A 221118-nucleotide genomic window follows, 5' to 3' on the forward strand; every position below is an offset into this window, starting at 1 on the left:
ACGAGGTGCCGCGCATGAGCGATGACGTCTACCGCACGTCGGTGTCGTTCTGCTCGAACGTCGCGGCCGACGAGAAGATCGAGTGCCAGGGCGACATGATTGCCGCCGGCAGCCGGATCGTCGCGGTGATCGGCGGCCTGCCGCCGTCGGCCGCCGTCACGATCGACGAGGCCGCGCGCGGCAAGCTGCCGGCCGCGGAACGCAAGGGGCTCGCACCCGTCGAGGCCGGTGCGATCGACAAGGACGACGATCTCGCGGGGCTGGCCGGCATGGTGCGGCTGTGCGACGTGTACGAATCTGAACCGGCGTCGCGTGCGCGGCATCACACCGCGCTCAAGCAGCAGGCGCCGGATGCGGCACCGCGCGTCGAGGCGTTGCTGGCCGATTCGTCGACGGCGGCGCGCCAGCGCGTGAGCATCGGCGTGTGGCAGATCCTCGCGCTCGAAGGCCCCCAGGCGGCCGCGCGCGCGTGCACGCAGCTCGGCAGCGGGTCGTGATGTGACGGCACGCGTGAGCGGCGTGCCGCGTTCGGTGATGCGGGGAACGGGACGCGGTGTCGGCGTTCCGCACCGGTGAGCGTCGAGCTGACGAAAACATTTCGTTTCCCTTCATATTCATGCCACGTTGCGCCGGCAACAATCGCGGGCAGACATTCGACAATCTTGCGGCGCATCCTGCGACCGCAAGCCTTTTCCGAGGAAACGCCATGCTCAAGACGCTCGCCCGCGCCGCGGCCGCACTCGCCGTCGCATCCGCCTCGCTCCATGCCGCCGCCCAGACCAGCTACGACTACCTGCTGCTCGCGGCGTCGTGGGAGCCCGGCTTCTGCGCGTCGCACGACACGCCGGAGTGCACGAACCTCGCCGGCTCGTATGCGGCGACGAGCCTGTCGCTGCATGGCCTGTGGCCGAACAAGTACGACGGCAACCAGCCGTTCTACTGCGGCGTGCCGCAGAGCGACGTCGATCTCGACAACGGGCACCAGTGGTGCAGCATGGATGCGTATCCGGTCAGCACCGCGACCCGCAACACGCTGTCGACGTACATGCCGGGTGTCGCATCGTGTCTCGACAAGCACGAATGGTTCAAGCACGGCACCTGCTCGAATTCGGCGTCGCCCGATACGTACTGGAACCAGGCGACCGGCATGATCAGCCGGCTCGGCAACACGTCGTTCAATGCTTATCTGCAGGCGAACGCGGGCAAGACCGTGACGCGTAACCAGCTGCTGTCCGCGTTCGAGGGTGCGTTCGGCAGCAATACGCGCAGCGCGGTGTCGCTGAAGTGCACGAAGACCAACGGCGTCAGCTATTTCACCGAAGCGTGGATCGCGGTGAAGACGAACGCGACCGCGCAGTTTCCGGGCGCGGCATCGCTCGTGACGGACGGCAATACGCAGGGGACGTGCCCGACGTCCGGCGTGTATATCGCGAAGTGATGCGGGCTGCGCCGGCCGGAGGGTTCCGGTCGGCGCAGCCTGGATGGTGTGCGGCTACGCGAGCAGCCGCAGTGCGTCGGCGAGTGACAGCACCGTCGTGCGTGTCTCGAATGCGGTAGCGAACAGATGCTCGTGCACGACCTCGTCCGGGTCGTAGCAGCAGTCTTTCACCGTATACAGCCGGAAATCCGCATCGCTTGCGTGCGCAACCGACGACAGCACGACGCCCGTCGATGCGATCCCGACCAGGATCAGCGTGTCGATCCCTTGCGCAATGAGCCGCGGTTGCAGGTCGGTGCGGAAGAACACGCTCGCGCGATGCGCGGCGATCAGCGGCTCGCTGTCCAGCCGCCCGAGCGCCGGACACGGGCCGTCGTCGACGAACCGGCCGAGCTGCTTGATTCCCTGGCCGTTCTTGTTGCGCGGACTGACTTCCGGATAGCCGGGGCTGAAGCGGAGATTCGCGAAACAGACATGGACGCCGGCGGCGCGCGCCGCGTCGCACAGCTTGCGCGTGTTGGCGAGCAGGGTGGGGGCGACCGACGGGAAGAGGCCGAGGATGTCGGTCTGATAGTGCATCACGATCAGCGCGGTTTGGGCCGGTACGATCGGTGGGGGCGGTGCGTGCGGGCGGCTGTCCGCGTCTGCGTGATCGTGCGTTGTGAAATCTGAAGCGTGTTCCGGTTGCATGACTGATGCTCTCCCATGAGTCACTTCGGTGTTTTCAAAAAATCGACCGCTCCGTATACGTCGTCAACCATTCCAGCGCCAACGTCCCCGCCAGCGAGTTCCCGTTCGCATCGAGCCCCGGTGCCCACACGCACACGGCCATCTCCCCCGGCAGCACCGCAACGATCCCGCCGCCGACGCCGCTTTTCGCGGGCAGGCCAACGCGATACACAAAGTCGCCCGCCGCGTCATACGTGCCGCAAGTCAGCATCAGCGCCGACAGCCGCTTCGCCGAACTCGCGTCCACGATCCGCTCGCCGGTAACCGGCGCGACACCGCCGTTCGCGAGAAACAGTGCGGCCTGCGCGAGCTCGACGCAATTCATCGTGATCGCGCACTGGCGGCAATATGCATCGACCACCGTATCGGGCGGCATCTGCATGTTCCCGAAACTCGCCATGAAATGCGCCATCGCGCGGTTGCGTTCCGCGTGCTGGAGCTCCGACTGCGCGACACGCGAATCGTAGTCGACGTCGACCGCGCCGATCAGGCGCCGCACGAACTCGACGAGCGCCGTCTCGGCTTTCACGAACCGGCGGCACAGCACGTCGGTGACGACCAGCGCGCCGGCATTGATGAACGGATTGCGCGGCTTGCCGCGCTCGCTTTCGAGCTGCACCAGCGAGTTGAACGCGTTGCCGGACGGCTCGCGGCCGACCCGTTCCCACAGCGTGTCGCCGAGCATCTGGAACGCCAGCGTGCACGCGAACAGCTTCGAGATGCTCTGGATCGAGAAACGCTCGTGCGCGTCGCCGACCGTGTAAACGTTTCCGTCGAGCGTCACGACGGCCATCCCGAACTTGTCGGCGGGCACCTTCGCGAGTTCGGGAATGTAGTCGGCGACGCGCCCCTGGCCGATCCAGGGGGCGAGTTCGGTATGGATGCGTTCGAGGATCGGCTGGTAGTTCATCACGTGAGGCAGGGTGGGCGCGCGGCCCGGATTCCAGGGAGCCCGTATGGAACCGTTTTGGCGCCGGTTCGTCAAGTACGGTCGAGCGCAGTCAAGCACGGCGGCAATCGCGCCCTTATTCTTCAGATCTCCAAACAGGCGAACGGCGGGCGCAGTATCATGCGGTACGTTTCGGCCGATGGCCGGCAGCCGGCGCAAGCCGCCGCCGCCGCGGTCTCCCCGTATGATCCGATCGCTGCCCATGTCTTTTCGCATCCTGCTCGTCGAAGACGACACCCGCCTGTCCACGCTGATCGCCGGCTACCTGCGCAAGAACGACTATGAAGTCGACACTGTGCTGCATGGTGACGCCGCCGTGCCGGCGATCCTGTCCACGCGCCCGGATCTCGTCATTCTCGACGTGAACCTGCCGGGCAAGGACGGTTTCGAGATCTGCCGCGAGGCGCGCAAGCAGTACGACGGCGTGATCATCATGGTGACGGCCCGCGACGAGCCGTTCGACGAGCTGCTCGGCCTCGAATTCGGCGCGGACGACTACGTGCACAAGCCGGTCGAGCCGCGCATCCTGCTCGCGCGGATCAAGGCGCAACTGCGCCGCGCACCGGCCCGCGCGGCAGAAAGCGTCGCGCCGCAGCCCGAGCGCTACACGTTCGGGCAGTTCTCGATCGACCGCACCGACCGCTCGGTCGTGCTGCCCGGCGGCGGCTCGCCGGATCTCACGTCGGCCGAGTTCGACCTGCTGTGGGTGCTGGTCTGCCATGCGGGCGAAGTCGTCAGCCGCGACGACCTGATGCTGCAACTGCGCGGGGTCGAATTCGACGGCCTCGACCGCACGATCGACGGCCGCATCTCGAAGCTGCGCCGCAAGCTGCGCGACGATGCGAGCAACCCGCAGCGGATCAAGACGATCCGCAGCAAGGGTTACCAGTTCAGCAAGCACGCGTGGGAATGACGCCGCCCGCGTGCTGCACCGTCAGCCGCCGCGCGCCCGCGTCGCCCGATACCCCTGACCGGAAGCCGCGATGATCCGACGCACCCGTTCGCACCCCGATGCACCGCCGCTTTCGACGCTGCGCTATGTGAAATGGCGCTGGCTGCATTTCCGCCGCGCGTGGACGGACACGCGCGCCGACCGCATTCCGAGCTGGTCGCGCCTGTACGTGCGAACCTACCTGCATCTGCTCGGCCTCGTGCTGCTGACCGCGCTCGTACCGGCGCTCGCGCTGTGCGTCGTGCTGTCGCCGGAGGTCGTATGGCACGCATTCGACGCGCTGCCGGGCGATATCTGGATCGTGCTCGCGTTCGTGTTCACCGCGCCCGCGCTGGCCGCGTATCGGTGGATGCGGCCGGTATGGTCGGATCTCGTGATGGTGCGCGAGCGCGCGATCGACTTCACGGGCGGACGCTTCAACACGCGCGCGCGGGAATCGCACAGCGTGATCATCGGGCCGCTCGCCCGCACGCTCAATGCGCTCGCGATGCGCATGGAACGCCTGATCGCCGCGCAGCGCGATTTGACCAACGGGATCTCGCACGAGCTGCGCACGCCGCTTGCGCGCGTGCGCTTCGCGCTCGAAATGCTGCGCGAGCCGGGCTCCGCGGCGGAATACCACGGTGCGCTGGAAAGCATCGCGCAGGACGTGACCGAGCTCGAGGAACTGATCGACATGAGCCTCACGTATGCGCGCCTCGAGTACAGCTCGCTGCAGTCGAAGCTCGAACTGACCGCCCCCGTCGCGTGGTTCGTGCACCAGGTCAACGACGCGCAACTGCTGTATCCGGAGCGCGCGATCGAGTCGCGCATCGCGCTCGAATCCGATCTGCGCGTGAAGATGGACCGGCGGCTGATGTCGTACGCGATGCGCAACCTGCTGCGCAATGCGAGCAAGTACGCGGCGTCGCAGATCGTCGTCGGGATCTCGGTCGACCACGGCAACATCGCGATCTTCGTCGAGGACGACGGCCCCGGCGTGCCGGAGAGCGAACGCGAGCGGATCTTCGACGCATTCGTGCGGCTGGACCGCCGCACCGGCGGCTACGGGCTCGGCCTCGCGATCACGCGGCAGGTGCTCCATGCGCATAACGGCCGGATCGCGGTCGTCGATCCGGTCGAACTCTGCGGCGCGCGGTTCGAGATCAGCTGGCCGATCTAGCGAGACGCCGAATGCGCGGCAGCCACGATCGCCACGATCGTTGTTGCGGGTGCCGCGCCGACTTTCCCCGACAGACCTTCCCCCTCCTGCGAGCGCATGAGTTGCATTTGCAACTCATGCGTGCTCTGCTGTACGATTGCATTTGCAACTGTCGACGCGGGCAGCCCCCTGAAACGGGAAGCAGGCGGCCTGCGCTGCGGTAGTGAGGCCGGGGCGGTCGCGCTGGCCGTCCTTCGTTCATGCATTCCTGTCGGGATCACGCATCATGCGGCTACTGAATATCGTTTCCTCTCCCCGCGGCGCAAGGTCGGCTTCGATCGCGGTCGCCAACGCATTCGTCGACGCATGCCGCAACACGCACGCGTCGGTCGACGTCGATACGCTGAACGTGTGGGAGGAAGACTTGCCGGACTTCGGCAGCGACGCGATCGGCGCCAAGTACAAAGGCGTCGCGAACGAGCCGATGGATGCGGCCGAGCAGGCGACGTGGCGGCGCATTGACGCGCTCGTGAAGCGGTTTCAGGCGGCCGACCGGATCGTCGTCGGCGTGCCGATGTGGAATTTCGGCTATCCGTACAAGCTCAAGCAGCTGATCGACCTCGTCAGCCAGCGGAACCAGCTCTTCACGTTCGACGGCAACGCGTACGGCCCGCTGCTGAAGATTGCGCGCGCGCTGGTCATCCATGTGCGCGGACAGAGCCAGGAAACCGGCTCGGATGCCGGCAATCCCGGATTCCGGCATCAGGCGGACTACATTGAATTCTGGCTGAAGTTCATCGGCGTGCGCGAGGTCAGCAGCCTGAGCGTCGAACACACGTGGAATGCCCGGGCGCAGGACAGCATCGAACGCGCGCAAGCCCGCGCGGTGGCGATGGCCGCGGATTTCTGACCGGGGAATGCGCCGGCGCGCCGCACCCGCGGATGCCGCCGCGGCGACATCCGCGATTGCTCAATACGTGCGGCCGAGCTGCAGGTAGATGTTGCGCCGGCCGCCCGGCGCGAGCGCGACCCCCATGTACAACGGGCCGAACGCGGTCGACAGGCTCGTGAAGAACGTATAGCTCTGCTTGAGCGTGCCGCCGCCGACCTTCACGCCGCTCGACCACACGTTGCCGATCTCCGCGCTGGCACCGACCGACAGCGCCTTGATCGGCGACGCGTTGAACGTCATCAGCTGGTTCATGTAGGTCACGTTGCCGTACGCGAGCTCGTTGCCGTTCAGCTGGTCGGCCGCATAGGCCGCCATGTGCTGGAACCCGCCGAGCGTGAAGTTGAACGCGTTGATCAGGTTGGTGCCGCCGATGCTCTTGCCGCCCTCGATCGTCGCGCTGACGCTGTGCCGGCCGAACTGCTGCGCGATCATCGCCTTGCCGTAGATCTCGGTGTAAGGCGTGTTGGACGTATCGTCGAAGGCGTCCGCCGACTGGCTGTTGTGCGACCACAGCGAGCGTTCGACACGGAATTCGCTGAAGTAACCCTTGCGCGGGAACATCGGATCGTCGAGCTGATCGATGACGAGCCGCGCGCGCGCCGTCAGCGCCTGCGACGAGAAGCTCGGCCAGAACAGCGTCGAGTTGCCGTCGTCGAGCGGGAGGTTGTAGTTCGGCGAGCCGTGCCCGGTCGCGTAGCCGATGCCCATCCGGAAGTCGCCGAGCCGCGCGATCGGCAGGCCGAAGTCGATCCCGGTGCGCGCCGTCTGCATCAGGTACTGGTTCAGCTTCACTTCGCCGCTGTCGTCGTACAGGTTGACGTAGCGGCGCTGATATTCCGCATACGGGGAAATGTAGAGGCCGTAGGCGGCCGGCAACGGCTGGCGCAACTCGACGCGCGCCGACTGCAGGTCGCTGCCGATCGTCGTATCCGCGCGGAACTCGAGGCCCGATTCGGTGAGCCACGGGCGCCGGTAGCCGACGTGCAGGCGGAAGCCGCCTTCGTCGGTCGAACTGCTCGACATCCCGACGCCGAACAGCAGGAAATTCGGCCCCCAGTATTTCTCGCGCGCATTGATTTCGAGCACGTTGTCGTCGCCGTGGCTCACGATCTGCTGCGTCACGCTCTCGAAATTGCCGCCGGTCGTCAGCCCGAGCAGATCCTGGCTGACAGTCGCCGGATCGTAGGTGTCGCCCGGTTTCACGTGCAGCGCGTCGGCGACGACGCGCTTCGGCACGTCGCCGGTCGTCTTGATGTCGATGCGCGTGATGCGGATCGGCGGCGGCAGCGGCTGCGCATGCGCGGAGCGGTACACCGCGTACTGTTCCGGCGTGAGCGCGAAGCGCTTGAGCCGCGGCAGCGCCGCGGTCGCGGCGGCCGCGCCGGCGGCGATCGCCTGCTTCGCGTTCTGGAAATCAGTGAAGGCGAGCGAGCCGAGGTCGGGCGTGAGCAGGATGTCCTGCGCATCGAGCTGCTTGCGCTGCGACGTCACGTTCTGGCGGATCAGGATGCCGACCATCTGCTGCATCACGTCGGCCGGCGACGCGAGCGCGTCGAGCGGGCGCAGCTGCGAGCCGATGTCGACGGCGATCACGACGTTCGCGCCCATCTGCCGCGCGGTGTCGACCGGCAGGTTGCTGACGAGGCCGCCGTCGACGAGTGCGCGGCCGTTGATTTCGGCCGGCGCGAACAGGCCGGGCATCGCCATGCTCGCGCGGATCGCGAGCGGCAGCGAGCCATGGTCCAGCACGACCATCTGGCCGGTCTGCAGGTCGGTCGCGACCGCGCGGTACGGAATCGGCAACTGGTTGAACGGCTGGTTGGTCGGCACGGCGGCCGTCCAGTTCGCGAGCAGCGCCTGCAGCCGGTTGCCCTGCACGAGGCCGACCGGCGCCTTCACGCCTTTCTTGCCGAAACCGAGCGTGAGCCCGTTGATGTACAGGCGCTCGTCCTCGCGGCTGCTTTGCGGCAGGTCCGCGCGATCGGTCACGTCGAATGCGATATCCGCGAGGTTCACCTCCGACAGCCGCTTCTGCATCTCGTCGGCGGCCATCCCGCTCGCATACAGCCCGCCGACCACGGCGCCCATGCTGGTGCCCGCGATGCAGTCGATAGGAATGCGGTTCTCTTCCAGCACTTTCAGCACGCCGAGGTGCGCATAGCCGCGTGCGCCGCCGCCGGACAGCACGAGACCGATCGACCGACGTCCGGCCGGGCCGCCGTCGGCCGTGCAGTTCGGCGCGGATGCGGTTGCAGGCGCCGTGGCGGCGGTGGCGGTGCGGGTGGCAGTGTCGGCGGCCGGCGAGGGCTGCGCGGCGACGGTGCAGCACCAGAGCGCGACGAGTGTCGCGCCGAGCTGGCGCGCCCCCGGCCAGCGGAGAGAGGCGGTCGCTGTCATGGTGGAGTATCTGGCGTGATCGGCATGGGACGCCTGCCGCGGAGCAGGCAAGACCGAGAGATTACCGTGTTTTACAGGCGCAACGCGAGGGGCGCGATGCGTAGTCGGGCCTGTCGCAAAACGCGATTTCGGCAATTTCGTCGCGAAAAACTCATCGGAATTGCCTAAAGTATCGGAACGATTTGCCGCTAAGCGGGATGAGCGGCAAAGGCGCGCCGCGGGGATGCGGCCTGGCCGTTGCGGCCCGTTCGTCCAAAAAAAGGCTTGATATGTCGACACCGCTGTTCGGAAAGTTGTTTGCGCAACTCGTTGCGATCGACCCTGGAACGGCCAGTACGCAGATCTATACGCACGAGCGCGGCGTGGTGCTGAACCAGCCGTCGGTGGTGTGCTTTCGCAAGGCCGGCGCGTCCGCTGCGCGGCCGACGCTCGAAGCGGTCGGCGAGCTCGCGAAGGCGCTGCTCGGCCGCGAGCCGGGGCATCTGGAGGCCGTGCGGCCCATGCAGCACGGCGTGATCGCCGACGCGCACGCCGCCGAGCAGATGATCCGCCGCTTCATCGACATGTCGCGCACGCGCTCGCGTTTCGGCCGCCGCGTCGAGGTCACGGTGTGCGTGCCGTCGGACGCGACGGCCGTCGAGCGCCGCGCGATCCGCGAAGCCGCGTTCGCGGCCGGTGTATCGGAAGTCGAACTGATCGAGGAATCGCTGGCCGCGGGGCTCGGCGCGGGCCTGCCGGTGACCGAGCCGGTCGGCTCGATGGTCGTCGATATCGGCGGCGGGACGACCGAAGTCGCGGTGATCGCGCTCGGCGGCATCGTGTACCGCGAGGCGATTCGGGTCGGCGGCAACCAGTTCGATGCGGCGATCGTCAACCATGTGCGCAACCTGTATGGCGTGCTGCTCGGCGAACAAACCGCCGAGCACGTGAAGAAAACGATCGGCTCGGCCACCGGCGCGGTGCCGCGCATGTCGACGCGGGCGGTCGGGCGCGGCGTCGAGGACGGTCTGCCGCGCTCCGTCGAGTTGTCCAACCACGATGTGGCGGAGGCGCTCGCCGCGCCGCTCAAGCAGGTGATCCGCGCGGTGAAATCGGTGCTGGAAAACGCGCCGGCCGAACTCGTGACCGACATCGCCGATCGCGGCGTCGTGCTGACGGGCGGCGGCGCGTTGCTCGCGGATCTCGAACGCCTGCTGTACGACGAGACCGGCCTGACCGCGCGGGTCGCGGACGAGCCTGCCACCTGCGCGGTGCGCGGCGCCGGCGAGGCGATGGGGCGGCTCGCGATGTGTCCGGTGGATTGAGGCGGGCGCCGCACGTGGCGCGCCCGGCACACACGGCCGCATGCGTTCAAAGTCTTTCGAACCCCGAACATCGGGGCGCCCGAATGCGGCGGGTACGGTAACGGGCGCGGGTACACCGGCATCGAACGATTCGCCACGGTCCGGACTTTCGGGATCATGCGGCGTGCGAGTGTGGTCGGCCTGCGCGTTCGCACCACGGCTGCACGTCGTTCCAGTGCAGGGCGCGCCGATTGCTCGCGACAACGCGGTGCCCGGCAACATCCCGTGGAAGTGCTGACCGGCGCGTAACCCGCGCCGCTTCGTTTCATCGCTGCGCGCGCCCCCCGTTCTGGCCTATCCTGTGCGAAACACGCGACGCGCGACGCGCGTTGCGCCTCGACACAGGAGCATCGATGCCGAATCACGCCGAAGCCATCACGACGCAGGCGCCGCAAGCCGCGCCGGTCCCCCCGACCCAGGCGTCGGGTCCCGCCTTCATCGCGCCCGAAGCCGACCCGCAGGCGCTCGCGCGCAACAACCAGTACGTCTTGAAATCCGGCGACGCATTCGTGGTCAGCGATGCGCTCGGCGACATCGGCGGTCACGACGACGGCCTGTTCGTCGACGACATGCGCGTGCTGTCGAAATGGCGTCTGACCTTCGGCGGCCGCGCGCCGTCGCTGCTGTCGGGCGCGACGAGCGCCGACAACGCGTCGTTCACCGCGCACCTGACGAACCGTCCGCTGCCGCCGCTCGGCGGTCACGAAACACCCGAGGGCGTGATCCATATCGAACGGATGCGCGTGCTCGCGGGCGACGTGCTTTACGAAGCGCTGACGCTGACGAACTACGGCGCGAGCGAGGCCGAGGTGCCGCTGTCGCTGTCGTTCGCGGCGGATTTCAAGGACATGTTCGAAGTGCGCGGCACGCAGCGCCCGAAGCGCGGCACCGCGGCCGCGCCGCGCGTCGACGAGGGCGCGGTGCGGCTGCGCTACGACGGTCTCGACGGCGTCGAGCGCAACGTGACGGTGCATTTCTCGCCGGCGCCCGACGCGCTGTCGGTCGATCGTGCCGACTACACGCTGACGATCGCCGCGCAGGCGTGCATCTCGATCTACCTGACCGTCGACGCGACGCTCGGCTCGGCGCACGACGGCGCAGGCCCGGGATGCGGCCGCGTCGCGCTGCGCACCGCGCTCGTCGGCGTGCATCGCGAGATGCGCTCGCGCCGCGAGACGATGGCGCGCGTGAACACCGGCAATCCGCTGTTCGACGCGTGGCTCGACCGCTCGCTCGCGGATCTCGGGCTGCTGACGACCCAGCTCGACACCGGCCCGTATCCGTATGCGGGCATTCCGTGGTTCTCGACGCCGTTCGGCCGCGACGCGGTGATCACGTCGCTGCAGATGCTGTGGCTTCAGCCGTCGCTCGCGCGCGGCGTGCTGCGCTTTCTCGCGGAGCACCAGGCGCGCGAGACGTCCGCGTTCCGCGATGCGGAGCCCGGCAAGATCATGCACGAGTTCCGCCGCAGCGAGATGGCCGCGACGGGCGAGGTGCCGTTCGCGCTGTATTACGGCGGCGTCGACACGACCCCGTTGTTCATCGTGCTCGCGGGCGCCTATGTCGAACACACCGGCGACGATGCGCTGATCGACGAGCTGTGGCCTGCGCTCGAGCGCGCCGCGCAGTGGGTGACCGACAAGTGCGATCGCAACCCGTACGGGCTGCTCGATTACCAGCGCACGTCGGAGCGCGGTCTCGCGAACCAGGGCTGGAAGGACAGCCACGATTCGGTGTTCCACGCGGACGGCCGCTTCCCCGACGGGCCGATCGCGCTCGTCGAAGTGCAGGCCTATGCGTGCGCGGCGCTCGATGCGATGGCGATGTGCTCGCACCGGCGCGGCCACGCGGCCGACGCGACGCGTTATGCGCTGCGCGCGAAGACGCTGCGCGATCAGGTCGAAGCGCTGTTCTGGATGCCGGAAGGCAAGTTCTACGGGATCGCGCTCGACGGTCACGGCGACCTGTGCCGCGTGTTCGCGTCGAACGCGGGCCATCTGCTCGCGTTCGGGTTGCCCGATGCCGAGCGCGGCGCGGAAGTCGCCGGCGTGCTCGGCTCGACGCTGTTCCAGACGGGCTGGGGGATCCGCACGCTCGCGGCCGGCCAGCCGCGCTTCAACCCGATGGCGTATCACAACGGTTCGGTGTGGCCGCACGACAATGCGCTGATCGCGCGCGGCCTCGCGCGCTACGGCGACAAGACGGCCGCGGTGAACCTGCTGCGCGCGCTGTTCGAAGCCGCGGTGAGCTTCGAGATGCGGCTGCCGGAGCTGTTCTGTGGATTCCCGCGCCGGCGCGGTGAGCCGCCGACCGCCTATCCGGTCGCGTGCCTGCCGCAGGCGTGGGCGGCCGGTGCGCCGTTCATGATGCTGCAGGCGTGTCTCGGCGTGAGCGTCGATGCGGCGCGCCACGAGGTGCGCGTCGAGCGACCGGCGCTGCCGGAGGGCGTCGACTGGCTGCGGATCGACGAGTTGCGCGTGGGCGACGAAACCGTGTCGCTGACGTTCCGCCGTGTCGACGGCCAGGTGGTCGCGGCGGCGGCGCAGCCGGGGCGCGTGAAAGTGGTCGCGGTGCTGTAGCGCGGACGTTGCGCAATGTCGCGCCACGTCCGTGCGCAGCGGCATAGAATCGTGACATGACCCTTGAACGATGGCGGAGGCACATACGATGACGACCGACAATCGGCCCGACGATCGCGAGGAGAACCTCGAGAATCTCGAAGCGGCAGTCGACCACCTGCACAAGTCGATCGAGTCGCAGAGCATCGCGGCGGGCGCGGCGAAGGGCATCCTGTTCAGCCTGATCGAAACGCTCGGCGCGCTGATCGGCGATCCCGATCTCCCCGAACATGCGCGCTCGGGCTACGAGGCGCTGCGCGACAAGGCGAGCGAATTGCGCAGCGCGCTCGACCGGCATTGACGAACCGGCAGCGCCGACGTCGGCCGCAAGGCCCGCGCCGACGCTGCCCGATCCTGCATGACGCGCACAAAACCCCGTGCGCTCAATGACTTAGGCGGGTGGTGCGCAGGATATCCACAAGCTTGCCAACAAAATCTGTGGAGAACCTGCCGATCCGAATCGGCCGTGCAACGCGTGCCGTGAGGGCGTCAATGGGTGCCGCATCGTTGACCTGCCGACCTCGATCGACTGAATCCCCTTTTGTTTCAGGATGTTACGCATCGTTCTGACGGAATATCCACAGGCTTGCCAACAAAATCTGTGGATAAGTTTGACGTGATTGCTTCTCGACGGTTGATGATTGCGCGGGTGGAGGCAGTCGTCCGGACGCCCGCGCGGCGGGGCTGCCCGATGCGTGCGTCGGCACGTTAATTCGTGCGCGATCAACGGGTTAGGTCCCGGGTACCCAGGATATCCACATCCTTGCCAACATTTTCTGTGGACAACCTTCATGCCGAAGCCTTATCTGGCAAGGGATTGCGGGGTGCGTCAAAAACCGGTTCGAAATTTGTCAAAAATTTTCCGGGCGTTCATTGTGACCCTATCTTGATCTCGGTCCATTCCTTCCCTCGGCTGTCGCGGTACAAGGCAGTCATTGCGGCCGATTTATGTCCCAAGAGGGCTTGAGCAAATTCGGGGCCGTATTCATCTGAGTAGAGCCGCGCAGCGAGTGAGCGGATCTCGTGAAAAGAGGGGGCTGTTCGCCCTGGCGCAGGCTGAACCTTGGCTTGGTCCCGAAAGCGGGAGAATGCGGCTGACATCGTATCGAGATGAACCTGCGCGCCTGGCCCAGAGACGCCTTGATGCGAAATGTGATGCACCATCCACGGCGACAGGATTGAATCTCGACACTCGCGAATCACCTGCTCAAGCGTGCAGCCGACCGCTCGCAAGCCGATGGAGGTCGGGATCTTGAGCCTCGTCCGATGCTGGCTCTTTTGCTGGTCAACGAATAGGAATCCGCCCTTCACATCTGAGAATCGCATCGACCGCACGTCGGCTCGTCGTTGAGCACTGAGAAGCGCCAGCATAAAGGCGCGAGCCGCCCATACATCTTTTGGCGACTCCTTCGCCGCCGCGATAATGGCGAGAAAACTGTCCAGAGTCAGCCGATCCCGCAAAACAGTAGCCGTTTGTTTTCTGAGGGATGTGACGGGATTGGCGCCAGCCGATAGCAGACCTTCCGCGATAGCCTCGTTGAAGAAGCCCGTCAATCTATAGCGCAGGTCGATCGCGTATGTCGGGCTCACCTCGGTTTCGAGATCCTTTAGCCAATCGTTGATTTCTTTGGGCGTCACATTCGAGATTGCCGTCTTGGCGAAGGGAGCCTTGCGAACTCGATTCAAGATCGACCCCATGCTGCGTTTCGATTTGGTGGAATTCGATCGTTCAGCATAGAGTTCGGCGTAACGGTCGCACCACGACGAGATTGTTTCGTCACCACTCATCCGGGCAACCAGACCGAGCGTGCTCTTCTTGCGCGCCAGTTCGGCATTCGCGGCACGCGCGTCGTCAATCGCTGCGCGCTCGTCGTAGCCGAGGCCGTATGTCTTTCCGGTATCCGGATTGCGATACCAGAGATACCCACGCGTATTTCGATAGAGGTTTGGCGGCAATGGGTTCTTTTTTGACGAACGCGGTCTAGCGGCCATTGACGAGTCTCCGTACACGCTCCCGCCCAGGCTCGACATACTCCGCCTCTGGCTGGCAAAAATAGCCGCGACCGATTTTGCGTGGTGACGGGTGAATGCGGCCAGCATGAATCCAGTTGAGCAGCGTGTTTCGGTGAGGCGCATGTTCGCCGAATACGCGCTCGGCCCATGTGGCGATTGGGATCAATTGTGCGGCCATATCACCTATCCTGAGTTTCCGATTTAATCTTCCTGAATTCCACGACCCATACCCACGGGTTCGCGTCCCAGTCGTGGCCGGCTGCGGCGTTCAAACCATCCCACAGCTCGCGGAATGCGCGGATGCACGGTGGCCGATCGGCTCCGGAACAGGGGCCGAGGCTATAACCGATCTTGTGGCGTTCCTCGATCATCACGCCTTCGGCCCGCGCGTCCGACTCGCCGATGTGCTTCAGTCGCTCGACGCGCACGCCCGTCACTTCGAGCAGCGTGCGCGCGGCGGCGCGCGGCATGAAGATGGACGGCCGGCGCCACCACGCCGGCAACGCGCCGGCGCGCGCGGCGTTCGGCAGATCGCCGCCGAACCGGTACTCGCGGCCCGTCTCCAGCGTCATGTCGACGAAGTGCCACTCGTCGCGTTCTTTCTTCGGGCTGTAGCGCGTTTCCCAGCGGCCGAACGCGACGTGCGTCTCGCGCACCCACAGACGATCGCCCGGGACGCCATACGGACACCGCGTCGGCGCGCACCGCCATTCGTGTGAGGCGCGAGTGGGCGATTCAAGCACCCACGCGTTGCCGACGGCGCTGGCCGTCAGGCCGGAGAACTGGAGATTCAGGCCGGGGCGCACGGTGCGCCAGTTCACGACGCGCCGCGTCTGCGACTTCCGGTCGGCTCGCACGGCGGCCGACATCGGCTCGTTGAAGAGGATAGGGCGCTCGGTCACAGGTCGAGCTCCTTCGTTTCGCCGAACGTGGTCGTCGCGAGGCGGACCATTTCGCCGATGTTGGTCGACAGCTTCCACGACGGGTACGAGGTGGAAAGTTGCTCCTCCAGCCGCTTCCACTCCCCGAGCGTCATCGTCATGGTGAGCGTCATCGGCACGTCGTCGGGCCGCTGGATCTTGAACTCGGTTTTCATGTTGCCTCCGGCGCGTCGCCTGCGAACCACGCCGGCTTCGGAAAACGGTCGGTGAAGACATAGTCGCCTGCCGCCTCGACGAAGCTGAAGTCGTGAGCGTCAGGCCAGTTGCGCATGATCTCCGTTTCGTCGTCGGCGTAAGCGACGATCGTTGCATGGTTCTCCCCATAGCCGGTTACCCAATACGGATGACTGATCGGCCAGTTCACGGGGCGCGGGTCGTCTAGGTTGACCGAAAATCGAGCGCGGATCATCGCTGTGCCTCCGGGAATTCGTCGTGTGTGCGGCCGTCGAGGTGGCGGCCGGCGGCGCGCTTACCGCAGCGCCACAAGTCGGGTGAATCGTCGCAGTGCAGCGTCTCGGCCGCGCGCGGCGTGATCGAGCCGAATGACCATTCTCCGTCCCACCAGTGAGCCGTCGCCTCGGTGCGTTTCTGGTAGCCGGCGTTCTCGCCCGGCGCCCATTCGCCCCATTGCTTGAACAGGAACGGCACGCCGGCGGCAGCGCACTGGTCGCGCAGATCGCGAGCCCAGTCGGGATGCATCGGGCGCGCCTCGGTGCCGCTCTCGCCGCCGACGATCACCCAGTCGACGCCAACGTCGCTTCGCAACGTGCTTCCGTCGTTTGGACATGGGCCGTGTGACGGGTCGTTCGTGCGGTAGCCGCAGGTTCGGCAGCAGATCACGCCGGCATCAGCGAACGCGAAGCGAACGTCCACCGGCCCCAGCAGCGGCTCCATCGACAGGAAGCGCACGCGCGCCGGCACCGCGAGCAGCTTCGGGATATCGCGGTCTGCCTCTTCCTGGTTGACGATCGTTGCGCCGAGCCAGACGTTGTCTGGTACGCGCTCGACGCCGATGTGGCGCAGCATCGTAGGCACGTTACCGATCCGCTTCGTCAGCAGCAACCAGTCGAGGTTCGGCGTGTCGGTGATCAGCCGGAACAGGTCGCGGCGCCACAGCAGGTCGACCTCGTTGTCGAACACGTCCGCGAGCGACGCGCAGAACACGCGGCGGCGCGCGATCACCAGATCAAACGACGCGCAGCGGCTCTCAGGGCACACCGCGAGGCCGTTCGCGGCGCCGGGCTGGTCGCCGCGCCAGCCGCATGCGCGGCACTGGAGGAACGGACGCGCTTCCCACGAGATAGGCTTGCGCCAGTTCGCGGCGGACGTGCGGCGCCGCGGCGCGCTGGGACCCCAGTTCACGGCCGTGCCGCCGGCGAAGCGCGCGTTCCGCGCCTCGGCGTAGCAGTGGTCGCAGCCCGGGCTGACCTTTGCACAGCCCTCCCACGGATTGAACGTCGAATCCGTCCACTCGATTTTGGTGTTCTCGCTCACGATGCGTCTCCTGCGCGAACCCATCCCTTTCCGGTCGCCTTGATATGCCCGGCCTTGCGCAACGCCTGCAGGCGGCGGTCGACGATGCGCCAGCCCGTGACTTCGCCGCAGATGTGCGGCCGCGATTCCTCGCGCCCGATGAGGTCGCTCTCTGTGCGCACCTGACCGACGTTGATGGACGCGAACTTTTTCGGTTCTTCGCTGATCGCCGCCAGAATCAGGGCGTCGAGTTTTTCGTATTTGGTCATTGGCCTTCTCCTGCGCGGGCGACGTCGATGGCGCGCTGAAGCGCCGGCAGCATTCCGTAAATGCCGCGGCTCTCGAAAAAATCGGCGGCACCGCATGCGTCGGTGCGTGTCACGGGACGCCGTCCGACTTCCATCGCGGACAGGGTTGCCGGCGAAATTCGCATATGGTTCGCCATGTCGTACAGCAGCGTGCCAGTGACGATCCGCAGCGCACGGACGAGCATTCCGTACGGCGTCAGCGGATTCGTCAGGCTCGGCTGTTCGTCCGTCACCTCGGCGCGCGGCTCCGGCTGCTGGGTGGCGAGAAGGGCAGTCAGGCGCTCGAGCAAGTTCAGCTCAGCGTCGTAGACCGCCTTCGCGTCCAATTCATCACCCCAATCGCCATCGACCGCGTGGCATTCTTTCAGGGCGTCGGCGTTGCGCGAAATGCTCTGGCAGGCGTCCATGATCGTGGCGCGGGCATCTTTAGTCAGCATGGTTTTCTCCCTTCAGAATGCCGCGCAGCGCATAGGCCAACTGGTCAGCGTTGTAGTCCCATTGCGATGCAGGTTGCGGAGGCAAATCGAAGCTGTCTTGCTCGTAGGTGACGGCTTCCGAAATGCATTCCGCCGCAGCTTCGATCAATTTTCGCTGCTCGTCCGTCAGCCCCTGCCGAGTGGCGACCTGCGCGGGCGGGGCGGTGTAGAGCTTCATGCCGATTTCGAGCGGGCGCGTTGCCTCGATGATCGTGCCGATGTCATCCGGGTTGTCGCGCACGATCGCCGCCTCTTGACCCGCTGCCGCTGCGGGCTGCGATGCTGCCTGCGCGGATTGATACTCGAGCAATGCGGATTGCATCCATTTCGCCGCACGATTGAACCCGAACACACATCCCTTGACCCATTCCATGGGATAGCCCCATGAGGCAATTTGGATATTCACGAGAAAAGCTGTCGTGCTTTCTCCATTGCCGCCGACTCTGGCTCTCATGCCGCCGAGCATCGCCTTCGCAATCGAGACCGGCTCTGTCAGTGGCTCGATTACATCCCGCTCGTCTGACGGCGCTGCCGCTGCTGGCGTGGCACTCCGACACACTGGATCGGCCATCCAGTCTTTATCGCCGCATTTGATGCAACGTTCGCCGACGTCGTCCCATTCGTGACTGTCTGAAGTAGACTGCGATGCTGCCATGCGGGCTTGCAATGCATGAAGTGCGATGTTCTTCGATATAACCGGCCACGTCGTGTTGTCGTCCGCCACTTGCGGTTCATGCTGCGCGCGTTTGCATTCCGATGCGGCATACTGCTTCGCGCACGGTTCTACGCGATCGTCAGGATGGCAGGTGCACGGCTTATCGTACGCTGGTACCGCTCCCGCCACCTCAGTGCGAGGGGCGCGGGACAGGGCATCAATTCGCGCGCACGCAATGAGCTTGCCGCCGACTTGGCGGTGTTTGTTGATCGCGTCAAGTTCGTTTACGAACGACTGGACCCATGTCTTATCGCTGACGTTAGGCTGCCACTCGACAAGCCATACGCAGGCTTCTAGCTCATCCGCCCCAATGCCCGTGCCTTCGAGCGGGGCGGAGGGTGCGGGCTGCTCGTCCGGATGCATCAGCTTCCATGCCTCATCTGTTGTGAGCCACCGCACGGCACCCATTTCGACGATGCAGCGTCGACCGTCCGCCATCCCACCGCCGAGCACATATCCGGTCGCATAGAAACCGTCGCGGGCAATGATGTGCGCAGCCTTCTTGCGCGTCAGGCGATCGCCGACAGACAGAGGCGGTTCGGGCTCGGCCGGCGCTGCTTCGTGCTGCTCGACAGCTTCGATAAGAATGCGAAGGTCGGCCATATATACGAGGCTCGTCCCTGCGCCAACGTTCCCACGCTCCAAATCTCGCTTCAGTCTCCAAACGGCATCTTTCAGCGCATCAGCGCAGCTCTTGTCGGTGGTGGTCATGGTGGTCCTCACGCGTGCGTTGCATACACGGCATACGGGCCGTCTTCGCTGTCGCCGATCTCGATCAACCACCAGCCGGGCTCCGGTGAAGGATCCCAGTCAGTGATGTCCAGATTCCCGTTATCGAAATACGAGACGTATGCCGGGTGGTCGATGCTTTCGTTATCGAGGTGGTAGATCGACGTCTTGATGCCGGCCTGTGCTTCGAGCGCGGCCCACTGTTCGTCGGTGCACCGCTCGGCACCATCCATCGTGACCGTCCAGAAGTGGAGCAGATCGGGGTGGATGAAATAGCCGTCCTGATCGCGCACGACGGGGATGTTCTGGAGCATCGGTGTGGTGGTCATGTGTGGTCCTCAGGTGGTCAGGATGTCTTGCGCGGCGAGGATGAATTGCGTCGCCGCTTCGGCGTTGATGGCGTTGCCGTATCCTCGGAGTCGTCCTTTACGGCTGCCCTGGTCTTTGCGCGGGAGAAGCGCGGCGAGGCGTTCTTGATCGGCGCGCACTCGTCCCACGCCACCGGAAGACCCATCAACCAGCGGGAATGTGCCGGGTTCAACTGGCCGCCACTTTCCATCCCGGCAGAGGAGCCAGTCAGCAGCTCGCCAGAAGCCGTTAGTCGGGCCGGCATCGGGTTGTCCTTCAGCAGTGCGACTGCATGATTCAGGGTGATGTTCGTCGTCGTGAAGTTGGCGGCCGGCATGCGGATAGCATCCGTCGCCGTTGGCATCGGCCAGCCGGCCAGGCATGCTGCAGCCGCCAAATCCGGGCCGTGGCTGCGCATCGCCTCTATCAAGCCGCCCTCGAATGTGCGGACGCCTTTCTCGGCGAGTGCCGCTGTCGGCGTCGGCCAGCCAGCGAGCTGAGCCACCAAGCCGAGATCCGTCAAGCTGGCGCCCATCTTCGAACCCTTGGCGATCGACTTGAGCTTGCGCGCGACGAACTGCTCCGGAGTTCCGCCGGCTTCGCATGCCGTTGGCGTAGGCCAACCAGAAAGCTCGATCGCGGATGCCCGGCGTGCCGACGCCCGCAGCCGGAAACGGCTCACACCCGAAGGCGTGGTCCAGCGCTTCCATGTCAGCGTGTACAAGGTCGATCCAAGGCTCGACAGCCGAGCTCGCAACCTGCTCTCCAAAGATGACTGGAGGGCGGCACTCGCTGATGAGCCAGTACCATGCAGGCCACAGGTGCCGCTCGTCATCAAACCCAACTCCTTTGCCTGCCGCGGAGAAAGGTTGGCACGGACAGGAACCGGTCCAAACAGGTCGATCGTCAGGCCATCCAGCGCGTCGAAGCGCGTGCGACCAGACGCCGATCCCGGCGAAGAAATGGCACTGGTCATAGGCTCGCAGGTCATCAGGTCGGACATCCTCAATGCTCCGTTCGTCGACGTCGCCAGGAGCGATGTACCCGGCGGCGATCAGGTTGCGCAGCCACTGCGCTGCGTATGGGTCGTGCTCGTTGTAGTACGCAGGCACGTCATCCTCAATCAGTATTTGAGCCTCAATGTCGTCCGCGCGGTTAGCATGTGGCTACCGTCCAGAAAGCGAGGTGCCGTCCTGGCCACCCCTTCAAATACCGCGCGGACCGAGGAACACCGCGCGGTTCGGCAACTCGCGTTACTGCGATGTCGTGCTCGTTTCGTCGCGATGCGGTTTGACCGCGTCGGGGCTCGCGAGATACACGCGCCAGCCGACTTTCCCGTGCTGCGTGAGGAAACCCCACGAGTTCGTGCGACGCCCCATGACGAAGATCGACTTCGCTACCGTCGCGCGCGGCAGGATCAAGCGATGGAAGTCGCCAGCGCGGCGCACTACGACCGCGCCCGGGCCGCGCCAGTAGATGCCGAACGCGTTCAGGTACTCGTGGTCGCCGGCACTCTCGGGCGCGATCCACGACTGCTTGATCGTGTCGAGCGCGGCGCGGTACATCAGCGGGCACGTGAGTGCGAACTGCGTCGGCTTGAACACTTCCCAATAGCCACCGTCGAGCACGATCGACACCGACCACGACGGGTGGTCGTGCAGGTGGCGATCGCGGTCGCTGCGCAGGATCGTGTGCGCGCGGATCGCGACGTGGTGGCAAATCCAGCGGTACAGCACGCCGGCGCACGGCGGCTCGGCCTGGTCCCACGCCGGGTTATCGCGGTTGCGCTCGACGCTGCGCGCGCCGAGCACCCAGTTGCGCAGCATGTAGCCGGGCAGGTCGAAGTAGGGCGTCCGGGCGGCTCGCGCGTGCACACGCAGCAGCGCGGATGTCATCCAGTTGGGGATCGAGCGATTCATGGTGGTCACCTAGTTGCGTGGGCGGCGCGAGTTATGCCTGTTCGGACTTCGGCAGCGTCGCGTCGAGGTGCCGGATGCGCGCCACGACGCGCTCCGGAATCTTCATCGCGTGGCTCCCGTTCATGGCTGCGAACGCGGGCCGCAACAGGTTGCGATCGTCGTCGCTCAGTTCTGCGTGTTCGAGGCGCTTCAGCGCGCGCCAGAGCGGATCTTGCGTATCGGTCATTGGTGCTCCTGGTGAATTACGGCGACCACGCGGTCGCACATGTCGACGTCAAACCATCCGATGTGCGTCTCGCCTACGGCGATGCCGAGCTGCGCCGCGAGCCAGCTGTACGCCTCGCTGCGCGACATGCCGTCGCGCTGCCAGAGCGGGTTGAAGGCGGCCTTTGCGCGCATGCGCGCCGAGCGCGTCTCGTTGTCGGCCAGCGTGCCGAGCGGGATCGCGGTTTGAGGGTGCATGCCGACGTATGCGCGGCAGCCGCCGCACAGATACGCCCACGGCCATTCACCGAAGTCGCGGCCGTATATCTCGCTGTTGCGCACGATGCGTACGGTGCCGCCGCAGAAACGGCACTCGGTCGGCGTCGGCAGCGGATTACGCACGCGCGCGATCGCTCGACGCGACGGGTTCCACGGAGTGCATGGGCCGCGCTTGGCGCTGGCACGATCAAATGCTTCGGCGATTTGGTTCATGGTCGTGTGTCGGTAGGGGCTCTGCCGCCGGCGCGGTCGGAGAACCGCGCGTCGCGCCTATTCCGGTTGCGCCGGGGCAGAGCCGTTAGTCATCAACGCAAGCAAATTCGCCGTGGTGCGCTCGCACGGCAGCCTTGTACGCGTTGACCGCATCTTCGCGATCCGTGAATCGGCCGACGGTTCGGTTTTTCCCTTCGGAATAGACAGTTGCTTTCCATTTGCTTCGCTCCTTGTCCCACGTGACGCCCTTGCATCCGCTCGTGTTTGTCGATGGCGTACCGTGGTTTTGGTTGTTCTGGCCAACCGTGGCGATGCGGAGATTGGCCCGCTGGTTATTGAGGCGGTTGCGATCCTTGTGATCCCCCTGACGCGGATCGCCGGGAACAAGACCGAGTAGCATCCGGTGCATCGATGTCCGAACGTGTCTATCTGCATCAACGGGATGGCGAACAGTTGTGCACGCATACCCGTCGTCGCTCAGATGCCACTTGAACTTCGAAAGGAGATCGAAGTCCTCGTCGTCGACGAAGGTGACGCGACCATGCGTAAGGGGGATCGTTTTCATGACGTCCGGGCGCTCGTTACGCGGCCTGCTTGCCGTCGGCGATCTGCTGGGCGGCTTCCGCGAAGGCGTCGGCTTGTCCGTTTTTGGCGCCTTTTTTGAGGCGCCCGGCGCGTGCCGGCTTCTCTACCTTTTCGTGCTGCTCGGCCGGCTCGTCGTCGTCCGGATCGGTGTCGATCGTCCCGGTGATCTCGCTCTGCAGCACCGTGCAGATACGCGCGACGTCGGCTTCGTCCGGGTGGCACTGCACCCGCGCGTTGAAGGTCGTGGTGCCGCCTTCCTTCGGCCAGAACTTGATCTCGTTGATCTTCGCCTCGGGAATCACGATGTCTTTCGACTCGTCTTCGCCGTGGTGCACGCGGAACAGGCCGTCCTCGAACTTCTCGGCCCACTTGTACGGCGCGACCAGGTGCTCGAATCGGAGGTTCGGGAAGTCGGTGACGCGCTCGACGCCGTCGAGGTCGTCCTGCGCCGGGCCGGTCGGCGACTTCCAGTAGAACGTCTGGAGCAGCCGGTTATCGAGCTTGTCGAGCGCGCGGTTCGACTGGTTGAACTCGAGGCCGATGTCCATGGCGAGGCGGTGCTCCTCGCCGTTCAGCTCCTGCCGGACATTGACGCTCGTGACCTTCATCTTGATCTTGAAAAAGCGGAATTCGGACATGACGATCCTTTCGGGGTGAAGATGCGGTTACGCGGCGGCTTCGAGGCGCGACAGTTCGGCCTGAAAGTCGAGGGTGACGAGCAGGGCGGCCGTCTGCGCGTGCGTGGCGCCGTAGTGCTCGGCGAGGACGTGGATCACATCGGCAGCGGTAGGGCGCGGGATGCGGCGCGGTGCGGCAGCACGCGCAGCACCTGCCTGCGGTTCAGTGGCGCGCGACACGGCGGCGGCCGGCGCCGCGTCGTTGGCCGGTGCGGGCGTGGTCGGTGCCTGATTCGCGGCAGCAGCCTGCGCGGCGGCGCGCGCTGCGGCCGCTGCTTCGTCTGCCTTGCGCTGTTCTTCCTTCGCGGCTTCCTGCCGCTTGTGCTCGTCGATGCGCGCGTTCACCGCGAGCTGGAAGTCGTCGGCCGGCTTCTGGATGAGCTGCTGCAGGTCGCGGAAAAGGAACGCGTGCTCGCCGGCGTGCGTGCGGTACCAGTCGAGCTTCGCGCGCAGCTCGCGCGCGGCGGCGTCGGCGGCGATCTTGCCGTTCGCGACTGCGGTGTCGATCGCTTCGTGCAGGCTGGCGAGCGTGCGCTTGTTCTTCGCGGCCGTGACGAAGTCCGGTGCCGGCAGTGCGAGCGATACGTCGATGAGCTCGGCGTTCAGCGCTGCGACGTGGTCGGCGTATGCCTTGCGGCCGTCGGCCACGATCGCGTCCTTGATCTCGCCCTTGCGCTTCGTGACGAGCTTGTCGAGCGCCAGGCGCTTCTCGCGGAGCTGCGTGCGGATGTGGTCGAGCGTGCGCATCAGCTCGTCGATGCTGGCCGTCTGGCTGATCGCGGCGTTCTTCGCGACTTCGAGCTCCTTCTCAGCCTTCTCGCAGAACTTCACCGTCGCATCGGCGTTCGCGAAGTCCTCGTCGGTCTGCAGGTCGGTCTTGATCGACGCGATGAATTTGTCGGCCGCCGCCTTGAAGCCGGGCAGGTTGCTCGCGACGACTTCGCCGCGGATCTGCACGGCCAGCGTCGGCAGGCTCATGATCGCGTCGGCCTTCGGCGCTTCGCGGATATCGCGCGGCTCGTACGCGGCGAGGTCTTTCTGGAACTGGGCCCAGCCGGCGCGGATGCGGTCGAACCAGGCTTCGTCGGGCGCGATCTCGATCGACACGAACCGATCCGGCGTGCCGTCCGAGCAGACGAAGATCAGGCGGTCGGCGCCGGTCACCATCAGCACCTGCTGCGCCTGCGGCCAGTGCTCCTCGGGGAGTTCGCCGGCCTCGATCGACGCGGCCAGCGCCTCGTTCCACTGCTTATGCTCGAACGCGACGTGGTCGCCCATCGTCAGGCCGTCGCACGACGCCGACATCCGGCCGAGCGAGTAGGTGACCGGGTACAACTCCTCGCCGATCATTTCCTCGACGAGCGGCCGCGCGAGCGCTTCGACTTCGTGGCCGTGATCGAGGATGTGCTCCTGCACCCAGTCGCTGAATTCCTTCGGCGTGCCGGTCTTCTTCATGTGCAGCAGCTCGTTGCGCTTCATCTTCGTGGAAAGGCCGAGCATGGCCGCAGCTTCGCTCGCGCCGAAGTGGAGGAGGCGGAACTCTTCCCACTCTGGCGTGCCCTGCACGAGTTCTTGGACGGTACGTTCAGTCATTTTCATGGCTCCAGCTGTCGATGGTCAGCTTCTGGTCTTCGGTGAGGGGGGCGCCGCGGGACTCGATGAAGGCGATCAGCGCGGCCGGGCTTTTGCGCCCCGACTTCACCGTCTCTCGCCACTGGTCCTTGTTGGCGACGAACTTCTTCTGGTCATAGAACGCGGGCTGCTCGCCGCTGGCCTGCTGTTGGCGCGCGGGAGCAGCGCGGCCGCCGCGCTGCTCTTTGTCCTTTCTGGGAGTGCCGACTTCTTCACCCTGCGTGCCGGCGCCCGGCTGCCCGTCCGCGCCGCCGGCGCCGTCGTCGTCTTCATCCTTCGTCGACATGCCGGTCGCTGCGAGCAGCGTGTAGCGCTGGAGGTAGGTGATCGTGCTGGCGGCCTGCTGGATTGCGTTCTTCTTGCCGCTGTTGTCCGGCGCGCCGCTCATCGTCACCATCTTCGAATGGCCCATGACGTGCGTCACGACGCAGTCGACGGTGATCGTGCCGTTGCCCTGGTGGATGTCCCAGTCGAACGACAGACCGTGCTTCGCCATCGCCGGCGCGATAGCGGCGGTCACGTCCGACAGTTCGGCGTGCTTGTAGCCGACGAAGTCGCCATCGCGTGTCGTGTAGCCGACCTGCTTGCGTTTGTAGATCTCGACCGGCTCGCGCTTGAACGCGGCCATCGCGGTGACGAACGCTTTGCGTGCCTCGTTGGCTTCCCAGCGCTCCTGCAGCTGCATCAGCTTTTCAAGGCGGTCGAGGTCGGCGTTGTTCTCGACCGCGATTCGCAGCAGATCGCCAGGCGTCGCGGTTGCGAGCGCGGTGCGCTGCGGCGCGGGCGCTGATGGATGCGCGACGGCCGGTGGCTGCGCGTTGCGCGGCTCGGTGGCTTCGGTTCCGGCGAGTTCGACGTCGACGACGTCGGCCATGGTTGCGGTTTGCATACGTAGCTCCGTGTGCGTCAGGCCGTGCGCGCGGCGGCGAGCTGCCACCGGAGCAGGTCCGAGTTCGTGTGGTCGATCTCGCTGGCGACGTAGAGCGCGGCGAACACGATCAGGATCGCGGCGGCCATCGTCAAGCGAGGGTGTTTGGCGTGAAGTCGGTCGAGCCAGCGCATCACGAAGCCCTCCGGGGCTGCTGCAGCGCGAGCGCTTCGATGGTCAGCATCGTGCGGAACAGGATCTGCTGCGTGACGAGCGGGTCGCTCACAGTCACCGCGCCGAGCGCCGCCTTGCTGATCAGCATCTCCAGCACCTTCGGGATCGCGGCGGCGTCGCCGAACGCGCCGCATGCCTTCACGTAATCGCCGATCGCTTGTTCGGCGAGTTCGCCGCAGGCGGCCGGCGGTAGAAGCGACGCGGGTCGCGGTTCGCGATAGAAGCGGTTGTTCTTCATGCTCATCACGCACCTCCCATCGGCCGTTCGATCTGCATGCGCCCGGCCTTGATGAGCGCCGCGTCGAGCGCCATCCGCACGCCGCTCGTGAGCAGCGGCTGGCGCCGCTCGCGGCGCGCCGCATCGTCGTCGGCGGCGATGATTTCGAGGACCATTGCCAGGTCGGGGCATGCTTCCATCAGCTGCCTGTCAGCGTCGCTGATCGTGAGTTCGACGGTGCCGCCGTAGCAGAACTTGCAGCAGCTGACCTTCGCCTCAAGCACCGATTCGTAGTGGCCCGGCGCTCTGCTTTCCAGGCAGTTGCCGACCCATTCCCACGGGCCTGGCGAGTGATTCGTCGTGTTCATCAGGCCACCTTCACGTAGGCGTAAGTGCGGGCTACCGCTCGCGGCATCCAGCCGGCGCTGATCGGCACGCGCGGCGTGCGCGTCAGGCGCGCGATCATCCACGCGCGGCGCTGCCGGCGGTTCAGGTGCGCGGCGTACCGGCGCAGGGAGGGGCGGAGGGCCATCGGGCTCACGACGTCGCCCCGTTCTCGATCGCAAGCAGAGACTGGATCTGCGCGTTGATGTCGGTAACGCGGGCGTTGAACTCGGCCTGCAGCTCCTTCTTTTTGCGCTCGAGGTTCGCGACGATCCCCACGCGCAGGTCGAGGTCGTCGGGGACTTCGACTTCGAATTCGTGCGGCGCGACCATGACCACCTTCTCGTCGTACTTCGTCACGTCGTATTGCGCGAACGAGAACATCAACGATGTGTTGTGAAGCCGCTCGGCAAAAATGAAACCCTTGATCTGCACTTTCATGTCACACCTCGGTTGCCTGTGGTGGTTGGAGTCGTTGTGTCGCTCGACCCTCAGGGGATGGCCCTCACTGCGCCGCCCGCCGGCGGCTCCACGCTTTGGCTGCGCGTAGATCCGGTTGCCGGCTAGGAAAACGCCGCTGGCTCGGTGCACGTTCGTAGCTGCGGAGGCCATCCGCTGAAGGTGCCGGTTACCCTCGTCCGGCGCCGCGCTTCGTTGGCGGCGGCTGGCGGACACGCCCGGCGTCCGCGACGGCCCGGGCCTGCAACTTCCGCCCGGGTGCTCGGCGTGCGTCAGGTGGCGGCCGGCGCGTCTTCGACCTTCGTGTACGGGTGCTTCTTGTCGTACGGCTTGATGTGCTTGCCGAAGTGCGAGCCGATCGACTCGGCCGCCTTGAGCGCTTCGAAGTCCTCGACGCTGAAGTTCGCGTAGTGGTACAGCGACGTCGGTGCGCCGGAGGTGCGGTTCTTGAAGCGGATCGCGAGCGTGTTCGTCGCGGGGTCGTGGCCGATCGCGTGGATCTGCGACGATTCGACTTCCTGCACGGGAATGTGCGGGGCGGTGGTAGCGGTATTCATGTCTGCCTCTCGGTCTAGTGGAACAGCGGGTACTGCTGCGCGGCGCGGCCGCGCGTTACAACGACTGCACGTGGTTGATCACCTGCTGGACGGTCTGCAGCCTTTCCTCCTGGTCCTCCGTGATCTCGATGCCGAACTCGTCTTCGACGCTCATCACGATCAAGAGCGCGTCGAGTCTGTCGGCGCCGAGGTCATTCACGATGTGCGCTTCGTTTCGCACTTCGGAGACGTCGATGGCGAACTGATCGGCGACGATCTTCTTGACGCGTTCCTCGACGTTTGCGTGTTGCACAGCGCTCAAGGTGTTTCTCCAGTTGGACGGCGGTTGGTGGATCAGCGCGGCCGCACCATTCGGCCGCCGCTGTACGCGGCTTCGATGCGCATGGCCCGGCACTGCGGCAGGTCGTGCAGCGTCAGCACCTGGTACGTGCGACCGTCGAAGCCGAGGAATCGGATGTGTCCGTCCAGGCTCTTTCGGGCCGCTCGATGGGATGCTTTCGTGACTCGCATGTCACACCTCGACATTCAGGCGCCGCGCGCGTCGGCGTACCCGGCGCGGTAGGCGGTATCGAACACACTGCAGGGCGCGAACGGGCGGCCGAGCATCCGGTCGTTCCACCCGCGCTGGTACGAAGCGATCGCGTTCACGTCAGGCCTCGGCCGCGATCAGGCCGTGCTGCTCGGCCAGCTGCTGCGCGAGCTCGCGCTCGCCCGATGCCGCGTAGCTGATCGCTCGCGCGGCGGCGTTCATCTGCACGTGGTCGTCGCGCTGGTACGCGTCGGCGTGAGCGTGCTTCAGTGCGGAAAGCAGATCGGGGTGCATCGTCTTTCTCCTGTAGCGGGAGGGGTTAGGCGCGGGCCGTCTTCGCGATGGTCTCGACGCGACGCGCGATCCGATCGGCCGCATCTTCTGCGTCGCGCTGCGATACGCCCGGAATTTCCAGAAGATGCTCAAGAGCGATCGACTCGACGCGCTCACGGGTAACGTCGGCGAAACGCTCGTTGAACACGCGGCAGGCGTTTTCGAAGTCGGCGTCGAACTGTTGCGCGGCGTGATGGCCGTCGATGTACTGGCGCAGTTCCGTCTTGTTCATCTGCCAGAAGAGACGTTCGGCTTGCGGCTTATCGGTGCGAATCAGTGCGTTCATCGTCGTTCCCCTTCGTGGTTGCGTTGATCAGCGCGGCTGCGTCGCGACGATCGCGGCGTGAATCTGGTCGGCCACGGCATGCAGCTCGCGGTTCACGACGCTGCCGATGACCGCTGCAACGGCGAGAACGAGAAGGACGATTGCGATGTGCTTCATGGCCGGCTCCTGCTGATCTGTGGAGGTGGTTTGCCTCCCTCGTTGGACTGAACTATACGTCAACGAATAGAAATGTCAATGCGTGAATGAATAGATTTTCGCGGGCAACGTCCGGGCGTGAAAAAAGCCCACTGACGCGGAATCAGATGAAAAAAGCCCCGCTCGGGGCGGGGCTAGGTCTTGAGGGTGATGCGCGGGTTATCGATGCGGCTTGTGGTGGTCGGCCGTCTGCGAGTCTGAGACTTTCGGAATGATGGTGCAGCGACACCCGAGTTTGTGGGTGCAACCTTTCAATGGAACCTCGGGGCCGTCGTCAAGGTGGTATGGGCCGCGAGGGAATGTCTTGCAGAACCCGCACGAATCTCTCGCATGGACGATCTCGAAGCCCTGGACAACATCAGATTCGCGCCATTCCTGAAGCTTCCGGACTGTGTACATGTGGAACTCCAGCATTCGTATTGCGACTTCCGTAACCATCCCTGAGCTGAGACTGATGTGACGGTATTCAGCGACGCGCGGGACGTGGCCGCCAAAAGCTTGGATTGCAATTGGCAACAATTGCTCGAACTCTTCCTGCGTGAGGTCGTTGAGATAAGCCGGACGCTCGGAATAGTGCAATCCAGCGTGAAGGTCAATTCGCTCCCAATAGGGAAGCGGTGGTCGAACTGGATCAGCCGAGTGTGCCACAGGCACGTTGCTCGACATCAATTCGTCGTGAAATCGTTTCTCGGACGCTCCGAAAGCGCGCTTTAACCAAACGCGGACGGTTTCCCAGATAAACGCCATCACGGTCTCCGGAGTTACATATCGAGTTCGGCCTGGATGCTTGTGACGATCGCGGTTTCCCAGTCTTGTCCTGTGATCTGGACCATGGACCGCTTCAGGCTTTCGACTTCGACCGTGTACACGGGCGCACCTGGCCGGTTCGGCGAAATGAAAACGCCCACGACCTCACCCCATGTGGCAATGCCGGCTCGTGCCTCGGACCGGATCAAGCCGCGGGCCTTGTCGCTCTCCACGATCGTGAGATTCCGGCTCATGCTGCGGACCGCCGCCTTCCAGATCTCGTCGTATGTCTTTCCCTGCACGAGAAACTTGCGGCCGCTACCGGGTTGAAGGCTGTCGACGGTCGCGCACGAGGGAAGGGCGGCGACAGTGGCGAGAAGTAACAGGAACCGGCGCCGCGCGCCGGATGGGCTTTTGATCTTTCCCACGTTGGTCCCCTGGTCAAACTGCTTTTTATTCGGAGCAAAACCGCAGCAGCTTCGATCCCAAAATGATCCACGGTTCCAGGAGAGAGAAGGCGTTGTGCTCGTTGACCTCCACCAGCCCGAAATCGATTTTGTTTCCTTTCAAGTCGATGTACAGATGCGTCGCGCCATCGTCAAAGCGCGACGGTGGCGCGGCGGCTCGCTCGCGCGGCGGCTCTCGCCCGCGCCGATAATCAGCCAGCACCACGACATTGTCATGTGCCGGTTCCCCGTTTCCGTGATCCACGTCGTGCTCTCGGCGTCATGCTGAGATGTTCGGTGCCGCGCGATTCAACGGTAACCCCAAGCCTGAAAACGCTGATCAGAGCATTCAGCGTCTCTTCCGTTACGCGCCCCTCGGCGACGGCCGCCAGCAACTCGTCAGCGAACCGTTGCGCGATCTGTTGGAGATCATTATTTACTCTGAGGGATGAATCCGGAGAACTGGGGTTTACGACCTCTTCAGTATTTCCTGAATTTGCCGTGGGGTCACGCCATTTCGCCTCGACCAGCGTTGTTCTGCCGTCTCGGTCGATGATGACGTTGTCTGCAACGTACTTCGGGCCGCGCTCAGTGAGCAGCCATTCACAGGTAACGCCGAACGGGCGCGCCAACTTCACGACGGTTTCCATCTCCGGCGCGCTGGATTTCTTGAGCAATCGGCTGATCGTCGGCTGCGGGACGCCAGACGCACGGGAAAGTGCGCTCTGACCTCTGGTGCCGCTAAACAGCGAGTGCGCCTGCATCAGCTCGTCCAAGCGGTCACCGAATCCTCTATCGGTAGTCTCGTTCATGGCCCGGACTATGCGAGCGTGCATAGGATCGGTCAAAGACACATTCATTTGCGCATTGACATCTATTCAACCGTGTATAGAATGCAGTGCATGGACACGTCGACACCTACTCAACTGCTGGCCGATATCAAGGCCAAGACCAAGCTCAGCGAGATCGCAATCGCTGAGCGGCTTGGCACGTCGCAGCCGACAGTCAATCGGATCCTCCGCGGTAAGTCGGAATGCAAGTCGGGAACGTTGCTCGCGATCCAGAGGTGGCATGGCGAACTCGCGCTCGAACCGACTGCGGAGGGTGACGCCAATCGAAAAGCGGGCGAAACCGTGACCTGACAACGCATCGAATTCTCTGCGGCGCGCATGCGCTGCGAGCACCAGTGGTCTCCTCGCGCAAACCCCGTGCGCGTTGGTTCGCCCCGCTCTAGGGCGGGGCTTTTTTACGCCTGAACCGTCCGCGTTGTGCGGGCGGTTCTTCGAAAGTCCGGGGGCGGGGTGGTCGTGGTGCATGCGGCTTCCTTCGCGTAGTTCACGGACCTCATGGTCCTTTTTTTGGGCCGCAACGAGAAACCCTAGGAACCCCTAACTATATGGGGAGCAAGGGGAAAGACGGGGTGCGGCATCCGACAAAACCAAGCGGGGGGCGCTTCGGCGCTATCTGGATGCAGACCAAATTGTTCTACGAAGACGAGCATGAGGCGCTTCAGCTCATGGTCTCGAACAGCGGGAAGACGATCAAGGAAGTCGCATCGTTCCTCTGGCCGGACATGAAACCCGAGAGCGCATACGCGAAGTTGAAGACGTGCCTGAACCCGAAGGGCGACGAGAGCCTGCGCTTCGGCCAGGTGATCGCGCTGATGCGCTTCTGCAACAGCTACGAGCCGCTGGAGTACGCGTGCGACGAAACGATGCACGCGCGGCCGGACCGGAAGGCACCGGAAGACGACGTCGTGAAGCTGACCGAGACGATCCAGTCGGCCGCCGACGTACTCACGAAGGCATCCGCAGCGCTCGAGCGAATTCAGGCTCAGGCGCTCGCGATGGGCACCGTGAAGAGGGCAGCATGAAATCCCAGACCGCGACCGGGCGTGCGCTCGAGCAACGCATTGCCGAGCTGAAGCTGACGCGCGACGTGTATCCAATCGCCGACCCGCGGCTCGCCGAGGTGTCGGAAATCCTTCATCGAATCTGCGCAGCAACAACGCTCGAGGCGGCCCGCTGGATGGCCGGCGACGCACTCGTGCAGCTTCGGGCCTACGCCACATCTTGCAGTCAGGACGGGTGCCATGGGGCGAATTAGGACCGTGAAGCCTGAGCTCTTCACGCACGAGGATCTGTTCGAAGCCGAACAGGAGACAGGCCTCCCGCTTCGCGTCGCATTCATCGGCCTGTTCACATGCGCTGACCGCGAGGGCCGCTTCAAATGGCGCCCGCGCACCCTGAAACTTGCCGTACTACCTCACGATGAAGTCGACTTTTCACGCGTGCTTGACGCGTTAATCACGCGTGGATTTGTCGTGAAGTACGCGTCGGAAACGGGTGAGGAAATCGGCCTCATCCCGACCTTCACGAAGCACCAGGTCATCAACAACCGGGAAACGCCGTCCGACCTGCCTCCGCCTCCCGCTGACCTTGATCTGACGGGCGTTTCGACGCGTGCCCCCACGCGTGATTCACGCGTCGATGACGCGTCAAACACGCGTGCTCAGGGGAAGGGAAAGGAAGGGAAGGGAAAGGAAGGGAAAGGAAAGGAACTGGAAGGGAACAATTCCCCCCATACCCCCCTTTCGGGGGGCAACGAGTCTGATGCGGGTGATTTGCTCGGTGACGGCGGCACGAAGCAGAAACGCGAGCGCAAGCCGACCATCGCATTGCAGACGTTTCTCGCCGACTGCAAGGCCAAGGGCGAAAAGCCTATCCCGCCTGCTGATCCGGTCTTTGCGTACATCGCCCGCGTCGGTATTCCCCGCGAGTTTTTGCAACTGCACTGGCTCGTGTTCAAAGCCCGATACACATCGCCGGGAGCGAAGCGATACAAGGACTGGCGCGCGGCGTTCCGGAAGTCGATCGAGGGGTGCTGGTTCAAGCTCTGGTTCATGCGACCGGATGGCACGTGTGAACTGACCACGCAAGGCCTGCAAGCCCAACGCGAGCACGGAAGGGAGGCAGCGTGAACGACAACCGCTATACCGCGTTCCTGCGCCAGAAGATCCGTATGGCGAAGTTCGAAGGGTTCGACGTGTTGCCCGACGAGATCAACCCGAGGCTCAAGCCGCACACGCGCGACATCGTGCGCTGGGCGTTGAAGGGCGGCCGGCGTGCCGTGTTTGCCTCGTTCGGCCTGCACAAGACAGCGACGCAGCTCGAGCTTATGCGCCTGATCGGCAAGCATCGGTCATGCCTGCGCGGCATCGTGATGCCGCTCGGTGTGCGGCACGAATTCATCGGGCAGGCTGCCGAGCATTTCACCGGCGAATGCAGTGTGCCGGTGCGGTTCATCCGCTCAGACAGCGAGATAGGCGACGAGCGCGAGGTCTACCTGACGAACTACGAATCCGTTCGCGACGGCAAGGTGACGCCGAGCCTCTTCGGTGCGGCTAGCCTCGACGAGGCGAGCATCCTGCGTAGCTACGGGAGCAAGACGTTTCAGGAATTCCTCCCGCTGTTCGATGGCGTCGAGTTCAAATTCGTCAACACGGCCACTCCGAGTCCCAACCGCTTCAAGGAGCTGATCCACTACGCGGCGTTTCTCGGCGTGATGGACAGCGGTCAGGCACTCACGCGCTTTTTCCAGCGCGACAGCGAGAAGGCCGGGAACCTGACGCTGTACCCGCACAAGGAAGAGGAATTCTGGCTGTGGGTCGCAAGCTGGGCGGTGTTCATCCAGCGTCCGAGTGACCTTGGCTACAGCGACGAAGGCTATGCGCTGCCAGAACTTGACGTGCGGTACCACGAGGTGCCGACCGACTACGCGAAGGCTGGCACAGACCGCGACGGCCAGGTGCTGATGTTCCAGGATCCGGCGCTCGGTCTGAGCGCGGCTGCAGCCGAGAAGCGCGATAGCCTGCCGGCACGCATCGCGAAGGTGACGGAGATCGTCGACGCTGATCCTGCTGATCACTTCGTTATCTGGCACGACCTTGAGACGGAGCGCCATGCGATACAGGATGCGTTGCCGGATGCCGTCAGCGTATGGGGCACGCAGGACCTCGACGAGCGCGAGCAGCGGATCGTCGACTTCGGCCACGGCGCGTACCGCCTTCTATCGACGAAGCCGGTCATTGCTGGCTCGGGCTGCAACTTCCAGCGGCACTGCCATCGCGAGATCTTCGCGGGCATCAGCTTCAAGTTCAACGACTTCATCCAGGCAATCCACCGCGTTCAACGCTTCCAGCAGCCGCACCGCGTGCGCATTGACATCGTGTACAGCGAGGCCGAGCGAGAGGTGCTGCGAACGCTGCAGCAGAAGTGGGCGCAACACGACCAGATGGTGCAGAAGATGACCGAGATCATTCGCAAGTACGGACTCAACCAGCTCGCGATGCAGGAGACGCTCGCGCGCTCAATCGGCGTCGAGCGTATCGAAGTGGTCGGAGATCGATTTTCAGTCGCGAACAACGACTGCGTGGAAGAGGCAAGTCAGCTGCCGGACAACCACGTCGACCTGATCGTGACATCGATCCCATTCGCGAACCACTACGAGTATTCGCCGAGTTACAACGACTTCGGACACACCGAAGACAACGACCACTTCTGGCAGCAGATGGACTTCCTGACGCCGCAGCTGCTGCGCATCCTGAAGCCGGGCCGCATCTACGCCTGCCACGTGAAAGACCGCATCTTGTTCGGCAACGTAACCGGCGCCGGCATCCCAACGGTCAGCCCGTTCCACGCCGAGGCGTTATTCCACGGCCGCAAGCACGGCTTCGACTACTGCGGGATGATCACCGTCAACACCGACGTCGTGCGCGAGAACAACCAGACGTACCGCCTCGGCTACACCGAGATGTGCAAGGACGGCTCGAAGATGTCCGTCGGCTCGCCTGAATACGTGTTGCTGTTCCACAAACCACAAACCGACCGCACGAAGGGATACGCCGACGTGCCGATCCGCAAGTCGAAGGACGAGTACAGCTTGGCGCGCTGGCAGATCGATGCGCACGCTTTCTGGCGCTCGAGCGGCGACCGGCTGCTGACCGCCGAAGAACTCGCGGCGCTCGGACCTGATCAGCTCGCGAGCCTGTTCACGAAGTACACGCTCGCGAACGTGTACGACTATGAGTTCCACGTCAAGATCGGTGAGGAACTTCAGGCTCGCGGCGCGCTGCCGTCAACGTTCATGAGCCTCGCACCCGGCTCGCATCACCCGGACATCTGGCATGACGTCACGCGCATGCTGACGCTCAACGGCGAGCAGGCCAAGAGAGCAGTCGAGAAGCATGTCTGCCCGCTGCAGTTCGACATCGTTGATCGCCTGATCGAGCGCTACAGCAACCCCGACGAGCTCGTGTATGACCCGTTCTGCGGACTCGGCACCGTGCCGTACCGCGCGATCCTGAAGGGACGGCGCGGCGGCGGATCGGAGCTCAATCCGACTTACTTCATGGATCAGGTGCATTACCTGAAAGCGGCCGAGCGGCAATTTGCGATGCCGTCGCTGTTTGACGCCGTCGAGGATGCAGCATGAACGCCACCGACCAGTACTTCGAGGACGGCGTGCGCGCCGTGCCGCAGAGCATCGAAATGGAGCAGTCGGTGTTGGGCGCGCTGATGCTCGACAACGATGCGATTGACCGGATCGGCGAGCTGCGCGCCGAACACTTCTTCCGATACGAGCACAGGATCATCTTCGAAGGGATCACGAAGCTGATCGTCAGCGGCCGATCAGCTGACGTCATGATGGTGTTCGAATGGCTTGGATCGAGCGGCCACCTCGAAAAGACGGACGGCCTGCCGTATCTGAACTCGCTGGTGCAGCACACGCCAGGCTCCGCCAACATCGCGCGGTACGCGCAGATCGTCATCGACCGCGCGAAGATGCGCCAGCTCATCGCGGCGGCTGACGAGGTGCAGGCCGAGGTTTTCAACCGGAACGGGAAAAGCGTCGACGAGCTTATCGCCTTCGCTCAGCAGAAGTTCGAGCCGCTGTCCGATGGCCGCACTGACGGCCCGAAGGGCGTCGGTGAATACCTGACGGAGGTGGTTCAGCGCCTCGACCAGGAATACCACGGCGCCGCGCCCGTCGCGATCTCGACGGGCCTTAGCGACCTCGACTTCAAGCTCGGCGGCGGAATCAACGGTGGCGACCTGATCATCATCGCCGGGCGCCCCTCGATGGGTAAGACGGCTCTGGCGATGGCGATCGGCGAGCATGTCGCCGGGCACGAGGGAGCCGTCGCGATGTTCTCGCTCGAGATGCCCGGCAAGCAACTGATGCAGCGCGCGATTGCGCGGCATGGCGACCTGCCGCTGCATCTGGTCCGCAACGGATCGCGGATGACCGATGCGGACTGGCCGAAACTCACGCACGCGGTGCAGGTGATCTCCGAGATGCCGCTCATGATCGACGACAGCGCAGGCTTGTCGCTGCCCGAGGTTGCGAGCCGCAGCCGCGCGGTGAAGCGGAAGGTCGGCCTGAAGCTGATCATCGTCGACTACCTGCAGCTGATGACGGGCGGTCCGGACGAGCGCCACGACTTGCGCATCGGCAGCTACTCGGCTGGCCTGAAAGCGCTCGCGAAGCAGCTCGATGTGCCGGTGATCGCGCTGTCGCAACTGAACCGCGGCCTTGAGCAGCGCCCGAACAAGCGCCCGCTGATGTCCGACCTGCGCGACTCCGGCGCGCTCGAGCAGGACGCGGACACGATCATCTTCGTCTACCGCGACGAGGTCTACCACGAGAACTCGTCGGAGGCCGGCATCGCCGAGGCAATCATCGCGAAGCAGCGCAACGGCGCGCTAGGCACCGCGTACCTGTCGTTTGTTCACGAGAAGGCGATGTTCGGTGATCTCCCGATGGGATATGTGCCGACGCCGCGTCAAAAGCCGCGGCAACCGCGGGAGGAAGGCTGCGAATGATCACGACCGAATTTGACGTCGCGCCGACGCCTGTGCGCGCGCCGACCTTGAACATCCTCGCGCTGGACCTCGGCACGAGCTGCGGCTGGGCGCTGGCGCGCGGCGCCGACGTGACGTACGGCACGAAGAACCTCGCGGCGCGTGCGAAGGACGGCCCCGGCCAGCGTTGGCTGAAGTTCCGCGCGATGCTCGGCAACCACTACGCGGCCGCCGGCGAGATCCACGCCATCTACTACGAGCACGTCAGCGCGCACGGCCCGCGCGAGCGGCCGAACGTTATCGCCGCGCACGTGTACGGCGGCTTTCTCGCGCACCTCGAAGCGTGGTGCGACGTGCAGCGCGTGCGCTTGGTGCCGGTGTCGGTCGGCACGGTGAAGAAGGTGTGGACGGGGCGCGGCAACGCGAACAAGGACGCAATGATTGCCGAGGCGCGCAAGCGCGGGTTCAAGGTCGGCGCCGACGAAGACGATACGGCTGACGCGCTGGCGATCCTGCACCTCGGCCTGAAGCAGGAGGGCGTTTGATGGGCGTGCCATGGACACCTGAGGAGGACGCGATCGTGCGCGAGATATGGGCAAGCGACCAGACGACGAAGGCTTTGGCGCATCGTCTTCCGAATCGGTCGGTAAATGCGATACGTCAGCGCATGACCGACCTGAAACTCTCACGCCGCGGTGGCGCCGCGCGGTCGCACTTTCGGTGGTTGGAGGGTTTGATCGTCGCCGAGTTGGGGAAAGGGCGGCCGCTTACGCCACACCAACTGGCCGAGCTCACCGGCGGATCGCTCGCGCGTGTTCGTGAGCTCCTGCGCATGGGACACGGTGTGAAGTTCTTCATCGCCGGCTGGTCGCGTGTTTCGGATCGCGGTTGCTTGCTGCCGAAGTGGGCGCTGGGCGCTGAAGACGATGAAGCCAAGCCGCCCCGCATGACGAAGCGAGCTGCAAACGCGAAGTACCAGGCGGCGCTGCGCGCGCGGCGCGATGGCGATAACCCGTTCCACGTAGCAATGGCTCAGGTGAGCCAGAAGGCTGCCTGATGGAGCGCCTGATCATGGACGGCCGCATTGCCGACGTTCCGGCCGGACGCCCGGTCGCACTGCAGTGGCGCGAAGGATACGCGGTGCTCGCCGCGTTCGGCCGGCGCGCGCACTGGTTCCGGCGCGAGGCGCCGCGCGCGGTTTCGATCGACGGCGTGCCGCAGTTGGTGACGCCGGTGTCGACGGCCTGCGGCCACACCCGGTTTGAAGTCGGGCCGGCCGGGCTGCTCGAGCGCGGCGAATTCGAAGTGTGTCAGCGCTGCGCGGCGGCGCGCGGGGAGGGAACGTGAACTGCAAACCTGGTGATCTGGCGTACCTCGTTGCATCCGACTTTCAGGAAAACATCGGTCGAATTGTCGAGGTTACGAAACAGGGGTGGATGGAGGACGGGCGCTGGGTATGGACAGTGATTTCGTCGGCGCCGCTGACTGGATGGATTCTTGAGCCATTGAGCGTCGGACGTTCGACGATGGTGAACGTCTTCGATGACGAGCTGCGCCCGATCAGCGGCGTGCCCGTGACCGACGACGTCAAAGACGAGGTGCCGGCATGAGCGGATTCGTGATCCAGCTTGGCGTCGACGGCGTCTACACGAAGCAGGGTGGCCCAGCACTTCAGCCGCGGCAGCCTGTGCTGCTCAACCAAGGCGTGTTCGAACTGCCGCAGTACTGCGAGGAATCGCGCGGCGAAGTGCTGGTCGCGCGCGAGTGGCGGATCCCGTTCGGCTTTGGGCACTTCCTCGTGCGCGAGTTCCTGCCGGTCGCCGAGGCGCCGAAAGCGGGGTGGCCGTGGTGACAGTTCCCTTCGATGGCCGGACGTTCGACTTGGTCTGGTGGGACGAGTGCGCTATCGCGCCGACGTGCCTCGTGATTCCGCCCGCGAACCGGTGGGCCGCGACGCGCGCGCTGCGCTATCGCCGGCGCCCGGTCCAGCGCACCGCGAGCATGCGCCGCGCGCGGAAGCTGAAGTACAGGTGGTACCGATGACTGCGCGCCTGATCGGCATCCCGAAACTGCTCACCTTTCGCAGCGAACGCCTGCGCCGCGCCGTCACGATGCTGCCGTGCATGCAGTGCGGCATCGAAGGCCACACGCAGGCGGCGCATGCGAACTACGGCAAGGGCGGCGGCCTGAAGGCGAGCGACGCTGCGCTCGCCGCGCTCTGCTGCGACCGGCCCGGCGTCCGCGGCTGTCACGCGCTGCTCGACCAGGGCGGCGTGCTGCCGAAAGCCGAGCGCCGCGCGTTCGAGATGGAGATGGTGGCGAAGACCTACATCGCGCTGATGGAGCGCGGCTTACTGGAGGTGTCGAAGTGAAACGATGGTTCAACATGCTGGCGCTCGACGCGCTGATGGGCGGTTGCTTCTATCTCTGGCGCGTGACGGGTCTAGACGGCGCGCGCAACGTGCTGCTGCTGATCGGTTGGCCGCTGGCGATCTGCTTCCTGCTCGTCGGGATGCTCTCCGATGTCAAAGACACCCCGAGGGAAAGCGCTCTGCGGGAGGTGTACGGCACTCTTTCGAATTTCGTGATCGTCTGCGCTTTCGCATGGTTCGGCGATCGTTGGCTGGCTGCGTGCTGGCTCATCGGCTTCGTCCTGCTGCGCGCGCGGCTGCACGCGGCCCGCATGAAGGAGGCTGCGTGATGCACAAGCGCCTCTACATCATGTCGCCGGCCGAGTACGAGCTGTTCACCCTGCAATGCAACCCGCCGGCGCTGCTCGTCGTGCAGCGCGGTGGCGAGGTTTGCTGGAACCGCACCGAGGGGGCCGAGGCGTTCTGGACTGCGCTCGGCGAGGTGAACGGCTTCGACTGGACGACCGCCGAGGCGTGCGATGGCCTGCACGTCGCCTACTACCGCGCGGTGCCGAAGGAGGCGTCATGACCTGCATCGTGGCGTTGCGGCACGCTGACCGCGTGTACATGGGCGCCGACTCGGCGGGCGTGGCTGGCTTGACTCTTTGGGAGCGTGCTGACCCGAAGATATATCGGGTGGGACCGTACCTGATCGGCTTCACCACATCCTTCCGGATGGGGCAGTTGCTCGGCCACAGCCTGAAGGTTCCCGAGCAGCCCGACGACGTCGATACGTTCGCGTTCATGTGCACGACGTTCGTCGACGCCGTGCGCAAATGCCTGAAGGAAGGCGGCTATGCGATTCGCGAGAACGAGCGCGAGGCGGCCGGCACATTCCTGTGCGCATACCGTGGCCGCATCTTTCGCGTCGAGGGCGACTACCAGATCGGCGAGGGCGCGCTGAACTTCGACGCGTGCGGATGCGGCGAAGAAATCGCGCTCGGTTCGCTGTACAGCACGGCAGGAATGGACCCCGAGCAGCGTGTCAGGACTGCGTTGTGCGCGGCTCAGCGCTTCTCGGCCGGTGTGCGCGAGCCGTTTCTCATTCAGGTGTCGGCATGAGCACGATCGCCGCCTACGAGCCGCTGACGGACGCCGAATGGAAGTCGGTCGAGCCGCTGTTCAACACCTACGTCTATCAGCGCGGCGCGCCGGCGCGCTTCAGCGATCGCGTCTGCCTCGACGCCATCCTGCACGCGATGACGCTCGGCTGCGCATTCTCGGAACTGCCCGAGAACCTGGGCTACCCGAAGCGCCAGGCGCTGTACCGGCGCGCGGTGTCGATGCGGTCGTCGAAGGCGCTGCCGAAGGCGATCGCGATCCTGCGGCGCGACGGCCGCGCGCTGCCCGAGGAACCGGAGGTCGAGCTGGAACCGGAGAAGACGCCGGCCGCGCCGTGCAGCTTCGGCGCGCAGGCGTCGATCGAAGCGATGCAGGCGGCGGCGCGCGAGCGGCTGGAGCTCGGGCTGCCGCCGGACTGGAGGGACGATCATGGTCAAGCCGATTGAAGAGGCGTTCCAGCGGTCGATCGAGCGCGCCGTGTTGTCAGCCGCATCGAAAGATGACGATGCTCTGCTGACGGAACAGGAGCGGTTCGCGCTCGCCTTCGTCGCTCGCGTTCCGGTCGCGACCGAGACCATCGGCACCACTGTCCACTATCGCATCTGCGGCCTGGTTGGTTTCGCGAAGGTTTGCGGCCAGTGGCAGGTCTACCACCGGAGAGACGCCGATGTCTGACCGCCTCTTTCACGCGTTCATGCTGCGCTCGCCGATGGTCTGGGCGTCCGTCGTCCAGGTGGTGAAGGCGCACGCGCAGTCGTTCATCGACCGCGGCAAGCCGCTGATGGTGATCGTCACGAGCCCGGACCACGACGCGCTCGACTCGCAGCGCGCGTTCTGGCACGGCGTCGTGCTGCCGCGTATCGCCGAGGAAGTGCCGGACGACGACGGCGAGCTGCAGCCGACGACGTACTGGCACGAGAAGCTGGTGCTCGAATTCCTTGGCATGGCCGAGACGGTGAGCGACGGCGGGAAGATCCGGCGCACGCGCCGCTCGACCGCGCGCGGAAAGATCACGATCGGCGAGTACGCGGACCTGATCACGCGCACGCAGGCATGGGCCGCACAGCGAGGTGTCGAATGGGACTGAACAACTGGCTGACCTTCCACTTCGACGCGTTCTTCGGCTGCGCGCCGGCTGACACCTATTACGACCCGGTCGACGCGTGCGCGTGGCCGCAGGCGGACGGCGGTCGCGAAATTTGCAGTAAGGCTCCGGTGACTATGTTCTACCGCGTGAGCGGGACTGGAGTCGTCGAATTCATGTTCAGGCAGGCCACGCGCGACGTCATCTTTGACCTCGGCAGCGGACGCATCGACGCGAAGTATCTGCAGGACGTCCTGCGTGATCCGTACTTTTACATGGTCCAAGCGCTTACCGCGAAGGTCACGTTCCCGTCGCTCCGCACGTGCGAGCTCGAAATGCTTCCGAAGGAGGAGGACCCGCAATGTTCGAATGGCTGAAACGACTGGTCGCGCGACGCGAGCTCGAAGAGCTGGACCGCTGGCGCCGGCTGCACGAGAGCGTCCCGGAACTCCATCCCGAGCAGGTCGCGGGACCGTATGGCGGCCAACCTTGGACGCCGCCGAAGCGGTATCGCGGTCGCTTGGCCGGCGTTGAGCTGACGCCGCTCAGCGGCGCGCCGACCGTGCTGTTCTCGGAAACGCGTCGAGCGGAATACCACGCAGCCGCGCGGCAGCCGGAGCGCGACGCCGCGATGCGCGCTCAGTGCGAGCTGCGCGAGCGCGGCATCGACTACCGGTTCCTCGGCGTGACCGGAGAGGAGGATTCGTGAAGACGATGCTAGTACTGGCTGCGGCGGCCGGCGCCGTGGCGCTACTGGGGTGGTGGATCGTCCCGCTGGCCTACGGCGCGCTCGCCGTCCTGATCATGGATGCCCCGTTGGGCCCTCGCGGCCGCTGACGGCGATCGAAGATTCCGCCCACATCCCAACACCTACAACCGGACACGCAATGGACGCCATCTTCCGCTCCACCCAGCAAGCTCTCCACGTCGCCTACCTCGTCATGTCGGAGCCCGTCCGCGAGAAGAACGGGCTCCGGCTGACGCTCATTCGCATCATCGAGTCGATCGGCACGCTGAACAAGCGACAGGCCGCGTTCCTCGACTACCTCTACGGCAGCGCCGACGGCACCGTGAACTTCTCCGGCCTGTCGCCGCTGGAGGTCCGCGGCCAGTGCGCGATGATCACCGCCGCCGTCCTGCACCAGCTGCCGCCGGCCGAGCGCCACGCGGTATGGGTGCGCTACGGGCGCGGCACGCAGCGCAAGGAGGGCGTCATCTGGACGTCGAAGAAGCTGCGCGCGACGCTGAACCTCACGAACCTGAACGCCGTCCGCTACTTGGTCGCCGAGCAGTCGCTACCGAAGGACGAGCGCGACCCGGAGAAGACGTTCAAGTACATCGCGAACGAAACGGGCGTGCCGGTGCGCACGCTGGAGCGTGCGGCGCAGCAGATCCGGCTGCAGATGCGCGCGCTGGAGAACCGCGCGTATGACGCGCTGACGCCGATGTTCGTGCGCGACGAGCTTGTGTGTACGCCGGACGAGGTGGTGGCCGCATGAGCGACGAAATCCGCGTGGGTGATCTCGTCGAGGTCATGAGGATGCGCTGCTATGGCGGCATGTGGGTAGAGATCGTATGGCTACGCGCCATCGTGGTCGAACTCGGCGATACGGCGATCGGTATCGAGTTCACCCCTCCGGAACAGCATGCGATTCCTCGTGCGTGGATCGAGCGCCATCGGGAGAACGATGTGTGGCGACGCCTGACGTAGAGGTGATCGCCTGAAAAAATCGTGAAAGCCTTACCTATCAAGGATTTGCGCCGAAATAATTAGGAGAATGTGGCGGACGGGTTTATCGTATCCGGCATCGTAGGATCACTGACAGCCCAGAAAGCCCGCGCGACGAGAGTCCGCGGGCTTTTTTCATTCCACGACAGGAGACGAGGCGATGTCCGACCTCAATGCAACGCAAGGCGCCGATGGCGCAACGAATGGCGCCGCAGGCGCGCCGGCCGACGCCGCGCCGTCGTCGAGCGAGCCGGCATTTCCGACGGATGCCGGAGGTGCGCCGGTGGGGGAGTTGGTAGCAACCGGTGCCACGGCTGCGGCCGGCGCATCGGCGGACTCCTCCTCTCCCGGCGCCGGGGCTATGCCGTCCAGTGCCCCGGCTGCGGCCACGTCCACGCCGCCGGCGGACGGCGATGCGGGCGCTGCGGCGCGCGCGCCGTCGACGGACGGTGCTGCTGCTGACGCGGGCGCGGCGCTGGAAGCCGACGCAGCAAACCTGCTCGGGGAAGCGATCAACGACGCGCCGGTTGCGGCCGTCGCCGCTGTCGTGGCCACGATCCCGCTGATGGTCCGCGTCGAACAGCTCGCGCTCCGCGCGTTCGAGTCCGGCGCGACGGGCGAGCACAACCTCATGGCGTGGCTGCACCAGCACATGGACGCGCTGCTGCGCGCGATCGCCGGCGCGCCGGGCCTGCCGCTGACGGACGACGCGAAGGCGCTGATCGCCGAGCTGAAGGCGCTGCTGTAGGCGCCCGTAGAAGCGGCACGACAGTCCGCATGGGATCTGACTGGCCCGATGGTTGAGGAGCACCCACCCTCGCTAACCAGATGACGGCGCACACGAAGCGAACGCCTCAACACACTGCCGGGAAGGGCATCCCGGGTGCAGCGCCCATAGCGTGCCGCTCTGATCATCTGCGGACGATGATCTCCGATTCGAGGATCGAGTATGGACATTGAAAGCAACATCGAAAGAATCACCGAAACCGGTTGCTGGATCTGGATGGGGTGGACGACAAAAGCGCGCCCGAATGCCCCTGAATATGCTGTAGCGCGTCGGGATGGGAAGCTCGTGCGTGTTCATCGCATCTTGCTTCAACAGGAGTGTGGTGTCGTCGAGGCCAGCAAGCTAGCTTGCCACCGGTGTGGTGTCTCTCTGTGCGTGAATCCGCGCCATTTATATAGCGGAACCGTTGCTGATAACAATCGGGATACGGTCGCAATGGGGCGCCATAAGTTTGGCGGAAGTGGCGTGCCACCGATCGGAGAAAGGCATTGGGCGGCCAAGTTGGACTGGCCCAGCGTGCGGGAAATTCGCAATGCTGTCGGTCCCAATACTGAGATCGCTAAGCGTTTCAACGTTTCGCGTGTGACCGTATCTCGAATAAAGAACGGGCACCTCTGGAAAGAGTAATTGCGCTTGCCCTGCGATACGGGCGCTTTCACGCATGGCGATCGCGCCGGAGCGCGAACCGGTTAGCTGCGGGCCCGTCGCGGGGCACCGAACATCGTAGCGAGGCCCAGTCGGGCCGCCATCGGTCGCCAGTCGTGAGAGCGAATAGCTCTACCGTGTCTCCTCCGGGTCTCGTGGTGAGATCCATTCGCCCGCACCAGGCAACTGGTCGCGGGCTTTTTGTTTTCCACGCCCGGCGGCGCGCGCCGTGTTCCGCCGGATAGAAGCGAACCCTCCCCATGGCTGCAAAGAACGTCGACTGGATCGCGATCGAAGGTGCGTACCGCGCCGGCGTCGATTCGCTGCGAACCATCGCCGGTGCGCACGGGCTGTCCGAAGCGGCGATCCGTAAGGCAGCGAAGAAGAACGGCTGGAGCCGCGACCCGACAGGGACGAAGCGCGCGATCGTCAATGCGCACATGGCCGGCAGTTCGCAGGGTGCGCAAGGCGGTACGCAGGAAGGTGCGCAGTGCGCACAGGAGCAGATCGCCGCCGCGGCGAACGAAGACATCCGCGACATGGAGCGCGGACTGCGGGTGCACCGCGCATGTCTTGAACGGCTGGAAACAGCAGTCAAGCGCGCCGCCGATCCGAAGGTGATCAAGACGATCACCGAGGCGGCCGCGCTGGCAATCACTGGCATCCGGAAGATCCGTGGCCTCGACACTCCCACCACCGCTGATACCGGCGACATCGACGCAGCCATCGAAGCCGAACTGGCGAAGCTGGGCGCCAGCCGAGAAGCTGGCGCTGCTGCAGAAGCTGAAGGCACTTAACAGCTTCAACTGGAAGCCGCTGCCCGGGCCGCAGACGCTGGCTTACATCTCGACGGCCGACATCATTCTGTATGGTGGCGCGGCCGGTGGTGGCAAGACAGACCTTGCGCTCGGCAAAGCGCTGACGCGGCACCAGCGCGCGTTGATCCTCCGGCGCGAATACCCGCAGCTCGAAAGCATGATCGAGCGCTCGAAGGATATGTACGCCGAGCGTGGAGACTTCAACGAGCAGAAAGGTGCGTGGCGACTGGAGTTCGCTGGAAAGAAGCAGTACATCCGCTTCGGCTCGGTGCAGCACGAGAAGGATCTGAAGAAGTACCAGGGGCGGCCGCACGACCTGTTGGTGTTCGACGAGGCTGCGAACTTTCCCGCCGCATTCATTCAGTTCCTGTCCGCGTGGGTGCGGTCGGAAGACCCGAATCAGAAGTGCCAACTGCTGTTGTGCTCAAACCCGCCGACCGATCCGGAAGGCGACTGGATGTACGAATGGTTCGGGCCGTGGCTCGACCCGAACCATCCGCGGCCGGCCGCGCCCGGCGAGTTGCGCTGGTACATCGTGGTCGGCGACGAGCACATCGAAGTCGACGGACCCGCGCCGGTACAGCGCGGCGAGGAGACCTACACACCGCAGTCGCGCACGTTCATCCCGGCGCGCGTGTCGGACAACCCGTATTACGCGGGCACCAGTTACGTCGCGCGGCTGCAGGCGCTGCCCGAGCCGCTGCGCTCGAAGATGCTGAAAGGCGACTTCGCGGCGGGCCGCGAGGACAGCGCGTTCCAGGTGATCCCGAGCGCGTGGGTGAAGGCTGCGCAGGAGCGCTGGAAGCAGCGCGAGAAGCCGAAGACGCCGATGACGGCGATCGGCTTCGACATTGCGCGCGGCGGCAGCGACAAGACGGTCGCGACGCCGCGCTACGACAACTACTTCGACACGCCGACGTGTGAGCCGGGCAGCGCGACGCCGAACGGCAACGCGGCCGCCACCGTCGTGATGAACATCCGGCGCGATGACGCGACGGTGAACGTCGACATCTGCGGTGTCGGCACATCGCCCTATGACGTGCTCGCCGAGAAGATCGGGATGAAGGCGGTCGCGATGAATGGTGCCGAGGGCTCGGACGCGCGGGACAAGTCGGGTCAGCTCGCCTTCGTGAACGCGCGCGCCGAGTGGTACTGGAAGCTGCGTGAGGCGCTGGACCCGGACACGGGCGACGACCTCGCGATCTACCCGGACCCGGAAGTGCTGTCCGACCTGACCTCGCCGAAGTGGAAGCTGACCGCGCGCGGCATCCAGATCGAGGCGAAGGAAGAAATCATCAAGCGGATCAAGCGGTCGCCGGACAAAGGCGACTCGCTGGTCTACGCCCACGCGATCAAGATCGCGCCGGGCACCGGCCTGTTCGCATTCATGCAGCAGCAGGCCGCGGCGGCCGAGGAAGCGAAGAAGGCCGCGACCAAGCAATCCACTTAGGAGCAGGGCATGCCTGACGGCGGCACGAAGACGACCATCGACAGCGCGATGGTAGGGCGCGCCACGGGCCAGACGCCCAACTACGGCGTGACGGACTCGCGCTACGTGATCCAGGGAACGTCGACCGCATGGATGTCGCCGGGCCCGGGGTTGCCGCCGCTGACCGAGTTTCCCGGCGCCCAGACGCGCGGCCGCCAGTTCGACTTCCCGGTCAACGTAAACCTGATCCCGCGCGCGCGGACGTACGAGCAGGTGTCGTTCGCGCAGCTTCGCGCGCTGGCCGACAACTGCGACATCCTCCGGCTCGTCATCGAGAACGAGAAGGACAACCTCGCCGCGCTGAAGTGGAAATTCAAGCCGCGCGACACGAAGAAGAAGCCCGACGAGCGCTGCCAGCAGCTGACCGACTTCTTCCAGATGCCGGACAAGGAGCACACCTGGGACGAGTGGCTGCGCATGCTGCTCGAGGACCTGTTCGTCATCGACGCGCCGACGCTGTATCCGCTGAAGACGAAGGGCGGCGACGTAGCGCCGAGCGGCACGCTCACCGACTGGTACGGCTTCGAGCCGATGGACGGCGCGACGATCAAGCGCTTCATCCTGCCGAACGGCCGCACACCGCTGCCGCCGAACCCGGCGTATCAGCAGATCCTGAAGGGCATCCAGGCGACGGACTACACGCGCGACGAGCTGATCTACCGCCCGCGCAACCCGCGCACGAACAAGATCTACGGGTACAGCCCGGTCGAACAGGTGCTCACGACCGTCAACATCTCGATCCGCCGCGCGCTGAACCAGCTCTCGTACTACACCGAGGGCAACGTGCCTGACCTGCTGTTCGGCGTGCCGGATACGTGGCAGCCCGACCAGATCAAGCAGTTCCAGATCTGGTGGGATTCGCTGACGGTCGGCCAGACGAAGAAGCAAGGCCGCTTCATTCCGGGCGGCATCGCGCCGCACGACACGAAGCCGCTCGCGCTGAAGGACGAGTACGACGAATGGCTGGCCCGTGTCATCTGCTTCGCGTTCTCGACCGCGCCGACGCCGTTCATCCGCCAGATGAACCGCGCGACCGCCGACAACGCGAAGGAAGAGGCGAAGCAGGAAGGGCTGCTGCCGCGGATGAACTGGATCCGCAACCTGATCAACTACATCGTCTGGAAGTACTTCGGCTGGACGGACCTGGAGTTCGATTGGGACCAGGCCGAAGAGCTCGACCCGCTCGTGGCCGCGCAGATTCAGGACCTGAAGGTTCGCAACGCGACGCTGTCCGTCGACGAGGCGCGCCAGGCAGACGGCTCCGACCCGATCGGCATGGGCAACGCGGTGTTCACGCCGACCGGCCCGGTGGGCGTCATGGACTTCGACAAGCAGCAGGAAGAGAAGAACCGCGCCGCCGCCGAAGCGGCCGCGGCTGCTGCGCGTGCCGGCGGCGCGCCGCGCCCGGCCGGCGAGGAACCGCCAGATGACACGCCCCCCAGCGACAAACCTCCGTCTGATGCACCGAAAGGCGAACAGGAGCCTGCTGATAAGCACGCTCACGCGCATCTCGAAAAAAAAAAGTCCCTGACTGGTACTGATCCGGACTCGCCGCAGATCGAGAGCGGCACCGCGGCGCTGACGGCGATCCTCGAGCCGTTCCTCGACGCGCAGGCAGTCGCGATCGCGGCACAGCTCGCTGCGGCGCTCGGCCTCGACAAGATGGCCGAGGACGACCCGAAGTTCCGCGCTGACGAAGCGCTCGACAAGGTGGACTTCACCGACTGGCGCGACCTCGTGCCGCCCGTCGAGGACGAGCTCGTGCGCGTCGCGGTCGCGGCCGGCACGGACGCGCTGAAGCAGATGGACCTCTTCAGCGACGAGACGAAAGACCGGATGACCGAGCACGCGACGTCGTGGGCGCGAGAGCGCGCGGCCGAGTTGGTTGGCATGAAGCGCTCGGCCGACGGTGACTTGGTCCCGAACCCGGATGCGAGGTGGCAGATCACGCAGGGCACGCGCGAGCTGATTCGCGGCACGGTCACGGACGCGATCCGCGGCGGCTGGAGCAACGACCGGCTGGCGGCCGCGCTGAAGGACGGCTCGGGCTTCTCGAAAGAGCGCGCCATGAACATCGCGCGCACCGAGTCCGGGTTCGCCGATACGGCCGGGAACATCGCCGGCTGGAAGGCGAGCGAGGTGGTCGAGGGCAAGCAGTGGCGCGTGGCGCCCGGCTGCTGCGACCTCTGCGCGCAGCTCGACGGCGAGATCGTCGGCCTCGACGAGACGTTTTCGAACGGCAGCAGCGGCTCGCCGGCGCACCCGAAGTGCCGGTGCGTGACGCTGGCGGTACTGAAGAAAGCCTGAGTTTTTCCCGGCGCGACGACGCCAAACCCCTGGAGAGATCCATGTCCCTGAAACTGTTTGCCCGTCTGACCAAGGTCGACGAAGAGAAGCGCCTTGTGTACGGCCGCGCGACGGAGGAAGTCGTCGATCGCGCCGGCGAGATCATGGACTACGCCACCTCGAAGCCGTACTTCGAGAAGTGGTCCGGCGACGTCGCGAAGGCGACCGACGGCAAGTCGGTAGGCAACCTGCGCGCGATGCACGCGAACATTGCCGCCGGCAAGCTGACCGGCATCGACTTCATCGACGATGAAAAGGCGATCGACATCTGCGCGAAGGTGGTCGACGACGCCGAGTGGAACAAGGTGCTCGAGGGCGTCTACACCGGCTTCTCGATCGGCGGCGACTACGTGAAGCGCTGGGCCGATCCCGATCTCAGCGCGCGCCGCTTCACGGCTAACCCGTGCGAGATCTCGCTGGTCGACCTGCCGTGCGTGCCGAGCGCGTCGTTCTACGACATCGTGAAAGCTGACGGTTCGGTGATGCAGAAGGCGTTCAAGGCGCCCGAGCCGGTCACGGCCGACGTGTTCTCCGACGAGGTCGCGGCGCTCGCGAAAGCTGGCGACCTGTCGCTCGACGAGATGCTGGAGGCGATCCGGCTCGCCAAGGCGAAGAAGGACGAGGGCAAGTACGGCGACGTCGAGTATGCCGACACCGCGAACAAGAAGTACCCGATCGACACGGAAGAGCACATCCGTGCGGCCTGGTCCTACATCAACAAGGAAAAGGACGCGGCCGAGTATTCCGCCGACGAGCTGAAGACGGTCAAGGACCGGATCGTCGCCGCGTGGAAGGACAAGATCGACAAGGACGGTCCGCCGTCGGCCGCCGACAAGACGGTCGAGCCGGTGATGTCGAAGAGCGGCAAGCCGGTGATCGTCACGGCCGACAACCTGTCGCTGGCCGCGCGGCTCGCGCTGCATAAGGGCATGTATCAGGTGTCGCGCCTCGCCGACATCATGTCGTCGATCACGTACCTGCAGCAGGCCAGCGCGCGCGAGGAAGCGCAGGAGAACGACACCGAGTCGACGCTGCCGGCCGACCTGATGGACTGGCTGAAGCGCGGCGGCGAGCTGCTGACGTCGATGGTGGTCGAGGAAGTGGCCGAGCTGACGGAAGACGACGGCAGCGTCGACGCGCCGTGCGTCTACTACTTCGAATGCGCGGCCGCCGCCGAGAACCTGCACAAGGCGGTCGCGGCGCTGGGCGGCGAGCATCTGCACGAGTCGTTCGAGAAGGTGCTCGCGAAGGCCGGCGCGCGCAACAGCGGCGCGGACCTCGGTCGCATCCAGAAGGCGCACGACCTGATGGGCGAACTGGGTGCGGCATGCGCGAAGGACGCCGGTGCCGACGTGGACGCCGAGAAGGCCGCGCACGCCGAGACGATGACGAAGCTCACCGCCGCCGGCGAGTCGGTCACGAAGCTGACGGCAGACCTCGCCGTCGCGACGGAGAAGGTCGCGAAGGTCGAAGGCGACCTCGAAGTGCTGGCGAAGGGCGTCACGCTGGTGACCTCCGAGCGCGACGAACTCCAGAAGAAGTTCGACGAGCAGTCCGCGATCGTCGAGAAGCTGAAAGCCGAGCCGGCGAACCCGAAAGGCGTCATCAACGGCGTAGGTGCCGCGATCGCGAAGAGCCACGACTTCAACGCAGACGAACAGCATCAAGAAGAGGTCAAGCCGGTCATGAAGGCCGACGGCACCGTCGACGAACTGGCGACCTCGATCAAGAAGGCCCGACTGAATGGTGGCGTTGCCATCTTCCGCGGTTGATCCACTCCAGAGGTTTCCCATCCACCCATAACCCGCCGGCATAGCCCGGCAAACCGTCACATCCCCGAAAGGCCCGCCACCGCGCGGGCCTTTTTCATTGGAGCCACGAAAAATGGACGCGAAGACGATTCAAGAAACGCTGGAGCTGGTCAAGGGTCAATACGGCCTCGGCAAGACGATCACCACGGCGAACAACCTTGTTGCGTACGACCTGCAGGCACCGGCAAAGAACCTGTACCCGGTCGTGACGCCCCTCCGCAACAAGATCGCCCGCGTGCCCGGTAAGGGTGGCGTGGCGACGAACTGGCGCACCGTGAAGGCAATCATCGGCTCGGGTTACGACTCGTCGCCGTGGGTGCCGGAAGGTCAGCGCTCGGGCCGCATGTCGTACAACACGGCGCCCGTCGCGGCGAACTACGTCACGATCGGCGAAGAAGACGGCGTGACGTTCGAAGCCGAACACGCTGGCGAAGGCTTCGAAGACGTGAAGGCGACGATGGCGATGCGCCTGCTCCAGAAGACGATGCTGAAGGAAGAAAACGCGATCCTCGGCGGCAACAACTCGCTGGCGCTCGGCACGCCGACCGCGCCGACGCTGTCGGCAGCCGGTACCGGTGCAACGCTGCCGGCCGCGACGTACAGCGTGATCGTCGTCGCGCTGACGCTCGAGGGCTTCATCAACAGCTCGGTGGCGAACGGCGTCGCGACGCAGAAGACCGTCACGGGCGCAGACGGCCAGACGTACGTCGTCACCGGCGGCTCGTCGAACCAGTCGGCGAACGCCACGCAGGCGATTACGCTCGGCCAGACGCTGTCGGCAACGGTGCCAGTCGTGAACGGCGCGGTGGCCTACGCGTGGTACGTCGGCACCGCTGGTGCGGAAAAGCTGCAGGCGATCACGACGATCAACAGTGCCACCTTTGGCGCGCCGCTCGCGACCGGAACGCAGGCTGCGACGGCGATCACGGCCGACAACTCGACGAACCCGCTGGCGTTCGACGGGCTGCTGACGACCGCGTTCAAGCCTTCGAACGGCGCGTACGTCAAGGTGATGGCGACCGGCACGGCAGGTTCCGGCACGCCACTGACTTCGTCTGGCCGCGGCTCGGTTGTCGAGATCGACGCGATGTTCAAGACGATGTGGGACACGTACCAGCTTGGTCCGACGGTGCTGTACGTCAACTCGCAAGAGCAGATGAGCATCACCAACAAGGTTCTGACGGACAACAGCGCGCCGCTGCTGCGTTATAACCAGCCGGGCAACACGAAGGAGCCGTACGCGATCACGGCCGGCGGCGTGGTGACGTTCTACTTCAACCCGTTCACGGCGAACGGTGGTCAGCTAATCCCGGTGATGCTGCACCCGAAAGTGCCGCCGGGCACGATCGTCGCTTGGTGCGAAGAGCTGCCGCTCTGGTACCAGAACAACGAAGTCAGCAACGTGGCTGAAATCCACTGCCGCAAGGATTATTACCAGCTCGACTTCCCGATCGTGACGCGTATGTGGCAGTCCGGCGTGTATGCGGAAGAAGTGCTGGCTGTGTATGCGCCCTTCGCGATGGGGATCATCACCAACATCGCAGCCGGTTGATCGATAGGGTAGCGACGCGTGTGGCCCCGGCTTCGGTCGGGGCCTTTTTCATTCAGCGGAGACAGCATGGGCAAGTTCACTGCGCCGAAGAACTTCGGCGGCATCACGCGCGACGGCAAGACGTTCAAGGCCGACAAGAAGGGCAACATCGCGCTGCCCGACGATTTCCCGCTCGATGTCGCGGCCGCGCACGGGCTCGTGCCGAGCGATGACGCTGCGGCCGAGGATCCGGCCGGCGATACCGATCCGGCCGCAGGCGCCGCGGGCACCGGCGCAGGGGCGTAACGTGGCGGCCGGCGATCTGACGACGCTCGCGAACGCGAAGGCCTGGATCAACGTGCCCGCGAACCTCACGGGCGATGACGCGATGCTGACGCGCCTGATCTCGGCGGCCAGCCAGTTCGTGCAGACGTACCTGAACCGGACGATCGCCAGCACCACCTACACCGAGAGCCACACCGGCAGCGCGTCGAACACGCTCGCGCTGCCGAACTATCCCATCACCGGCGTTTCGTCGCTGTCGATCCGCGGCGTCCCGATCGCTGCGTCTCCGGACGGCGTGCAGGTCGGTTACGTGTTCGACGACCGGTTCCTGTACCTGATCGGCAACGTCGGTTTCGGCGGCTTCCCGAACGGTGCCGACGGCAAGTTCCCGAAATGGCCGCCGCTCGGCGTGCAGGTCACGTACACGGCCGGCTTCGCGTCGACGCCGCTGGATATCGAGCAGGCGACGCTCGAGCTGATCGGCCTGAAGTACGCCGGCGACCGCACGCACTTCGGCCAGTCCAGCAAGTCGATCAACGGCGAGGTGGTGTCGTTCTCGGTGGCGGACATGCCGGCGAGCGTGCGCACGCTGCTGAACAACTACCGCAAGGTGGTCCCGGTATGAAGCTCGACGCGGAAGTGAAGGGGCAGTCGGAGGTCATCGCGCGTGTCGGCCGCATTGCGCCGAACATGCGCAACGCGCTGGTGCAGCGCGTGCAGCGGCTGGTTATCGCGCTGCAGACGCTGGTGGTCACAGACAAGCTCAGCGGCCAAGTGCTGAACGTGCGCACCGGTCGGTTGCGTCGGTCGGTGAATCAGGCCGTCACGACGACGGACACGAGCATCACGGGCGTGGTGAGCACGCCGGTCGAATATGCACCGCCGCTGGAATACGGCTTTCAGGGCGTCGTGACCGTCAAGGAGCATCTGCGACAGGTGACGATGGCGTGGGGTAAGCCGCTGAAGGAACCCGTCACGGCGACGGTGCGCGAGCACACCATGGCGATGAACATCCTTCCGCATTCATTCTTGCGCTCGGCACTTAAAGAGCAGCGCGACGAGATTCTGAACGGGATCCGCGAAGCGGCCGCCGAGGGCGCACAGAAATGAACCGCGAACCGATCTATCTCGCGCTGTTCGCGAAGCTCAGCGCGATTTCCGGCCTCGTCACGACATCGCGGCGCCTGCGCCACTGGAACGACGTGCAGCCCGTCGAGCAACCCGCGCTGTTCCAGGTGCAGGTGCGCGAGAACCAGAAGCCGCGCAAAGGCATCCCGGCGCTCGTCACGTTTCGCTGCGAGCTGTACCTGTACGTGAACACCGGGAACGCGCTGGCCGATGTGACGCCGGCCACCGAGCTGAATCAGTTCATGGATGCGATCGAGGCCGCGCTCGCGCCCGACGCGCTGACCGGGTTCCAGACGCTCGGCGGCACGGTTTCCCACTGCTGGATCGAGGGCGACATCGTCACCGACGAAGGCGCGCTCGGGCCGCAGGGTGTCGCCGTCATCCCCGTGAACATCCTCGCTAACAACTGATGGAGCACGACATGGAAGACGCACAGCAGCCTCTGGCCGGTGACGAGCCCGGCGCGACTCTCGCCGTGGAACTCGTTTCGGCGCCGCGCGCTGCCGCGCTCGACGCACGCACCGACGCGCTGATCGAGGCGTGGTTCCGCGCCAACTTTCACGATTCGCTCGTCTCGCGCGACACCGCGACGTTCAACTGCGTGCGCGCCGCTGTCGACACGCTCAAGAAGGAGCTCGCCGCAGCGCCGGCGAACGCCTGACCCGCATCCCTGCAGTACCTCCCGGCCGGCTCGTTGAGTCGGCCATTTTTTTGCCCGTTTGGGCGCACGTAAAGGAGCACCACCATGTCTCAATATGGCTTCGGCGCCGGTTCCTTCTGGGCCACCCAGACGGGCAACGCCAACCCCACGCCGAACCGATTCGGCGCTCTCCAGTCCTGCGATGTCAGCTTCGATGCGACGGTGAAGGAACTGTTCGGCTCGTATCAGCTGCCGCTCGCGATCGGTCGCGGCACGATGAAGGTCACGGGCAAGGCGCAGGCCGGCCAGTTTCAGGGCCGCATCCTGTCAGACCTGTTCTTCGGGATCTCGAAGACGGTCGGCCAGACGCTCATCGCCGACAACGAGGCAGGCACGATCCCGTCGTCGACGGCATACACGGTGACCGTGGCCAACTCCGCGACGTGGATTACCGACCTTGGCGTGAAGTACACGGCCACTGGCCTGCCGTTCGTGCGTGTTGCCTCGGCGCCGACTGTCGGCCAGTACAGCGTCGCCGCAGGCGTGTACACGTTCGCCGCAGCAGATGCAGGCCTCGCGGTCGCGATCAGCTACACGTACACGCCGGTGAGCAACACGGTCGGCGAGACGGTGACGATGACGAACCAGCTGCTCGGCACCGCGCCGTCGTTCAAGTCGGTCGTCTCGCAGTTGTTCAACGGCGAGCGCGCGACGCTGACGCTGAACCAGTGCGTCTCCACGAAGTACACGTTCAGCACGAAGCTCGAGGACTTCAACATCCCCGAGTTCGACTTCAGCGCGTTCGTCGATTCGAGCAACACGCTCGGCACGATCTGCCTGGCGGAGGCGAGCTGACATGGACCAGGCCTCGGCGAAGTTGGTTTATCAGAACCTCGCGAGCGGGGTGACGGCCGAGGCCCAGGCGCGCGCGCTCGACTGCTCCGTCGAGGAAGTCGAGCGCGTCTTCCGTGCCGTGGGACTCGCGATCGCGAATTGGCAGGTGCAGGAAACGATGCCGTACACGCCTTGCCAGTCGCCCACGGCCGCAATGCAGAACCGCAAGGTACTGCTGCCACTCCTCGACAAGCTCGACATCGACAGCGTCGTGATCGAGTACCACCGCATCCGCGCGGCGCGCTGCGCCGTGGAGAAATGACCCATGAATAGCACTGTGACGATTGGCGGCCGCACGCTGCCGGTCCCGCCCGCTTCGCTGAAGAGCATCAAGCGCTGGTTGAAGGCGCAGCAGGAATACCTCGATGGGTCCGCCGAATATCTGGGCGAGCTGTCGGAATTCATCGGCGCGACGCTGACCCGCGAGCGGGGCGGCACGCCGGATCTCGATCGCGACTGGCTGGATGACGTTCTGGATGTGACGACGATTCCCGTCGTGCTGCGCGCGATCAATACGGCCGGGAGGATCGAATCGGGGGAAGGGGACCAGGCGCAGAGCACCTCGACTGGGACGAGCTCTACGCCGACCTGATCCTCGCGACGGGGTGGACGTGGGAGTACATCGACGAACTCGATCTACCCCGCGTCGAAGCCCTGTACCGAGGCTTCAGGAAGCATCCGCCGATGCACTGGTGCGCAGCGGCGTTCGTGAAGTTCGAGCCGAGCGGCGACCCTGCTGCCGCTCCGGCGGACGGCGGCCCGAAGCCGTCCGAGATGTTTGCGTCCTTCGGCGGCCAGATTCTGGACGAATAGAGGAACCCTTTCCGTGGCAGACGACAACAACGTCAACGTAGCGATCACCGTCACCTCCGACGGTGCCGAGCAGGGAGCGTCGAAGGCCGCGGACTCGATCACGCAAGCGATCGGGCTCATTCAGCGCGATCTGCGCGAGCTGGTGACGCAGTCACGCGCGGCGACTGCGGCCATGACCACTGGCTTCGCCGGCATGGCGACGTCGATCAACGGCATGGGTGCGCGCATTGGCACTTCCGTGCGCCAGGTAAGCGGCGTCATCGACGACTACGGCAACGAAGTCGTGGCCGTTTCGCGCCGCGTGCAGCAGGCCAATGCAGACGAGGAGGCGTCACACAAGAAACTCGGCCACTCGTCCATCGCCGCGCGCCGCGAATTGCTCGTGCTCGGTCACGAGATGATGATGGGCAACTACAAGCGCTTCATCGGCTCGATGATGGTGCTTGGCGAGCAGATGGACTGGATGGGCGCCGTCATGAGCCCGGCCGGCGCGGCCATTGGGGTGCTCGTTGGTGCGATCGGCGCGGCGGCGGCCGCAGCGATTCACGGCGCCACGCAGATGAGCCATCTGCGCGACGAACTGATCCTGACGGGAAACTACGCGGGACTGACGGCCGACAGCTTCATGCGGATGGGCGACAGCATCGCGGCGTCGACCGGTTCGAAGATCACCGGGGCTCGCGACGCACTTCTCGCTGTCGCCGGAACCGGTCGGTTCACAGGCGTTGCACTTGAGCCGGTTGCCGGGGCGATCGCGAAGATCGGCCAGTTCTCGACCGCGACCGCGGAAGAGGTGGTGAAGTCGTTCGAGAAGATGGACGACGGCGTCTACAAGTGGGCGATGGAGTACAACAAGTCGTACCACTTCGCGAACATGGCGCAGCTCGAGCACATCCGCATGCTCGAGGATCAGGGCGATAAGGAGCGTGCAGAAGCTGAAACCGCGCAACTCGTCATCGCGAAGATCAACGAGACGGCGACGCAGCTGGGCTACCTTCCGGGCCTCGCACACGCCGCGCGCGACGCGTTTGCGTCGATGTGGGACGCCGCGATGAACTGGGGCCGGCCGATCACGATCGAGGACCAGATTCGCAACCTCACTGGCCAGATCAGTTCCGGTATCGCGAACACGTCCAGCGTCGATCCGCTATCGCAAGGCGAGGGGGCGCTGTCGCCGAACGAAACAGACGCCGACGTCGCGGCGAAGCGCATCCAGCGGCGCCAACTGCAACAGCAGCGCGACCTGAAGGAATCGGCCGCCGGCGCGATGGCGCAATCGGAGGCGCTGCAGCAGAAGGGCGCGGAGGCCGTGCGCACGCTGCGCGGCGAATGGAAAGGTCTCGGCGGCGACGTGAAGCTGGCGAACGACGAGATCGCGCGCTTCCGGCGAACCATCGACGATGCGAAAGCGGCTGCGAAGGATTCGGGGTCTGCTGTTCCGGACGACATCAAGTCGATGATCGCGCGGCAGCCTCAAATCGAGGCCGAAATCCGGAAGAAGTACGACAGGCACGACTTCAAGAAGACGGGCGGCGGCATCACTGCGATGCACGACTACTCGTACGAGAACGCGCAGGCGCAGGCTCGGTTGAACCTGCTGAAGGAGAACCTGAAGGCCGAACAGCTCGAGCTCGACAAGTCGTACAAGGGCGGTCAAGTGTCGCTGCAGACGTACTATGCCGACCGCTTGCGCATCACGCTCGCCGGCATGGACGCCGAGCGCGCGGTGCTGAAGACCCAGCTCGATGAGACGAAAGCGCTGCAGTCGCAGGCGCGCAACCCGGCCGAGAGCCTGTCGCTCAAGACGAAGGAAGTCGAGATCGAGGGGCGGCTCGCGGTGATGGAGCGTCAGCGTACGGCGGCCGTCCAGCAGAGCTCGCAGGAGGTGCGCCAGGCACTGAACGACGAGCTGCGCGCGTTGCAGGACCTCGACGCGAAGCGCGAGCAGTCCGCGGCCACGCAGGCGCAGCGGCGCGCGACTGCGGTCGCTGAGCAAGAGCTTCGGCAGGGGCGGATCACGCAAGCGCAACTGCTCTCGCTGGAGGAGCAGTTCGAGCAGCAGAAAACCGACCGCGCGATCGCCGCGCTGCAGAAGCGGCTCGACACGGAAGTCGGCCTGACGGTCGAAGCGCAGCGGAAGATTCAAGACCAGATCGACCAACTGCGCGACGAGTCGCAGACGCGCCAACTCGAGTACAGCATCAAGTCCAACGAAGCGATGACCGCCGACGCGCAGAAGGCGGCGGACTCGATCGAGCAGGGCTTTTCGAAGACCTTCGCATCGTTCGTCGACCACACCGAAACGGCTTGGCAGGCCGTCAGCAACTTCGGCAAGAACATCGACCAGATGCTGGTCCAGATGGTTTCGAAGAAGCTGTTCCAGCAGTTGTTCGAAATGCCGATCGGCGAAGGCGGCACGTCCGCCTCGGGCTGGCTGACGAAGGGTCTCGGCATGCTGTTCGGCGACCATCGCGACAGCGGCGGATCAAACCCGTCCGGCGCATTCGGCTTTTCGACCGGGCTCGAAGGCACCGCGCGCGCGGTTGCGTCACATATGAACGGCGGCTCCGCGCTCATGGGGCTCGGCGCGGGAGCGCCGATGAACGTAGCCGAGATGCAGACCACCATGCAGACCGCGAGCCAGCTCACGGCCGCGCAGGCGACCGTGGCGACGATGACGGTCGGGACGATGATCGGCGCTGTCGGTTCGGGCGGTTCTGGCATGGGAGGAAGCCTCGACAGCCTGTTGGGAGGTCTCGGCCAAGGTGACATGGCCGGCGCATTCGGGTTCACGGCCACGGGCGTGACCGGCTCGGCTGACGCGGTCGCGGCTGGTGCGATGAGCTCCGACACTGGCGGCATGTCAGCGCTGATGGGGCTTGCGTCGTTCGACGTGGGTTCGCCGTACGTGCCGAACGACATGATCGCGCAGATCCACCAGGGCGAGCGCATCACGCCGGCCTACCTGAACCGGCCGGAACACAACTTCGGGTCAGTCGCCGTCACCAACAACTTCCACTTGCCGCAGCAGATGGACATGCGCACGCAGAGCCAGATCGCGGCGGCGGCCGGCGCCGGCATGCAACTCGCAATGCGGAGGAACGGGTAAATGACGACGCCATTCCTCGAGACGCCGCGCTTTCCCGACGATCTCGCGTATTGGGCGCGCGGCGGCGTGTGTTTCAGCACGACGATCGCCGAGACGACGTCCGGCCGCGAGCAGCGGAACATCCTGTGGAAGTTTGGCCGCGGTTCGTGGGACCTACAGAACTGCTTCCGCACCGGCGACGGCGTGCAGGACGCGTATTCGGTCCAGACGCTGCGCAACTTCTTCCGGATCGTGAAGGGGCAGGCATACGGGTTCCGTTTCCGCGACTTCACCGACTACATGGACGAAGGGCAGGGGCTGCTCGGCATCCAGACGACCTTCGGCCAGGACGTTGTGCCGACCGGTGCCGGCAACGGCACGCCGACGCTGCAGCTGTACAAGAAGTACGCGGCCGCGCCGCTCGCCGACTATCGGCTGATCGCGAAGCCGCTCGCGGTGCAACTGCAGCGCAACGGCGCGACGCTCGTCGCCGGCTCGTCGCCCGGTAACTACAGCCTCGACACGACGACCGGCCTTGTGACGTTCGTCGCCGACAACAGCGCGGCCGTCACCGGCTGGACGCCGGGCGCGACGACGCAATTCACCGTCGCGTCCGTGCCGTCGGGCTGGACTGTCGGGAAGATGCTGTATTTCACGGGCGTCACCGGCACGGGTGCGTCGGCAGTGAATGGCGTTGCGGTCGCCATAACCGCGGTAGCCGGGACGACGATCACGCTCGGCGTCAGCACGACGGGGCTCACGCTGAGCGGGGGCACCGCCGCGCTGTACCCGCAGGTGACTGATTCGCTGACGTGGACCGGCACGTTCGATACGCCGGCCCGCTTCGCGACCGACAGCTTCCAGCCGCAGCCCGACATCGGCACCGGCGCGCTTTATGGGTTCCAGACGCTGACGCTAGTGGAGATTCGCACGTGAGGAACATCAGCACGGCGATGCTCGGCTACCTCCAGGCGCATGTGCGAACTCTGTCGACCTGCTGGGCGATCGTACGCACGGACGGGAACGCGTTCTACTTCACCGACCACGACGCGCCGATCCTGTACAACGGCAACATCTACGAGCCGGCGGCGGGCTTTTCGTCGTCGGCGATCGAGTCGAACAGCGATCTGTCCGTGACGAACCTCGAGGCGGACGCGCTGTTCGACGGGACGGTCTTGCGCAGCGACATTCAGGCCGGCGCGTGGGATCTCGCGACGATCACGATCTTCCTCGTGAACCCCAGCGACCTGACCGCAGGCCAGGCGACGCTGACGTCCGGGCAGCTCGGCCAGTTCCAGCTGTTCAACGCGAAGTTCAAGGTCGAGCTGCGCTCGCTCGCGCAGATCATGCAGCAGGGCTTCGGCGACTTCTTCTCGCCGACGTGCCGCGCGACGTTCGGCCAGACCGGGAACTTCCAGTGCAATCTCCCGGGCGGTCTCGGACCGCTCACGTTCACCGGCACGGTTGCCGGTGTGTCGTCGCAAGCATCGTGGACCGACCCGTCGCTCACGCAGACCGGGCCGACGTCGACATACACGGACACCGTCGGGCAGCGCGTGCCGTCGACACCGCCGTACCAGATCCAGATCGTGCCTCCGGACGGCGGTTCGTTTGCAGGTGCCGGCACCGTGCAGGTGCTGGACTCGGGCGGCAACGTGTTGACGCAGGTAACTGGCTCGCCTGCGTCGGGCCAGTACAGCTGTTCGTCGACCGGCCTGCTGACGTTCAACGCCGGAAACGCGAACTGGGAAGTCTTCATCAACTACAGCTACGGCATCGGCTACTTCGCATACGGGGCCGTGAAGTGGCTCACGGGCGCGAACGCGGGCTATTCGATGGAGGTGAAGCAGTTCTCACCGGGTCTCGTCGTTCTCGCGCTGCCGATGATCCATCCGATCGCGGTCGGCGACACGTACCAGATCGTCGCCGGCTGCGACAAGCAGTTCGGCACGTGCAAAAACCGGTGGAACAACGTTTTGAACTTCCGCGGCGAGCCGTACATGCCGGGCAACGACACCGTTCTCAAGATCCACGTCGACTCGTGAGGAACGCTATGAATGACCGCATCGTCACGCGGAAGCAGTTCGTGGCCGAGGCCCGGACGTGGATGGACACGCCGTTCAAGATGCAGGGGCGGTTGAAGGGCGTCGGCGTCGACTGCGCGGGCCTGATCATCGAAACCGCGCGCGTGCTCGGCCTGACCGAGTTCGACTACACCGCGTACCGCCGGCCGAAGGGCGACATGATGCGCGAGTTCGCTGACGACTTGATGGATCCGATCCGGGCCGACGAGGCCGACGCGGCGGACGTCATGCTGTTTCGGTGGGGTAACCACAGCACGCATATCGCGCTGCTTACGGGACCGCGGTCGGTGATCCATGCGCATGCGCCGAATCGCAAGGTGGTCGAGCACGACCTGTCCGACGACATGCTCCGCTTCCTCGAGCGCGCATATCACATCCGGGGGATCGTCTAATGCAGCTCGCATTGGGCGTCATCGGCGGCGCGGTCGGCGGATTCTTCGGCGGTCCGATAGGTGCGCAGGCCGGGTTCATGCTCGGCTCGATGATCGGCGGCCTGTTGTTCCAGCCGAAACCGCCGGAACTGCCCGACCTGAAGATCCAGAGCGGTGGCTACGGCAAGTTCATCCCGCGCCTCTACGGCCGGTACCGCGTCGCAGGGACCGTGATCTGGGCCGGCCCGGCGACGCAGGTCACCGAGGACAAGAAGAAGGCGCCGATGCAGGCGGCCATCATTCCGCTCGCCATCGCGCTGTGCCGGGGGCCGATCACGGGCGTGACGCGCATCTGGGCGAACAGCAAGCTCGTATACGACGTCACGAACCCGGCGAACTTCCAGAGCATTTCCGGCTCGGCACAGATGATCTCCGGCTTCACCGTGTACAACGGCGACGAGAACCAGATGCCCGACGCGACGATGCAGTCGTATCTCGGTACGGGCAACGTGCCGGCGCACCGCGGCATGGCCTACGTGGTCTTCTCGGCGCTGGACCTGCTGAACTACGGCAACGTCATTCCGCAGTTCGAGTTCGAGGTGACGACGGCCGCCGTGATGAACGGCGTCGCTGGCATCGCGTCGAGCTTTTCGTATTCGTTCACCGATGGCCAGTCCACGGCCGGCGCGTGGCAGATGCCGAATATCACGGCCAGCGGCGGCATCGCGATGGGCGTGGCACAGAATCCGTTCGGTGCTTCGCGCGCGATCGAGGCGCAGATGTCGGCCTACGGGTCTACGCAGCTGCCATCAATCAGTTCGTCATTCGGCTACAACCCGCTCGGCGACTTCAAGGGCACGTCCGACGTGCCGGGCTTCATCGACATCAACAACAATCGCTGGGTGATGGTCGACGCGACGTACTCGACGTTCGCCAGCGGGTTCTTCTCGGGGTCTTTCAACAGCTACTGGCGCAACGGCGCCGACTTCTACGCGTCCGGCACGAGCTCGCTCGGCGCGTCGCGCCCGGTGGTGCGGTCGTCTATGCCAGCGGCGTTCAAGACGGCGCAGCCGGCCGGCGTCGTGCTGGCGACCAGCGTCTCCATCGTGAACGGGTTCAACGTGATCGGCGGCACGGCGAGCTACGTCTACGCCGCGGGCGGCGACGGCAACCTCTACCGGCTCGACCGCAACACGCTCGCCACCGTGACCACGTGGCCGCTCGCGGTCAGCGTCGTCACCGGGGCGGTGCTCGACGACGACCACATCTTCCTCTATGCCGGCGGGTCCGGCCAGTTGCTGTACATGTTCCGGCCGTCCCAGAACACGACCACGCAGCTCGGGAGCATCGGCGACACGAACCCGTACTCCATGACGGCGATCAGCCAGAACTTGGTGATGTGGAGCAGCACGGGCACCGCGCAACAGTGGGGCAACCCGTACACGCTGCGATACTTCGCCGTCGGTGGCCTCGGCAACGGCGTGCCCCTGAGCGCGATCGTCTCGGACGTTTGCCAGGGCGCGGGGCTCCTGCCGACGCAGTTCGACGTGTCGCAGCTCACCGACACGGTGCTGGGGTATGCGGTCACGAACTACGCGTCCGGGCGCGCGGCGCTCGACTATCTGATGGCGCTGTACTTCTTCGACGCGGTCGATAGCGAAGGGAAGATCAAATTCGTGAAGCGGGGGGGCGCTCCGGCCGTAACGGTCCCGTGGTCGGATCTCGGCGTGGCCAGTGGCGGGAATTCGGACCCGATCCAGGAGCAGATCGACGATACGCACACGTTGCCGCGGTCGTTCACGCTGACCTACAAGGGCGCTTCCACCGACTACCTCGAAGCGACACAGCGCGCGTTCCGGTCGACGACGCAATCGAACCTCGACAGTGCCGCGCAGGTCGCGATCGTGCTGGCCGACGGCGAAGCCGCGACACGCGTTCAGTCGATGCTCTGGACCGCGTGGATGAACCGCCGGCAGTTCAGCTTCTCGACGACGATGTCGTACCTTGTGTACGAGCCGACGGACGTATGGACGTTGACCGATCAAGACGGCACGCTGTACCAGTGTCGGCTCGAAAAATGCCAGTACGACGGGAAGGGCATGCTCGCGTGGACGGCCGCGTACGAAGGGCAGACCTACCCGAACCTGTCGCAGTTCGTCGCCGGCGGCGGCGCGTCGGCCGGGTTCACGAAGCAGACGCTGCCGTATAGCGGTCCGTCTATCCTCGTGCCGCTCAACGTGCCTCCGCTGCGCAACCAGGACACGGCACCCGGCATCTATCTCGCGGCTTGCGGGCTGGCGTCGTCGTGGCCCGGCATCGCGGTCGAAGTGAGCCGCGACGGCTCGACGTACTCGTCGCTGACGACGATGCGCTCGGCCGCGACGATGGGCATCGTCTATGGAACGCTCGGCGCGTGGGCCAGCGTCGGCATTCCCGACGAGAGCAACACCATCGTGGTCAACATGAACAATGGGACGCTGGGCTCGATCTCTATGACGGCCGCGCTCGCCGGCGGCTCGAACGTCGCCTACGTCGGCGGCGAGATCCTGATCTTCCGGAACGCCGTGCTGACCGCGGCCAATCAGTACACGCTGAGCGGCCTGCTGCGCGGTCTGTACGGCACCGAAGCCTTCGTGAACGCTCACGCGGCCGACGAGCGGTTCGTGCTGCTCGACCCGACAAAGCTGTACCTCGAGGGGCTGCAGGTAACCGACCTCGGCAACACGCTCTATTACGAGTACCAGCTGGCCGACATGTTCTATGCGCAGCCGACGCCGATCGCGCAGCAGCAGGTGACCAACGGTTGCTGCAAACCGTTCTCGCCTCCGCTGCTGCGCGCACTGTACGGCTCGTCGTCCAGTCTCAACGACGTGACGGTGAACTGGATCCGCCGGGCGCGCGTGAATAACCAGTGGGTCGACGGCGCTGACGTGCCGCTCGACGAGAGTGCAGAGACGTATCAGGTGTACGTGTACGCGGGGACAACGCTCAAGCGCACGACTGTCGTCAGCGGCCCGTTCACTGCGACGAACGCTCAGCCGTCAGCCGCGCAGGGTAGCCCGACATGGGTCTATACCGACGCGAATATCCAGGCAGACGGCTTCGGCGTGAAGGGCTCGGGCCAGACGATCACCATCAAGGTGGCGCAGAACAGCGACCAAGGTCTGCTTGGCGACCTGTCCACCACCACCATCGTGAGGTAAGCAGTGGCCAACTCGACTTCCAACCTCGATCTCATTGCGACAGCGCAGGCATTTAAGGAGATGCTTGCGAACATGCTTTTCGACGCCGCGAGTCCGTCGATGATCTGGGGGCGCCGCGCGAGCACCACCAACGGCCTGACGTGGGGCTACTTCGGCGGGACGTTCGTGAACAACGCTGGCACGGCAAACTCCGTCGCCAACGGCACGGTGACGCTCACTGCGAGCACCACGAACTACCTCATGGCCAACCCGTCCACGGGCGCCGTGACGTCGAATACGACCGGCTTTACCGCAGGGCTCGTGCCTCTGTATTCCATCGTCACTGGCACGACCGGCGTCACGAGCTACCTCGATTACCGCAGCTACCAGCCGTCCATCACCGGCGGCCAGCTGCAGAGCGTGGCCAACGAGGGTACTGGCGTCGGCATCTACGATACCGGCTCGACTGGCGGCGCGGTGAAGCTGAAGAGCCTCGTGGCAGGTACGGGCATTTCGGTCGTCGACAACGGCAATGGCACGATCACCATCGGCGCCTCCGGAACCTCTGGCACCGTGACGGGCGGCGCGAACGAGGGCTCGGGCGTCGGTGTCTTCGACGCCGCCAACTCCACGGCCGCCACGCTGAAGTACAAGACGCTCGTGGCCAGCACCGGCGTCACCGTCACGGACAACGGCACCTCGGGCATCGCGCTCGGCGCGTCCGCTGCGGCCACCGCAGGGCCGGCAGTGCAGCAGGCCGGGAGCACCGTCGTGGCGTCGGCCACAACAGTCAACTTCGCGGCAGGGTTCGCAGTTACGCAACCCAGCACCGGCGTTGCGCAGGTGACGGTCAACTCCCCCTACGGTACGCCGGATACGCCGCCGCAGACATCGCTCTTTCCGAACACCGTGAACTTCGCCAGCGCCACACTGACGCAACAGGCGTGGGGCGCGCAGCTTTCGGAAACGTCGCAGAGCAGCGAGTACGTCGCGGCCGCGTACATGTCGGCCTACCCATCCACGCCGTTCCAGTGCGTCGTGCGCCTGAAGGTGATGCCGCTGCTGACGAACTTCAACGGCGCTGGCATCGCGATCCGTGACAGCGGCACGGGCAAGGTCATGTGCTTTGGCCTGCATAGCCAGGGCACGGGTGCCGGGTACGTCGGCGTTAAGAACTACAACAGCCCTACCTCGTACAGTGGGTGGCAGTACAACGCCCTGACCGTCATCATCCCGCCGAACTGGATTCGCGTCCGCGACAACGGGACCACCATGTACTGGGACATTAGCCCGGACGGCGTCCTCTGGACCAACCTGGCGTCGTTCTCCCGCACCGCGTTCCTCGCCAACCCGAACCAGATCGGGCTGTTCGTCAACGCGAACGGCATCGCGACCGCGGCCTGCTTCTTCTCCTTCTACGCGGGGGTGTGACATGGCCGGCAGCAGTTCCATCCTCGACCTCGTCACGACGACGAGTGCCACGAAGGAGGCGGTGCTCAACGCGCTGTTCGATGCGGCCAGCCCGGCGATGCTGTGGGGACGCCAGGCGTCGGCGTGCTCCGGCCTCACGTGGGGCTACTTCGGCGGCAGCTACTGGCCCATCGGCGCGAGTTCGCCGACGGCGATCGCCAACGGCACGGTGACGCTGACGGCCAACGCGACGAACTACATCTTCGCCGACCCTGGGACGGGCGCCGTCGGCATCAACACGACGGGTTTCCCGACCGGCAAGGTTCCGCTGTACTCGGTTGTGGTGCCGAGCGGCGCGACGACGTTCTCGAGCTACCTGGACTACCGGAGCTACCAGCCCTCGGCCGTCGGCGGCGCCGTGCAGAGCATCGCCAACGAGGGCGCGACCGGCGTTGGCGTGTACGACGCGACGAACTCGACGCTGTCGCAGGCGGTGCTTAAGTCGCTGCTCAGCAGCGGCGTCATCGGGATCACCCCCGGGGCCACGTCGATCACCATTAGCGGCGCGGGCGGCACGGTCCAGACCGGCTCGAACGAGGGCGCCGGGGCGCCGGTCCTCGACGCGACCAGCACGAGCCCGACGCTGACCACGAAGAACCTGTCCGGCACCGGGACCATGGCCGTGACCGACGGCGGCACGGAGGCTATCCTCTCGCTGACCGGCGCGCCGCTGGCGTCGCAGCAGGCCGGGTCGACCGTGGTGGCGGCCACGACGCTGCTGCGCCCGTCAGGTCGTCTATCTGCGGCGTCCGGCGGCTCCGGCGTCGCTAATTTTTCGTTGACAACGATGGGGCCTGCCGACACGGTGCCGGTACTCACCGGCCTCACGGTGCTGAATCCGGCCTCCGCTACGGTGACGCAGGCTCAACAGGCGTGGGGCGTGCAGTTCACCAACGCCACGGCCGCGACGCTGGCCGGCGTCGGCGTGGCGGTGCCGGGCGCGCCGTACCGCGCTGAGTTCCGGTTCAATACGCAGCCGACCGCCATCAGCACGCAGGGCGGCGGTCCCGTGCTGTACGACAGCGGCTCCGGAAAGTGGAAATTCTTCGAGTACTACAACAACAGCGGCCCGCGCCTCGTTATCCAGAACTGGTCCGCCGCCGGCACCGTGGCGGCGACGCTTGGCACCTTCGGCGCGCCGAGCGACTTCTTCTATATCCGCATCCGGGACAACGGCACGAACTGGTACTACGAGGTTTCTCCCGACGGCAATATCTGGGAAACGCTTTACTCGGAAGCCCGCAACACCTACCTCACACCGACGCACGTCGGGCACGGGTCTTTGACGTCCACTGGGTACACGGCCGCGACCACGATTTTCTCGATGTACGTTGGAACATGACGTAGACCAGCAGCGTTCGCTATGAAAAAACTCACAGGCGCCTTCGGGCGCCTTTTTCATTACGGGGTATCGAATGAGCAGCCACTGGCAAGAAACGCTGAAGGCGATCTTCGCGTGGATTTTTCTCTCGATCGGTCACGCCATTTCCAGCGTCACGATGGCGAATATCGCGCTCGCTGCGACCACGGTCTATAGCGTGTTGAGTGCATACGTGCTCGTGCGCGACAAGCTGCTGAAGCGGCGCAAGGGGACCCCGTCATGAACCATGAAATTCGATGGCTCGGCCACCCGGAGCACCACGACTATCCTGCCGCGCAGTCTTACCTGTCGCTGCTCTTCTCCCGAAGCGTCGCGCGCGCGCTCGCGTGCCGACTGCGCGGCGCGCCGATGCGCTCGTTCAAGGCGAAGGACATCTTTCGCGCGTCCGGCCTCGCGCTGCTCGGCGTCAGCAACAGCCACGTCGAGAAGAACCGCACGAAGATCCGCGACGGCAAACCGCTGTCGCCGATCCTGCTCGTGCGCGTCGGCGCGCGCGTCATCGTCGCCGACGGCTACCACCGGCTGTGCGCGGTGTACGGCTATGACGAAGACGCAGACATCCCGTGCAAGATCGTCGGGGGGCCGCAATGCAACTGACCGCCAATCTCATCGCGTGCGGCTGCGGCGCGACGCCGGCGCGCGCGGCCGCGATGCTCGGGCCGGTACAGGCCGCGTGCGATCGCTTCTCGATCAGCGCGTCGAAGCTGCGCGTCGCGGCGTTTCTCGCGCAGATCGGTCACGAGTCGACCGGCCTGTCGCAGTTCTCCGAGTCGTTCAACTACAGCGTTGCAGGGCTGCGTGCGACCTTCCGCCGAATGACGCCGGCGCTCGCCGCGACGCTCGGGCGGCAGCCGGGCGCGCCGGCACTGCAGGCCGCCACGCAGCAGAAGATCGCGAGCATCGTCTACGCCGGCCAGATGGGCAACGGCGATGCGGCGAGCGGCGACGGTTGGAAGTATCGGGGTTCCGGGATGCTCCAGCTCACGTTCCACGACAACTTCGAGGCGTTCGGCACCGCGTGTGGGATCGACGCGCTGGGAAATCCAGACCTGGTGCGCACCGACCCGGCAACCGCCGCGCTCGCAGCCGCCTGGTTCTGGTTCGCGAACGGCTGCAACACGCTCGCCGACGCGCAGTCGTTCGATTCGATCACGCGCCGGATCAACAAGGCGATGGAAGGTAAGGAGCACCGCGACGCGCTGTACAAGGCGGCGCGCGCTGCGCTCGGGCTCGTCTGAAACGTCACCTTGCGAAATTTCGCAAGTTCGCAATTTGCCGCCTCCGGGCGGCTTTTTTCGTTTACGGCCATGACGATCATCAAGCACCTCATCGACGCGGCGAAGGGCAAGCACCCGCTCGGCGCGAAGCGCTCGGGCCAGTGGCCGGCGGCGCGGCGTAAACACCTCGAACTTCATCCGGAGTGCGCGATGTGCGGCGGCACGGAAAAGCTCGAGGTGCATCACATCCGGCCGTTCCATCTCCACCCGGAGTTGGAGCTCGAGCCGACCAACCTCGTGACGTTATGCGAGGCGAATCACGGCGGCGCGAACTGCCACCTCCTGTTCGGCCACCTCGGCAACTTCCGCAGCTTCAACGTCGACGTGGTCGCGGACACCGCGTGCTGGAACGACAAGATCACCCACCGGCCGCTGGCCGAAACGGAGGCGTCATGAACCTCAATCTCGAAGGCGTCGCGAAGGCGGTGTACGTCGGCTTCCTGCTGATCCTCTGGGCGGTGCTGATCAAACTCGGCATCCGCGACGACACGCTGATCGACGTGATCAAGGCGCTGATCGGCGTGGTGGTCGGCTGGCACGGAATCAACGAGTGGGGCGGTTATCGGCGCGCGGCCGCGCCGCTCAGCGCTACGCCGGACACGTTGCCACCGGTGCGCGAAGCGCCGCCGCCGATGCCGCCCGTTGCGCCGGCAGCACCAGTTCAGCAGTAACCAACCCGCCGCGCTTGCGGCACAACTCCCGAAGGAAATCGTCATGAAGAATCTCATGCTGCTTGCAGCAGGCATCGTCGCGTCCATCGCTATCGTTGCCTGCAATTCCCTCCCGACCGTTCAACAGCAGTTCCAGACCGGCTGCACGATCGTGAACGGCGATCTGGCGATCCTCGCAACGTCGCCGCTGCTGAATGTCGATCAACGGGAGACCATTTCCGGCGTTCCAGGCGACCCGACAAAGCCGGGGATTCTGCCGGTGAATCAGGCCATCTGCAAAGCCGGCGCGCAGTTGAACGTGACCGATCTGAAGGCCTTCCACGACACGCTGCTGCCGGCGGCCATCGGCATCGTGCAAGCCATCCCCGCACTCCCGAACCAGCCTGCGATTCTGCTCGGCCTCCAGACGTTCGGCCCGATGGTCCAGGCGCTCATCGACCAGATCATCACCGCGGCTGGGGTGCCGGCGGCCGCATCGACGCCGCTCGCGGGGAGCGCGATCCAGTAGCAATGCACATTTCGGTCTCGTAAAATTGCAGAAGCCCCGGCGTGCAGCAACACGCGCGGGGCTTCCTAACCACCATCCGCTTCAAGGAGCGAACGATGGCTGCGACTCAGTATATCCCAGGGCAGCGTTTCTACTTTCTCACCTATTTGCGCGAGGCTCCTTCGGAGCCAAAGAAGCGGCGCGCGGTATACCTGTGCGATTGCGGAAATGAAACCATCGCATACGTCGCGAACGTGAAGCGCGGCAACACGAAATCGTGCGGATGTTTCCGGCGCGTGCATTCGACTGTCAAATCGACCACACATGGCCGGTCGCGAAAATCAGATCGAGCGTACAAAGCGTGGACCCATATGCGCGGCCGCTGCATGTGCGATACCGATCACAAGTATCCCAGCTACGGAGGTCGAGGCATAAAGGTCTGTGACCGCTGGAGCAGCTTCGAGAATTTCCTCACGGATATGGGCGAACCGCCGAGCGGCACGACGATTGATCGAATAGACAACGACGGCGACTATGAGCCTGGAAATTGTCGATGGGCAACGCCTACCGAGCAGGCAAACAACCGCCGCTCAAGCCGCATTGTCGAATGCGGTGGAATTCGCATGACCATTGCGCAATGGTCAAAAAAGACGGGTGTTCCTGCCGGATTGATATTTTCTCGGCTCAAAGCCGGGTGGTCGCCTGGACGCGCCCTCGTCAAGTAGCCAACGTCACCAAAAAAACCCCGCTTCGGCGGGGTTTTTTATTGCCTGGAGAGTTTGCATGTCAAAGCCATTGCGAGTTGCATTTTCAGGAGCTGGATTTCGCATTCCTGCGCATATCGGCGCGCTACAGGCAATTGTCGATGCTGGCTTTGCTCCGATTCAGATCTATGGGACTTCAGCGGGCAGCATCGTGGGTGCGCTCTACGCTTGCGGCATGTCGCTCGCTGACATGAAGGCGCTTTCGCTCACATATGATTGGTCTGGAATGATGTCGTTCAACCCGCTGTCGATCTTCCGCATGGGGCTATGCAGCGGGTCGAGGTTGCTCGATTTCATCAACGAGCATACGGGTGGCAAGAAGTTCAGAGATCTGGCGATTGATTTCGCAGCGGTTACCTCAGACCTGACGAACAACGCCCGCTTCACTTTTTCCAAGGCGAACGCTGCAGATGTTCCGGTGGCGCTGGCGGTGCGCGCATCGGCGTCGATTCCCTTCATCTACGAACCGGTGCGATACCAGGGCATGCTGCTTCAGGACGGCGGGATGGTCTCCAACATCGCTGCTGACTCGCTGACGGTTGACGATGTTCCGCGCGTCGGCATCCAGCTTGTGAGTAATGATCTCAAGCTCACGCCGAACGGAACTCTGACCTTCACTGGCCTCGCAATGCGCGATATCGACTTGATGCTGAGCGCATGTGAGTCTGCGCATGTGACTGCCGCGCAGGCAGCTGGGGCCAAAATGGTATTCATCGACACGTCGTATGCGTCGACGCTGGACCGTCACATGGCGGTCGCGACGCGTGAGCGTCTGTACGACGACGGCTATCGAGAAACGGCGACCGCGCTCCAGATTGCACTGACGGGAACGAGTTGATTGCCTAAACTTTCATCGTCACGATGGAGGTAGGCATGGACAAGCCTGAGATCGACTGGAAGAAAGCCCCGAAGAATGCGCGCTGGTGGGCGATAGATGAGAACGGTGAGGCGCGATGGTACATGACTCCGGACGTTGCGCCATTCACTAATTTCTGGTTTGCTGAAGCGAAACCCGCGCCGACGTTCCAGTTTTCCGGAGACTGGCGGGCGAGTTTGACGGAACGGCCACCCAAGCATCCCTGAGATGGAGTAGACATCTCAACTTGCGTCAAAAACTGCGCCGTAAGTAGTTGATTTTTATAGGGTGCCTTTGTGCATTTCGAGGGCCGAAAAATGCCCTTGAAAATCGTGGTAAGGCTATGATTTTTATAAGAAAATATCGCCTTTTTCGCGTCTATATTTTCTGTGGACAAGCTCGGTGGACAAGCGGCGCCGGTCATTCGGCCGGCGTCGCGTTGCCCTCGGCCGCTTCCGCCGTGATCCAGTCGCGAAACAGCGTCATCGCGGGCGTGAGCGGCTTCGACTTCAGCGAGGTGAGCCAGTAGCCGCCCGCGCGCACGTCGATGTCGAGCGGACGCGCGAGCAGGCCGAGCTGCAGTTCGCGCGTGAACATGCAGGCCGGTGCGAGCGCGATGCCCGCGCCTTGCATCGCGGCCTCGACCATCAGCCGCGACGAATCGAACACGGGCCCGTTGACCGACCATGGTTCGAGCTGGGCGGCGTCGAACCAGCCGAGCCATTCGTCGGTTCGGTACGAGCGCAGCAGCGTTTCGTTCGCGAGATCGGCCGGCTGCGCGAGACGCCGCGCGATTTCCGGCGCACACAGCGCGGTGAGCGGCGCGTCGAGCAGACGCTCGTTGCGCGTCGCGGGCCAGTTGCCCTCGCCGAAGCGGATCGCGAAATCGAGCCCTTCGGCCGCGAGGTCGACGACGTTGTTGTTGGTCCGCAGCCGCAGCTCGACGAACGGGTGCGTCTCGCCGAACCGTTTCAGTCGTGGCATTAGCCAGCCTATGGCAAAGGTGCCGACCGCGCCCAGCGTCAGCACCTCGTGGAAGCGTCCGCCCTCGAACTGCTTGAGCACGGTCTCGATCCGGCTGAACGCGTCGCTGAGCACCGGCAGCAGCGCGCGCCCTTCGTCGGTCAGCCCGAGGCCGCGCGGCAGACGCGTGAACAGCGTACAGCCCAGCCGCTCCTCGAGCGAGCGTACCTGCTGGCTGACCGCGGCCTGGGTCACGCTCAGCTCGAGGCCGGCGCGCGTGAAGTTCAGGTGGCGCGCCGACGATTCGAACGCGCGCAATGCATTCAGCGGAAGATGAGGGCGGAGCTTGGTCATAAGAAATTCTTTTGTCAGCGCTCAATTATCGTTGCTTGTCAGGCAACCGTAAAGTCACGATAGTGCTGTCTCGCCGGCCGGCCGTTTTGCATCCATTCCACCACGAGAGACCTGACATGACCTACTCATCGCAACGTCGAACCCTGTTGCTGGCCGCGGCGACGGCGCCGCTCGTCCTGACCGTCACCGCGTGCGCGTCGTCGCCGCCCGCTGCCGCCGCGCAGGGCATTGCGTCGGCGACGTCGTTCGCCGCGCTCGAACGCGCGGCGGGCGGCCGTCTCGGCGTGTGCGCGATCGACGCCGCGAGCGGCCGGCGCGCGCAGTATCGCGCCGACGAGCGCTTCCCGTTCTGCAGCACGTTCAAGACGATGCTCAGTGCGGCGGTGCTCGCGCAAAGCGTCGAGCGTCCGGGGCTGCTGCAGCAGCGCGTGACGTACGGGCAGGGCGATCTCGTCAACTATTCGCCGGTGTCGAGCAAGCATGTCGGCACCGGCATGACGGTCGCGGCGCTGTGCGAGGCGGCGATTCAATACAGCGACAACTCGGCTGCGAACCTGTTGATGAAGATGATCGGCGGGCCGTCGGCGGTGACGGCGTATGCGCGCTCGATCGGCGACGACACCTTCCGGCTCGATCGCTGGGAGACCGAACTGAATACCGCGTTGCCGGGCGACCTGCGCGACACGACGACGCCGGCCGCGATGGCCGCGAGCGTGCATGTGCTCACGCTCGGCGATGCGCTGCCTGGCGTGCAGCGTGCGCAACTCGTCGCATGGCTGCGCGGCAACAAGGTCGGCGACAAGCGGATTCGGGCGGGCGTGCCGACCGGCTGGCAGGTGGCCGACAAGACCGGCACGGGCGACTACGGGACGACCAACGATGCGGGGGTGATGTGGCCGCCGTCCGGCGCGCCGATCGTGCTGGTGGTGTACTACACGCAGACGCGCGCCGATGCGAAGGCGAAGGACGACGTGATCGCCGCGGCGGCGCGCATCGCGGTCGCGACGTTCGGCTGAGCGGGCGGCGTGGCGTGCGTGAGCGAGCGCTCGATGCACGCCGTGCCGCTATCGTGACCGGCCCATCGAAACGTTGTGCGATCAACGACTTAGGTCACGCATGCTCAGGATATCCACATCCTTGCCAACAAAAATTGTGGACAAGCCTGCGAGCACACGCGGCAGGCGCCGCACGAACCTGCGTGCCCGGTTCGAGGCGGCGCCGACAAAGTCTTTCGGATCAAGCGCTTGGGCACGGTATGCGCAGGCTATCCACAAGCTTGCCAACAAAAATTGTGGACAAGCCTGCGCCGTTGCCCGCAAGACGTTCAGCTCTGCCGATCGTCGACGTTGGGCCAGCGCGCGAACGCGAACACCCACAGCATGATGAAGTTGAGGATCGGGACGAACATCGTCAGGATCCACCAGCCCGAATGTCCGGTACGCCGAACGATGCGCACGTACGGATAGATGACGATGGCGACGAGCACGAGAGAAACGAGCAACTGCCACGCGGTGAAGTGTTCCATGGTCTGCCTCGGAATGATGTGTCGTTGTGCGGCGCCGGCGGAACGGCCGGCCCGTTGTGCAGACGCGCGCGGCCGGTGACGCTGGGCCGTGCGCGGCTCGCGTGATCTTGACGCGCGGGATGCAGAGGCGTCAAGGCACGGGCAGCGTGCGGGCAGTGCGTCGCTGCTGCGCCGGATCGTCCGTTTGCGCGCGCGGTGGCCGCGCACTGCCGAAACTGTGACGCCGCGCATGAATCGTAGGCCGATCAACGGGTTAGCGCATGCGTGCGCACGATATCCACAAGCTTGCCAACACAATCTGTGGGTAAGTATTGCGGCGGTCGAATCATGCGTCGCCGCGGTGCCGGCGTGGCATCGTGACGCGAAGTGCGGCGAAGCGGCGCGTATGACAGCCCTGCACGCGCCGCGTCTGCATCACCCGTGCCAAAGTCCATCGGATCAAGGGCTTAGCGCCGCGGTGCGCAGGATATCCACAAGCTTGCCAACATTTTCTGTGGAGAAGTCCGGATGCGCGATCGGCCGGCATGACACCGGATGCAACGCGCGGCGTGCGCTCACGCAGTACAGATACCGGCGACCGCGACCTTCTGGAACAGGTGCGGGCTCGCGACGGCCGACGACGGATAGGCCGAGAGTTTCGCGGCGAACTCGGGATGCGTGAACGCGGCGCGAAACGCGTCGGTCGATTCCCAGATCGCGTAGTTGAAGTAGGTCGGACTGTCGCCGAGCGCGCGATGCAGTTGGGTCGACATGAATCCCGGCTGCCGTTTCATGAACGCGGCGTCGTCCTGCCACACGGCGAGGAAGTCCGCTTCGTCTGCCGGATCGAGCGTGAAGACGTTGACGAGCACGACGGGTTGCGCGTCGATGCCGAGCTGCTGCTGGATCGGAAAATTCGGGTCCATCGGTTTGAAGTGGGACATGGAAGCTCCTGTGGGGAAAGGGTCGATCACGCTTGTCCGTCCGGCGCATGCGCGCTGGACATCGCCGACAGCACGCGGATCGCCGCATCCAGATCGGCCGAACTGAATTCGCCGGAGATGTCGCGCACATGCTGCTGCCATTGCTCGACCACGGCCTGATATGCGGCAGCGCCGCGCGGTGTCAGCGAATACAGCGGCGAGCGCTTGTGCGTCGGGTTCGGCAGCGGCTGCACCAGGCCTTCTTCCACCAGCACGTTGATCTGCTTCAACACCGCCTGCCGGGTGATGCCCATGGCGGCGGCGATCTGCGGGATGTTCGGCGCGTCGGGCGTCATCGAGATGGCGCCCAGCACTTGCCAGCGCGCGCTGGTCAGGCCGTGCGGCGCGGCAAACGTGTTGCCCCATTCGATCAGCAGGCCGTTCAGCCGGAAGACGGACAGCGCGACGGCGGTCAACTTGGCGGGTTTCGTCATGGCGAATACGCGGGATAAATTGACAACCAGTTTACGAAATAGACAACTGGTTGTCAAGTTGGACAGTATGGGGCCGGTGACGGATGGAAGTACGGGGGAGGCGGGCGATTGTCGCGTCGACGTGTGCCGCGATGTGAGGCGGGCTGGCGCATTCGCTGCGCACGACTGCCAAACCCTTTCCGATCAATGGCTTGTCGTCGTTAGCGGCGGGTTGTCCACAAGCTTGCCAACACAATCTGTGGACAAGCCGCGCGTCAGGCCGGCACGGGGAACCGCACCGTCACGGTCAGGCCGCGCCCGCCTTGCGTCGTGCCGAGCGCGACCGTCGCGCGATGCTGTTCGGCGATCCGCTTGACGATCGACAGCCCGAGCCCGCTGCCCGACGACGTGGCCGTCTGCGCGCGTTCGCCGCGATAGAAGCGCTCCCACACATCGGTGCGCTCGGCCTCGGGGATGCCGGGGCCGTCGTCGGCGACTTCGAGCACCGGCGTCGCGCCGTCGATGCGTGCGGACACGTCGACGCGCGCACCGTCGCCCGCGTAGCGGATCGCGTTGTCGACGAGGTTGTTCAGCAGCACGCGCAGCGTGTCCGGATTGCCCGCGGCCATTACCGGAGACGATACGATCGCGCCGAGATCGATGCGGTGCGCGTCGGCGACGCGCGCGCGATCGGAGACCACGGACCGGCACAGCGCGGCGAGATCGACGGGGGCAGACGCGGAGGCCTGCACGTCGGGCTCGAGGCGCGCGAGCGTCAGCAACTGTTCGGCGAGGTGGCCGAGGCGCGTCGTGCCGGCGTGGATCTGCGCGAGGATCTGCTCGCGCTCGTCGGGGCTCGCCGCGCGCCGCAGCAATTGCGACTGGATCGACAGCCCCATGATCGGCGTGCGCAGCTCGTGCGCGGCATCGGCGATGAAATGCCGCTGCAGCGTGAACGAGCGGTCGAGCCGCGCGAGCAGGTCGTTGATCGCTTCCGCGAGCGGGCGGACCTCGTTCGGCATCGACGCGACGTCGACCGGTTCGAGATTGTTTGCATTCCTGCGCTTCAGTCCGGCCGCGATCGTGCGCAGCGGCCGCAGCCCCGCGCCGATGCCGAACCACAGACCGATCGCGAGCACGGGCAGCATCGAGAACACCGGCCACAGCAGATGCACGGCGATGCCCGCGATCGCTTCCCAGCGTGCGTGGCGCGCCTGCGCGAGCCGGATCGTGGTGCCGCCGCGTTCGGTGACGTAGGTGCGCCACGGCTGGCCGCCGACGTCGACGCTCGCGATGCCCGTCTGCGCGGGCGGCGGCAGTGACGAGTCGCGATCGGTCGAATAGACGAGCGTGCCGTTGCGCCACACCTGCAGCAGCACCGCGTCGGGGTCGCTCGCCTCGAAATCGTGCTTGCCGTCGCCACCATTGCGGAACGACAGCTCGCCGTTCGGGCCGACGACGATCTGCTTCGACATGCTGCGCATCTGGTCGTCGAGCAGGTCGTCGAGCTCGCGCAGCGCGCCCCAGTAGGTGCCCGCGCTCGCGACCAGCCCGATCACGCAGGCCGCGGGCAGCAGCCACATCAGCAGCCGCCGCCGCAGCGACGCGCTGCGCCAGCGCGCGATCGCCTGCTGCAGCCGCGTCATGTGCCGTCACCGATCCGGTAGCCGACGCCGCGCACCGTGCGGATCATGTCGTGGCCCAGTTTCTTGCGCAGGTTGTGGATATGCACCTGCACCGCGTTGCTCTCGATTTCCTCGCCCCAGCTATAGAGCCGCTCCTCGAACTGCTCGCGCGAGATCACCGCGCCCGGGTCGCGCATCAGTTCGTGCAGCAACACGAATTCCTTCGGCGACAGCGTGACTTCGTCGTCGTTGAGCCACACCAGGTGCTTGATCGGATCGAGCCGGAGCGGGCCGATCGCGAGCGTCGTCTGCGCGCGCCCGGCATGACGGCGGTTGACCGCGCGAATGCGGGCGAGCAGTTCCTCGAGCACGAACGGCTTGACGAGGTAGTCGTCGGCGCCGCTGTCGAGGCCGGCGATGCGGTCGGGCACGCCGTCGCGCGCGGTGATGATGATGGCGGGCAGCGTTTCGTCGCGGCGGCGCAGCGACGCGAGCACCGACAGGCCGTCGCGGTTCGGCAGCCCGAGGTCGAGCAGCAGCAGGCCGTAGCCGGTCGAGCGCAGCGCCAGCGACGCGGCGTCGCCGTCCTTCACCCAGTCGACCGCGAAGCCCTCTTGTCGGAGGCCCTGTTCGAGCCCGCTGCCGATCAGCGGATCGTCCTCGACGAGCAGTACGCGCATGGATTCGTGTCTCTTCATGGGCGCGAGCGCCCGGGGTTCCCATGATAAGCGCAGGTGTCTTAGCCCCAGCTTAAAGGCCGGCTGCCGGCCGCATTTCGTACTCGTCCAATGCGGCACCGTGTCGCTTCTGCATCGCCTTCAGGTTTGCTTAATCTTACGGTCCGTAATCTCTGGCCGTCGCGTTCATCGAGGCGCGGCGCCATATCGAAGAAGGGGAATCCAATCATGAAACACCTGGCCCGCATCCTGACCGTCGCGCTCGCCGTGCTGCCCGCCGCCGTCTACGCGCAATACACCGGGCCGTCCGCGCTGACGACCACCACCGTGAAGGAGCTGCTCGCGAACGGCAAGGACGACCAGCACGTGCAGTTGCAGGGGCGTATCGTCAAGCGCGTCGGCGGCGAGGATTACGAGTTCGCCGATGCGACCGGCACGATCCGCGTCGAGATCGACGACAAGCTGTGGGCCGCCGGCCAGCCCGTCAGCGACAAGAGCGAAGTGAAGGTGACCGGCGAATTCGAGCGCAAGTGGTCGGGCCGCGTGAAGGTCGACGCCGACCACGTCGAAGTGCTGCGCTGACCGGTGCGCGCGGGGCCGGTGATACCATGAGCGACCGGTTCCCGTTCCCACCAAGATGGCCGCCACTTTTGACGAACTCGCGTCCCGGATCCGGGCGCAATTTTCCGAACTGAGCCCGCAATTCCAGGCGGGTGCTGCATTTCTGCTCGATCATCCCGACGAAGTCGCCACTTCGTCGATGCGCAAGGTCGCGCAGCGCGCGCAGGTACAGCCTGCATCGCTCGTGCGGCTTGCGCAGCAATTCGGGTTCCCCGGCTGGAACGAGCTGCGCGACCTGTGCGTCGCGCGCGTGCGTACGCGCCCGGAGCCGCTCACGCAGCGTGCGCGTTCGCTGGTACGCCCCGACGCGAAGGCGTCGCTCGCGCACGACCTGCTCGCCGCGCAGCAGCACAATCTCGCGGCCACCGCCGCGCAGAACGAGCACACGCTCGTGGACGCCGCGAAGCTGATCCGCAAGGCGTCGCACGTGCACGTCGCGGGGTTCCGGTCGTGCTATCCGGTCGCGTTCGGATTCGTGTACGGCTACCGGCTGTTCCGGCCGACCGTGTCGCTGCTCAACGGCGTCGCCGGCTCGCTCGAGATGGAGCTGCGCACGATCGCGAAGCACAGCGTGACCGTGATCGTCAGCTTCGCGCCGTATTCGGCGGAAGCGACGCGCGTCGCGCAGGCCGCGAAGGCGCAGGGCAGCAAGATCGTCGCGATCACCGACAGCGCGGTGTCGCCGATCGCGCTGCATGCGGACGCGCAACTGATCTTCACGCACGACAGCCCGTCGTTCTTTCCGTCGCTGGTCGCCGCGCACGCGATGGCCGAGGCGCTGGTCGCGCAGTTGCTGGCGCTCGAAGGCAGCGATGCGATCGCGGCGCTCGAGCGCACCGAAGCCGAGCTGCATGCGAAGGGTGCGTACGTCGTATGACCGCACCCGCGGCTTCGATCTCCGGTTTTCCCGATTCCTCCCGATGCAACCGATGACGCTCGAATACGAAGTGACCGACGCCGGCGATGCGGACGTGCGCAAGCAGATCGCGGCGCCGCTCGTCCGGTTCAACGAAAGCCAGGTCGGCCCGAACGCATTCCGGCCGCTGGCCGTGCTCGCGACCGATGCCGACGGCGCGGTGGTGGGCGGCCTGTGGGGCGGCACGGCCTTCGGCTGGCTGCACGTCGATCTGCTGGTGGTGCCCGAGGCGGCGCGCGGGCAGGGTGCCGGCACGCGCATCATGGATCTCGCCGAAGCGGAAGCCGTCGCGCGCGGCTGTCATGGCGCGTGGCTCGACACGTTCGATTTCCAGGCGCGGCCGTTCTACGAGAAACGCGGTTATGTCCGCTTCGGCGAATTGCCGGATTATCCGGCCGGGCATACGCGCATTTTCCTGACGAAGCGACTCGTGCGCTGAGGGCGTTGCGTGCGCGGGGCATCGCCGTCCACGCGCGGTGCGGCGGTTGACGAGCCGGGCGGCGCTCGCCTAGCATACCGGTCATGCGATGCAGGTCGCTTCCGGGTCCGCGGAAAGGGTTGAACCCACCTGTCGCAGCCACTCCAGTCTTTCCCCTGTCCTTTGTGCTGGCGGTATTGCGGACCTTCGGCCATTTCTGCACGAGGATCCGCATGAACAAGCTGCCTCTCAAGGCCCATCCCGATCATCTGAAAAAGCAGGCCAAGGCATTGTTGCGCCTGTACCGGCAGCGCGACCCGGATGCGCTCGCGCGCTTCGTCCGCTCGCTTCCCGCCGCCGCGCACCGCACGCTCGACGACGTCGTCGGGCTCGACCTGCGGCTGCACGATGCGCAGTCCTGCATCGCGCGCGAATACGGTTTTGCGTCGTGGGCCGATCTCGGCGTGTTCGTCGAAACGCAGGCGCTCGCGCGGCACGAGCGGTCGCAGCTGATTCGCCGCTGGCTCGGCCTTGCCTATGGCGGCGACGTGACCGGCAGCGTCGATGCGGGCCGGCCGCGCGTCGCCGCGCAACTGCTGCGCGAGCAGCCGGGCCTCGTCGGCGACGAGCCGACCGTCGCCTGTGCGGCCGGCGATCTCGACGCGGTGATGCGGGCCACGGCCGCCGACCCTGGATGGGTCGCGCGGGCGGGCGGCGTGTTGAATCTGCCGCCGCTCGTCGCGGTCACGCATTCGCGGCTTGGCCTGATCCCTGAGTTCGCCGCGAAGTTGCGTGCCTGCGCGCGCCATCTGCTCGATGCCGGCGCCGACCCGAACCAGCGGATCGGCAACCGCTTTCCGCCGGCGTCGCTGGCCGCGCCTGACGACTCGGGCCCGCTGTCGGCGCTTTACGGCGCCGCCGGCGTCATTCGCGATCCGGTTCTGACGGCGATGCTGCTGGAAGCCGGCGCCGATCCGAACGACGGCGAATCGCTGTATCACTCGCTGGAGAATCCGGCGTGCACGCGCGTGCTGCTCGAGCAGGGCGCGCGGGTGAGCGGGACGAACGCGCTGCGGCGCGCGCTGGACGTGCCCGATGCCGACGCGCTCGAACTGCTGCTCGCGCATGGCGGCGATCCGAACGAGCCGGCCGGCGCAGGGCCGACGCAGGCGTGGGGCGCGCCGTTGTTGCGCGCGATCGCCGTGCGTTGCTCGGCCCGCCACGTCGCCGCGTTGCTGGCGGCCGGCGCCGATCCGCGCGCGCGGACCGCCGCGGGCGTCAGCGCGTATCGGCTCGCGATGCAGACGGGGCTGTCCGACGTCGCGGCGGCGTTGCGCGCGACCGGCGCCGACGAGCCGCTGGACGCGGCAGACGCGTTCGTCGCGGCTTGCGCGCGCGGCGATGCCGCCGACGCACGGCGCATCCAGGCCCGGCATCCGGCGCTTCCGCGGGCACTGCCGGAAGACCGGCTGCGCTTGCTGCCGGACGCGGCCGCGTGGGGTTCGGTCGATGCGGTGAAGGTCATGGTCGAACTGGGCTGGCCGATCGCCGCGCGCGGCGGCGACTGGGACGCGAGCGCGCTCAATCACGCGGTGTTCCGCGGCGACGCGGCGTTGCTGACGTTCCTGCTCGAACACGGCGCAAGCTGGCGCGACGTGCACGGCTTCGGGAGCGACGCACTCGGTACGCTGTCGTGGGCGTCGGTCAACGAGCCGGGCGGCGTCGGCGACGCCGACTGGGAAGCCTGCGCTCGCGTGCTGCGCACACACGGCGTGCCGCGCGCGGCGCGTGATCCGTCGAATCCGGAAGCGGTGCTGATCGACGGCCGGACGATGCGGTTCTCCGACGAGGTGGCGGACGTGCTGCTGGGTCTCGACGGGCCAGAGCCCGTATCGAGCTGATGGCGTAGCGAGCGGGTGCGGGCAGTGCCTGCGGCGCATCGCATATGACGCAGCGACACTTCGGCTGATGCTGAAACGTTGCGTGCACGATACGCGTAAGCTGACCCGTCAACCTCATTCGGGAGTCCGTGATGACCCGCTCCGACCTTCAAGCCCGCCACGCCGAAGCTTTCCGCGCACTGCACGCCCGCCCCGGCGCATTCATCATCCCGAACCCGTGGGACGCCGGCACTGCCCGGCTGCTCGCGATGGCCGGCTTTGAAGCGCTCGCCACGACGAGCGCCGGCTTCGCGTATTCGAAAGGGCTGCCCGACAACGCGATCGGCCGCGACGCGATGCTTGCGCACATCGCCGAGATCGCGGCGGCGGGCGGCCTGCCGGTGAGCGCCGATCTGGAGAACGGCTTCGGCGACGCGCCCGAGACGGTGGCCGACACGATCCGGCTCGCCGCGCAAGCCGGTGCGGTCGGCGGCTCGATCGAGGACGCGACCGGCCGCACCGATGCGCCGATCTATCCGCACGACGCGGCGGTCGAGCGGATCGCCGCGGCCGTCGCGGCGGCGCACGCATTACCGTTCCCGTTCACGCTGACCGCGCGCTGCGAAAACTACCTGCATGGCCGGCGTGATCTGGCCGATACGATCGCGCGGCTGGTCGCGTATCGCGACGCGGGCGCCGACGTGCTGTACGCGCCGGGCCTGACCGATCCCGACGACATCGCGGCAGTCACGCGTGCGGTGAACGCGCCCGTCAACGTCGTGATGGGGCTGCAAGGCGGGTTGTTGAGCCGCGATGCGCTCGCGGCGCTCGGCGTGAAGCGCATCAGCGTCGGCGGCGCGCTCGCCCGTGCCGCGCTCGGCGCGTTCCTGCGCGGGGCGACGGAAATGGCGCGCGACGGCACGTTCACGTTCGCGCAGGCGGCGGTGCCGGGGCGCGACCTCGATCGCTGGTTTGCCGCGCCGGACAATTCCCGCGTTTCGTTTGCGCAATGAGCATTCGATAAAACGAGGGAACGTTTTCACGTTGAAAACGAATTGACAGTAATCAAGAGAAATCGCCGTCGATTTGAAGTTCGATGACGGCGGAATTGACTTCGTTTATTCTCCGCACTTCAGCCGTTCGACCGGATCCGGCGCGCAAGCCCCGCCGGTTCTGGCGATCGGCGATCCGCCAGGTGCATTGATCGTACATATTGTTGCGATTTCCCGACTGGTTCCTTTCGATTTTATGGAGTTGCCGTTTATTTTTCGGATTGGTAATCTGCGGCGCAGTCAAATGAGCGACAGGCAGGCCGTCGGAAAATGAATATATAAAAGTCGAGAAAGCGATGACGATCCGAGAGAATCCCCGCAGTGGCTTTCGCGTCGGCGATGTCGTGACGCTGAAAACCGGCGGCCCGCGCATGACCGTCACCTATGCCGGGCCGGTCGTGTTCGACGATGCCGACTGGCTGATTTGCCAGTGGTTCGACGACAGCGGCCACTTCCGGCAGGAAATGTTCCACCACGAAACGGTGGTGGCCGAGCCGCGCGCGATTTCGGCCGGGCGCGTCCGCATGCGCATGCAGGCGCACCGCTATCGGTCGGCGGCCTGACGCCGGCTGTTTCGCTGCGGCGCGGCGCCAGCCGCCCGGGTAGTGCTGCACTGCCGCAGCCCGCGCTGCCCGCACTTCGACATTTCACGTCAGTCCGAAACGAGCGGCCGCGCAGTGCGTCGATACTGCACGCATGAACCCGACCGATCCGATTGCCGCGGTCACGCACCGCGATCCCTATCCGTACTACGCGACGCTCGTCGACGGGCCGCCGCTCGCGTTCGATGCCACGCTCGGCCTTTGGGTCGCGAGCCGTGCAGCGAGCGTGACGGCCGTGCTCGGCCATCCCGCATGTCGCGTCAGGCCGCTTGACGCGCCCGTGCCGCCCGCCTTGCGCGGCACGACGGCAGGCGCGCTGTTTGGCGAACTGGTGCGCATGAACGATGGCGCGCTGCGGCATGACGTGCCGAAGCATGCGTTGCGCACCGCGTTCGCGCCGCTCGATGCACACGCGCTGCGCGAGCGGGCCGCGCAGCTTGCCGGCAGCCGGCTGCGCGCGCCGCACGATGCCGACGCGCTGAACGCGTGGTGCCTGACGGCGCCCGTATGCGCGGTCGCGGACCTGCTCGGCTTCGACGATACGCAGCTCGACGGGATCGCCGCGCGGGTCGTCGATTTCGTCGCCGCGTTGTCGCCGCTGTCGGACGACGCGGCGCTGGCCCGCGCGAGCGAGGCCGCGCGGGACTTGCTGGACCGGATGACCGAGCGCGTTGCGCATACGCATGCGCGGGACGGCTCGCTCGTCGCAGCGGTTCAACAGGTGGCGCGCGATGCGGGCTGGCAGGCGAGCGGCGCCCTGATCGCGAATCTCGTCGGATTGCTGTCGCAGACGTGCGAAGCGACGGCCGCATGGCTCGGCAACGTGCTGGTGGCGTGGGACGAGATGGCGGCTCACCGGACGGAGCGCGAACGCGCGATGCCGGACGCCGCCGCGCTGGACGGATTCGTCGCCGAAGTCGGGCGATTCGATTCGCCGGTGCAGAACACGCGCCGCTTCGTCGCGGCGCGCACGACGATCGAGGGCGTGACCGTCGACGCGGGCGCGGCGATTCTCGTCGTGCTCGCGGCCGCGAATCGCGATCCGGCCGTGCATCGCGACCCGCATCGGCTGCTGCCCGGTCGCGCACCGGGCCCGAATTTCGGGTTCGGCACGGGGCCGCACGGTTGCCCGGGCGAGCGGATCGCGCGGGCCGTGACGGCGGGGGCGTTCGACGCGTGGTTGCGTGCGGGCGGCGGGGCGCCGCGCGACAGGCTGGTGTGGGACTACCGGGCGTCGACCAACGTCAGGATGCCGAACTTCGGCACGGCCCGGTAAGCGGAAAAACGGGACTCAACGGCAGCCTTGCTTCTCCGCCCATTGCTCCTGGGCGGCGACGCGGCGCTGCACGCGTTCGACGAGACCGGTCGAGAAGGTGCGCATGCTGATGCCGTGGCGCTTCGCGAGGATGGTCTGCGCGACATCGGCTTGCGGGTTGGGCTGAAGCGCCCAGTACAGCGTCATCAGCCAGCCGATGCCCGTCCACGCGAACAGCGCGTTGAACATCGCGATCATCAGCTTGTCGTGCCGGCCGCGCCGGTCGGCGACGATGGCCGGGAAGAAATAGAGTGCGACCGCTGCGACCGAACCGGCGATATCTATCAAGACTGCGTCATGCATGTTGCTGCTCCAACCGAACTGCAATGAGACCGATTGTCGCGCTTTTTCGGTTTGCGTGCAGACAATTGATTGTTGCGTTTTTAATGACGATCAGCGTGCCGCGGCACCTTCCGGCTGTCCATCGTTGCTCAGCGCGAAACCTTCGTCCAGCCAGCCCGTGACGCCGCCGATCATCAGCTTCACCGGACGACCCAGGCGCGCAAGCCGGATCGCCGCGCGTGCGGCGCCGTTGCAGTGCGGGCCCGCGCAATAGACGACGAACAGCGTGTCGGCCGGGTGGTCGGCGAGCTTGCCGGCGACGATCTTGCGGTGCGGCAGGTTGAGGGCGCCGGGCAGGTGGCCGCGCGCAAACAGGTCCGGACCACGGACGTCGAGCAGCACGAAGTCGGGCGCGCCCGATGCAAGCGCGTCGTGTACGTCCCAGCAGTCGGTCTCGAAGCGCAGCGACGCGTCGAAATGGGCGAGAGCGGCGGCGCTGTCGGCGGCGGGGACGTCGGTGACGAATGACATGAAATACGCTCCTGAAGGACGGCGCGAAGTGCACCGGAATGAGGGGCAGTATCGCGGTTCGGCGGCCGTCGCGGCAGTGGCGCGATCGACAAGTTCCGGTAACATCACGCCATGCACAATCATCTCGTCGTCGCGCTCGCCTACGATCGCCTCTGCACGTTCGAATTCGGCTGCGTGGTCGAACTGTTCGCGCTCGAGCGCCCGGAACTGGGCGTCGACTGGTATCGCTTCGCGGTCTGCGCGAGTGAGCCGGGGCCGGTGCGCGCGGCGGGCGGCATCACGGTCGCCGCGCCGTATCGTCTCGCGACGCTCGATCGCGCGGACACCATCGTGATCCCCGGCTGGCGCGATCCGGACGAGCTGCCGCCCGAACCGTTGCTCAAGAAGCTGCGGGCCGCACATCGTCGCGGCGCGCGGCTTGCTTCGATCTGCTCGGGCGTGTTCGTGCTCGCGGCGGCCGGCGTGCTCGACGGGCTGACCGTCACGACGCACTGGCGCTACGCGGAGCGCCTGCAGGCGCGCTATCCGGCGCTGCGCGTGAACCCCGATGCGCTGTACGTCGACGAAGGGCAGGTGATCACGTCGGCCGGCTCGGCGGCGGGGCTCGACATGTTGCTGCATCTCGTGCGCCGCGATCACGGCGGTGCGATCGCGAATCGCGTTGCGCAGCGCCTCGTGCTGCCGCCGCATCGCGACGGCGGGCAGGCGCAGTTCGTGCCGCGCCCGGTCGCCCCCGGCGGCAGCGACCGGATCGCGAAGCTGATCGACTGGATGCGCGCGCATGCGGCCGAGCCGCACACGCTTGCGTCGCTGGCCGCGCAGGCCGCAATGAGCACGCGCACGCTGCAGCGCCAGTTCGCCGATGCGACGGGGATGTCGCCGCTCACGTGGCTGATCCGGGAGCGCGTGAACGTCGCGAAGGACATGCTCGAAACGCATCCCGCGCTGTCGCTCGCGCAGGTCGCCGAGCGCGCGGGCTTCGGCTCCGAGGAGTCGCTGCGCCGGCATTTCCGGCGCGTCGCGGCGACGAGCCCCGCCGCGTATCGGCGCGGGATGGATCGTGGCGTCAGGCCGCCGGACGCGTAAGCATCGCGTCTCCCGCTGCAGCAGCGGTGCCCGACCGTTGTTCATTTCTTGCTGACTTCAAGCGCGCGTAAGATGGCGGTCGCCGTGCGGCGATCCTGTTCACGCGTGCTGCGCATCCCGTGCCGCTGCAGGAAGCCGCCATTGACTCATCACAACGACAAGGACAATCACCATGGGCCTGCTGGGCAAGCTGTTCGGAAAGAAACCGCGTGACGAAGCGGCAACGCCCACGCCGCAGCAAGACGCGAGCGAAGCAAGCAACGCGAACGAGCAGGGTGAGCGCGCGCCCGACATCGCGCCGGAACTCGCGCCTGCGCTGAAGGCATTCCAGGCCGGCCGGCACGAGGCCGCGATCGCGGCGGCCGCGCCGCACGTGGAGCGGCTGGCCGATGCGGCGCGCCTGTGCGCGCTGTCGTACTCGGCGATGAAGCGTTACCAGGAAGCGTTTCCTTACTGGCTCGCGCTGTTCCAGCACGAGCCGAGCGCGCACAACGCGGTGCAGCTCGCGACGACGTCCGTGATGTGCGACGAAGTGGAGCGCGGCGAAGCGTGGATGGAGAAGGCGGCCGAGGTCAATCACGACACGCACGAGCAGTCGGACGTCGCCGCGCGCGTGAACTTCATTTCGGCGCTGATGCAAAGCGGCCACGTGCGCGAAGCGCTGCCGCATCTGGCATGGGTGCGCGACGTGTACGGCCACGTGCGCATTACCGACTCGAATTTCCTCTACATGCGCGGCATTCCGTTCTTCTCGTCGTTCCTCGAGAACAGCCTCGACATCCTGAAGGCCACTCAGCCGGCCGACGCGATCGCGCCGTGGTACGGAGAACTGAAGGGCAAGCTCGACGAGGAGGGCGAAGCGCAGCTTGCTGCGTGGGTCGGTCAATTGCCCGCATAACCTGCGGGCCGTCACGCGTGACGACGCCGGCCGCGTCAAGCCGGCGCGGCGTCGCTACGCATCCGCTTAGCGCGTGATGGTGTCGTGGTCGGCCTGCCGGATGCATGCGATCCGATACACGCCGTCCTCGACTTCGACGCCGTGCGTATCGTGCGTGAAGCCCGGGAAGCGCAGGTCGTACTGTTCGAGCGCCTTCAGGTAGCCGAGCAGCGGGCCGTCGGCCGGGCCCGCGTTCTCGCCGGGCATCAGCAGCGGAATACCCGGCGGATAGGGCACGACACCCGTCGCGACGGTGCGGCCCGCCATCTCCGACAGCTCCAGCATCTCGATGTCGTTGTGCACCAGATGCTCGAACGCCTCCGCGGGGCTGAAGTCCGGCTGCGGCAGCGTCGAGAAGCCGCGCGACATCATCTCGGTCGTCTTCAGGTCGCTCATCGCGCTGAACATCAGGTCGCACAGCTCGCGCAACCCGAGCGAGCCGTAGCGTTCCGGATAACGCGCGGCGAGTTCCGGCAGCGCCTGTTCGAGCGGCGCGTTCGCGTCGTAGTCGCGCTTGAAGTCGAGCAGCGTGTTGACGAGCGTGCCCCACTTGCCCTTGGTCACGCCGAGCGAGAACAGGAACAGGATCGTGAAGTCGGTCGTCTTCTCGACGACGATGCCGTGCCGGTCCAGATACGCGGTGACGACCGACGCCGGAATGCCGACCGGCATCAGCCCGCCGTTCGGCGCGACGCCCGGCGTGACGATCGACACCTTGATCGGATCGAGCATGCAGTAGTCGTCTTCGATGTTGCCGAAGCCGTGCCACGTATCGCCCGGATGCAGCACCCAGCATGACGGATCGGTGGCGAGCAGCGTTTCGTCCGCTTCATGGAAGCGCACGCGCCGGCCCGTCTTGCGATCGACGACGGTGTCCGGCTGCCAGCCGTTGAAGAACCAGTCGTTGTTTTCCTCGCATTCCGCATGCAGCCGCGCGAGCATCCGGCGGAACGACACGGCCTCGCGGATCGCGTCGGTCGTCAGCGCCTCGCCGCCGGGGCCGTCCATCATCGCGGCGCTCACGTCGTTCGACGCGATGATCGCGTAGTTCGGCGACGTCGACGCATGCATCATGTACGCCTCGTTGAAGCGCGCATGTTCGATCGGATTGCGGCCGTCGCGGATATGGATGAACGACGCCTGCGACAGCGCGGCGAGCAGCTTGTGGGTCGACTGCGTCGCGAACACGGTCGGCTTGCTCGCGTCGTGCTGCGACGGATCGCCGTGCATCGCGTGACGGTCGCGGTAGATCGGGTTGAAGCGTGCATAGCCGTACCAGGCTTCGTCGAAATGCAGCCGGTCGACGCTCTGGCCGAGCAGTGCCTCGACGCGTGCGACGTTGTAGCAGAGGCCGTCGTACGTCGAGTTCGTGATCAGCGCGTGCACCGGCGTCGGATTGATGCCGTCGCGGCCGCGCACGAGCGGGTTTGCGTCGATCGACAGGCGCACGGCGGCGGCCGTGAGCCGTTCCGGCATGATCGGCCCGATGATCCCGTAATGGTTGCGCGACGGGATCAGGTAGGTCGGGATCGCGCCGGACATCGTCATCGCGTGCTCGGCCGACTTGTGGCAGTTGCGGTCGCACAGCGCGACCTGGTTGCGCGTGACGCTCGCCATCAGGATCACGCGGTTCGACATCGACGAGCCGTTCGTCACGTGATACGTGCGGTGCGCACCGAACACGCGCGCCGCGTAGCGTTCGCTTTCGCCGATCGGGCCCGAGTGGTCGAGCAGCGAACCGAGCTCGCCGACCGAGATCGACAGGTCCGAGCGGAACAGCGCTTCGCCGAAGAATTCGAAATACGCGCGGCCGACCGGCGATTTCAGGAACGCGGTGCCGCCCGTGTGGCCCGGCGTGTGCCACGAGTATTCGTACACGCGCGAGAACTGCGCGAGCGCGCGGAACATCGGCGGCAGCACGGTCTCGCGGTAGCGTTCGATCGCGGCGACGATCCGCCCGCCGATGAACGCGGTGGTGTCTTCCAGCATCCAGATGAAGTCGTCGGCCTTGCGCATCGCGTCGACCGGAATCGCGGCCGCGCTCGCGCGGCTCGCGAGCAGGAACACCGGCACCGTCGCATTGCGTGCGCGCATCGCATCGAGCACGGCCTGTGCGGGCGCATGCGCGGGATCGTTGCCGAGCTCCCAGTTCAGCAGCAGGCACTGGATCGCGGGGTCGGCATTGACGACGGCGCACGCGTCGTCGGCGGACGTCGCGATCACGACGTCGACGAGCCGCGTGCGCAGTTCCTCGGCGAGCGCGGTGGCGGCGCGACCGGTGGCGGTGCGTTCGTCGATGTCGTGCTGCACGAGCAGCGCCTTCATGCCGAGGCGGCGGAACGCCGGTTGGGTCAAGGAAGCGGTCATGGTTTATTCCCCCGGTTGGGTTGCCTGGACGCTCGCGGCCGGCGAGCGTGCGTGAAGGATGTCGGCCTGGTGTCGGCCCACGGAGATCCAGAAGGTCGCGACGAGCGCGACGATGGTGACGGCGAGTGCGAAGTAACGCACCCAGCGCGGCGAGCGGCCGCCCGGATGGATGTGGGTCTCCTCGATTTCGCGCTGGCGGTTGATCGACAGCTCGTAGAACACGATCGTCGCGATCACGAAGATCAGCGACCAGCGCGTCTGCTGGCCGTCGGAGCCGACCATCGCCCACAGCGCGTAGACGGCGCCGATCAGGCCGACGATCGTGTAGAAGGTGAACTGGTGCGACGGCATCTTGCCGTAGCCGAGCACCTTGATCGCGATGCACGAGTAGATGTACGGCAGCAGCGTCATGATCACGGCGATCGACGCGATCTTGCCGAACTGTTCGCTCGCGCTCGGCGACATCGTCGCGAGCACCTGCACCGACATGATCGCCGCGACGATCGCGAGGCCGGCGGACGGCACGTTCTTCGAGTTGACGCGCGCGAACACGCCGGCGAACAGGCCGTCGTCGGCCGCAGCCTTCGCGGTCTGGCCGACCAGCAGCGTCCAGCCCGCGAGCGAGCCGAGGCAGCCGAGCGCCGCGCAGATCGCCACCGCGTTGGCGGCGGTGTTGCCGAGCGCGAGTCGCGCGGCATCCGCGAACGGTGCGCTCGATGCGAGCAGCGCCTTGTTCGGGATCATCCCCATGATCACGGTCGAGCTGAGCACGTAGCAGACGGCCGCGAGCACGACGCCGCCGACGGTCGCGATCGGCACGTTGCGCGACGGGTTCTCGACGACGCCGGCTGACACCGACGCGCTCTCGACGCCGATGAAGGCCCACAGCGTGAAGTTCAGCGTCGCGCCGATCGCGCTGAAGCTGCTCGCGCCCGACACGTTCCAGCCGGCGAAGTACACGTCCTTGCTGAACCAGAACCAGCCGAACACGGCCATCCCGAGGATCGGCACGAGCGCGAAGATCGTCGTGACCGACTGCACGCGGCCGACCACGTTCGGCCCGAGGATGTTGGCGTAGGTGAACAGCCAGATCACGAAGATCTGCGCGAGCGCGAACACGAGCGGGTCGTGCAGGACCGGGAAGAAGTGCGTCAGGTAGCCGAGGCCGGCCACCGCGAGCCCGACGTTGCCGAGCACGTTGGCGAGCCAGTAGATCAGGTTGGTCTGGTAGCCGATGTACGGGCCGAACGACTTGCGCGCATACGCATACGGGCCGCCGGCGGCCGGGTCGATCGCCGCGAGTTTCGCGAACACCAGCGCGAGCGACACGGCGCCGACCACGGTGATCAGCCAGCCGAAGATCGCGATGCCGCCGGTGGCGGCGAGGTTCGCGGGCAGCATGAAGACGCCGGAGCCCATCATGTTGCCCGCGACCATCAGCGTGGCGGGAATGACGCCGATTTTCGGCGCGGAAGCCGCGGCTGGCGCGGCGGCGGAACGGGAGGAAGACGAGCTGGCATCGGACATGCGAGGCTCCTGGAAAAGACGTGATGCGGTTGAGGTGGCGCGGCCCGGCGCCGATCGACGATTCCGGAATGGTTCGTCGTTTTATTAAGCGAAGCCATGTTATCTCGTTAATCGGATCGTGTAATGGTAAACGCCGAAATTTAATGGGTTAAATGTTGATGGATGTCATTGAAATCCGGCGATCGGTGGTTCGACGGAGCCGTTCGTCAAGGCTGGCAGGGGTTTGCGGCGATGGTGTCGGTAAATCGAAATTCGAATCGACCGGTTTTTGGTGAGTAATTTATTTTTGACGAATTGGTTAAATCATCTCGTGATGTAAATAATGGGGCGATTCGTTTTCGAATTTGTCGGGTATTATCTGGCGCATTAAACCTGTCAGTGCGGCGCCGCACCTGACGATTTCTCCTTCCGAAAGGTGATGCCGATGCTGCCTTCCCGTTTGCCGGTGATCCAGGCACCGATGGTCGGTTCGCTGAGCGCGCTTGCGATCGCCGTCTGCGAAGCGGGCGGGCTCGGCTCGCTCGCGTGCGCGGCGCTCGGCCCGCAGCAACTGCGCGACGAGATCGCGGCGATTCGCGCGCGCACGTCCGCGCCGTTCAACGTGAACTTCTTCTGCCATACGCCGCCGGCGCCCGACGCCGAGGTCGATGCACGCTGGCGCGCGGCGCTGGCCGGCTACTACGCGCAGGCCGGGCTCGATCCGGCCGACATGAAAGGCGGCCCCGGCCGCGCGCCGTTCGACGACGCGATGTGTGCAGTGGTCGAGGAATTGCGGCCAGCCGTCGTGAGCTTTCACTTCGGGCTGCCGGACGACGCGCTTCTCGCACGCGTGCGTCGCACTGGCGCGCAGGTCGTGTCGTCCGCGACGACCGTCGAGGAGGCGCGCTGGCTCGACGCGCGCGGCGTCGATGCGATCGTCGCGCAGGGTGCCGAGGCCGGCGGACATCGCGGGATGTTCCTGACCGACGACATCCACGCGCAGCCGGGGCTGTTCGCCCTGCTGCCGCAGATCGTCGACGCGGTGCGGGCGCCGGTGATTGCGGCCGGCGCGATCGCCGACGGTCGTGGCATTGCGGCCGCGTTCGCGCTCGGTGCGCGCGCGGGGCAGATCGGCACCGGCTACCTGCTGACGCCGCAGGCCGGCCGCTCGGCGCTGCACCGCGCGGCGGTGCGTGCCGCGCGCGACGACGGTACGCGGTTGACCAACCTGTACACGGGGCGGCCCGCGCGTGGCCTGCTGACGCGTTTCATGCGCGAGCAGGGGCCGATGAGCGCGCTTGCGCCCGCGTTCCCGCTCGCGACGGCCCTCGTCGATCCGCTGCGCGGTGCGTACGAACGCGACGGGCGGGCCGATTTCTCGCTGCTGTGGTCGGGGGAGGCCGCGGCGCTCGCGTGCGAGGAGGACGCGGGGGTGCTGACGCAGCGCCTGTGGGACGACGCGCTGGCATGTGCGGCGGGGTTGCGCGACGCATTTCCGCCGGGCGACTGCGCGGGCACGGCAGGCGGCACCGGCACGGCGCGTGGAAAGGGGGGCGAAAACGGACGCGGAAAGCCGACCCGAACGCGACCCTGAAAAGGCTGCGGAAACGGCCGCCGAAACGGCCCCGGGCGGGGGCCATCGGCGTATCATCCGGGTTTTCGTCAGCCCTATCCAGGCACCCCCACCATGACCTCCGTCGACACTACCCCCGTCCTCGACCATGACAAGCTCGTTACCTTCGTCGAGCGCAAGTGGAACGATGAAATCCTCCACGCACTGACCGACTACATCGCGATCCCCGCGAAGAGTCCCGCATTCGACCCCGACTGGGCGAAGCGCGGGTATCTCGAACGGGTCGTGACCGATGCCGCGCAGTGGGCCGAACGCCAGCCGGTGAAAGGCCTGAAGCTCGAGATCGTGCGTCTGCCCGGCCGCACGCCGGTGATCTTCTTCGAAACCCCCGCGACGCGCTCGGGCAGCACCGACACGATCCTGCTGTACGGCCACCTCGACAAGCAGCCCGAATTCGACGGCTGGCGCGCGGACCTCGGCCCGTGGACGCCGAAGTTCGAGAACGGCAAGCTGTACGGCCGCGGCGGCGCGGACGACGGCTACGCGATCTACGCAAGCCTCGCGGCGCTCGGCGCGCTCGACGAGCAGGGCATCGAGCGGCCGCGCTGCGTCGGCCTGATCGAGACCTGCGAGGAATCGGGCAGCTACGACCTGCTGCCGTACGTCGACGCGCTGCGCGACCGGCTCGGCCAGGTGTCGCTCGTCGTGTGCCTCGATTCGGGCGCCGGCAACTACGACCAGATGTGGCTCACCACGTCGCTGCGCGGGCTCGTGTCCGGCGACCTGCAGGTCGAGGTGCTCGAAGAGGGCCTGCATTCGGGCGTGTACGGCGGCATCGCGCCGTCGAGCTTCCGCGTGATGCGCCAGCTGTTCGAACGCCTGGAAGACGCGAGGAACGGCAACCTGCTGCCGGGCGTGTTCCATTGCGAGATTCCGGACAGCCGCGTGCGCGAAGCCGACGCGGCCGCCGCGATTCTCGGCGACACCGTGTGGAAGGGGCTGCCGTGGGCCTGCGGGAATGACGGCAAGCCGGTGCTGCCGACCACGACCGACCCGCGCGAGGCGCTGCTGAATTCGACGTGGCGTCCGTCGCTGTCGGTGACGGGCGCGGCCGGTCTGCCGGCGCTCGCCGATGCGGGCAACGTGCTGCGTCCGCGCACCGCGTTCAAGCTGTCGCTGCGCCTGCCGCCGCTCGTCGACGCGGCGCAGGCCGTGCAGCAACTGAAGGAACTGCTCGAACTCGATCCGCCGTACAACGCGAAGGTCACGTTCAAGCCGGACGCGGGCGCCGCGACCGGCTGGAGCGCGCCGGATCTCGCGCCGTGGCTCGCGTCGTCGCTCGACGCCGCGTCGCGCCGCCACTTCGGTGCGGACTGCGCGTACATGGGCCTCGGCGGCACGATCCCGCTGATGAACGTGCTGCAGGCCGGCTTCCCGTCCGCGCAATTCATGGTGTGCGGCGTGCTCGGGCCGAAGTCGAATGCGCACGGCCCGAACGAGTTCCTGCACGTACCGTATGCGAAGAAGCTCACCGCGGCGGTCGCGGACGTGATCGCGTCCGCGCGCTGAGCGCCGTTGCTGCCCATTCCACCTCGACCCGACCTGACGGAGCCTTGCCGATGACCGCGCTGCCGATACCCGATACCGAACCGCTGCGCATGCGCGCCGAACCGCTGCACGCCTTCGTCGCGGCACTCTGGGAGCGGGCCGGCAGCAGCGAGCGCGAGGCGCGGCTCGTCGCCGATCACCTGGTCGGCGCGAATCTCGCGGGTCACGATTCGCACGGGATCGGGATGATCCCGAACTACGTCGCATCGTGGCGGGAAGGGCAGTTGCAGTTGAACGGGCACGCGTCGATCGTCCGCGACGGCGGCGCGGTGCTCACGGTCGACGGCGGGCGCGGCTTCGGCCAGGTGATCGCGTTCGAGGCGATGGTCGAAGGCATCGAGCGCGCACGCCGCATGGGCATCTGCGCGATCGGGCTGCGCGACGTGCATCACCTCGGCCGCATCGGGCACTGGGCCGAGCAATGCGCGCGCTCGGGGCTCGTGTCGTTTCACTTCGTCAACGTGCCGGGCGACCTGCTGGTCGCGCCGCTGCACGGCACCGATCCGCGCTTCGGCACGAATCCGTTCTGCGCCGCGTATCCGCGCACGGGCCAGCCGCCGCTGCTGCTCGATTTCGCGACGAGCGCGATCGCCTACGGCAAGACGCGCGTCGCCCATAACCAGGGCAAGCGCGTGCCGGCCGGGTCGCTGATCGATCATCGCGGCCAGCCGACCGACGATCCGGCCGTCATGCACGAGCAGCCGTTCGGTTCGCTGCTGCCGTTCGGGCTGCACAAGGGCTATGCGCTGGCCGCGATGTGCGAGATCTTCGGCGGCGCGCTGGTCGGCGGCCATACGACCTACGACGCCACGCTGCAGAAGACGAGCGCGATCGTGAACGGGATGCTGTCGGTGCTGATCGACCCGAACGCGTTCGATGCGGCCGACGCGCAGCGCGAGGCCGATGCGTTCGTCGCGTGGGCGAAGGCGTCGCCGCAGGCGGGCGATGCGCCGGTGCGGATGCCCGGCGAGCCGGAGGAGGCGAGCCGCGCCGCGCGTGGCGCCGACGGCATTCCGGTCGATCGCGCGACGTGGCGGCAGATCCGCGCAAGCGCGGCGCTCGTCGGCTTCGACGACGCCGAGCTCGACGCGTGGACGCAGCGCTGTACCGGCGCTGCGTGACCGGTTAGCCCGAGCGAGCGGCCGATGAGCTGGCAGGCGGACAAGGCGCATGGCGACGAGATCGCGTATCAGATCGCGAGCCTCGGCCGCGTCGACGTCACGCGGTTCTTCAGCGGCGCGGCGATGCGGCTCGATGGCGTGATGTTCGGGTTTCTCGCGCGCGGATCGCTGTTCCTGCGGGTCGACGACGTGAACCGGCCGGCGTTCATCGCGGCGGGGACGGGGCCGTTCTCGTACACGGGGCGCACGCGGACCGTCGCGCTCGAAGGCTATTACGAAACGCCGGCCGACGTGCTCGAGGATGCCGGCGCGCTGTTCGACTGGTGCCGCAGCGCGTATCGCGCGGCATTGTTGGCGGGTGCGCCGAAGCGCAAGGCGAAGAGGGCGGCCGGGCCGAAACCGGCGCAGGAGTCTGATTCGGCGGGCGTGTCGAAGCCGGCGGCGAAACGGAGTACGAAGCCGGCGGCGAAAGCGGCTGCAAAAGTGGCGGCGAAACCTGCGGCGAAAGCGGGGGCGAAGCCGGCCACGAAACCCGCCGCAAAATCTGCCGCGAAACCCGCCGCGAAACCCTCATCGAAGCGCAAGCAGCCGTAGCCTCAGCCGCACGCCGTCACGGCGGCGGGATGTCCGTTGTCCTCTCTTTCCGTTTTGTCATGACCGGGCGAGCCGGGCGACACATCGCCCGCGCACGGGATACCCGAAAGCACCAGGCTTGCCGCACCGCACATTCCCGATGCTTCACAACGGCGGTTGCGGCGTTTATGATCGGCGCGGGTTGCGTCCGCGTCTCGCGCAGTCCCCGCCGGCCCCGACGCCGGCTCCGTGAACGGCGCATCGAACGCCGCGCGGGATGGCTTCCCCACTCATCACTCCAGACGGAGACAGCCGATGCTCGTCCTGATTCTCGGTTTAGCGATCTTCCTCGGTGTGCACTCGATCCGGATCGTGGCCGACGGCTGGCGCACCGCGATGATCGAGCGGATCGGCGAGAAGGGCTGGAAGGCCGGGTATGCGATTGCGTCGATCGTCGGCTTCGTGCTGATCGTGCGCGGCTACGGGCTGGCGCGCGAGACCGTGACGCTGCTGTGGGTGTCGCCCGTCGGCGTGCGCCACCTGACCGGCGTGCTGACCGCCGTTGCGTTCGTGCTGATCGCCGCCGCGTACGTGCCGCGCAACCGGATCAAGCCGCTCGTCCATCATCCGATGCTGGCCGGCGTGATGGTGTGGGCGGTCGCGCACCTGCTCGTGAACGGCACGCTGCATGCGGTCGTGCTGTTCGGCGCGTTCTTCGTGTGGTCGCTGGTCGATTTCGTCGTGTCGCGCGCACGCGATCGCCGCGATGGCGTGCGTTATCCGCCGGGCCGGCTGTCGGGCGACATCATCGCCGTCGTGGCGGGGCACATCGTGTGGGCCGGGTTCGCGCTGTTCCTGCATGGCCCGCTGATCGGCGTGCGGCCGTTCGGTTGAACGGGCACGCCTGCCAGGATTGACTGGCGGGGCGCGCCTGAACCGGCCGCCGCACCCGCGTGTGTCGTATGTCGAGGCAGCTGCAGGCTGCCTGAGCGCTCAGCGCACCGACGCCTGTCCGAGCGACGACGACTTGCGTCGCATGAAGTACGACGCGACGATCACCAGCGCCGTCGACACCGTGAACCAGAACTGGAACTGCGAATCCGGGTTGAATGCCTGCGAGCCGAGCACGGCGACCAGCGAGAGCAGCGCGACCCAGTTCGATACCGGATAGAACCACGCGCGGAACGCCGACGGATCGCGCTGTTCGTGCTTCGTCTGCCGGCGCATCGCGAAGTGCGCGACGATGATGAAGATCCACACGATCATCACGAACGCGCCGCTGCTTTTCGCGAGCATCAGGAACAGGTCGCCGCCGCTGACGAAGTGAATCGCGAGGATCGACACGCACAGCGCGAGGCACAGCAGGAGCGCGTTCATCGGCACGCCTTTCGCGTTGGTGCGGCCGAACATCGCCGGCGCGTGGCCGCGCCGGCTCAGCGAGAACAGCATGCGCGAGTTCGAGAACAGGAACGAGTTCATCACCGACATGAACGACACGAACAGCACGAGCTTCATCGCGATGGCCGCGCCCGTGAAGCCCGCCATGTTGAACAGCGACACGTACGGCGACTTCAGGTTGGCCTTGTCGGTCCACGGCATGCACAGGATCAGGATCGACACCGAGCCGACGTAGAACATCATCACGCGCACGATCACGCTCTTGATCGCGCGGATCACGTTCTTGCCGGGGTTCTCCGATTCGCCGGCGGCGACCGCCGCGATCTCGCTGCCGCCCAGCGAGAAGATCACGACCATCACGCCCGCGAGCACGGGCGAGAGGCCGTTCGGCATGAAGCCGCCGTGATCCGTCAGGTTCACGAGGCCGGGCGCGGGAATGCGCGGCTGGAAGCCGAGCAGGATCGACAGGCCGAGCCCCATGAAGATGATGATCGTCGTCACCTTCGCGAACGACAGCCAGTATTCGGCCTCGCCGAACGAGCGCACCGAGTACGCGTTGCTCGCGATCAGCGTGACCAGCATGAACAGCGCGCCGCCCCAGATCGGCAGCCACGGCAGGAAATCGTGGAGGATCGCGCCGAGCAGGATCGCCTCGACCGTGATCGTCATCATCGACTTGAACCAGTACAGCCAGCCGACCGCATAGCCGGCCCATTCGCCGAGATACGCGCTCGCATACGTCGAGAACGATCCGCTGTCGGGATTGCGCGACGCCATTTCGCCGAGCATGAACATCACCAGCGTGACGATCACGCCGCCGATCAGGTACGACAGGATCGCCGCGGGGCCGGCGGTCGCGATGATCGCGCCGGAGCCGACGAACAGGCCCGCGCCGATCACGCCGCCCAGCGCGATCATCGTGATGTGTCGTTGTTTGAGGCTCTGCCTCAACGAGTTGTCCTGCATCTCCTACCTCTATTTATTGTTGGCCGGAAAGGTATCGGGCGGGGGCGGGGCAAGCGTTCTGCCACCGCGCGGAGCGCCGATGTCGGGAGCGTGTGTGACGCGATGTGCCGGGCCGGCGGTGGATGACGAAGGGGGGCGCCGGCCGCGGATTGCCGAGCGTTGCCCGCGAGCGGGCAATGACGATGGCAGCCCCGGATTGTCGACGGACGCGGGCGCGACCGCAAACGAGATATCCGAAAGACGTCTTGCGGTTTGCTCATCAATGGCCGGTTCGTCGCGACCGGCGGCGCGCGTCGGCCGTCCATGCCGACGTCGACATGAACTACATGGCGGCGCACCGATGGGCGCGGCGAGGCGCTCCGTATATCGTGGTTTCCGCGCGGCAACGTCCGGATCTCCGGCGGGTGTTGCGCCGACGACAACCACTGTATGGAGACTCGAATGACGCCTACCCAGGTCGTGCCGTTGACGCGGTCACGCTCGCCGCTTCCGCCCCGCAATTGCACGTTCGACACGCGCGATTGGGAAATTCTGAGCCGGTACTGGCATCCGGTTGCGTTCGCAACCGACGTGGGCGAGCGCCCGCTCGGCGTGACGCTGCTCGACGAGCGCCTCGTGCTGTTCCGCTCCGGCGACGCCATCGTCGCGGCGCGCGACGTATGTCCGCATCGAGGCGCGCCGCTGAGCCTCGGCTGGGTCGCAGGCGACCGGCTCGTATGCCCGTATCACGGCCTCGAATATGCGGCAGACGGCAAATGCGCGCACATTCCGTCGCAGCCCGATGGCCCGATTCCCGACCGCCTGTGCCTGACGACCTACGCGGTGCAGCAGGCATACGGGCTCGTGTGGGTGTCGCTGGGCGGCGGCGAGGTGCCGCTGCCGGATTTCCCCGCGTGGAACGCCGAGGGCTTCCAGCAGATCCTGCCGCCGTCGATCGATATCCGCGCGTCGGCCGGCCGGCAGACGGAAGGCTTCATCGACGTTGCGCACTTCGCGTGGATTCATCACGAGAGCTTCGCCGATCGCCGCAATCCGGTGGTGCCGCAGTACTCGGTCGAGCGGCGCGAGAACGGCCTGCGCGCGGAATACGTCAGCACGGTCAGCAACTTTCCGCGCTCGATGCAGCATCGCGCGCCGGAGGGTTTCCCGTGGCGGCGCGTGTTCGAGGTCGACGTGCCGTTTTTCGCGCGTCTCACCGTGCATTTTCCGGAAGGCGGCCGGCTTGCGATCCTGAATGCGGCCAGCCCGGTTTCCGCGCGCCTGACGCGTCTGTTCGTGCCGATCGCGCGCAACTTCGATCACGACCTGCCGCTCGACGACGTATATGCGTTCAATCGCCAGGTTTTCGAGGAAGATCGCGCGATCGTCGAGTTGCAGTGCCCGGAGGATTTGCCGATCGACCGTTCGCATGAAGCGCCGATCCTGGCCGATCGTTCGTCGGGCGCGTACCGGCGTGCACTTGGCGAGCTCGGGCTCGGCCAGTCATATGCGCGCTGAGCGGCGCACGGGAGAAGCGATGAAGATCTGGGAATGCGTGATCTGCGGGTTTCGATACGACGAGGCCGAAGGCATGCCGGAGCACGGGATCGCGGCCGGCACCCGCTGGGAGGATGTGCCCGACGACTGGATGTGTCCGGACTGCGCGACCGGCAAGCACGACTTCGACATGCAGGTGGTGCCGGCATGAGCACATCCGAAACGTCAGGGAGCCGGCGCGATCCGGTCGTCATCGTCGGCACGGGCCTCGCCGGTTATACGACGGCGCGCGAGTGGCGCAAGCTCGACGGCGAGACGCCGCTCGTGATGATCAGCCGCGACGACGGCAGTTTCTATTCGAAGCCGGCGCTGTCGAATGCGCTCGCGCAGCGCAAGACACCCGATCAGCTCGCGATGTCCGACGCGCGAACGATGGCCGGGCAGTTGCGCGCGACCATCCTGACGCACAGCGCGGTGCGGCAGATTCGCGCGGCGACGCACGAGATCGTGCTCGACGACGCTCGCGTGCAGCGCTATCGCGCGCTCGTCCTTGCAACCGGCGCGGATGCGCGGCGCGTGCACTGCGAAGGGGACGGCGCGGCCGACATCCTGTCGATCAACGACCTGGGCGACTACACGCGCTTTCGCGACGGGCTGCGCGATTGCCGCTCGGTCGCGCTGCTCGGCGCGGGGCTCATCGGCTGCGAGTTCGCGAACGATCTGGTTGCGGCGGGGCTGTCCGTCACCGTGATCGATCCCGCCGACGCGCCGCTGTCGCGGCTGCTGCCGCCGGAGGCCGGCGACGTGTTCGGGCGCGCGCTGCGCGACGCGGGCATACAGCTGCGGCTCGGTGCGGGCGTGCAGTCGATCGCGCGGCTCGCACGCGGGTATCGGCTCGCCCTGACGAGCGGCGAGCACGTCGAGGCCGACCTCGTGGTGTCGGCGATCGGGCTCGTGCCGAGAATCGCGCTCGCGCGTGAAGCGGGGCTCGACGTCGCCGACGGGATCGTGACCGACGCGTGGTGCCGCACCAGCGTGCCGGACATCTTCGCGCTCGGCGACTGCGCGGCGATCGAAGGGCGTGTCCGGCCGTACGTGCTGCCGATCATGCATGCGGCACGCGCGCTCGCGCAGTGCCTGCGGGGCACGCCGACACCGGTGGCGTTTCCCGTGATGCCGATCGTCGTGAAGACGCCGGCGATTCCCGCCGTGGTGGTCGCGGCGGACGGCGGCGGGCGCTGGACCACCGACGTCGGCGTGGGGAATGCGCCGCGCGCGACGCGTGCGCTCTACGCGGATGCCGGGTCCGGGCGCATCACGGGCTTTGCGCTGCTCGACGCCGCGACGTCGGAAAAGGCCGCGTTGCTGAAGACGATGGCCGGCGACGCGGCGTCATAGCGCGCGGCCGTATCGATCCCGAACCGGCGCTTCTCCAGGAGCGCCTTCGACAGGCAGCCCCTTCGCTGACCGACCCCTGTCGCGGACGGGGCCGCGCGCTCTGCGCGGATCCGTCCGTTCGTTGCCGCGAGCGCTTGCTCGCGGCTTTTTTGCTTTTCAGTGGAGCGGGCGCACGCCCTCCGGCACCAGCTTCTTCGCAACGCCCGATACGAGGCGCCGCAACCAGACGGCGGACGCGCTGCGATGCGTGCGGTCGTGCCAGAGCTGGTAGTAGGTCAGCGCCTGCGGCTCGCACGGAATCGGTTCGATGCGCAGCGGCAGCAGCGTGCAGAAATGCGTCGCCAGCGCGCGCGTCGTGGTGAACAGCAGGTTGGAGCGCATCAGCACGTACGGCGCCATGCCGAAATACGGCATTGTCGTCGTGACGTTTCTCGACAGGCCGCCGCGCGCGAGTTCGCGGTCGATGGTGCCGAGCCCCGTTGCGTGATGCGTGGTCACGCCGAGGTGGTCGGCTTCGCGATAGAGGCTGGCGGTGAGCCGGCCGTGCCTGATCGGATGATCGTTGCGCATCAGGCACACGAGATCGTCCCGGCACAGCGGCTGCAGATGCAGTTGCTGCGGTGGCGTGCCCCAGTTGCCGACCGCAAGATCGAGCGTGCCGCTTTCGAGCGCGTGTTCGTATCCGCCGTCGACGGTCATCAGGTGCTGGAATTCGATGCGCGCGCCCGGCGCCTCGTGCTTGAATGCATCGACGATCGCCGGAAGAAAGAACACGTCGAGATAGTCGGGCGAGCCGATCCGGAACGTGCGGCGCGTCGTGGCGGGGTCGAACGTGCTGGCGGGATTCAGCACCGCGGCGATGCCCGCGAGCGCCTGGTCGAGCGGCTCGACCAGCGTCATCGCGTGGCTGGTCGGCACCATCCGGCTGCCGCTCCTGACAAGCAACGGATCACCGGTGATCGCACGCAGCCGGCGCAACGCGACGCTGATGGTCGGCTGCGATTGCCCGAGCAGCGCTGCGGTTCGCGAGACGCTCGATTCGGTGATGAGCGTATGAAGAATCTTCAGGAGATGCGCGTCGATGACGTGTCGGGACATACCGGCTGCCGATGGGGTGGAGTGTATGTCGATGTATACGTAGCGATATTTCGGTCGTCAATCGAGAGCAGTGCGGGCGGTGTCCGGCGGCCCTTGCGGGGCGGACTTCATAACGGGGCGGATATCGCGTCTATGTTCGTGCGGGCATGGCTGCCGGGCGATGGCCGGTGCGCCGGTGCCGGCACCGGCCGTTCGTACACATGCGTCAGATCGGCTTGACGAACAGCCCGACGGTGAGCGCGACGCCGATGCAGACGATGCCGATCCGCAGCACGCGCTCGTTGACGCGATGCAGTGCCCATGCGCCGAGCAGGCCGCCCACGATCGCGCCGCCGCCGAGCGCGATCGCCGCGCGCCAGTGCAGGTCGGGCGAGGTCACGAACAGCACGACCGCCGACGCGTTCATCACGCCGGCGAGCGCGTTCTTGGTCGACATCGCGTGACGCGGCGACAGGCCGGCCATCGTCAGGGCGGCCATCATCAGGAAGCCGATCCCGCCGCCGAAGTAGCCGCCGTAGATCGCGATCAGGAACTGCGAGATCGAGGCCGTGACCGGGCCGAGATGGTGCGCGCCCGCGCCGGGCTTGCGGAAGAAGCTGCCCCATGCGAACACGACCGTCGCGAACAGCACGAGCCATGGCACGAGGTGCGAGAAGATCGACGACGGGGTTTTCAGCAGCAGCAGCCCGCCGAGCGCGCCGCCCACCACGCTGATCGCGAACAACGCGCGAAACGACAGCTTGCCCGCGCCTTGCACCATGTTCCGGCTGGCCCACCCGGTGGTGACCTGGCCGGGGAACAGCGCGACCGTCGACGTGATGTTCGCCGCGAGCGGCGACATCCCCGACAGGATCAGCGCGGGCAGCGTGACGAACGAGCCGCCGCCCGCCAGCGCGTTCTGCAGGCCGGCCCACAGGCCGGCGAGGATGAGGAGAGCGAGCATCGGTGCGGGGGCGCAAAGGTGGCGGGCTCGCATGCCGGAGGTGGGCACGCGAGGTGGTCGCTCGATGGTAATGCAGGATGGCCGGCGCGCAAATCGGGGCAAGCGCGGGGCTTCGGGCGTGCGGGACGGGCGCGCGGGGGCGGGCGGCGCGGCTTGCGTCACGCCGCGATGCCGTCATGTCGTTATCGCGCCAACGCGCTTTGGGCATGCTCACCCGTCCGGTTGCGCGGCGGGTTCTTGCGCTGCCGCATCGCCCTCGACGTCCGGATAGACGATCGTGCCGTCCGCCCGGATCACCGCGCCGGCCGTGAGGCGCGCGGGCTCCACGCGGTTCTTGCCCATGATGTGCAGCACCGTTTCGCCGCGCGCGATCAGGTAGTCGGACACGATGCGCCGGTGACAGCGCCACCACACGGCTTCCGAACACATGATCGCGCAGCGCTGCGCGTGCCCTTGCGCGATCAACTGGTCGAGACCCGTCCGAAACTCGGGCGACAGCGCGTAGTCGGCGTAGCGATGGAAGCTGCGGTTCGTCCAGAAGTCGTTGATCTTGTCGGGCACGCCGTGCGACTTGCCACGCAGGCCGCCGAGTTCCGCGATGTGCTCGTACGTGATGTCGACCGCGGCCAGCGCGTCGGGCAGCGTCGCTTCGTTGAATTGCGGATTCGTGCGCGAGCGCGTCATCTTGCGGATGTCGGCGAGCAGCGCGATGTCGACCGCGTCGAGCAGCTCGACGAACGCGTCGAGCGTGCGGTTCGAATGACCGATCGTGTAGAACGGGCGCGTCACGCGTCGTCCTTGCCGTCGATGCGTTCGAGCACGCGGCCGCGATGCGCAGCGATGTGGTCGGTGCGGTCGCTCTTGATCTCGTATTGCGGATCGTCGGGCGATGCGCGGTGGCAATGGCCCTTGTAGTCGAAATCCTGTGTGTGGATCGCGATGATCGTGCCGGTTACGTAACCGGCTTCGGAATTCCAGCGGACGTGGTCGCCCACCCTGAATGACGTCGTCATGCGGAGCGCCTCCTTGCATCGGTGCGTGCGCGGGTTGCACGGTGATCATTATCGGCGTTGTCCGGGCGCGGAGAAAGATACAGAGCATGACCCAGCGCCGGGTTCGTGCGCGATCGGCGTGGCGCCGCCGGGGCGCGAAGTGTGCAGGTGCCGGCAGGTGTACAGGGCTGGCTTCGTCCTGCCGGGTGTGCATGTCATCCCCTATTTTGGATGCCAACAATGCGCTCAGCGTGGGCGGGTTCGTGACGGCGTCCGGTCAGGTTGCCGCGCCCGCGCTTTCACCATCAGCTACGGCCTACCCTCGGGGAGAGAGCGCCATATGAAGAAAAGTCATTTGTCCGCGGCGATGGCCGTGGCCTTGTCCGCATTCTGTCTGACTGCTGGCGCGGAGGTCGTGAAGATCGGCGTCGCGGGCCCGCTGACGGGCGGTCAATCGAACTTCGGCAAGGACGACGAGCGCGGTGTCCGGCTCGCGGTCGAGGACCTGAACAAGAACCCGATCGTCGTGAACGGTCAACCGGTGACGTTCCAGGTGATCTCCGAAGACGACGCGGCGGATCCGAAGACGGGGGTGTCGGTCGCGCAGAAGCTGGTCGACAGCGGCGTCAAGGCGGTGCTCGGCCACTACAACTCGGGCGTGACGATCCCGGCATCGCGCATCTACAACGGCGCGAAAGTGCCGATGATCACGGGCGCGGCGTCCAACCCGGCGATCACGCAACAGAACTTTCCGTACATCTTCCGTCTCGCGGCCAATGACAACGTGATGGGCGCGCGCATCGCGGATTTCGCGGCGAACGTGCTGCATGCGAAGCGGGTGGCGGTCATCGACGATCGCACCGCGTACGGGTCGGGCGTGGCCGACGTGTTCGTGGCGACGGCCAAGAAGAACGGCATGAACGTCGTGGCGCGCGAGTATTCGAACGACAAGGCGACCGATTTCAACGCGATCCTCACGCACATCAAGGCGACGCGTCCCGATGCGATCTTCTACGGCGGCTACTATTCGCAGGCGGCGTCGATCGGCCGGCAGTCGAAGCAACTGGGCCTGAACGTGCCCGTGCTCGGCGGCGACGGCATCTGCTCGGTCGACATGCCGAAGCTCGCCGCCGGCGCGCTGGACGGTCGCGGCTTCTGTGCGGAAGGCGGCGCGCCGCTGGCGACGCTGAAGGGCGGCCCGGAATTCGCGGCGCGATACGAAAAGACGTTCGGCGTGAAGAACGACGTTTATTCGCCGGCCTTCTACTCGGCCACGATGGTGGTCGCCCAGGCGATGAAGACGGCGAATTCGACCGATCCGGAAAAGTTCGTCGAAGTGCTGCGCAAGACGCAGTTCTCGACACTGGTCGGCAAGGTCCGCTTCGACCGGACGGGCGAATGGATCGACGCGCCCGTGACGGTCTACAAGGTGTCCGGTGACAACCTGGCGCCGATTCAGTAATCGGCTTGTCGGGATGACGGTGCGCGATCCGGCGCACCGTCGGGCCGGCCTACTTGTCCGACGGGTAGACCACCGGAATCTGCGCGGTCAGGTTCCGGTCGAGGTACTGCATGAAGCGCCCCTTGAACTGCACCGCGTGCTGGTGCGCGCTGGCCTCGGCCCGATCCGCGTCGCCGGCTTCGAGCGCCAGCACCATCTCGGTGTGGTCGCTCGCCATTTGCTCGGCCGTGATGTCCGGATCTCTTGCTTCGAACTCCGTATAGAGATGCAGCATCCGGCGTCCCTCTTCGAGCAGGCGGCGGTACAGGTCCGCGAAATACATGTTTCTGCCCGCCCGGGCGATTGCCATGTGGAACTCGTAGTTCTTCTCGATGAGATCGATGCTGTCGCCGGTCTTGATCGCCTTGGCCGCGGCTTTCACGTACGCGCGTTGCGCGGTGCGAATCAGGTCGAGGTCGCCGTCGGTACGATGCAGCGCCGCGAGGCGCGTCGTCACGCGCTGAAGCAGGTCCAGCGCATCGAGGAACTCGGGCACCCTGGCCAGCTCCATCGGCGTGACGACGTTGCCGCGATTCGGCAGGATCGTCACCAGCCCCTCCGCGGACAGCCGCACGAGCGCCTCGCGGACGGGCGAGCGCGACACGTTGAAGCGTTCCGCCACCCCGAGTTCATCGAGATGCGTGCCCGGAGCGATCTTCAATGTCAGGATTTCGTTTCTCAGTGTCGTGTAGACACGGGCCGTGCCGGTTTCCTTGCCGGACTGGACGTCTGTTGCCGCTCCCGCTGCCATTCGTGGGTTCTCCATGCGCTTGCCGCTCCTGGTTCGTCGAACCGGAGCCTATGAAATGTGCTGCCGTAATGCCGGCAGTGTACTACCGGAGCGCGCGGGATCCGGACCGCCACGGCGGGCGATACGGCACAGCGTGCTAGGCCCCGTCGGCGGCATCGGCCACGAGGCGGCCGCCGACTGCCCAGCTCGCGCGCGGTACCTCGCTGAACACGATCTGGATATCTTCCGGCGGGCACGTTGCGATGCGCGACGTCTCGCGCGTCAGCACCTCCGCCAACTCGGATTTCTGTTCGTGTGAACGACCCGCAAGCATTTCTACATGGATGACCGGCATCGGGATGACCTGACTCGAAGTAAAGGGGGGCGGGCAAATCGCGTTGCCCGGACAAAAGAGCGAATGAACGACTCCGTTCAGCGACCGCTTACTTGTCGATCGCATGTCGACAATCGTTCCATTTGAGCCGTTCGAAGTCAAGTAATCACAGCGATTTCGGGGCATCGATGTATACCCTTATATCGCCTGAAACCCTTTATCCACGGGGTTCTCAGCATGGCCATCACGCGATTTCATTTTTTCTGCGTTGACATTGTCGGCATTTGATCGACAATGCGACCCATGGATTCGATGCGCGATGCGGTGCACGACGACGGTCACGAAGCAGTGCTTGACGGTCGGGCGACGTCGTCGCCAGTCATCCATTCCATGCGCTGCGGGGCGCACCGTCGTACCGCCGCGCCGGCAGCAGAGTCGATTGGGCAGGCAGTCATTTGGGTAATCCGGGCCAGCGTTCGCACAACGCAGCGAAGCGGGCCCGAGAACGATCGGGAAACGATATGGCAAGCGCGAGAATTGGCGTCGACATTGGCGGCACCTTCACGGACCTTGTTCTACTGGACGACAAGGGCTATGTGACCTTCACCAAGGTGTCTTCGACGCCGGCAGCTCCAGAGGAAGCGGTTTTGACGGGAGTCGAACGCATTCTCGAGCAGGCCGGCCTCGAGACATCCGATGTCACCGAAGTGCTGCACGGCACGACGGTCGGCTCGAACACGATGCTCCAGAAGGTCGGCGCCAAGTGCGGCCTGATTACGACGAAGGGCTTCCGGGACGTGCTCGAAATCGGCCGCGTCCGCACGCCGACGATGTTCGACCTGTCGTGGGACAAGCCCGTGCCGCTGGTGGAGCGCCGCTACCGGCGTGAGATCGACGAGCGCGTGCTGGCATCGGGCGACATCCTGCGCCCGACGCCGGTCGACCAGGTTCTCGAAGCAGGCCGGTTTTTCCAGCGCGAGGGCGTCGAGTCCGTCGCGATCTGCTTCATCAATTCCTACAAGAACGCGGCGAACGAAAAGGCCGCGCTCGACGCCTTCCAGCAGGCCTTCCCCGACATCAGCGTGACGGCATCGATCTCGGTATTGCCGGAGTTGCGCGAGTACGAGCGCACGTCGACGACGGTCGTCAACGCGTATGTGCTGCCCGCGCTGCGCACCTATCTCCAGCGCCTCGAGTCGGGCCTCAAGCGGATCGGCGTCGGCGCGCCGCTGCTGGTGAGCAACTCGAACGGCGGCTTGTCGAGCGCGCGGATTGCACAGGATACGCCCGTGTTCTTCATCTCGTCCGGTCGCTCCGCCGGCGTCGTCGGTGCGGGGCGGCTCGGCGCGGCGCGCGACGAGCAGGAACTGGTGGTGTTCGACATGGGCGGCACGACGGCGTCCGCGTCGCTGATTCACGAAGGCCAGCTGGCGCGCACCAACGAATATGAATTCCGCGCGGGCATCTCCACGCCGAGCCGCTTCATCAAGGCGGGCGGCTACATGATGCGCGTGCCGACGATCGACGTCGCGGAAGTGGGCAGCGGGGCGGGTTCCATCGCGTGGATCGACGGGGGTGGCCTGCTCAGCGTCGGCCCGGTTTCGGCCGGTGCGTTCCCGGGGCCGGTGTGCTACGGCATCGGCGGCCAGAAGCCGACGGTGACCGATGCGAATGCGATTCTCGGTTTCCTGCCGCAGCGCCTGGCCGGCGGCACGATGGAACTCCACATTCAGGCCGCACGCGATGCCGTCGACACGCTGCTCGCAAAACCGCTGGGCATCGGTGTCGAAGAGGCCGCCGTGGGGATCCGCGAGGTCGTGAACGTCAACATGGCGCGCACGATCAAGGCGGTGACGGTTGAGCGCGGCGTCGATCCGCGCGACTTCGCGCTGGTGGCGTTCGGCGGCTCCGGTCCGGTGCATGCGTGCGATCTCGCGCGCGCGCTCGACATGAAGCGTGTCGTGTTCCCGGCCGCACCGGGCGTGTTCACGGCGATGGGCATGCTGGCCGGCGCGGTGGAGCGCTACTTCGTTCGCCCGGCGCTGAGCCTGCTCGACACGCTCGATCTCGACGCGCTCGGCCACGCCGTCGCGTCGATGCGCGACGACGCGCGCAATGCACTGGCGGAAGAGGGCTATTCGGCCGATCGCATCGAGTACGTGTTCGATCTCGACATGCGCTTTCGAGGGCAGGACTACGAAATTCCCGTGCGCATTCCCGAGCGGCTCGGCGAAGACGCGCGCGAGACGTTGCGCCAGGGGTTCCGCGACGCGTATGCGGCGATCTACGGCTACGCATCGAACGACGCGATCGAATGCGCGAACGTCCGTTTGCTCGCCCGCGGCATTGCCTCCAGCACGCTGGACTTCAACGATATTCGCAGTGCGAAGTCGGCGGGCGGCAACGAGGCCGTGTCGACCCGCAAGGTCTACTTCGACCGGCAGACCGGCTGGATCGACACGCCGATCGTCCCGCGCGCGAAGCTCGACAAATCGATCGAAGGCCCGGTGATTCTCGAAAGCGCCGATACCACGATCGTGATTCCGCCGCGCTGGCGCGTGAGTACCGACAAGGTAGGCAGCGTGATCGCCTCGCTCGACTGAACAACAGGAACAGCCATGACCCAACGAAACGTTGACCCGATCACCTTCGCGATCGTCAAGAATGCGCTCGACACGATCGTCGACGATATGGCGTTCGCCGTGATGCGGACCGCCCGCTCGCCGATCATTCGCGACGTCCTCGATTATTCGGTGACGATGTGCGATGCCGGCGGCCGCATTCTCGCGCAGGCCAAGACCGTCGCGCTGCATCTGGGCGCGGTGCCGGACGCCGTCGATGTCGTGATCAGGAAGTTCGCATCGAACGTCGAGCCCGGCGACGTGATTGTGCTGAACGATCCGTACGAAGGCGGGATGCACCTGCCGGACATCTTCATGTTCAAGCCGATCTTCTTCGAGAACCGGCTGCAGGGCTTCTCGGTCGTGATCGCGCACCACTGCGACGTGGGCGGCCGCGTGCCGGGCTCGAACGCCGCGGACTCCACGGAGATCTTCCAGGAAGGCCTGCGGATCCCGCCGACCAAGCTGTACGTGCGCGGCGAGCCGAACGAGACGCTGATCAACATCATCCGCAAGAACGTGCGCCTGCCGGATCTCGTGCTCGGCGACCTGGATGCGCAGCTTGCCACCTGCAATATCGGCGAACGCGAATTGCTGCGCATGATCGGGCGTTACGGCGAAGAGAACCTGCAAGGCTATTTCGACGAGCTGCTCGACTATGGCGAGCGTCTGACCCGTCAGGCGATCGAGGCGTGGCCCGACGGCGTGTACACGTTCACCGACTACATCGACGACGACGGCTTCAGCGACGACGCGATCCCCATCAAGTGCGCGATCACGGTCGCGGGATCGTCCGTCAAGGTGGACTTCGCCGGTTCGTCGCCGCAGGTGCGCGGCGCAATCAACTCCACGCTGTCCTTCGTGAAGTCGGCGACCTACCTCAGTGTGCGATGCGCGCTCGATGCCGACGTGCCGAACAACGCCGGCGTGTATCGCTGCATCGAAATCACCGCGCCGGAAGGCTCGATCCTGAATCCGCGCATGCCGGCGCCGGTGGCGGCGCGGGCGCTCACCGGGTATCGCGTGGTCGACTGCGTGTTCGGTGCGCTGGCGCAGATCGCACCGAAGAAAGTGATGGCGGCAGGCGAGGGCGGCAACACCGTGATCGCGCTGAGCGGCTACGACAAGGCGGCGAGCGAACCGTTCATCCTCGTCGACATGATCAACGGCGCATGGGGCGGTCGCTTCAACAAGGACGGCATCGAGGGCGTGACCAACCCGTCGCAGAACATGTCGAACATGCCGATCGAAACGCTCGAAGCGCGCTATCCGATCGTGATGGAGGAATACGGCTTTGCGCCGGATTCGGGCGGCGCGGGGCGGTATCGCGGCGGCCTGGGGCTCGTTCGCGAATACCGGATCGAAGCGGAGGAAGTCGTCGCGCAGATCCGCTCGGATCGCGCGGCCCACGCCCCTTACGGCCTGTTCGGCGGCGCCGAGGGCGCGCGTTCGGCGAACTACCTGCGCACCGACGACGGTCTGTCGCCGCTGCCGAGCAAGTTTACCCGCACGCTGCAGCGTGGCGCGATCATCCGCCACGAGCAGGCCGGCGGCGGCGGATACGGTGCGCCTGCCGACCGCGCGATCGAACTGATCGAAGCCGATCTGGCGAACGGCAAGGTCACGCGCGATTACGCCGAGCGGCACCATCGCGTCGTCTTCGACGGCGATCGCATCGACCGCGAGCGCACGGCGGCGGCGCGGCCGCAGAAGTAATCGCTACGTCACCCAACAGCACGCGCAAGGAGCGCTGTCATGACACTGAATCTCAAGGCCCGACTCAAGGAGCTCGACATCGACCTGCCCGAGTCGGCGCCGAAGCCGGGCGCCAATTTCCTCCCGGTCAAACGCGTGGGCAACCTGCTGTACGTGTCGGGGCAGGTCCCGGTGCGTGACGGCGTCGATCAGTACGTCGGCAAGGTGGGGCGCGACGTGACGATCGAAGACGGGCAGGCGGCAGCACGTCTTTGCGCGGTCAACATGCTCGCGCAGGTGAACCGCGCCGTCGACGGCGACTTCAGCCGGATCGCCGGATGCGTGCGGCTCGGCGGCTTCGTCAACGCGACCGACGACTTTACCGAGCATCCGAAAGTGATCAACGGCGCGTCCGACCTCATGGTCGCCGTGCTCGGCGATGCGGGGCGCCATACGCGCGCGGCGGTTGGATGCATCTCGCTGCCTCGCGGTGTCGCGGTCGAACTCGAAGGCATCTTCGAACTCGCCTGAGCGGCAGCCGTGCGATCTCGTTCGGCGACGCAACTGCGTCGCGGCGGATCGCACGGGCAGCGGTGGAAGCAGTTTCTGGTGTGCAGCAAACAGGCTTCCGCTATCGGAGCGGAGCCGGGCAGTGCGTGACGACGCCGTCCTGTTCGTGTCACGGAGACAGGACGGCAACCCAACTCAAATGTAAAGAGGTTCCCCATGCTTCGGATGGCTCGCATTCTCGCTCGCACGCTGGTCGGTGCGACTGCATTCGGTTTTCTGATGAGCAGCCCGGCGGCGCACGCGCAGGACGCGTCGACGTGGCAAAGCGTGCGCAAGGCAGGCGTCTTGCGCTGCGGTATCGCCACGTCGCCGCCGTACACGATGAAGGACCCGAAAACCGGTGCATACAGCGGCGTGTTTCCGGACCTGTGCCGCGATTTCGGCGAGAAGGTGCTGAAGGTGAAGGTCGAATACGTCGACACGACGTGGGACAACATCGTCGCGGGCCTGCAGTCGGACAAGTGGGACATTTCGCTGTCGCTGAACAACACGCCGGAGCGGCAAAAGGCGATCGCGTTCTCCCAGCCGGTGACGGATTACAGCGTGACGTTCAGCTTCAACAAGAACAACCCGAAACTGAAGGCGGTTCATTCGATCGCGGATATCGACAAGCCGGGCTACACCGTGGCGGTCATGTCCGGCTCGGCCGGCGACAAGGCCATCTCGCCGCTGCTCAGGCAAGCGACGATCATGCGCCTGCCGGGGTTCGACGAAACGCGTCTCGCGCTGATGTCCAAGCGTGCCGACGTATTGGCGGATGACAACATGGCGAACATCCTGCTGAGCCGTGCGCATCCGGAATGGGCCGAGATCTTCAAGCCCAACCCGCTGCTCGCGCCGCAAGGCATCTGCTTCGGTCTGCGCAAGGACATGCCTGCGGCCGATATCGCCGTGCTGAACCAGTTCATCGACCAGCAGATCAAGTCGGGTGCGGTGAACAAGCTGATCGAAGCGTCGGTGAAGCAGACGCTTGCGCTGTCGAAGTAACGCCTGTCATACCGGCAGCGCGACCGTCGGTTTGCGCTGCCGTCGAGACCACGCGACGAGACGACTTCCGATCAGATCGTCGACCGAATGGATATTGTGTTGAGCAGCCACTGCTGCGCATCGCTGGAGAACGGTTCCCATGTTGCTATCCCAGACACAGTCAGGTCCGGTGGCCAAGCTGACCGGTACGGAGACTCTGTCGCCGCAGTCGACGACATCCGCGAACTTCGTGCAACTGCACGACGTGTACAAATCGTATGGCGAGAATCTCGTCGTGATGGACCGCATGAGCCTCGACATGCGCGCCGACGACCGGCTGGTCGTGATTGGCCCGAGCGGGAGCGGCAAGAGCTCGCTGTTGCGGGTGCTGATGGGGCTCGAGGGCGTCCAGGGCGGCGACATTGCGTTTCAGGGACGCCCATACATCAAGGGCTCGGGTGCGCGAAGCCCAGCGAAGATCGACGCGAAGCTGCAACGGCAGATCGGCATGGTGTTCCAGCACTACACGCTGTTTCCGCATCTGTCCGTGCTCGGCAACCTGATTCTCGCGCCGGTGAAGGTCGGCGGGCTGTCGAAGGCGCAGGCGACCGAACGCGCCCGCATGTATCTCGCCCGCCTGGGACTTGAAAGCAAGCTGCATGCTTACCCGAGCCAGTTGTCGGGCGGCCAAAAGCAGCGTGTCGCGATCGCCCGCGCGCTGATGCTCGAACCGAAGCTGATGCTGTTCGACGAAGTCACGTCGGCGCTCGATCCGGAAATGGTCATCGAAGTGCAGAACGTGATGCTGCAACTGGCCGACCAGAAGATGGCGATGATCATCGTGACGCACGACATGCATTTCGCGCGCGATATCGCCACGCGCGTGGTGTTCTGTGCGAGCGGCAAGGTGGTCGAGCAGGGCGCGCCCGCGGAGATCTTCAAATGTCCGAAGGAAGCGCGCACGCGCGAGTTTCTTGAGAAAGTCCTCCACCTGGACCAGAAGGCGACGCCATGAGCTATCACTTCGATTTCGGCTTTCTGACAGGCAGTGTCGGGCCGCTGCTCCAGGGCCTGAAGGTCACCGTCGAGCTCGCGCTTGCCGCGAACGCGATGGGGCTCGTGCTGGGCTTCCTGCTCTGCCTGTTGGTCATGAGCCGCTGGGCGGCCGTTCGCTGGCCGGCCCAGCTGTTCATCGAGTTCTTTCGCTGCACACCCGCGCTGCTGCAGATCGTGTGGTTCTTCTACTGCATCCCGATGATGGTGGACGTGTTCATCGACCCGGTCGTGATGGGCGTGCTCGCACTCGGGCTGAACCTGACGGCATTCAACGCGGAAGCGTATCGCGCCGGCGTGCAGGCGGTGCCGAAGGAGCATCTCGATGCATGCGTCGCACTTGGCCTCAAGCCGTGGCAGCGCACGCTGTACGTGGTGCTTCCGCAGGCACTGCGCACCGCGCTGCCGGTGCTGATGACCAACGGCATCGGCACGCTCCAGCAAAGCGCGCTCGTCGCGATCGTCGCCGTCGCCGACCTGATGTACGTCGCGAAGAGCCTCGCGACGGAGGCGTACCGGCCACTCGAAACGTATTCGGTGGTCGCGCTGATCTACTTCGCGTTGTCGCTGCCGATCTCGCGCCTCGTCCATGTCATCGAACGCCGCCAGGATGCGGCCGTGCAACGCTAGGGTCTGTTTACATATGGAACGCACATGCGAATGCCTGAAATCGCTCGTAGGGCAAGAAGTGAGGAGCGCTGTTTGGCCGAGCCAAACAAGCGACGAATGACGCCGCCATGCGGGCGATTTCAGGCATTCCCGTGGAATGAATTCTTTAATTAGGGGTTGCCACGAGAACGGCCGCTCGCCGCGTTGCGCTCCTTGCGAATACGTCAGTATTCGCGGCGTCACGCGCCTCGCGAGCGGCCGTTCTCGTGGCAACGCATGTGCGTTCCATATGTAAACAGACCCTGGGGGTTGAGCATGACTTTCGACGTCTCTGTTATCGCATCCTACTGGCTGGTCCTCCTCAAGGGGCTGGGATTGACCGTGGCCATCACGGGCGGCTGCGCGCTGCTGGGCAGCCTGCTCGGATTCGCGCTGAGCCTGGTGCGCATGTCGCCGTCGCGCGTAGTGAAGGCAATCACCACGCTCTATGTCGAGTTCTTTCGCGGCACGCCGCTGCTGATCCAGCTCTTCTGGGTGTTCTTCTGCTTCCCGGTGGTGTTCAACCTTCCGCTGCCGCCGTACCTGTCGGTGATCATCTCGCTGACCCTGTACATGACGGCGATCACCAGCGAGACGTTTCGCGGCGCGCTCAAGTCGATCTCGTCCGAGCAGCACGACGCGTGCATTGCGCTGAGCCTGTCGCCGCGCGTGAAGATCGTCCACGTGATCTTTCCGCAGGCGCTACTGCGTGCGATTCCGCCGCTGCTGTCGAACATCATCAGCCTCTTCAAGGAAAGCGCGCTGATCTCGTCGGTCGGTGTCGCCGACCTCATGTACGTCGGGCAGAGCATTTCGAACGCAACCGCCAAGCCGCTGGAGTTTCTGACGACGGTGGGCGCGATCTATTTCATCGTGGCATTTCCGCTGACGCGGCTGGTCGGGGTGATCGAAACGCGCTTTCTCCGACGCTTCGCCTACTGACCCCGGCTGCCTGTTTCGCATGACCCGCATTACGGACAAGACATGAATTCCGACTCCCTTCAGAACCTCACCCGGCCGGCCAGCGCAGGCGATGCCGCGCGGCAGGCCATCGTCGTCGGCGGCGGCATCGTTGGTACGTGCTGCGCACTCTATCTGCAGCGCGAAGGTTTTTCCGTCACGCTCGTCGATCCCGCCGCGCCGGGCGACAGCACGGCCAAGTGGAGTTGCGGGCAGATCTCGGTCGGCGAAATCGTTCCGCTGTCCAAGCCCGGCATTCTGATGAAAGTGCCCGGCTGGCTGATGGACCAGAGCGGCCCGCTGGCCATGCGGCCCGGCGCGCTTCCGGGCATCATTCCGTGGCTGCTGCGCTTCATGGCGTGTGCGCGCCAGTCGCGCATCGCGACGATCGCCAGCTCGATGGCGACGCTGACGAATCACGTGTTCGCGGACTACGCGACGCTGCTCGACGCCTGCGACGACAAGGACCTGATTCGCCAGCGGCCGGTGATGCAGGTGTTCGACGGGCCGCAGGGCGTGGAGCACGAGCGGCCGCTCAACGCGTTGCGACGGTCGCTGGGGTTCGACTCGCAGGTCCTCACTGCCGCGGAGATCGGCGACCTTGAACCGGCGCTCGCCGGACGTTTCTCGCACGGCATCCTGCTGCCGCAGTGGCGCTTCGTGAGCGACACGGAAGGCTTCATCGCCGCGCTGACCGACAGCTTCGTGAAGCAGGGCGGGCGCCGGATTTGCAGCAACGTGACGGCGATCGATGAAGACCGCGGGCAGGCGACCGGCGTCACGCTGGCCCATGGCGAGCGGATTGCCGCCGCCCACGTGGTCGTCGCGGCGGGTGCGGGCGCCCGGCGGTTTTTCGCGCCGCTGGGTATCGACGTGCCGCTCGAAGGCGTGGCAGGCTATCAGGTGTTGTTGCGCGATCCCGGCATCGAATTCCGGCACTCGGTCATCTACGGCGACGGCGGCTTCTGTTTTACGCCGATGCGTCGCGGCTTGCAGATCGGCGGCACGATCGAATTCGCGCGCCGCGGCGCGCCGCCCAATTTCAGGCGCGCGGAGATCATTCTCGAGAAGGCCCGCCGCGTGTTGCCGCAACTGAACGTGCAGGCGCACGAGTTCGGTGTCGGCTACCGGCCGTTCCTGCCCGATACGAAACCCATCATCGACCGGTCGAAGCGGCTGCCCAACGTCCTGATGGCGATCGGCCACGGGCAATTGGGGCTGACGCTCGGTGCGACGACGGGGCGGCTGATCGCCGAGATGGCGGCGGGGCGTGCGTCGAGCGCCGATCTGTCGCCGTTCAGCGCGTATCGTTTCTGATTCGCGACGTTCGATACCCGGTGCGCCGGGGCCCGTGAAAATTCGATCCGCATGGCGGATCCATTCAGGAAGGTGAGGTAATCATGCGCTGGAAAAAGACCCTGCAACTCGTGGGCGTGCACTGCGAGGGCGAGATCGGGAAGGTGATCACCGGAGGCGTGGTGAACATTCCCGGCGAAACGATGCTCGACAAGATGAACTACATCAACGAGGTCGACGACAGCCTGCGCAAGCTCGTCGTCCTCGAGCCGCGCGGTTGTCTGCAGATGTCCGTGAACCTGCTGCTTCCGCCGACGCGACCGGAAGCGCATGCCGGCTTCATCGTGCTGCAGGCCGACAAGGCGCATCCGATGTCGGGCAGCAACGCGATCTGCGTCGTGACGACGCTGCTGGAAATGGGCATCGTGCCGATGCAGGAACCCGAGACGACCGTCGTGCTCGATACGCCGGCGGGGCTCGTGACGGCGCGCGCCACCTGTCGGGACGGACGTTGCGCGGCCGTGTCGCTCGATATGGTGCCGGCCTTCGTCGAGCATCTCGACCTGCCGATCGACGCCGGCGAATTCGGCACGGTGAAGGTCGATATCGCGTTCGGCGGCGTCTACTACGCGCTGGTCGACGTCGATCAGCTGCGCACGACGATCGCGCCGGAGAACGCGCGCCAGCTCGCCGATCTCGGCGTGAAGCTGCGCGGCATCATCGACGATCAGGTGCGCATCCGGCATCCGCTGTATCCGGAGATCAACCGGATCGCATATGTGATGTTCCGCAATCGCGTGAACGACGCGGAGTATCAGACCTGCACGACGCTGCCGCCGGGCCGGATCGACCGCTCGCCGTGCGGAACCGGCAGCTCGGCGAACCTGGCCACGCTCGCGGCGCGCGGCAAGGTCGAGGTCGGCAGCCGGCTGAAGTCGCGCTCGACGATCGGAAGCGAATTCGACATCGAACTGCTCGGCCGCACGGAAGTGGGCGGCAAACCGGCGGTGCTGCCGCGCGTGCGCGGGCGCGCATGGATCTACGGCATCGAGCAGCTTGGCGTGGATCCCGACGATCCGCTGGCGGCCGGCTTCATGCTCAGCGATACCTGGGGCGAGGGCTTCCCCGGGAAGTAAGGGTTCGGTCGGGGCGTCGCGGGAAGCGGTGCTCCGAAAGGCGGTCGGCCGGATCCGGCCGAGATAATTTAACTTAGTCATGCGAACAATAGAGGTTAGTATGATCACCGGAAAAACCGGCGTTTTCTTCATGGTGGCGGATCCGATCGAACAGGTGCGTACGCCGGAAATCTTCAACCAGATTTTTCCGATGTGCGGCGTCGACGCGGTGATGGTGCCGTTGCAGGTTGCGCCCCAGCATCTGGAAGCGACCATACGCGCGCTCTTTCAATCGACGACGACGCGCGGCATGGTGTTGTCGATCCCGCACAAGACGGCAGCCGCCGCGATCGTGGACAGGCTTTCGACGGGCGCGCAGACGGCCAACGCCGTCAACGCGATTCGCCGCAACGACGACGGCTCGCTCGAAGGCGAGCTGTTCGACGGCCTCGGCTTCGTCAAGTCGATGGACCGTTACGCGATGCCGTATCGCGGCAAGTCGGCCTTCCTGGTGGGCGCCGGGGGCGCGGCGAGTGCGATCGCGGCCGCGCTCGCGGAAGGCAAGGTGTCGCGCATCGGCATCTACGATCCCGATACCGCGAAGGCGGAACTACTCGCGAAATCGATCGAAGGGCACTACAACCTGCAGGCCGAGGTCAAGGGCGACAACGATCCGGCCGGCTTCGACATCGTGATCAATGCGTCGCCGCTGGGCCTGAAGACCAGCGATCCGCTGCCGGTGCCGACCGAGCGTCTGGATCCGTCCGCGCAGGTCTGCGACATCCTGATGAAGAACCAGCCGACGCCGCTGCTGAAGGCGGCGATGGGGCAAGGCAAGACCGTATTGCCGGGGTTCGACATGCTGATTCTCCAGTCGCCGCTGTTCCTCGACTTCTTCGGCGTGCCCGATGCAGCCAATGCGCTGCGGGAAGACGACTCGATCGCACGCGACATGCTGTTTCCGGTGGAGCTCCGCAGCCTCGTCAAGCGCGCCGCCTGACGCAACCGGCCCGGCGCATTGCGCCGTTGCCGCCTTCCTGTCGTTCATCCATTGAAGTCGTCGGGGCAGAAGCAGCGGCACACATGGAACAGGCCCCGCATATCGAAGCGACATGCGGGGCCTGCATCGTTTTGCCCGGACGTGCGGGGCGGTGCGTTACGCCTGGCTCGGCTTGTCCCACAGGTTCAGCGACTGGCCGATCCCGTTGGCCAGTGCATTCTTGTACAGCTCGTAACCCCAGCTGATGTCGAACACCGCCATCCCGCACGCGATGAAGATGACGCGATCCTTGTCGTGCTCGCGGCCCGGTTTCACGCCGTTGACCACGTCGCCGAGGCCGGTGGAATCCTTCAGCGCGGGCAGCTTGCCGGCGTCGATCAGCCGATAGAACGGACCGCCGATTACGCCGCCGTAATACGCGTCCTTGTTGCCGGAAGCGACCGCGTCTTCGACATAGGCTTCCTGCAGCGGCGTATGGTCGAAGACGATCTTCGCGCTGGTGAGGAACGATTCGTCCGTGTTGAACGGGCCGGAAATCAGCAGCGTCGCACCTTCGTCGATCCATTCGTCCTTGAAGTACAGCGGCTTCAGGCGCGATGCGGCCACCGTGATCACGTCGGCACCGCGGAAGCCCTGTTCGGCCTCATCGACGCCGACGGCCTCGATGTCGTAGGTGTCGCTGACCCAGCACGCGAACTCGTTCGCCTTGTCGAGGAACACGTCAAAGCAGACCACCTTCTTCACGTCCTTGAGCTGCGTGATGATCGCCGTGAAGCAGGCCTTGTTGATCGGCCCGCAGCCGATCACGGAAACGGTCCTGGCGTGCTTGTTCGCGAGATGCTTTGCCGCCACGCCCGGCACCGCGCCGGTGCGGGCCGCACTCAGCAGGTTCGCGGACATCATCGCGAGCGGGGCGCCCGTGTCCTTGTCGTTCAGCATCATCGTGAGGATCGAGCGCGGCAGGCCTTTCTCGACGTTCGCGTGATTCGAGCCGTACCACTTGTTGCCGCACACGTCGAAGCGTCCGCCGAGATAGCCGGGCATCGCGGCGAAGCGGCGGTCCGGGCCGGCCACCGGCATGTTCGGGAACGGCGTTTCCTTCGGAAACACGATGTTCATGCCGTGGTTGTTGTGGTTGGCGCCGCCCATCAGGTAATCGCCCTTGCCGAGCAGGCTGAAGGTTTCTTCGCAGACGGTGACGCAGCGCGCGGCGTCCAGTACGCCGGCGGCGATGGTGTCGGGTTCGGACAGATACACAAAGTCGATCTTCGGATACATGGTGGTGACCTTTTCAGAAAGGATGGCGATGACGGACGGACGATTGATCGTTGAAGCGGAAGACTAGAATCGCAGCAGCGGCGCGATGTCGTAGAGGCGGCAGCCCGGGCTGCGCGCATTGGCGCGCATCAGGAAGTTGAGTTTCTCGATGCGCTCGCCCGAGCGTGGCGCGCCGTTCTTCTGGAACGGGACTTCGAGGCCGACGGAGAAATCCATCACGACGTCGTCCACCACGCCACCGGAGCGGCCGGACGGCACGGCGATCATTCCGTGCGCCTCGGCGAAGCGGTAGGCGTCGAGTGCCTCGGTGATGGTGCCGACCTGGTTGGGCTTGAGGACGAAGCCGTCGACCGCGTGCGTGTCGTGGGCCTTGCGCAGCAGTTCGAGGTTCGTCACGGTCAGATCGTCGCCGAGCACGATCGTCCGCTCGAGTTCCCGCACGGCCCTGCTGTAGCCGGCCCAGTCGTTTTCATCGAGGAGGTCTTCGATGAAGACGAAATTGAATCGTTCGGTCAGGTAGCGGGCATACGCGATCAGCTCGTCGGCCGACACGTGTTCTCCCTTGAGGAGATAGCGGCCCGTCTGCTTGTCGTACATTTCGCTCGATGCGCAATCCAGTGCGAACGCGATGCGACCGGTATAGCCGCACGCGTCGATGGCTTTCTGCATCAGCGTGAGGATCATCTCCGGATCTTCCGACGGTGCGGCATAGCCATATGAACTGGCGACTTGCGGCTTGTGACCGAGATACGAAGTCAGCACGTCGCCGAGCTTCTGGAATACGGCGACCGCCATTTCGATCGAGAAATCGATGCTGTCGGTCCCGTAGGGCACGATGAGGAATTCGTTGAATGCCTGGGTGAAGCCGTCGTAACGTCCGCCGTTGACGACGTTGAAGCAGGGCACCGGCACGGTCCGCAGCGCTCGGCCGGCAAGGTGCTCGTAGAGCGGAATCGCGCGGGACGCGGCCGCCGCGCGAAACGCCGCGATCGAAACCGAGTAAATCGTATTGCCGCCGAGGCGATGTTTGTCCGGCGTGCCGTCGAGCGCGATCATCTTCTCGTCGATCGCGCGCTGGTCGAATACGTCCATGCCGATCAACGCGGGGCCGATGACGTTTGCCGCGTAGTCGACGGCCTTGTGCACGCTGAGTCCCTTGTAGGTGGACGGATCGCCGTCACGGAGTACGAACGATTCGTGCATGCCGACCGAAGTCCCGGTGGGCGCCGCGCCGCGTCCGATCGCACCGCTTGCGGTGCGGATCTCGACTTCGACGGCCGGGCGGCATTTGCAGTCGATGATTTGCTGCGCGTGAACGGAGGTGATCTTGTCGGTCATCATTGGCCCTCCGTCGCCGCCGGGACATACAGGATGTTCAGGTCGCACAGGTTGGTGCCGGTGTTGCCCGTGAAGATGGCCGAATCGATCGCCGCCAGCGCTTCGTAGCAGCCATGCTCGCGCAACGCCTGGTACAGGCTTACGCCTTTCGCGGCGGCCGCCTTGAGGCTCGTCGAATCCGTGATGCCGCCGGCGACTTGCGCCGTTCCGTCCGTCCCTTCGCTGTCGATCGACAGCAGGCACGCGCCACGGGTCTTTTCCGCGGTGATGGCGAAGCTCACCGTCATTTCCTGGCCGGGGCCGCCATGCCCCTTGATCACGCTGTTGTCGTTGATCAGCGTCGTGACTTCGCCGGAGCTGAGCAGCACGCACGGCGGCTTGATCGGTCTGCCGTAGGTCTGGATCTCGCGCGCGATCGACGCGAGGAACGTGCCGGCGTCACGGCTTTCTCCTTCGAGGAACGACGTGACGATCATCGCCGGTATGCCCATTTCCTCGCAGATTTCCTTCGCGTAAATGCACGAGTCCGGCAGCGTGTTGAGCAGGAAATAGGTGTTCTCCGGAAAGGCCTTGGGCGTCTCCGTTTCCGGGCCGGCGTGCATCAGGTAATCGACGACGCTGGCGGGCAGACGGTCCGCGACGTTGCGATTGACGATGGTTGCGCGCGCATCGTCGAGCGTCGTCATGTCGGGGCCGATCGGCGTGCTCTTGTAGGCCGCGTACGGCACGGCGATATCGCCCGTCGCCGGGGAGCCGACCGCATCGCTGATGCCGAAGCCGATCAGCTCGGCGCCCACCGACTGAATGCGCTTGGCCAGCATGCCGCCGTTGAGCGCGGAAATGTGCCGGCGCACCGCGTTGATTTCGTAGATGCCCGCGCCGGACTTGAGCAGCACGTCGGTCGTGTCGATCTCGTCCTGCAGCGTGATGCCGTCGATCGGGCACGACATGAGCGCGGAGCTGCCGCCGCTGATCACCGCGATGAACAGATCGTCGGGCCCGGCCTGGTCGACCAGCTCGATGATCTTTCGCGACGCGCGATGACCTTCCTCGTTCGGCAGCGGATGGCCGCCGACGAACACTTCCGTTTTGTTGAAGCGATCCGATTCCTCGTGAATCTTCACGATCGCGATGCCATGCGTGAGCCGGTCGCCGAGCACGTGGTCGACGGCCATCGCCATGTGATTGCAGGCCTTGCCCGCGCCGACCAGATACACGTTGCGCTTTTTCGACAAATCCCACGAGCGCGTACCGATATGCAGCATGTCGCCGTCGACGCGCATGATGCTTCGAATGCGCTCGTAGCTGTCGAGACGCTGCAGCGTGCGATCGGCAATGTCCAGAACGATGCGCCGGGATTCGACGGCGCCCTGAGAGAGAAGCTCTGCGGAATTTCGTATTTTCTTCATACGGGGATCGGTGAAGGGTTGCCGTCTCGCCGAACGCATGCAGCGATGACGTAAGGGCAATTTAGGCAAACACCCTGCACAGATACATGTACACTTGGCTGTACTTGCGGATCGCTGTACAGGCTCCGCGGCCTATACGCATGTCTCTCGTTGCGAGTCGTTCTTATGAAGCCCGTTCTTTCCTTGGATGCCGATTCCGAGATGTCGCTCACCATGCAGATCGTGGCGGGCATCATTCGGGAGGTCGACGAAAAGCGCTGGCGGCCGGGTGCGCGCGTGCCGAGCATCCGCGCGTTCGCGGGCGCGCATGGCGTGTCGACCTTTACCGTGGTGGAGGCCTACGATCGCCTCGTCGCGCAGGGTGTCCTGGTGGCGCGTCGCGGGTCCGGCTTCTACGTGTCGGAGCGGCGCCTGGGCGCGCCGCGGAAGGCGACGGAAAAGCTCGACGAGAAAGTGACCAACGGGTGGCTCGTGCGCAATTTTCTCGGCGCCACCGAGGGAGCCATTCATGCGGGTGCAGGCTGGCTTCCCGAAACGTGGTTCGACAGCGAAGGGATCGCACGATCGCTGCGGCAACTCGCGGCGCATCCCGAACACCTGCTCGGCTACGGACACGCGCGAGGCTTCGACCGCCTGCGCGAACAGATCGTGCGTCAACTGGCCGAATACGAAATCGAAACCGACGTCGGCGGCATCATGACGACGCTGGGCGCAAACCAGGCGCTCGATCTCGTGATTCGTCAATTCACGCAGCCCGGCGATGTCGTGATGGTCGACGAGCCGTGCTACAGCGACCTGCTGGTCGGCCTGCGGATGCGCGACGTCGAAACCATCGGGATTCCGATGACGCCCACCGGGCCGGATGTCGCGGCGATGGAAGCCGCACTCGAATCGCGTCAGCCGAAGCTCTACTTCACGAACAGCCGGCTGCACAATCCGACCGGGGCGAGCTACAGCTCGGCGGCGGCCTACAAGGTGCTCAAGATCGCGGAGCGCCACGATTGCCTGATCGTCGAGGACGACGTGTCGGCCGATCTCGTGCAGGGCGCGCATTTCACGCTCGCGTCGATGGATCAACTGCGCAACGTGATCTATGTCGGCAGCTTTTCGAAGACCATCGGCGCGGGGTTGCGCGTCGGCTTCGTCGTTGCCGATCACGATGTCATCGAAGCGCTCCTTTATCAGAAGCTGGTATCGGGCATGTCGACACCGACCGTCACCGAGCGCCTCGTCAGCGCGGTGTTGTCGGAAGGGCACTACCGGAAACAGACGGAGCAATTGCGGGATCGACTGGCCGCCGCGCAGGAGAAGACCTGCCGGCGGCTGGAGGCGAGCGGCATGGACGTGTTCTGCGAGCCGCGTTCCGGCATGTTCGTCTGGGCGAGGGCGGCCGGCGACGATACGGATTCGTCCCGGCTGGCCGAGCTTGCGCTGCAGCAGAACATCCTGCTCGCGCCCGGCCACCTGTTCTTTGCCGGCCGCGTCAAGACGGGCTGGCTGAGGTTCAACGTCGCGCACTGCAATTTCGACCGGCTGTTCAGCTTTCTCGCGGATTCCGTCGGCCGCTGACGGGCGCCTGCGGCGCTTTCCAGGTGTGCAGTTCCCGCCGCCTGTACAGGTATCACGGCCTGTACATGTCGTGCGTTATTTCAGCGCGAGAGCATGTGCTGAAGAAACGTCGATGCAAGCACGGAGGAACCCATGGAGAGAGCCGACGCATGAGTGATGACCTTTCGCGGTTCGCGATCAATCAAATCACGACACCCAGATGGACCCTGCCTGAAGCACTCGAAGGCTACAAGCGTCAGGGAATCGGCGGCATTGCGGTCTGGCGGCAGTTTCTCGAAGCGTACGGCGTCGCGCAAACGCGCAAGCATCTGCGGCAACTGGAGATGTGGGTGCCGTCGCTGTGCACGAGCGAATGGCTCAACGTCGGCGTCGAACAGAGCATGGCCGCGGCGATCGACACGAACCGGCGGCTGCTCGATGCGGCCGCCGAAATCGGTGCGGCCTGCCTGATGATGGTGGTCGGCGGGATGCCGCCGGACAGCAAGGACATACAGGGGCAACGTGCCCGCGTGCGCGATGCGCTGTTCACGTTGTTGCCGCATGCGCGTGAAGTCGGCGTCAAGCTCGGTCTCGAACCGCTGCATCCGATGTACGCCGGCGACCGCAGCGTACTGAATTCGATCCGGCATGCCAACGATCTCTGCGACGAACTCGGCGAGGGTGCCGGGCTCGTGCCCGACGTTTACCACTGCTGGTGGGATCCGGCCTTCGAAACCGAACTTCGCCGCGCGGGACCGCAGCGCATCATCACCTTTCACTATTGCGACTGGCTCGTGCCGACGCGAAACCTGCGCGATCGCGGCATGGTCGGCGACGGCGTCATCGATATCGCGCGGATCAAGGGATGGCTGGACGACATCGGCTATGCCGGGCCGTTCGAACTGGAAATCTTCTCCGAGCTGGACTGGTGGGAACGTCCGCCGGAAGAGACGGTTCGCGTGGCCATCGAGCGCTGCGGGCCGCATGTCGGCGCGGCCGTGCCCAGGCAAGCGCGTCCATAGCGCCATCCGAGGTGTGCCGCGCCGCGCTCGGGAAGGGCTGAGCGCGACCCGGTCGTGTCCTCGCATCGCCGCAAAGCATCCGGACGCGAAGGGGCGCCGCTCGCGCGGCGGCCGATATCCCGCTTCGAAATCCATCATTTCCCTCATCGGTGAACCCTATGTCGACCGGCCCCACCGCATCGGCTGAGCGCCTCCGCGCACCCGAAAAGACGGCGCTTGACGTGCTGTACGGCAAGGTGACCGCGCGCTTGCTGACGCTGTTCTTCTTCTGTTTCTTCGCCGCGTATCTCGATCGCGTCAACATCGGGCTGGCGAAGCTCCAGATGCTCGATGCGCTCGCCTTCGGCGACCGGATCTACGGGCTCGGAGCCGGGCTGTTCTTCGTCGGATACATCGCGTTCGAAATACCGAGCAATCTCGTGCTCGAGAAAGTCGGCGCGAAGATCTGGATCGCGCGCGTCATGATTACCTGGGGGCTGCTCTCCGGCGCGACGCTGCTCGTCAAGACGCCGTTGCAGTTCTACATCGTGCGATTCCTGCTCGGCGCGGCCGAAGCCGGGTTCGTGCCGGGCGTGCTGCTTTACCTGTCCCAGTGGTTTCCGTATGAACGGCGCGCGCGGATCGTCGCGCTCTTCATGATCGGCATTCCGATTTCCAGTCTCGTCGGCAATCCGTTGTCCGGCTGGCTCATGAACGTCACGAACGGCGTGCTCGGCTTCGGCGGATGGCAGTGGCTGTTTCTGCTCGAAGCGCTGCCGTCGGTTGCGCTGGGCGTATTCGTGCTCCTTTGGCTGCCGAATACCATCGAGCAGGCGTCGTGGCTCTCGGCGGATGAAAAGCAGCAGTTGCTCGCGAACCTCGACAGTCATCCGCATGTCGAGAAAATCTCGTCGCTCAGGCACGTGTTCATCGACAGGCGACTGTGGATTCTCGGTCTCATCGACGCATGCATCATGATCGGTGTGTACGCAACCAGCTTCTGGCTGCCGTCGATCCTCCGCGATACCGGCGTGCACGATCCATTCGTCATCGGGCTGTGGATGATGCTGCCGAACGCCGCGGCCGTGATCAGCATGCTCTGGTGCGGGCGCAGTTCCGACCGCTCGCGCGAGCGCCGCTGGCACATGGCGGTGCCGTGTCTCGTCGCAGGCTTCGGGCTGTTCGTGGCCGCGACGACGCCCCATGCCACGCTCGCGACCGTCGTGCTTTTCTCGCTGATCAACGCCGGCGCGGCGGCGACCATTCCGGTCATCTGGACGTTGCCGCCCACGTTTCTGAAGGGAACCGGCGCGGCCGCCGGCATCGCGATGATCACGTCGCTCGCGAATCTGGGTGGCTTCATCGGCACCTATCTGCTGGGATGGCTGAGGGATGCGTTCGATTCGCAGCAGGTGGCGCTGCTCGGGTTCGGCGTGTGCATGCTGATCGGGTGCGCGCTGGCGCTGGCCTATCCGAAGCCCGACGACGAACAGGCGGATTCATGATGCGATGGCTGCTGGCGCTGTTGACCTGCACGGGCGAGTACGAGCGCGGACCCAGCCCGGTGACGGCGGTGATGTCGGCCGCCGCGCTCGGCTTCGCCGTGAGCGCGCACTACGACGCCCGCGGTGATCGACCGGCGCATCGGAACGGGCGCAACGCGTGATGTAACCGGCGCGTGGCATGCAAACGGCGGGGGATCCGGATCGAAGCGGTCTGACGAAAACTGTTTGGAACGTGCGGCCGTGGTGTGCCGCGTGACTTTGGCCCCGTTTCCGGCCACGCCGAGCCATCCGTCATTTTCCTGCTTGCTCTCGTGAAATTGCCGTGCTAATTTTTCATGAAATTAACCGGCGAAAATTTCACGGGAGTCCGCATGTTCGTGCAGTCCGACCGTCACGTCGCAAGCTACTACGCCGGCACCTACCCGGCGCCGATCCCGCATCGTCCCGAGCTGGATGAACGCATCGACGCCGACGTGCTGGTCGTCGGCGCGGGGTTCAGCGGGCTGCATACGGCGTTGCGCCTCGCGCTCGCGGGCAAGCGCGTGGTCGTGCTGGAGGCCAGCCGCGTCGCGTGGGCGGCGTCGGGCCGCAACGGCGGACAGGCGCTGCTCGGCTGGTCGTGCGACATGCAGCCGCTCGAGGATTCGCTCGGCCGCGACGGCGCGCGCGTGCTGTGGGACAGCATGCGCTGGGCCGCGGCCGAAGTGCGCGAGCTGCCCGCACGACACGGCTTCGACATCGACTACCGGCCCGGCAGCCTGTGGGCGGCGGTGCGGCCGCGCCGTGTGGCGATGCTTGCGCAGGCCCGCGACGAAGCGGCCGAGCGGTGGGGCTACGACCGGCTGCGCGTGATCGAGCAGGGCGAGATGCCGGAATGGATCGGCAGCGCCCGCTATCTGGCCGCGCTTTACGATCCCGAGGCCGGGCACCTGAATCCGCTGAAGCTCGCGCTCGGCCTCGCGCAGACGATCGAACGCGCGGGCGGCCGCATCTTCGAACAGAGCCGTGTGCTCGACTGTCGGGAGACGGCGGGCGGCCATGTCGCGCGCACCGCGCACGGCGAAGTACGCGCCGATGTGCTCGTGCTCGCATGCAACGCCTACGTCGACCGGCTCGATCCCGAGCTGTCGCGCCGGCTGCTGCCGGTCGGCACGTACCAGGTCGCGACTGCGCCGCTTGCGCCGGACGTCGCGCGCTCGCTGCTGCCGCAGAACAGTTGCGTGATCGACAATCAGTTCGTGCCGGACTACTTCCGCCTGAGTCCCGACAACCGGCTGCTGTTCGGCGGCGGCTGCACGTATCTCGGCGGCATACCGGCCGACATCGCGGCGGCGACGCGTCCGCACCTCGAGCGCGTGTTTCCGCAACTGGGCGGCGTGCCGCTCGAGTACGTGTGGGGCGGCCACATCGACATCAGCATGCGGCGCACGCCGGACATCGGCCGTCGCGGCCAGCGCTTCTGGCTGCAGGGCTTCTCGGGCCACGGCGTGCTGCCGACGCTCGCCGGTGCGCGCGCGGTCGCCGACGCCGTGCTCGGCGACGATCACCTGCTCGCGCAGTACCAGCGCATTCGCAACCCGCGCTTCCCCGGCGGCGACCGCCTCGCCGCGCCGCTGGAAGCGATCGGCAAGGCCTGGTACCGTTTGCGCGATACCGTCTGACGCACCGGATTCCAACATGAACGAACAGGAAGAAATAGAAAGTCTGGCGATCCTGATCCGCGACCTGCGCAAGCATCGCAAGGTCACGCTCAACGATCTCGCCGACCGGATCGGCCGCTCGGTCGGGTTTCTGTCGCAGGTCGAGCGCGGGTTGTCGCGCCCGACGGTGGCCGATCTCACCGCGATCGGCGAGGCACTCGGCGTGCCGACCACGTATTTCTACAGTCTGAGCAAGCCGCGCAGCGTGCCGTGGGTCACGCGGCCCGACGAGCGGCGCACGGTGTATTACGCGGCCGGCATCACCGACATTCTCGTGTCGCCGAACATGCGCTCGCGCTTCTCGATCCTCGAAAGCCATCTCGCGCCGGGCGCGAGCAGCGGCGAGCGGCCGGTCGACGACAGCGACGAGCAGGGCGGCTTCGTGCTCGAAGGCGAACTGACGATCTGGGTCGATGGCGACGACACGCCCGTCACGCTCGGCCCGAACGACGCGTTCCAGTTGCCTGCGCACAAGCGATTTCGTTACGCGAACCTGAGCGATGCGCCGACGCGCGTGATCTGGGTATTTACCTGAGTTGTCGGCAGGGCGGCCCGACGGGCCGCCGCGTTGCCGGCTTGCTGGTTTGCAGTACTGATCGACATCGGGCATGGGCATTGACGCATGCCGATGAATCCGGGTCGCCGCAAGGCGGCACCGCCATACAGAACATGGAAAGGATGAGACATGGCTGACGTCGTTACCGTGCTGGTCGATGAAGTGCGCGCCTTTCGGCAGGCGCACCCCGAGATCCGTTATGTCGACCTGATCTGTCTCGACCTGCCCGGACACTTCTACGGCAAGCGCTATCCGATCGACGCGCTCGAGAAGGTCGCGGCGGGCTCGCTGCTGAAGCTGCCGCAGAACTGCGTGCTGCTCGGCACGCAAGGCGGCCTCTACAAGATCGGCGATTACTGCTTCAACGACGGCGACCCCGACGCGCCGCGCCGGCTGATTCCCGGCACGCTGAAGCCGGTGCGCTGGGAGCGGCAGCCGCTCGCGCAGATGCTGATCAGCTCCGACGGCACGGACGCGCCGATCGAGTTCGAGCCGCGCGAAGTGCTCGCGCGCGTGCTGCGGCGGTTCGCGGCGCGCGGGATCCGCCCGGTCGTCGCGTTCGAGCTGGAGTTCTACCTGTTCGCCGCGCAGCTCGAGGACGGGATGCCGCAGTATCCGCGCGACCGCTTGAGCGACGACCGCGACGATCAGCCGAACATGCACATCGAGCGCCTGTCGCGCTTCTCCGACGTGCTGCACGAAATGGTCGAGGCCGCGTGCGAGCAGGGCGTCGACGCGACGGTGATCACGGCCGAGCTCGGCCCCGGCCAGTTCGAGATCAACTTCGGCCACACCGACGACGCATTGCGCGCGGCCGACTGGTCGGCGCTGTTCTGCCGCAGCACGCGCGGCGTCGCGCTGCAGCACGGTTATCGCGCGAGCTTCATGGGCAAGCCGTATCTGCATGCGCCGGGCAGCGGGATGCACGTGCACGTGAGCCTGTACGACGAAGCCGGTCGCAACCTGCTCGCCGCGGACGGGCAGCGGCCGTTGCGGCATGCGGTGGCGGGCTGCCTTGCGCTGCTGCCGCACTGCATGCCGGTGTTCGCGCCGAATCACAATGCGTTCCGGCGCTACGGATCCATGGTGAACGCGGCGAGCCGCGCAAGCTGGGGCTTCGAGGATCGCGACGCGTGCATCCGGATTCCGGAGTCGGATGCGCGCAACCTGCGGATCGAGCATCGGCTCGCGAGCGCGGATGCGAATCCGTATCTGGTGCTCGCGGCGATCCTCACCGGCATGGAGCACGGGCTCGACGCACGAAAGGAGCCGATCGCACCGCTCAACGACGATCGCGGCAGCGGGATCGATTTCCCGAAGGAGATGCTGTCGGCCGTCGCCGCGATGCAGGATCACGCGGCCGTGCGCGACGGGCTCGGCAGCGAATTCGTGATGGTGTATTGCGAGAACAAGCGGCAGGAGGAGCTGGATTTCCGCAACGAGATCGGCGCGCGGGAGTATCGGTGGTTTCTGTAATCGAATGCTGCCGCTTGCGGGATCTATCGTCCGCGCGCCGGCTCCATCGGCAGGTGCGCGCCCCACGCGCTCGTCAGCGCTTCGAGTTCTGCGATCGGGTCGACCTGCCTGGCGCCTTCATGCGGATCGTCGCCGAATAGCTGGTGAGCGAAATCGCGGGCGCGCCGGGTGATTGCCGCGGTTTTCCCGCTGCGTCGTAGCGTGAACGACGTCAGCGCTGCGTCGAGGTCGCGGCCATTGCCTGCACTGTGCTCGTCGAGGCAACGCGCGAGATGCCATGCGTCCTCGAGCGCCTGGCATGCGCCTTGTCCGGAGGTGGGGAGCGGTGCATGCGCGGCATCGCCTGTCAGCAGCACATTGCCGCGGTGCCAGACGTCGACCGGATCGAGATCGTGCACGTGAATTTTGGCGAGCGTGTCCGTCGGCGTTGCGCGGATCACGTTCGCGATCGGTGCAGGCCACGCAGCGAAGCGCTGTTCCAGCATCACGCCCGGATCGCTGTCCACGGCGTCGTCCGGGGCGACTTCGGGCCATGCTGCCGCCCAGTACATGCGATGCCGGTCCAGCGCGACGATGCCAAATCGCTCGCGCTTCCCCCAGTAGTCGAAGATCGACACTTCATCCACCAGCGGCACGTCGCTTTGCGCGATGCCGATCCAGTTGACGAACCCCTGATAGACGGGGGTGGCGTCGCCCACGACGTAGCGTCGCGCGACGGAGTTCATGCGGCCGTCCGCGCCGATCACGAGATCGGGGGCGATCGTGCTGCCGTTGTCGAAGTGAACGACGGCGCGGCCGTCCGCACCGCCATCGATGGCAGTTGCGCGGTGGCCGAAGCGGACTTCGATGCCGCGCGCGGCGACGTGCCGTGCCAGCACGGCTTGCAGATCGCGTCGCAGTATCGAACACGTCGGAAAACCCATGCGGCGGTCGAGCTCGCCGATATCGGCCACCTTGAACGGGTTGCCGTGCCGGTCGATGCGCCGCATCGCGTGCAGACGGCCACCGACCTCGACGATGTCCGGCAGGATGCCGAGCTGCGCGAGCACGAACCCCGCGTTCGGCCATAGCACCACGCCCGCGCCCATCGTCGACTCGGACGGCCTGCGTTCGTAGACCTGAATTCGATGCCCGCGCCCGGCGAGCGCGAGTGCGGTGCTCATGCCGGCGACGCCGGCGCCCAGAATGGCAATGTTCATGACGCTCCTTCCTGATGTCGTGCGCTCGCTCGCGTAGCCGATGTGGCGCGCTGCGGTTTCGCATTGACGGGACGAGCATCGTAAATTACGGTCTCGAACGGGATAAGCCGTGAAAAGCGGCAAGCTTTGATACCTGAAACGGGATAATGATGCGCAGCAAGCTGGATCTGAACGCAGTACGCGTGTTCGTGTCGGTCGTCGACGAAGGCAGCTTTGCCGGCGCCGCACGGGTGCTTGCCTTGCCGGGTTCCAACGTGAGCCGCCACGTGGCGCAACTCGAATCGAAGCTCGGCGTGCGCTTGCTGGAGCGCAGCACGCGGCACCTGCGCATGACCGAGGCCGGGCGGTTGCTGCATGCGCGCGCGAAGCCGATGCTCGATGCGGTGACGCAGGCCGAATCCGAACTGACCTCGCAACAGACGGAGTTGCGCGGCGTGTTGAAGCTGTGCGTGCCGGGCGAAATCGGGCCGCGCATGCTCGGGCCGATCGTCGCGGAATTCGCACGTCGTCATCCGCACGTCGAAATCGATTGCGATACCAGCCTTGCGGGCGTGTCGACGTTGCGCGACGACATCGACCTGTCGATCATCGTCAATCGCGGAAAGCTCGACGACAGCGCGTTCGTCGTCAGGCCGCTGGTAAGTTTGCCGAGCGTCGTCGTGGCCGCGCCGTCGCTGATCGAGCGGACCGGATGGCCGACCCGGACGGCGCAGCTCACGCAATTGCCGTGCATCACGACATTGAGCACGCTGAAAGGGCTGCCGTGGCAGTTCGCCGATCGCGACGGACGGATCCACAAGATTCCGGTCGCAAGCCGGTATCGCGTCAATAGCGGCGAGATGGCGGGCCTGGCGGCATTGAACGGGATCGGCTTCGCGATTCTCGTCGAGCGCGCTTGCGCGGCGGAGCTTGCCAGCGGGCGGCTGGTGCGCGTGCCGCTGGAAATGGTGCCGGCGCCGCTGGAGTTGCTGGCTGCCTATGCGAGCCGGAATTCGGTCAACGCGAAGATACGCGAGTTGCTGCAGATGATGCAGGCGCGCTTTGCGGAAGCCGTGGAGATGCCGTCATGACGACCGTCTCGACAACGCGCGCCAGTAGCGTATTTCGTTGATCGTCTTACCGGGGCGTTCGCCCGGCTTGCGGATTCATTCCGCCCGATCCGAGCTGGCGTCGATCGCGAAACGGTAGCCGGTATCCACTCGCGCTGCATCGCCTGGTTCATCGGTCTTTTTCAGCACGAATTCGAACGCGGGTTCGAACCAGCCGTTGCGCGGCACTTCGCCGCCAAGGACTTCGACGTCGTACCAGCCGTTGTCGATTTCGATCGCGGGCCGCCCCGGTTCGCGGTAGCGCACGAGCAGTGCGTTCACCGAATCGTCGGGGAAGCGTTCGAGGATGCGCCACGTGTAGAGCATGATCGAACGATGCGCGACGCGCAGCACGTACCCGCCACGTCGATGCTGAAGCCGGCTTTCCGCCTTCAGCAATTCGGGCGTGTCGCCGTCCAGCGTGAAGATGATCGTGTACGGATGATTCTCGATGCCGGCCAGCGGGATGACAACGCCTTCCAGCACGACGTGGTCGCCGCTGTCGTTCGTCGTGAACGCCGACGCGAGATTGTCCGGCAGTCCGTGCGTTTCCTGGTAGCGCTTCAGCAGCAGCACGTCGCCGACCAGGAAATAGTCGACGAGGTCGTTCAGGACTTCGGAGAATTCATGTCGCATCACCGTTCCTTCCACTGCGCCGAAGCGGGCAATTGAAAAACGAACCGGGCGCCGCGCCGCGAAACGCTTCGCGACACGGCACTCGCTGGAACCGTTACTCGCCGAGCTTCGACGCCACGCATCCCGTGCTCGAGCACTCGCGCTCGCGTTCGCGCAGGAACGACAGCCGCGATTGCGTCATGTCGGTCGCGCACTGCAGATCGACGAGGTAGCCGTTGTTGCGCGTCTCGCTGCATTGCGCGTCGCGCTGCTTCAGCCATGCGAGCTGGCCGGCCTTCAGCGTGGCCTGCTGGTCGCCGCTCAGTTGCTTGCGCAGGCGGCCGTATTCGTCGTTGAGGTCGCGATCGGTCTGGGAAAACTGCGTGCTGCTGCAATACACCTGATCGAACGCGCTATGCGGCTTCGCACAGCCGGCTGCATGCGCGGCGAACGGAACGGCGAGCGCGAGCAGCGCGCAGGATGCGAGCAGATTCTTCTTTTTCATGGTGATGCTCCTCGGTGGGTGAAAACCGTTGAAACCGGTCGACGTCGTCCGTTACCGGAGCGCCGTGCACGCGTCGATTCCGCCCGCGATCGCGGTGGCCAGGCGCTGGATCGTCTCGCGTTGCGCGAGCCGTTTTTCCTCGTCGGGATTGACGATCACGCCTGCCTCGACCAGCACGGCCGGAATCGGTGCGGTACGCAGTACGACCAGATCGTCGAAGCGGTGGATGCCGAGTTGCGGATCGACGAGCGGGCGGTTCTCGCCCTTGATCGGCTGCGCGTGGTACAGCGAAGGCCGCTCGCCGGCCGCGACCAGCCGTTCGGCGATCGCTTTCGCGCAACGCAGGCTTTCCGCGTAATGGGGATTGCGCTCGGACACGAACACCGCGAACCCGCGGAATTCGCGTTGCCGGCCCGCGTCGATGAACTGCTGCTGCATCGAATCGTGATGGATCGAGACGAACAGGTTCGCGTCGGGCGCCTGCGTCGAACGCTGGTCGAGTGCGATCTCGCGGCCGTCGGCGGACGTGCGCAGCACGCGGTCGCCGTGCGCGACGAGCTTTTCTGCGACGGCGGCGGACAGGTCGAGGTTGTACCGGTATTCGACGCGGCCGCTCGCGCCGGTGGCGCCCGGATGGGCCGGCGTATGGCCGGTATCGACGACGATGTAGCGGCCCGAAGCGGACTGAGTGTCGGCGCTTGTGTCGTCGGCCGCGTGCAGCGCCAGCGGCGCGCCGAGCAACGGCGCGCAGGCGAGCAGGCGCGCGGCGGCTCGCACGAGCGGGCGAAGGCGTCGGAGGGTTCGATTTGTCATTGTTGTCGTCGAGGAGGGCTGCGGTGTGTCGCCGTCGGCCTGCTCAATGCAGTCGGAATGTCGCGCGATTATAGCGGGTGGCAGCGGCGGTGCAATGCAGCTGCGCGTCGATCGGCGGCAGCGGGTGAGGCAGTTCGTCCACGCGCGGCGGCTACTTGCCGCACGGGTCGCACAAATGACGGCGCGCGACAGTATTGTTCCACCGCGCGCCGCGCTCGGCACGCACGTGCAGGTCCGCTAAAGGAGGGCCGCGGCGTCGCATCCGCGTGAGCGGACGTCGTTACCGCGGCCGTTCGCGACGCGCGATACGCCGCAATCAGCGATTGATTTCGTCGGCCGAGATCAGTTCGGCCACCAGCACCTGCGCGGGCCCTTGCAGGTAATACTCGTGTTCGAGCGGTTCGCGCAGCTTCATGAACGTATCCGCGCCGACCTGCATCGTTTCGCCTGCATGCATCCGCGCGCCGCTTTGCAGCAGGTAATGCATCACGTTGTTGAAGATGCCCGAATAACGTTCGCCTTCGTGATGGCCTGCCGCCAGCGCGCCGAAATCGGGCAGGCCGAACACGTCGGCGCCATACGTGCGCATCCATACGCCTTCGGTGCCGTCGACCTCGTACTTCACGAAGCCGCAGAAAAACAGGTTCAGCGGGATCTCGCGCAGGACTTCGAGGCTCTCTTCACCGAGTTCCTTCGCGTCGAAGACGCCGGCCGGCAACGACGTATGCGCGCGCTCGTTCAGCACCGCGAGGCCGTTCTGCGCGGCCAGCGCGCCGGCGACGGCCGCCAGTGCGACATACTGGTCGAGCGGATTCGCTTCGTGGCCGGCGTAGTAGAGGATCACGTGGCTGCGGCTCGCGCGTACCTGCTGCTTCAGGTCTTGCCCGTAGTGGGCAGGCGCGACGCACGCTTCCAGCGCGTCGGACGGATAGGGCGCATCGAAGCCGACCAGCCGGACGACGTGATTGCCCCAGCCGGCGAGCCCGAACACCTGCTCCAGCGTCGGTTCGGTTTCGACGCGAGCCTGCTGCATGCTCGGGTGGTATGCGCGCAGCGCGGCCGTCAGCGCGTCGATATCGACCTGCAGCGGGCCGTCGAACACCACCGCCACGCTCAGCGGATTGTCGATGTCGGGGGCCGCGACCAGTTCGGCAGCGTTGTCGGGCGCGTCCTTGCGGCCAAAGAATCGGGATATCAGGCTCATGGGATTCTGTTTGTGTCGATGCCGTGTCAGGCGGGAAAACCCTGTTCTCTCGGTCAGGGCGCGCCGTCGGGGTGACGGCCGGCCGTAGTTTCCCCGGGTTCGACGAATCTGGCAAATCCGCGTTCTGGCGGAAGGGGTGCGGCCATGCCGGGCCGCACGGGTGTGCGGCGTCGCGCGAGCGTCGCTCAGTGTGGCAACGCTTCGGCTTCGGCCCAGCGCTTGAACGAGTCGAGGCGTCGACGCGTCTGCATGAGATAGAACGCGCCGATCATCGGTTCGAGCAGCCAGCGCAGCCACGCCGGTTGCACGCGGAAGTGATACGTGAACTTCACCTCCGTCGAGCCGGCCGAGCGTTCGGTGAAATTCCAGCTGCCGCTGAAGCGTTCGAGCACCTTCGGCCCGTCGACCATTTCGATGGCCGCGACCTGCGGCGGACGGTACGAGATGTAGCGCGACACCATCGTCGCGCCGGACTGGCTGCGGCAGAACGCGTCGACGCCGACGTCGGCCGTCATCCCGTCGAGCAGATAGGCATCGGAGAGGAAGCTGTCCCAGACGAGCCGCCGCGCGTAGTCCTGCGACCACGTGAAGAGGCGTCTGCGATCGACGCCGATGATCCGGCTGACTGAGATCCTCATGATGGCGGGCGAAACGGTGTGAATTGGGATGAAATCGAGTGTAACCCGCCTGCGCCACGTACTTGTTTAGACTTTGTCAAGTCGAGCGGCGATTCGATTGACGTTCTCCGGGAATTCCCCTAGCATCGAATCCATGCCTTCGGGAAAGACCCGAAGCGTTTCAATCTCTTGAGGGAGCCTCATGAGTACGCAACAGAACCGGCGCTTCGACGCGCTCGTTTTCATTGGTCGTTTCCAGCCTCCGCATCGTGGTCACCTGAATGTGCTGAAGTCCGCACTGAACCGGGCCGAGCGCGTGTGCGTGCTGATCGGGTCGACCGACAAGCCCCGCACCATCAAGGATCCGTTTTCGTTCGACGAGCGCTGCCAGATGCTGGTTTCGCTGCTCGATTCATCCGAGCGCGAGCGCGTGACGATCGTGCCCGTGCAGGATTCGACGTACAACGACGGCGACTGGGTGCGCTGGGTGCAGGATGCCGTGGCGTCCGCGCTCGGCGATGTCTCGCATCGCAAGGTCGGGTTGATCGGTCACGAGAAGGACGCCACGTCCTATTACCTGCGGATGTTCCCGCAATGGGAGCTCGTCGACGTCGATGCGACCGAAGACATTTCCGCAACCGAAATCCGCGACCAGTATTTCGCCGAACGCACCAACAGCTTCGTGCAGTGGGCCGTGCCGGAACCCGTGTTCGGCTGGCTCGAACGCTTTCGCACGCAGCCGGCCTTCGCACAACTGAAGGCCGAGGCCGAATTCATCGCTGCGTATCGCAAGGCGTGGTCGGCCGCGCCGTATCCGGTCACGTTCGTGACGGTCGACGCGGTGGTCGTGCACTCGGGCCATATCCTGCTCGTGCGTCGGCGCAGCGAGCCGGGCCGCGGCCTGTGGGCGCTGCCGGGCGGATTCGTGAACCAGGACGAGCGGCTCGATGCGGCCTGCATTCGCGAACTGCGCGAGGAGACGGGCGTGAAGCTGCCGGAGCCCGTGCTGCGCGGCTCGATCAAGGATCGCCAGGTGTTCGATCATCCGGCCCGCTCGCTGCGCGGCCGCACGATCACGCACGCGTGCCTGTTCAATTTCCCGACCGGCGAGTTGCCGCGCGTGAAGGGCAGCGACGACGCCGACAAGGCACGCTGGGTGCCGCTCAACGAATTCGCGCAGATGCGTAACGTGATGTTCGAGGATCACTTCGAGATCGCGTATCACTTCCTGGGGAAGCTGTGATCCGCTGATTCCCCGGATACCGGTCCGCTGCGACAGACGCGGCGGCACTTCAACGGCCTAGAGGAGCTCTAGCCATGCAAAACGTTCCCGGCGGCTTTGCCGCGGTTCTCGCCAATCCGATTCTCAACACGGATTCGTACAAGGCTTCCCACTTCCTGCAATACCCGCCCGACGCGCAGGCGATGTTCTCGTACGTCGAATCGCGCGGCGGCCGCTACGATCGCACGCTGTTCTTCGGCCTGCAGATGCTGCTGAAGGAATATCTGTGCCGGCCCGTCACGCACGCGATGATCGACGAGGCACGCGATTTCTTCGCGGTGCACGGCGAGCCGTTCAACGAGGACGGCTGGCGCCATGTCGTCGAGCGCTACGACGGCTACCTGCCAGTCAAGATCCGCGCGGTGCCCGAAGGTTCGATCGTTCCGGTGCACAACGTGCTGATGACCGTCGAATGCGACGATCCGGAGGTGTTCTGGCTCGCGTCGTATCTCGAGACGATGCTGTTGCGCGTGTGGTATCCGGTGACGGTCGCCACGCGCAGCTGGCACCTGCGTCAGACGATCCGCCGCTTTCTCGAGAAGACCGACGACGATCTCGCGCAATTGCCGTTCAAGCTGCACGACTTCGGCGCGCGTGGCGTGTCGAGCGCGGAATCGGCCGCGATCGGCGGCGCGGCGCACCTAGTGAGCTTCATGGGTTCGGACACGGTGCTCGGCGTGCTGGCCGCGAACCGCTTCTATCGCGAGCCGATGGCCGCGTATTCGGTGCCGGCAGCCGAGCACAGCACGATCACGTCGTGGGGGCGCGACGGCGAGGTCGATGCGTATCGCAACATGATCAACCGCTTTGGATTGCCCGGCGCGATCGTGTCGGTCGTATCGGACTCCTACGATCTGTTCGCCGCGCTTGACATGTGGGGCGGCCCGCTGCGTCAGGCGGTGATCGACTCGGGTGCGACGCTGGTCGTGCGTCCCGATTCGGGCGACCCGGTGACGATCGTGCTGCAGACCCTGCGCGCGCTCGACGCATCGTTCGGTTCGACCGTGAACGGCAAGGGGCGGCGCGTGCTCAATCGCGTGCGCGTGATTCAGGGTGACGGTGTCGACGAGCAGTCGATCGAGGCGATCCTCGCCGCGCTCGACGATGCGGGCTATGCGGCCGGCAACGTCGTGTTCGGGATGGGCGGCGCGCTGCTGCAACAGGTGAATCGCGATACGCAGCGCTTCGCGATGAAGTGCTCGGCGATCCGGCGCGACGGCGTGTGGCACGACGTGCGCAAGGATCCGGTCACCGACCAGGGCAAACGCTCGAAGAAGGGGCGGCTCACGTTGTTGCGCAATCGCCGTACGGGCGAGTACCGGACCGTGGCGCTGCCGGTCGCGTGGGACGATCGCGCGCTGGAAGGCGAATGGGACGATGCGCTCGAAACGGTGTTCGACACGGGGCGGATGATGGTCGATGCGACGTTCGCCGAGGTGCGGGCGAGGGCGCACGCGGCGGAGGTTTGAGCCGGCGTCAGGGGCGACGCGATAGCGGTTCGCGTCACCCCTGCGACAGGGGGGAGCGGTTGCGATGCAGTTGCGTCGTTCAACCGCCCGGCAGGCCGCAACTTCCCTTACAGAACATCAGCCCGAACGGCGAAATCGCATGCCGGACGTATTCGCCCGCCTTCGTGAACGGCGCTTTCAACGACTTGATCGCCTTGCCGGTCGTGGTATCCGGCACATGAACGATCACGCTGCCGGTGGTCGTCTGGCCGATCCAGAAGGATTCCATGCCCTCCTGCTTCGCGCGTGCCGCGAGTGCCGCATCGTCCAGCGCCGCCTCTCTCGTCCCGATCATCGGCACGTTCTTGCACAGGATGTCCTCGTCGGGCGCGGCGGAAAATCCCGCGCCGTGCAATGCATGCCGTTCGTCGGATGAGAGCTTGGGGTCGACGTGTCCGAAGCAGATCACGAGGTTGGTCGTGAACGATGATTCCTTTTCGTCGGAATGGATGTCGGACAAATAGGGCCGCCAGATCATGTCCGGGTTGTCGATTGCCTGAAGATCGGGCGCGATGCTGTCCTTGCTCCGGAATGTGTAGGTATGCGAATAAGTGCTCGTCAGCAATACCTTGCTGTCGCGGCTGAGGAAGGTTGGGCCCCTGGCCACTTCGACATACTCGTTGTGATCCGCGTATTCGATGACGTTTTCGGCCCAGGCGCTGGCGATCGGCAACAGGGCCGCGAGCAGCAGAAGCGTTTTCCAGGAGTTCAGTTTCATTGTTTTATGCCTGTCTGATGGGCGCGCGGCGCGCGTGCTGCGTCATTCATCGCACCGGCCCGCAGTGTCGCGTCGGCGCCCGACATTATAAGCAGGTCGACCTGTTTCAAGGCCCGGTTCGTGTGCGCATCGCATCGGCGACTGCGTCGCGCACACAACTTGCGGCGATTTCCGACGCACGCGTGCGTGCCGCCCGCGCCAGACGCGCGATCACCAGCGGCTGGATCACGGTCGATTCCCGAATCGCACATTCGACGACGAGCGGCGAGCGCGTGACCGCCGGGCTTTGCGTGATCAGCAGCGACACGCCGAGCCCGCTCGCGACCATTGCCCGAACCAGTTCGATCGAGACCGCGCGATAGCGGACATTCGGCGACAAGCCGCATTGCCAGAACGGCGCCATCAGGAAGTCACGGCTGTGCGGCAGGTCGATCAGGATGACCGGATACGCGGCCAGGTCGCGCAGCGAAATCGCGCGCTTGCGTTTCGCGAGCGCGGACCCGGCCGGTACGAGCGCATAGGGCCGCAATTCGGCGAGGCAGTCGCGCTCGATGTCTTCGGGCAGGCCGACGTCGTACATCAACGCGAAATCGATCTGCTGCTTGTGCAGGGCCATGTCGAGCTGCGCCAGATCGCCTTCCACGAAACGGATGTCGAGGCGCGGATGGCGCTGCTGCGCGAGTTCCAGCACGCGCGGCAAATAGACCGGCGCGATCGTGCTGAATACGCCGATATGGACGATGCCACCCGGCTCGCCGCCGACGTCGTCGGTCGCGAATGCGGACGCCGACGCCAGCAACTGGCGCGCCTCGGCGAGCTTGCGTTCGCCGAAATGCGTGAGCGTCATCCGCGTGCCCGCGCCGCGCGTGAACAGCTGATCGTCGAACAGCGCTTCGAGCTCGCGGATCGCCACCGAGATCGACGGTTGCGACACGTTGAGCTGGACCGCAGCGGCGGTCGTGCTGCCCGATTCGGCGGCGGCGACGAAATAGCGAAGCAGTCTCAGCGACAGAGCCATGGAGAACCCATATGAAAATCTTATAGGCGTTAATTTATTCCGATATTTTATCTGATTGCCCCGCTCGAACAGAATCGCTGCATCGGCCGACTCGGCCCGACCTTCAGGAGAAAGATGCCGTGACTGTGTCCAGGCTGCCGCTCGACGGCATACGCGTGATCGATTTTTCCCGGGTGCTGGCGGGGCCGCTGTGTTCGGCGCTGCTCGGCGACCTCGGTGCCGACGTGATCAAGATCGAGCCGCCCGCGGGCGACGACTACCGGGCCATCGGCCCGTTCGCGAACGGCGAGAGCGGGCTGTTCGGCGCGATGAACCGCAACAAGCGCAGTATCGTGATCGACATGAAGACGTCCGAGGGCCAGGCGCTTGCGCAGTCGCTGTGCACCGGTGCGGATGTCGTCGTCGAGAACTTTCGCCCCGGCGTGGCCGACCGGCTCGGGATCGGTTATGCGACGCTGTCGGCCCTCAACCCGGCGCTGGTGTACGCGAGCGTGTCCGGATTCGGGCAGACCGGCCCGGAATCGCGCCGGCCGGCGTACGACATCATCCTGCAGGCGATGTGCGGGCTGATGGATGCGACCGGCGCACCCGACGGCGAGCCGACACTCGTCGGCGATTCGGTATCCGATGTGGTCAGCGGGATTTTTGCGTCATGGGGCGTGCTCGCGGCGCTGGTCGCGCGCGATCGCACCGGACAGGGCACGCACGTCGACGTGTCGATGTTCGATGCGACGATGAGCCTGACCGCAGCACTCGTCGCGCGTTACGCGACCACCGGTATCGCGCCGCGGCGCGTCGGCAACCGCCATCCGACGTCCGCGCCGTTCGGCGCATACCGTGCCGCGGACGGCCATTTCGTCGTCGCGGTACTCAACAACAAGCTGTTCGGTTTGCTTGCCGACACGATCGGCCAGCCGGCACTGGTCGACGATGCACGTTTCGTGTCCGACACGTCGCGCTGTGAACACGAAGCGGCGTTGCGCGCGTACATCGAGCAGTGGGCCGCGACGCGCTCGGTCGACGAGGTCAACGTGACGCTTGCCGCGGCGGGCATTCCGGTCGCACCGATCAGGAACATACGGCAAGCGCTCGAAAGCGAGCAGGCGCGTACACGGCGCCTGCTCGTCGATACCACCGCGGCCGACGGTGCGGCGATCCGGTTGCCTGCACAACCGTTGAAGTTTTCCGCGTATCCGGACACACGCACGACCCGCGCACCGCAGCTCGGCGAACACACGCACGCCGTGCTTGCGAGCGTGCTCGGCCTCGACGGCGCAGCGATCGCCGCACTGGCGAAGGCCGGCGTGATTCACGCAGCGCCCGACCTGACCGACGGCGACGCTGCCGAACCGTCGCGACAGACCGAAACCCATCAGGAGATGAACGATGCTTAAACGACTGGGCGTCGGTGACGCCGACCTCGAAATTGCCGATGCGATCCGCCGCTTCGCACAAGCCGAACTCGCACCGCACGCGGCGCAGGTCGATCGTGACGAGACGTCGACCACGCGTTACGTGCCCGCGCTGGCCGAACTCGGCGTGATGGGGCTGAACCTGCCGGAGCGCTGGGGCGGAATCGGTGCGTCGCCGGCCGCGATCATCCTGTCGCTGGCCGAGATCGCGAACGCGTGCGCGGCGACGTCGTCGATGATCGGCGCGCACTATCTGGCGACTGATTCGGTGCTGATCGGCGGCGACGATGCGTTGCGCGCACGCTACCTGCCGGACGCCGCAAGCGGCGCGAAGCTGGGCGCATTTGCGCTGACCGAGCCGCAGGCCGGCTCCAATCCGGCCGGCATGACGACGCAGGCCGTGCGAGATGGCGACAACTACCGGATTCGAGGCGTCAAGCACTTCATCTCGAACGCCGATGCCGCGCAGTTCATCGTCGTCTATGCGAAAACCTCGGCTGAACTCGGGACACGCGGCATCAGTGCGTTCGTCGTCGATCGCGATACGCCCGGCGTGTCGGTGTCTTCGCCGGAGAAGCTGATGGGCATTCACGGCGCGCCCGCGCACGAAGTCGCATTCGATTGCGTGGTGCCGGCTTCGAACCGGCTCGGCGATGAAGGGAGCGGCTTTCGCACCGCGATGAAGGTGCTCGACAACAGCCGGCTCGACGTCGCGGCGACGAGCCTCGGGATCGCGGAAGCCGCGCTGGGCGACGCGATCGACTGGGCAAAGCAGCGTCACGTCGGCGGCGACGCGCTCGCGAACAAGCAGGGGCTGCAATGGCGATTCGCCGACATGAAGACGCAGCTCGAGGCCGCGTGGCTGCTGACGCTGCAGGCCGCGGCGCGGCGCGCTGCCGGCGAGCCGTTTACGGACATGGCGTCGATGGCGAAGCTGTATGCATCGGAGATGGTGGCATTCGTGACCGACGCGGCCTTGCAGATCCACGGCGGCTACGGGTTCACGCGCGAAATGCGGATCGAACGACTCGTCCGGGACGCTCGCATTCTGCGGATCTACGAAGGATCGTCGGAGATCCAGCGCACGGTGATTGCACGCACGATGCTGGCATGACGGCTCGTGAAATCGAACAAGGAGACGCGTGGTGAAAGTACTGGTGGCTGTGAAGCGGGTCGTCGATGCGAATGTGAAGGTCGGCGTGAAATCCGATCAATCCGGCGTCGACATCGCGAACGTGAAGATGTCGATGAATCCGTTCGATGAAATCGCGGTGGAAGAAGCCGTGCGCCTGAAGGAAGCGGGCGTGGCGACTGAAGTGATCGCCGTGTCGGTGGGCGTTGCGCAAGCGCAGGAAACGCTGCGTACGGCGCTCGCGATCGGTGCGGATCGCGCGATCCTCGTCGAGTCGAACGACAGCGTCGAGCCGCTGGCCGTCGCGAAGATCCTGAAGGCGCTGGTCGACAAGGAACAGCCGCAACTGGTGATCCTCGGCAAGCAGGCGATCGACGACGATTCGAACCAGACGGGGCAGATGCTGGCCGCGCTGGCAGGGTTGCCGCAAGCGACGTTCGCGTCGAAGGTGACGATCGCAGATGGTAAGGCAACCGTTGCACGGGAAGTCGACGGTGGTGCGGAAACGCTGTCGCTGACGCTGCCGGCCGTGGTCACGACTGACCTGCGCCTGAACGAGCCGCGGTACGTGACGTTGCCGAACATCATGAAGGCGAAGAAGAAGCCGCTGGAAAACGTGAAGCCGGAAGACCTCGGTGTGGATGTGACGCCGCGTCTGAAGATGCTGAAGGTGGTCGAGCCGCCGAAGCGTGCGGCCGGCGTGAAGGTGCCGGACGTGAAGACGCTGGTCGAGAAGCTGAAGACCGAAGCCAAGGTGTTGTAAGAGGGAGCCCAAGGAAATGACGATTCTGGTGATTGCAGAGTGCGACGCCCCGAAGGAAGCCCCCTTGGGGGGCAACGCGTCGATCAAGGCCGCGACGCTGAACACGGTGGCAGCGGCGGCGAAGATTGGCGGTGACATTCACGTGCTAGTGGCGGGCCACAACGCGCAGGACGCGGCTGACACGGCAGCGAAGATCGCAGGTGTCGGCAAGGTGCTGCTGGCCGATGCGCCGCAGCTCGCGAGCGGTCTTGCAGAGAACGTGGAAGCGACGGTGCTGACCATCGCGGCAAATTACTCGCACATCTTTGTGCCGGCGACGGCCTACGGCAAGAACATCGCGCCGCGTATCGCCGCGAAGCTGGACGTCGCGCAGATCTCGGACATCACGGCAGTGGATTCGGCCGACACGTTCGAGCGTCCGATCTACGCGGGCAACGCGATCGCGACGGTGCAGTCGAGCGACCCGATCAAGGTCATCACGGTGCGTGCGACGGGTTTCGATCCGGTTGCTGCGGAAGGCGGCAGCGCGTCGGTCGAGAAGATCGAAGCGGCAGCAGACGCAGGCAAGTCGCAATTCGTGAGCCGTGAAGTGACGAAGCTGGACCGTCCGGAACTCACCAGCGCGAAGATCATCGTGTCGGGCGGCCGTGGTCTGGGCAGCGGCGAGAACTACACGAAGGTGCTGGAGCCGCTGGCGGACAAGCTGTCGGCGGCACTGGGTGCATCGCGTGCGGCAGTCGACGCCGGCTACGTGCCGAACGACTACCAGGTTGGCCAGACCGGCAAGATCGTTGCACCGCAGCTGTACATCGCGGTGGGCATTTCGGGTGCGATCCAGCACCTGGCCGGCATGAAGGATTCGAAAGTGATCGTCGCGATCAACAAGGATCCGGAAGCACCGATCTTCAGCGTCGCCGACTACGGCCTCGTCGGCGATCTGCACGAACTCGTCCCGGAGCTGAGCGCGTCGCTCTGATCCTTGTACCCCGTCAGGATCCACCGATCCTGCCCGCATGCCGTGTCATCACGACCGGCGCGCGATTCACGCGAAAGACCGCAACCTGATGCCGCGGTCCGAGCGAACCCCCAAGCGCAGTTTTCCACCGGTCAGGAGCCGAGCATGGAACGTACCGCTTCACCTGTCGCCAATCCGTCGCTGATCGAGCGTCGCTCGATCGACCATATTCCCGATGGCGAGCGCCACGGCAACCTGTTCAGTCAATTCACCCTGTGGTTCGGCGCTAACCTCCAGGTCACGGCGGTCGTCGTCGGTGCGCTGGCGGTGGTGCTCGGCGGCGACGTGTTCTGGTCGCTGATCGGTTTGCTGGCAGGCCAGGTACTCGGCGGCGCGGTGATGGCGCTGCACGGGGCGCAAGGGCCGCAACTCGGGCTGCCGCAGATGGTGTCGAGTCGCGTGCAGTTCGGCGTGTATGGCGCGATCGTGCCGCTCGCACTCGTCTGCGTGATGTATGTCGGATTCTCGGCGGGCGGCACGGTGCTCGCCGGGCAGGCGATCGCCGAATTGCTGCACGTCGGCCATACCGCAGCGATCCTGATCTTCTCCGCGCTCGTCGTGCTGCTCACCGGTCTCGGCTACCGGACGATTCATGCAATGGGGCGCGTATCGAGCATCGTCGGCACGCTCGCATTCCTGTATCTGTTTGCGAGCCTGCTGCACGGGCACGCGTTCGGCACGTTGCTCGCGAATCGCCACTTCACGCCCGCGTCGTTCCTGCTCGCGGTGTCGTTGTCCGCGTCGTGGCAGATCGCGTACGGACCGTACGTCGCCGACTATTCCCGCTACCTGCCCACGGCGACGTCACCTGTCAAGACCTTTGCCGCGGTGTTCTGCGGCACCGTGATCGGCGCGCAGGTGTCGATGACGTTCGGCGTGCTCGCCGCCGCGCTCGCCGGCGACCGTTTCTCCGGGCACGAGGTCTCGTTCATCGTCGGCCTCGGTGCGACCGGCGCGATCGCTGCCGTGCTTTATTTCACGATCGCGCTGGGCAAGCTGACGATCACGACGCTCAATGCGTACGGCAGCGTGATGTCGGTTGCGGCGATCCTGACCGGCTTCGGCGGGCGGCGCGAGATCTCGCCGCGCACGCGCATCGCGTTCGTGCTGCTGACCGTCGCCGCGTCGAGCGGGATCGCACTGGCCGGACAGCACGATTTCCTGAAGGCGTTCTCGTCGTTCCTGCTGTTTTTGCTGGTGTTCTTCACGCCGTGGAGCGCGATCAACCTCGTCGACTATTACTGCGTCACGCGCGAGCGTTACGACGTGCCGGCATTGTTCGACCCGGACGGCCGGTACGGCCGCTGGAACGTTGTCGGCATCGCGGTCTATGCGGTCGGCGTGCTCGTGCAGATGCCGTTCGTCGCGACGGGGTTTTACACCGGGCCGTGGGTCGATGCGCTGGGCGGCGTCGACGTGTCGTGGATCGTCGGTATCGTCGTGCCGGGCTTGTTGTACTACGTCGCGTCGCGCGGCGCGGTGGCGAGCGTGCCGGATCGCCTGATCCTGTCCGACCCGGCCCGCGACGCCGACTAGGACACGGTTCGCGTGTGATTGCGCGCAACGGGCGGCGGCGTTTCAGGATCGTGCGATGTCGCCCGCGCCGCCTCCATCGCCCGCCCAAGCGCATCGAATACCGCCGGCCCCTTGCAGCGCGACACGTTGAAGCGCATGAACGACGTCGCGCTGCGCGCCGCACTGAACACGTTCCCTGGTGCGAGCACCACGTCGTGATCGAGCGCGTGGCGCGCGACGTGCGCGGCGTCGAGCCCGTCGGGCAACTCCGCCCATACGAACAGCCCGCCGCGCGGTTCCGTCCAGATCCCGAGCCCGGCGCGCGCGAGCCGCCGGATCGTCTCGCCCATCGCATCCGCGAGATGCGCACGCAGGCCGTCGAGATGGCGCCGGTACGTGCCGTCGACGAGCAGCCGGTGCACGACGTTCGCGCCGATCTGGGCATTGCCGAACGACGTCGCGAGCTTCAGGTCGACGAGCGCGTCGATCCATTCGGGACGCGCGGCGACATAGCCGCAGCGGATCGCGGCCGACAGCGTCTTCGAGAAGCTGCCGATCGACACGACGCGCGACAGCCCGTCGAACGCCGCGAGGCGCGGCGCGGGCGTGCTCTCGAAGTCGGCGAAGATGTCGTCCTCGACGATCAGCAGCCCATGCTCGGCCGCGAGCGTCAGCAGCCGGTGCGCGACCGGCGGCGCGAGCGTCGCGCCGGTCGGGTTGTGCAGCGCCGCGTTGGTGATGTAGAGGCGCGGCCGATGCTCGACGAGCACCTGTTCGAAGCGTTCGAGATCGGGGCCGTTCGGCGTGTACGGGACGCTGACGATCTGCGCACGATGCGCCCGCAGCAGCGCCTGGAAGTTGAAGTAGCACGGATCGTCGAGCACGACGGTGTCGCCAGGCTCCAGCAGCAGCCTGCACACGAGATCGAGCGCATGCGTGCCGCCGTCGGTCAGCATGATCTGCGTGGGCTCCGCATGGATGCCGTGTTGCGCGAGGCGCCATGCGAGCTGCTGGCGCAGCGCGGGCAGCCCGAGCGGTGTCGCATAGTCGGTCAGCGCGTCGGGTTCGTCGCGCGACACGGCGCGCAACGCGCGTCGCAGGCTCTCGTCGGGCAGCCAAGACGACGGCAGCCAGCCGCAACCGGGCTTCACCGAGCCGGGTGCCGCTTCGAGCGCCTGGCGCGACAGCCACAACGGATCGAGCTCGCGATCGAGGCGAGGCCCGAGCTCGGCGAGCGCGAGCGGCGGCGCATGGCCCGACACGTAGAAGCCGGAGCCGCGCCGCGCGACGAGCACGCCTTCGCTCGCGAGCCGTTCGTATGCGTCGACGACGGTCGATTTCGACACGTGCAGCGCGTCGGCCATCATCCGGATCGACGGCACGCGCGCGCCGGGCATCAGCGCGCGGCTCGCGATCCGCGCGCGCAGCGTGTCCATCACGGTTTCCACACGCGTGCGCGACGCCGCGGGCGGGGCAGGGTTCGGGGCAGATTGGCTCATGGCGAAGGGTGAACTGTACGGTCAGTTGTTCAGTACAGTTTGTCCAAATTGTATTGGGCTGTAGCTTACGCGCATTTCGTGGGCGGCGGATCATCGGACATCCCTCCTTTTTCCGATCAGGATTTGCCGTGCAAAAGACGACCGACGGATGGCTCAGCGGCCTGCTGGGCGTGATCATTTTCAGTGGCTCGCTGCCTGCGACGCGCGTCGCGGTACAGGGGCTCGACCCGCTGTTTCTCACGTTCGCGCGTGCGACGATCGCGGGCGTGCTCGGCCTCGGGTTGCTCGTCGCGCTGAAGCAGAAGCGGCCCACGCGTGCCGAGACGGTGTCGCTGGTCGTCGTCGCGCTCGGGGTCGTGGTCGGTTTTCCGTTGCTGACCGCGCTTGCGCTGAAGCACGTGACGTCCGCGCACGCGATCGTGTTCGTCGGGCTGCTGCCGCTGGCGACCGCGCTGTTCGGCGTGTGGCGCGGCGGTGAACGGCCGAGGCTGCCGTTCTGGATCTTCTCGCTGCTCGGCAGCGGCGCGGTGGCCGCGTTTGCGCTGCGCAACGGCGGCAGTGCGTCGGTGGTCGGCGATGCGCTGATGCTGGCCGCGATCGTCGCGTGCGGGCTCGGCTATGCGGAAGGCGCGCGCCTGTCCCGCCAGCTCGGCGGCTGGCAGGTAATCTCGTGGGCGCTGGTGCTGTCGCTGCCGGTGATGCTGCCGCTCACGTGGTTCACGTGGCCGGCCACGTTCGACGGCGTCGATGCCGCCGCGCTGTGGGGGCTCGCCTACGTGTCGCTGTTCAGCATGCTGATCGGCTTCGTGTTCTGGTATCGCGGCCTCGCGCTCGGCGGGATCGCGGGCGTCGGCCAGCTGCAGCTGCTGCAGCCGTTCTTCGGCCTGCTGCTCGCGGCCGGGCTGCTGCACGAGACGGTGCCGCCGTCGATGCTCGTCGTGACGGTCGTGGTCGTCGGCTGTGTCGCGGGCGCGAAGTACTTTTCGAAAATGGCGCCGGTGCGGCGGGCAGGTTGACGCGCGGCGACGGGACAGGGCAAGTCGAACGAGCAGATCCGCCGCGTGCCGAACGTCGCGGAAGACGGGCCGCGCGTATCGCGCCGCCCGTTCGCTGGCGCCTGTCAGCATCAGGCACCGGCGTGCTTACGCGACATGCGCCACGCCGTATTGCGACGACAGATATCGCCGGATATCGGCAGGCGAATCGATGAAGCGCCGGCCGTTGTGCTCGCGAACGCCGACCGCATCATCCTTCGGCATCTGCCCGCTGCCCAGCACGAGCACGGGCGCCGACTGGTTGTCCTCGCCGATCAGCGCGACGATCGGCTGGCGCGGCCGCGGCGCGTCGATGTACTCGACCGAGACCGCGTCGCGCAATTGCGGATAGAAACTGAGCAGCCCTTCGACGGCAACCGAGTCGCCGCAGTAGAACGGACCTTCGGAGTCCTTGAAGAAACCTGGGCGGAGAATGAACAGCGTGTCTTTCATGATGGTCTCGCTATCAGTAGTGGTCGAACGTTGAAAAAAGCGTGATGCGTCGTGATACGAACGGGCGCGCGACGCGTGCTGCGTTGTCCGATGTCAGGCTTCCGCGAAGGCGGCCGCGGCCGCGCGCATTCTCGCGAAGCCGGCGTCGAGGTCGGCGATCATGTCGTCGGGATGCTCGAGCCCCGCGTGAATGCGCAGCAGCGGGCCGCCGGCCGCCCATTGCGTCGCGGTGCGATGGCGCGACGGGTTCGACGGGATGATCAGGCTTTCGAAGCCGCCCCAGCTGTAGCCCATGCCGAAGCACGTCATTCCGTCGAGCAGCGCGCGCACGGCCTCGTCGGGCTGCGGATGCAGCACCAGGCCGAACAGCCCGCAGGCGCCCGTGAAGTCGCGCTGCCACAGCGCGTGGCCGGCGTCGCCGGGCCGCGCCGGATACAGGATCTGCGCGACTTCCGGTTGCCGCGCGAGCCATTCGGTCAGCACGTGCGCATTGCGCTGATGGCGCTCGAGCCGGACCGACAGCGTGCGCAGGCCGCGCAGCGCGAGATACGCATCGTCGCCGCTGACGGTCATCCCGAGCTGCCGGTAGCAGCGCGTGACTTTCGGTGCGAGCGCCTCGGTGGTCAGGATCACGCCCATCAGCACGTCGGAGTGCCCGGCGATGTATTTCGTCGCTGCGTGGATCGACACGTCGACGCCATGCGAGAACGAACGGAAATTCAGCGGCGTGCCCCACGTGTTGTCGAGCAGCACGACCGCGCCGTGTTCGTGCGCGACGCGGCAGATCGCGGGGATGTCCTGCACTTCGAAGGTCAGCGAGCCGGGCGATTCGGCGAATATCGCGCGCGTGTTCGGCCGCATCAGCGACGCGATGCCGGCGCCGATCGACGGATCGTAGTACGTCGTTTCGATGCCGAGGCGCGCGAGCGTTTCGTCGCAGAACGAGCGCGTCGGGTCGTACGCGGAGTCGACCATCAGCAGATGGTCGCCGGGATTGAGCACCGCGAGCAGCGCGGTCGTGATTGCGCTGAGTCCGCTCGGCGTCAGCAGCGCGGCGTGCGCGCCTTCGAGACGCGCGAGCGCCTTCTCGAGCGCGCGCGTGGTCGGGCTGCCGTGCCGTCCGTACGCGAGCGGCGTGCCGCGCACCGCGTCGAGCGCGTCGGTGCCGTGAAAGAGCAGCGTCGACTGGCGATACACGGGCGGATTCACCGGCGAGCCGGGCTGGCCGTGCGCGCGGCCTTCGTGAGCGAGGAGGGTGTCGGTCGAGTGCAGGTGGTTCAAGATGTCGTCCTTTGAAAGTCGGTCAATCGAAACGGTGCGGCCGTCGCGCGCTCAGTGCAGGATCTTGTCGAGGAAGTCGCGCGCGCGGTCGGAACGCGGCGCGGCGAAGAACGCATCGCTTGCCGCATCCTCGACCACCGCGCCCTGGTCCATGAAGATCACGCGATGCGCGACCTTTCTCGCGAAGCCCATTTCGTGCGTGACGCACACCATCGTCATCCCGTCGCGCGCCAGCTCGACCATCACGTCGAGCACTTCGTTGATCATCTCCGGGTCGAGCGCGGAGGTCGGTTCATCGAACAGCATCGCGACCGGGTTCATCGACAGCGCGCGCGCAATCGCGACGCGTTGCTGCTGCCCGCCGGACAACTGCCCCGGATACTTGTGCGCATGCGCCTTGAGGCCGACGCGATCGAGCAGCTTCATCGCGTTCTCGATCGCCTCGTCCTTGCGGCGGCCGAGCACCTTGACCTGCGCGAGCGTCAGGTTGTCGGTGATCGACAGGTGCGGAAACAGCTCGAAATGCTGGAACACCATGCCGACCCGTGCGCGCAGTTGCGCGAGTTTCGCGGCGGGATCGCCGAGCCGCATCCCGTCGACGACGATGCTGCCTTTCTGGAACGGCTCGAGGCCGTTGATGGTCTTGATCAGCGTCGACTTGCCGGAGCCCGACGGCCCGCACACGACGACCACTTCGCCTTTCGATACGGCCGCGCTGCATTCGGAAAGGACCTGATGTTTGCCGTACCACTTCGATACGTTGTCGAGCGTGATCATGTTGTGTCCGTGGTTGAGGTTCATGTTGATGGGCGCGGGCACGCTCAATGCGTGGACGGCAGCGAGAGGCGCGTTTCGACACGGCCTTGCAGGCGCGTGAGCAGCGTGCTGAGCACCCAGTAGATCGCGGCGGCGGTGAGGTAGAGCGGCAGCGGCTGGAACGTCGCGGCGATCACTTCCTGCGTCGAGCGTAGCAACTCGGTGACGGTGATCACCGACACGAGCGACGTGTCCTTGATCAGGCTGATCAGCGTGTTGCCGAGGCTCGGTACGGCCAGGCGCAGCGCCTGCGGACAGACGATGTAGCGCAGCGTCTGCACGTGCGTGAGGCCGAGGCTGTGCGCGGCCGCCCATTGCCCGCGGCCGATGCCGAGGATCGCGCCGCGCATGCTTTCGGACAGGTACGCGCCGGCATTGAGCGTCAGCGTGAAGATGCCGGCCGTCGTCGGGTCGAGCGTGATGCCGAGATCGGGCAGCCCGTAGTAGACGACGAACATCTGCACGAGCAGCGGCGTGCCGCGCATCAGGCTCACGTAGCCCTGCGCGAGGCCGGACGCGAGCCGATTGCTGCCGATGCGCATGATGGCGACCACGAGTCCGACGACGAGGCCGAGCGCCATCGACGCCACCGCGAATTTCAGCGTGAGCAGCGCGCCCTTCACCATGACGGGCAGCGTATGAATGATCAGATCGAGTGCTTCCATCACGTGTCTCCTGATTGTGTGTTCGACGGCCCGCGCATCGGGGCGCGCGGGCCTTTGCAGCGTTGTGTTATTGCGTGACGGGCCGGGAGGTGTCCGCGCCGAACCACTGCATCGAGATCTTCTTCAGCGTGCCGTCCTGCTGCAGCGATGCGACCGCGTCGTCGATCGCCTTCGCGAATTTCGGATTGCCCTTGCGGAACGGGATGCCCATCCGGTCTTCGCCACCCGGGAGCACGGAGCCGGGGCGCAGCGGCAGGTGCGAGTTCTTGATCAGGTAGCTCAGCATCAGGCGGTCGTTGACCGCCGCATCGATGCGGCCCGCGGCGAGGTCGCGCAGGTTTTCCGGCGTGCCCGGATACACCTGCAGGTCGATCGCGGGCACGGTCTTCACGAGATCGACGTAGTTGCTGCCCATCGTCACTCCGACCTTCTTGCCCTTCAGTTCGTCGAGCGACTTGAATGCACGCGCATCGTTCTGGCGTTGCAGCAGTTGCGCGGACGAATACACGTACGGCGTGCTGAAATCGAGTGCCTGCTGGCGCGACGGCGTGATCGCCACCTGGTTCACGATTACGTCGAACTTGCCGGCCTGCAGCCCGGCGAGAATCCCGCTCCATTCGGTCGTGACGAACTGCGGCTTCACGCCGAGCCGGGCGGCGACGGCCTTCGCGACGTCGACGTCGAATCCTTCGAGCTGCCCGTCGGCATTGCGGTAGTCGAACGGCGGGTAGGTGCCTTCGAGCGCGATCTTCAGCACGCCGGCCTGCTTGACGGTGTCGAGCAGGTCCGCCGCGTGCGATGCCGTGGCCACCACGCAGAGGAGGGCGGCGGCGAGGCCTTGCTTGAGCGTCGGGGTGAAGTGTTTCATGGTCGTCTCCGTGGTCGTTGTCGAAAATTCAGGGTGTGCGTGTCCGCGGCGACGGGCGGCGTCGCCGTGGGCAGGAATCGGATCGAAAGCGCCGCGGCGGGATGCAACGCGGGGCAGTGTGGCGGCGAGTGCGGCGCGCGCGCCGTTCGCCGCGATGCGTTACGGCATGCGCTCGCGCACGCAGGCGGACCGCACGGCGTTCGTATCGAACGGGTTCCGGTGCGCGGCGAAGCGTTCAAGCATCGTGTTCATGATGGCCCGTGAGGCGTGCGAGTGAGAATGACCGGCTGCATCGTCGATGCGGATCCGGCGACGCAAATGCTGAACGACTGAGGGCAATCTTAGTTTTGTCAAAAAGGAAAGTGCTTCCAAAAATGCATGCACTTTCCGCGCGCCGTGGAAAGTTTTTCTCTCCGCATGGAACGTGATGCAAGCGATCTGCTGCGGTTGCACGGGGTGCGCAGCATGAGGTGCTACGGCGCGGGTGAGCGGTTGCCCTGCGCGAACGGCACGCGCCAAAAGCAAAACGGCCAGGCATGCCGGAAGCGGCAAGCCTGGCCGTGGGCGTTCGAGCTGTGTCGAACGCGGCGTGAAGGCGCGGTTACTCGAACGTTTCGAGCGCGAGCAGTTCGTCGATCGTCTGCCGGCGGCGGATCAGCCGCGGCGTGCCGCGATCGACGAGCACTTCCGGCGCGAGCGGCCGGCTGTTGTAGTTCGAGGACATGGATGCGCCGTACGCGCCCGCGTCGTGCAGGAACAGCAGGTCGCCGATCTGCGGCTGCGCGAGCTTGCGGTGCGTGACCACGCCGCCGGCGTCCTGCGTGAACACGTCGCCGGATTCGCACAGCGGCCCGGCGATCGCGATGTCGACGAGCGGCCGGCCGGCCGGCAGCGCGCCGTCGTGCGCGTGCACGGACACCGCGTGATAGCTGCCGTACATCGACGGCCGCATCAGGTCGTTGAAGCCCGCATCGATCAGCACGAAGTCGTGCTTCGGCCGGCGGTTCACGCCCTGCACTTCGGTGACGAGCGTGCCGGCTTCCGCAACGAGGAAGCGGCCCGGTTCGATCTCGATGCGCACCGCGTGGCCGAGATGCCGTTCGATCCGTTTGCGCGCGGCATCCCACTGGCTGAAGTAGTGGTCGACGTCGACGCGCGGCTCGCCGTCGCGATACGGGATCGACAGCCCGCCGCCCGCCGAGATCGCTTCGATGTCGTGACCGAGCGACGTGACGAGATCGACCATCGCATCGCACACCTGCGACAGGTGGCCGTAGTCGACGCCCGAGCCGATGTGCATGTGGATGCCGACCAGCTTCAGCCCGTACTGGCGCACGATTTCGATCGCGCGCGGCACGTCGTCGATCCAGATCCCGTGCTTGCTCTGCGGGCCGCCGGTGTTGGTCTTGTTGCTGTGGCCGTGGCCGAAACCCGGATTCACGCGCAGCCAGACGCGATGGCCGGGCGCGTGCTCGCCGACGCGCGCGAGCATGTCGAGCGAGCCGGCGTTCACGGTCACGCCATGCTTGAGCACGGCCGCGAGCGTCGGGCGGTCGATCAGGTCGGCCGTGAACACGACGCCTTCCGGTTCGCCCGCCGGACTGAACCCGGCCGCGAGGCTGCGCTCGATCTCGCCGAGCGACACGGCATCGACGCACGCGCCTTCTTCGCGCATCAGCTTCAGGATATGCAGGTTCGAGTTCGCCTTTTGCGCATAGCGGATGACATCGAACTGGCGCAGTTGGGCGATGCGGTCGCGGATGACGTCGGCGTCGTACACCCACAGCGGGGTGCCGTATTGCTGCGCGAGCGTCGCGAGCTGGCGGGAATCGAGGGACATGGCGGATGAGTCGGATCGAATGAACGGATAGCGTGAATGATGCGCCTGAAAGGCTATACAGTAAAATGCCTGTTTATAGACATTCGATTCATTCTGGATATAGGATGCCATGCTCACACACCGGCATATCGAGGTTTTCCGCGCGCTGATGGTGACCGGCAGCACGACCCGTGCGGCCGAGATGCTCTATACGTCGCAGCCGACGATCAGCCGCGAGCTGGCGCGCATGGAGCAGGTAGTCGGCTTCGCGCTGTTCGAGCGCTCGCATGGCCGGCTGCGGCCGACGATGGCCGCGCTCACGCTGTTCGACGACGTGCGGCTCGCCTATGTGGGGCTCGAGCGGGTCGCGGCGACGGCCGCGCGGCTGCGCGAGTTTCGTGACGGACAACTGTCGGTGATCGCGCTGCCGGCGTTTTCGCACGCGATCCTGCCCGGCGCGTGCCGGCGCTTTCACGACGCGCATGCGGGCGTCAGCGTGTCGGTCGCGACGCAGGAGTCGCCGGTGCTCGAGGAGTGGCTGACCGCGCAACGCTACGACCTCGGGCTGACCGAGCACGACGTCGCGCCGGCCGGCACCGTGCTCACGCCGCTGCTCGAAGTCGACGAGGTGTGCGTGCTGCCCGACGGCCATCCGTTGCTGGCGCGGGACGCGATCGAGCTTGCGGATCTCGCCGATCGCCCGTTCGTGAGTCTGTCGCTGAACGACCCGTACCGGATCATGATCGACGAGGCGTTCGCGCAGCTCGGTGTCGCGCCGCGCTCGGTGATCGAAACGCCGTCGGCGGTGTCGGTGTGCGCGTTCGTGCGGCAGGGGCTTGGCGCCGCGATCGTCAATCCGCTGACCGCACTCGATTTCGTCGGGCACGATCTGCACGTGCGGCCGCTCACGCGCTCGTTTCCGTATCGCGTCAGCGTGATCGTGCCGGAGCACCGGCCGAAGAGCCTGCTCGTCGACGCATTCGCCGACGCGTTGCGCGGCGAAGCGACGGAGATCCAGCGCAGGCTCGCGGCGCTGCCCGGTTAGCGGCAGCCGTATGATGGATGTTTCGCTGCAGTCGTTGCCATCCTCGTCGTCACTTTCACGGAAACGGAACTTGTCATGACCGACGCTTCATCTCCCCTCGCGCAACCGACGCTTGCCGGCGAGCGCATCGAACTGCGACCGCTCGAAGCGTCCGACCGGCAGGCGCTGCTGGATGCCGCCGCCGACGGCCAACTGTGGAACCTGAAGGTCACGGTCGTGCCGGGCGAGGCGACGGTCGACGCGTATATCGACACGGCGCTGCAGGGGCGCGCAAGCGGCACCGTGATGCCGTTCGTGATCGTCGATCGCGCATCGGGCCGCGTGATTGGCAGCACGCGTTTCTGGAAGATCGACCGCCAGCATCGCAAGCTCGAGATCGGCCATACGTGGCTCGGCGAATCGGCGCAGCGCACGCGCGCGAATACCGAAGCGAAATGGCTGCTGCTCGCGTATGCGTTCGACACGCTGCATTGCGTGCGCGTGCAGTTCACGACGGACGAGCTGAACGAGAAATCCCGCGCGGCGATTCTGCGGCTCGGTGCGAAGCAGGAAGGGATCGTGCGTCACGAACGGATCATGCCCGACGGCCGCAAGCGCAATTCGGTGCGCTTCAGCATCATCGACGACGAATGGCCGGAAGTGAGCGAGCGGTTGAAGGCGAAGCTTGCGACGTAACGTGTAACGCGCGATGCGAGTCGGGTGCCGCATGCATCGCGCCGCCGGAAGGGGGCGGCGGCGCGACGATGGGGGAAGCAGGGAGCCGCGCGCGATGCGCGGCCGCGCATCGCGTTACTGCGCCGATGCGAGGTGGTGACGTTGCGCGAGCTTCTGCGCGTCCGCGTAGTGCGCCTGCAGGATCGGCAGCGACTGGCGTGCGACTTCCTTCAGCTTCGTGTCGCGGCCCGACGCGATTTCGGCCTGGAACGCCGAGATCGTCTTCTGCTCGCCGGCGAGCGCGACCTGCTCGATATACGCCTTGTCGAAATCCGCGCCGCGCAGGTTCTTGATGCTGTCCAGCACGGTGGTGTCGGGATTGTTGGCCGGCACGTCGACGCCGCGCGGGCTCGCTGCGCGCATCGCCTGGATGATCTTCTCATCGTCGGTCGACACGCGTTGCGCGAATGCCTTCACCTGGCTGTCCGACGTGCGCGAATCGGCGATGCGCGCGGCGTCGTGCTGCGTCGACACGGTCTTCGTGCCGTCGTTGATGAAGGTCTGGTCGGCTTCGTGGATGCGTGCATCCGCGGCGGCCGGTGCGGACGGCGACGGTTGCGCGGATTGCGCGTTCGCCGTCACGGCGACGAGCAGCAGGCCAGCGGCAGACAATGCAAGGCGCGAGAGGGTGGGAAAGCGGTTCATGGGACCTCCTTTCGATCGGGGCTCTGATTAACGGACGGATCGCGTGATCCGCAGTGTGCGAGAGACCGGGCGCGCCCGGGCCGGAATCGACCGCCGCTCTGCCGCGGTGGCGGTCGAAGTGTTTCGCGGCCCGACTGATTCTAGGAGAGCGTTCGGGTAGCAGGTGCAACCGCGCTGTGGTTTGTGTAACGGTTGGTAAGACGAATCAATGTGCGCGCGAACGGACAGGTAGTGCGTACCTGTCGCGCGTATCGCGGCGGCAATTTTTGCGTGAACGGCGTGCTTGAAATGGATGCGCTGTGCGCGCTTGTCATCGACGTTTCATCGTCGTGCGGGTAGCGTATGTAGCGGACGCACGCTGCATGCGTGACGCGGTGTCGGATCGAACACGCGAATCGCGCGACACCGGTCACACGCGATCGAGCAGCGCGTCGAGGTGCGGCAGCAGCGGTGTCGCGCAATGCGACTGTAATGCGTCGGGCGCCGTATAGCCCCATGCGACACCCAGGAACGCGATGCTTGCGCGGCGCGCCGCATCGGCATCGCGGATTTCGTCGCCGACGTACAGCACATCGGCGGGGTGCATGCCGGCTTCGCGTACGAGCGCGCGCAGCCGGTGCGCCTTGCCGAACAGCGGAATGCCGCACGCGAAGAAATCGACGTGGCGACTCGCGCGCGGGCCGAGCCGGTCGCGCACGATGTCTTCGGTGTTCGACGTCGCGATCGCGATGCGGATCCCGCGCGCGGCGAGCGCATCGAACGTGTCGTCGACGCCGGGGAACAGCTTCACCTGCGCAATGTGCGGCCGCATCAGGCGACGCATGTCGACCGTCACGCGCGGCACTTTCCACATCGGCACGTCGAGCGCGCGGATGATCTCCCGCGCCGACATCCCGCGCAGCGCGGGGCGCAGTTCGGGCGTGGCGTTGCGAAAGCCGTGCAGGCGCGACGCCTGCGTCAGCGCCGCGAGAAAGCAGTCGAGCGAATCGGCGAGCGTGCCGTCGAAGTCGAACGCGATGAGTCGGTAGGGCATGAAGCGGTGCGGTAACGTTATTGCGCAGGCGACGCGGCGACCGAATCGAGTCCCGTTGCGTGCACAACCGGTTGTGCCTGCGGCGACGCGAGATAGTCGAGCAGCTTCTTCGCGTCGTCCGGATGCGCGGCGCCCACCGGAATGCCGCCCGCGAAACGCGTGACGGACTGCACCGATTCGGGCACCTTGCCCGCATACGTGACGCCGGCAACCGGCAACAGCTCGCTGACCTGCTGGAAGCCGAGTTCGTAGTCGCCGTTCGCGACGACGGATGCCACCGGAATGCGCGGCACCATCGACGCCTTCGGTTTCACCTGATCCTCGACGCCGAGCTTCCTGAACATTTCCTTCTCGATGTAGACGCCGCTCGCGCTGTCCGAATACGCGACCGATTTCGCGTGCAGCAGCACGTCCTTCAGCTTGTCGACGGTGCTGATGTCGGGTTTCGGCGCGCCGGCGCGCACGACCATGCCGATCCGCGAATCGGCGAGCTCCACGCGCGACGCGGGGATCACCTTGCCTTCCTTGATCAGCCGGTCGAGCGCGTAGCCGACCATGATCAGCACGTCGGCCTGTTCGCCGCGCGCGAGGCGGTTCGGGATCGCTTCCTTCGATTCGCCCATCGACGGGCCGGAGATCGTGTCGAGCGTGTCGCCGGACGACGCGGTGAAGCGCGGGCCGAGTTGCTTGTACGCGGCGGTGAAGCCGCCGGAGATCATCACGCGCAGTTCGGCTGCGTCAGCCGGCAGCGTCGCGGACGCGAGCGCGGCGGCGGCGAGCCAGAAAGCCGCACGGCGTGCGAACGGGCGGTGGCGGGCGGAAGCGGTGAACGAGGCTCGGTCGCGCATTGAAGTGTCTCCTTCCAGTCGGTCGTTGTCGGCGGATGGCGCTGCAAAAGGGTTGCGCACAGGCTACCCGATTCGCCGAAATCCGTGCGTGGGGAGGCAGGCGCGTAAAGGGCGCGTAACGAATGCGTTAAGGGGCGCGAAAGGCGAGTATGCTGTCGGCGCCGCCATTTCCCGTTGCTTCCTTCCGTTTGCATCCACCGACATGAAAATCGCTCGTACTCGCCTGACGATGTGGGTTTTCGGTGCGGCCTTCGCACTGACCACCGCGACGAACGCCGCCGCCGCGCCGGAAAAACGCTGCGGATGGCTCGAGAATCCGACGCCGGCCAACTGGTGGCTGGTCGACAAGGACGACAGCTGGACGCTGTCGACGCAGGGCAGCGCGCCGGTGCCGGGCCTCGACGCGATGCCCGACATGTCGACACACGGATGGGTCGTGACCAACGCGGGGATGCACGGCTACGGTTGCGCGTGCCTCGACCTGGAGATCGACCCGCGCACCCGCGAGGTGACGCGCATCGTCGCGGCCCAGCCGCTGCCGCTGAAGCGCTGCAAGGCCGATCGGACGTTGCCGGCGCCGTGAGCGGGGAAGGGGAAGGCGGCGGGGTTGGCGCTACGCGTAGTGATAGCGGCAGGACACGATGCTGATCTGAAGATCGTCTGCTTCATAGACCAGACGGTTCGTATCGTCGATACGGCGCGACCAGAATCCGGACAGATTCGCCTTCAGCGGTTCGGGTTTGCCGATACCTTCGAACGGCGTCCGCTGGGCTTCGCGAATGAGCTGGTTGATGCGCTTGAGCGTCTTGCGGTCTTGCCCCTGCCAATAAACGTAGTCGTCCCGCGCGTCGGATGTAACGAGCACACGGCGGACGCTCATTCATCGTCCTCCGCGAGCTTGTGCTCTTTCGCCTTGCCCTTGCGCAATTGCGCGATCGAGCGTTCGAGGTGGGCGACATTGGCCGGCGAGCGAAGCAGGTGAACCGTTTCCATCAGGCTGTCATAGTATTCCTGCGACATGATGACTGCGTTTGGCGCGTCGCGACGCGTGATGAGCGTCACATCCGCATCGTCGACGACCTGATCGATGACCGTCTTCAGATTGCCGCGAGCATCCGAAAAGTGAATCGCACGCCGCTTGTCGCCCACCCCGCACCGCGCTATCGTGGCTGCTCCGCCCCGATCCGACCGGAGAGCCGACGTGCCCGCTGCCACCCCTGCCACGCTGAGATTTTCCACCGACAAGCGCGAACTCGACATCGACGCGATCTTCGATTTCCTGCATCGCGACGCATACTGGTCGCAGGGCATTCCGCGCGACGTCGTCGAGCGCGCGATCGAAGGGTCGTTGTGTTTCGGCGCGTATGTTGGCGACCGGCTCGTCGGGTTTGCGCGGCTCGTCACCGATCATGCGACGTTCGCGTACCTGTGCGACGTGTTCGTGTTGCCGGCCGAACGCGGCAACGGCTACGGCCGCGCGCTGATCGACCACGTATTCGCGCAGCCGATGGTGCAGGGCCTGCGCCGCATCATGCTGATGACGACCGATGCGCACGCGTTGTACCGGCCGGTCGGCTTCGGACCGTCCGCGAATCCCGAACGGCTGATGGAGATCCGCCGCCCCGACATCTACGCGAAACGCTGACGCGCGGCGAGCGCATACAATACGCGCTTTCGTTTTTGCCGAAGGAAAGCAGATCATGACCGAACAGGAAGCCGAACAGCTCGCCACGCATCGCCACTACAAGGGCGGGCTGTATCGCTACATCGGCGTCGCCCGTCATTCCGAAACCGAGGAATCGGTGGTCGTGTACGAGCATCTGTGGCCGCATGCGCGCGGTCTGTGGGTGCGGCCGGAAGCGATGTTCAACGAGAACCTGCCGGACGGCACGCCGCGTTTTCGCAAGCTGCGCGACTGAGCGACAGCGGGCGACCGGCGGCGGGCGACCGGCGGCGCGCGCAAGCGCAGCGTGCCGTGTCGCCAACCGGCGCAACGACGCAGGCGTCACGCGCCTGCCAGCGCCTTCTCCAGCTCGGGCGGCGCGTGTGCGACCGTTACCGCGGGCGTCCCGTGCCATGCCGCGAGCTTCTTCACGGCCTTCGCGACGTCGGCCGCGAGCCCGCTGCCGAACCGCACGCCGGGCTCGACATGGAACGCCTTCAACTCGAACGTGCCGAGCATGCGATGCGCCTTCGCGTCGACGCGCCCGATCAGCCGGCCGCGATGCAGCACCGGCAGGCAGAAATAGCCGTAGCGCCGCTTGTGCGCGGGCGTATAGCACTCGATCGTGTAGTCGAACCCGAACAGCGTCGAGGCGCGCCGCCGGTCCCATACCACCGGATCGAACGGCGACAGCAGCGTCGTAACCGTCGAGCGCAGCGTGTCGGCCGCGGCGGCCGGTAGCAGCGATTCGAGCGAGCGATGCACGTAGGCCGGCTCTTTCCAGTCGGCGATCTCCACCGGAATCAGGTCGCCCGTGTCGGCGAGCCGCTCGAGCTCCGCGCGGTATGAACGGCGCGGCAGCCGATAGTAGTCGGCCACCCAGTCCGCCCGCACGACGCCGAGCGCACGACACGTGTGGTCGAGCAGCGCGGGCAGCACGGCTTCGCGCGGCGGCAGGTCGCGCGCATCGTCCCAGCCGGGCAGCACGCGCTCGCGCACGTCGTACACGCGCTGGAAATTGCGGCGCTCGGACACCATCAGGTCGCCGGTCGTGAACAGCACTTCGAGATGCTTCTTCTCCGGCTTGCGGTCCCACCAGCCGTTGCCCGTCGCGCCGTCTTCGCGGATGAAGTCCGCCGAGCGCACCGGGCCTTCGTCGCGAATCCTCGCGAGCAGCCGTTCGATGTCGGGGCGGTTCTGCTCATGCCATTCGGCCGCGTATTTCCAGCCCATCCCCGACGGATCGAGCATCTTGTAGCGCATCAGCCCGAATTGCTCGACGGGCAGGAAGCACGCTTCGTGCGACCAGTATTCGAACAGGCGCGCCTCGGCGAGATGTTCGTCGAGCCACTGCGGGGTGAAGTCGCCGAGGCGGCTGAACAGCACGAGATACGGGCTGCGCGCGACGACGTGAATGGTATCGATCTGTAACTGCGCCATCCGGCGGATCGTGTCGAGCACGTCGGCCTTGGTCGCCTTGCGGCGCGGCGGAGTCAGCAGGCCCTGCGCGGCGAGATGCAGCGCGCGGGCGGCGGCGGGCGAGAGCGTAGGCATCGGAGCGGCGGCTGAGGGTGGCGGTCGGGCACCACTTTAGCGCGAAAGCGGCACACGTGTGCGGGCGCGGGCACGAGCTGGCGTCTGACAATGGTTGACAGATGCGCGACGCGAGTTTCCCTATAGTGCAGTCATGGCGCGACGAAATGTGCGCGCAACGATTCCGCTTCCGACGCACATATGTCAATGGCACGCAGGAAGCGAATCCGGGATTCTCAACCCCCAACGAGAGACCCGGAGCCCTGAGCGGACATCCATGCGGCTGTGCACCGGCCCCGAGTGGATGTCCGCTGATTTTTTTGTTTTTCCGGTTTTTCCCGCCGACTTCTCCGGCCTTTTCCCGCCCGTCCGTTTATTGCCGCTTGCCGCGCGCGACTTCGTCGCCGGCGCCAGGCGGCAGCCGCCGCGTGATCGGAATCGACGCGAACGAGCACAGCCCGACCACGACGAACGCCGGCCAGAAATCCGACCACACCATCGTCTGGTGTCCTTGCAACCAGTGCGAGATGTGCAGCACGAGGCCCGCGACCGTCACGCCGAGCCCGAGCGACATCTGCTGCACGACGCTGCCGAGGCTGGTGGCGCGGCCCGCGTCGCTCTGCGAGATGTCCGCGTAGATCATCGAATTCAGGCTGGTGAACTGCAGCGCGGGGAAAATGCCGCCGACCAGCACGATCGTCCATATTGCCCAGGTCGGCATGCCCGGATGGAACAGGCCGTACGCAGCGATCGCGAGCCCGGCGAACGCCGCGTTGTAGATCAGCACCGTGCGAAAGCCGAAGCGACGCAGCGTATGCGTGGCCGTCGAGCGGCTCACCGCGCCGCCGAGCGCGGACGCGCACGTGATCAGGCCGGAGTGGAACGCGCTCATCCCGAGCCCTTCCTGCAGCGCGAGCGGCAACAGGAACGGCACCGCGCCGAGGCCGATCCGGAACAGCGACCCGCCGACCACGCTCGCGTGGTACGTCGGGATCTTCAGGAAGCTGAGGTCGAGCACCGGGCGCTCCTTGCGGCGCGCGTACGGCACGTAGAGCGCGAGCATCGCGGCACCCGCCACGCACATCATGATCGCGTTGCTGCGCGACGTGAGCGAACCGTCGATCAGCGTCAGCCCCATCAGCAGCAGCGCCGCACCGCTTGCCGACAGCAGGAAGCCGAACCAGTCGAGCGGGCCCGGATCGGGCTCGTGCGTGTTCGTGATGTGTTTGCTCGCGAGGTAGATCCCGTAGATACCGATCGGCACGTTGATGAAGAAGATCATCCGCCAGTGCAGATAGGTCGTGATGAAGCCGCCGACGAGCGGCCCGAACGTGGGCCCGAACAGCGCGGGAATCGCGAGGTAGTTCATCGCGCGCACGAGATCGGCGCGCGGCACCGCGCGGAAGATGATGATCCGGCCGACCGGCACCATCATTGCGCCGCCGACGCCTTGCACGAAGCGCGCGAACGTGAGCAGACCGAGGGAATTGGATGCCGCGCACATCAGCGAGCCGGCGACGAAGATGCCGATCGCGGTGCGGAACACGGAGCGCGCGCCGAAACGGTCGGCGAGCCATCCGCAGATCGGGATGAATACGCCGAGGCCGACCACGTAGGCCGTGATCGCGATGTTCAGGGTGACGGGGCTGTGCCCGAAGTCCCTCGCCATCGCGGGCAGCGCGGTGACGATGATGTTCGCGTCGACGCTTTCCATGAACAACGCACAGGCAACGATGAGCGGTGCTAGAAAGACGGGCGACATGGGCAGGGCGCGCGGTAAAGATGCCATTATGCCCACAATGTGGTCGTTGCGTCACGTGAGACAACGCTTGTTCCGCATGTTGCAACAGTCGTTCCTGCTACGGCGCTCCGGAAAAGAGATGACTGCCGCAGCGGTGCGGAACATGACGCGACACATCTGGATGGCGATGACAGCAGTGGGCGGGCACGGCAGCGAAGCTTGCATGCGCTGCGCGTTTCGTGCGACAGTCGGCACTCATCTGCGGAATACAACCACGCGCATCGATCGACGGCCATCGAGACGGGCGCACGCGCGAACGAGACCCCTGCCGATCCACTCACCATCAAAAGGAGGGGACACGTCATGACGTCACGTCGTGCCGCATCGACCGAATCAACCGCATCGCATCCCGCATCGCACTCCGACTCGCATCCGTGCATGTCCGCGCCGCGTCTGCGCTGGGCAGCCGTCATGGCCGTCGCGTACCTGGCCGTTGCCGGTTGCGCCGCACAGGCCGACAGCGCGAACCGGGCCGCCGCGCAACAGGCCGCACCGGCTTCCGCGCCCGTCACGACGGCATTCACCAGCCCCGCATCCGGCGCGTTGCTGCCGCCGCCGAGCCAGCTCTACGGTGACCTCTTCGTCGCGGTGCAGACGGCCCGGCTCTATCCCGACCAGAAGACCTTCGTCGATGCGACGCCCGATACCGATCCCGCGACGATCGTGCAGTTGTATCAGCAACAAAAATCGCAGCCGGGCTTTTCGCTGAAGGCGTTTGTCGACCAGCACTTCACGCCGCCGCCCGAAGGCGGCGTCACGCCGCCGGCGAACCAGACGCTGCGCCAGCATATCGACTGGCTGTGGCCGCAGCTCACGCGCACGAGCGCGACGGTGCCGCCGTACAGTTCGCTGATCCCGATGCCGAAACCGTACGTGGTGCCGGGTGGCCGCTTCCGCGAAGGCTACTACTGGGATACCTATTTCACGATGCTCGGGCTGCAGGTGTCGGGGCGCGAGGATCTCGTCGACGACATGCTCGAGAACTTCGCGCATCTGATCGACACGGTCGGCCACATCCCGAACGGTAATCGAACGTACTATGCGAGCCGCTCGCAGCCGCCGTTCTTCGCGTACATGGTCACGCTCGCCGCGCAGGCCGAGGGCGACAGGATTTATCAGAAATACCTGCCGGAGCTGCGCAAGGAGTACGGGTACTGGATGCAGGGCGAAACCACGACGCCGCGCGGGCAGGCCGCGCGCCACGTGGTCGCGATGCCCGACGGCGCGGTGCTGAACCGCTACTGGGATGCGAGCGACACGCCGCGCGATGAATCGTATCTCGAGGACGTCACGACGGCGAAGACCGTGCCGAACCGCCCGGCGAACGAGGTGTACCGCGACCTGCGCGCGGGTGCCGAAAGCGGTTGGGACTACAGCTCGCGCTGGTTCGGCGACGGCAAGACGCTCGCGACGATCCGCACGACGTCGATCGTGCCGGTCGACCTGAACAGCCTGATGTTCCATCTCGAGCGCACGATCGTGAAGGGCTGTACGGTCTCGCACGACGTCGCGTGCGTGACGGACTTCTCCGGGCGCGCCGCGCGCCGCGCGGCCGCGATCAACCGCTATCTGTGGAACCGTCACGGCTATTACGGCGACTACGACTGGCAACTGCGCAAGCCGCGCGACGCAGTGTCGGCCGCCGCGCTGTATCCGCTGTTCACGGGGGTTGCCTGGCCCGAGCGCGCGAAGGCGACTGCGCGCGAGATGCGCAAGACGCTGCTGCAGCCGGGCGGCCTCGCGACGACGACCGAGAACACGGGCCAGCAGTGGGATGCACCGAACGGCTGGGCGCCGCTGCAGTGGATCGCGATCGAAGGGCTGCGTCGCTATGGCGAACCGGCGCTCGCGAAGGACATCGGCACGCGCTTCCTGACCGACGTACGGCATGTGTATGCGACCGAAGGCAAGCTCGTCGAGAAGTACGTGGTCGAAGGGGCGGGCGAGGGCGGCGGCGGTGGCGGCGAATATCCGCTGCAGGACGGCTTCGGCTGGACCAACGGCGTCACGCTGAAGCTGCTCGGACTGTACGGCGACACTGGACAGTAGCGGGCGGCAGCGCACAAGTCGCCGCTACGAACCGGCAGGACCGGGCGCACGGGCCGGATCACCGCGCAAGCGGTGTCCGGCCCGTGTCGTATCCGCGATGCGTCAGAACGTGATCGTCGTGCGCACGCCGACCACCGTTTCGTCGCCGATGCGCGCGCCTGCCGCGTTCGGGTTCGGGATGCCCCCGCCCGGCCGGAAGAAGTGTTGCAGGTCGGCCTGCAGCTGCCACCACGGCGTGACCTGATACTGGTAGGTCGCCTCGATCACCGTTTCCGCGCGGCGCACCGGATAGCCGGGCGTCGTGTAGGCGCCGGTGTCGCCGTCGAGCCCGCTCGCATGCGAGCCGATCTTCGTGTAGCCGACCGCAATGCCGGCCGTGTCGTTGTCGCGTCCGGCGAACGGTGCCTTCAGCGTGACGCCCGCATTGGCCGCGAAATCGACGACGTTGCGATCGCCCGGCGCACCCATCACGCGCGCGAACACGCCGACCGAGCGCGGGCTGTCGGCCGTCGGCCGCCACACCATCTGATCCGCGACCGCATAGAACCCGTAGTTGCCGCGGTGCGTGGCCGGAATGCCGTTGCTGGCCGGATTCGCGAGCGACAGCCCGTCGGTGCCGAAGCGCGGGTCGTTCGTGTGCTGCGACTGATACCAGAAGCCGAGCTTGTACGTACCGGGCAGGCCGGCCGGTTGCGGCGCCTTCGGGTCGGCGGGCGGCGCGTTCAGCGCGTACTGGAGTTCGCCGATCACGAATGCGCCGCTGCGCAGGTTGAAGTTGGTGCCGTGCGCGTTCAGCACCTGCGCATCGCCGTCGCTGCGGCCGGCCGGATTGCCGTCGAACACGCCGACCATCGCGGTCCACGCGTCGGCCGGTTTCACGCGCAACCGCACGCCGAGCGACGACAGCGGATACGCGGGGCCGCCGGCAGGCAGATCGGTCGACGGTAGCACGGGCCAGCCGAACGTCGCGTTCATGAAGGTCGCCGCGTACTGGCTCACCATGAATTCCTGGTCGACGCTCTGCTGGCCGACCTTCACGTCGGCCTTGCCGTCGAGAAACGCCTGCTGATACCAGAGCTCCCACAGGCGCGTGGTCGAATTCGCCTCGATGCCGGTGGCGGTCTGCAGCGTCTGCAGGTAGCGCTGCGTGAGGTTGGTGCCGTGGATCTGCAGCCCGGACACGTTGAACGTGCCGCCCGGCAGCCCGATCGCCTTCCCGGTATCGACGTCGAAGCCGAATTGCGTGAGGCCCTGGTAGGCGCCGCCGCGTGCCGTGCCGCCCGCGGCGTTGTACAGGTACTCGCTGGTTTCCTGCAGGTTCAGCGTGACGCCGTGATCGCCGAGCACGTCGCGCAGGCCGCCCATGTTGCCGAGCAGGTTCGAACGCTCCCAGAAACCGGTGGGAGCGGGCGCGGCAGCATCGGCGGCCTGTGCAGGGGCGGCGGCGTCACTGGCGCCGCTGGCCGGTTCGGCGGCGGCAGCAGCGGCGGCGGTCGGGGGTGCCGATTGCGCGAACGCCGGCGCGGCGGCGAGCGACAGCAGCAGCGCGGCCAGTGCATCGACGCGCGGTGTTCGCAGTGCGGGTTCGAAACGATGCTTCATGGGGGCTCCATTGGTTGATTGATTAGTTAGACTGAAGAAATGGCGGCGTCGGGCGATCCGGTGTGCGCGGGCGGTGCGTGGCACGCGGCCGCCCGGTCGCGGACGCGCTTACGGCAGCCAGCCGCCGATCCGCCACACCTGCGCGAAGCCGACGCGCGACGCGGCCGTGCAGAGCAGCGCGACGAGCGCAACGGCGGCGGCCATCGCGCCGAGCAGTGCGCAATCGAGCGGGCGGGGCGCCGCCGGCAGGTGCGCGAGCGCCGTGCCGCGCCAGTTGCCGAATGCGTGGGCGAGCGGCGAGAGGGCTGAAACGAGCGAGCGGTCGCATGCGACGTGGACGAGTCGCTTGAGTCTGACCGCGAACGATTGAAAGATCATGACGCTGCCTCCGTCCGGTCCGGCGAATGCCGGACGACGTGAACGAGCGCGGGCGCATGACGCGACCTGCGATCGGAGGGTGGAACGTAACGGAGCGTGCGACAGGCGAACCGGCGATGCCGGCCCGGGAGGAAGCGCGCTAACCCGACGAATGCGAGTTAGCGGCGTAAGACATGCGTCTGGCTGCTATCTCGCGATGGCTTGGCCGGCCTGGACCGGCATCGAACTGCAACTAGAGCATGTGTCCACGGAGGGACTCCCTTGATGAATTGGGGCGGATTGTAGTCGCGAGTTTTGCTGCGGTGCAAGTAAAAAACGCATAAAAAGCAGCGCGCGTGGCGCGAGCGCCGCAGCCGATCGTTCCGGTACGGGAGGCATTGCAGACAGGTATGACGAAGGGCGACGCGCCGTTGTACGTACGCATCGCCCGACTTGTGCGCGACGCGTGCTGAAAGGTTGCGGCACGTGTTTTCGAGGGTAAATCTTTCAGTGTGGCAATGCGCGAAATTTATTTCGGGAAATGGGGATTCAAGGGGTTGACTTCACTTTCCGGGCGTCCATAGAATCCGCCATCTTCACTCTTGGGGCCGCCGCCTTGGACGCCTGCAGTAGTCGATCTTCGAACGAAATTTCCGCCTGAGCGACCAACGTCCGCGCCTCATCGAAGCCGCCGTTTGTCACCCAGGCAAACGGTGCGCGCAGCAGTACTCCGCAGTAACCCTCTACGTGCACCCTGATTCGCGCCGGTTAGCGTGATGCGTTTTCGCATGCGCCGTCCGGTTTTACCGCCGCCAGGCAGGCGGCCGCGTTCGCGCATCCCGTTCCCGGGCCCGCGAATGCCGGCCCGCACGCCGTGTGGCGGTCAACCGTGTTCGCTGGAACACCGCACAGGAGCCGCCATGAACGACAGTGACAGTTGTCCCTTATGCCCATTGCACCAACAGACCCTTTTGAACCCGGGTCGCAGGGACACTCCGGCTCACTAGCCTGACACGACGTTCAGGCCCCGGACTGGCCCCGCGCCCACCACGCGGCCGGCACGCATGCCGTCGCCGCCAGGAGCCAGACCATGAACTTCGGCCTTCTGCTGTCGAACCTCCCGCACGTCACGGAATCGCGCCCCCACTACGACGCGATGCTGACGCTCGACGCCCGTCCGCGGGTGTTCTCCCGTCTGCTGAACAGCCTGAAATCGTTGATCCACTGAAGCAGCGCCGAGCGCGCCTCGGCATGCGCACGCGTGGCCGCCATCGAGCGGCCGCCCGCGTGCATTCCAAGGTCGCATGCTTGCCAGATAACCATTAGCCGTACGGAATTCATCATGTCCACGCCATCCAACGTTTCTCCACCCATTGCTGCCGAACGCAGCGCCGTGCTCGACGAAGCCCATCTGGGCGACATCCGCGGTGCGCTCGGCACGATCGCGCATCACGATACCGCCGCACGTGGCACGTGGTGGGCGCGCCTGCGCACGCTGCTCGCGATCATCGGCCCCGGCCTCATCGTGATGGTCGGCGACAACGACGCCGGCGCATTCGGCACCTATACGCAGGCCGGCCAGAACTACGGCACGACGCTGCTGTGGACGCTGCTGCTGCTCGTGCCGGTGCTGTACGTGAACCAGGAAATGGTGCTGCGCCTGGGCGCGGTCACCGGCGTCGGCCATGCGCGCCTGATCTTCGAGCGCTTCGGCAAGTTCTGGGGCGCGTTCAGCGTGATCGACCTGTTCCTGCTGAATGCGTTGACGATCGTCACCGAGTTCATCGGCATCACGTTCGTGCTGGATTTCTTCGGATTGCCGAAGGTTGCCGGCGTATGCGTGGCCGCCGCGCTGACGATGGCCGCGGTGAGTACCGGAGACTTCAGGCGCTTCGAGCGGTTCGCAATCGTGCTGTGTCTGCTGAGCCTGCTGCTCGTGCCGGTGCTGGTGACGATCCACCCGCCGGTCGCGCAGATGTCGCGCGACTTCTTCGTGCCGAACTGGCCTGCGCACGCGAAGCTGTCCGACGTGATGCTGCTCGTGATCGGCATCGTCGGCACGACCGTCGCGCCGTGGCAGTTGTTCTTCCAGCAGAGCTACGTGATCGACAAGCGCATCACGCCGCGCTTCATGAAGTATGAAAAGGCCGACCTGTGGATCGGCATCGCCTTCGTGCTGGTCGGCGCGGTCGCGATGATCGCGTTCTCGGCGCAGCTGTTCGCGGGCCATCCGGAATTCGGCAACTTCACCGACGCGGGCGGCATCATCGCCGGCCTCGAGAAGTATGCGGGCCATACGAGCGCGACGCTGTTCGCGATCGCACTGCTCGACGCGTGCATCATCGGCGCGGCGGCGGTGTCGCTGTCGACCGCCTATGCGATCGGCGACGTGTTCAAGATCCGTCATTCGCTGCATCGCGGCGTGTCGGATGCGAAGGGCTTCTATCTCGTCTACTTCGGGATCGTCGCGGCGGCCGCTGCGCTGGTGCTGATTCCGGGCAGCCCGCTCGGCCTGCTGACCGAAGCGGTGCAGACGCTCGCGGGCGTGCTGCTGCCGAGCGCGACCGTGTTCCTGCTGCTGCTCTGCAACGACAAGCAGGTGCTCGGACCGTGGATCAACTCGACCAGGCTCAATATCTTCACGGGCGCGGTGATCTGGGTGCTCGTGATGCTGTCGATCATCCTGACCGCATCGGTGATGTATCCGGACATCAGCGGCGAAGCGATCCTCGACGTGCTGGTGGGCGGTAGCGTGTTCGCCATCGTCGGCTATCTCGTGACGGTGCTGATCCGCCGCCACAAGCGTGTCGTCGAACCCGGCGTCGATCGCGCACTGCGCGACACCTGGCGCATGCCGCCGCTCGACACGCTCGAGCCGCAGAAGATGACGCTGTCGACGCGCGTCTGGATGACCGTGCTGCGCGGCTATCTGGTGATCGCGGTCGGTCTGGTGATCGTCAAGGTCGTACAGATGATGCTGCTGAAGTAACGGCGATCATCTGTCTGGAAGCGGCGCCGGACCCGGCACCGCGCCGCAACCCGTCCATGCCGGCCCGCGAGGCCGGCATGGGCGTTTACGCGGGACGGCGCGCGCGTCAGATCAGTTCGAGCTTCGACGTCAGGTACGTGAGCTGGATCCGGTTCGCGACGCCGAAGCGTTTGCGCAGCTTGCGCAGGTGATAGTCGACGTTGTGCGCGCTGGTGTCGAGGCGCCGGCCGATCTCCTTGTCGGACGCGCCTTCCGCGATGCCGAGCAGCAGCTCTTGCTCGAACGGCGTGAGTCCGTTGACCGCGCGCTCGCGCGACGTCGCGATCAGTTGCGGCGATGCGAACTTGTGCACCGACAGCCCGATCGACAGCGCCTGCTCGATCGTCGCCGGCGTGATCCATTCGCGCGTGCGGCGCGGCGCGGTGAAGCTCATGAACGCATGTAGCCGCGTGCCGGGCACGGCCATCGAATACATGATGCCGCTGCACATGCCGTCGTCCTGCATCGTCTGCAGGAAGCCGTCGAGCGCGGCGGGCGCGGCGCGCGGGCCGTCGTCGCGTTCGCGCTCGCGATGTTCGCGGCGCAGTTGCTGCAGGTCCCACACGATCGGCATGTTGCACACGCGCGCGTCGAGCGTGCGCGGGTCAATGTCGTGGTGGTGGTGGCGCACGTAGTCGCCGCGATAGGTGGCGGGCGTGAACGCTTCGTGAAGGTACAGACGCTCGACGCGCTCGCGCGCGAATTCGAGCGCGAAGTACGCGAACGTCGAGAAGCCCGTCAGATGCAGCAGGCTCGCGACGATCCGGCTGCGCTCGGCGGTGCTCTGCGCATGGGCGAGCGTATCGGCGACGCCGAGCCTCGGCGCATTCGGTTGCGCGATGTCGCCGCGCTTCACGTCGTCGCACCAGACGACCTGCACCGGGCGCGCGCTCGATGCGTCGGGGCACGCAGCCGTGCGCCGCGGCGAACGGGACAAGGTTGGGGAGACCGCTTCTTCATGCACTGCAATGTCGGACATGAGCCATCCCTCGGAATCGACGCGCATCGCCTGACGGCGGCCGTATCGTGTACGGCGTTCGCGGCGGTGCGATCGAGCATCGTTGTGGTATGCGCCGATCGTCATCCCTGACGAAACGCGGGGGCATTGTACAAAAATGCCGGTGTGCACGTAATATGCCGTAATATTCGTCGCGGCGAAAGATGCATGTTCGCGCCCATACAGAGGCGACCCGACGTTATTCATAAAGAAAAGACCAGATCGTGACGGGGCAGGTTCACATATTGGAAAAGGGTGGGCTCCTCATGACGTATGCTGACGACGCGCCACGCGTCGAGTGGTTCTCGCAAGCCGAGATCGCGGCGACGGCCGCTTGTTCGAAAGAAATTCCACCGATTGATCGCGACGTTTTTACCGGCGTGCAATTGATGCCCGGTAAATCCGACCTTGCTTCCGTCGATCTCGCGCAATGTCATGAGCGCTTGCGGCAAATCGGTTTCAGCACGCTGGGTTACGGCGCCTACGAGATGATCGGGCGGCGCATTCTGTGCGCGCATCTGCTGCGCGATCTCGCGCCCGCGACGTTCATGCAGCCGTATATCGACGGGATGCTGTACGAGAGCGACCCGCGCTTCGCGCAGGTGCGCCAGAGCGGTTTTCCGGTTGCGTGGCGGCTCGACGAGATCGAGGCGGCCGCGCATGGCAGCGGCGATCGCAAGGTGCTCGCGCTGGCGGGCCATCTGCGTGCGCATGCGATGAACAGCGGCGTGATCTTCAGTTTGTCCGCGCCGCGGCTCGACCTGCGCGTCGCGGTGAACGTGACGTCGGAAACCCACGGCACCGAATGGATCGACGATCGCGTGATCGGCGGCGCGCTGTCGGTGAGCCTCGCGGTGCATCGCGTCGCGCTGCCGTTTCTCGAGGCGCGCATCGCGCGCATGCGCGGCTTCGCGCTCGGCGACGAACAGCAGCAGGTGCTCGAGCGTCTCGTGCACGGGCTGTCCGACCAGGAGATCGCCAGCGCGCTGCGCACGTCGCTGCACAAGGTCGGTCACCATATCCGTTCGCTCGAAAAACTCTTCAACGTCCAGAATCGCGCGCAGCTCGCGTATCTCGCCGCGCGACGTCTGGAGTCCTGATCTCGTCCGCGGATGCGACGCTGCGACTGTGTGTCGTGCCGTGGAAGAGGGGCGAGCGCGCGGTGCAGGGCGATCTCGCGCTGTCGAGCGTCATCGCGCCCCGGCCGGTTGCACCCGCGGCGCCTGCCGCGCGCCGCGCCGCGGTGCTTGACGCCGGTTTTTTTCCGGTCCTCGGCGGCATTCATCCATGAATTATTGCTGATTTATTTCTTCGTAATATGGCTCGACCGTCAGGCGGACGGTCGGCCGCAAGGCCGTGCGCCGCCTGACGGAACAGGTTAACAGGGGCGGATAAATCAATGTGCGGAATCGACGGCTTTCTGAATAGCGTCGCCTTCGATGAGGAGACAGCGCGCGGCACGCTTGCGCGGATGACGACGCGCCTCGCGCATCGCGGGCCCGACGGGCAAGGCATGTGGGTCGACCCGGAAGCCGGTATTGCGCTCGGCCACCGGCGGCTCGCGATCGTCGATCTGTCGGTGCACGGCCGGCAGCCGATGGCTTCCGCGTGCGGCCGTTACGTCATGGTCTTCAATGGCGAAATCTACAACCATCGCGAGTTGCGCGCGGAGCTCGAGCGCGCGGGTCGCGCACCGGCGTGGCGTGGCCACTCCGACAGCGAGGTACTGATCGCGGCGATCGTCGCGTGGGGTGTCGAGGCGACGCTGCGGCGCGCGACCGGCATGTTCGCGTTCGCGCTGTGGAATCGCGCGTCGCGGGTGCTCACGCTCGCACGCGACCGGATCGGCGAGAAGCCGCTCTATTACGGCCGGATCGGCGACGCGCTGGTGTTCGCGTCGGAGCTCAAGGCGCTGCGCGGCTATCCGGGTTTCGACGGCGTGATCGATCGCGATGCGCTGTGCCTGTATCTGCGCCAGTCGAGCGTGCCCGCGCCGCATACGATCTATCGCGGCATCAGCAAGCTGCCGCCGGGCACCTACATCCAGTTCGAGCATGCGCGGGACATGCCGCGCGTGCGAGCGTACTGGACGCTCGAGCAGGCAATCGAAGCGGGGCGCGAGGCGCCGTTCGACGGCAGCATCGACGCCGCCGTCGAGCAGCTCGACGTGATCTTGCGTCAGGCGGTGGCGCGGCAGATGGAAGCCGACGTGCCGCTCGGCGCATTCCTGTCGGGCGGCGTCGATTCGTCGGCGATCGTCGCGCTGATGCAGGCGCAATCGTCGAATCCGGTCGACACGTTCACGATCGGTTTTCACGAGGCCGGCTACGACGAGGCCGGTTACGCGAAGGCGGTGGCACGCCACCTCGGCACGCGGCACACCGAACTCTACGTGACGGCCGATCACGCGCTCGGCGTCGTGCCGAAGCTGCCGACGATCTACGACGAACCGTTCGCCGATGCATCGCAGATTCCGACTTTCCTCGTGTCGGAGCTGACGCGCCGGCACGTGAAGGTGAGCCTGTCCGGCGACGGCGGCGACGAACTGTTCGGCGGTTATACGCGCTACTTCCTGACGCCGCGCCTGTGGCGCAAGCTGCATCGCGTGCCGGCGGCGGTGCGTGCGCGGATCGCCGCCGCGCTGCATGCGCTGCGCCCCGATCACGCGGACCAGCTCGCGGCGGTTGCGCAGGGCGCGTGGGGCGGCGTGGAGGCACGCGAATCGGCGACGCGCATCGGCGACCGGCTGCACAAGCTCGGCCACGTGATGACGGCCGAGAGCCGGATCGGGCTGTACCGGCTGCTGATGTCGTCGGTGCACCATCCGGAGCGCATCGCGCTCGCCGGCCAGGAGCCGCCGACGCCGCTCGATACGGTGTCCGCGTGGCCCGCGCACCTGAGCTTCGCCGAGCAGGCGATGGCGATCGACACGCTCACGTACCTGCCGACCGACATCCTCGCGAAGGTCGATCGTGCGGCGATGGCGGTGAGCCTCGAGACGCGCATGCCGTTCCTCGATCATCACGTCGTCGAATTCGCGTGGCGGCTGCCGGCATCCGTGCGCTTGCCGGAAGGGCAGTCGAAGGCGGTGCTGCGCCGGCTGCTGGACCGGTACGTGCCGTCGGTGCTGATCGACCGGCCGAAGCAGGGATTCTGCGCGCCCGTCGATCACTGGCTGCGCGGCGCATTGCGCGACTGGGCCGACGCGCTGCTGCAGCCGTCGCGGTTGCGCGACGAGGGGTTCTTCGATCCGCAGGCGGTCGAGCGGCTGTGGCGGCAGCACCAGACGGGCCGGATGAACTGGCAGCACCCGTTGTGGACGGTGCTGATGTTCCAGGCGTGGCTCGACGCGCAGCGCGCCGGCTGAGGCGCAGCGCCGGTAAAGGCGACCGCCGCCCGGAGGCGGCGGTCGTGTCGCGGCGCGGCAGGCGTGCCGGGCCGCGATGCACTGCACGGCGGGGCGCGCAGCGCGTCGGGGGGAAACCTGGCCGGCGCGCCGCGTAACAGCGGCGCGCGGGTCGGCCGCTACGCGTTACGCGTAGTCGGCGGCCATCGCCGGCTGCGGCGCGGCGCGCAGGATCGGCGCCGCGTCGTGGCGTTCGACGTGCGTCATGGCTGCACCGAACAGCACCAGCCGATAGCCGACCGCGTAGATCGGGATGATCCGCAGGTTCTTGTCGTGATCGAGCTGCAGCTTCGAACGAATGCGCGAGATATGGGTGTCGAGCGTGCGCGACGACACGCCGAGCTCGCGGCCCCAGACCGCTTCCTGGATTGCTTGCCGCGGCACGATCTTGTTCATGTTGTCGAGCAGGAATTCGACGACGTCGAATTCGCGCGGCGTGACGTCGATGACTTTGTTGTCGATTTCGATCGTGCGGCGTACGAAGTTGATTTTTATGTTGTCGATGTACAGGTATTTGCAATCCATGGTGGCCCTCGCATGTCCGTAAAGGAGTGTTTGCGGGAACAAGTCACGCAACTTCCGGGCCAGGGGCATCCTGTCATGCAACGACGGTCGCCGGCGGCGGCGCCATCGGCCTGCCGGCCTTGAATTTAAAAGAATTTTTAACGCGGGGGGGCGTGGCGGCAGTGGAAGGGTCGGAGCCGCATTGAAGGATTGTTACGTAGCGTGAAGCGGGAACGTTACGTGCGTTACGGGCGGCGTAACGTGGGAACGGACGGCGGGAGCGGGCGGGTGATGAAGCGGGTCGGGCGAGATGCGGTCGGGGGAGCGCCTATGGAAAAAACCTCCATGAAACCCTACATCGAACCCGACATCAACGCATGACGACTGTCGCTGCTTTCGAGCCATTGTTTCCCGAGGATCGGGCCGGCCGCGCGACGTCTCCGCCCGCGGCCGGCCTTTCCCGCCATCAAGCCTTCGCGGTATCCGCCGAATCGAACGGCAGCACGTAATGCCGCTTGCCCGTCGCCGCGAAGATCGCGTTGGCCACCGCCGGCCCGACCGGCGCGACGCCGGGCTCGCCGACGCCGGTCGGCGCTTCGGCCGACGGCACGATGTGCACCTCGACCTTCGGCATCTCCGCCATCCGCAGCACGTGGTAGCCGTCGAAGTTGCGTTGCTCGACCTGACCGTCCTTCAGCGTGATCGCGCTATGCAGCACCGCGCCGAGGCCGAAGCCGATCCCGCCTTCCATCTGCGCGGCGACGATGTCGGGATTGATCGCGATCCCGCAGTCGACCGCGCACACCACGCGCTCGACCTTCACCTTGCCGTCGGCGTCGATCGACACCTCGGCCACCTGCGCGACATAGCTCTTGAACGCCTCGGCGACGGCGATGCCGCGCCCGCGGCCCTTCGGCAGCGGCTTCGCCGGATCCCAGCCGGCTTTCTGCGCGGCCAGGTCCAGCACCGCGCGCATGCGCGGCTCCTTCGCGAGCAGGTCACGGCGGAACAGGTACGGATCCTTGCCCGCCGCATGCGCGGCCTCGTCGACGAACGCCTCGACCGCGTAGGCCGTGTGCGAGCTGCCGACCACGCGCCACCACAGCACGGGCAGCCCGACCTTGGTGGTGGTGAGCTCGACCGACACGTTCGGCACCGCATACGGCAGGTTTGCCGCGCCCTCGACCGACGTCGCGTCGATCCCGTTCTTGACCATGAACGGCTCGAACGGCGTGCCGGCGAGGATCGACTGGCCGACGATCCGGTGGCGCCAGCCGACCAGCCGGCCATCCGCGGTCAGCCCGGCGTCCATCTTGTGGAAGTACATCGGGCGATAGAAGCCGCCCTGGATGTCGTCCTCGCGCGTCCATTGCAGCTTGACCGGCTTGCCGTCCGCGCCGAGCGCCTTCGCGATCGACACGGCCTCGACCACGTAGTCCGACCACGCGTTCGCGCGCCGGCCGAAGCTGCCGCCCGCGTACAGCGTGTGGATCTGCACCTGCTCGGGCTTCAGGCCCGCGACCTTGGCCGCGTTGCCCTGGTCGACCGTCTGGAACTGGTCGCCGGCCCAGATCTCGCAACCGTCGGCGCTCAGCTTGACGACCGCGTCGAGCGGCTCCATCGGCGCGTGCGCGAGATACGGGAATTCGTACGTCGCGCTGACCTTGCGCGCGGCGCCGGCGATAGCCGCGTCGGCGTCACCGTCCTTGCGTGCCGACGCGCCGGGCTTGTCGGCGAGCTGCCGGTATTCGCGCATGATCTCGTCCGAGCCGCGCTTTTCGGCGTGCGTTTCGTCCCAGTCGATCTTCAGCGCGTCGCGGCCCTGTTTCGCGGCCCAGAAGCCGGTCGCGACGACCGCGACACCGTGCGGCACCTGCACGACCGACACCACGCCCGGCACGGCCTTCGCGGCCGTCGCATCGAACGACTTGACCGTCGCGCCGAAGCGCGGCGGGCGCTGCAGCAGCGCGACGCGCATGCCGGGGAAGGTGGTGTCGAGGGTGAAGTGCGCGGTGCCGTTCGACTTCGCCGATGCATCGACGCGCGGAATGCGATGGCCGATCAGCCTGAAATCGGCTGGCTGCTTCAGCACGACCTTGTCGGGCACCGGCAGTTTCGATGCGTCGGCCACCAGCGTGCCGTACGCGGCCGTCTTGCCGCTTTTCGCGTGCGTGACGACGCCGTCGGCGGTGCTCAGCTCGCTCGCCGGCACTTTCCAGCGCGCGGCGGCGGCCGATACCAGCATCGCGCGCGCCTTGCCGCCCGCTTCGCGCAGCTGCTGCCACGAGTTCGACATGGCCGAGCTGCCGCCCGTGCCCTGCATCGTGCCGAACGCGAGGTTCGCGTAGCGCTTCGCATCGGCCGGTGCGCTTTCGACGCGCACGTTCGCCCAGTCGGCGTCGAGCTCCTCCGCGACGATCGTCGCGATGCCCGTGTACGCGCCCTGGCCGAGTTCGACGTGTTTGGCGATCACGGTCACGGCGCCGTCGGGCGTGATGCGCAGGAACGCGTTCGGCGCGAAGTCGGCGGCCGGCGGCGTCGCGGCGAGCGCGCGGCGGCCGAGGCCGGCCCATTCGAAGCCGATCGTCAGGCTGACTGCGGCCGCGGCGCCCGCGGCTTTCAGGAACGTGCGACGCGACGGTCGCACCGAACCGGGATTGTCGAGTTCGATCGTCATGGTCAGGCTCCCAGCGTCGCGGCCGCGTCGTGGATCGCGGCCCGGATGCGGGCGTAGGTCGCACAGCGGCAGAGGTTGCCGTTCATCGCGGCGTCGATGTCCGCGTCGGTCGGTTTCGGGTTTTGTTCGAGCAGCGCGGTGGCGGACATGATCTGGCCGGACTGGCAGTAGCCGCACTGCGGCACCTGCAGCTTGACCCAGGCGGCCTGCACGGCGTGCGCGGGCTTGCTTTGCAGCCCTTCGATGGTCGTGATGTGCTTGCCCGCGATGCCGGCGAGCGGCAGCACGCACGAGCGCACGGCCTGGCCTTCGAGATGGACGGTGCACGCGCCGCACTGCGCCATGCCGCAGCCGAACTTCGTGCCGGTCAGCCCCGCGTGTTCGCGGATTGCCCAGAGGACGGGCATCGACGGATCGGCGTCGAGCGTGACGCTCTTGCCGTTCAGGACAAACGTGGTGGGCATTTTTCGTCTCCGTGGGGAAAACCCGGCGTACGCCGGATCAGGTGGCAGTGTGCGCGAGGGTCCGATTTTTCCGTCTACCCAATCCTGCAAATTTATTGAACAATCCTGCAAATCCCCGGCGCGTCGCGGGCCGTTTCGCTATGCTCCCGCGACACAGGGAAATTGAATCGAGGATGGCGTCATGGACATGACCGATATCGCGGCGTCGCGCGAATCCGGGCGGCGCGAGCTGGCATCGCTGATCGGCCGCTTCGCGCCGACGGACGGCTCCCACTCGACGGCCGTGCCGGCGCTGCTGCTGCACCGGCACGCGCATCCGGTCGATCTCGGCTGTGGCGTGTCGCGCGCCGCGCTCGTGATCGCCGCGCAGGGCGCGAAGCGCGTCATCGTCGCCGGCCAGGCTTACGAATACGATACGCAGAACTGCCTGATTACGTCGATCGACTTGCCGATCCTCTCGCGCGTGACGCAGGCTTCTCCCGATGCGCCTTACCTCTGCCTGTCGCTGACGCTCGATCCGCAGCGCATCGTCGAGCTCGCGGCCGAGATGCGGTTGCCGGAGCCGGATGCCGGCCCGGAAGGCGAGGGCATCGCGCTTGCCGAACTCACGCCGCCGCTGCTCGATGCCGCGCTGCGGCTGTTGCGGCTGCTCGATACGCCGGCCGACATTCCGGTGGTCGCGCCGCTGATCGAAAAGGAATTGCTGTACCGGCTGATGACGAGCGGGCAGGGCACGCGGTTACGGCACATGGCCGTCGCGGGCAGCCAGACGCACCGGATCGCGCGCGCGATCGAGTGGATCCGCGATCACTACGCGGAACCGATGCGCGTCGACACGCTCGCGCAGGCAGTCAACATGAGCGTGTCGTCGCTGCACCATCACTTCAAGCACGTGACGACGCTGAGCCCGTTGCAGTACCAGAAGCAGCTGCGGCTGCACGAGGCGCGGCGGCTGTTGCTGCACCAGGGCGGCGACGTCGGGTCGGTGGCGGCGACCGTCGGCTACGAAAGCGCGTCGCAGTTCAGCCGCGAATACAGCCGGCTGTTCGGCGCGCCGCCGATGCGCGACGTCGTGCACCTGCGCCGGAAGGAACTGCTCGGCACGTAGCGGCGCGGCCGCTCATTTCGCGATGACGCTCGTCTGCAGGAACGACGGCAGGATCCGCCAGTCGGGCACATAGTTCGCCGGCCACGCGCCGGGCGTATCGATCGCATTGAAATAGAACACGGCGGTGAGCAGCGGATAGCGCCACAGCGACCGCTGGAATTCGTCGAGCTCCGCGCGTTTGCGCGCGTCCGACCCGTCGACGCCCAGTTCCGTGACCATCACCGGCAGCCCGTAGTCGGTCACCCGCGCGTACTTGGTCCTCAGGATGCTCGCCGCGGAGAACTGGCCGCCGGGCGGCCACACCGCGCAGCGCCGGCAGTCGAAGACGGACAGCCCGACGTCGTCCACGTAGCCGCGGCCGGGGAAATAGTCGTCGAGGTTGCGGTTGCCGGCCGGCGACCACACGAAGCGGATCTGGTTGGTCACCATCCGGCAGGCGGTCACGACGCGCCGATAGGCATCGACATACGCGGATCCGTTGCCGATCGCCCACGGGTAGCGTCCGGTGTCGACTTCCATCTCGTGGCCCCAGCGCACGAACACCGGGCCCTTCAGCGCGGCGAGCGCCGCGCAGGTCGTCGCGATGCGCGTGTCGTAGCGGCCATGGGCGATGTCCTCGAGCAAGTCGCCGTGCCGCATGTCGCCGACCGCCCACGGCTCGATGGTCAACATCAGCGACCGGTTGCGGGCCTGCGCGGTGCGGTACGCGTGGTCGATTTCCGCGCCGAGGTCCGGCGCGTTCCACGACACGAATACGTGATCGAACGCGAGATCCGGATCGTTCGCGAACGTCTGGCCCGGGTCGTACGCGCCGAGCTCCGGCTGCTTCACCGGCTGCCCCGGCGCGGGCGCGGCCACCGCGGGCAGCCCCGAACGCCACATCATCGCCTGCCAGCCCTTCGGCGCGCGCAGCCCGATGCCCGCCAGCAGCATCGCGAGCGCGAGCACGAACAGCGCGTTGCGCACGGGCAGGCGGCTGAAGAACATCTGCCGGAGCGCCGATGCGGTGAGCCCCTGTTCCCGGCCGTGGTTGACGGCGACGACGCCCGCGATCACGAGATACAGGATGCTCGTGAGTGTCGAGAACAGGTAGAAGCCGGCCGCGTTGTGCGGATTGTCGACCGCGACGACGGGCATGCTGCAGAACAGCGAGATCAGCAGATACGGCGACACGACGCGCAGCGGCGCGTCCTGTTCGATCGCGCCGCCCTTGGGCGTGACCTTGAACGCGAATTCCTTGCCGCGCAGGCAGTCGAGCACCGCCGACCCGCAGCCGAGCACGACCCACGGCCAGCGCGCGAACACGAACGACAGGCCTTCCCACGACAGCAGCTTCGTATTGAGCGGCCGGCACGACTGGGTCGTGCGCGTGACCCACGTGACGACGCAGAGGATCAGCACGGTGAGCGGCAGTGCATAGGTCAGGTACGTGAGGTAGTCGACGTGCGCCCACACGCGCCCGGTGAGGAGCGCGACGACCGGGATCACGACACTGCCGGCCATCGCGAGCGCGCACAGCGGATACCAGAGCTGGCAGAACAGGAACTGCGTCTTCAGCTTCAGCGGCAGGCCCATGAAATAGTGGCGCGTGTAGCGCAGCATGATGATCATCACGCTCTTCGACCACTGGAATTCCTGCGTCGCGAGATCGGCGAAGGTGCGCGGCCCTTCGCCGTTCGCGATCGCGTTCAGCGCGTGCATGCCGCGCCAGCCATTCGCGTTGAAGATCATCGTCGTCGAGTGATCCTCGGCCAGCTCGGGCCCGATCCCGCCGATCTCGCGCAGCGCGCGGCAGCGCACCGCATAGTGCGAGCCGATGCAGAGCGGCGCGAGCCCGGCCGCGTAGCCGGCCTGCATCGTGCCGTGCAGCGGCCCTTCGACGTTGACGCGCCCGCGTGCGCTCCAGCTGGTGGCCGCGTTGCTGTCGCAGATGCTCGGTGCCGACACGTAGCCGACCTTCGGATCGAGAAACGGCCGCAGCATCTCCTCGAGGTACGTGCGGGTCGGCACGTGGTCCGCATCGAGCTGCGACACGAAATCGTAGTTGTCGTAGCCGTACGTATCGTAGAAGTACGCGAGATTGCCTTCCTTGCATTTCGTGCGGCGCGGCCAGCTCGTGCGGTGGTACTCGGCGATGCCGCGCCGCGTCGACACGCGCACGCCGTGCAGCGCGCACCATTCGAGCGTTTCCGGCGTCGGGTCCTCGTCGGCGAGCCACGTGTCGTGCGGGTAGCTCTGGTCGAGCATCGCGAGCAGCGTCGTGCGCACGATGTCGAACGGCTCGGACGGCGCCTTGGTGACCACCATCGCGACGCGCCAGTCGAGGGGCACCGCGAGTGCCGGGTTCGGCACGACCGCCGAGCGGATGATGAAGATGAAGTAACCGGGAATGAAGGTGGTCCAGAACAGCACGAAGCAGTTGACGCCGAAGCGGAACGCGTCGACGTAGTGCTCGTCGCGCAGCCACCATTGCCAGAAGATCCCCAGCGTGACGAACCAGCACAGCGCGAGGACCTGGAACACCGCCTTCGTCTCGGTGTCCATCAGCGGGACGAGGAGGGGGACGTCCGTGTGCGGGCTGTCGACGCGCTCTGCTTCGGTATCCGATGTTTCCCGGGCAGGGCCGCCGGCAAGCGACGCAACCAGATTCTTCATGGCGTTCTCCCGCAACGGTTGGGTAACGGTTACTTCGAGTCGACCATCAGGGTTGCAGCAAGGGGCGCGGCGGGGGTGTCCGCGCACGGGGTGCGCAGCGCGTTCGCACGGTCCGCGCTCGGATGTTCGCCGCACGAGCGGCCCACGCGTTCGTAGCGGCGAAAGCCGCTGTCGACCGCGAGCTGCTCGTTGAACAGGTTGCGCATGTCGAGCATCACGGGGTCGGCCATGTGGTCCGCGAGATCCGCGAGATCGAGCGCCTCGAACGCCTTCCATTCGGTCATCACGACGACCGCGTCCGCGCTGCGCACCGCGTCGACCGCCGAGCCTTCCATGAACACCTGCGGCAGCAGCCGCGACGCCTCGTGCGGGCGCGCCGGATCGTAAGCGCGGATATGCGCGCCGGCGCCGACCAGCAACTGGATCACGTCGATGCTCGGGCTTTCGCGCACGTCGTCGGTCTGGCCTTTGAAGGTCAGGCCGAGCACGGCGATGCGCTTGCCCTTGATCGAGCCGCCGCACGCCTTCTCGATGCGATGGAGGATCTGTTCCTTGCGCAGCGCGTTCGATTCGATCGCCGCGCTGACGATGCGCAGCGGCACCGCGTATTCGGATGCCGTCGCCTTCAGCGCGCGGGTGTCCTTCGGGAAGCACGAGCCGCCCCAGCCGGGGCCGGCCTTCAGGAACGACGCGCCGATGCGCCGGTCGAGGCCCATGCCGTTCGCAACCAGTTCGACGTCCGCGCCGACTGCTTCACACAGGTCGGAGATTTCGTTGATGTAGCTGATCTTCACGGCCAGGAATGCATTCGCCGCGTACTTGACCAGCTCGGCTGTCTCGATCTCGGTGGCGAGCACGAGATGGCCCATCGCCTCGAGCGGCGCATAGATCGCCTTCATGATCTCGATCGCGCGCGGATGCTCGGCGCCGAACACGACGCGATCCGGATGCATGAAATCGTCGATCGCCGAGCCTTCGCGCAGGAATTCCGGGTTCGATGCGATCGCCGCTTCGATGCCGGCGGGGGTGTGATGCTCGACGATGTGTTCGACGACCCGGTTGGTGCCGACGGGGACCGTCGACTTCGTGACGACGACCGTGAACCGGTTCAGGTTCGACGCGATTTCCCGTGCGGCCGCCTCGACGTAGCGCAGGTCCGCGCGATCGGTGCCCGGCAGCGTCGGCGTGCCGACCGCGATGAACACCGCGTCGCGGTCGCGCACGCTCGCGGCCAGGTCGCTGCTGAAGCGCAGCGTGCCGCGTTCGACGTTGCGCGCGACCACGGCGTCGAGGCCCGGCTCGTAGATCGGCATGCAGCCGTCGTTGAGCGCGTCGATCTTGCCGCGATTGTTGTCGATGCACACGACGTCATGCCCGAGATCCGCAAAGCAGGCGCCGCTGACGAGTCCGACGTAGCCGGTGCCGACGATGGCAATCCGCACATTCATGGTGATTCCCCTGCGTGGGTTTGTCTGATGCCTGCGTGACTACCGGATGGTTTCGGGATGCCGTTCCTTCTGAAACCACCGTGCTGCGTGTTCGACCATCTGTTCGATTGCGATGAAGCGCGGCCGCCAGCCGAGCACGAGCCCGGCCTTCGTCGCGTCCGCGTACAGCGCGGGCGGATCGCCTGGGCGGCGCGCGGCGATCACGGTCGGCACCGCGCGTCCGGTCGCGGTTTCGACGGCGCGCACGGCTTCGAGCACCGAGGTGCCGGTGCCGGTGCCGAGGTTCAGCGCGACGCTGTCGCCGCCGCCGCACAGGTGCGTGGTGGCCTTGACGTGCGCGTCCGCCAGGTCGCTCACGTGGATGTAGTCGCGAATCGCCGAGCCGTCGGGTGTCGGGTAGTCGGTGCCCATCACGCGAAACACGCTGCCGGTGCCCAGCGCCGCGCGGATCGCGAGCGGCAGCGCATGCGTTTCCGGTTCGTGGTTCTCGCCGAGCGCGCCGTCCGGGTCCGCGCCCGCCGCGTTGAAGTAGCGCAGCGCGACCCACTTCAGCCCGTACGCGCGCTCGAAATCCGCGGCCATGCGTTCCATCGCGTATTTGCTGAAGCCGTACGGGTTGATCGGCTGCTGCGGCGTGCGCTCCGAGATCGGCAGCGTGTCCGGGATGCCGTAGGTCGCGCACGACGACGACATCACGATCCGGTTCACGCCGGCCTCGCGCATCGCGCCGAGCAGCGTGCAGGTGCCCGTCACGTTCACCGTGTAATAGCGCTCGGGAAGCAGCACCGATTCGCCGACGTAGGCGAGTGCGGCGAAATGGATCACGACGTCGGGCCGGTGCTCGGCCATCGCGAGCGAGAGCGCGTCGCGGTCGAGGATGTCGGCCACGACGAGCGGCCCCCATTTGACCGCTTCGCGATGGCCGGTCGACAGGTTGTCGTAGGCGACCGGCTCGTGCCCGGCCTGTGCGAGCGCCTTGCACGTATGGCTGCCGATATAGCCCGCACCGCCTGTCACGAGCACTTTCATGCGGCGGCTCCCGTCATGCGCATCACCGGCTCGAGCCACAGTTCGCGGCTGAAGTAGTCGACGGTGCGGCGCAGCCCCTCGTCGAGATCGACGTCCGGGTGCCAGTCGAGCTCGGTGGCGGCGACGGAGATGTCGGGCTTGCGCTGGTGCGGATCGTCGATCGGCAGCGGACGGAATGCGATTTCGGACGATGAGCCGGTCATCCCGCGCACTTTTTCCGCGAGCTCGATCATCGTGAATTCGCCGGGATTGCCGATGTTGACCGGCGTGCCGACGTTGCGCGCGGCGCTCATCAGCGCGAAGAAGCCGTCGATCAGGTCGCTGACGAAGCAGAACGAGCGCGTCTGCTTGCCGTCGCCGTAGATCTCGAGCGGTTCGCCGTTCAGCGCGGCGACGATGAAGTTCGACACGACGCGGCCGTCGCGCGGCGACATCCGCGGGCCGTACGTGTTGAAGATGCGTGCGACGCGCACGTCGATGCCGTGCGCGCGATAGTAGTCGTAGCACAGTGCTTCGGCGGCGCGCTTGCCTTCGTCGTAGCATGCGCGCGGGCCGATCGTGTTCACGTTGCCGCGATAGGTCTCGATCTGCGGATGCACGCCCGGGTCGCCGTAGATCTCGCTCGTCGACGCCTGGAACACCCGTGCGCCCGTCTTGCGCGCGAGCGCGAGACAGTGGTTCATGCCGAGCACGTTGGTCATCATCGTATGGACGGGATCGATCTGATACGTCGGTGGCGATGCGGCGCACGCGAGGTTCCAGATCTCGTCCACCTGCAGCTGGGGCAGGCCGAGCGACACGTCGCCCTTCACGAACTCGAAGCGGCCCGACGCCTTCAAATCGACGATGTTGAGCTTGCGCCCGGTCAGCAGGTTGTCGACGCACGTGACGCTTGCACCTTCCATCACGAGGCGTTCGCAGACGTAGCTGCCGAGAAAGCCGGCGCCACCCGTTACGAGCACGCGTTGACCGACGCGCGTGTCGATCGAAAGCCGGTCATTCATGGTCTTCTCCGTCGTCGAGCGTCGTCGGCAGCGCGAGATCGAGATGCGCGAAGAGCGCACGAACGGGCGCCATCGCGGTGTGCGGGCATTGAGTCGGCGTACGCCGGTTCATGTATGCGTAGGTCGACGAAGTACCGTGACAGGTATTCCGGTTTCGCCGATTGCCACGCTGATGCCGGAGCGGCGCGAACGCCGCTCGATCGCTGGTGAGCTTCATGACCTTACCCCGGATGGCTTATTGACGATGCTGCCGCCGCCCGCCTTCTTCGGGGCGTGACGTGCCGCTCGCTCGGACCGGATATCAGGCAATCGGCATGCCAGGGACGCTGGATGCACGTGTCGTCCGGGCGTCGCGTCCGCGCGATCGCGCGACATGCGCATTTCTGTTTCACGCGTGAATCGTCGGGACAGTTCGATGCCGCCGGAAATGATCGCGGCGATACGGATCAATCACACGAAAGGCGCGGCAAATCCTGCTGCGACGGATGTTCGACGGTCGATCGAAGGTTGGAATGCCGATGTTGCAGCAATGAGATTGACAGCAGTCCTTGCTTAAAAAACGTTTCGTTCGTGAAATGCGAACCGATGGATCGGGCTTAAAAAGAATCATCGAAAATGTTTTTTTAATAAAAAGGAGGCGAGTCGAATGGAAAGGGAAAGGTTGATAAGGCAGCTGCAATGAATGGTAATGAGGGGGCGTTGATGATTTGTCGCGGCTATCGGATCGGGATGACGGCCGTGTCGGCGCGGTGCGAATGGATTTGTTTTTTTAGCCGGTTTTGTCTTGCATTCGACCTGCCGCACACGGGTGAGTCTGGCGGTATTTTCACGAATGAATCAATTGCGTTCGGGTTTTGACGAAGCACGGATCCTGTAAACGTATTGATGCCCGTCGCGCCGGGCTTTTGGAACGGCGGGTTGCGTGCTTCGATTGACCGCCGTCCGGATGACGCAGGTCCGCCGGACGGGCTGCCGCGGACGTTTCCCGACCGACCTGTGCAGGTGCCGCCTTGCATGCACGGCGGTGTGTTTCTCAAGTTTGAAACACGTGTTCGCAGACCCGTTCCTGGCCTGGCTTTATCCCGCATTCGTCCGTCTATTGCCGGGATTGCTTCGTGGCACGCAATGATCGCGGGGCAGTTCCGATCGTTGCCACGATACATTCCTGAAACAAAAAATGCGATTTGCGGCGCTGCGACCCGCGGGCGTTGTAGCGCGCCGTGCGCAACGGTCGGTGAAATAACGCATGGCATGTTGCTTGCGACAGTCGGTGCATCGGCGAGCGGTCGACATCACGTAACAAAGATGTGGGGCGGCCAACTCGTCAATAAGCCAGTCGGGGAAACGGCGATGAAGACCATAAGCAGCAGCTTGATCAGCGCGTTCTTGACGCAACAATGGGGTAGTCGGACAGATAGGGGTATCGCTCGCGACGCAGTGCCAGCTTCGCGGGGTACGCCTTGCCGGTTTCACGGTCTCCGCGCGGTGCACGCGCTGGAGCGCCTGTCGCTTTGGGCGACGACCGGTCGACAGCGACGCTCGCCTTCATTCAGTTCACCCGGTTGGGCCACGCTGTTCGTGCCGGACAGCTTGACGCCGATTCGTCTTCGACCATGCAGGGCCGTTTCGATTGCGCCGGGCCAATGCCGGCGCTGGCTGGATTGACTCGAACGCCCTCGGCCGGATTGCCAGGAAGACCTTTGATCGGTATCTCAGGGAGAAGCGATGCCATCAGACCGTAAAGCAGCCCCGTCAGCGCTTTAACAAGGCGGATATTGTCGGCGGGCCTGTATTTGCGGTAGGTAATTATATTCACGAATTTTCGAGCGCTGAAGCGGAGTGCCACGTGCCGGCATGCCGCGCTGGGGGTATCGAAAAAAATAATCCGGTATATCGAATTTGTTAATCCGGATTGAGTGAATTCATTGCTTTTATGTAATTTCTGCGTATTTCCGGGATTATCGAAAACACCTACGATAAATTTCGGAAAACTAAGAAATACGAACTACACTTCGCTTGACCAAAATTATGAGACCGAGAATTCGATTCGAATCGAGGTTTCGTAATTAGATAGTGATCCTTATTTATAGGGATTGCTCGAGGCGGGAGGGTTGAAGGCGTGCAACCTTCCTCGCTTGTTCCGTCCACGCCGTAATGGAGTCGACCATGAAGAAGCTTCTGATTGCAGCAGCAGTTCTGGCGGTTTCGGGTGCAGCGTTCGCAGGTAGCGGCACGGTATCGAGCAGCAGCTCGTCGAGCGGCGGTTCGACGATGGCCGGTGTCGTCGGCTTCGGCCACTTCACTGCCACCGATTCGGGCTCGGCACTCGGCGCGGCCGGCGCGGTTGCCGGCGGCCCGGGCAGCGGTTCGATCTCGTACACGAACCATACCCAAACGTCGACGGTTGGCGGGTTCGGGTTCGGCGGCTCGCAAGCTGGCGGCAACAGCGGTGCGAATGCCGGCTCGATCGGCTGGACGACGCACCACTAAGCCGCGGCGCGTAGCGTTCGTCATTGGCTGGCGGTACGGATGCCGGGCTTCGCTCGATCGGAGCAGACCCGGCTCCGCCACCGCCGAACCTTCTCACAGCAAGGGATTGCTATGAAAGCCAAAGTCATTGTAGCGACAGCGCTTACCGTCCTATCGTCGGCCGTACTGGCCGCCGGTCCGTCCACGACCAACCAGACGCAATCCGTCGCAGCGGGTGTTTCCGGTTCGGTGCTGGTCGGGTCCGGCAGCTATACGAGCAATTCGAATTCGGTCGCAGGCGCGAGCGCGGGAAGTACCGTGACGCCCAGTGGTTCCACCGGCACGGCATCCGCCTTTCACAACTCGACTTCGACGGCCAGCGGCTGGGGCTCGAACGGGGGCGCGTTCGCGGCAGGCGGCGGTATCGGTGCCGCAGGCTCGTACGGTGGAAACAGCAGTACGAACGAGAACGCGAATGCGCTTTCGGGAGGGGTGACCGCCACGATCGTGCTCGGCGCGAACCACTACACGGCATCGGGCGGGAACGACCAGGGTATTGCCAACGCGGGTGCCGCCGGGCTGACAGGCGCTGGCGGGTCAGGCGCGATCGCGGGTTCGAACCACTACAACTCGTCGACCGTATGGAGTACCGGTCCGGCTGGATCTCCGTCCGCTTCTGGCGGCAGCCAGGCCAGTTCGGGCGCGACCGGGAGTAGTCATTAGTTGGTGCGGGGGGACCAGTTTCCCAGCGACGCTGGTCTCTTTTACCGCGCTGTTGTTCAAGTAAGGAGTTGGCATGAAGCAGAAACTGATTGCCGCCGCTCTGATGCTCGCGTCTCTGACGGCATATGGCGCTGACCGTGCTGCCGAGGACGTGCAATCAAATTTGCAGACGTCAAACCCTACAACCAACCCGTCAGAACAACAATCGCTTTCGTCGGGCAATGCCATCGGGGCACCGGACTCTCAGCCATGGCCGGGAATGTCGGGCGGCTCGTGGTCCCAGCTGGGTAGCGGCTGGAAGCAGTTCGGGGAAGCAGGCAAAGCTGAAGGAATTCAGGGGAATTAGTACGGTTGCCTGGGTGGGAGGTCAAACCTCGTCCGGAGATTGAAATGAACAGCAACAAGATCAGGGTGGCATGTGCGGCAATGTTCGCGATGGCCACGATCGGTGCCCAAGCGCAAACCGCCGACTCGACCTCAAGCTCGCAGTCGTCGACATCCTCGACCGCGATCAGCCAGGGCGGCGGCTCAAGCATGAACACGAACACGTCGACCGGCGGCAGCGCCACCAGCAGCAGCGGTGTGCGCGGGAGCGGCAATTCGAACGTGAACGTGAACGTGACGATGCCGTCCAGCACGAGCGGCGGCTCGAACGTGACACCGCAGGGCGTGAGCTCGCTCGCGTCGGCCGGCTCACCGGGCACCAACCCGTACAACACCCAGTCGGCGGAAAACGTCAACTATTCGGGTACCCAGACGATCAAGACGAACCCGGCGATCCAGGCGCCGGGCCTCACGACCACGCTGTCCGATACCTGCATGGGCTCGGTGAGCGTCGGCGTGTCGTTCCCGGGGTTCGGCGCGACCGGCGGCACGACGCTCGTCGACCAGGCCTGCGTGCGTCGTCTCGATGCGCGTGAATTCCGTGCGATGGGGTTGACCGACGTTGCGCTCGCGCTGCTCTGCCAGAGCGATGCGAACCGGCGTGCGGTGGAAGCGACCGGCCACCTGTGCCCGGGCACGACCGCACCGTTGGCGCGCTCGAACGTGGCGCCGGCTGCCGAAGCGACCGTCGCCGACGACGTGAAGTATCGCGATCCGCTGGTACGCAACCGCATGGGCCTGCCGCCGCTCGACGCAGCCGCGCCGGCACCCGCGCAGACGCGCCCGGTGGCGACGACCGCTGTCCAGTCCGCGCCGATCCCGGCACCGATGCCCGCGCCGTCGATCGCCGCGCCTGCTGTCAGCGCCGTGCCGGCCGCCGCACAAGCGGCTGCCGTGAAGGCGTCGCAGGCCGCTGCAGCCGTGCCGGCTGCCGTCGCTGCGCCGGTTGCGGCAGCAGCACCTGCGGCAGCGCCCGCGGTTGCGGCAGCACCTGCCGTCGCACCGGCCGCGATGGCCGCGGTCCCTGCGGCCGCCGTCGTCGCCGCGCCGGCCGTCGCCGACAAGGCGCCGGAGCCCGCACCTGCGGTTGCCGACACGACACCGGCACCGGAACCCGTGCCGGCCGTCGCCGACAAGGCACCGGAACCTGCGCCGGCCGCGACCGACAACGCCGCGCAAGCTGCGGCACAGCCGGCCGTCGATACGACGACGCAGGATGCCGCGCAAGCCGCCCCGGCCACGACCGACGCCGCCCCGCAGGCCGACGCTGCTGCCATGCCCGCGCCCGCGGTCGATGCGAAGGCTGCCGATGCAGCACCGCAAGCGGCAGCCGAAGCACCGGCCCCCGAAGCCGCGCAGCCCGCCGCAGCGGCCGCTGCGGCCGACACGCCGGCTGTCGATGCGAAGGCGACGGACGCGGTTGAATCCGCTGCCGCACCGGCACCGGCCGCCGACTCGCCGGCCGTGACCGACCAGGCGAAGGATCTCGCGCCGGCAGTCGACCAGCAGGCTGCACCGGCCGCTCCGGCCATGCCGGCGCCGGCCGTCATCTCGACGAGCACGTCGTCGTAAGCACGCGGGTCCGACTTCCGCGCGACCGCAGGCCGGTCGCGCGGGAGCCGCCGGAACCCGCTGCGCGATGCGCGTTGCAGGTTTGACGGGTGTTGGTCCCATCCCCGAGGTCAACACCTCTTTTTGCCTGTCGAGGGTACAAGGAGGCCTCAATCATGAGGATCTTTTTGGTCGCTCTGTTGCTGTACGGCACACAAGCTGCCGCGCAGTCGGTTTTCCAGAATCCTGCGGTGTTCGTCATCCTGAACGAGCAGACCGCTGCGAACGCAGCGAGCGTGCAGCAGGCGCTGACGACGCTCGGCCGCCCGGACAACACGGCATGCGTGCCGATGATGATGGTCGGCGATCCGCAGATGATTTACATGATGCCCGAGGAAGGCCATGCGCCTTCGTGGCAATCGCCGGCATACGGTCGCGGCACGCCGTTTGACGCGCAGAACGGGCCGGCATCGACCGGCAAGACGGTCGGCGCGATGCAGCACGCGGAGGACATGCAGACGCAACCGTGGAGCGACAGCAGCGCGATCACGCAGAAGATCGCCGGCGAGTCGAGCGTATCGGCGTCGGACCGCGTCAGCGACTGGCAACGCAAAGGTCTGAACACGATCGAGACGGCGCGTGCGACGGACGTGACAGTAAACGGCAAGGTCTACCGGCCCTACAACCATGAACTCAACCAACCCGCGGGGCCAGTCGCAGAACCGCAAATCTATACGCAGCGGGTCGTGTTCTGCCGATAACGAAACATTACCGGGCGGACACGCCGGCAGCGCCGCGCGCGGGCAGGGAGACCCGTCGCGTATCGTTGCGCGCCGAGCGGCCCGACGGACAACCCTACGCGCCGAGGCCATCGTGAACCATTGCTGCCCGATCAGACTGTCAGGCCCGGAGGAGGGCGAACGGGACGCATGCATGCCGCCGTTCGAGCCGGCCCGGCGCCACCACACCGCGCTGTCGCGTCCGCTCATCTATCTGTCGCAGCATCCCGACGCCGGGCTGGTCGACTGCCTCGCGTCGCGCGGCTGGGACGTATGGCGCGCGAAAACCGTTGCGGACGCACTCAATCTCGTCAAGGCGAACCGCCTGCATGCGGGCATCGTCGATTTCGGCGACTTCGCGTCGCCCGACGTCGGGGCGTTCGAGACGCTGCTGCGCGACCCGCGCGTCGGCTGGGTCGCGCTCACCGACGACGACGCGCTGCGCGATACGACGGTTGCGCGCCTGATCCGCCAGTGCTGTTTCGACTACGTGCGCTACGGGAGCGCGGACGAGACCATCGGTTATCTCGTCGGCCATGCATACGGGATGGTGAAACTGTCGGAAGGCGACCCGGCCGCGGATGCCGCACCGCCCGGCGGCACGATGATCGGCGCGTGCGATGCGATGCGCCGCCTGTTCGCGACGATCCGCAAGGTTGCCAACACCGAGGCGACCGTCTTCATCGCCGGTGAATCCGGCACCGGCAAGGAGCTGACCGCGGCCGCGATCCATCAGCAGTCGTCGCGCGCCGATGCGCCGTTCGTCGCCGTGAATTGCGCGGCGATTCCGTCGACGCTGCTGCAGGCCGAGCTGTTCGGTCATGAGCGCGGCGCATTTACCGGCGCGCACCAGCGCAAGATCGGCCGCATCGAAGCCGCGCACGGCGGCACGTTGTTCCTGGACGAGATCGGCGACATGCCGTTCGAGAGCCAGGCGAGCCTGTTGCGCTTTCTGCAGGAAGGCAAGATCGAGCGGCTGGGCGGCCATGCGTCGATTCCGGTGGACGTGCGGATCGTGTCCGCGACCCACGTCGATCTCGAGGCCGCGATGCAGGACGGGCGCTTTCGCCCGGACCTGTATTACCGTCTGTGCGTGCTGCGCATCGACGAGCCGCCGCTGCGCGCGCGCGGCCGCGACATCATGCTGCTCGCCGAGCACGTGCTCAGGCGCTATCGCGGCGACAGCTCGCACCGGATCCGCGGCTTCATGCCGTGTGCGATCGAGGCGATCCACAACTATGCATGGCCCGGCAACGTGCGCGAGCTGATCAACCGGATCCGGTTCGCGGTCGTGATGACGAACGGCCCGCTGATCTCGGCGGCCGATCTCGAATTGAGCCCGTACACGTCGCGCCAGCCGCCGACGCTCGCGGAAGTGCGCCGGCAGGCGGAGCGGCGCACGATCGAGGAAACGCTGCTGCGCCATCGGCACCAGCATGCGGACGTCGCCGCGGAGCTGGGCGTGTCGCGCGCGACGCTGTACCGCCTGATGATCGCGCACGGCCTGCACGGCTGACGCCGATCGCGCCGGTTGCGGTGCAGGCCCGGCGGCGTCGGGCCGCCGGCGCGGGTGTCAGGCCGGGCGTTCGAAGCCCGATTCGACCCAGCGCTGGGCACTCGCCTTGTTGAGCTTGAATCCCGGGGACACCTTCGCGTCGGCCAGCAGCTCGCCGTACGGGTCGAACGCCTTCAGCTCCGCGTACGGCTCGAACTCGTCCGGCACGATGTCGAGCGTGACCGATACATCCTGCCCGTCCTCGTCCTGAACCGTCACTTCCTTGTGCAGCATCGCGTGGCGCTGCTGCGCGTGCCGCATCAGCACTTCGGTCGCGGTCTTCACGAGCGTGCGGAACGCGTTCGCGTCCATCGGCTTCGGATTCTTCTTGTCGCGGCCCATCGTCCACGGGCCGACGAGCGCGGGCTCGGACTCGCCGTCCTTGATCATCTCGACGGCCCAGCCGTCGTCGTCTTCGTTCTTGATGACGCGTGCCGTCCAGCCGTTGTCGCGCCAGAGGCCGCTTTCGTGGATGGAGGTGTCGTCGGATTGCAGGTCGGATTCGGTCATGGGAGAAACGGGCGTTCGGGCTGCCGGCGGGCGCGGCGCGCGGCCGGGACCGGCGCACTGCCGACGGCCGGTTGCCCGGAATGGCATGCAAAGGGGGCAATTTTACCCCGCGGGCCGGCCATGCGGCCCGCGGGGCCTCCAACGCTGGCCGTCCGGCCGACTCCGGTTACCGCCGAACGAGCGAATCGGCGCAAATATCAAACTCGTCTTACGTTCCTGAAGGCTGTCCTATACGTCGTCAGATATCCCTGCCGCGCATGGCTTCATAGAATAACGATCGAGATAAAAATATCTTGCTTGTCGATTCAACGCCGATCCGGCTGCGCGCGCATTCCGCGCTACGCGGCCAGGCGAACTTTCTGGAACTGCGCATGGGGAAATTCAGTATTCGCACCGTTTTCGCGTACGACTGGCCGTTGACGCTGGCGGGCATGGAACACCTCGCCGTCGACGCGTGCGCGATCGATCTCGTCGGCGTCTATCGGTCCCCGGGCGAACTCGCCGCGGCGCTCGGCAGCATCGAATGCGATATCGCACTGGTCGACTATTCGATCCGAGCCGACAGGCAGATGGATGGCCTCGCGCTGTTCGAATGGCTGCGGCGCATGCGCCCGAACGTCGGCATCGTCGCGCTGGTCGGCAACGAGAATCCGGTGATCTTCCGCTCGATCCTCGCGCAAGGCGGTGCCAGCCTCGTCAGCAAGTTCGACGAAGTCGGCCACATCTTGACCGCGATCCATTCGAGCTACAGCGGCGGGCATTATCTGTCGCCGCTCGTGCGGCGCGCGCTCGAGTCGCTCGCCGAACCCGACCATCAGCCGGTGAAGCTGTCGGCGCGCGAGATCGAGGTGATTCGCCTGTATCTGGCCGGCGTTCCGATCAAGACGATCGCACAGCGGCTGAACAAGGGCAAGCAGACGGTCAGTGCGCAGAAGATCAGCGCGATGAAGAAGCTCGGCGTGACCAACGATATCGAGCTGGTCCAGCGGGCGGCCGGGCTCGGGTTCGCCGGCAACAGGGCGGCGGTCTGGTCGGGCGGGGTGCAATAGACGTGGCCGGAAGCAAGCATGACGAGAGCATGGCGATGTCGACAGCAACCGCATTCCGGCTTTTTGCGTCCGGTCTGGGCGACTTGAACCGGCGGCCGGTCGCCCTTCATTTCGGGCAGGCGCAACGCGCGGTCGGCCATCTGCTGGCGCTTCACCACGCGGACATCAGCGAAGGGCTGATGTCGGGCATCGACGGCACGCTGACCTGCGTGTCCACCCACGATCATTTGTCACCTGCGCTGTTTCTCGGCCTGCCGGTGTCGGTCCGGCTGACGACCGATCGGGGCGGCGTACGGACGATCAACGCGATCGTGCGCGAAGTGCGGAGCGGTCAATCCGACGGCGAACTGACCGTGTATCAACTGCACGTGTGCGATGCGCTGTCGTTGATGGATCGCCGTACCAACGCCCGCGTGTTCCGGGCGTGCAGCGTGACGGAAATCCTGGCCACGCTGATGAACGAGTGGAAGCTGCGCAGCGTCGCGCTCGCGCGTGCATTCGACTTCGACCTGTCGGGATTGGAGGCCGAACGCTATCCGGTGCGCGAACTCACGCGGCAGGTCAACGAGTCCGACGCACGTTTCATCCGGCGTCTGCTGCGCCGGGAGGGCATCACGGTCTTCGCGAAGGCTGGCCGGGGCGGCGAGCGGCCGACGCATACGCTCATATTCTGCGATGACCCGTATCGCGTGACGGAAGCACCGGCCGGTACGCTGCGCCTTCAGCCGCGCGACGCCGCAGTTGGACAACGTGACACCGTGACGCTGTTCGCGCGCGGCCAAAGCCTGTCGTCCGGCAAGGTGCGCCGTTCGTCCTGGGATTACAAGACGGCCTGTGCGGACGATTCCACGGCCGTCACCGGTCTCAACCAGGGCGAAGCGGGGAACGACCTCGCGCAGCTCCTGACCGACGTCGCGATCGACATTCCGCACGTCGGCGATTCATGGCGCGATCACGACCGCATCACGCGCGACCGGATACTGGCGCACCAGTTCGAAGCCGAACGTTACGACGGGATCAGCAGCGTGCGCGATTTGCCGGTCGGTCACTGGTTCACGCTGACGGGCGATCCCGAGCTCGACATGAAGCCGGTCGATCGTCGCCAGTTCGTCGTCACATCGGTCCGGCACGAGATCCTGAACAACCTGCCGAAGCATCTGACAGGGCGCGCGAGCGAACTCTTCGCGGCGAGCCTGAACCTCGCGCAAACCGCTTCTCTGACACCGGTCGACGGATCGGCGCACGCGGACACCCGCTACGAGAACCGCTTCACGTGCGTGCGGCGTGGCGTGCCGCTCAAGCCCGCCTACGATCCGACACGCGATGTGCCGCCGGTTCACCTGCTGACCGGCACGATCGTCGGCACCGAGGGCGAGGAAGTGTTTTGCGACGAGGCCGGCCGCGTGCGCGTGCGCATACACGGCTTCGATCCGGCGGACCATGCGCACGCGGACGGCGCCGGAACGAACGATTCGGCCGGCGACAGTGCACCCGTTCGCGTCGGGGCCAGCCTCGCGGGCAACGGCTTCGGTGCGCTTTTCCTGCCGCGGGTCGGTATGGAAGTGCTGTTGGGATGTCTGTCGGGCGACCCCGACCGGCTGCTGATCGTCGGGGTGTTGAGCAACGGTGCGAACCCGCCCGCGACTTTCAGCGATACCGGCGCGCTGCCCGGCAATCGCTACCTGTCCGGCATCAAGACCCGGGAAATCAAGGGCCGGCGTCATAACCAGCTTCGTCTCGACGATACCCCGTCGCAAATTTCCGCACAGTTGGCGAGCGAACACGCGCATACCCAATTGAACCTCGGCTATCTGACGCAGCCGCGCGACGGTGGGCACGGAAGCGATCGGGGCGAGGGGGCGGAACTGCGCACCGATGCCGCTGCGGCGTTGCGTGCGGCCCGCGGCATTTTGCTGTCGACCTATGCGCGTGCACGGGCGGCGGGCGGTCAGCTTGATCGCGACGAATTGATCCGATTGCTCGATCAATGCACCGAGCTCTTCAAGTCGCTCGGCGACTATGCCGGCGAGCACGGCGGGCGGGCTGCCGATGCCGCGGGGCAGGACGGCATCGCCGACGCGTTTCGACACTGGACGCCCGGCGGCGCGCAGCGCGGCGAGGGCGACGATGCGTCCGCGTTGATGGCGTTCGGCGCGCAGTCGGGGTCGCTCAACGTCACGCCGAAAACGCATGTGATGTATGCGGGCGAGAACATCGATCAGATCGCGCAGCGGCACGTACAGGTCGCGAGCGGCGAGCGCATCAATCTGCATGCCGGTCGCGGGGTCGCGATGTTCGCGCACAGCGATGGCGTGTCGGCGATCGCGAATCGCGGGAAGGTGACGATTCAGTCGCAGAACGACGATACGCAAGTCGATTCGGCGAAGAACATTCAATTGACCGCGGCTGGCGGAAAGCTGACCGGCACGGCGAGTGAGGAAGTCGTGTTCGTGACGTCAGGGGGCGCGTATCTGAAGCTGCGCGGTGGCGATATCGAGTTGGGGTGTCCGGGGACTTTTACGGTGAAGTCGGCGGGGCATGCGTGGGGTGGGGCGGCGAGTATGGATGTGGACATGCCTAACTTCGGTCAGGCCTCACTTGATCGCGTGCCGAAGCTGATCCGTGCCTCGGATGGTGACGCAGAGCCGGGCTTCGACGGGCGGATTCAAACAGCCTCCAGTGCATTGTCGAATTTGACGACCGACTCGGCGGGTGAACTGCCGGCGGTCGATACCGACGAGTTCGAGAGGCTGGCGGTGCAGTTCCTCAAGAAAAACATATAAGCACGTGCAGGAGTCTGAATGACCGATTCATTTCTCGATTCGCGGCCGGTAGCGGACGCGCCCACTGACGAACCCGCTACTCAGAGCGCTACACCTGACGCACCTGCGCCACGCCCCGAACCGCCGCCGATCATCGTCGGCCGTGTCGAAGGGGTGACGAGGTTCGTGAAGGGCATACGACTTATCTGTATCAAGCAGATGCCCTTGCCCGGGATTGTGATCTTCGTGCATGGCGTGAACTCCGAAGGCGAATGGTTCGATGCGACGGAAGAAGGGCTGTGCAAAGGGCTCAATCGCCGGCTCGGGCGGCTCGATGATCAATTGATGTATCACGGTATCGAAGCCGGGCAATTGACGCCGGCGAAGTACACGGAGAGCGTGACGCCGGATGGGTTTCTGAATCCGGATTTGCTGGCAGACAACTACATCAAACCGGATCCGTCGTTTTCGCCTGTCATTCACTTTCGGTGGGGTTATCGGGCCACTGGCGAAGAACTCAAAGAGTACGGCGACAAGATCTTTCTGAACGAGAAGGACTATTGGGGTGGTGGTCCGTTCACGAACGGCTGTTCGAGCCTACCCGATCTTTGGCACGGCGGTCTGGATGATCGGACGATGGGCTGGATGACGGTGCAAGGCATCAATCCGACCAATCGGCCGCTGTATCGTGCGCCGCCCCGTGCGTATGGCGTGCTCGCAGCCTTGCGATTGGCCAAATTGATCGAGTCGATCCGCCAGATGCAGGCCGACGTACCGATTACTGTCGTATGCCATAGCCAAGGCAATATCGTCGGCCTCACAGCAGCGTTCTTCGGCGACGCATTCCCCGATGTCGAAGATCCGTGGGGACGCACGGGACACTGCGTAGCGGACGCCTATGTGCTGGCGAATGCGCCGTACAGCCTCGCGAATGCAGACGGTCCGTACAAATCCGACACGTTCATGGATACGTGGTCGCAACGCGCGACGAAAGACGCGAGCGGTCATCGTGGACGGCAAAGCTACGCCGCGCGCACCAAAACCTTCGGCAAGTTCCTGTCGATCATCGGCGCCCGAAAAGACTTCGAACAGCCAGTGGAAAAGGTTGATGAAGACATGAAAAACAAGCGGATCTCGCCGACGAGCAACCGGTCCTATGCCGCGCAAGAGGACCGCGATCGGCACGGCTTGAATGGATCGACGTATGGCCGCGTCACAGCGTATTGCTGTCCGCACGATCAGGTGATTTCGGCGGTGACGGTTCAAGGCATCGGCTGGCGCGGGATCAGCAAGCACGAGTTGGACGACATCAGCGCTGCCGGTGTCCTGACGCAGCGCGTGTTCGCATCCGGCTTCCCCGTCGGCGTACAGAAACCCTATCGGTATTGGGAGGATGACTGGCGGCATGGCAAGCAAGGAACGAAATCGGGTTTCTGGTACCCGCCCTCGCCGCCGGCCAAATTCAATTTGATCGGTGCAGTCAAAGGCAACGAGAGTGTTTGGGGGATAGCGGCGACGCTGGCAACTGCCCCGCTCATGTTCGTCGTGACCGGCATCAGCTCGGCATTGAACATGCTCCGTGTAAATGCCGATCCGCCGAAGGGATGGACGGTCGTAGCGGATGCACCGGCGCTGGACGATCCATTCCCGCCCAGGGCCTTGCGATTCGGCAAGCCTGTCGAAACGAAGGACGGTGACGCAGTAAGCGACTTCAACGAAGGCAACGATCCACCTGCTGCATGGCGTGACGCGAGCAAGGCCGATGCGGATAAGCGCGCGGACGATCCATACGACCAATACAAGGCAAAGAACGAGGACAGCATGGCCCAAGGTACGGCAGCAACCGAAGCCGGGCAGCGCTACGAGGATCGCGCGTTGATGCGGATGGAGGCGCGCCGCACGCTGAACACCGAATGGCTCGATCGCGATGGGCATGTGATTGGTGAGGACGGCAAAAGCGAAATGCCAGAAGGCTACAAGGAATGGCGCGACAAGCAGATCGTCGACTGGCTCGATCGCGGCGCGACCAATAGCCCGACGAACCACTCGACGACGATGACCAATCCCGAACACGCTGAAAAGGTGCTTGCATATGACGTAGCCGTGGGGCGGTGCTACCTGACGGAGAAGCAACTCAAATCGCTACGCATTCAGGCGGACTGGCGGATGGGGGACGGGATTCCCGAAACTGATCCGAACAAGAAGTACGTCAAGTATTTTGAATCAGGAAATCTGGACCGAATGCCGATGCACGAGTGGGTACATGCCGAGAATAGCGAAGGCGAGATTCCCGACGCGATCACGGATGAACGCGAAGGCGAGCTCTATCTGAAGGTCGGGGGTGTGATTTGAAAACACTGATCACTACGTGGCCGCGACGTGTAAACCCAGCGACACATCGTCGTCACGCCTTGTTTCGCTCACACGAACGTTGACCGAAACCCTTCCGGAATACGACTACATGAAGCAGACCTTCAACACGGCCGGACTGCTTGGCGACATGGGAACCGGCAGCGCATTGACGAACGTGGCGCTCGCGATCGGCCGCGTCAATCACTACGGCGGCAACGCACTCGTCGCCGGCACGACCGATCCCGAACATCCCGTCGCGGTTGTCGTCATGCCGCCGTCGAAGCTCACACCGATCGATCCGACCAAGGACTGGTTCCGCGCACGCGGCGGAAACAACGCGTACCTCCCATGGTGGGGCCGCCGATACGACGTCGATTACGGAATGCAGGGCTATTCGTGGTGAGGCAGACCAGCGCGGCGATCGCGTTGCATGCGCACGCAACCGCCGCGCAAATCATCCAAAGGAGGATATATGCGTGGAATTATCCGGGTGGGCGACACGTGTTCGTGCCTGGTTCACGGCAAGTGCACCATCGTCGAAGGCGACCCGAATTTCAACGTCGAAGGCCGTGCCGCCGCATTCGACGGACACAAGACTTCCTGCGGTGCGGCGTTGATTTCCTTGCTTGCGGATTCCGGGCGTATCTGAACGAAAACGACCGGGCGGGGCGCCCGGCATCGGAGAGCCGACCCACGGCGTGGGCGGCCCGAACGATGCCAGGCCGATACCGTCAGGCCGGCAGCGCGAACCGCGTGACGGCGTCCCGCAACGTTTCGGCCTGATCGCGCAGCGAATGCGCGGCGGCCGCGGCTTCCTCGACGAGCGCCGCGTTCTGTTGCGTGACCTGGTCCATCTCGCCCACCGCGCGATTGACCTGTTCGATTCCCGAGCTCTGCTCGCGCGACGCATGACTGATCTCGTCGAGGATCTCGTTCACGCGCCGCACCGACTGCACGATCTCGGCCATCGTCTCGCCTGCATGCGTGACGAGCGTCGCGCCGTGCTCGACCGTCTCGTTCGACGACACGATCAGCGACTTGATTTCCTTCGCGGCCGTCGCCGAGCGTTGCGCGAGCGAGCGCACTTCGGCCGCGACTACCGCGAAGCCGCGGCCCTGTTCGCCGGCACGCGCCGCCTCGACGGCCGCATTCAGCGCGAGGATGTTGGTCTGGAACGCGATGCCGTCGATCACGCCGATGATGTCGCCGATCTTGTGCGAGCGGTCGGTGATTTCGTTCATCGTGCGCACGACATCGTCCACCACCGCGCTGCCGCGCGTCGCGACTTGCGCCGCCTGGTCGGCGAGGGTCGCGGCCTGTGCGGCGCTTTCGGCGTTCTGCTTCACGTTCGCGGTCATCTGGTCCATGCTCGATGCGGTCTGCACGAGCGCGGCCGCCTGTTCCTCGGTGCGCTGCGACAGGTCCGTGTTGCCCGACGCGATTTCGCTTGCGCCGACGTTGATGTTCTCGGTACCCATCCGGACGCGCGACACCATGTCGATCAGTCCGCCCTGCATCATGTGCAACGCATGCAGCAGGCTGCCGCGATCGTCATGCTTCACGTTCACGCGCGCGGTCAGGTCGCCCTGCGCGATGCGTTGCGCGGTGTCGAGCGCGACTTCGAGCTCGCCGCCGAGGCTGGCGCGCACGCTTCTCAGCACGAGCACCATCACGGCGGTCGCGACCGCGCCGAGCACGGCCGTCATCGCGAGCCAGCGGCCGATGCTCGCGAGCACGGCGGAGCGCACGTCGTTCATGTACATGCCCGTCACGAGATACCAGTCCCACGGGGCGAAGCGTTGCACCGCGCTGGTCTTGTCCTGCGGCTTGTCGGCGCCCGGCTTCGGCCACAGATATTCGACGAAGCCCTTGCCGCCTTCCGCGTTGCCGGCCTTCACGATTTCGACGAACAGATGCTTGCCGTTCGGATCCGCGAAATTCGACACGTCCTTGCCGTCGAGTTCGGTCTTGATCGGATGCATGACGATCACCGGCTTCGAGTCGTTGATCGAGATGTAGCCGTCGGTGCCGTAGCGCATCGCGGCGATCGCATCGAGCGCCTTCTGCTTCGCTTCGGCTTCCGGCAGCGCGTTCTGCTGCGATAGCTTGTAGTAGTGGTCGGCGACGCTCGTGGCCTGCGCCACCAGTGTCGCAAGCTGGTCGCGGCGATCGGTGATCATCGCCGCGCGGGTCTGCCATGCGCCGATGCCGGCGATCACGAGCAGGCCGAGCCACAGGATGACGATCATCGAAGCAAGTTTCTGGTTCAGGGAGAGGGTGCGCATGGTGAATGAGGTCGGTCGGTCGAACGAGCGCGCCGGAACGGCGTGGCGGGATAAGTCTTTGACGGCGCGCAACGAACGCCGCCGTAGGCGGGAAATCCCTTAGACGTCGCACCACCGCAATGCCATCGAGCGCGGTACGGGCATCTATGCATATACATATTGAGCGTCGCTATACTGTCGGACGATGGCGGTTGCGCTGTTCGCCCGGGAGGCCGGGCGCGGGTGGCGACGCCGAATGAAACCGAAAGGAGGCAACGATGCGGATTCTGGTGGTAGGGGCCGGCGCGGTCGGCGGATATTTCGGCGGCCGGCTTGCGGCGGCGGGGCGCGACGTGACGTTCCTGGTGCGCGATGGCCGCGCGGCCGCGCTCGCGCGCGACGGGCTGCTGATTCGCAGCCCGCGCGGCGACCTGACGCTCGCGAACGTGCAGACCGTACGCGCGACCGATACGGCCGCGCCGTTCGACCTTGTGCTGCTGAGCTGCAAGGCGTACAGCCTCGACGATGCGATCGCATCGTTCGCGCCGTTCGTCGGGCCGTCGACGCTGATCCTGCCGATGCTCAACGGGATGCGCCATCTCGACGTGCTGCGCGACCGCTTCGGCGCCGCGCAGGTGCTGGGCGGCCTGTGCGTGATCGCGGCCACGCTCGATCGCGAGCAGCGGATCGTGCACCTGAACGACACGCACGGGGTGTCGTTCGGCGAACTCGCCGGCGGCGAATCGGCGCGCGTGCGCGCGCTGGCCGACGTGCTAGGCGGCGCGGGCTTCGATGCCACGCTCAGCGACGACATCGCCGCGCGCATGTGGGAGAAGTGGGTGTTCCTCGCGACGCTTGCGGCGAGCACGTCGCTGTTTCGCGGCTCGATCGGCGACATCCTCGCGGCGCCGGACGGCCGCCGCCTGCTCGAGACGATGCTCGACGAATGCAGCTCGATTGCCGCGCACAACGGGCACCGGCCCGACCCGGTGGCGATCGAGCGGATGCAGCGGATGGTGCTGACGCCGTCGCCGCTGACCGCTTCGATGCTGCGCGACGTCGAGAACCATGCGCGGGTCGAGGCCGATCACGTGATTGGCGACCTGCTTGCGCGCCGCGATCCGCAGTCGGCGGATGCGTTTTCGCTGCTGCGGATCGCGTACAACCATCTGAAGACGTACGAGGTGCGTGTCGCGCGGGAACGCGCGGCGGGGTAACTGCGGAAGCGGCTTTCGTCGCGCGGTCGTTCCGGGCATGCGCGGTGCAGCCATCACGCAATGTGCGCGGCAATTCTGCGGGGCGCTATGCAGAAGGCGGGCGATGCGCGCTCGGTCGTCAGCTCGGCATCGGAGTCGATCGGGCGCGGTTCGGCGGCGCGGCGGCCGGCGCTTGTACGGCGTCGTCACGGCGACGGATCGCCGCCCGGCGAAGCGCGCGCATGTCGGCAGCGCAGCCGAACGCAGGCGCCCAGTTAGACCGGATCCTTGCTCGGTGGTCCGTCCGGTTGCTGCGGGTTGTCGTGGGGATGTCCCGGCGGCGGCGGCGACAACGGGTCGTCTTCCGGATCGCGATTCGGGTCGGCCGGGGGCTCCGGCATCGGTGTCGTGTGGTCCATGGAGAACTCGCGCAATGCGTGACGGCGGTGGCGCGGCGCGCCTCGTCTTCGTTATAGGCAATCGGGCGCGCGTTTGCAGCGGGAATCTCGCCGCAGCATGCGAATTGCCGGTGATATTCGCGTCTCCGCGGGTATCGCGCCTAAGCGCGTGACCAACGGGCATGCGCGATGCGCGTTGCGGCCGGCGCGATCGAGGCGGCCAGTGCGGCCGGCGTCAGCGCAGATCCGCCGGCGTATCGACGTCGCGCAGGATGCCGGGGTCGTCGACGTCGAGCAGGTTCACCGGGGCGCTGGCAAAGAGCGTGCGGGCGCCCGTATCGCCATCGAGCGCGGCCAGCGCGTCGTAATGGCGGGCGGCGAAGCCGACCGGATGACCGCGCACGCCTTGGTGCACCGGGGCGACGATCGACGCGTCGTCGGCATCGAGCGCGCGCGTGAGCACTTCGTAGGTGGATGCCGCGATCCACGGCATGTCGGCGAGCGCGACCAGCCAGCCGGTTGCTTCCGGCGTCGTGCGCACGCCCGCGGCAAGGCTTGCACCCATCCCGCGCGTCGCGTCGGGTGCATAGACGACCTGGCAGCCGGCTTCGTTCAGCAGAATCGCGAGTTTTTCGGCGCCGGGACGCACGACGGCGATCACGTCGGCCGTGGCCGCCGCGAGATGGCGGGCGGCCGCGACCGCGACTGGCGTGCCGTCGGGCAACCGCGCGAGCAGCTTGCTTTGCAGACCGGTCGGGTCGAAGCGTTGACCGAGGCCGCCGGCGAGCAGGACGCCGGTGGCGAGTGACGCATAGGACATCGGCGCGGGGGGAGGGAGGCAGGTGGCCCGATTGTGCGGGAGCGGGCGGGGATCGGCAAGTCCGGATGTTACCGATGCGTGGATGGGGTCTTCGGAAAGAATGTCGGTGGGCGGGGGCCGAGACCGGTTTCGCCTGGTCAGACGAATCGCCGGCGGGCCTGAATCCTGATGCAAGCCTGTTGCAGTCCCGCTCCCGGTGATGCGTGGATTACCAGAGCGTCTTGACGTGCGCGTATGCGCGGATTTTTTCGTCGCGGGTGACGAGCGGCGCACCAAGCCGCCGCGCGGTAGCGACGATCATGCGGTCGGCCGGATCCTTGTGGAAGGTGCCGGGCAGGTCGGTGGACTTCGCGGCGATGTCGGCGTCGACGGGCACGAAGCGCATGCCGTCGATCTGCGCGACGGTGGCGAGCCATGCGTCGACATCCATCGTCAGAGCAAGACGATCATTGCGCACCAGCATCGCGATTTCCCATGCGGAAATCGCGGATGCGGCGATCGTGCCTTCTGCGCGAGCACGATCGATCGCGCTGCGGGCCTTCTTGCTGAGCGACGGATCGCCCGCCACCCACCACACCAATGCATGTGTATCCAGCACGATCACTGCGACGCCTCCCAATCATCTTCCGCAATCGGATCAAGAGGATTGTCGTAGCGCATGACCGAGCCGCGCAATATATCCAATGGCTGGGCTTCGCGTGCGCGGTATGGCCGGATTTCCAGCGTCGGCTTGCCGTGGTCGGTGACGATGAGGCTTTCGCCCGACGCTTCGACGAGGCGGAAGTATTCAAGCGCGCGAGCCTTGAATTCGGATTTCGAGACGGGAGCGTGCGGCATCATGATATGAGCATGGTCATTTGACGATGGTCATTTTAGGCTGGGCGCTGGGTCGGTGCAAGCAATCAGTTGGGGTCGGCGACTGCTGTGTTTCGGTGCGGGGGCGCGATCCGTGTTCGGTAAAATGCAGAATCCTGCTCTTGCAACGCAGGTCCCGACTGAGAGAGGGACGCAGGGGCGGATTTGCGTCAATCACAAACAATATCCAACTATGAAAACGTTGCGCAAGCGATTCTGGAAAATCTTCGGTGAACATCCTTTTACGCTTCTGTCGCTGCTCGCGCTTTCGCTTGGAGGTGCGCCGCTGCTACTGTTTTCGGTCAGCGTCGACCAGCTTCCGGAATTCTCTCTAACGGATCTGACGGGCACACTCATCGCCACGTTCGTGGTCGAGATCGGCTTGCTGGGATTGTTTGCCACTTATCTCCTGCTTGCAGGGTTCGCCGCAAGTGCCGCCCTGAATCAGTTTTACGACGACAAGCATGCGCTTTCCGGAGGCGAGATGGGGCCGCCATCATGGAACCAGCATGTCCGAAACAGCTTGTTGCGAGGACGCTTCATCGTGCTTGCGACAATGCTGGCGGGGTTGATATGGGCAGAAGCGTTGACGTCAGTATTCGTGTACTGGACCAGTCCGGCGCTGAACTGGCTTACCGTCGTCGCTTATCTGCTCACCTACGGGGCGTTGATAGGGCTGTTGCTCGACAATCATGCCGTCACGGAGAGTCAATGGACGAAAGTATTGTGGAGTGCCATCGCTTTTGGCGGAGCGGTACTCGGAGAGTTGCAGCTTGCCGCGCATTGCGACGCGACACTGGTCGATCCGGCGCAGCAATCAGGACTTCATCCGCTCGTCTTTGCAGTCTCGGCGCTGGGTTCGGTCGCAAGCCATTGCATCGACTGGTTGGGTCCGCATGCCTGGATCGCGGCAGGCACGTTGCTGGTCGCACTGGGCGCGTCATGGTGCACTTGGTGGATATTGCGTCGTCCGAAGGGCCAGCGCTTCAGCGTGTCAAACCGGGCGTATCGGAGTGGATTGCGCGGTTTCAGTGCGATCCTGATTGCTATTTCACTACTGACGGCCGGATCATGGTTGGCTCGTCATATCGAACTCGATCGATTACTGAAAGGCACTTGGTTGCCGTTGGCGATCGTGGTGATTGCTGCCGCCTTCGTCGGTTCGATATGGGCGGCGCGATCTTTCTTTCGGCGGAGATCCGTGTACGGTGTCGCACCGTCAGCCGGGATGTCGGGTCAAGCCCTGGACCGGTGCGGTCCGTCTCGGTTGACCGTGGCTAAAGTATGCATAACGATCGTATTTTCTTTTTTTACGTCGTTGGTCTTGGTATTTACCATTTTTTTGGTCGGTATGATCAACGCCAAGGATCACTCGCAAATATTGTTCATGGCGATAGCGCTACTGAGTGTCTTGAATTGGGCGGCCTTTTCGACGCGCGGTTGGAAGGATCGTGTCAGTTTAGGTGCCATGGCGGCCGCGGTCATGTTTTTCATGATACCCGTGAGTGCACAGGATCCGATGCTCTTTCCCCGCATGCTCGTCACGACGCTCGGCTTCGGAAACAGACACGCGTCGAGCATGGCATTGTCCGGTCAGCAATGCGCGATGCTGGCGCCATTCGGCATCAGATGTGCTGCGGAAAAGGATAGTTCAATTACGCTGACGCATGTCAACATCGTCAATCGCCTGGGATCTTCGATGGCGATCGAACTCCTGCTGCGCGTTAGGCCGCAGGCAACTGGTATGGTCAACGGACCTACGGCGGCGAAAACCGATCCCAACGGAACGAAGCCCATGCGTTCGGGCAAATTGCGTCGCGGGGAGACGCCTGCTTCGATGGCGGTTGTTACGACGCTTGTCGACAAGGGGAATTCGATTGCGTCGGTGCAGACCTTGGTGTTAACGCCCTCGATTGCCGACGCCGTATCGCGTCAGCGCCAGGTCGGTTGTGATCAGCGGTTGCTCGATCAACTGCAGCGAGTCGTCGAGAAGACCGCCAGGTCCGACGATAGGGCGGTTACACAGCGTGCCGAGCAGGCCGTTGGTGCCAGCACCATAATCGCGTCGAACACCGTCGATACCAGCGGCGCTACGGATTCTGGAGTGATTGTGAGCGGCGACAATCTGGCTTGCGTGCGTGTGACTATCCCGAAGGATCAGATTATCAGCTATACGAGTGCCGGGGAACGAACTTACCGGGATGGCTACTCCGGCTACATTCCCGCTGTGGAGAAGGCGAGTAGCCCCCATTGAACCTGGGTGCCGGTGAGGTCGGATGGTGGATGCCCATCACGCATCCGCCCACTTCCTCAACAGGTTGTGATAAATCCCCGTCAGCGCAATGACCATCGGATCCTTCGCGCCTTTCTCGGCGGAAAGCGCCTGAATCTGCATATCGAGCTGGAACAGCAGCGTGCGGTCGCCGTCGTCGCGCACCATGCTTTGAATCCAGAAGAACGACGCGACGCGCTCGCCGCGCGTGACCGGCGTCACGTGATGCAGGCTCGACGCCGGATACAGCACGAGATCGCCCGCCGGCAGCTTCGCGCGATGCACGCCATACGTATCTTCGACGCACAGCTCGCCACCGTCGTACGCATCCGGCTCCTCGAGAAACAGCGTCGCCGACAGATCGCTGCGCACGCGAAAATCCGTGCCGCGCAGCAGCCGGATCGCATTGTCGACGTGCGTGCCGAACGTCTCGCCGCCTTCATAGCGATTGAACAGCGGCGGAAACACCTTCAACGGCAGCGCCGCTGAAAAGAACAGCGCATGACGCGCCAGCGCATCCTGGATCGCATCGCCGACCGCGCGCGCGATGGGCGAATCTTCCGGCAATTGCCGGTTGCGTTTGGCAAGCGCCGACTGCGCGCCGGACGTCGCGTTGCCGTCGACCCAGTCGGCGGCATCGAGCAACTCACGGCATTGCGCGACCTGCGCGTGCGTCAGCACGCCAGGGACATGAAGCATCATGATTCGAATTCCATCTCGTGAGACGGCAGCCGCAGCGCGGCCGCGCGAAACGCATCGAGCGGCGACGACGCGAGATACGCGCGCATCTTCGCGACGAATGCCGGGGTAGCGGTGGCCGGCACGTGCGCGAGCCACCCGAGCGCTTCGTCGATGCGCCCGCGCGCCGCGAGCAGTCGCGCATAGTTGAACTGGCCGCGGAAGTCGCCGGCCTCGGCCGCGCGACGATAGTGGTCGAACGCGGCCTCGGCGTCGACGGGGACGACCCAGCCGTCCTCGTAGAAACCGCCGATCAGGTTGATCGATTTCGCATGACCGAGCGCGGCCGCGCGGCGAAACCAGTCGAGGGCGTCGGCGCGGTTCTCGTCGACGCCATTGCCGAGCGCGAGCGCCGTCGCGTAGTTGTACATGCCCCAATCGAGCCCGGCCTGCGCGGCCAGCCGATACCAGTACACGGCCACCGGTGCGCAGGCGGCCGTGCCCCAGCCGAACTCGTAGCAGCGGCCGAGCATGTTCATCGCCATCGGGTGCCCGGCGCGCGCCGCGTGCCCGAACCAGCCGAACGCGGCGGCCGGATCGCGCGCGACGCCGCGCCCGTCGAGCAGGTACTGTCCGTAGACGGCCTGCGCGTCGACGATGCCGTTGTCGGCGGCCGCAGCGACCCACGCGGCGGCGCGCTCGGGCGGCCCGGCGAGGATCTCGGCGATCGTGCCCGGCGACACCGACGCGAGGGCCTTCAGCGAGACGGCTTCCATTGATCAGTAGCGCGCGTTCAGCGTGACGAACGCCGAGCGGCCCGGCGCGATCGACGCGTAGTGCGCCGGATACGCCTGATCGAAGTACGTGCGGTTGAACAGGTTGTTCACGTTCAGCTGCAGGTCGAGCTTCTTGTTGATCCGGTACTGCGCCATCGCATCGAAGCGCCAGTACGACGGCACGGCCCGCAGGTTTGCCGGATCGCCGAACACTTCCGACATGTAGAACGCGCCGCCGCCGACGGTGAACTTCGGCGTCACGTCGTAGTTCGACCACATCGTCAGGCTGTGCTTCGGCGTGTTCGGGAACCGGTGGCCGTCGTTCGCGGTGTCCTTGCCGTTGTCGCGCAGCGCGCTCTTCATGTACGTATAGCCGCCGAACACTTGCCACTGTTTGGTGATCTGGCCGGCGACGCCGAGTTCGAGACCCTGCACGCGCTTGTTGCCGACCATCGCGTACTCGTTGTTCGGCAGCGTCACGCGTGCATTCGTCGTGTCGATCTGGAACAGCGCGGCGGTCAGCGACAGCTTGTCGTTCAGCACGTTCCACTTCGTGCCGAGTTCGATGCTGCGGTTCTTTTCCGGCGCAAGCTGATCGGCGTTCGGGCCGACGCCGCCGCGGCCCGGCGTGAGCGACTGCGTTTCGCTGCCTTCGCCGAGCAGCATGCCGGCGGGTGTCGACGACGTCGCATACGACGCGTAGATGCTGCCGTTCTGCGCGGGCTTGAACACGAGGCCGGCCTGCCAGTTCACGAGCGTGTCGTCGCGCGTGGTGGTCTTGCCGCCGTTCGCCGTGGTGTCGGTGAAGCGGGTCGAGTAGTCGTCGACGCGCACGCCGGCGTTGACCTGCCAGCGCGGCGTGATCTCGATCGTGTCGAAGCCGTAGATCGACTTCGTCGTGGTGCGCGCATGCGCGTAGTCGTTGTTGCGCGTGATCGAGCCGGCCCACGGATCGTTCGGGTTCGGCGACCAGAGGCTCGTGCAGTTGTAGCCCGACGGCGCACCGATGCCTTTCTGGCAGATGGTGCCCTTGTCGGTCGCGACCGTGTACGAATCTCGCTTGCCCCATTCGCGTGACAGCTCGATGCCGGTCGTGAAGCTGTGCTTGAACGGGCCGGTGCGGAATTCGCCGAACAGCTCGGTCAGGTTGGCGAGGCTGTTGATCGAGCTGTCGCGGTTGTTGTTGCGGCGCCAGACCTTGCCGTTGACCACGTTGCCCTGGCTGTCGTCGGGCTGCGTCCAGATGTAGTCCTGCGTCGATTCCGTGTAGCGCGTGGTGTTGCGCACCGTCAGGTTCGGCGTGATGTCGTGCTCGATCCTGATCGTGCTGATGTCCGACGTGGTCTTGCGGAAGTCGCGATCGATCAGCCCGTAGAAGTTGTGGCGGTCGACCGGTGCCGGATAGATCGTGTCGACGTTCGCGGGCTTGTTCGACGTCGTGTAGAAGTACGGAATGCCGCTGTCGGGCAGGTCGTCGGTCGACAGGTGGTAGTAGCTGGCGGTCACGCGCGTCGGCGTGCCGAGACCGAACGCGATGGACGGCGCGACGCCCCAGCGCTCGTTGTTGACGGCGTCGCGGCCGGCGACGTCGTTGTTGTGGCTCATCAGGTTCAGGCGGAACGCGGCGTGATCGGCGAACTGCCAGTTGCCGTCGGCGGTGAAGCGGCGATAGCGGTCGGTGCCGAGGCCTGCGCTCGCGGCGGCGGTCGTGCCGAGGTGCGGCGCCTTCGTGATCAGGTTGATGCTGCCGCCCGCGCCGCCGCGGCCGCCGTACGCGCCGTCGGAACCCTTGGTGATCTCGACGCGCTCGGTGTTGAAGATCTCGCGCGTGGTCGCGCCCGTGTCGCGCATCCCGTCGACGAACATGCTGCCCTGCGTGTCGTAGCCGCGAATGAACGGGCGATCGCCGAGCGGGTTGCCGCCTTCGCCGGCGCCGAACGTGATGCCGGGCACGGTGCGCAGCGCTTCGGTCAGGGTGGCCGCGCCGCTGCTCTGGATCAGCGCCTGCGGAATCACGGTGACCGACTTCGGCGTGTCGACGAGCGGCGCGGTGAATTTCACGGACGCGGAAAAGTCGGCCTTGTAGCTGTGCTCGGTCTTCCCCTGGACCTCGATCGGCGCGAGATGGCCTTCGGTGCTGACCGGGCCGGGCGACGGCGTGCCGTCGGCGAACGCAGGGCTCGCGGCGAGCACGCTGCACAGGGTGGTGAATTTGCCGAGCTTCAGCTCTTCAGGACGGGACTTCATGGTGCGCTTCGACCTCGCTGTGTGGCCCGGAAACGGCGCGGTACGGAAAGATGCACGCCGCCGGGAATTATTACGATTTGTTTTCAGGTGGCATTCTATGTAATTTCTTGTTAAATGAGAAGCGTTCCTGTTCTCATTTGTAAGGAAATTGTTGACGAATGTGGCGGAAGGCGCGAAGGCTTGCGGGGCGGGGGAGAGATGACCGAATGGCCGAGTGGGAAAGGCGCGGCGGGCGAATTACAGTGGTTGCTCTTGATCCGTTCAAAATGACAGCAAGATGATAATATGACTGCATTGAAAGCAAATGTAGTGAGGCGCATCATGCCCGTGATCACTGTTCGAAATCTGCCCGACGAGGTGCATCGCGCGCTTCGAATCCGTGCTGCACAACATGGCCGTAGTACCGAGGCCGAGGTGCGCGACATTCTCGAGCAAGCCGTTCGGCCAGGCGGGCGCACCAGGCTGGGCACGCTGCTGGCTGAAATCGGACGAGAGGCTGGCGGCATCGATTTCGAGGTTCAGCGCGACAAAGCGCCAACCGATCCGATGCGCTTCGAATGATCCTGGTCGATACCCACGTCATTTCCGAGCCGCTGCGACGCGAGCCGAGTGCGGCCGTGATCGAATGGCTCGACGCGCAGAACGTCGACACGTTGTTTCTTGCCGCGATCAGTCTGGCGGAGATGCGATTCGGCGTGGCCGCGTTGCCGGACGGGCGCAGGCGAGACTGGCTGCACCAAAGCATCGAGCAACGCGTCGTGCCGTTGTTTCGCGGCCGGATCCTGCCGTTCGACGAGGCGGCCAGCCACGCGTATGCGAGCCTTCGTGCGAAGGCGCGTGCAATGGGCAACGCGATGGCGCCTGCCGATGGGTTCATCGCTGCAACTGCCGCGGCGAACGGCCTGATCGTGGCCACGCGCGATGTCGCGCCGTTCCAGGCAGCCGGCCTGCGCGTGATCGACCCGTGGGCCACCTGACGCCGGGTTGGCCGCCACTGCGTTGCCTGCATCGAAAATGAAAAACGCGCCGTGCAAGGCGGCGCGTCGTGTGCGTCGGCTCGGCGCGCGGCCCTTGAACTGAAGCAGTCTCAAGGGCCGCCGCGCGGCACCGGATGCGGATCAGTCGATCCCGTGAAACACCGCATCTTCCGGCCCGAGGTAGGCCGGCGGGCGCCACGTCGCGTCGCGCATCGAATGCTGGACGAGGTTCTCGACGCCGAGCAGCACCGCGAAGATCGCCATGCGCACCGGAATGCCGTTGTCGGTTTGCCGGAAGATCGCCAGGCGCGGATCGCGGTTCAGGTCGACCGACAGGTCGTTCGCACCGGGCCGGCTGTCGCGCGGCAGCGGGTGCATGATCAGCGTGTCGGGTTTGCAGGCGGAATCGACGAGCGCCTGGTTGATCTGGAAATCCGGCGTGTAGCCTTCGAACGACTCGTCGGTGAAGCGCTCTTTCTGGATCCGCGTCGCGTAGACGACGTCCGCGCCGCGCAGCCCGGCCGCGAGGTCGTTCGTCTGCTCGATCACGTGGCCGTTCGTCGCGATCTGGTCGATGATGTAGGCCGGCATTTCGAGCGTCGGCGGCGACACGAGCGTGAACTTCAGCCCGCGGTACAGCGCGAGCAGCTTGACGAGCGAATGCACGGTGCGGCCGTACTTCAGGTCGCCGACGAGCGCGATATGCGCGCCGTCGACGATCTTGCCGAGTCGCGAGAACTCGCGCTGGATCGTATAGAGATCGAGCAGCGCCTGGCTCGGATGTTCGCCCGGGCCGTCGCCGCCGTTGATCACCGGCAGGTTGGTCGCGCGCGCGAACTCGGCGACCGAGCCTTTCTCCGGATGGCGGATCACGAGCGCGTCGACGTAGCCGGCCATCACGCGACTCGTGTCGTAGATCGACTCGCCCTTCGCCATCGACGAGAACGTGAAGCCGGTCGTGTCGCACACCGAGCCGCCGAGCCGGCAGAACGCCGCGCCGAACGACACACGCGTGCGGGTGCTGGCTTCGAAGAACAGGTTGCCGAGCACGGCGCCTTCGAGCACGCGCGAAATCTTGTGGCGGCGCGCGATCGGCTGCATCACGTCGGCGACGCGGAACAGCGCCTCGACCGAATCCCGCGAGAACTGGTCCACCGAGACCAGCTGTGGCTTGCCTTCGAACAGGAACTGATTCGCGAGCCCCTGTTTATCTACGCTTTGCGTATGGTTCGCGCCGCCCGGTTCCGAGCGCTCGACGATTTCCGATACGAACCGCTCGACGATCTCGGGCATGCCGCGCGATTCCTGCGAATCGTCGGGCAACAGCCACGTATCCAGCGCACGGCGGCTCACGCCGATGCGGTTCGCGAACGCTTCGCGGGTCATGTTGAGGCGGCGCATCGCGTCGCGCAGGAAGGCTTGCTGGGGAACGGTCATCGGCGGCTCCTCGTGGAAAATATACGCGGTGCGTATATTAGTTCGAAGGGCGGCGAAGTCAAGGAAAATCTGTGCGAACCGCCTGTCTGCCCGGTGTCACACCTGCCGGCTTGTACTGGCGCGCGGCAGCCGTCTCCGTATAATCAGGTCAGGCCCCGTGCCCTGCATGTCGCAGGGCGCGACGCCGCAGACGATTCGCCCGGTCGGGCTTGTTGATTCGAAGGAGAATGAGAATGACGCGTACGATTGCTGCAATGCTGCTGGTGGTGACCGCCGCGCTCGCCGGTTGCAATACCGTTGCAGGCATGGGTCAGGATATTTCGAAGGGTGGTCAGGCGATCAGCGATACGGCCGACAAGGCCAAGTAAGCTGCCGGGTTCCGGAATGCAGAAGGCGCCGGGCCGTCCCGCAAGTGCGGGGCGGCCCGGCGCCTTTTTTATCGTTCGCGGTGCGGCTGCCGCCCGCGTCAGGCGGCTTCCACGAACGCGTAGCGGCCTTCGACCTTGCGCGGCGTGAACCAGCCGAAGTCGGGGAACATCCGGTTGCGGACGACCCAGACGTAACCCACCAGCACGACGGTCACCGCGAGGCTCGGCAGTGCGCTCGACGGATCCTGCCCGAGATCGGCAATGGTCTTCGGCAGTTGCAGCAGCGACAGAATGATGAACGCGTGATACGCGCCGACGCGATGGGTCGCGAAGCCCCAGATGAACAGCAGCGACAGCGGCACGGTCAGCACGACGAACAGCACCGCGAGACCTTTGCCGAGTACGCCCGCCGTGCCGAGGTGGTCGGCGGCGGCGGAGAACAGGTAGGCGAGCGCGAGGCTGATCACGAGTTGCGCGATGCCGAGGCCGACCAGGATCCACGTATGCACCTTGTTCTTTCTGCACAGCTCGGGGTCGGGGCGCGATGCGATCAGGCGCGCGAGCACGCGATCCTTGAGGCCGTGTCCGGCCAGCTCGGCCAGCACGTCGGCTTTCCTCGCGCCCGCGGACAGCAGCGCCGCGATTCTTGTTTTGGCTTCCTTCTTGTTCATGACGTGCGAATTATTGTTCGAGAGTGGTCAAAAGGCCCGGCCACGCGAATATTGCATCTTGTGCGATGGGGCGCAACGGTTTTGCCGCGGATGGACACATTCCTACAATCGGCGCGGATCGTGGCGGGCGAAGGTGTGCTGCCGGGCAAGCGGTCGGAGGCGACGCATGTGTCGGCGTGGGGCGACCTGGCCGGACCGGGTTGTGGCGATCGCGGTCGCGTGATGTCGCGCACTGCATTCATGGCGCGGCACGGCCCGGGCTGACGCCGGGCTGGCCGGGAAGCCGGACGCGGATCAGTCGGCGGCGGTCGGTGAGGACGCCGCGGGGCGAGCTGGCAACGCCGACCCTGTTGTCGTTTCGTGCGCCGGCGGTTCACGTCGCCGCGTGGCGCCTGCCAGCATCCCCGCGATGACGAGTGCGATGCCCAGCAGCCGCGTGCCGCCCAGCGTCTCGCCGAACAGCGCGACGGCGAACAGCACGGCCGAGACGGGTGCGATCGCCGTGAACAGCGCGGCTTCGGTGCCGGTCGTCCGCGCAGAACCCGCATACCAGCACACATAGCCGAGCACGGTCGGCACCAGCGCGTAGTACGCGATTGCCGAAACAGCGCCGAGCGTCCAGCCGGTCGCCGCCGCGTGCCATTCGAATGCGGCGGGCACCAGCGCGAGCACGAAGCCGAGCCCCGACATCACCGTCGACAGCGCGAGCGGCGGCAACGGCGCCGACAGCCGCCGGTTCAGCAGGATGAACACCGCCTCGCATGCGACGGCGGCGAGCACCAGTGCGTCGCCGGCGAGCGTTTGCAGCGACGGCATGGCTTGGCCGGGCGCGAACGTGACGAACAGGACGCCGGTGGTGGCGAGCGCGGCCGCGCCCCAGTCGCGAAGCGTCTGCCGCTCGCGCAGCACGACGGCCGCGATCAGCGTCGACATCGCCGGCAGCGTGCCGAGCATCACGCCCGCATCGACCGGCGACGACAGCTTCGTGCCGCTGATCAGTAGCACCGTATAGCCGACGCCACCCGCTGCCGCCTGGACGACGAGCAGCACGGCGTCGCGCATGCCGATGCGCGGCCAGCGCGTCCGTTGTGCACGCATCAGCGCGAACAGCAGCGGGGTCGCGATCAGGAAGCGCAGCACGGTGGCCGTGAACGGCGGCAGGCCGCCGGCCGCGAAGCGGCTCGCGATGACGGTGCTGCCGACGCCGGTCATCGCGGCGGCGAGGTAGAGATAGCCGATCAGTCGTGTTTTCATGCGCCGCATCATCGCGTGCGGCGGCGGGGGCGTCTTGAACGAAATTGCAGCGGCGTTCGTGGGCGCTCGGTGGTTCCGCAGCGTCTGTTTGCACCAACCCGCATCGCCGCGCCACGGCGACGGCCTGCGTCGCCACGATAGACGCGCGGTCGGACAACGAGGCCCGTCACCCGGCCTGCGTGAACCTGCCCGGCGTGATCCCGAACTGGCGCGCGAATGCCCGCGTCAGGTGGCTCTGATCGGCGAAACCGGCTTCGGCCGCCGCATCCGCGATCGGCGTGCCGTTCGCGAGCAGCGCACGAGCGAGCCGCGTGCGCGACTGCACCAGATACGCATGCGGCGTGATGCCGAGCTCACGTGCGAACCCGCGCAGCAACTGGAAGCGGCTCACGCCGCTCAGGCCAGCCAGTTCCGCCAGCGAAACGGGGGCGGCGGGCGCCGCATCGAGCCGTTCGCGGGCGACGCGGATCGCCGGTGCGACGCGGGCGGCCGGCAGCGCGCGGTTCGAATGCCGCGCCAGCAGCCCGGCGACCAGCATCACGAGCGCTTCGTCGCGCGCGAGCGGCAATGTTTCTCCGTCGACGATGCGGGCATGCAGCCTGCCGAACGCGGCGGCGAGCCGCGCGTCGCGCACGGCCGGATGCGCGAGTTCGACGCCGCCGACGCCTTCTTCGGCCGCGACGCCGGCAACCAGTGCGGGTGCGAGGTACAGCATCCGCCAGCGCCGGCCCGTGCCGGCGTCGATCGGCATGCCGTCGTGCATTTCGCCGGGATTGACCATGATCGCGTCGCCGGCCAGCGCGTCGACCTGCCCGCGGCCGCTCCATGACCGATGCGCGCCGCTGACGATCACGCCGACCCCGAATTCATCGTGCGCATGCCGCGGAAACGCGCGATCGGACTCGAGGCTGATCGCCTCGATGCCTTCGTCGGTCCGTCGGTAGTGGGTGACACGGTGCATGGGTGCTCCTGGCGTCGTCGGCGACGCGGATTCCGTGCACTTTAGCGCGTTCCGGCGGCGCGCGCCCTTCATCCTTTTGGCCGATACCGCGCCGCGCGCGCAGCCGCCACCATGTGCACATGAGCAGCGTACACGGCCCGCCGGGCCTGAAGTTGCGCAGGAGACGGCAGTGGAACAACAGGATCCGGTATTCATTCAGGTGGGCGCACTCGCGGACGGTTTCGCGCCGGACGCGAACATCCTCACGCCCGTGAACGCACTCGCGGGGCGGTCGCTCGCCCTTGGCGACGCATCGGGCGCGTGGCGCGTCTATACGTTCGAGGCGGGTGCGCTGCAATGGCGCGACGCGGCGACCGACACGGGCGGGCATGCGCCGTGCCGGGTCACGCGGCTGCGCGATGAACTGTACTTCGTCGACTACATCGACCCGGCGGCGCGCGCGACGTCGGTCAGCCTCGTGATCGATATCGGCAACGGCGTATGGACGTCGGTGATCGGCACGCTGCCGACCGAAGCGGACACGCACATCGACGCGTTCACGCGGGTCGCGCGCGGGTTGCCGCTGACGGGCGTCGACGCCGCGTTCCGGCACGGCACGCTCGGCGGCCATGCGCAGCCGGGCCCGCTGCACGGGCCGACGCGCGAACTGATCGGCAAGCGGACGATGTACCGCTACAGCCCGACCGAATGCTACGAGCACATCTACCTGAACGAGAACTTCTATGCGTGGCAGTGCCTGCTGGGCGTCGAAGGCGGGCTGGCCGATGTCGATCGCTGCCATTACTTCAAGATCGCGGAGCAGCTGTATCTGTTCGTCTGGCGCGAGAAAGTGGTGCCGACGCTGGGCGTCGTGCTGATCGATCTCGCGCAGCGCAAGACCGACGGCAAGATCTTCGGTTATCAGGGCGGCGATTTCGGCTCGCTGTCGAACTTCCCGATCGGCGCGCATGCGCAGGTGCTGAACGACACCGTGCATCCGCTCGGCGGCGAGGCGGCGCAATGAACGCGATGCCGGGCAGCGGCCGCCTGCGTGCGGATTTCAGCGGGCGGGTCGTGCTCGTCACGGGCGCCGCGCAGGGGATCGGCGCGGCGATCGCGCGCCGTTTCGCGGAATCCGACGCGTTCGTCGCACTCGCCGATCTCGACGGCGACGCGGCCGCCGCGCAGGCCGAGGCGCTTTCCAGCGCGGGCGCCGATGCGCGCGCCTATCGCGTCGACGCCGCGAGCCGCGACGAACTCTGCGCGCTTGTCGCGGCAGTCGAGCGCGACGGCGGGCGGCTCGACGTCGTCGTGCACAACGCCGCGTATTTCCCGCTGACCCCGTTTGCGCAGATCGACGCGCCGACGCTCGAGCGGACGCTGTCGGTCAACCTGTCGGCGCTGTTCTGGCTCGCGCAGGCCGCGTTGCCCGCGTTCGAGCGCGCGGGGGCCGGGCGGCTGCTCGTCACGTCGTCGGTGACGGGGCCGCGCGTCGTCTATCCGGGGCTCGCGCATTACGCGGCATCGAAGGCCGGCGTGAACGGCTTCATCCGTGCGGCGGCGCTCGAACTCGCGCGCCGCAACGTGACGGTCAACGGCGTGGAGCCGGGGATGATTCGCACGCCTGCCGCCGGCAATCTCGGCGACGCGT

At 65.9% G+C, this 221118-nt stretch carries 240 protein-coding genes and 1 pseudogene (2 of these 241 only partly in view); 138 read left to right on the forward strand and 103 right to left on the reverse strand.

What is annotated here, in order from left to right:
• Both BX604_RS14445 and BX604_RS14450 read left to right on the forward strand, forming a co-directional pair.
• Positions 1-497: the 3' portion of a hypothetical protein gene (locus tag BX604_RS14445; protein WP_098551385.1), read on the forward strand. Its footprint begins 82 nt before the window's first position; 497 of the gene's 579 nt are visible here — the last part of the coding sequence; its start codon lies beyond the left edge, outside the window; it ends in the stop codon at positions 495-497.
• A 209-nt stretch (positions 498-706) separates the two neighbouring features.
• Positions 707-1438 (forward strand): ribonuclease T2, encoded by a 732-nt coding sequence (locus BX604_RS14450; RefSeq protein ID WP_098551386.1) that lies wholly within the window; start codon positions 707-709, stop codon positions 1436-1438.
• Between the two features lie 54 nt (positions 1439-1492).
• Here the strand turns inward: BX604_RS14450 and BX604_RS14455 are convergent, their stop codons facing one another.
• Together BX604_RS14455 and BX604_RS14460 are read right to left on the reverse strand one after the other, a co-directional pair.
• On the reverse strand, positions 1493-2128 hold the full coding sequence (locus tag BX604_RS14455; protein WP_098551387.1) for an isochorismatase family cysteine hydrolase: 636 nt from the start codon (positions 2126-2128) through the stop codon (positions 1493-1495).
• 34 nt (positions 2129-2162) lie between these two features.
• A complete protein-coding gene (locus BX604_RS14460) occupies positions 2163-3077 on the reverse strand; it encodes a glutaminase (protein ID WP_098551388.1) in 915 nt (304 codons plus the stop codon).
• Positions 3078-3318: 241 nt separating this feature from the next.
• Between BX604_RS14460 and BX604_RS14465 the strand changes: the two genes are divergently transcribed.
• The 3 genes from BX604_RS14465 (at position 3319) to BX604_RS14475 (ending at position 6119) form a co-directional block, all read left to right on the forward strand.
• A complete protein-coding gene (locus BX604_RS14465) occupies positions 3319-4029 on the forward strand; it encodes a response regulator (protein ID WP_098551389.1) in 711 nt (236 codons plus the stop codon).
• Positions 4030-4099: 70 nt separating this feature from the next.
• A complete protein-coding gene (locus BX604_RS14470; protein WP_098551390.1) occupies positions 4100-5230 on the forward strand; it encodes an ATP-binding protein in 1131 nt (376 codons plus the stop codon).
• 265 nt (positions 5231-5495) lie between these two features.
• The gene (locus BX604_RS14475) at positions 5496-6119 is read left to right on the forward strand and encodes an FMN-dependent NADH-azoreductase (protein WP_098551391.1); all 624 of its coding nucleotides are present in this window, start codon (positions 5496-5498) and stop codon (positions 6117-6119) included.
• A gap of 60 nt (positions 6120-6179) precedes the next feature.
• On the opposite strand, the gene BX604_RS14480 is transcribed toward BX604_RS14475, so the two are convergent.
• Positions 6180-8558: a patatin-like phospholipase family protein gene (locus BX604_RS14480; protein ID WP_098551392.1), complete on the reverse strand. Its 2379-nt coding sequence runs from the start codon at positions 8556-8558 to the stop codon at positions 6180-6182.
• Positions 8559-8827: 269 nt separating this feature from the next.
• Between BX604_RS14480 and BX604_RS14485 the strand changes: the two genes are divergently transcribed.
• From BX604_RS14485 to BX604_RS14495, 3 genes are all read left to right on the forward strand, one after another.
• Positions 8828-9862, forward strand: a complete 1035-nt coding sequence (locus BX604_RS14485) for a rod shape-determining protein (protein WP_098551393.1) — start codon at positions 8828-8830, stop codon at positions 9860-9862.
• 392 nt (positions 9863-10254) lie between these two features.
• Positions 10255-12480: an amylo-alpha-1,6-glucosidase gene (locus tag BX604_RS14490; protein ID WP_098551394.1), complete on the forward strand. Its 2226-nt coding sequence runs from the start codon at positions 10255-10257 to the stop codon at positions 12478-12480.
• Between the two features lie 88 nt (positions 12481-12568).
• Positions 12569-12820 carry a hypothetical protein gene (locus BX604_RS14495; protein ID WP_098552877.1) on the forward strand — a complete coding sequence of 84 codons (252 nt, stop codon included), beginning with the start codon at positions 12569-12571 and terminating at the stop codon, positions 12818-12820.
• Between the two features lie 569 nt (positions 12821-13389).
• On the opposite strand, the gene BX604_RS14500 is transcribed toward BX604_RS14495, so the two are convergent.
• The 34 genes from BX604_RS14500 to BX604_RS14630 all read right to left on the reverse strand — a co-directional run bounded on the left by BX604_RS14500 (position 13390) and on the right by BX604_RS14630 (position 31062).
• Positions 13390-14511, reverse strand: coding sequence for a tyrosine-type recombinase/integrase (locus tag BX604_RS14500; protein ID WP_179894805.1), 1122 nt, complete (start codon positions 14509-14511; stop codon positions 13390-13392).
• Positions 14501-14710, reverse strand: coding sequence for an excisionase (locus BX604_RS14505; RefSeq protein ID WP_098551396.1), 210 nt, complete (start codon positions 14708-14710; stop codon positions 14501-14503). Before BX604_RS14505 ends, BX604_RS14500 begins: the two co-directional genes overlap by 11 nt.
• A gap of 1 nt (position 14711) precedes the next feature.
• Complete coding sequence (locus BX604_RS14510) at positions 14712-15434, reverse strand: hypothetical protein (RefSeq protein ID WP_098551397.1); 723 nt, start codon at positions 15432-15434, stop codon at positions 14712-14714.
• Positions 15431-15628: a hypothetical protein gene (locus BX604_RS14515; protein ID WP_098551398.1), complete on the reverse strand. Its 198-nt coding sequence runs from the start codon at positions 15626-15628 to the stop codon at positions 15431-15433. The genes BX604_RS14510 and BX604_RS14515 overlap by 4 nt, the downstream gene beginning before the upstream one ends.
• Complete coding sequence (locus tag BX604_RS14520) at positions 15625-15882, reverse strand: hypothetical protein (protein ID WP_143748029.1); 258 nt, start codon at positions 15880-15882, stop codon at positions 15625-15627. The genes BX604_RS14515 and BX604_RS14520 overlap by 4 nt, the downstream gene beginning before the upstream one ends.
• On the reverse strand, positions 15879-16967 hold the full coding sequence (locus BX604_RS14525; protein WP_098551400.1) for a phage Gp37/Gp68 family protein: 1089 nt from the start codon (positions 16965-16967) through the stop codon (positions 15879-15881). Before BX604_RS14525 ends, BX604_RS14520 begins: the two co-directional genes overlap by 4 nt.
• A complete protein-coding gene (locus tag BX604_RS14530; protein ID WP_098551401.1) occupies positions 16964-17215 on the reverse strand; it encodes a hypothetical protein in 252 nt (83 codons plus the stop codon). Before BX604_RS14530 ends, BX604_RS14525 begins: the two co-directional genes overlap by 4 nt.
• The gene (locus BX604_RS14535; RefSeq protein WP_179894806.1) at positions 17212-17691 is read right to left on the reverse strand and encodes a hypothetical protein; all 480 of its coding nucleotides are present in this window, start codon (positions 17689-17691) and stop codon (positions 17212-17214) included. Before BX604_RS14535 ends, BX604_RS14530 begins: the two co-directional genes overlap by 4 nt.
• Positions 17681-19156, reverse strand: coding sequence for a hypothetical protein (locus tag BX604_RS38970; RefSeq protein ID WP_179894771.1), 1476 nt, complete (start codon positions 19154-19156; stop codon positions 17681-17683). The genes BX604_RS14535 and BX604_RS38970 overlap by 11 nt, the downstream gene beginning before the upstream one ends.
• 8 nt (positions 19157-19164) lie before the next feature.
• Positions 19165-19503, reverse strand: coding sequence for a hypothetical protein (locus BX604_RS14545; protein WP_098551402.1), 339 nt, complete (start codon positions 19501-19503; stop codon positions 19165-19167).
• A 9-nt stretch (positions 19504-19512) separates the two neighbouring features.
• Positions 19513-20634 carry a DNA cytosine methyltransferase gene (locus BX604_RS14550; RefSeq protein WP_098551403.1) on the reverse strand — a complete coding sequence of 374 codons (1122 nt, stop codon included), beginning with the start codon at positions 20632-20634 and terminating at the stop codon, positions 19513-19515.
• A gap of 141 nt (positions 20635-20775) precedes the next feature.
• Positions 20776-21441 carry a hypothetical protein gene (locus BX604_RS14555; RefSeq protein ID WP_098551404.1) on the reverse strand — a complete coding sequence of 222 codons (666 nt, stop codon included), beginning with the start codon at positions 21439-21441 and terminating at the stop codon, positions 20776-20778.
• 31 nt (positions 21442-21472) lie between these two features.
• Positions 21473-21667: a hypothetical protein gene (locus BX604_RS14560; RefSeq protein ID WP_098551405.1), complete on the reverse strand. Its 195-nt coding sequence runs from the start codon at positions 21665-21667 to the stop codon at positions 21473-21475.
• Complete coding sequence (locus tag BX604_RS14565; protein ID WP_257146318.1) at positions 21664-22047, reverse strand: DUF3268 family zinc-finger domain-containing protein; 384 nt, start codon at positions 22045-22047, stop codon at positions 21664-21666. Before BX604_RS14565 ends, BX604_RS14560 begins: the two co-directional genes overlap by 4 nt.
• 175 nt (positions 22048-22222) lie before the next feature.
• The gene (locus BX604_RS38375) at positions 22223-22702 is read right to left on the reverse strand and encodes an HNH endonuclease (protein ID WP_143748030.1); all 480 of its coding nucleotides are present in this window, start codon (positions 22700-22702) and stop codon (positions 22223-22225) included.
• Between the two features lie 16 nt (positions 22703-22718).
• The gene (locus BX604_RS14570) at positions 22719-23360 is read right to left on the reverse strand and encodes a hypothetical protein (protein WP_098551407.1); all 642 of its coding nucleotides are present in this window, start codon (positions 23358-23360) and stop codon (positions 22719-22721) included.
• Between the two features lie 27 nt (positions 23361-23387).
• On the reverse strand, positions 23388-24992 hold the full coding sequence (locus tag BX604_RS14575) for a YqaJ viral recombinase family protein (RefSeq protein ID WP_098551408.1): 1605 nt from the start codon (positions 24990-24992) through the stop codon (positions 23388-23390).
• Positions 24985-25920, reverse strand: a complete 936-nt coding sequence (locus BX604_RS14580; protein WP_098551409.1) for an ERF family protein — start codon at positions 25918-25920, stop codon at positions 24985-24987. Before BX604_RS14580 ends, BX604_RS14575 begins: the two co-directional genes overlap by 8 nt.
• Positions 25921-25937: 17 nt before the next feature.
• Entirely contained in the window at positions 25938-26096 is a 159-nt protein-coding gene (locus tag BX604_RS38975; RefSeq protein ID WP_179894807.1) for a hypothetical protein, read from the reverse strand.
• Positions 26093-26377, reverse strand: a complete 285-nt coding sequence (locus BX604_RS14585; RefSeq protein ID WP_257146319.1) for a hypothetical protein — start codon at positions 26375-26377, stop codon at positions 26093-26095. Before BX604_RS14585 ends, BX604_RS38975 begins: the two co-directional genes overlap by 4 nt.
• Positions 26377-26718 carry a hypothetical protein gene (locus tag BX604_RS14590; protein WP_098551410.1) on the reverse strand — a complete coding sequence of 114 codons (342 nt, stop codon included), beginning with the start codon at positions 26716-26718 and terminating at the stop codon, positions 26377-26379. The genes BX604_RS14585 and BX604_RS14590 overlap by 1 nt, the downstream gene beginning before the upstream one ends.
• On the reverse strand, positions 26718-26882 hold the full coding sequence (locus BX604_RS38980) for a hypothetical protein (protein WP_179894808.1): 165 nt from the start codon (positions 26880-26882) through the stop codon (positions 26718-26720). Before BX604_RS38980 ends, BX604_RS14590 begins: the two co-directional genes overlap by 1 nt.
• Before the next feature lie 5 nt (positions 26883-26887).
• A complete protein-coding gene (locus BX604_RS14595) occupies positions 26888-27175 on the reverse strand; it encodes a hypothetical protein (protein WP_098551411.1) in 288 nt (95 codons plus the stop codon).
• 290 nt (positions 27176-27465) lie between these two features.
• Positions 27466-27750, reverse strand: coding sequence for a KTSC domain-containing protein (locus tag BX604_RS14600; RefSeq protein ID WP_098551412.1), 285 nt, complete (start codon positions 27748-27750; stop codon positions 27466-27468).
• A 55-nt stretch (positions 27751-27805) separates the two neighbouring features.
• Positions 27806-28042, reverse strand: a complete 237-nt coding sequence (acpP, locus tag BX604_RS14605; RefSeq protein WP_098552879.1) for an acyl carrier protein — start codon at positions 28040-28042, stop codon at positions 27806-27808.
• A 41-nt stretch (positions 28043-28083) separates the two neighbouring features.
• Positions 28084-28260 carry a hypothetical protein gene (locus BX604_RS38985; RefSeq protein WP_179894809.1) on the reverse strand — a complete coding sequence of 59 codons (177 nt, stop codon included), beginning with the start codon at positions 28258-28260 and terminating at the stop codon, positions 28084-28086.
• A gap of 15 nt (positions 28261-28275) precedes the next feature.
• Entirely contained in the window at positions 28276-28398 is a 123-nt protein-coding gene (locus BX604_RS39600) for a hypothetical protein (protein WP_257146320.1), read from the reverse strand.
• 1 nt (position 28399) lies between these two features.
• Positions 28400-28573: a hypothetical protein gene (locus BX604_RS38990; RefSeq protein WP_179894810.1), complete on the reverse strand. Its 174-nt coding sequence runs from the start codon at positions 28571-28573 to the stop codon at positions 28400-28402.
• A 25-nt stretch (positions 28574-28598) separates the two neighbouring features.
• Positions 28599-28898 (reverse strand): hypothetical protein, encoded by a 300-nt coding sequence (locus tag BX604_RS14610; protein ID WP_098551413.1) that lies wholly within the window; start codon positions 28896-28898, stop codon positions 28599-28601.
• Positions 28899-28925: 27 nt separating this feature from the next.
• Positions 28926-29054, reverse strand: coding sequence for a hypothetical protein (locus BX604_RS39605; protein ID WP_257146321.1), 129 nt, complete (start codon positions 29052-29054; stop codon positions 28926-28928).
• A 198-nt stretch (positions 29055-29252) separates the two neighbouring features.
• On the reverse strand, positions 29253-29840 hold the full coding sequence (locus tag BX604_RS14615) for a hypothetical protein (protein ID WP_143748031.1): 588 nt from the start codon (positions 29838-29840) through the stop codon (positions 29253-29255).
• A gap of 14 nt (positions 29841-29854) precedes the next feature.
• A complete protein-coding gene (locus tag BX604_RS14620; protein ID WP_098551415.1) occupies positions 29855-30268 on the reverse strand; it encodes a hypothetical protein in 414 nt (137 codons plus the stop codon).
• Positions 30269-30293: 25 nt separating this feature from the next.
• The gene (locus BX604_RS14625; protein ID WP_143748032.1) at positions 30294-30551 is read right to left on the reverse strand and encodes a hypothetical protein; all 258 of its coding nucleotides are present in this window, start codon (positions 30549-30551) and stop codon (positions 30294-30296) included.
• A complete protein-coding gene (locus BX604_RS14630; protein ID WP_257146322.1) occupies positions 30520-31062 on the reverse strand; it encodes a helix-turn-helix domain-containing protein in 543 nt (180 codons plus the stop codon). The genes BX604_RS14625 and BX604_RS14630 overlap by 32 nt, the downstream gene beginning before the upstream one ends.
• Positions 31063-31188: 126 nt before the next feature.
• Between BX604_RS14630 and BX604_RS14635 the strand changes: the two genes are divergently transcribed.
• The 54 genes from BX604_RS14635 to BX604_RS14875 all read left to right on the forward strand — a co-directional run bounded on the left by BX604_RS14635 (position 31189) and on the right by BX604_RS14875 (position 72480).
• Positions 31189-31428, forward strand: coding sequence for a helix-turn-helix domain-containing protein (locus tag BX604_RS14635; protein ID WP_143748033.1), 240 nt, complete (start codon positions 31189-31191; stop codon positions 31426-31428).
• A 326-nt stretch (positions 31429-31754) separates the two neighbouring features.
• Entirely contained in the window at positions 31755-32159 is a 405-nt protein-coding gene (locus BX604_RS14640; RefSeq protein ID WP_098551418.1) for a hypothetical protein, read from the forward strand.
• A complete protein-coding gene (locus BX604_RS14645; protein WP_098551419.1) occupies positions 32156-32392 on the forward strand; it encodes a hypothetical protein in 237 nt (78 codons plus the stop codon). The genes BX604_RS14640 and BX604_RS14645 overlap by 4 nt, the downstream gene beginning before the upstream one ends.
• Before the next feature lie 4 nt (positions 32393-32396).
• Positions 32397-33266, forward strand: coding sequence for a hypothetical protein (locus tag BX604_RS14650; RefSeq protein ID WP_143748034.1), 870 nt, complete (start codon positions 32397-32399; stop codon positions 33264-33266).
• 128 nt (positions 33267-33394) lie between these two features.
• Positions 33395-35779: a DNA methyltransferase gene (locus BX604_RS14655; protein ID WP_257146323.1), complete on the forward strand. Its 2385-nt coding sequence runs from the start codon at positions 33395-33397 to the stop codon at positions 35777-35779.
• Positions 35776-37170, forward strand: coding sequence for a replicative DNA helicase (gene dnaB / locus BX604_RS14660; protein ID WP_098551421.1), 1395 nt, complete (start codon positions 35776-35778; stop codon positions 37168-37170). Before BX604_RS14655 ends, dnaB begins: the two co-directional genes overlap by 4 nt.
• Positions 37167-37694 carry a polynucleotidyl transferase gene (locus BX604_RS14665; protein ID WP_098551422.1) on the forward strand — a complete coding sequence of 176 codons (528 nt, stop codon included), beginning with the start codon at positions 37167-37169 and terminating at the stop codon, positions 37692-37694. Before dnaB ends, BX604_RS14665 begins: the two co-directional genes overlap by 4 nt.
• Positions 37694-38206 (forward strand): SANT/Myb-like DNA-binding domain-containing protein, encoded by a 513-nt coding sequence (locus tag BX604_RS14670; RefSeq protein ID WP_098551423.1) that lies wholly within the window; start codon positions 37694-37696, stop codon positions 38204-38206. Before BX604_RS14665 ends, BX604_RS14670 begins: the two co-directional genes overlap by 1 nt.
• On the forward strand, positions 38206-38496 hold the full coding sequence (locus BX604_RS14675; RefSeq protein ID WP_098551424.1) for a hypothetical protein: 291 nt from the start codon (positions 38206-38208) through the stop codon (positions 38494-38496). Before BX604_RS14670 ends, BX604_RS14675 begins: the two co-directional genes overlap by 1 nt.
• A complete protein-coding gene (locus tag BX604_RS38380) occupies positions 38493-38759 on the forward strand; it encodes a hypothetical protein (protein ID WP_143748035.1) in 267 nt (88 codons plus the stop codon). Before BX604_RS14675 ends, BX604_RS38380 begins: the two co-directional genes overlap by 4 nt.
• Complete coding sequence (locus BX604_RS14680; protein ID WP_098551425.1) at positions 38756-39001, forward strand: hypothetical protein; 246 nt, start codon at positions 38756-38758, stop codon at positions 38999-39001. The genes BX604_RS38380 and BX604_RS14680 overlap by 4 nt, the downstream gene beginning before the upstream one ends.
• Before the next feature lie 187 nt (positions 39002-39188).
• Positions 39189-39521: a hypothetical protein gene (locus BX604_RS14685; RefSeq protein WP_098552882.1), complete on the forward strand. Its 333-nt coding sequence runs from the start codon at positions 39189-39191 to the stop codon at positions 39519-39521.
• 14 nt (positions 39522-39535) lie between these two features.
• Complete coding sequence (locus BX604_RS14690) at positions 39536-39850, forward strand: hypothetical protein (RefSeq protein WP_143748036.1); 315 nt, start codon at positions 39536-39538, stop codon at positions 39848-39850.
• Positions 39850-40089, forward strand: a complete 240-nt coding sequence (locus BX604_RS14695) for a hypothetical protein (RefSeq protein ID WP_098551427.1) — start codon at positions 39850-39852, stop codon at positions 40087-40089. The genes BX604_RS14690 and BX604_RS14695 overlap by 1 nt, the downstream gene beginning before the upstream one ends.
• A complete protein-coding gene (locus BX604_RS14700) occupies positions 40086-40622 on the forward strand; it encodes a hypothetical protein (protein ID WP_098551428.1) in 537 nt (178 codons plus the stop codon). The genes BX604_RS14695 and BX604_RS14700 overlap by 4 nt, the downstream gene beginning before the upstream one ends.
• Positions 40619-41068, forward strand: coding sequence for a transposase (locus tag BX604_RS14705; protein ID WP_098551429.1), 450 nt, complete (start codon positions 40619-40621; stop codon positions 41066-41068). Before BX604_RS14700 ends, BX604_RS14705 begins: the two co-directional genes overlap by 4 nt.
• Entirely contained in the window at positions 41052-41297 is a 246-nt protein-coding gene (locus BX604_RS14710; protein WP_098551430.1) for a hypothetical protein, read from the forward strand. Before BX604_RS14705 ends, BX604_RS14710 begins: the two co-directional genes overlap by 17 nt.
• On the forward strand, positions 41290-41709 hold the full coding sequence (locus tag BX604_RS14715) for a hypothetical protein (RefSeq protein ID WP_098551431.1): 420 nt from the start codon (positions 41290-41292) through the stop codon (positions 41707-41709). Before BX604_RS14710 ends, BX604_RS14715 begins: the two co-directional genes overlap by 8 nt.
• Positions 41700-42083, forward strand: coding sequence for a hypothetical protein (locus BX604_RS14720; protein ID WP_098551432.1), 384 nt, complete (start codon positions 41700-41702; stop codon positions 42081-42083). The genes BX604_RS14715 and BX604_RS14720 overlap by 10 nt, the downstream gene beginning before the upstream one ends.
• Positions 42068-42415 (forward strand): hypothetical protein, encoded by a 348-nt coding sequence (locus BX604_RS14725; RefSeq protein ID WP_098551433.1) that lies wholly within the window; start codon positions 42068-42070, stop codon positions 42413-42415. The genes BX604_RS14720 and BX604_RS14725 overlap by 16 nt, the downstream gene beginning before the upstream one ends.
• Positions 42412-42543: a hypothetical protein gene (locus tag BX604_RS39610; RefSeq protein ID WP_257146324.1), complete on the forward strand. Its 132-nt coding sequence runs from the start codon at positions 42412-42414 to the stop codon at positions 42541-42543. The genes BX604_RS14725 and BX604_RS39610 overlap by 4 nt, the downstream gene beginning before the upstream one ends.
• A gap of 50 nt (positions 42544-42593) precedes the next feature.
• Positions 42594-43205: a hypothetical protein gene (locus tag BX604_RS14730; protein ID WP_098551434.1), complete on the forward strand. Its 612-nt coding sequence runs from the start codon at positions 42594-42596 to the stop codon at positions 43203-43205.
• Positions 43202-43417 carry a hypothetical protein gene (locus BX604_RS14735; RefSeq protein WP_098551435.1) on the forward strand — a complete coding sequence of 72 codons (216 nt, stop codon included), beginning with the start codon at positions 43202-43204 and terminating at the stop codon, positions 43415-43417. Before BX604_RS14730 ends, BX604_RS14735 begins: the two co-directional genes overlap by 4 nt.
• 178 nt (positions 43418-43595) lie before the next feature.
• On the forward strand, positions 43596-44183 hold the full coding sequence (locus BX604_RS14740; RefSeq protein WP_143748037.1) for a hypothetical protein: 588 nt from the start codon (positions 43596-43598) through the stop codon (positions 44181-44183).
• Positions 44184-44384: 201 nt separating this feature from the next.
• A complete protein-coding gene (locus tag BX604_RS38385) occupies positions 44385-44849 on the forward strand; it encodes an HNH endonuclease (protein ID WP_143748038.1) in 465 nt (154 codons plus the stop codon).
• A 278-nt stretch (positions 44850-45127) separates the two neighbouring features.
• A complete protein-coding gene (locus BX604_RS14745; RefSeq protein WP_098551437.1) occupies positions 45128-45664 on the forward strand; it encodes a hypothetical protein in 537 nt (178 codons plus the stop codon).
• A 64-nt stretch (positions 45665-45728) separates the two neighbouring features.
• A complete protein-coding gene (locus BX604_RS14750; protein ID WP_257146385.1) occupies positions 45729-47135 on the forward strand; it encodes a terminase family protein in 1407 nt (468 codons plus the stop codon).
• 9 nt (positions 47136-47144) lie between these two features.
• Positions 47145-49481, forward strand: coding sequence for a phage portal protein (locus BX604_RS14755; protein WP_098551438.1), 2337 nt, complete (start codon positions 47145-47147; stop codon positions 49479-49481).
• Positions 49482-49522: 41 nt separating this feature from the next.
• On the forward strand, positions 49523-51292 hold the full coding sequence (locus BX604_RS39350) for a DUF6582 domain-containing protein (protein ID WP_218926868.1): 1770 nt from the start codon (positions 49523-49525) through the stop codon (positions 51290-51292).
• Positions 51293-51404: 112 nt separating this feature from the next.
• Positions 51405-52883, forward strand: coding sequence for a hypothetical protein (locus tag BX604_RS14765; RefSeq protein ID WP_098551439.1), 1479 nt, complete (start codon positions 51405-51407; stop codon positions 52881-52883).
• A 66-nt stretch (positions 52884-52949) separates the two neighbouring features.
• Positions 52950-53168: a hypothetical protein gene (locus BX604_RS38995; protein WP_179894811.1), complete on the forward strand. Its 219-nt coding sequence runs from the start codon at positions 52950-52952 to the stop codon at positions 53166-53168.
• Position 53169: 1 nt separating this feature from the next.
• Positions 53170-53772, forward strand: a complete 603-nt coding sequence (locus BX604_RS14770; RefSeq protein ID WP_179894812.1) for a head-tail connector protein — start codon at positions 53170-53172, stop codon at positions 53770-53772.
• Positions 53769-54257 carry an HK97 gp10 family phage protein gene (locus BX604_RS14775; protein ID WP_098551441.1) on the forward strand — a complete coding sequence of 163 codons (489 nt, stop codon included), beginning with the start codon at positions 53769-53771 and terminating at the stop codon, positions 54255-54257. The genes BX604_RS14770 and BX604_RS14775 overlap by 4 nt, the downstream gene beginning before the upstream one ends.
• On the forward strand, positions 54254-54685 hold the full coding sequence (locus tag BX604_RS14780) for a hypothetical protein (protein WP_098551442.1): 432 nt from the start codon (positions 54254-54256) through the stop codon (positions 54683-54685). The genes BX604_RS14775 and BX604_RS14780 overlap by 4 nt, the downstream gene beginning before the upstream one ends.
• An 11-nt stretch (positions 54686-54696) precedes the next feature.
• A complete protein-coding gene (locus BX604_RS14785; protein WP_143748039.1) occupies positions 54697-54936 on the forward strand; it encodes a hypothetical protein in 240 nt (79 codons plus the stop codon).
• A gap of 84 nt (positions 54937-55020) precedes the next feature.
• Positions 55021-55770: a hypothetical protein gene (locus BX604_RS14790; protein WP_098551444.1), complete on the forward strand. Its 750-nt coding sequence runs from the start codon at positions 55021-55023 to the stop codon at positions 55768-55770.
• Position 55771: 1 nt separating this feature from the next.
• Positions 55772-56071, forward strand: a complete 300-nt coding sequence (locus BX604_RS14795; protein WP_098551445.1) for a hypothetical protein — start codon at positions 55772-55774, stop codon at positions 56069-56071.
• Between the two features lie 3 nt (positions 56072-56074).
• Entirely contained in the window at positions 56075-56401 is a 327-nt protein-coding gene (locus tag BX604_RS14800) for a hypothetical protein (protein ID WP_098551446.1), read from the forward strand.
• A gap of 186 nt (positions 56402-56587) precedes the next feature.
• Positions 56588-59731, forward strand: coding sequence for a phage tail length tape measure family protein (locus tag BX604_RS14805; protein WP_143748040.1), 3144 nt, complete (start codon positions 56588-56590; stop codon positions 59729-59731).
• On the forward strand, positions 59732-60646 hold the full coding sequence (locus BX604_RS14810) for a DUF2460 domain-containing protein (RefSeq protein WP_098549015.1): 915 nt from the start codon (positions 59732-59734) through the stop codon (positions 60644-60646).
• Positions 60643-61755, forward strand: coding sequence for a DUF2163 domain-containing protein (locus tag BX604_RS14815; RefSeq protein WP_098551448.1), 1113 nt, complete (start codon positions 60643-60645; stop codon positions 61753-61755). The genes BX604_RS14810 and BX604_RS14815 overlap by 4 nt, the downstream gene beginning before the upstream one ends.
• Before the next feature lie 8 nt (positions 61756-61763).
• Positions 61764-62186, forward strand: a complete 423-nt coding sequence (locus tag BX604_RS14820; RefSeq protein WP_098549013.1) for an NlpC/P60 family protein — start codon at positions 61764-61766, stop codon at positions 62184-62186.
• A complete protein-coding gene (locus BX604_RS14825) occupies positions 62186-65368 on the forward strand; it encodes a phage tail protein (RefSeq protein ID WP_098551449.1) in 3183 nt (1060 codons plus the stop codon). Before BX604_RS14820 ends, BX604_RS14825 begins: the two co-directional genes overlap by 1 nt.
• A 72-nt stretch (positions 65369-65440) precedes the next feature.
• Positions 65441-66778 carry a hypothetical protein gene (locus BX604_RS14830; protein ID WP_143748041.1) on the forward strand — a complete coding sequence of 446 codons (1338 nt, stop codon included), beginning with the start codon at positions 65441-65443 and terminating at the stop codon, positions 66776-66778.
• A 1-nt stretch (position 66779) separates the two neighbouring features.
• Entirely contained in the window at positions 66780-68159 is a 1380-nt protein-coding gene (locus BX604_RS14835; protein ID WP_098551451.1) for a hypothetical protein, read from the forward strand.
• A 73-nt stretch (positions 68160-68232) separates the two neighbouring features.
• The gene (locus tag BX604_RS14840; RefSeq protein ID WP_098551452.1) at positions 68233-68421 is read left to right on the forward strand and encodes a hypothetical protein; all 189 of its coding nucleotides are present in this window, start codon (positions 68233-68235) and stop codon (positions 68419-68421) included.
• The gene (locus tag BX604_RS14845) at positions 68418-68795 is read left to right on the forward strand and encodes a hypothetical protein (protein ID WP_098551453.1); all 378 of its coding nucleotides are present in this window, start codon (positions 68418-68420) and stop codon (positions 68793-68795) included. The genes BX604_RS14840 and BX604_RS14845 overlap by 4 nt, the downstream gene beginning before the upstream one ends.
• Positions 68786-69436: a glycoside hydrolase family 19 protein gene (locus tag BX604_RS14850; protein ID WP_098551454.1), complete on the forward strand. Its 651-nt coding sequence runs from the start codon at positions 68786-68788 to the stop codon at positions 69434-69436. Before BX604_RS14845 ends, BX604_RS14850 begins: the two co-directional genes overlap by 10 nt.
• Positions 69437-69505: 69 nt before the next feature.
• Positions 69506-69871 carry an HNH endonuclease gene (locus tag BX604_RS14855; RefSeq protein WP_098551455.1) on the forward strand — a complete coding sequence of 122 codons (366 nt, stop codon included), beginning with the start codon at positions 69506-69508 and terminating at the stop codon, positions 69869-69871.
• On the forward strand, positions 69868-70146 hold the full coding sequence (locus BX604_RS14860) for a hypothetical protein (protein ID WP_098551456.1): 279 nt from the start codon (positions 69868-69870) through the stop codon (positions 70144-70146). Before BX604_RS14855 ends, BX604_RS14860 begins: the two co-directional genes overlap by 4 nt.
• Before the next feature lie 43 nt (positions 70147-70189).
• Positions 70190-70654 carry a hypothetical protein gene (locus tag BX604_RS14865; RefSeq protein WP_098551457.1) on the forward strand — a complete coding sequence of 155 codons (465 nt, stop codon included), beginning with the start codon at positions 70190-70192 and terminating at the stop codon, positions 70652-70654.
• Between the two features lie 95 nt (positions 70655-70749).
• Positions 70750-71358 (forward strand): hypothetical protein, encoded by a 609-nt coding sequence (locus tag BX604_RS38390; protein ID WP_143748042.1) that lies wholly within the window; start codon positions 70750-70752, stop codon positions 71356-71358.
• Positions 71359-71416: 58 nt separating this feature from the next.
• Positions 71417-72235 (forward strand): patatin-like phospholipase family protein, encoded by an 819-nt coding sequence (locus BX604_RS14870; protein ID WP_098551458.1) that lies wholly within the window; start codon positions 71417-71419, stop codon positions 72233-72235.
• A 35-nt stretch (positions 72236-72270) separates the two neighbouring features.
• The gene (locus BX604_RS14875; RefSeq protein ID WP_098552884.1) at positions 72271-72480 is read left to right on the forward strand and encodes a hypothetical protein; all 210 of its coding nucleotides are present in this window, start codon (positions 72271-72273) and stop codon (positions 72478-72480) included.
• A 193-nt stretch (positions 72481-72673) separates the two neighbouring features.
• Here the strand turns inward: BX604_RS14875 and penR are convergent, their stop codons facing one another.
• A complete protein-coding gene (penR, locus tag BX604_RS14880) occupies positions 72674-73570 on the reverse strand; it encodes a beta-lactamase transcriptional regulator PenR (protein ID WP_098551459.1) in 897 nt (298 codons plus the stop codon).
• A gap of 116 nt (positions 73571-73686) precedes the next feature.
• Here penR and blaPEN-bcc point away from each other — a divergent pair, with 116 nt between their 5' ends.
• On the forward strand, positions 73687-74586 hold the full coding sequence (gene blaPEN-bcc, locus BX604_RS14885; RefSeq protein WP_098551460.1) for a PEN family class A beta-lactamase, Bcc-type: 900 nt from the start codon (positions 73687-73689) through the stop codon (positions 74584-74586).
• Positions 74587-74894: 308 nt separating this feature from the next.
• On the opposite strand, the gene BX604_RS14895 is transcribed toward blaPEN-bcc, so the two are convergent.
• The 5 genes from BX604_RS14895 to BX604_RS14915 form a co-directional block, all read right to left on the reverse strand.
• Positions 74895-75095, reverse strand: coding sequence for a hypothetical protein (locus tag BX604_RS14895; RefSeq protein WP_098551462.1), 201 nt, complete (start codon positions 75093-75095; stop codon positions 74895-74897).
• Between the two features lie 554 nt (positions 75096-75649).
• On the reverse strand, positions 75650-76018 hold the full coding sequence (locus BX604_RS14900; protein WP_098551463.1) for an antibiotic biosynthesis monooxygenase family protein: 369 nt from the start codon (positions 76016-76018) through the stop codon (positions 75650-75652).
• Between the two features lie 26 nt (positions 76019-76044).
• A complete protein-coding gene (locus BX604_RS14905) occupies positions 76045-76491 on the reverse strand; it encodes a MarR family winged helix-turn-helix transcriptional regulator (RefSeq protein ID WP_098551464.1) in 447 nt (148 codons plus the stop codon).
• A 254-nt stretch (positions 76492-76745) separates the two neighbouring features.
• Entirely contained in the window at positions 76746-78116 is a 1371-nt protein-coding gene (locus BX604_RS14910) for an ATP-binding protein (protein WP_098551465.1), read from the reverse strand.
• On the reverse strand, positions 78113-78775 hold the full coding sequence (locus tag BX604_RS14915) for a response regulator (RefSeq protein ID WP_098552885.1): 663 nt from the start codon (positions 78773-78775) through the stop codon (positions 78113-78115). Before BX604_RS14915 ends, BX604_RS14910 begins: the two co-directional genes overlap by 4 nt.
• 225 nt (positions 78776-79000) lie before the next feature.
• Between BX604_RS14915 and BX604_RS14920 the strand changes: the two genes are divergently transcribed.
• The 8 genes from BX604_RS14920 to BX604_RS14950 all read left to right on the forward strand — a co-directional run bounded on the left by BX604_RS14920 (position 79001) and on the right by BX604_RS14950 (position 85537).
• Positions 79001-79354 carry a YgiW/YdeI family stress tolerance OB fold protein gene (locus tag BX604_RS14920; protein WP_098551466.1) on the forward strand — a complete coding sequence of 118 codons (354 nt, stop codon included), beginning with the start codon at positions 79001-79003 and terminating at the stop codon, positions 79352-79354.
• 55 nt (positions 79355-79409) lie between these two features.
• Positions 79410-80270 (forward strand): MurR/RpiR family transcriptional regulator, encoded by an 861-nt coding sequence (locus BX604_RS14925; protein WP_098551467.1) that lies wholly within the window; start codon positions 79410-79412, stop codon positions 80268-80270.
• A gap of 52 nt (positions 80271-80322) precedes the next feature.
• On the forward strand, positions 80323-80748 hold the full coding sequence (locus BX604_RS14930; protein WP_098552886.1) for a GNAT family N-acetyltransferase: 426 nt from the start codon (positions 80323-80325) through the stop codon (positions 80746-80748).
• A gap of 212 nt (positions 80749-80960) precedes the next feature.
• Positions 80961-82628, forward strand: a complete 1668-nt coding sequence (locus BX604_RS14935) for an ankyrin repeat domain-containing protein (RefSeq protein WP_098551468.1) — start codon at positions 80961-80963, stop codon at positions 82626-82628.
• A 131-nt stretch (positions 82629-82759) separates the two neighbouring features.
• Positions 82760-83620 (forward strand): isocitrate lyase/PEP mutase family protein, encoded by an 861-nt coding sequence (locus BX604_RS14940; protein WP_098551469.1) that lies wholly within the window; start codon positions 82760-82762, stop codon positions 83618-83620.
• Between the two features lie 73 nt (positions 83621-83693).
• A complete protein-coding gene (locus tag BX604_RS38395; RefSeq protein WP_143748043.1) occupies positions 83694-83933 on the forward strand; it encodes a hypothetical protein in 240 nt (79 codons plus the stop codon).
• A 22-nt stretch (positions 83934-83955) separates the two neighbouring features.
• Positions 83956-84222 (forward strand): YodC family protein, encoded by a 267-nt coding sequence (locus BX604_RS14945; RefSeq protein ID WP_098551470.1) that lies wholly within the window; start codon positions 83956-83958, stop codon positions 84220-84222.
• Positions 84223-84355: 133 nt separating this feature from the next.
• Positions 84356-85537, forward strand: coding sequence for a cytochrome P450 (locus BX604_RS14950; RefSeq protein WP_098551471.1), 1182 nt, complete (start codon positions 84356-84358; stop codon positions 85535-85537).
• A 15-nt stretch (positions 85538-85552) separates the two neighbouring features.
• Here BX604_RS14950 and BX604_RS14955 read toward each other — a convergent pair whose 3' ends face one another.
• A complete protein-coding gene (locus tag BX604_RS14955; protein ID WP_098551472.1) occupies positions 85553-85879 on the reverse strand; it encodes a superinfection immunity protein in 327 nt (108 codons plus the stop codon).
• A 90-nt stretch (positions 85880-85969) separates the two neighbouring features.
• Positions 85970-86389 (reverse strand): rhodanese-like domain-containing protein, encoded by a 420-nt coding sequence (locus BX604_RS14960; protein WP_098551473.1) that lies wholly within the window; start codon positions 86387-86389, stop codon positions 85970-85972.
• Positions 86390-86500: 111 nt separating this feature from the next.
• Between BX604_RS14960 and ftrA the strand changes: the two genes are divergently transcribed.
• Together ftrA and BX604_RS14970 are read left to right on the forward strand one after the other, a co-directional pair.
• Complete coding sequence (gene ftrA / locus BX604_RS14965; RefSeq protein ID WP_098551474.1) at positions 86501-87475, forward strand: transcriptional regulator FtrA; 975 nt, start codon at positions 86501-86503, stop codon at positions 87473-87475.
• A 172-nt stretch (positions 87476-87647) separates the two neighbouring features.
• Positions 87648-88373, forward strand: a complete 726-nt coding sequence (locus tag BX604_RS14970) for a hypothetical protein (protein WP_098551475.1) — start codon at positions 87648-87650, stop codon at positions 88371-88373.
• A 66-nt stretch (positions 88374-88439) separates the two neighbouring features.
• On the opposite strand, the gene BX604_RS14975 is transcribed toward BX604_RS14970, so the two are convergent.
• Complete coding sequence (locus tag BX604_RS14975; RefSeq protein ID WP_098551476.1) at positions 88440-90779, reverse strand: Orn/Lys/Arg decarboxylase N-terminal domain-containing protein; 2340 nt, start codon at positions 90777-90779, stop codon at positions 88440-88442.
• 3 nt (positions 90780-90782) lie between these two features.
• Entirely contained in the window at positions 90783-92306 is a 1524-nt protein-coding gene (adiC, locus tag BX604_RS14980; protein WP_098551477.1) for an arginine/agmatine antiporter, read from the reverse strand.
• A 418-nt stretch (positions 92307-92724) separates the two neighbouring features.
• On the opposite strand from adiC, the gene BX604_RS14985 reads away from it, so the two are divergent.
• From BX604_RS14985 to BX604_RS15005, 5 genes are all read left to right on the forward strand, one after another.
• The gene (locus BX604_RS14985; protein ID WP_257146326.1) at positions 92725-93879 is read left to right on the forward strand and encodes an NAD(P)H-dependent flavin oxidoreductase; all 1155 of its coding nucleotides are present in this window, start codon (positions 92725-92727) and stop codon (positions 93877-93879) included.
• Between the two features lie 93 nt (positions 93880-93972).
• Positions 93973-95427, forward strand: coding sequence for a M20 family metallopeptidase (locus tag BX604_RS14990; RefSeq protein WP_098551478.1), 1455 nt, complete (start codon positions 93973-93975; stop codon positions 95425-95427).
• A gap of 50 nt (positions 95428-95477) precedes the next feature.
• Positions 95478-96587 carry a malate/lactate/ureidoglycolate dehydrogenase gene (locus tag BX604_RS14995; protein WP_098551479.1) on the forward strand — a complete coding sequence of 370 codons (1110 nt, stop codon included), beginning with the start codon at positions 95478-95480 and terminating at the stop codon, positions 96585-96587.
• 24 nt (positions 96588-96611) lie between these two features.
• Positions 96612-97181: a TfoX/Sxy family protein gene (locus BX604_RS15000; protein WP_098551480.1), complete on the forward strand. Its 570-nt coding sequence runs from the start codon at positions 96612-96614 to the stop codon at positions 97179-97181.
• 294 nt (positions 97182-97475) lie between these two features.
• Positions 97476-98054, forward strand: a complete 579-nt coding sequence (locus tag BX604_RS15005) for an NnrU family protein (RefSeq protein WP_098551481.1) — start codon at positions 97476-97478, stop codon at positions 98052-98054.
• A 99-nt stretch (positions 98055-98153) separates the two neighbouring features.
• On the opposite strand, the gene BX604_RS15010 is transcribed toward BX604_RS15005, so the two are convergent.
• Positions 98154-99524, reverse strand: a complete 1371-nt coding sequence (locus BX604_RS15010; protein ID WP_098551482.1) for an amino acid permease — start codon at positions 99522-99524, stop codon at positions 98154-98156.
• A gap of 441 nt (positions 99525-99965) precedes the next feature.
• Between BX604_RS15010 and BX604_RS15020 the strand changes: the two genes are divergently transcribed.
• Genes BX604_RS15020 through BX604_RS15030 form a run of 3 tightly spaced genes read left to right on the forward strand, consistent with a single transcriptional unit; the run spans position 99966 to position 102398 of the window.
• Entirely contained in the window at positions 99966-101021 is a 1056-nt protein-coding gene (locus BX604_RS15020; protein WP_098551483.1) for an aromatic ring-hydroxylating oxygenase subunit alpha, read from the forward strand.
• 19 nt (positions 101022-101040) lie between these two features.
• Positions 101041-101211, forward strand: a complete 171-nt coding sequence (locus BX604_RS15025) for a rubredoxin (RefSeq protein ID WP_096508158.1) — start codon at positions 101041-101043, stop codon at positions 101209-101211.
• Positions 101208-102398, forward strand: a complete 1191-nt coding sequence (locus BX604_RS15030; RefSeq protein ID WP_098551484.1) for an NAD(P)/FAD-dependent oxidoreductase — start codon at positions 101208-101210, stop codon at positions 102396-102398. The genes BX604_RS15025 and BX604_RS15030 overlap by 4 nt, the downstream gene beginning before the upstream one ends.
• Before the next feature lie 156 nt (positions 102399-102554).
• Here BX604_RS15030 and BX604_RS15035 read toward each other — a convergent pair whose 3' ends face one another.
• From BX604_RS15035 to BX604_RS15050, 4 genes are all read right to left on the reverse strand, one after another.
• Positions 102555-103496, reverse strand: a complete 942-nt coding sequence (locus BX604_RS15035; RefSeq protein WP_098551485.1) for a LysR substrate-binding domain-containing protein — start codon at positions 103494-103496, stop codon at positions 102555-102557.
• Positions 103497-103701: 205 nt separating this feature from the next.
• Entirely contained in the window at positions 103702-104439 is a 738-nt protein-coding gene (locus BX604_RS15040; protein ID WP_098551486.1) for a sulfite exporter TauE/SafE family protein, read from the reverse strand.
• Between the two features lie 210 nt (positions 104440-104649).
• A complete protein-coding gene (locus BX604_RS15045) occupies positions 104650-105228 on the reverse strand; it encodes a DUF488 domain-containing protein (RefSeq protein WP_098551487.1) in 579 nt (192 codons plus the stop codon).
• Positions 105225-105452, reverse strand: coding sequence for a DUF2945 domain-containing protein (locus BX604_RS15050; RefSeq protein ID WP_098551488.1), 228 nt, complete (start codon positions 105450-105452; stop codon positions 105225-105227). Before BX604_RS15050 ends, BX604_RS15045 begins: the two co-directional genes overlap by 4 nt.
• A 319-nt stretch (positions 105453-105771) precedes the next feature.
• On the opposite strand from BX604_RS15050, the gene BX604_RS15055 reads away from it, so the two are divergent.
• Positions 105772-106893 carry a branched-chain amino acid ABC transporter substrate-binding protein gene (locus tag BX604_RS15055; RefSeq protein WP_098551489.1) on the forward strand — a complete coding sequence of 374 codons (1122 nt, stop codon included), beginning with the start codon at positions 105772-105774 and terminating at the stop codon, positions 106891-106893.
• A 49-nt stretch (positions 106894-106942) separates the two neighbouring features.
• Here the strand turns inward: BX604_RS15055 and BX604_RS15060 are convergent, their stop codons facing one another.
• Positions 106943-107698: a GntR family transcriptional regulator gene (locus BX604_RS15060; protein ID WP_244108955.1), complete on the reverse strand. Its 756-nt coding sequence runs from the start codon at positions 107696-107698 to the stop codon at positions 106943-106945.
• Between the two features lie 121 nt (positions 107699-107819).
• Positions 107820-108017, reverse strand: a complete 198-nt coding sequence (locus tag BX604_RS15065; protein WP_098551491.1) for a tautomerase family protein — start codon at positions 108015-108017, stop codon at positions 107820-107822.
• Between the two features lie 500 nt (positions 108018-108517).
• Here BX604_RS15065 and BX604_RS15070 point away from each other — a divergent pair, with 500 nt between their 5' ends.
• The 10 genes from BX604_RS15070 to BX604_RS15115 all read left to right on the forward strand — a co-directional run bounded on the left by BX604_RS15070 (position 108518) and on the right by BX604_RS15115 (position 119920).
• On the forward strand, positions 108518-110599 hold the full coding sequence (locus tag BX604_RS15070; protein ID WP_098551492.1) for a hydantoinase/oxoprolinase family protein: 2082 nt from the start codon (positions 108518-108520) through the stop codon (positions 110597-110599).
• Positions 110600-110614: 15 nt separating this feature from the next.
• A complete protein-coding gene (locus BX604_RS15075) occupies positions 110615-112333 on the forward strand; it encodes a hydantoinase B/oxoprolinase family protein (RefSeq protein WP_098551493.1) in 1719 nt (572 codons plus the stop codon).
• A gap of 39 nt (positions 112334-112372) precedes the next feature.
• On the forward strand, positions 112373-112843 hold the full coding sequence (locus BX604_RS15080) for a RidA family protein (protein WP_098551494.1): 471 nt from the start codon (positions 112373-112375) through the stop codon (positions 112841-112843).
• A 195-nt stretch (positions 112844-113038) separates the two neighbouring features.
• The gene (locus BX604_RS15085) at positions 113039-113869 is read left to right on the forward strand and encodes a transporter substrate-binding domain-containing protein (protein ID WP_098551495.1); all 831 of its coding nucleotides are present in this window, start codon (positions 113039-113041) and stop codon (positions 113867-113869) included.
• A gap of 139 nt (positions 113870-114008) precedes the next feature.
• The gene (locus tag BX604_RS15090; RefSeq protein ID WP_098551496.1) at positions 114009-114863 is read left to right on the forward strand and encodes an amino acid ABC transporter ATP-binding protein; all 855 of its coding nucleotides are present in this window, start codon (positions 114009-114011) and stop codon (positions 114861-114863) included.
• Complete coding sequence (locus BX604_RS15095; protein ID WP_098551497.1) at positions 114860-115531, forward strand: amino acid ABC transporter permease; 672 nt, start codon at positions 114860-114862, stop codon at positions 115529-115531. The genes BX604_RS15090 and BX604_RS15095 overlap by 4 nt, the downstream gene beginning before the upstream one ends.
• Before the next feature lie 294 nt (positions 115532-115825).
• On the forward strand, positions 115826-116491 hold the full coding sequence (locus tag BX604_RS15100; protein ID WP_098551498.1) for an amino acid ABC transporter permease: 666 nt from the start codon (positions 115826-115828) through the stop codon (positions 116489-116491).
• 42 nt (positions 116492-116533) lie between these two features.
• Positions 116534-117826 carry an NAD(P)/FAD-dependent oxidoreductase gene (locus tag BX604_RS15105; protein WP_098551499.1) on the forward strand — a complete coding sequence of 431 codons (1293 nt, stop codon included), beginning with the start codon at positions 116534-116536 and terminating at the stop codon, positions 117824-117826.
• 83 nt (positions 117827-117909) lie between these two features.
• Positions 117910-118941 (forward strand): proline racemase family protein, encoded by a 1032-nt coding sequence (locus BX604_RS15110; RefSeq protein WP_098551500.1) that lies wholly within the window; start codon positions 117910-117912, stop codon positions 118939-118941.
• Positions 118942-119020: 79 nt separating this feature from the next.
• Positions 119021-119920 (forward strand): shikimate dehydrogenase family protein, encoded by a 900-nt coding sequence (locus BX604_RS15115; protein ID WP_257146328.1) that lies wholly within the window; start codon positions 119021-119023, stop codon positions 119918-119920.
• A 156-nt stretch (positions 119921-120076) separates the two neighbouring features.
• Here the strand turns inward: BX604_RS15115 and BX604_RS15120 are convergent, their stop codons facing one another.
• The 3 genes from BX604_RS15120 to BX604_RS15130 all read right to left on the reverse strand — a co-directional run bounded on the left by BX604_RS15120 (position 120077) and on the right by BX604_RS15130 (position 123945).
• Complete coding sequence (locus BX604_RS15120; protein ID WP_098551502.1) at positions 120077-121198, reverse strand: tyramine oxidase subunit B; 1122 nt, start codon at positions 121196-121198, stop codon at positions 120077-120079.
• A 63-nt stretch (positions 121199-121261) separates the two neighbouring features.
• Positions 121262-122536, reverse strand: coding sequence for a phosphopyruvate hydratase (gene eno, locus BX604_RS15125; RefSeq protein ID WP_098552887.1), 1275 nt, complete (start codon positions 122534-122536; stop codon positions 121262-121264).
• Entirely contained in the window at positions 122536-123945 is a 1410-nt protein-coding gene (locus BX604_RS15130) for a glycerate kinase type-2 family protein (RefSeq protein WP_098551503.1), read from the reverse strand. Before BX604_RS15130 ends, eno begins: the two co-directional genes overlap by 1 nt.
• A gap of 201 nt (positions 123946-124146) precedes the next feature.
• Between BX604_RS15130 and BX604_RS15135 the strand changes: the two genes are divergently transcribed.
• From BX604_RS15135 to BX604_RS15160, 7 genes are all read left to right on the forward strand, one after another.
• Entirely contained in the window at positions 124147-125514 is a 1368-nt protein-coding gene (locus BX604_RS15135; protein ID WP_257146329.1) for an aminotransferase-like domain-containing protein, read from the forward strand.
• 149 nt (positions 125515-125663) lie between these two features.
• Complete coding sequence (locus BX604_RS15140) at positions 125664-126515, forward strand: sugar phosphate isomerase/epimerase family protein (RefSeq protein WP_098551505.1); 852 nt, start codon at positions 125664-125666, stop codon at positions 126513-126515.
• Between the two features lie 158 nt (positions 126516-126673).
• Positions 126674-127999 (forward strand): MFS transporter, encoded by a 1326-nt coding sequence (locus tag BX604_RS15145; protein WP_098551506.1) that lies wholly within the window; start codon positions 126674-126676, stop codon positions 127997-127999.
• Positions 127996-128160 (forward strand): hypothetical protein, encoded by a 165-nt coding sequence (locus tag BX604_RS39000; protein ID WP_179894813.1) that lies wholly within the window; start codon positions 127996-127998, stop codon positions 128158-128160. Before BX604_RS15145 ends, BX604_RS39000 begins: the two co-directional genes overlap by 4 nt.
• A 210-nt stretch (positions 128161-128370) precedes the next feature.
• A complete protein-coding gene (locus BX604_RS15150) occupies positions 128371-129660 on the forward strand; it encodes an NAD(P)/FAD-dependent oxidoreductase (protein ID WP_098551507.1) in 1290 nt (429 codons plus the stop codon).
• 16 nt (positions 129661-129676) lie between these two features.
• Entirely contained in the window at positions 129677-130234 is a 558-nt protein-coding gene (locus BX604_RS15155; protein ID WP_098551508.1) for a helix-turn-helix domain-containing protein, read from the forward strand.
• 150 nt (positions 130235-130384) lie between these two features.
• Positions 130385-131731 carry a glutamine synthetase family protein gene (locus BX604_RS15160; RefSeq protein WP_098551509.1) on the forward strand — a complete coding sequence of 449 codons (1347 nt, stop codon included), beginning with the start codon at positions 130385-130387 and terminating at the stop codon, positions 131729-131731.
• Between the two features lie 23 nt (positions 131732-131754).
• Here the strand turns inward: BX604_RS15160 and BX604_RS15165 are convergent, their stop codons facing one another.
• Positions 131755-132930: an FAD-dependent oxidoreductase gene (locus BX604_RS15165; protein WP_098551510.1), complete on the reverse strand. Its 1176-nt coding sequence runs from the start codon at positions 132928-132930 to the stop codon at positions 131755-131757.
• Between the two features lie 149 nt (positions 132931-133079).
• On the opposite strand from BX604_RS15165, the gene BX604_RS15170 reads away from it, so the two are divergent.
• Positions 133080-134000 carry a LysR family transcriptional regulator gene (locus tag BX604_RS15170; RefSeq protein WP_098552888.1) on the forward strand — a complete coding sequence of 307 codons (921 nt, stop codon included), beginning with the start codon at positions 133080-133082 and terminating at the stop codon, positions 133998-134000.
• A gap of 75 nt (positions 134001-134075) precedes the next feature.
• Here BX604_RS15170 and BX604_RS15175 read toward each other — a convergent pair whose 3' ends face one another.
• The 5 genes from BX604_RS15175 to BX604_RS15195 all read right to left on the reverse strand — a co-directional run bounded on the left by BX604_RS15175 (position 134076) and on the right by BX604_RS15195 (position 137793).
• Complete coding sequence (locus BX604_RS15175; protein ID WP_098551511.1) at positions 134076-134654, reverse strand: hypothetical protein; 579 nt, start codon at positions 134652-134654, stop codon at positions 134076-134078.
• 94 nt (positions 134655-134748) lie between these two features.
• Complete coding sequence (locus BX604_RS15180; protein ID WP_098551512.1) at positions 134749-135138, reverse strand: lysozyme inhibitor LprI family protein; 390 nt, start codon at positions 135136-135138, stop codon at positions 134749-134751.
• Positions 135139-135189: 51 nt separating this feature from the next.
• The gene (locus BX604_RS15185; RefSeq protein ID WP_098551513.1) at positions 135190-135951 is read right to left on the reverse strand and encodes an N-acetylmuramoyl-L-alanine amidase family protein; all 762 of its coding nucleotides are present in this window, start codon (positions 135949-135951) and stop codon (positions 135190-135192) included.
• A gap of 316 nt (positions 135952-136267) precedes the next feature.
• Complete coding sequence (locus BX604_RS15190) at positions 136268-137155, reverse strand: DUF4261 domain-containing protein (protein WP_098551514.1); 888 nt, start codon at positions 137153-137155, stop codon at positions 136268-136270.
• Between the two features lie 185 nt (positions 137156-137340).
• Positions 137341-137793, reverse strand: a complete 453-nt coding sequence (locus BX604_RS15195) for a type II toxin-antitoxin system RatA family toxin (protein WP_098551515.1) — start codon at positions 137791-137793, stop codon at positions 137341-137343.
• Between the two features lie 181 nt (positions 137794-137974).
• Here BX604_RS15195 and BX604_RS15200 point away from each other — a divergent pair, with 181 nt between their 5' ends.
• Positions 137975-139015, forward strand: coding sequence for a bifunctional nicotinamide-nucleotide adenylyltransferase/Nudix hydroxylase (locus BX604_RS15200; protein WP_098551516.1), 1041 nt, complete (start codon positions 137975-137977; stop codon positions 139013-139015).
• A gap of 74 nt (positions 139016-139089) precedes the next feature.
• A complete protein-coding gene (locus BX604_RS15205; protein WP_098551517.1) occupies positions 139090-140523 on the forward strand; it encodes a nicotinate phosphoribosyltransferase in 1434 nt (477 codons plus the stop codon).
• A gap of 79 nt (positions 140524-140602) precedes the next feature.
• On the opposite strand, the gene BX604_RS15210 is transcribed toward BX604_RS15205, so the two are convergent.
• Positions 140603-141280: a hypothetical protein gene (locus BX604_RS15210; protein ID WP_098551518.1), complete on the reverse strand. Its 678-nt coding sequence runs from the start codon at positions 141278-141280 to the stop codon at positions 140603-140605.
• A 106-nt stretch (positions 141281-141386) separates the two neighbouring features.
• Complete coding sequence (locus BX604_RS15215; RefSeq protein WP_098551519.1) at positions 141387-142298, reverse strand: LysR substrate-binding domain-containing protein; 912 nt, start codon at positions 142296-142298, stop codon at positions 141387-141389.
• 119 nt (positions 142299-142417) lie between these two features.
• Here BX604_RS15215 and BX604_RS15220 point away from each other — a divergent pair, with 119 nt between their 5' ends.
• From BX604_RS15220 to BX604_RS15240, 5 genes are all read left to right on the forward strand, one after another.
• Complete coding sequence (locus BX604_RS15220; protein WP_098551520.1) at positions 142418-143692, forward strand: CaiB/BaiF CoA transferase family protein; 1275 nt, start codon at positions 142418-142420, stop codon at positions 143690-143692.
• Complete coding sequence (locus BX604_RS15225; protein WP_098551521.1) at positions 143685-144824, forward strand: acyl-CoA dehydrogenase family protein; 1140 nt, start codon at positions 143685-143687, stop codon at positions 144822-144824. The genes BX604_RS15220 and BX604_RS15225 overlap by 8 nt, the downstream gene beginning before the upstream one ends.
• 31 nt (positions 144825-144855) lie before the next feature.
• Complete coding sequence (locus tag BX604_RS15230; protein WP_098552889.1) at positions 144856-145605, forward strand: electron transfer flavoprotein subunit beta/FixA family protein; 750 nt, start codon at positions 144856-144858, stop codon at positions 145603-145605.
• A gap of 16 nt (positions 145606-145621) precedes the next feature.
• A complete protein-coding gene (locus tag BX604_RS15235) occupies positions 145622-146581 on the forward strand; it encodes an electron transfer flavoprotein subunit alpha/FixB family protein (protein WP_098551522.1) in 960 nt (319 codons plus the stop codon).
• Positions 146582-146725: 144 nt separating this feature from the next.
• Complete coding sequence (locus tag BX604_RS15240) at positions 146726-148156, forward strand: purine-cytosine permease family protein (RefSeq protein WP_098551523.1); 1431 nt, start codon at positions 146726-146728, stop codon at positions 148154-148156.
• On the opposite strand, the gene BX604_RS15245 is transcribed toward BX604_RS15240, so the two are convergent.
• The gene (locus tag BX604_RS15245; RefSeq protein ID WP_098551524.1) at positions 148153-149634 is read right to left on the reverse strand and encodes an aminotransferase-like domain-containing protein; all 1482 of its coding nucleotides are present in this window, start codon (positions 149632-149634) and stop codon (positions 148153-148155) included. The genes BX604_RS15240 and BX604_RS15245 overlap by 4 nt on opposite strands.
• A 128-nt stretch (positions 149635-149762) precedes the next feature.
• Between BX604_RS15245 and BX604_RS15250 the strand changes: the two genes are divergently transcribed.
• Positions 149763-150650: a DMT family transporter gene (locus tag BX604_RS15250; RefSeq protein WP_098551525.1), complete on the forward strand. Its 888-nt coding sequence runs from the start codon at positions 149763-149765 to the stop codon at positions 150648-150650.
• A 126-nt stretch (positions 150651-150776) separates the two neighbouring features.
• Here the strand turns inward: BX604_RS15250 and BX604_RS15255 are convergent, their stop codons facing one another.
• The 7 genes from BX604_RS15255 to lysA form a co-directional block, all read right to left on the reverse strand.
• On the reverse strand, positions 150777-151121 hold the full coding sequence (locus BX604_RS15255; protein WP_098551526.1) for a DUF3088 domain-containing protein: 345 nt from the start codon (positions 151119-151121) through the stop codon (positions 150777-150779).
• 93 nt (positions 151122-151214) lie between these two features.
• On the reverse strand, positions 151215-152402 hold the full coding sequence (gene metC / locus BX604_RS15260; RefSeq protein WP_098551527.1) for a cystathionine beta-lyase: 1188 nt from the start codon (positions 152400-152402) through the stop codon (positions 151215-151217).
• 51 nt (positions 152403-152453) lie between these two features.
• Positions 152454-153179, reverse strand: coding sequence for an amino acid ABC transporter ATP-binding protein (locus BX604_RS15265; RefSeq protein ID WP_098552890.1), 726 nt, complete (start codon positions 153177-153179; stop codon positions 152454-152456).
• Positions 153180-153223: 44 nt separating this feature from the next.
• Entirely contained in the window at positions 153224-153883 is a 660-nt protein-coding gene (locus tag BX604_RS15270; protein ID WP_098551528.1) for an amino acid ABC transporter permease, read from the reverse strand.
• A gap of 67 nt (positions 153884-153950) precedes the next feature.
• Positions 153951-154751: a transporter substrate-binding domain-containing protein gene (locus BX604_RS15275; RefSeq protein WP_098551529.1), complete on the reverse strand. Its 801-nt coding sequence runs from the start codon at positions 154749-154751 to the stop codon at positions 153951-153953.
• 159 nt (positions 154752-154910) lie between these two features.
• The gene (locus tag BX604_RS38400) at positions 154911-155204 is read right to left on the reverse strand and encodes a hypothetical protein (protein WP_143748044.1); all 294 of its coding nucleotides are present in this window, start codon (positions 155202-155204) and stop codon (positions 154911-154913) included.
• Positions 155205-155352: 148 nt separating this feature from the next.
• Positions 155353-156591 carry a diaminopimelate decarboxylase gene (gene lysA / locus BX604_RS15280; RefSeq protein ID WP_098551530.1) on the reverse strand — a complete coding sequence of 413 codons (1239 nt, stop codon included), beginning with the start codon at positions 156589-156591 and terminating at the stop codon, positions 155353-155355.
• Between the two features lie 109 nt (positions 156592-156700).
• Between lysA and BX604_RS15285 the strand changes: the two genes are divergently transcribed.
• Together BX604_RS15285 and BX604_RS15290 are read left to right on the forward strand one after the other, a co-directional pair.
• Positions 156701-157615 carry a LysR family transcriptional regulator gene (locus tag BX604_RS15285; protein WP_098551531.1) on the forward strand — a complete coding sequence of 305 codons (915 nt, stop codon included), beginning with the start codon at positions 156701-156703 and terminating at the stop codon, positions 157613-157615.
• 75 nt (positions 157616-157690) lie between these two features.
• On the forward strand, positions 157691-158290 hold the full coding sequence (locus BX604_RS15290; RefSeq protein ID WP_098551532.1) for a GNAT family N-acetyltransferase: 600 nt from the start codon (positions 157691-157693) through the stop codon (positions 158288-158290).
• 114 nt (positions 158291-158404) lie between these two features.
• On the opposite strand, the gene BX604_RS15295 is transcribed toward BX604_RS15290, so the two are convergent.
• From BX604_RS15295 to BX604_RS15305, 3 genes are all read right to left on the reverse strand, one after another.
• Positions 158405-158974 (reverse strand): DUF4142 domain-containing protein, encoded by a 570-nt coding sequence (locus tag BX604_RS15295; protein WP_098551533.1) that lies wholly within the window; start codon positions 158972-158974, stop codon positions 158405-158407.
• Positions 158975-159383: 409 nt separating this feature from the next.
• Positions 159384-160007 (reverse strand): HAD hydrolase-like protein, encoded by a 624-nt coding sequence (locus BX604_RS15300; protein ID WP_098551534.1) that lies wholly within the window; start codon positions 160005-160007, stop codon positions 159384-159386.
• Positions 160008-160024: 17 nt separating this feature from the next.
• Positions 160025-160855 (reverse strand): substrate-binding domain-containing protein, encoded by an 831-nt coding sequence (locus tag BX604_RS15305; RefSeq protein WP_098551535.1) that lies wholly within the window; start codon positions 160853-160855, stop codon positions 160025-160027.
• A gap of 202 nt (positions 160856-161057) precedes the next feature.
• Here BX604_RS15305 and BX604_RS15310 point away from each other — a divergent pair, with 202 nt between their 5' ends.
• The gene (locus tag BX604_RS15310) at positions 161058-161438 is read left to right on the forward strand and encodes a DUF4087 domain-containing protein (RefSeq protein ID WP_218926869.1); all 381 of its coding nucleotides are present in this window, start codon (positions 161058-161060) and stop codon (positions 161436-161438) included.
• Positions 161439-161468: 30 nt separating this feature from the next.
• Here the strand turns inward: BX604_RS15310 and BX604_RS15315 are convergent, their stop codons facing one another.
• Both BX604_RS15315 and BX604_RS15320 read right to left on the reverse strand, forming a co-directional pair.
• Positions 161469-161735: a Txe/YoeB family addiction module toxin gene (locus BX604_RS15315; RefSeq protein ID WP_098551537.1), complete on the reverse strand. Its 267-nt coding sequence runs from the start codon at positions 161733-161735 to the stop codon at positions 161469-161471.
• The gene (locus BX604_RS15320; RefSeq protein ID WP_098551538.1) at positions 161732-162004 is read right to left on the reverse strand and encodes a type II toxin-antitoxin system Phd/YefM family antitoxin; all 273 of its coding nucleotides are present in this window, start codon (positions 162002-162004) and stop codon (positions 161732-161734) included. Before BX604_RS15320 ends, BX604_RS15315 begins: the two co-directional genes overlap by 4 nt.
• Positions 162005-162056: 52 nt before the next feature.
• Here BX604_RS15320 and BX604_RS15325 point away from each other — a divergent pair, with 52 nt between their 5' ends.
• Both BX604_RS15325 and BX604_RS15330 read left to right on the forward strand, forming a co-directional pair.
• Positions 162057-162500 carry a GNAT family N-acetyltransferase gene (locus BX604_RS15325; protein ID WP_098551539.1) on the forward strand — a complete coding sequence of 148 codons (444 nt, stop codon included), beginning with the start codon at positions 162057-162059 and terminating at the stop codon, positions 162498-162500.
• 55 nt (positions 162501-162555) lie between these two features.
• Positions 162556-162774, forward strand: a complete 219-nt coding sequence (locus BX604_RS15330; protein WP_006751720.1) for a DUF1653 domain-containing protein — start codon at positions 162556-162558, stop codon at positions 162772-162774.
• Positions 162775-162860: 86 nt separating this feature from the next.
• Here the strand turns inward: BX604_RS15330 and BX604_RS15335 are convergent, their stop codons facing one another.
• Both BX604_RS15335 and BX604_RS15340 read right to left on the reverse strand, forming a co-directional pair.
• Positions 162861-164072: a winged helix-turn-helix domain-containing protein gene (locus tag BX604_RS15335; RefSeq protein ID WP_098551540.1), complete on the reverse strand. Its 1212-nt coding sequence runs from the start codon at positions 164070-164072 to the stop codon at positions 162861-162863.
• A 352-nt stretch (positions 164073-164424) separates the two neighbouring features.
• Entirely contained in the window at positions 164425-165813 is a 1389-nt protein-coding gene (locus tag BX604_RS15340) for an MFS transporter (RefSeq protein ID WP_098551541.1), read from the reverse strand.
• A 342-nt stretch (positions 165814-166155) separates the two neighbouring features.
• On the opposite strand from BX604_RS15340, the gene treA reads away from it, so the two are divergent.
• The gene (gene treA, locus BX604_RS15345) at positions 166156-167901 is read left to right on the forward strand and encodes an alpha,alpha-trehalase TreA (protein ID WP_179894814.1); all 1746 of its coding nucleotides are present in this window, start codon (positions 166156-166158) and stop codon (positions 167899-167901) included.
• 102 nt (positions 167902-168003) lie between these two features.
• Here treA and BX604_RS15350 read toward each other — a convergent pair whose 3' ends face one another.
• Entirely contained in the window at positions 168004-169503 is a 1500-nt protein-coding gene (locus BX604_RS15350; RefSeq protein ID WP_098551542.1) for a carbohydrate porin, read from the reverse strand.
• Between the two features lie 108 nt (positions 169504-169611).
• Positions 169612-169881, reverse strand: a complete 270-nt coding sequence (locus BX604_RS15355; RefSeq protein ID WP_098551543.1) for a hypothetical protein — start codon at positions 169879-169881, stop codon at positions 169612-169614.
• 1069 nt (positions 169882-170950) lie between these two features.
• On the opposite strand from BX604_RS15355, the gene BX604_RS39005 reads away from it, so the two are divergent.
• Together BX604_RS39005 and BX604_RS15360 are read left to right on the forward strand one after the other, a co-directional pair.
• Positions 170951-171088 (forward strand): hypothetical protein, encoded by a 138-nt coding sequence (locus tag BX604_RS39005; RefSeq protein WP_175799721.1) that lies wholly within the window; start codon positions 170951-170953, stop codon positions 171086-171088.
• A 114-nt stretch (positions 171089-171202) separates the two neighbouring features.
• Positions 171203-172849, forward strand: coding sequence for an NRAMP family divalent metal transporter (locus BX604_RS15360; protein WP_098551544.1), 1647 nt, complete (start codon positions 171203-171205; stop codon positions 172847-172849).
• Between the two features lie 106 nt (positions 172850-172955).
• Here the strand turns inward: BX604_RS15360 and BX604_RS15365 are convergent, their stop codons facing one another.
• Positions 172956-173867, reverse strand: a complete 912-nt coding sequence (locus BX604_RS15365; RefSeq protein ID WP_098552892.1) for a helix-turn-helix transcriptional regulator — start codon at positions 173865-173867, stop codon at positions 172956-172958.
• A gap of 284 nt (positions 173868-174151) precedes the next feature.
• Between BX604_RS15365 and BX604_RS15370 the strand changes: the two genes are divergently transcribed.
• Both BX604_RS15370 and asnB read left to right on the forward strand, forming a co-directional pair.
• The gene (locus BX604_RS15370) at positions 174152-174985 is read left to right on the forward strand and encodes a helix-turn-helix transcriptional regulator (RefSeq protein WP_098551545.1); all 834 of its coding nucleotides are present in this window, start codon (positions 174152-174154) and stop codon (positions 174983-174985) included.
• A gap of 299 nt (positions 174986-175284) precedes the next feature.
• Positions 175285-177252, forward strand: coding sequence for an asparagine synthase (glutamine-hydrolyzing) (asnB, locus tag BX604_RS15375; RefSeq protein WP_098551546.1), 1968 nt, complete (start codon positions 175285-175287; stop codon positions 177250-177252).
• A gap of 165 nt (positions 177253-177417) precedes the next feature.
• On the opposite strand, the gene BX604_RS15380 is transcribed toward asnB, so the two are convergent.
• From BX604_RS15380 to BX604_RS15390, 3 genes are all read right to left on the reverse strand, one after another.
• A complete protein-coding gene (locus tag BX604_RS15380) occupies positions 177418-177816 on the reverse strand; it encodes a winged helix-turn-helix domain-containing protein (protein WP_098551547.1) in 399 nt (132 codons plus the stop codon).
• A gap of 445 nt (positions 177817-178261) precedes the next feature.
• Positions 178262-180472, reverse strand: a complete 2211-nt coding sequence (locus BX604_RS15385; protein ID WP_098551548.1) for a xanthine dehydrogenase family protein molybdopterin-binding subunit — start codon at positions 180470-180472, stop codon at positions 178262-178264.
• Positions 180473-180474: 2 nt separating this feature from the next.
• Positions 180475-180936, reverse strand: a complete 462-nt coding sequence (locus BX604_RS15390; protein ID WP_098551549.1) for a (2Fe-2S)-binding protein — start codon at positions 180934-180936, stop codon at positions 180475-180477.
• A gap of 181 nt (positions 180937-181117) precedes the next feature.
• Between BX604_RS15390 and BX604_RS15395 the strand changes: the two genes are divergently transcribed.
• Positions 181118-182044: an AraC family transcriptional regulator gene (locus BX604_RS15395; RefSeq protein WP_096508102.1), complete on the forward strand. Its 927-nt coding sequence runs from the start codon at positions 181118-181120 to the stop codon at positions 182042-182044.
• A gap of 12 nt (positions 182045-182056) precedes the next feature.
• Here the strand turns inward: BX604_RS15395 and BX604_RS15400 are convergent, their stop codons facing one another.
• Genes BX604_RS15400 through BX604_RS15415 form a run of 4 tightly spaced genes read right to left on the reverse strand, consistent with a single transcriptional unit; the run spans position 182057 to position 188180 of the window.
• Positions 182057-184699, reverse strand: coding sequence for a glycosyltransferase (locus BX604_RS15400; RefSeq protein WP_098551550.1), 2643 nt, complete (start codon positions 184697-184699; stop codon positions 182057-182059).
• A 29-nt stretch (positions 184700-184728) separates the two neighbouring features.
• Positions 184729-186147, reverse strand: a complete 1419-nt coding sequence (locus tag BX604_RS15405) for a UDP-glucose dehydrogenase family protein (protein WP_098551551.1) — start codon at positions 186145-186147, stop codon at positions 184729-184731.
• A 39-nt stretch (positions 186148-186186) separates the two neighbouring features.
• On the reverse strand, positions 186187-187176 hold the full coding sequence (gene galE / locus BX604_RS15410) for a UDP-glucose 4-epimerase GalE (protein WP_098551552.1): 990 nt from the start codon (positions 187174-187176) through the stop codon (positions 186187-186189).
• Positions 187173-188180 (reverse strand): UDP-glucuronic acid decarboxylase family protein, encoded by a 1008-nt coding sequence (locus BX604_RS15415; RefSeq protein WP_098551553.1) that lies wholly within the window; start codon positions 188178-188180, stop codon positions 187173-187175. Before BX604_RS15415 ends, galE begins: the two co-directional genes overlap by 4 nt.
• Here BX604_RS15415 and BX604_RS38405 point away from each other — a divergent pair.
• Positions 188179-188457 (forward strand): hypothetical protein, encoded by a 279-nt coding sequence (locus tag BX604_RS38405; RefSeq protein WP_143748045.1) that lies wholly within the window; start codon positions 188179-188181, stop codon positions 188455-188457. The genes BX604_RS15415 and BX604_RS38405 overlap by 2 nt on opposite strands.
• Positions 188458-189729: 1272 nt before the next feature.
• Here BX604_RS38405 and BX604_RS39010 read toward each other — a convergent pair.
• Positions 189730-189996, reverse strand: coding sequence for a hypothetical protein (locus BX604_RS39010; RefSeq protein WP_175799696.1), 267 nt, complete (start codon positions 189994-189996; stop codon positions 189730-189732).
• Between the two features lie 350 nt (positions 189997-190346).
• Here BX604_RS39010 and BX604_RS15425 point away from each other — a divergent pair, with 350 nt between their 5' ends.
• The 6 genes from BX604_RS15425 to BX604_RS15450 all read left to right on the forward strand — a co-directional run bounded on the left by BX604_RS15425 (position 190347) and on the right by BX604_RS15450 (position 195602).
• A complete protein-coding gene (locus tag BX604_RS15425) occupies positions 190347-190670 on the forward strand; it encodes a hypothetical protein (RefSeq protein WP_098552893.1) in 324 nt (107 codons plus the stop codon).
• Positions 190671-190781: 111 nt separating this feature from the next.
• Complete coding sequence (locus BX604_RS15430) at positions 190782-191372, forward strand: hypothetical protein (RefSeq protein WP_098552894.1); 591 nt, start codon at positions 190782-190784, stop codon at positions 191370-191372.
• A 73-nt stretch (positions 191373-191445) separates the two neighbouring features.
• Complete coding sequence (locus BX604_RS15435; protein ID WP_098551554.1) at positions 191446-191718, forward strand: hypothetical protein; 273 nt, start codon at positions 191446-191448, stop codon at positions 191716-191718.
• 44 nt (positions 191719-191762) lie between these two features.
• Positions 191763-193328 carry a chemotaxis protein CheA gene (locus BX604_RS15440; RefSeq protein WP_098551555.1) on the forward strand — a complete coding sequence of 522 codons (1566 nt, stop codon included), beginning with the start codon at positions 191763-191765 and terminating at the stop codon, positions 193326-193328.
• Between the two features lie 155 nt (positions 193329-193483).
• Complete coding sequence (locus BX604_RS15445; protein WP_098551556.1) at positions 193484-194068, forward strand: hypothetical protein; 585 nt, start codon at positions 193484-193486, stop codon at positions 194066-194068.
• A gap of 172 nt (positions 194069-194240) precedes the next feature.
• A complete protein-coding gene (locus BX604_RS15450) occupies positions 194241-195602 on the forward strand; it encodes a sigma-54 dependent transcriptional regulator (RefSeq protein ID WP_098551557.1) in 1362 nt (453 codons plus the stop codon).
• Between the two features lie 57 nt (positions 195603-195659).
• Here the strand turns inward: BX604_RS15450 and BX604_RS15455 are convergent, their stop codons facing one another.
• Positions 195660-196151, reverse strand: coding sequence for a hypothetical protein (locus tag BX604_RS15455; RefSeq protein ID WP_098551558.1), 492 nt, complete (start codon positions 196149-196151; stop codon positions 195660-195662).
• Between the two features lie 371 nt (positions 196152-196522).
• Here BX604_RS15455 and BX604_RS15460 point away from each other — a divergent pair, with 371 nt between their 5' ends.
• The 5 genes and pseudogenes from BX604_RS15460 to BX604_RS15480 all read left to right on the forward strand — a co-directional run bounded on the left by BX604_RS15460 (position 196523) and on the right by BX604_RS15480 (position 202963).
• Positions 196523-197200 (forward strand): response regulator transcription factor, encoded by a 678-nt coding sequence (locus BX604_RS15460; RefSeq protein ID WP_098552895.1) that lies wholly within the window; start codon positions 196523-196525, stop codon positions 197198-197200.
• A gap of 35 nt (positions 197201-197235) precedes the next feature.
• Positions 197236-199983: a type VI secretion system Vgr family protein gene (locus BX604_RS15465; RefSeq protein ID WP_098552896.1), complete on the forward strand. Its 2748-nt coding sequence runs from the start codon at positions 197236-197238 to the stop codon at positions 199981-199983.
• A gap of 18 nt (positions 199984-200001) precedes the next feature.
• A complete protein-coding gene (locus BX604_RS15470; protein WP_098551559.1) occupies positions 200002-202314 on the forward strand; it encodes a T6SS effector phospholipase Tle3 domain-containing protein in 2313 nt (770 codons plus the stop codon).
• Positions 202315-202345: 31 nt separating this feature from the next.
• Positions 202346-202717 (forward strand): annotated as a pseudogene (locus BX604_RS15475) (virulence factor); the annotation flags it as partial.
• 27 nt (positions 202718-202744) lie between these two features.
• On the forward strand, positions 202745-202963 hold the full coding sequence (locus BX604_RS15480; protein ID WP_098551560.1) for a PAAR domain-containing protein: 219 nt from the start codon (positions 202745-202747) through the stop codon (positions 202961-202963).
• 82 nt (positions 202964-203045) lie between these two features.
• Here the strand turns inward: BX604_RS15480 and BX604_RS15485 are convergent, their stop codons facing one another.
• The gene (locus BX604_RS15485; RefSeq protein ID WP_098551561.1) at positions 203046-204599 is read right to left on the reverse strand and encodes a methyl-accepting chemotaxis protein; all 1554 of its coding nucleotides are present in this window, start codon (positions 204597-204599) and stop codon (positions 203046-203048) included.
• A gap of 257 nt (positions 204600-204856) precedes the next feature.
• Between BX604_RS15485 and panE the strand changes: the two genes are divergently transcribed.
• The gene (gene panE, locus BX604_RS15490; protein WP_098551562.1) at positions 204857-205795 is read left to right on the forward strand and encodes a 2-dehydropantoate 2-reductase; all 939 of its coding nucleotides are present in this window, start codon (positions 204857-204859) and stop codon (positions 205793-205795) included.
• Between the two features lie 612 nt (positions 205796-206407).
• On the opposite strand, the gene BX604_RS15495 is transcribed toward panE, so the two are convergent.
• From BX604_RS15495 to BX604_RS15505, 3 genes are all read right to left on the reverse strand, one after another.
• Entirely contained in the window at positions 206408-206992 is a 585-nt protein-coding gene (locus BX604_RS15495) for a nucleotidyltransferase family protein (RefSeq protein ID WP_098551563.1), read from the reverse strand.
• Between the two features lie 208 nt (positions 206993-207200).
• Positions 207201-207596 carry a type II toxin-antitoxin system VapC family toxin gene (locus tag BX604_RS15500; protein WP_098551564.1) on the reverse strand — a complete coding sequence of 132 codons (396 nt, stop codon included), beginning with the start codon at positions 207594-207596 and terminating at the stop codon, positions 207201-207203.
• A complete protein-coding gene (locus BX604_RS15505) occupies positions 207593-207832 on the reverse strand; it encodes a type II toxin-antitoxin system Phd/YefM family antitoxin (RefSeq protein WP_098551565.1) in 240 nt (79 codons plus the stop codon). Before BX604_RS15505 ends, BX604_RS15500 begins: the two co-directional genes overlap by 4 nt.
• 208 nt (positions 207833-208040) lie before the next feature.
• On the opposite strand from BX604_RS15505, the gene BX604_RS15510 reads away from it, so the two are divergent.
• The gene (locus BX604_RS15510) at positions 208041-210101 is read left to right on the forward strand and encodes a hypothetical protein (RefSeq protein ID WP_098551566.1); all 2061 of its coding nucleotides are present in this window, start codon (positions 208041-208043) and stop codon (positions 210099-210101) included.
• A gap of 36 nt (positions 210102-210137) precedes the next feature.
• Here BX604_RS15510 and BX604_RS15515 read toward each other — a convergent pair whose 3' ends face one another.
• The 3 genes from BX604_RS15515 to BX604_RS15525 are packed head-to-tail and all read right to left on the reverse strand — an operon-like array spanning position 210138 to position 213820.
• Complete coding sequence (locus BX604_RS15515) at positions 210138-210821, reverse strand: Fe2+-dependent dioxygenase (RefSeq protein WP_098551567.1); 684 nt, start codon at positions 210819-210821, stop codon at positions 210138-210140.
• Positions 210818-211573, reverse strand: coding sequence for a tetratricopeptide repeat protein (locus BX604_RS15520; RefSeq protein ID WP_098551568.1), 756 nt, complete (start codon positions 211571-211573; stop codon positions 210818-210820). Before BX604_RS15520 ends, BX604_RS15515 begins: the two co-directional genes overlap by 4 nt.
• A 3-nt stretch (positions 211574-211576) precedes the next feature.
• The gene (locus BX604_RS15525; protein WP_098551569.1) at positions 211577-213820 is read right to left on the reverse strand and encodes a TonB-dependent receptor; all 2244 of its coding nucleotides are present in this window, start codon (positions 213818-213820) and stop codon (positions 211577-211579) included.
• Between the two features lie 321 nt (positions 213821-214141).
• On the opposite strand from BX604_RS15525, the gene BX604_RS15530 reads away from it, so the two are divergent.
• Entirely contained in the window at positions 214142-214381 is a 240-nt protein-coding gene (locus BX604_RS15530) for a FitA-like ribbon-helix-helix domain-containing protein (protein ID WP_098551570.1), read from the forward strand.
• A complete protein-coding gene (locus BX604_RS15535) occupies positions 214378-214797 on the forward strand; it encodes a type II toxin-antitoxin system VapC family toxin (protein ID WP_098551571.1) in 420 nt (139 codons plus the stop codon). The genes BX604_RS15530 and BX604_RS15535 overlap by 4 nt, the downstream gene beginning before the upstream one ends.
• A 141-nt stretch (positions 214798-214938) precedes the next feature.
• On the opposite strand, the gene BX604_RS15540 is transcribed toward BX604_RS15535, so the two are convergent.
• The gene (locus BX604_RS15540) at positions 214939-216234 is read right to left on the reverse strand and encodes an aspartate carbamoyltransferase (protein WP_098551572.1); all 1296 of its coding nucleotides are present in this window, start codon (positions 216232-216234) and stop codon (positions 214939-214941) included.
• 233 nt (positions 216235-216467) lie between these two features.
• Between BX604_RS15540 and BX604_RS15545 the strand changes: the two genes are divergently transcribed.
• Positions 216468-216602: an entericidin A/B family lipoprotein gene (locus BX604_RS15545; RefSeq protein ID WP_096501446.1), complete on the forward strand. Its 135-nt coding sequence runs from the start codon at positions 216468-216470 to the stop codon at positions 216600-216602.
• A 98-nt stretch (positions 216603-216700) separates the two neighbouring features.
• Here the strand turns inward: BX604_RS15545 and BX604_RS15550 are convergent, their stop codons facing one another.
• The 3 genes from BX604_RS15550 to BX604_RS15560 all read right to left on the reverse strand — a co-directional run bounded on the left by BX604_RS15550 (position 216701) and on the right by BX604_RS15560 (position 219488).
• Complete coding sequence (locus BX604_RS15550) at positions 216701-217273, reverse strand: permease (RefSeq protein ID WP_098551573.1); 573 nt, start codon at positions 217271-217273, stop codon at positions 216701-216703.
• A 294-nt stretch (positions 217274-217567) separates the two neighbouring features.
• On the reverse strand, positions 217568-218527 hold the full coding sequence (locus BX604_RS15555; RefSeq protein ID WP_098552897.1) for a DMT family transporter: 960 nt from the start codon (positions 218525-218527) through the stop codon (positions 217568-217570).
• A 166-nt stretch (positions 218528-218693) separates the two neighbouring features.
• A complete protein-coding gene (locus BX604_RS15560) occupies positions 218694-219488 on the reverse strand; it encodes an AraC family transcriptional regulator (RefSeq protein WP_098551574.1) in 795 nt (264 codons plus the stop codon).
• Between the two features lie 169 nt (positions 219489-219657).
• On the opposite strand from BX604_RS15560, the gene BX604_RS15565 reads away from it, so the two are divergent.
• Complete coding sequence (locus BX604_RS15565; protein ID WP_098551575.1) at positions 219658-220491, forward strand: molybdenum cofactor biosynthesis F family protein; 834 nt, start codon at positions 219658-219660, stop codon at positions 220489-220491.
• On the forward strand, positions 220488-221118 hold the 5' portion of the coding sequence (locus BX604_RS15570) for an SDR family oxidoreductase (RefSeq protein WP_098551576.1). Its footprint extends 179 nt past the window's final position; the window shows 631 of its 810 coding nt (coding positions 1-631); it begins with the start codon at positions 220488-220490; its stop codon lies beyond the right edge, outside the window. Before BX604_RS15565 ends, BX604_RS15570 begins: the two co-directional genes overlap by 4 nt.

The organism is Burkholderia sp. JKS000303, from assembly GCF_002563755.1.
GTDB classification, from domain to species: Bacteria; Pseudomonadota; Gammaproteobacteria; order Burkholderiales; family Burkholderiaceae; genus Burkholderia; species Burkholderia anthina_B.

What these genes read in the sequence shown, in the direction of transcription:
- BX604_RS14450 (WP_098551386.1), top strand. Translation starts at nt 707, where the DNA reads ATGCTCAAGACGCTCGCCCGCGCCGCGGCCGCACTCGCCGTCGCATCC.
- BX604_RS14455 (WP_098551387.1), bottom strand. Translation starts at nt 2,128, where the DNA reads ATGCAACCGGAACACGCTTCAGATTTCACAACGCACGATCACGCAGAC.
- BX604_RS14460 (WP_098551388.1), bottom strand. Translation starts at nt 3,077, where the DNA reads ATGAACTACCAGCCGATCCTCGAACGCATCCATACCGAACTCGCCCCC.
- BX604_RS14465 (WP_098551389.1), top strand. Translation starts at nt 3,319, where the DNA reads ATGTCTTTTCGCATCCTGCTCGTCGAAGACGACACCCGCCTGTCCACG.
- BX604_RS14470 (WP_098551390.1), top strand. Translation starts at nt 4,100, where the DNA reads ATGATCCGACGCACCCGTTCGCACCCCGATGCACCGCCGCTTTCGACG.
- BX604_RS14475 (WP_098551391.1), top strand. Translation starts at nt 5,496, where the DNA reads ATGCGGCTACTGAATATCGTTTCCTCTCCCCGCGGCGCAAGGTCGGCT.
- BX604_RS14480 (WP_098551392.1), bottom strand. Translation starts at nt 8,558, where the DNA reads ATGACAGCGACCGCCTCTCTCCGCTGGCCGGGGGCGCGCCAGCTCGGC.
- BX604_RS14485 (WP_098551393.1), top strand. Translation starts at nt 8,828, where the DNA reads ATGTCGACACCGCTGTTCGGAAAGTTGTTTGCGCAACTCGTTGCGATC.
- BX604_RS14490 (WP_098551394.1), top strand. Translation starts at nt 10,255, where the DNA reads ATGCCGAATCACGCCGAAGCCATCACGACGCAGGCGCCGCAAGCCGCG.
- BX604_RS14495 (WP_098552877.1), top strand. Translation starts at nt 12,569, where the DNA reads ATGACGACCGACAATCGGCCCGACGATCGCGAGGAGAACCTCGAGAAT.
- BX604_RS14500 (WP_179894805.1), bottom strand. Translation starts at nt 14,511, where the DNA reads ATGGCCGCTAGACCGCGTTCGTCAAAAAAGAACCCATTGCCGCCAAAC.
- BX604_RS14505 (WP_098551396.1), bottom strand. Translation starts at nt 14,710, where the DNA reads ATGGCCGCACAATTGATCCCAATCGCCACATGGGCCGAGCGCGTATTC.
- BX604_RS14515 (WP_098551398.1), bottom strand. Translation starts at nt 15,628, where the DNA reads ATGAAAACCGAGTTCAAGATCCAGCGGCCCGACGACGTGCCGATGACG.
- BX604_RS14520 (WP_143748029.1), bottom strand. Translation starts at nt 15,882, where the DNA reads ATGATCCGCGCTCGATTTTCGGTCAACCTAGACGACCCGCGCCCCGTG.
- BX604_RS14530 (WP_098551401.1), bottom strand. Translation starts at nt 17,215, where the DNA reads ATGACCAAATACGAAAAACTCGACGCCCTGATTCTGGCGGCGATCAGC.
- BX604_RS14535 (WP_179894806.1), bottom strand. Translation starts at nt 17,691, where the DNA reads ATGCTGACTAAAGATGCCCGCGCCACGATCATGGACGCCTGCCAGAGC.
- BX604_RS38970 (WP_179894771.1), bottom strand. Translation starts at nt 19,156, where the DNA reads ATGACCACCACCGACAAGAGCTGCGCTGATGCGCTGAAAGATGCCGTT.
- BX604_RS14545 (WP_098551402.1), bottom strand. Translation starts at nt 19,503, where the DNA reads ATGACCACCACACCGATGCTCCAGAACATCCCCGTCGTGCGCGATCAG.
- BX604_RS14555 (WP_098551404.1), bottom strand. Translation starts at nt 21,441, where the DNA reads ATGAATCGCTCGATCCCCAACTGGATGACATCCGCGCTGCTGCGTGTG.
- BX604_RS14560 (WP_098551405.1), bottom strand. Translation starts at nt 21,667, where the DNA reads ATGACCGATACGCAAGATCCGCTCTGGCGCGCGCTGAAGCGCCTCGAA.
- BX604_RS38375 (WP_143748030.1), bottom strand. Translation starts at nt 22,702, where the DNA reads ATGAAAACGATCCCCCTTACGCATGGTCGCGTCACCTTCGTCGACGAC.
- BX604_RS14570 (WP_098551407.1), bottom strand. Translation starts at nt 23,360, where the DNA reads ATGTCCGAATTCCGCTTTTTCAAGATCAAGATGAAGGTCACGAGCGTC.
- BX604_RS14575 (WP_098551408.1), bottom strand. Translation starts at nt 24,992, where the DNA reads ATGACTGAACGTACCGTCCAAGAACTCGTGCAGGGCACGCCAGAGTGG.
- BX604_RS14580 (WP_098551409.1), bottom strand. Translation starts at nt 25,920, where the DNA reads ATGCAAACCGCAACCATGGCCGACGTCGTCGACGTCGAACTCGCCGGA.
- BX604_RS14585 (WP_257146319.1), bottom strand. Translation starts at nt 26,377, where the DNA reads ATGAGCATGAAGAACAACCGCTTCTATCGCGAACCGCGACCCGCGTCG.
- BX604_RS14590 (WP_098551410.1), bottom strand. Translation starts at nt 26,718, where the DNA reads ATGAACACGACGAATCACTCGCCAGGCCCGTGGGAATGGGTCGGCAAC.
- BX604_RS38980 (WP_179894808.1), bottom strand. Translation starts at nt 26,882, where the DNA reads ATGGCCCTCCGCCCCTCCCTGCGCCGGTACGCCGCGCACCTGAACCGC.
- BX604_RS14595 (WP_098551411.1), bottom strand. Translation starts at nt 27,175, where the DNA reads ATGAAAGTGCAGATCAAGGGTTTCATTTTTGCCGAGCGGCTTCACAAC.
- BX604_RS14600 (WP_098551412.1), bottom strand. Translation starts at nt 27,750, where the DNA reads ATGAATACCGCTACCACCGCCCCGCACATTCCCGTGCAGGAAGTCGAA.
- BX604_RS38985 (WP_179894809.1), bottom strand. Translation starts at nt 28,260, where the DNA reads ATGCGAGTCACGAAAGCATCCCATCGAGCGGCCCGAAAGAGCCTGGAC.
- BX604_RS38990 (WP_179894810.1), bottom strand. Translation starts at nt 28,573, where the DNA reads ATGCACCCCGATCTGCTTTCCGCACTGAAGCACGCTCACGCCGACGCG.
- BX604_RS14610 (WP_098551413.1), bottom strand. Translation starts at nt 28,898, where the DNA reads ATGAACGCACTGATTCGCACCGATAAGCCGCAAGCCGAACGTCTCTTC.
- BX604_RS39605 (WP_257146321.1), bottom strand. Translation starts at nt 29,054, where the DNA reads ATGAAGCACATCGCAATCGTCCTTCTCGTTCTCGCCGTTGCAGCGGTC.
- BX604_RS14615 (WP_143748031.1), bottom strand. Translation starts at nt 29,840, where the DNA reads ATGGCGTTTATCTGGGAAACCGTCCGCGTTTGGTTAAAGCGCGCTTTC.
- BX604_RS14635 (WP_143748033.1), top strand. Translation starts at nt 31,189, where the DNA reads ATGGACACGTCGACACCTACTCAACTGCTGGCCGATATCAAGGCCAAG.
- BX604_RS14640 (WP_098551418.1), top strand. Translation starts at nt 31,755, where the DNA reads ATGCAGACCAAATTGTTCTACGAAGACGAGCATGAGGCGCTTCAGCTC.
- BX604_RS14645 (WP_098551419.1), top strand. Translation starts at nt 32,156, where the DNA reads ATGAAATCCCAGACCGCGACCGGGCGTGCGCTCGAGCAACGCATTGCC.
- dnaB (WP_098551421.1), top strand. Translation starts at nt 35,776, where the DNA reads ATGAACGCCACCGACCAGTACTTCGAGGACGGCGTGCGCGCCGTGCCG.
- BX604_RS14665 (WP_098551422.1), top strand. Translation starts at nt 37,167, where the DNA reads ATGATCACGACCGAATTTGACGTCGCGCCGACGCCTGTGCGCGCGCCG.
- BX604_RS14670 (WP_098551423.1), top strand. Translation starts at nt 37,694, where the DNA reads ATGGGCGTGCCATGGACACCTGAGGAGGACGCGATCGTGCGCGAGATA.
- BX604_RS14675 (WP_098551424.1), top strand. Translation starts at nt 38,206, where the DNA reads ATGGAGCGCCTGATCATGGACGGCCGCATTGCCGACGTTCCGGCCGGA.
- BX604_RS14680 (WP_098551425.1), top strand. Translation starts at nt 38,756, where the DNA reads ATGAGCGGATTCGTGATCCAGCTTGGCGTCGACGGCGTCTACACGAAG.
- BX604_RS14685 (WP_098552882.1), top strand. Translation starts at nt 39,189, where the DNA reads ATGACTGCGCGCCTGATCGGCATCCCGAAACTGCTCACCTTTCGCAGC.
- BX604_RS14690 (WP_143748036.1), top strand. Translation starts at nt 39,536, where the DNA reads ATGCTGGCGCTCGACGCGCTGATGGGCGGTTGCTTCTATCTCTGGCGC.
- BX604_RS14695 (WP_098551427.1), top strand. Translation starts at nt 39,850, where the DNA reads ATGCACAAGCGCCTCTACATCATGTCGCCGGCCGAGTACGAGCTGTTC.
- BX604_RS14700 (WP_098551428.1), top strand. Translation starts at nt 40,086, where the DNA reads ATGACCTGCATCGTGGCGTTGCGGCACGCTGACCGCGTGTACATGGGC.
- BX604_RS14705 (WP_098551429.1), top strand. Translation starts at nt 40,619, where the DNA reads ATGAGCACGATCGCCGCCTACGAGCCGCTGACGGACGCCGAATGGAAG.
- BX604_RS14710 (WP_098551430.1), top strand. Translation starts at nt 41,052, where the DNA reads ATGGTCAAGCCGATTGAAGAGGCGTTCCAGCGGTCGATCGAGCGCGCC.
- BX604_RS14715 (WP_098551431.1), top strand. Translation starts at nt 41,290, where the DNA reads ATGTCTGACCGCCTCTTTCACGCGTTCATGCTGCGCTCGCCGATGGTC.
- BX604_RS14720 (WP_098551432.1), top strand. Translation starts at nt 41,700, where the DNA reads ATGGGACTGAACAACTGGCTGACCTTCCACTTCGACGCGTTCTTCGGC.
- BX604_RS14725 (WP_098551433.1), top strand. Translation starts at nt 42,068, where the DNA reads ATGTTCGAATGGCTGAAACGACTGGTCGCGCGACGCGAGCTCGAAGAG.
- BX604_RS14730 (WP_098551434.1), top strand. Translation starts at nt 42,594, where the DNA reads ATGGACGCCATCTTCCGCTCCACCCAGCAAGCTCTCCACGTCGCCTAC.
- BX604_RS14735 (WP_098551435.1), top strand. Translation starts at nt 43,202, where the DNA reads ATGAGCGACGAAATCCGCGTGGGTGATCTCGTCGAGGTCATGAGGATG.
- BX604_RS14740 (WP_143748037.1), top strand. Translation starts at nt 43,596, where the DNA reads ATGTCCGACCTCAATGCAACGCAAGGCGCCGATGGCGCAACGAATGGC.
- BX604_RS38385 (WP_143748038.1), top strand. Translation starts at nt 44,385, where the DNA reads ATGGACATTGAAAGCAACATCGAAAGAATCACCGAAACCGGTTGCTGG.
- BX604_RS14745 (WP_098551437.1), top strand. Translation starts at nt 45,128, where the DNA reads ATGGCTGCAAAGAACGTCGACTGGATCGCGATCGAAGGTGCGTACCGC.
- BX604_RS14755 (WP_098551438.1), top strand. Translation starts at nt 47,145, where the DNA reads ATGCCTGACGGCGGCACGAAGACGACCATCGACAGCGCGATGGTAGGG.
- BX604_RS39350 (WP_218926868.1), top strand. Translation starts at nt 49,523, where the DNA reads ATGTCCCTGAAACTGTTTGCCCGTCTGACCAAGGTCGACGAAGAGAAG.
- BX604_RS14765 (WP_098551439.1), top strand. Translation starts at nt 51,405, where the DNA reads ATGGACGCGAAGACGATTCAAGAAACGCTGGAGCTGGTCAAGGGTCAA.
- BX604_RS38995 (WP_179894811.1), top strand. Translation starts at nt 52,950, where the DNA reads ATGGGCAAGTTCACTGCGCCGAAGAACTTCGGCGGCATCACGCGCGAC.
- BX604_RS14775 (WP_098551441.1), top strand. Translation starts at nt 53,769, where the DNA reads ATGAAGCTCGACGCGGAAGTGAAGGGGCAGTCGGAGGTCATCGCGCGT.
- BX604_RS14780 (WP_098551442.1), top strand. Translation starts at nt 54,254, where the DNA reads ATGAACCGCGAACCGATCTATCTCGCGCTGTTCGCGAAGCTCAGCGCG.
- BX604_RS14785 (WP_143748039.1), top strand. Translation starts at nt 54,697, where the DNA reads ATGGAAGACGCACAGCAGCCTCTGGCCGGTGACGAGCCCGGCGCGACT.
- BX604_RS14790 (WP_098551444.1), top strand. Translation starts at nt 55,021, where the DNA reads ATGTCTCAATATGGCTTCGGCGCCGGTTCCTTCTGGGCCACCCAGACG.
- BX604_RS14795 (WP_098551445.1), top strand. Translation starts at nt 55,772, where the DNA reads ATGGACCAGGCCTCGGCGAAGTTGGTTTATCAGAACCTCGCGAGCGGG.
- BX604_RS14800 (WP_098551446.1), top strand. Translation starts at nt 56,075, where the DNA reads ATGAATAGCACTGTGACGATTGGCGGCCGCACGCTGCCGGTCCCGCCC.
- BX604_RS14810 (WP_098549015.1), top strand. Translation starts at nt 59,732, where the DNA reads ATGACGACGCCATTCCTCGAGACGCCGCGCTTTCCCGACGATCTCGCG.
- BX604_RS14820 (WP_098549013.1), top strand. Translation starts at nt 61,764, where the DNA reads ATGAATGACCGCATCGTCACGCGGAAGCAGTTCGTGGCCGAGGCCCGG.
- BX604_RS14825 (WP_098551449.1), top strand. Translation starts at nt 62,186, where the DNA reads ATGCAGCTCGCATTGGGCGTCATCGGCGGCGCGGTCGGCGGATTCTTC.
- BX604_RS14830 (WP_143748041.1), top strand. Translation starts at nt 65,441, where the DNA reads ATGCTTTTCGACGCCGCGAGTCCGTCGATGATCTGGGGGCGCCGCGCG.
- BX604_RS14835 (WP_098551451.1), top strand. Translation starts at nt 66,780, where the DNA reads ATGGCCGGCAGCAGTTCCATCCTCGACCTCGTCACGACGACGAGTGCC.
- BX604_RS14840 (WP_098551452.1), top strand. Translation starts at nt 68,233, where the DNA reads ATGAGCAGCCACTGGCAAGAAACGCTGAAGGCGATCTTCGCGTGGATT.
- BX604_RS14845 (WP_098551453.1), top strand. Translation starts at nt 68,418, where the DNA reads ATGAACCATGAAATTCGATGGCTCGGCCACCCGGAGCACCACGACTAT.
- BX604_RS14850 (WP_098551454.1), top strand. Translation starts at nt 68,786, where the DNA reads ATGCAACTGACCGCCAATCTCATCGCGTGCGGCTGCGGCGCGACGCCG.
- BX604_RS14855 (WP_098551455.1), top strand. Translation starts at nt 69,506, where the DNA reads ATGACGATCATCAAGCACCTCATCGACGCGGCGAAGGGCAAGCACCCG.
- BX604_RS14860 (WP_098551456.1), top strand. Translation starts at nt 69,868, where the DNA reads ATGAACCTCAATCTCGAAGGCGTCGCGAAGGCGGTGTACGTCGGCTTC.
- BX604_RS14865 (WP_098551457.1), top strand. Translation starts at nt 70,190, where the DNA reads ATGAAGAATCTCATGCTGCTTGCAGCAGGCATCGTCGCGTCCATCGCT.
- BX604_RS38390 (WP_143748042.1), top strand. Translation starts at nt 70,750, where the DNA reads ATGGCTGCGACTCAGTATATCCCAGGGCAGCGTTTCTACTTTCTCACC.
- BX604_RS14870 (WP_098551458.1), top strand. Translation starts at nt 71,417, where the DNA reads ATGTCAAAGCCATTGCGAGTTGCATTTTCAGGAGCTGGATTTCGCATT.
- BX604_RS14875 (WP_098552884.1), top strand. Translation starts at nt 72,271, where the DNA reads ATGGACAAGCCTGAGATCGACTGGAAGAAAGCCCCGAAGAATGCGCGC.
- penR (WP_098551459.1), bottom strand. Translation starts at nt 73,570, where the DNA reads ATGACCAAGCTCCGCCCTCATCTTCCGCTGAATGCATTGCGCGCGTTC.
- blaPEN-bcc (WP_098551460.1), top strand. Translation starts at nt 73,687, where the DNA reads ATGACCTACTCATCGCAACGTCGAACCCTGTTGCTGGCCGCGGCGACG.
- BX604_RS14895 (WP_098551462.1), bottom strand. Translation starts at nt 75,095, where the DNA reads ATGGAACACTTCACCGCGTGGCAGTTGCTCGTTTCTCTCGTGCTCGTC.
- BX604_RS14900 (WP_098551463.1), bottom strand. Translation starts at nt 76,018, where the DNA reads ATGTCCCACTTCAAACCGATGGACCCGAATTTTCCGATCCAGCAGCAG.
- BX604_RS14905 (WP_098551464.1), bottom strand. Translation starts at nt 76,491, where the DNA reads ATGACGAAACCCGCCAAGTTGACCGCCGTCGCGCTGTCCGTCTTCCGG.
- BX604_RS14910 (WP_098551465.1), bottom strand. Translation starts at nt 78,116, where the DNA reads ATGACGCGGCTGCAGCAGGCGATCGCGCGCTGGCGCAGCGCGTCGCTG.
- BX604_RS14915 (WP_098552885.1), bottom strand. Translation starts at nt 78,775, where the DNA reads ATGCGCGTACTGCTCGTCGAGGACGATCCGCTGATCGGCAGCGGGCTC.
- BX604_RS14920 (WP_098551466.1), top strand. Translation starts at nt 79,001, where the DNA reads ATGAAACACCTGGCCCGCATCCTGACCGTCGCGCTCGCCGTGCTGCCC.
- BX604_RS14925 (WP_098551467.1), top strand. Translation starts at nt 79,410, where the DNA reads ATGGCCGCCACTTTTGACGAACTCGCGTCCCGGATCCGGGCGCAATTT.
- BX604_RS14930 (WP_098552886.1), top strand. Translation starts at nt 80,323, where the DNA reads ATGACGCTCGAATACGAAGTGACCGACGCCGGCGATGCGGACGTGCGC.
- BX604_RS14935 (WP_098551468.1), top strand. Translation starts at nt 80,961, where the DNA reads ATGAACAAGCTGCCTCTCAAGGCCCATCCCGATCATCTGAAAAAGCAG.
- BX604_RS14940 (WP_098551469.1), top strand. Translation starts at nt 82,760, where the DNA reads ATGACCCGCTCCGACCTTCAAGCCCGCCACGCCGAAGCTTTCCGCGCA.
- BX604_RS14945 (WP_098551470.1), top strand. Translation starts at nt 83,956, where the DNA reads ATGACGATCCGAGAGAATCCCCGCAGTGGCTTTCGCGTCGGCGATGTC.
- BX604_RS14950 (WP_098551471.1), top strand. Translation starts at nt 84,356, where the DNA reads ATGAACCCGACCGATCCGATTGCCGCGGTCACGCACCGCGATCCCTAT.
- BX604_RS14955 (WP_098551472.1), bottom strand. Translation starts at nt 85,879, where the DNA reads ATGCATGACGCAGTCTTGATAGATATCGCCGGTTCGGTCGCAGCGGTC.
- BX604_RS14960 (WP_098551473.1), bottom strand. Translation starts at nt 86,389, where the DNA reads ATGTCATTCGTCACCGACGTCCCCGCCGCCGACAGCGCCGCCGCTCTC.
- ftrA (WP_098551474.1), top strand. Translation starts at nt 86,501, where the DNA reads ATGCACAATCATCTCGTCGTCGCGCTCGCCTACGATCGCCTCTGCACG.
- BX604_RS14970 (WP_098551475.1), top strand. Translation starts at nt 87,648, where the DNA reads ATGGGCCTGCTGGGCAAGCTGTTCGGAAAGAAACCGCGTGACGAAGCG.
- BX604_RS14975 (WP_098551476.1), bottom strand. Translation starts at nt 90,779, where the DNA reads ATGACCGCTTCCTTGACCCAACCGGCGTTCCGCCGCCTCGGCATGAAG.
- adiC (WP_098551477.1), bottom strand. Translation starts at nt 92,306, where the DNA reads ATGTCCGATGCCAGCTCGTCTTCCTCCCGTTCCGCCGCCGCGCCAGCC.
- BX604_RS14985 (WP_257146326.1), top strand. Translation starts at nt 92,725, where the DNA reads ATGCCGATGCTGCCTTCCCGTTTGCCGGTGATCCAGGCACCGATGGTC.
- BX604_RS14990 (WP_098551478.1), top strand. Translation starts at nt 93,973, where the DNA reads ATGACCTCCGTCGACACTACCCCCGTCCTCGACCATGACAAGCTCGTT.
- BX604_RS14995 (WP_098551479.1), top strand. Translation starts at nt 95,478, where the DNA reads ATGACCGCGCTGCCGATACCCGATACCGAACCGCTGCGCATGCGCGCC.
- BX604_RS15000 (WP_098551480.1), top strand. Translation starts at nt 96,612, where the DNA reads ATGAGCTGGCAGGCGGACAAGGCGCATGGCGACGAGATCGCGTATCAG.
- BX604_RS15005 (WP_098551481.1), top strand. Translation starts at nt 97,476, where the DNA reads ATGCTCGTCCTGATTCTCGGTTTAGCGATCTTCCTCGGTGTGCACTCG.
- BX604_RS15010 (WP_098551482.1), bottom strand. Translation starts at nt 99,524, where the DNA reads ATGCAGGACAACTCGTTGAGGCAGAGCCTCAAACAACGACACATCACG.
- BX604_RS15020 (WP_098551483.1), top strand. Translation starts at nt 99,966, where the DNA reads ATGACGCCTACCCAGGTCGTGCCGTTGACGCGGTCACGCTCGCCGCTT.
- BX604_RS15025 (WP_096508158.1), top strand. Translation starts at nt 101,041, where the DNA reads ATGAAGATCTGGGAATGCGTGATCTGCGGGTTTCGATACGACGAGGCC.
- BX604_RS15030 (WP_098551484.1), top strand. Translation starts at nt 101,208, where the DNA reads ATGAGCACATCCGAAACGTCAGGGAGCCGGCGCGATCCGGTCGTCATC.
- BX604_RS15035 (WP_098551485.1), bottom strand. Translation starts at nt 103,496, where the DNA reads ATGTCCCGACACGTCATCGACGCGCATCTCCTGAAGATTCTTCATACG.
- BX604_RS15040 (WP_098551486.1), bottom strand. Translation starts at nt 104,439, where the DNA reads ATGCTCGCTCTCCTCATCCTCGCCGGCCTGTGGGCCGGCCTGCAGAAC.
- BX604_RS15050 (WP_098551488.1), bottom strand. Translation starts at nt 105,452, where the DNA reads ATGACGACGTCATTCAGGGTGGGCGACCACGTCCGCTGGAATTCCGAA.
- BX604_RS15055 (WP_098551489.1), top strand. Translation starts at nt 105,772, where the DNA reads ATGAAGAAAAGTCATTTGTCCGCGGCGATGGCCGTGGCCTTGTCCGCA.
- BX604_RS15060 (WP_244108955.1), bottom strand. Translation starts at nt 107,698, where the DNA reads ATGGAGAACCCACGAATGGCAGCGGGAGCGGCAACAGACGTCCAGTCC.
- BX604_RS15065 (WP_098551491.1), bottom strand. Translation starts at nt 108,017, where the DNA reads ATGCCGGTCATCCATGTAGAAATGCTTGCGGGTCGTTCACACGAACAG.
- BX604_RS15070 (WP_098551492.1), top strand. Translation starts at nt 108,518, where the DNA reads ATGGCAAGCGCGAGAATTGGCGTCGACATTGGCGGCACCTTCACGGAC.
- BX604_RS15075 (WP_098551493.1), top strand. Translation starts at nt 110,615, where the DNA reads ATGACCCAACGAAACGTTGACCCGATCACCTTCGCGATCGTCAAGAAT.
- BX604_RS15080 (WP_098551494.1), top strand. Translation starts at nt 112,373, where the DNA reads ATGACACTGAATCTCAAGGCCCGACTCAAGGAGCTCGACATCGACCTG.
- BX604_RS15085 (WP_098551495.1), top strand. Translation starts at nt 113,039, where the DNA reads ATGCTTCGGATGGCTCGCATTCTCGCTCGCACGCTGGTCGGTGCGACT.
- BX604_RS15090 (WP_098551496.1), top strand. Translation starts at nt 114,009, where the DNA reads ATGTTGCTATCCCAGACACAGTCAGGTCCGGTGGCCAAGCTGACCGGT.
- BX604_RS15095 (WP_098551497.1), top strand. Translation starts at nt 114,860, where the DNA reads ATGAGCTATCACTTCGATTTCGGCTTTCTGACAGGCAGTGTCGGGCCG.
- BX604_RS15100 (WP_098551498.1), top strand. Translation starts at nt 115,826, where the DNA reads ATGACTTTCGACGTCTCTGTTATCGCATCCTACTGGCTGGTCCTCCTC.
- BX604_RS15105 (WP_098551499.1), top strand. Translation starts at nt 116,534, where the DNA reads ATGAATTCCGACTCCCTTCAGAACCTCACCCGGCCGGCCAGCGCAGGC.
- BX604_RS15110 (WP_098551500.1), top strand. Translation starts at nt 117,910, where the DNA reads ATGCGCTGGAAAAAGACCCTGCAACTCGTGGGCGTGCACTGCGAGGGC.
- BX604_RS15115 (WP_257146328.1), top strand. Translation starts at nt 119,021, where the DNA reads ATGCGAACAATAGAGGTTAGTATGATCACCGGAAAAACCGGCGTTTTC.
- BX604_RS15120 (WP_098551502.1), bottom strand. Translation starts at nt 121,198, where the DNA reads ATGTATCCGAAGATCGACTTTGTGTATCTGTCCGAACCCGACACCATC.
- eno (WP_098552887.1), bottom strand. Translation starts at nt 122,536, where the DNA reads ATGACCGACAAGATCACCTCCGTTCACGCGCAGCAAATCATCGACTGC.
- BX604_RS15130 (WP_098551503.1), bottom strand. Translation starts at nt 123,945, where the DNA reads ATGAAGAAAATACGAAATTCCGCAGAGCTTCTCTCTCAGGGCGCCGTC.
- BX604_RS15135 (WP_257146329.1), top strand. Translation starts at nt 124,147, where the DNA reads ATGTCGCTCACCATGCAGATCGTGGCGGGCATCATTCGGGAGGTCGAC.
- BX604_RS15140 (WP_098551505.1), top strand. Translation starts at nt 125,664, where the DNA reads ATGAGTGATGACCTTTCGCGGTTCGCGATCAATCAAATCACGACACCC.
- BX604_RS15145 (WP_098551506.1), top strand. Translation starts at nt 126,674, where the DNA reads ATGTCGACCGGCCCCACCGCATCGGCTGAGCGCCTCCGCGCACCCGAA.
- BX604_RS39000 (WP_179894813.1), top strand. Translation starts at nt 127,996, where the DNA reads ATGATGCGATGGCTGCTGGCGCTGTTGACCTGCACGGGCGAGTACGAG.
- BX604_RS15150 (WP_098551507.1), top strand. Translation starts at nt 128,371, where the DNA reads ATGTTCGTGCAGTCCGACCGTCACGTCGCAAGCTACTACGCCGGCACC.
- BX604_RS15155 (WP_098551508.1), top strand. Translation starts at nt 129,677, where the DNA reads ATGAACGAACAGGAAGAAATAGAAAGTCTGGCGATCCTGATCCGCGAC.
- BX604_RS15160 (WP_098551509.1), top strand. Translation starts at nt 130,385, where the DNA reads ATGGCTGACGTCGTTACCGTGCTGGTCGATGAAGTGCGCGCCTTTCGG.
- BX604_RS15165 (WP_098551510.1), bottom strand. Translation starts at nt 132,930, where the DNA reads ATGAACATTGCCATTCTGGGCGCCGGCGTCGCCGGCATGAGCACCGCA.
- BX604_RS15170 (WP_098552888.1), top strand. Translation starts at nt 133,080, where the DNA reads ATGCGCAGCAAGCTGGATCTGAACGCAGTACGCGTGTTCGTGTCGGTC.
- BX604_RS15175 (WP_098551511.1), bottom strand. Translation starts at nt 134,654, where the DNA reads ATGCGACATGAATTCTCCGAAGTCCTGAACGACCTCGTCGACTATTTC.
- BX604_RS15180 (WP_098551512.1), bottom strand. Translation starts at nt 135,138, where the DNA reads ATGAAAAAGAAGAATCTGCTCGCATCCTGCGCGCTGCTCGCGCTCGCC.
- BX604_RS15185 (WP_098551513.1), bottom strand. Translation starts at nt 135,951, where the DNA reads ATGACAAATCGAACCCTCCGACGCCTTCGCCCGCTCGTGCGAGCCGCC.
- BX604_RS15190 (WP_098551514.1), bottom strand. Translation starts at nt 137,155, where the DNA reads ATGAGCCTGATATCCCGATTCTTTGGCCGCAAGGACGCGCCCGACAAC.
- BX604_RS15195 (WP_098551515.1), bottom strand. Translation starts at nt 137,793, where the DNA reads ATGAGGATCTCAGTCAGCCGGATCATCGGCGTCGATCGCAGACGCCTC.
- BX604_RS15200 (WP_098551516.1), top strand. Translation starts at nt 137,975, where the DNA reads ATGAGTACGCAACAGAACCGGCGCTTCGACGCGCTCGTTTTCATTGGT.
- BX604_RS15205 (WP_098551517.1), top strand. Translation starts at nt 139,090, where the DNA reads ATGCAAAACGTTCCCGGCGGCTTTGCCGCGGTTCTCGCCAATCCGATT.
- BX604_RS15210 (WP_098551518.1), bottom strand. Translation starts at nt 141,280, where the DNA reads ATGAAACTGAACTCCTGGAAAACGCTTCTGCTGCTCGCGGCCCTGTTG.
- BX604_RS15215 (WP_098551519.1), bottom strand. Translation starts at nt 142,298, where the DNA reads ATGGCTCTGTCGCTGAGACTGCTTCGCTATTTCGTCGCCGCCGCCGAA.
- BX604_RS15225 (WP_098551521.1), top strand. Translation starts at nt 143,685, where the DNA reads ATGCTTAAACGACTGGGCGTCGGTGACGCCGACCTCGAAATTGCCGAT.
- BX604_RS15235 (WP_098551522.1), top strand. Translation starts at nt 145,622, where the DNA reads ATGACGATTCTGGTGATTGCAGAGTGCGACGCCCCGAAGGAAGCCCCC.
- BX604_RS15240 (WP_098551523.1), top strand. Translation starts at nt 146,726, where the DNA reads ATGGAACGTACCGCTTCACCTGTCGCCAATCCGTCGCTGATCGAGCGT.
- BX604_RS15245 (WP_098551524.1), bottom strand. Translation starts at nt 149,634, where the DNA reads ATGAGCCAATCTGCCCCGAACCCTGCCCCGCCCGCGGCGTCGCGCACG.
- BX604_RS15255 (WP_098551526.1), bottom strand. Translation starts at nt 151,121, where the DNA reads ATGAAAGACACGCTGTTCATTCTCCGCCCAGGTTTCTTCAAGGACTCC.
- BX604_RS15265 (WP_098552890.1), bottom strand. Translation starts at nt 153,179, where the DNA reads ATGATCACGCTCGACAACGTATCGAAGTGGTACGGCAAACATCAGGTC.
- BX604_RS15270 (WP_098551528.1), bottom strand. Translation starts at nt 153,883, where the DNA reads ATGGAAGCACTCGATCTGATCATTCATACGCTGCCCGTCATGGTGAAG.
- BX604_RS15275 (WP_098551529.1), bottom strand. Translation starts at nt 154,751, where the DNA reads ATGAAACACTTCACCCCGACGCTCAAGCAAGGCCTCGCCGCCGCCCTC.
- lysA (WP_098551530.1), bottom strand. Translation starts at nt 156,591, where the DNA reads ATGTCCCTCGATTCCCGCCAGCTCGCGACGCTCGCGCAGCAATACGGC.
- BX604_RS15285 (WP_098551531.1), top strand. Translation starts at nt 156,701, where the DNA reads ATGCTCACACACCGGCATATCGAGGTTTTCCGCGCGCTGATGGTGACC.
- BX604_RS15290 (WP_098551532.1), top strand. Translation starts at nt 157,691, where the DNA reads ATGACCGACGCTTCATCTCCCCTCGCGCAACCGACGCTTGCCGGCGAG.
- BX604_RS15295 (WP_098551533.1), bottom strand. Translation starts at nt 158,974, where the DNA reads ATGAACCGCTTTCCCACCCTCTCGCGCCTTGCATTGTCTGCCGCTGGC.
- BX604_RS15300 (WP_098551534.1), bottom strand. Translation starts at nt 160,007, where the DNA reads ATGCCCTACCGACTCATCGCGTTCGACTTCGACGGCACGCTCGCCGAT.
- BX604_RS15305 (WP_098551535.1), bottom strand. Translation starts at nt 160,855, where the DNA reads ATGCGCGACCGAGCCTCGTTCACCGCTTCCGCCCGCCACCGCCCGTTC.
- BX604_RS15310 (WP_218926869.1), top strand. Translation starts at nt 161,058, where the DNA reads ATGAAAATCGCTCGTACTCGCCTGACGATGTGGGTTTTCGGTGCGGCC.
- BX604_RS15315 (WP_098551537.1), bottom strand. Translation starts at nt 161,735, where the DNA reads ATGAGCGTCCGCCGTGTGCTCGTTACATCCGACGCGCGGGACGACTAC.
- BX604_RS15330 (WP_006751720.1), top strand. Translation starts at nt 162,556, where the DNA reads ATGACCGAACAGGAAGCCGAACAGCTCGCCACGCATCGCCACTACAAG.
- BX604_RS15335 (WP_098551540.1), bottom strand. Translation starts at nt 164,072, where the DNA reads ATGCCTACGCTCTCGCCCGCCGCCGCCCGCGCGCTGCATCTCGCCGCG.
- BX604_RS15340 (WP_098551541.1), bottom strand. Translation starts at nt 165,813, where the DNA reads ATGTCGCCCGTCTTTCTAGCACCGCTCATCGTTGCCTGTGCGTTGTTC.
- treA (WP_179894814.1), top strand. Translation starts at nt 166,156, where the DNA reads ATGACGTCACGTCGTGCCGCATCGACCGAATCAACCGCATCGCATCCC.
- BX604_RS15350 (WP_098551542.1), bottom strand. Translation starts at nt 169,503, where the DNA reads ATGAAGCATCGTTTCGAACCCGCACTGCGAACACCGCGCGTCGATGCA.
- BX604_RS15355 (WP_098551543.1), bottom strand. Translation starts at nt 169,881, where the DNA reads ATGATCTTTCAATCGTTCGCGGTCAGACTCAAGCGACTCGTCCACGTC.
- BX604_RS39005 (WP_175799721.1), top strand. Translation starts at nt 170,951, where the DNA reads ATGAACTTCGGCCTTCTGCTGTCGAACCTCCCGCACGTCACGGAATCG.
- BX604_RS15360 (WP_098551544.1), top strand. Translation starts at nt 171,203, where the DNA reads ATGTCCACGCCATCCAACGTTTCTCCACCCATTGCTGCCGAACGCAGC.
- BX604_RS15365 (WP_098552892.1), bottom strand. Translation starts at nt 173,867, where the DNA reads ATGTCCGACATTGCAGTGCATGAAGAAGCGGTCTCCCCAACCTTGTCC.
- BX604_RS15370 (WP_098551545.1), top strand. Translation starts at nt 174,152, where the DNA reads ATGACGTATGCTGACGACGCGCCACGCGTCGAGTGGTTCTCGCAAGCC.
- asnB (WP_098551546.1), top strand. Translation starts at nt 175,285, where the DNA reads ATGTGCGGAATCGACGGCTTTCTGAATAGCGTCGCCTTCGATGAGGAG.
- BX604_RS15380 (WP_098551547.1), bottom strand. Translation starts at nt 177,816, where the DNA reads ATGGATTGCAAATACCTGTACATCGACAACATAAAAATCAACTTCGTA.
- BX604_RS15385 (WP_098551548.1), bottom strand. Translation starts at nt 180,472, where the DNA reads ATGACGATCGAACTCGACAATCCCGGTTCGGTGCGACCGTCGCGTCGC.
- BX604_RS15390 (WP_098551549.1), bottom strand. Translation starts at nt 180,936, where the DNA reads ATGCCCACCACGTTTGTCCTGAACGGCAAGAGCGTCACGCTCGACGCC.
- BX604_RS15395 (WP_096508102.1), top strand. Translation starts at nt 181,118, where the DNA reads ATGGACATGACCGATATCGCGGCGTCGCGCGAATCCGGGCGGCGCGAG.
- BX604_RS15400 (WP_098551550.1), bottom strand. Translation starts at nt 184,699, where the DNA reads ATGAAGAATCTGGTTGCGTCGCTTGCCGGCGGCCCTGCCCGGGAAACA.
- BX604_RS15405 (WP_098551551.1), bottom strand. Translation starts at nt 186,147, where the DNA reads ATGAATGTGCGGATTGCCATCGTCGGCACCGGCTACGTCGGACTCGTC.
- galE (WP_098551552.1), bottom strand. Translation starts at nt 187,176, where the DNA reads ATGAAAGTGCTCGTGACAGGCGGTGCGGGCTATATCGGCAGCCATACG.
- BX604_RS38405 (WP_143748045.1), top strand. Translation starts at nt 188,179, where the DNA reads ATGGTCTTCTCCGTCGTCGAGCGTCGTCGGCAGCGCGAGATCGAGATG.
- BX604_RS15415 (WP_098551553.1), bottom strand. Translation starts at nt 188,180, where the DNA reads ATGAATGACCGGCTTTCGATCGACACGCGCGTCGGTCAACGCGTGCTC.
- BX604_RS15425 (WP_098552893.1), top strand. Translation starts at nt 190,347, where the DNA reads ATGAAGAAGCTTCTGATTGCAGCAGCAGTTCTGGCGGTTTCGGGTGCA.
- BX604_RS15430 (WP_098552894.1), top strand. Translation starts at nt 190,782, where the DNA reads ATGAAAGCCAAAGTCATTGTAGCGACAGCGCTTACCGTCCTATCGTCG.
- BX604_RS15435 (WP_098551554.1), top strand. Translation starts at nt 191,446, where the DNA reads ATGAAGCAGAAACTGATTGCCGCCGCTCTGATGCTCGCGTCTCTGACG.
- BX604_RS15440 (WP_098551555.1), top strand. Translation starts at nt 191,763, where the DNA reads ATGAACAGCAACAAGATCAGGGTGGCATGTGCGGCAATGTTCGCGATG.
- BX604_RS15445 (WP_098551556.1), top strand. Translation starts at nt 193,484, where the DNA reads ATGAGGATCTTTTTGGTCGCTCTGTTGCTGTACGGCACACAAGCTGCC.
- BX604_RS15450 (WP_098551557.1), top strand. Translation starts at nt 194,241, where the DNA reads ATGCCGCCGTTCGAGCCGGCCCGGCGCCACCACACCGCGCTGTCGCGT.
- BX604_RS15455 (WP_098551558.1), bottom strand. Translation starts at nt 196,151, where the DNA reads ATGACCGAATCCGACCTGCAATCCGACGACACCTCCATCCACGAAAGC.
- BX604_RS15460 (WP_098552895.1), top strand. Translation starts at nt 196,523, where the DNA reads ATGGGGAAATTCAGTATTCGCACCGTTTTCGCGTACGACTGGCCGTTG.
- BX604_RS15465 (WP_098552896.1), top strand. Translation starts at nt 197,236, where the DNA reads ATGTCGACAGCAACCGCATTCCGGCTTTTTGCGTCCGGTCTGGGCGAC.
- BX604_RS15470 (WP_098551559.1), top strand. Translation starts at nt 200,002, where the DNA reads ATGACCGATTCATTTCTCGATTCGCGGCCGGTAGCGGACGCGCCCACT.
- BX604_RS15480 (WP_098551560.1), top strand. Translation starts at nt 202,745, where the DNA reads ATGCGCACGCAACCGCCGCGCAAATCATCCAAAGGAGGATATATGCGT.
- BX604_RS15485 (WP_098551561.1), bottom strand. Translation starts at nt 204,599, where the DNA reads ATGCGCACCCTCTCCCTGAACCAGAAACTTGCTTCGATGATCGTCATC.
- panE (WP_098551562.1), top strand. Translation starts at nt 204,857, where the DNA reads ATGCGGATTCTGGTGGTAGGGGCCGGCGCGGTCGGCGGATATTTCGGC.
- BX604_RS15495 (WP_098551563.1), bottom strand. Translation starts at nt 206,992, where the DNA reads ATGTCCTATGCGTCACTCGCCACCGGCGTCCTGCTCGCCGGCGGCCTC.
- BX604_RS15505 (WP_098551565.1), bottom strand. Translation starts at nt 207,832, where the DNA reads ATGATGCCGCACGCTCCCGTCTCGAAATCCGAATTCAAGGCTCGCGCG.
- BX604_RS15510 (WP_098551566.1), top strand. Translation starts at nt 208,041, where the DNA reads ATGAAAACGTTGCGCAAGCGATTCTGGAAAATCTTCGGTGAACATCCT.
- BX604_RS15515 (WP_098551567.1), bottom strand. Translation starts at nt 210,821, where the DNA reads ATGATGCTTCATGTCCCTGGCGTGCTGACGCACGCGCAGGTCGCGCAA.
- BX604_RS15520 (WP_098551568.1), bottom strand. Translation starts at nt 211,573, where the DNA reads ATGGAAGCCGTCTCGCTGAAGGCCCTCGCGTCGGTGTCGCCGGGCACG.
- BX604_RS15525 (WP_098551569.1), bottom strand. Translation starts at nt 213,820, where the DNA reads ATGAAGTCCCGTCCTGAAGAGCTGAAGCTCGGCAAATTCACCACCCTG.
- BX604_RS15530 (WP_098551570.1), top strand. Translation starts at nt 214,142, where the DNA reads ATGCCCGTGATCACTGTTCGAAATCTGCCCGACGAGGTGCATCGCGCG.
- BX604_RS15535 (WP_098551571.1), top strand. Translation starts at nt 214,378, where the DNA reads ATGATCCTGGTCGATACCCACGTCATTTCCGAGCCGCTGCGACGCGAG.
- BX604_RS15540 (WP_098551572.1), bottom strand. Translation starts at nt 216,234, where the DNA reads ATGACCGTTCCCCAGCAAGCCTTCCTGCGCGACGCGATGCGCCGCCTC.
- BX604_RS15545 (WP_096501446.1), top strand. Translation starts at nt 216,468, where the DNA reads ATGACGCGTACGATTGCTGCAATGCTGCTGGTGGTGACCGCCGCGCTC.
- BX604_RS15550 (WP_098551573.1), bottom strand. Translation starts at nt 217,273, where the DNA reads ATGAACAAGAAGGAAGCCAAAACAAGAATCGCGGCGCTGCTGTCCGCG.
- BX604_RS15555 (WP_098552897.1), bottom strand. Translation starts at nt 218,527, where the DNA reads ATGAAAACACGACTGATCGGCTATCTCTACCTCGCCGCCGCGATGACC.
- BX604_RS15560 (WP_098551574.1), bottom strand. Translation starts at nt 219,488, where the DNA reads ATGCACCGTGTCACCCACTACCGACGGACCGACGAAGGCATCGAGGCG.